Origin of the sequence: Thalassospira lucentensis MCCC 1A00383 = DSM 14000, assembly GCF_000421265.1 — a bacterium.
Classification (GTDB): domain Bacteria; phylum Pseudomonadota; class Alphaproteobacteria; order Rhodospirillales; family Thalassospiraceae; genus Thalassospira; species Thalassospira lucentensis.
Genome location: NZ_ATWN01000010.1, coordinates 1 through 213,946 on the forward strand (window position 1 = coordinate 1; position 213,946 = coordinate 213,946).

The window sequence follows — 213,946 nt, forward strand, 5'->3', positions numbered from 1 at the left end:
CATCCCCTGATCCATCATTCTGACCGGGGATTACAGTACTGCTCTGGCTGCTATCAATCTGTCTTGCGCAAACACAGGATCACTCCGTCGATGACAGATGGATATGATTGCTATCAGAACGCGCTGGCCGAACGCATCAACGGCATTCTCAAACAGGAATTCCTGTTTCACCGCTGCAAGACATTCGAAGATCTCAGGCAACTGGTCAAGGAGGCCATACAGACATACAATACCATGCGACCGCACTTCGCACTGGCGATGCAAACACCAGAACAAGTGCATCAAAAAGCCAGCGGACGATATCCGCTGGCTCCTTGAAAACCGTCAACGTATTTTAGGACGGCACAAACCAAAACGTTCAGTTCGCCACTTAAGGACGATCGCGATAAATCCAGCCCTTTTCGGATTTCACCAGACGGATTTCATTTTCAACAACCCGGCGGTCCCCGGCTTTGAACGCGCCTTCCTTTAGGGCCAGCATCTTGGTTTTCACCAGATCAATGGCATCGCTGACGGTATCGCCAACCGCATCCACATCGCCTGCTGCTTTTCCCTTTTCCGTCACGTCATCAGCAAATTCCGACACCGTACGATCAAACACCAGTTCGTAACGCACCATGGCAATGACTTCGTCATCGTCTTCGGAAATGCTGTTGGTCTTGGTAACATTTTCCACATGACCGACCTTGGCATAGGGGTCTTCGCGGAAACGTTCGATCACAGCCGTGGTAATTTCATCCGGAGTTGGGCCTTTGGCCTGTTCCCCTTCACAGGCAGCAAGCAACGGGAACAACATCAAAACGGCAAAAAATCGGGTCATTTGGCCCATGAAAAATTTCCTATTTTCTAACAGAACGGCAAAGATGACCTTATTTTACCCACGCCATGCGGCGAAAATCAGGCCAAGACAAACGTCATATTTTTACTTTGGCCCTTTTAGGCTCAGGACCCTGCGTTCAAGTCTGGAACAGATTATCACAATCGCGGTCCTTTCCACATACGCTCGGTAAAACCGCACTATCTTATGACCTAACGACACCCTATATTCTGCTTAAAATCAAGGCTCTGCATCAAATGCCTCTCCTGTATCGCCCCTATGCGCACCATTGGTAAAATGATCCTTGGTATAAACCCTCATGACATTTGATTTGATCATCGCATTAACCACACTTGCTGTCGGTGTGGTTTTGGTGCTGCCACGTGTCGCCCATTTCACCCTTTGGCGCGCGGTTGTCACCCCGCTGGCTTCAATCATCGGCAGCGGGTTTTTGTTACTTGGCCCGGTTTTAAGCCATGCATTTGGCGGGTTTGCGCCATGGGTCATGGGTGGGCTCTGTGTTGTCGCCTACATGTTTGGCGGCGTCATCCGATCCAATATTGCGACAGGCGAAGACGCAATCATCACAGGCCAGCACGGCACATTGGCCAAAAGGATTGAGACCATCTCATCCTGGGCCTTGGCATTTGCCTATATTATTTCTGTTTCCTATTACCTGAATTTACTCGGCGCCTTCGCGCTCAGCATGACACCGTTTGATAGCCGGTTTGACGCCAAACTTTTAACCACCGGCGTTTTCATCCTGATCGTTCTGATCGGCTGCACCAACGGCTTTAAAAGCCTCGAACGGATGGAATATTTTTCAGTCGCCATCAAACTGGCGATCATTGCCGGACTGGTGATTGGCTTGATTGTCAATTTTGGCGATCAGGCAATCCATGAAACGCTGATCTTTAACCCCGAAACCGTCACCGGTTGGCCGGCCATAACCATGGCGCTGGGGTTGCTGATCACCGTACAGGGGTTTGAAACGTCCCGATATCTTGGTGCGGTCTATGATGCGCAAACACGCATCCGGTCGATGCGTATGGCCCAATGGCTCTCGACCGTGATTTACGTGGTCTACATTGTCCTGATTGCCTATGTGTTTCGCCCCGACCAAATGTCGATGACCGAAACCGGCATCATCAATATGATGCAGATCGTCGCGCCGATTTTGCCCTTCTTGCTGGTTGCTGCCGCCCTGGCCTCACAGCTTAGTGCCGCCATCGCCGACACCAGCGGTTCGGGCGGATTGTTTACCGAACTGTCGCGCAATCGCATCAGCGAACCACAGGCTTATTTCATTTTGGCCGTGATCGGGATTGCCCTGACATGGGCGGCCGACATTTTCGCAATTGTAAATTACGCCTCACGCGGGTTTGCCATCTATTACGGCCTGCAATCGGGGCTCGCCGCCGTTATTGCCATCAAACAGAAATCAGGTTTGCCCAAAGTCATCTGGTATCTGGCCCTTGCGACCCTTGGCGCAGCCATTGCGGTATTTGGCCAAACGATTGAGTAACCTCAAACGTTTGGCATCCAATTCCCACACCAAGCCGTCATAAAAAATGGCGGGAATGCCTATGCACCCCCGCCATATTCAACCGTCGATCAATCCGGTCTTAGTTATGTTCGGCGTCATGTGCAGCAAGCGCTGCCAGATTAACCAGATCATTGACCGTTGCCCCCATCTGGGCAATCTGGGCCGGTTTTTCCAGCCCGATCATCACCGGACCAACCACCGTCCCACCGCCCAGCTTATCAAGAAGCTTGGACGCGGTCGTCGCCGCATGAAGGGCAGGCATCACCAGAACGTTTGCCGGACCCGACAGACGACAGAACGGATACAGCTTCAAAAGCTCGGTATCGAGCGCAACATCCACCGCCATATCGCCATCAAATTCGAAATCAACATTGCTGCGTTCAAGAATGCCAACCGCCTCACGGATACGGTCGGTATCTTCGCTGTACGGGTTGCCAAACGTCGAATGCGATACCAACGCTACACGCGGCTCATGACCAAGCTGACGGGCCTTCTCGGCCGCCTGAATGGCAATCTCGGCAAGCTGTTCGGCATTGGGCACATTATGCACGCGGGTATCGGCGATAAACACCGTCCGGCCCTTGGCAATCGCAATCGAAAGACCCATCGGGATTTCGCCTTCTTTGGCGTCAATCACGCTGGCAATATCGGTAAAGCTGCGATTGAAGTTCCGGGTCAGCCCGGTGATCAACCCATCTGCATGCCCCTTTGCCACCATGACAGAAGCAAAAACGTTGCGTTTCTGGTTCACCATCCGCTGGCAATCGCGCCACAGATACCCTTTGCGCTGCAGGCGTTCATACACGAACTCGGCATATTCCGCATTGCGATCCGAAAGGGCCGCATTGCTGATTTCCACCCCTTCAAGCGTTTCAATGCCAAGGTTCTTGGCACTGGCATGAATGCGGTCTTCACGCCCGATCAGGATCGGCGTGCCATAGCCCGAATTGCGATAGGCAACAGCAGCACGAATAACGGTTTCTTCTTCGCCCTCGGCAAAGGCGATCCGTTTGGGATGTGCGCGCACATAATCGGAAATCAGCTGAAGATGTGCTGCCGTCGGATCAAGACGCCCGCGCAGCTGATTTTCATATTCCGCCATATCAATGATCGGACGACGCGCCACACCACTGTCCATCGCGGCCTGTGCCACCGCCTTGGGGATTGCAATGATCAGGCGCGGGTCAAACGGGGCCGGAATGATGTATTCCGGACCATACTGCAAACGGCGCCCGGAATAGGCCGCGGCCACCTCATCAGGCACATCTTCACGCGCCAGAGATGCCACCGCATGGGCTGCGGCAATTTTCATGTCCTCGTTGATGGTGGATGCCTGCACATCAAGGGCACCACGGAAAATATATGGGAAACCCAGCACATTGTTGATCTGGTTGGGATAGTCCGAGCGCCCAGTGGCACAGATCGCGTCATCGCGGATTGATGCAACTTCTTCCGGGCTGATTTCCGGGTCCGGGTTGGCCATGGCAAAAATGATCGGCTTTTTGGCCATGCTTTTGACCATCTTGGTCGTCACCGCCCCCTTGGCCGACAGACCAAAGAACGCATCCGCCCCATCCATCGCATCGTCAAGCGTGCGGGCATCGGTGTCGGCTGCGTGGGCTGATTTCCACTGGTTCATGCCATCTTCGCGACCCTTATAAATCACGCCGCGCGTGTCACACATAATAACGTTATCGTGCGACACACCCATGCTTTTGACCAACTCGCAGCAGGCAATCGCCGCCGCACCAGCGCCATTGATCACAAGCTTGATGTCTTTCAATTTGCGCCCGGTAAGGTCGCAGGCATTGATCAATCCCGATGCGGCAATGATCGCTGTGCCGTGCTGATCATCATGGAATACCGGAATATCCATGATTTCGCGCAGGCGTTGTTCAATGATGAAACATTCTGGCGCCTTGATGTCTTCAAGGTTAATGCCGCCAAATGATGCGCCAAGGAAGCGCACGCAATTGACAAACTCGTCAACGTCTTCGGTCGAAACTTCAAGGTCGATGCCGTCAACATCGGCAAAGCGTTTGAACAAAACAGCCTTGCCTTCCATCACCGGCTTGGACGCCAGCGCGCCAAGGTTACCAAGGCCAAGAACGGCGGTGCCGTTGGAAATCACCGCAACAATGTTGCCCTTGGAGGTATAATCATATGCCGTCGCCGGGTTCTTGGCGATTTCAAGACAGGGCACCGCAACACCCGGCGAATACGCCAGGGACAAATCGCGCTGAGTGGTCAGCGGCTTGGACGGCGTAATTTCGATTTTGCCCGGACGGCCGCTGGAATGAAACAGCAGCGCTTCGCGGTCGCGAACCTTGATTTCTGAATCTGACATTGTGTTTTCACTGACGCTTGCGTGGTGGGATGGAAAGCTGTGTGTAGTTCATTTCGTTCGACAAGTTTGCGGTGTGGGACCGCCTCATCGAACCGAACAATAAAACAGGCTTCGCGCCCATGGTCAAAGGCGACGTTAACGGCAACCGCAGAATTACGTAGCGTTTTCCGTATGTTGCGCCGCAGCAACCCTCTATTTGGGCAGGTCAGAACTGACCATCTCTTTGTATCCTCGCCGCCATAACAGACCGCATCAAGACAATGATCTGGCGGAATTATCGTTTTTTTTCAGTGCGATAATTACATCGCCCCCAACATCACCAACCTGATCCCGTTTTGCCAAGCAATACCGCCTTATGCGATCATTCCACAGAGTGAAAAAAGGCGACCACCATGGGCCGCCTTTAAAATCAGGATCGTTTTCAACTGTGCCTAACCTGCAATCGGGCGTTATTTTGCCTGATGCAGGTGGATGTTGGTCGCGCCATGCTTTTGCAAAATCGCCTGCGCAGCACTCTCACCGGTTTTATTGTCCGGGGCAATCCGCACCCACAGGATCACCGACCCGGCATCAATCGCACGGGCAAAATCATCGATATGTGGGGTGGATGTGACTTCGCCGATAAATTCGCGCAGGGCCACCGCCCCAACACCAGCCCCCACCGCAATTGCCGCCGGCGCGGTTGCCGCCCCACCAAACAATGCAATCGCGCCCGATGCCACCAAGGGCACCTCATATTTGACTTCCCCGACAAGTGCTGTCAGCACATCACCCCATGATCGGCCGTCTGATCCGGCGACATCAATCGATTCGTGGGAACTCAAAACCGAAAGATCCGTGCGCTTAAAACCGCTATCACGCAATTCGCGCACGGCCGCGTCAAAACTGTCTTTGGTGTCGAACAAACCTACCAGTTCCGGGGCCTGCGTCGTGGTCTGGTCTTCTGACATTTTGCTGTCTCCTTGATGACTGGTCATCCGTTCGTTTTCACGCCATCATGCCGTCTGGAACGAAAGATCCCTTACTATCTATATTTTACGGAAATTCAGGCGTTGCAATGGCATAGATCAAGTTTTATCACCGCGGCTCCTTGCCCCTCGTAAATGCCTTCAGGGTTTGCTATCAAAACCATCATGAACAATATCGCTGACACATCCGATACCACACCCATCGCACCATCCTTTTCGCTGGAGGGTGCGACCCCGATGATGATCCAGTTCCTTGAAATCAAGGAACAGTATCAGGACTGCCTGCTGTTTTATCGGATGGGCGATTTTTACGAGCTGTTCTTTGACGATGCGGTCAAAGCCGCCGAAGCCCTTGATATTGCCCTGACAAAACGCGGCAAGCATCAAGGTAACGAAATTCCCATGGCCGGTGTTCCCGTCCATAGTCACGAAACATATCTTCAGCGTCTGATCCGCAAAGGATTCCGTGTCGCCGTCTGCGAACAGATGGAAGACCCGGCCGAGGCCAAAAAACGCGGGGCCAAATCCGTGGTCAAGCGCGGTGTCGTGCGCCTGATCACGCCGGGCACCCTCACCGAAGACAGCCTGCTTGATGCGCGCCGACACAACTATCTGGCTGCGGTGTCCGAGCTGCGCGGCAAGGTTGGCTTGGCATGGCTTGATATGTCGACCGGTGATTTTTACGTTCAGCCGACCGATATGGGCGGATTGCCTGCCGCACTTGCCCGGCTTGATCCCGGTGAAATCCTGTTTTCCGACCGGTTGCTCAACCGCCCGGACGTTTTTGACCTTTATTCCGAATATAAAAACATCATCACCCCGCAGCCTTCTGCGCGCTTTGATGCCGAAAACGCGCAATTGCGCTTGAAAAAGCTGTATCAGGTCGAGGCACTGGATGCCTTTGGCGGCTTTGAAGTTGCCGAACTGTCTGCCGCAGGCGCCCTGATTGACTATGTCGAATTGACCCAAAAAGGTCAGATGCCGCGCCTGTCCCCGCCGACCCGCCTTGCCGCCGGGGCGGCTATGGAAATTGATGCCGCCACCCGACGATCCCTCGAACTGATCCAGACCCAGTCAGGGGATCGCAAGGGATCGTTGCTGTCGGTCATTGACCGCACCAAAACCGGGGCCGGTGCACGTTTGCTGGCCGCCCGTCTGTCGGCCCCGCTGACCAGTGCCGATGACGTTAACAAACGCCTTGATCTGGTGGAATATTTCCATGATCGCGATGGATTGCGGTCTGATTTGCGGTCCGGTCTTGGCGAATGCCCCGATATTGAACGCGCCCTGTCACGACTGTCGGTCGGGCGTGGGGGGCCGCGCGACTTGGCCGCCATGCGCGATGGGCTGGCCTGCGCCTTTGCCATTGGCAATCTGCTTGAGAAGCCCGATGGCGGCAATGATGGCCTGACAGCCCAACCCGAATCACTTGCCGATCACGTCACCCGCATGGGCCATCACGGCGATCTGATTGATCTTCTGCGCCGTGCCATTGCCGAAAGCCTGCCTTTGATGGCGCGCGATGGCGGCTTTATTGCCGGGGGATATCACCCCCCCCTTGATGAATTGCGCATGCTCTCAAGCGAAAGCAAAAAGCTGATCGCCAATCTTCAGGCCCGCTATACCGAGCAAACCGGCATTGCCAACCTTAAGGTCAAACACAACAACGTTCTGGGCTATTTCATCGAAGTGTCGGCCAAAAATGCCGACAAGATGATGGAAGTTGATGAGTTTATTCACCGTCAAACCATGGCCAATGCGGTACGTTTTACGACCGTGGAACTGTCCGAACTTGAAAGCAAGGTTTCCAAGGCTGGCGATCAGGCCCTCGCCCTTGAACTTGAACTGTTCGAAGAACTGGTTCAGGCCGTTCTTGCCAAGGCCGACGACATTGCCAAATGTGCACAGGCACTCGCCGGGCTTGATGTTTCGGCCGCCCTTGCCGAACTGGCGCGTGATCGAAACTGCATCCGCCCGCAAATTGATGACAGCCTGTCGTTTGATATTACCGCCGGGCGCCACCCGGTGGTTGAAGCCGCCCTCCGCGAAAATGCCGACTCGCCCTTTGTCGCCAATGATTGCCGCCTTGAGGATGAACAAAGCCTATGGCTGATCACCGGTCCGAATATGGCTGGTAAATCGACCTTCCTGCGTCAAAACGCCCTGATTGCGGTTCTGGCCCAGATCGGGGCCTTTGTCCCGGCGGCCAAGGCCCATATCGGCGTGATTGACCGGCTGTTTTCACGTGTCGGGGCTGCTGATGATCTGGCACGTGGTCGTTCGACCTTTATGGTCGAGATGGTCGAAACCGCCTCGATCCTTAATCAGGCAACCGACCGCTCCTTGGTCATCTTGGATGAAATCGGCCGTGGGACGGCAACCTTTGACGGGCTGTCGATTGCCTGGGCGGTGGTCGAAAACCTTCATGAAATCAATAAATGCCGCGGCCTGTTCGCCACCCACTATCACGAACTGACCGCCCTTGCCGCCAAGCTGGATCATCTGTCATGCCACACCATGCTGATCAAGGAATGGCAGGGGGAGGTTGTCTTCCTCCATGAAGTCGGCTTGGGCAGTGCCGACCGGTCTTATGGTATTCACGTCGCCCAATTGGCCGGCCTGCCAAAACCGGTGATCAAGCGCGCCGAACAGGTACTTAAAACCCTTGAAAAGGGCCAACAGGGCGGCGCGGTTTCAAAACTGGCCGATGACCTGCCCTTGTTCGCCGCCGCCATTGAGCAGGCCGCACAGGAAGACCGCGCAGCCACACCTGCCCTGTCGGACGATCAAAAGGCATTGCTCGATGCCCTTGGTGATATCAATCCCGATGACATGACCCCGCGCGAAGCGCTTGAGGCGCTCTATCGCCTACAGGCATTGCGCGGATAAGCCGATAAAACGCAGGTCGCGGCCAATTGCAAAAAAGCGCATGAAAAACAGGCACCTTGCCCCCATATCAGGCAGGTGCCTGTTTTGATTTAACCGCACCGCCGGCCAGCATCCGCATGATCATGCCGGTCCGGCCTTTGGCATGGCACATGCACTGATGCAGCCAAAACCAATTCCCGCTATGGTGCGAAAAATGGTATTGCAGAACCAGCAGTCAAAAAGGCGCAAGGAAACGGCAGCCCGCTATGTATAAAATCAAGAAACAGCGCGAAATCATTGACCGCAAAAAGGTCTTTGCCGATCTCACGGCAATTGCCAATGATCCCGATCTGAATAACTTCAAACAGCGCAGCGCCCTTCTGACCAAGCTGAAATCGGTGATGGAAAGCGGACGTGACGTCATCCGTACGCGGTTCGAAGAAAGCAATTCCGGGCAGGACACCGTCTTTTCCAACAGCTTCCTGATGGATCAGATTGTCCGCCTTATCCATGATTTCGCCACCAATTTTATCTATCCGCTGCACAATCCGACCAATGAACAACGCATGTCAGTGGTCGCGGTCGGCGGCTATGGCCGGGGCGATATGGCGCCGCATTCCGATGTCGATATCCTGTTTCTGTTTCCCTACAAACAAACCGCCAATGGCGAACAGGTGGTCGAGTTCATCCTCTATATGCTGTGGGATCTTGGCCTGAAGGTCGGCCATGCGACCCGATCAGTTGATGATTGCCTGCGCATGGGCAAACAGGACATCACCATCCGCACCAACCTGCTCGAAAGCCGGTTCGTCTGGGGCGATGAGGAAACCTATAACGTCTTTCGTGCGCGCTTCATGGATGAGCTGGTCAAGGGCAGCGGCATTGAGTTTATTGAAAAGAAACTCGGCGAACGCGATGACCGCCATGTGCGCATGGGCGATTCACGCTATGTGGTTGAACCCAATGTTAAGGACGGCAAAGGCGGCTTGCGCGATCTGCATACGCTGTTTTGGATTGGCAAATATCTGTACCGCGTCAATTCCCCGATGGAACTGGTTGACCTTAAAGTCCTGACCCGCAAGGAAGCTCAGGGGTTTTTAAAAGCCCAGAACTTCCTGTGGGCCGTGCGCTGCTGGCTGCATTATCTGTCAGATCGCGAAGAAGACCGTCTGACGTTCGACATGCAGCGCGATATCGCCGAACACCTTGGCTACACCGATCATGCCGGGGCATCGGGCGTCGAACGGTTCATGAAACACTACTATCTGATGGTCAAACATGTCGGCAACCTGACCCGGATTTTCTGTGCCGCGTTGGAAGAACGCCATCAGCGCCGCCCGCTGATCCGGTTTCCCGGCAAACTGTTTGGCACCAAGGAAATCAACGGGTTTGAGCTGCGCAATGACCGGCTAACGGTTGAAAACCTCAATGTTTTCAAAAAAGACCCGATCAAGATTTTGCGCCTGTTTCTGGTGGCCAATCAAAACGGGGTCGGCATTCATCCCGAAACGCTGCGCTGGGTCACCCAAAGTTTAAAACATATCGATCACAAGCTGCAAAACGACCCGGACGCCAATGAGGTTTTCCTTGAAATCCTCACCCAGCGTCAAAACCCCGACATTGTCCTTCGTAAAATGAACGAAGCCGGGGTGCTCGGGCGATTTATCCCTGATTTCGGCCGTGTCGTGGCGCAAATGCAATACGACATGTACCACACCTATACCGTGGATGAGCACACCATCCGCGCGATTGGCGTGCTCAATCAGATTGAAAATGGCGAACTGGTCGATGATGCGCCGGTGGCCACCCGGATCATGGGCAAGGTGATTTCACGGCGTGTACTTTATGTCGCAGTTTTGCTGCATGATATCGCCAAGGGACGGGGCGGCGATCATTCCGAACTGGGGGCTGAAGTCGCCGAAAAGCTCTGCCCGCGTCTGGGATTATCCCCCGCCGACAGCGAAACCGTCGCATGGCTGGTCAAGGCCCACCTGTGGATGAGCCTGACGGCGTTTAAACGTGACCTCAATGATCCGACGACGATCAAGGCATTTGGCGATCTGGTACAATCGCAGGAACGGTTGCGCCTGTTGCTGTGTCTTACCGTCGCCGATATCCGGGCAGTGGGACCAAATGTCTGGAATGGCTGGAAAGCCACCCTTCTGCGCGAACTTTATTATGCTGCCGAGGATCGCCTGTCAGGCGGGCTTAATGCCGACAGCCGCGATTCGCGCGTTGCCAATGCCCAGATGGCGCTCCGCGAAGCACTGGTCGACTGGCCAACCGATGACATCGAAGATTTCATTGATCGCGGTTATCCGTCCTATTGGCTCAGTTTTGATACCGACGTTCACGTTCATCACGCCCATCTGACCCGCGACGCCAAGAAAAGCGGCGCTGACATCACGGTCGATGTGCGCATTGATACTGAAATTGACGCCACCGAAATCACCGTTCACACCACCGACCATCCGGGGCTGTTTTCCCAGATTGCCGGGTCAATGGCGCTGTGCGGGGCGAATATTGTCGATGCAAAAATCCTGACACTGGCCGATGGCATGGCGCTTGATACCTTCTTTATTCAGGATGCCAACGACGAAGCCTTTAACGACAAGGCCAAGCTTGAAAAGCTGCGTGAAACCCTCGAACAGGTGATTTCCGGGCGCGTACGCCCCAGTCAGGAACTCGAACGCCGCCAGATCAAGGATAACAAACACAGAACCGCGGTCTTTAAGGTCGAACCCAATGTCATTATCGACAACAAGGCCAGCCGCACCCACACAGTGATTGAAATTTCCGCCCGCGACCGCCAAGGATTGCTCTATGACATCACCCGTGCTTTGCGTGATCTGTCATTGCAAATCGCCTCGGCCCGCATTTCGACATTTGGCGAACGCGCAGTGGACGTTTTCTATGTGAAGGATGTGTTCGGGCTTAAAATCGACAGCCGCACCAAGTTTGTGCAGGTCAAGGAAACCCTTAATCAGGCGATCCAGAATAATTAGGACCACACGCACTAAATGCAGGGTCAGGGCATCAAGGCGACCGTCAGGATCATTGTCCTGACGGGTCCCGCTCGACCGGTTTGATCCCCACTCCTGTGCCACGCAAGGTGACACCCCAGAAAGGATCAAATCCAGTCGAACTGGTCGACTATTTTTAAGCGCGTATCTTTTGGAATTTTAGACGGACGGGGAAGGGCAATCCAAAACTGACGTCGTGACCTGTTATTCACGACATCGCTTTCCTCGGAGTGCAGCAGGTTAAGGTGGACTCCCTTATAATCCCCGACCATCCAAATAATGAGGCTCGCGTCCCAACGAATCTCAGCAAGAGGGAACTTATCGTTATTGAATGCATTTTTCTGTGACGGTCGTCACAGTTGTGAAAATGAATCATTCGCAACAACAGGTTTCATATTTTTGTGACATTGACGCCGCCCCAGATCGCCCTTGATTACGACTTCTTCACTTTCCCCTGTCAGATTTCCCCATGCCAATACTGGTCCGATACCAGGCCGATACCGGCTCCTTGAAACGGATTAAACACGCAATGTCGCTTGTACGCTCCATCGCCACCGTCAGTGGCTTTACCCTGATCTCGCGCCTTTTGGGGTTCTGTCGTGATATCCTGATTGCCGGGATGTTGGGTGCAGGTGGCATTGCCGATGCGTTTTTTGTCGCGTTTAAATTTCCCAACCTGTTTCGCCGCCTGTTTGGCGAAGGCGCATTTTCCGCCGCCTTCATCCCGCTTCTGGCCGGGGACATCGAAAAACGCGGACTTGATGTCGCACGTGAATTTGCCGCACGCGCCATGTCGATGCTGGTGCTCATCACCGGTTTTCTGGTCGCGATCATTGAAATCATCATGCCGTGGGCGATGTATGTCTTTGCCCCCGGATTTGCCGAAGACCCGGAAAAATTCGCGCTTGCTGTCGAACTGTCGCGCATCACCTTCCCCTATCTGGCATTTATTTCCGCCGTCGCCCTGATGTCGGGTGTTCTCAACACCTTGCACCGCTATGCCGCTGCTGCTGCGGCCCCGATTGTCCTGAACATCTGTCTGATTGGCGCGCTGCTGGGTCTGACACCCATGACCGAAACGCCTGCCCATGCGTTGGCGTGGGGCGTTGCCTTGGCCGGGGTGGCGCAATTTATCTTTCTGGTGATTGCCTGCAAACGTGCCGGATTTGCGATTAAATGGCAGCTTCCCAAAATTGATGACCGGGTCAAACTGCTCGGCAAACGCATGATCCCGGGCATGATTGGTGCCGGGGTGTATCAGATCAACCTTTTGATCGATACCATGCTGGCCTCTCTTGTGTCTGACGGCGCGGTATCGTGGCTGTATTACGCCGACCGGGTTCAACAACTGCCATTAGGCGTGATTGGCATTGCGATTGGCACGGCCCTGCTGCCCACCCTGTCGCGCCAGTTACAGGGAACCGATCCCGCAGTTGCCATGTACAGCCAAAATCGCGGCATTGAAATCGCCCTGCTTCTGACCCTGCCCGCGGCCGTTGCCCTTGGCGTGATGGGCATTCCGGTGATCAATGTTCTGTTTGAACGCGGTGCCTTTGGTCCCGATGAAACCCTGATGACCGGTCTGGCGCTGACTATTTTTGCCTTTGGCCTGCCGGCATCGGTTCTGGTTAAAGTCCTCGCGCCGGGCTTTTTCGCCCGCGAAGATACCAAAACCCCGATCCGCATTGGCATCTTTGCCATGGTGCTCAACATTGTTCTGATCATTGTTTTAATGCCGCAATTCGGGCATTTGGGCATTGCCGCGGCCACATCGACCTCGGTCTGGGTCAATGCATTTTTACTGGGCTATTTATTGCGCAAACGCGGCGATTTGACCTTTGATGCCCGGTTGCTTAAACGCGTCCCGCGCATTCTGATCACCTCGGCCCTGATGGGGGCGGCCCTTTGGTTTGCCATTGATATGTTCTGGCAAAATGATGCCTCCTCAATCACGCGCATCTTGATCATGGCCGCCTGTGTCTGTGGTGGAATTGCGGTGTACGCGCTAAGCGCACAGCTGCTCGGTGCGACCAGCTTCCCGGAACTCAAAGCAACCTTGAAGCGCGGAAAACCCGCCTCACAGGAATAATTGGCCTAAAACCCCGCATTTACCGACAAGCTGCTTGACCAAATCGGATCAGGCGGCTTAACTCCGCGCGTTGGTTTGCAGCTCGTCCGCCGGCGGGTGTCCACAACCTGGCGGAGCTTGCAAACCCGGTTTTGTTTTTATTGAAATGGACGACAGCATAATGGAACGTGTGTTTTCGGGCGCTCAGCCCACCGGTAACCTTCATCTTGGCAACTATCTTGGCGCAATCCGCAACTGGGTTGCCCTGCAAAAAGATTTCGAATGCATCTTCTGCGTTGTGGATATGCATGCCATCACAGTCTGGCAAGACCCCAAAGAACTGCGTTCCAACATCCGCGAACTGGCCGCCAGCATGATCGCCTCGGGCATTGACCCGGAAAAACATGTTCTGTTCAATCAAAGTCAGGTATCCGCCCATGCCGAACTGGCGTGGATCTTTAACTGTGTCGCACGCATCGGTTGGCTCAACCGCATGACCCAGTTCAAGGAAAAGGCTGGCAAGCACCGCGAAAATGCTTCGCTTGGCCTCTATGCCTATCCCAGCCTGATGGCCGCCGACATTCTGACCTATAAGGCCACGCATGTTCCGGTGGGTGAAGACCAGAAACAGCATCTTGAACTGGCCCGCGATATCGCGTTGAAATTCAACAATGATTACGAGGTCGAAGGGTTCTTCCCGCAGCCCGAACCCCTGATCCTCGGTCCGGCGACGCGGGTGATGTCGCTGCGCGATGGCTCGAAAAAGATGTCAAAATCCGATCCGTCGGAAATGGCACGCATCAACATGACCGATGACGCGGATACCTTAAGCAAAAAAATCCGCAAGGCCAAAACCGATCCGGAACCCCTGCCGTCCGAGGCCGCTGGTCTTGAAGGCCGCCCCGAAGCCAAAAACCTGATCACCATCTTTGCCGCGCTGACCAACAGCACGGTGGATAAAGTTCTTTCTGAACATGGTGGCACCCAGTTCTCGGGCTTTAAACAGGCCCTGACCGACGTGGTTGTAACAAAACTGGCCCCGATCACCGAAGAAATGGCCCGTCTGAACAACGACAACGCCTATATCGATGCGGTTCTGGCCAAGGGTGCCGAACGCGCCAACGCCATCGCCCAGCCAATCCTGCGCGACGTCAAGGAAACCGTCGGCTTCCTGAATTCATAATCGACCTTGGCCTGAAACACCAAAAGCCCGTTTGTCCAAGCTTTTCAAGCACGGCAGACGGGCTTTTTTCATCAGCGAAACACCATAGGCGCAAACATCAAATCAGATGGCGTTTGCCGGGTTTTGGCGGTTTTGCTGCATGTCCTGATATTTCTTCAGACCATCCATCATGGTTTGGCTAAACCAGGCACCCACTGGCGCATCGCCTTCGATATGGCTGGTGGCTTGCTCCATCAAAGGATGCACGACGGGTGTTGCCGCAGTCTCTTCGTGTTGGACACCAGTATTGCTGCTGGTATCGCGGTTAAAGCTTCCGGAAATTTTACCCTGTGCGGCGGCGGTGTTGCCCGATGATACAGCATCTTGTGCCGGGGTTTGGGCCATGGCTTGCGACGAGTCCCGGCCAAGGGCCGCGTTAAACTTTGCTGCCATTTCGGCTGCTGACAACGGCGTTCCACCATTCCTGAAATCAGCAATCGCCTGTGCCGGGCTTACCGAATTTTCCCGGAGCGCGTTTTGATCTGCTGATGGGCTCTGCCCGCTCATGTCCTCAACGGCATCGACATTGCCCATACCCCGTTTTGCCTGACGGGCTTCGTATTGGGCCATTTCCGCCGATATCGCGATAGTATTTGCGGTTCGGCTAACACGGCCACTGCTTTGTGCCCGGGCCCACACCGTATCGCCGCCTTCACTGCTAAAGGATGCCGGGCGGATCGGGTTGTTGCCATTCTGCGGTGAATGTGTCGCCGCTGTTGTCCGGGTCAAGCTCGATACCGGGCTATTGCCGCCAGCCGATGCCATGGCAACGGCCAGTTCGGCCGGATCACTCTGCACCGCCTCCGCCATCTCCTGAAGCGCGGTCGTGCTTTGCGCTGAGGCCTGTGCTGAGGCGGAAGCTTGAGCTGATTTTTGTGGTGCGTTTTCGGCTATAGTCGCAGCCGGTGTTGCTTGCGCCCATGGGGTATTAAGATCAGATGCCTTTGGCCCAGAAATGGTCGAAGCGGCGTTTTGCTGTCCCGCATCAAGGGCGGCATATTCAACACCGCCCACAGGCGCGGCCTGAACGATCGTCGATTGTTCTGCTGCTGTGGCAGCAATTCCCGCAGGTCGGCCTTGGCTTGCCTGTCCTGCCATCCACGGCAGAACAAGATCACCCTGATATGTCCCGTCAAAAGAAGCACTGGCCGTCACCGCATCGGGCGCGGCACCAGACGGCGCGGCATCGACAACAGCTGTGCCGTCATCGGTTGGCGCCCCATTAAAACTGTCTCCAAGGAAAGCCATGACATGTTCGCCGGTATCTTCACCGGTCACCGCATCGACAACCGCATCAATTGCCGCCCCGGCCAGGCCAAATACGCCACCAAACAAACCACCGCCAACAACGCGTGCGCCATTGCCGATCTCATCGCCAGTGAGTGACCGATACAGCATCCCGACACCGGGAATATGTTGCAGCGGATTGATAACGTCGAGCACATCGGAAAACTCAAACCCGTCTTCGCCGAACATATATTCGGAAAAGTCGCGCCCTTCTTGCGCGCCATCAACAAGTTGCTCACCCGGACCCGAATTTGCGAATTTGTTGCTCGCAACATCCTTGGTCAGGCCCGCAACACTGCCGGGCGAATTTTGCCGCCAATCTGCACCAATCGACATGTTTGTCCTCCTCTTGCCCCATACTTTGCAAAAGGAGTGCCAAACTGGCACATATTTAAGTTATTGTTATATATGAGAAATATTCAAATTCCGCAGACGCCATTTCTGCCTGTCGGAATCTTCTGCCGGGTACGGGACCAAAAGCGTCAATCCGTGCAGAACGTGCCGAAAATGATGGGTTCACGCGCATCGGAGCGCAGCGTACTAAAAGTACGTGAGCACCGAAGCACAGGGAAACCGCCATTTGCAGGCCGTTCGGGGCGGATTAAAACAGGTGACCCGCACGGTCTTTCTTGGTCTGAAGATAAAATGCATTATGGCCGTTGGACGGGAATTTGTGCGGCACACGTTCGGCAACCTTAACGCCCCAACCTTCAAGCCCTTTAAGCTTTTCCGGATTGTTGGTCAGCAACCGGACCGAACCAAAACCCAACTGACGCAGCATTTCAGCTGCCGGGCGATAGACCCGTTCGTCGGCATCAAAGCCAAGTTCCTCGTTGGCATCAAGCGTATCAAACCCGCGATCCTGAAGGGCATAGGCGCGCAGCTTATTGACAAGCCCGATGCCCCGCCCTTCCTGACGCAGATACAAAATAATGCCACCCTGCCCGCTTTTGGCGATTTCCGAAATCGCCCCGCGCAGTTGCGGCCCGCAATCACAGCGCAGCGACCCGATCAAATCGCCGGTAAAGCATTCCGAATGCAACCGGATCAAAACAGGCTGATCCTTGGCCGGTGCGTCAATCACGATGGCCAGATGTTCCTGACCGCCATCTTCGGGGCGAAAGGCAATCACCGTGGCATTTTCTGCATCTTCAAGCGGTACACGGGCCTGACTGACTTCGCGGAGGCTCGCGGCCGATGCATCTTCGTAGCCGTTAATGCTTTCAGATTGCAAAACGAGTAAATTCTGCGCCCGGGCCAAGTTTTCGAGCTGATCGGCCCCAACTGGCACCGTGACAACAGCGGGCAACAACCGGGCAAGCTTTGCCAACCGGATTGCCGCTGTTTCAGCCATGCTCACTGCACGCCAGTCGCCCGCAGGCAACTGATCAAGATCAAGCAACGGATTGGCGATTTCGCCCAAGCGGGCCGCATCAATCTCTGACTGCCTTTTACTGACAAAGGCAACAAACGAGTCTTGTTCGCACGCACCGCCCAGGGATCTCGCGCGCACCCGCGGCAAAATAATTGCCGGGCTTTCGGTGTTGTGGGTGATGTCACACAGGCGCTCAAACCCGGCTTGCGACAAGGGCTCGGCGGCAATCACCGCAACGCTATGGACCGCACCGTCCAAATGGCCCTGAACCAGAACAATTTCACCGCGGCGTAAATCCGCAACCGCACGCGATACTGTCACCAGATCGGTGGCCGGGATTGAATTGCTGTCATTCTGGGCCGTGGCGGCAAAGCTTTGGGTCATTGTTATCTTATCGTTAGGGGTCAGAGGCCATTTAAGCGATCACAACATCGCGATCTGGTCGTAAGGGGCTAGATAACGGGCCGTAATGATTAATATAAGCGAACAGTTCAATCGGGTTTATTCTGATGTCTCGCGAAAATCGCAGGAAGATAGACATCTTTCAAGGTTTTGTGACGCGGCCAACCAACAGATCATAGCGTTTGGTGGTTGGGATGTATTAATTAATCCGGGTCGGGCAGAGGTCAATGGGTTAAAACGAAAACAGTTTGTTCTTGAAATAGCATTATGCGACGCTCACTCCAGATATATGGCGGCGCATGAACGGATATTCCACAAAAACAATGGCGCGCCGAAGCGCCATGTCTGATCAAGAAATTGATCCGGGATCTGACAAGCAGCAAGGGATGGTGAATGTCGACAGGTAAACAGGTTCTCGTCGTTGAAGATGATGCAGCACTCAGCCAGTCTTTGACCGAGCAGCTTCGACTGCACGAGGAATTCGAATGTGTTGTTGCCAACAGTGGCAAGGATGCACTCGATGCCGCGAAAGAAGCCTATTTTGACATGATTTTGCTTGATGTCGGCCTGCCTGATATGGATGGCCGCGATGTCTGCAAACTGATGCGCCGGGCGGGCGTTAAATCCCCGATTATCATGCTAACCGGGGCCAATAGTGATTCCGACACCATCCTTGGCCTTGAATCGGGTGCCAATGATTATGTCACCAAGCCGTTCCGCCTCAATGTGCTTTTGGCGCGCATCCGCGCCCACATCCGCCAGCATGAACAAAGCGAGGACGCGGTCTTTGTCATTGGCCCCTATAGCTTCCAGCCCAGTGCAAAAATTCTGATCGAAACGGTCAGTGAAAAGAAAGTCCGCCTGACGGAAAAGGAAACCTCGATCCTGAAATTCCTGTTCCGGGCAGGCGACAAACCGGTGACCCGCGAAACCCTGCTTGATGAAGTCTGGGGCTATAACGCCGGGGTTACCACCCACACGCTTGAAACCCACGTCTATCGCCTGCGTCAGAAAATCGAAAAAGACCCGTCAAACGCGACGATTCTGGTCACCGAGCCGGGCGGTTACAAGCTGATCCCGTAAGGTTGGAATATCGCGTGATCATCGGTTTTAAAAAATCCCGCGATAAAAAGCGGGATTTTTTGTCACAAACTTGAATGTCGCACGTCTTGGATATCGCGCCGATTATCCACAGAAACCCGAAAAATCCGATTTTATCTGTAATTAACAGGAATATCGCATTTTAAACGCCATTTTTGCCAATTTTTTGGGTTAAAATGAAATTATGGCCATTTAAAACCACCTTAATTGCCAGTTAATACCCACGAGATCCGAAAATCGCTGTCCCAACCCGGACATGCGTCGCACCAAACCGAATTGCGGCCTCATAATCACCGCTCATACCCATGCTTCTGATCGCAATCCCGCGACGATCGGCAATCTTGCCCAACAATAAAAAATGCGGTGCCGGTTCTTCATCGACCGGTGGAATGCACATCAATCCCGTAATCGGCAAATTCAACTCATCGCGGCACATGGCGATAAATTCATCCGCATCGCCGGGGGCGATACCAGCCTTTTGCGGTTCTTCACCTGTATTGATCTGAATGAAAAGATCCGGGCAAGAACCGGTCGCATCACGGTGCTTTGCCAAGGCGCGCGCCAATTTTGGACGATCCACCGTCTCAATCACATCAAACAATCGGGCAGCGTCCTTGACCTTATTGGTTTGAAGCGGCCCGATCAGATGCAATTCCACATCGGGAAATTCATCGCGCAAGCCCGGCCATTTTCCCGCCGCTTCCTGCACCCGGTTTTCACCAAAAACCCGTCGTCCTTCAACCAATGCCGTGCGCACATGATCTGCTTCGTGGTTTTTTGACACACAGACCAGCGTCACCGCATCTGGATCACGATCAGCCGCCTTACAGGCGGCATTGATATTGTCCTGAATATCGCGCAGGTTCTGTGCAACATCGCTATTGCCAGATGACAGATCATGATCGCTCATGGATGATGGATCCTAATGGTTTGAAATACGCCTTACGAAATCGGGATACTATCAATGGACGCCTCCCTGTTAAAGCAGGCACACCAACTGAATTTACGCAATCGCGTTACCAATGGCCCTTTCCCACCGGTTATCCTCATGACCGATGACCAAAGACTGCCCGATCCGGTTGCGGCAATGACAAAACTGCCCCGTCACAGCATGGTGGTTTTTCGCCATTATGATCACCCTGGCCGGGCCAGCCTTGCGGCAAAACTGCGTTCGCAATGCCGCCGTCTGGGCCACCGGATGCTGATTGCCAATGACGTTGCACTGGCACTGACCCTTGGGGCCGACGGGGTGCATCTGCCCGAATATCGCATCTGGCAGTCGCCATCGATCTATCGACAAATCCCAGACGGGTTGATCGTCACATCGGCCTGTCACAGCATGCCGACAGCGCGCAAACTGTGCCTTTTACCGGCAAGATTTCGCCCCGACGGCCTGTTCATTTCCCCGGTTTTTGCCACCCAAAGTCACCCCGGCGCATCCACCATGCCGTTTGACATTGTCCAGCGTATTGCCCGCATCTGCACACATCACGACATCAGCCCGATTGGACTTGGTGGAATCAATCGCGAAAATGTTGGGAAACTGCGCGGCTCAGCCCTTGCGTCTTTGGCCGGGATCGGGTTTTCTGGGGCTTGATCACCCCCGCCGGTGCATGGAGTATCGCCCCGCAATGCCCGCAAAGCCACACCATAAGCTGCATCCTGCCCGCAAGAAATTCACCCGATTCGCATCCAAGGTGCCGTTTCAGTTCGGCCTACCCAATGTCAGCCCGACACTGGGTCAATCCTCGGACGGCAGCCCGATTTATTTCACGCGCACCACATCCTTGCTGCGCCAGCAGGCCTTGGCGACAGCACCCTCGGTCCAGATCAAGTCGGATGCCTTCCACCCCCGGGTCTTGCCCCGTGCGGCATGGTCGGAAACCGACTTTGCCAAATCCAGTGTTTTGTTTCTGATCCCCGATGATGCACTGGGCGATTGTGTTGGCATGGTGTTGTTCTTTCGCGCCTTTGCCCAAAAATACCCGGATGCAAAAATCGCTGTGCTTAACAGTGCCAGCGCATCGGATATTTTCGCCACGGTTGCCAACATCGAAATCTTCCAACTGTTCATATCGTCAAAACAGCTCGCCCGGTTTGATCACGTGATTGATCTCAGCGAAATGGAAGGCTGGGATACAATCGCCCAGATGCCGGTTAACCCCGAAGAATCCCTATGCACGGCCTTTGCCCTATCACCCATTACCCTGCCGGCGCGCCAACCAATGGCAAAGCCGGGCATGAACATCGGCATTTTGCCCATGGCCTCATCCCCCTTGCGCACCCTGCCCCCGGCATTGGTCCGCGACATCGCACAGATGCTTGGCGATGCTGGCCATAACGTCACCCTGATTTTAAACGCCTATCAGGGGGTCATGCGCGCCTATAAAGACAGCATTGCCGCCGATGAGCTTGAAAATGTCACCATCATTGACGGGTTTCCCACGATTGGCCAACTGATCGGCTTTATGGAAAAACAAGATTACGTCGTGCTGGCCGACAGCGGCCCGGCCCACATCACCAAGCTGTTTCAAACACCGGGCCTTGGGATTTACACATCCGCCGCGGCCAAGGTCCTGCAAGGCCGCCACACAAATTTACGCAACTGGCAAAGCAGCTATAGCGGCGACTTTTGCACCGCTCCCTGCGGCCTTGCCAAACTGCGTGCGACATCCAATGGCCAGATCGGCTGCATGGGCAGCCTCAAAGTGCCATTTGACCAACTGGGCGATCTTCCCACAAGCAGCAACAAAGCTTTGGCCGAAAAGCTGGTTGTCGAATCAACCGTGCCCTGTGTCTCGCATTTGCAGTCTGATCAAGATGCGATTTTTCAAATGCTGGACGAAGATTTGAAAATGCCGACGACGCCATAAGTCATCGCGTCTTAATCGGTGCAATCATCAGCATCAAGCACGTCAGGCAGACAAAAAAGAAGGAGGCGGCCAAAGCCACCTCCTTCACATCTGTCATCCAATTCCGAAGAATTAGAAGTCGAGACGCAGACCGGTTACAACGCCGTAGCCGTCATTGTCGCCGCTGATGCCGCTGGTAGCAGAATTGTTGGTGCTGTCTGCTTCCTGGTCAAACCAATAGACAGAAGATTTCCAAGTCACGCCTGCACCAAGGGTGTAAGCCATGCCGAGGTCAACCGTGCTGATATCACCGCTGTTGTCAACTTCTTCGTAACCATAGCCCAAGGACACGGTTGCTGCGTCCATCGCATAGGAAACACCAAGGTCAAACGCATCGAGGTCTTGGTTGGTAGCGTTCAGACCGTAGTCGTCTTCGGTGTGACCATAAGAACCACCAACGGTGAAGTTGCCAAAGCCAACAGTCGAACCAAGACCGTACCAGTAACCGTCTTCAGAATGTTCGCCGGTGGCAGAAAGACCAAGAGCAACACCGTTGAAGTCATGATCAAAGGCAAGTGCACCAGAAACGATGCTATCACCGCCGCCGTCTGTGCCATTGTAGCTGTTGCTACCATTGCGCTGGCTGTCGTCAGCATACGACGCACCGGCACGGAAACCACCGAAGGACGGGGTGAAGTAGCTAACGCGGTTCTGATCGCCACTCGAACGGATGGTATCGATCAAATATGCATCGACCCAGTTTGACAAATCACCATCGTTGACGCCAACCGGACCAACCGACGGTGCCCGCAGAGCCATTGAGTCAGCTGCACTGTCGTTCTTACCCATTTCGATGCGACCAAAGCCACCGTTTACGAACAGGTACTGTTCGTCAATCTGATCGCCAGAGGTTTCGCCTTCGAGCTCGATTTTGGCACCAACTTCAATGCCGTTATCAAGGGTGGTTTTGCCCGAGAAGTAAACTTCGGTATCGGACTGGAATGCATTGTTACGGCCACCTGACGGAGTGTTGTCCTGGTCAGAGAAACCAGCCCACTGTTCCATGTAACCACCAACTTCAAGCTGGATTTTTTCGGACGCCTGTGCGGAACCGGCAAAAGCAACGGCGGCGAGTGCGCTGGAAGCAAAAAGAATCTTTTTCATCGTAACCCTCGAGATAAAAATTGGTTTGAGACGAAGGGGAATGAACCGAGCGGCCCTTCGATCTGTCGAGAGCCATAAAACCCATCAAATGACCCTGGGTCAATATTAATAAATGACCATTAGTTATTTATATATCGCAATGTTGCATTTTTGTCACTCAACTGGCCGTATAGTCTATATTTTTACTGATTACTCGTCTTATTATTTCATCATACACACCTACATGATCAGGAAACCACATAAATAAGTCACATAAATAAATAATGGTCATTTAAATATGATGAAAAACATATTCCCTACAGTCGATTGAAAAATCACAGGGATTTAGCGATTGAGGGAATGATAATGCGGCATGTGTGGACGTTGTGGATGGTCTAGGACCTAGCCTCTTACCTTGGGGAAACCTGCACACACTTGAACGATTTGCCAGAACCGGTTTCACGTAAGCCATCGTTAAAAACGGTTGGAAAGCCCAACAACCCACTTATCTAGAACCCGAAACCGCGAAGAAATCTATTAGCCCGCAAAATCTTAACGTCCCACCAGCAGTTTGATCGCTTTAGGATTTGCTCAACATAGCAACAAACAAAAAAAGAAGGGGGTGGAAAATCCACCCCCTTCAACTCTTCAGCTAATCCGATAAGGATTAGAAGGAAAGAGCAAGACCGGTAACAGCGCCGTAACCTTCGTTATCGGCAACACCAGCAAGGTCACGCTCGTTCTCGAACCAGAATACCGAGGATTTCCAGCTCACACCAGCACCGAGGGTGTAAGCAAGACCCAAGTGAACATGGTCCAAAGTAGATTCGCCACGGCTCGTTACGGTGCCAGCAGCATTGGTGATGGTAGCACCACCTTCGTCTTCACCGTGGAAGTAGGTCAGGGTCACTTCAGCGGCATCCATGCTGTAGCCAACACCAAAATCATAACCGTCGGTTGCGCGGTTGGTTGCGCCAACACCAGCATTGTACTCGTCATTGGCTGCACCGTAAGAACCGCCAACAGAGAACGCACCGAAGCCAACATTGGCACCGACATGGTAGTTACGACCATCGTCCGAATCGCCTTCGGCCATACCGGAAACTTTGATCGAAACCGCATCGAAATCGCCGATATATTCAACGCCGGCTGCATAACGTGAATCGCCGCCGTTTGCCGTGTCGTTGTTTTCCGAGGTATCGTCATCGGTGTAGGAAAGACCAGCGCGGAAACCGCCAAGAACCGGGGTGTAATAGGTGACTTTCTTGGCATCGCTGTAGCCATAGATGTTGGCCTTAACGTTGCCATCAATGTCAACCCAGTTACCCAGATCGCCATCCTGTGCGTTAACCGGACCGGTCGACGGTGCGATGGTCAGCATGTCGGTCTGCGGGCCATCTTCAGCACCAAGCTTGACTTGGCCAAAGCCACCATTGACGTACAGGTACTGTTCGTCAACCATGGTGCCGGAGTTGCCGCCTTCACCTTCGAGTTCGATTTTAGCACCAACTTCGATGCCGTTATCGAGCGTGGTCGAACCCGAGAAGTGAACTTCGGTGTCAGACTGGAAAGCGTTCGGACGACCGCCAGCAGCATAATTGTCCTGATCAGCAAAACCCATCCACTGTTCCATGTAACCACCAACCGAAAGGCTGATTTTTTCGGAAGCCGAAGCCTGGCCTGCGAATGCGACAGCGACGAGTGCGCTGGAAGCAACAAGAATCTTTTTCATCTTTTCCCTCAACGTCTTTGCAAGCGTTTTACGCTACAAAAATTATTTGGACAGCTTATGCCGCCCGGTTCGAGAAGCATGGAGCCATCAAACGATCGCACCGTCAAGCAACACTGTGTCCAAAATGATACATTGATCAAACACTGTGGCACAAAAAGCACACCGGTTTTCTTTGATCACAAACCCGATCCGCCCTATATTCGCAGAAATTTTGCATCACAATGATCTTAAAGGCCGGAAATGGTGACCTTTTCTTCGTTCAAATCTTTGGTCCTTGGCGTCGGATTCGCCGTAGTATTGGCGGGCTGTTCTTCAAGCTCTGTCGATTATGACCAGTTCCCCGGATCAGCAAACTCAAACGAGCGTGTAAATGGTCGCACCATGACCCGTGCGCAGGAGAACGAACAAGGTACCATCTTTGGTGACGGTCTAAACCTGTTTGGCGGCGAGGATTCCAAGAAAGGCACCGGATCGGGCATCGGCGTAAACAGCTTCTTATGGCGTGCGACACTCGACACCCTGTCCTTTATGCCTCTTAACTCAGCCGATCCGTTTGGCGGGGTGATCATTACCGACTGGTACACGCCCGGTGAAACGCCAAATGAGCGGTTCAAGCTGACGGCTTATATCCTTGGCACAGCCCTTCGGTCGGACGCGATTAAGGTTTCGGTTTTCCGCCAAGTCAATGTCGGCCCCAATCAGTGGCAGGATGCCGTGGTCGAACCGGGTACAGTCACATCGATGGAAGACGCCATCCTCACCCGCGCCCGCCAGTTGCGAATCGATAGCGCAACCGCCGAGTAGGCTGATGGACGATACCTCTTTATATATATCGCCTGAATACAACCCCCATTCGCTGATACGCGATTGGGGGTTCTTCGTTGAACAGCAACGCCCCGATATATATGCAGCACTTTCCGGACCACTTAGCCCCCTGCGCCAGACACTTGCCGCCTCCATTACCACAATGGCAGGCGGAGAGTTTGTCGCAACCCCGACCACTTCGGGAAAAGTCACCACGGATTTTGTTGTACCAGATGCCCGAACGATGTGTCAGGAAGTCGGTCTTGATGTCCTCACCCTTGCCTTGCTGGCAGATGTCCCGCTGCACAGACCGCTTCAAATCACACAAAACGCTCTGATTGGCCATTGGCGCTGGCTGCGTCTGGTCTGGCGTACATTGGCTGATGCAAAACCCGCAACCAGATGCGTTGACACAATGCCAGCGACACCCAAAAGCACCTTTGCCACACTATATCCGGCACTGGTGGCAGGACGGAGTAACGTTGCCATCGCCAATCTTCGAACAATGTTTCAAAACCTGACAGCTCATTACGAGACAGAAAGTGTGCAAAACAGCCTCCCAGAAAGCCAGGATGCCCTTCATTCTTTCCTTGCCAATCTCACTCTGTTTTGCCCTTTTATCGGTTACGACCTATTGTGTCGCCACGGTCTGATGAAAGCTCCTTGGATAAAAGGTTCTATCGAATGAAATTGCGCGCCCTTTTCCCGGTAATCACCATGGTTGCCCTGATGTCTCTGAGTGCCTGCGGCTTTCGCCCGCTCTATGCAGAAGATCGCAGTGGACAAAGCACGACAACCGATATGTCACAGGTTGAGGTCAGCTTGATCAATGACCGTGTTGGTCAAATAACGCGCAATCTTTTGATCGAAACCCTCACACCCCGTGGTCAAGTTACCAACCCGGCCTACACATTGGATGTCAAAGTATCCGAGTCGACCAGCGAACAGGGCTTTACCAAAGACAACGAAGCGACAATTGCCGACTATTTGCTTGAAGCAACCTATCAACTAACCCGCAAGTCCGACGCCACACTGTTGCGTCAGGGCTTCGTAAGGGCACGCACTAGTTACAACATCGTCGATTCGGACTTCGCCAGCCTCGAAGCAGAAAAAGCCGCCCGTCGTGACGCCGCGCGCAATCTGGCACAGCAAATCGCCAATCAGGTTGCGGTTGGCCTGCGCGCCATTCCGTAAGGCCTCTCTGGAAGACATATCTGATCCATGAAACTCAAGGCAGCCCAGGTCGAAACCTTTCTCCGTGCGCCCGACGCCAAGGCACAGCTCGTGCTGATCTATGGCGAGGACGAAGGTCTTGTGCGCGAACGCGCAGTAAAGCTTGCCAAAACCGTGGTCGAAGACCTCAAGGATCCTTTTCGGGTAATCGAAATGGGCAGTGCCCAGCTTAAAGAAGACAGCAGCCGCCTGCGCGACGAAGCCGCCGCCATCAGCTTTGGCGGCGGACGCCGTGTCATCCGGCTCCGCGACATTGGCGATGCACAGGCACCGGCAATTGCCGACTTCCTCAAAGACCCTGCGGGTGACGCGCTGATCGTGATCGAAGCCGGCAGTTTACCATCCCGTTCCAAATTGCGTCAGGCGGTTGAAAAGGCCGGTAACGGCATGGCGCTGCCGTGCTATGCTGACAGCGGCCGCGACCTTGAAGGTCTGATCAGTGCGGTGATGGAGGATCACAAACTGCGCATTGACCGCGACGCCACCCGTTATCTGGTCGCCAATCTTGGTTCGGACCGCATGATATCGCGAAGCGAGCTTGAAAAACTCGCCCTTTATGCGCTCAAGGACGGTCAGGTCACACTGGCCGATGCGATGGATTGCGTTGGCGACAGCTCAGCCCGCCACTATGACGATGTCATTCAAGCTGTTTCGCAGGGCAATGTCGTCAATCTCGACACGGCCCTCACCCGCCTCACCGAAGAAGGCCTCAATCCGGTTGGCGCGCTTCGCATGATGCTCGGATATTTCCAGAAACTACATCTGGTTAAGGGACAGATCACCCAAGGAGCCAATACGGAACAGGCAATGAAATCCCTGCGCCCGCCGCTGTTTTTCAAGGCCGCCGATCAGTTCCGGGCCAATCTGAACAATTGGGCCGTTCCAACCTTGCAACGCGCGCTGCAAATCCTGCTCGAGGCCGAAAAAGACTGCAAAAGTGGTCTTGCCGTTCCTGAAACCATCGCGCACCGTGCCATGATCAAAATCGCCGTCGCCCGGCAAAAGCAGGCACGTCGCTAAAACATCACAGGGCCGCCTCGGCAAAAGCCTGACTTAACCTGTAAATGGCATGACTCAACACCCAGGATGCGCGACAAAAAGTGCTCGGAGCGGCTGTATAGTACCGAGTCCCCGGTTTTTAAAGCCCTTCGCTTTTCGTATGAGTCTATAACCCGGTTCAAATATCGACGCTGAGACGGTATGCCGGGCTTTAAACCCTAAAGAATGCGCTTCACTTCAACCGTAGTCCCGTTGGCCTTGGCTCTGGCTTTATCCTGCTCTTGCTTAAGCGCCTTAAGCGCGTTCATCTTGTCGCGATCAAGATCTTGCATGCGGATTTTGCGTTCCGGCTTTTTTCCGGTGCCATCGGCCACCTCCTCCAGCGCGTCTTCGCCAACCTCTTCCTGTTCGATCGGCGCATCCCCTTCGGGCTCATCATCCATGATCAGGTCGTCGTCAAGCACGTCCCCAGCCATGTCTTCAGTGCCGTGCACCGCATCAGCAATCGATTCGAGCTCAACCGTCAGCGCATCCTCATCATCATTTCCCGCACCGCTACCGGCTTCATCGTCTTCGATAAACATCGAGTCGAATTCGTTTTCATCAGAATCAGACGGATCAGCACCGGAGTCGTCACCCGCCATTTCCCCCGCCTTCCCGTGGGTCAGGCGTTGTAAAATGTCGTCAAGCTGCTCAAGCGTTTCATAGCGGATCGAAATTTTCCCCGCCGCGCCGTCAAAGTCGATATTAACCGCCAACCCCAACATGTTGCTAAGGTCGCGCTCCAAAGACACTGTATCTGGGTCTTTATCGGCAGAACGCCCCCCTGATGACTTCTTCGGACGGGCTGTTTTCCCGCCGTCGGTTTTCACCAGTTTTTCCGTCTGGCGGACGTTCAAACCTTTTTTGACAATTTGGGTTGCCAACTCAACCGCATTCTCAGCACCCAGCAAAGCACGCGCATGACCCGCACTTAAAACCTTGTCTGACAGCATCTGCTTGATCGGTGCAGCAAGCGCCAGAAGACGCAAGCTGTTGGCAATATGGCTTCGGCTTTTGCCCAGCGCCTGACCCAGCGCTTCCTGCGTATGGGCAAACTCGCTCATCAGGCGGTTATAGCCCTCAGCTTCTTCCAGCGGCGAAAGATCCTGACGCTGCAGGTTTTCAATCAGGGCAATTTCAGCGGTTTCACGGTCATCAAAGTCGCGCACCAATACTGGCACTTCATGCAGCTGGGCACGCTGTGCGGCGCGCCAGCGCCGTTCGCCAGCAATGATTTCATAGGTGGTTTCACCGGTTGACGACGCGCGGACGAGAATCGGCTGGATAATACCCTTCTCGCGGATTGAGGCCGCGAGGTCATCGATTGCTTCATCGTCAAAATTACTGCGCGGCTGGAACGGCGACGGCTTCAGATCGGTAATCGCAATATGCTGCGTCGTGCCACCCGGCCCCGGGTGTGCGACCGCCGCGTCGGCATTGGCGGCAACGGCAACCCCGACATCCTCGTCTTCTTCACCCAGAAGGGCCGACAGCCCGCGACCCAACCCACGTTTTTTTGCTTCGCTCATGCTTTCACCCCTTCACGTTTCAAGACTTCACTGGCGAGATTAAGATAGGCCCGTGAACCGGGGCATTTCATATCGTAAACCAGAACCGGCGTGCCGTGACTTGGAGCTTCCGATACCCGGACATTGCGCGGAATCACGGTGCGATAAACCACATCGCCAAAATAATCACGTACATCATTGGCAACCTGTGCAGACAGGTTATTACGCTTGTCATACATGGTCAGAACAATGCCCTGAATCTCAAGATCCGGGTTAAACGCCTTTTTGACCCGCTTGATCGTACGTACCAGATGACTGATGCCTTCAAGTGCAAAGAACTCACACTGCAATGGCACCAAAACTGCGTCAGACGCCACCAGTGCATTCAGGGTCAAAAGCCCCAAAGACGGCGGACAATCAATCAGCACGTAATCAACGTCATGCGGCAACCGGGCCAGTGATTCTTTAAGCTGGGTTTCGCGCCGCTCGAAATCAACCAGCTCAATCTCCGCCCCCGTCAAATCCATGCCCGCGGGCACAATGCTCAGACGCGGGATCGGCGTATCAATCCGCGCTTCTTCAAGGGTCTTGCCGTTGATCAACACGTCATAGGAACTGATCTGACGATCCGACGGTCGCAAGCCAAGACCGGTGCTGGCATTGCCCTGCGGGTCAAGATCAACAATCAAAACCCGCTGGTTCACCGCCGCCAGGGCAGTCGCCAGATTAATCGTCGTCGTTGTCTTACCAACCCCACCCTTTTGATTGGCCACCGAAATGATGCGCGGGCGATGTCCGTCACCCTTGGCTTTGGTCGAAAGCGGCAAGTCAATTACGTCGGTCACCGGCTTACTCCTTTTAAGATCATCACAACGCCGTCCGGATCGACCAGGCTGGCATGCGTGGTTACATCAAATGTCCAACCAGCGTCGCGTGCGTCCGCCAGTTCATCCTCAAAGGCACGTCCTTTTAGCAACACATAATGGCCACCCGGCTTCAGGTGTCTTTGGCCAAACTCCAGCAGCTTTGGCAATGGTGCGAAAGCACGTGCCGTCACCACATCGGCTTCGCACGGCTGGGCCGCTTCGATTCGCTCGCGGGCAATCTTGGTCTGCCCAAGAACACCACACACCCGTGCTGCTTCCATCAGAAAGACGGTTTTCTTGGTGTTGGATTCCATCATCGTGATATCGCCTGCCCCTAGTATGGCAAGGACAATGCCGGGGAAACCAGCGCCAGACCCAAAATCGACGATTTTACCAGTGGTCGCGACGTCCTGAAGATGCGGCCAAAGCTGCGCAGAATCCTGTAAATGACGTCCCCAAACGTCTTCTGCTGTGCTGGCGCCGACAATATTAATCCGCGGCTGCCACTTCACAACGAGGTCTGCATACTGGCTCAAGCGGTCCAATGTTTCACGTGAAACACTCAAATCGCGCTCAAACCATGTTTTTACGGGTTCGGAAATGGATTGCATAAACGATTTATACGCCGCGTTTTCAAAACACGCCAGCTTTGACTTCACATTGACGCATCTTTTTATCTCCCAGAGCAGCGAAAATAGATCAATTTTTGCCAAAATGTTTCACGTGAAACATTGAAAAAGATGTTTTTCGTCAGAAAAATGCATCGGCTTACTTCCTCATGAGCCTGCGCTCGCGGGCACGCATCTGAATATCGAGACACCTACCCTTTACCTCTTGGTCGCTGGGTTGGTCGCTGGGTTGGTGATCGATTCTTGGCGTTTGGTGGCGCGGCTTGATCTTATTGAAAGATACCTTACTTCCTTCGGATGACTTCGCCCCCTCTCCATCAAAGGTTACCCCATAAGGACGCAGATACGGCTTGGCGCTTTAGGTGTGATGTTCGGTTGCACTGACCTAAACGAAAACAGCCCGATCGGAGTGAACCGACCGGGCTGTTGATCTTTGTCGATGGCGCGAATTTTGTCAGAGGCGACAGGTTGCCTCGCGCGCCTACGCATCTATCGGCCTTGAGGCTTTATGCGCTGCGGGCGTTTTTGACCTGATGCTTGTGACTTTTGATATGACCCAACAGGGCGGTGACCGCCGCCGGGGTTACACCGGGAATGCGCGATGCGGCACCGATGGTTTCCGGCTGAATTTCTTTCAGCTTAATGCGAATTTCCGCCGAAAGACCACCGACCTTATCGAAATCAAGACCGCGTGGCAGGCGCAATTCTTCGTCCCGGCGGAAGGCCGCAATGTCGGCCGACTGACGGTCAAGGTAGCCTTTATATTGCGCGTCAATCGCCACCTGTTCTTTGATCGCCGGATCAATCGTCGCAAGCTGCGGCCAAACCTGTGTCAGGGTATCAAAGTCGATATCAGGATAAGCCAGCAGGTCATAGGCACTGCGGCGCACGCCATCAAGATTGATTTTGATGCCAAATTTCACCAGCGTATTGGGTGTTTCGGCCAAGCTGGACACATCACTCTTAGCAGCCTGAAGGGCAGCTTTTTTATCGCCCCAAACCTGTTCTCGGGTCGATGCAACACAACCGATTTCAAGCCCGCGATCCGTCAAACGCTGATCGGCGTTATCGGCGCGCAGCATCAACCGGTATTCGGCGCGCGAGGTAAACATGCGATAGGGTTCGCGCGTCCCCTGCGTCACCAGATCATCAATCATCACCCCGATATAGGCGTCCGCCCGATCCAGCCGGAATTCACGTTCGCTGCCATCACATAACAGGGCAGCGTTGACCCCAGCGACAAGCCCCTGCCCGGCGGCTTCTTCATAGCCGGTCGTGCCATTGATCTGCCCGGCAAAGAACAGCCCGGCGATTTTTTTGGTTTCCAGCGTATGGCGCAATTCACGCGGATCAACGAAATCATACTCCACGGCATAACCGGGGCGGAAGATTTCGACCTTTTCCAGACCCGGAATGGTCACCAGCATGGCGAGCTGAACGTCCTCCGGCAATGAGGTTGAAATGCCATTCGGATAGACGGTCGGATCATCCAAGCCTTCGGGCTCAAGGAAAATCTGGTGCTGGTTTTTCTCGGCAAAACGCACGACCTTGTCTTCAATCGACGGGCAATAGCGCGGGCCGCTGCTGTTGATCTGGCCACTATACATTGGTGCGCGGTGCAGGTTGGCACGAATGATTTCGTGGGTGGCTTCCGTCGTCCAGGTCAAATGACACGGGATTTGCGGCACGGTGATTTCAGAAGTCAGGAAGGAAAACGGATCGGGCGGTGTGTCGCCCGGCTGTTCCTGCAGGCTGGCCCAATCAATGGTCCGGCCATCAAGGCGCGCCGGTGTTCCGGTTTTAAGACGGCCCAGTTTGAAGTCGTATTTTTCCAGCGTCTCGGAAAGCCCCATCGAAGGTGCATCACCAATGCGCCCCGCCGGCGTGGTTTTTTCACCGATATGAATAAGCCCGCGTAAGAATGTGCCGGTGGTCAGAACGACTGCGCCCGCATGATAGCTGCTGCCATCGCCAGTGATCACACCCGCAACGCGATGGTTCTCATCAATGATCAGATCCTCAACACCGCCTTCAAGGATGGTGAGGTTTTCTTGCTCAGCCAAGATATCCTGCACCGCCTGGCGATACAGTTTGCGGTCGGCCTGCGCACGCGGTCCGCGTACGGCCGGGCCCTTGGAACGATTGAGCATACGGAACTGAATACCAGCGCGGTCAATGGCACGTCCCATCACCCCGTCCAGCGCATCAACTTCGCGGACCATATGCCCCTTGCCCAGACCACCGATGGCCGGGTTACACGACATTTCCCCGATGCGATCGGCACGGTGCGTGACCAGTGCGGTGTTGGCCCCCATGCGGGCAGCGGCAGCCGCGGCTTCGCAACCGGCATGGCCTCCGCCAACCACAATCACATCAAAACGGTTCTGCTGCTCAGTCTGAGACATCGACTTCCTCATTCCATCCCCCGCCGTCGTTTTGCGGGATCGAACCTTTTAGGGGTTCTAAACGTCAAACACGCGTCATCGGAACAGCCGATGTTTCACGTGAAACACTTTCTGGTAATCCTATTTGCCGATACAGAAGTCGCCGAAAATAATATCGAGCAAGTCTTCTACATCGACACGTCCGGTAATCTTGCCGATTTCCCGCACCGCGAGGCGTACATCCTCAGCAGCAAGTTCGGCGATATCGGTCTTCATTCCGCGATCCAGATGGTCGCTGGCACTTTCAAGTGCCCGGCGGTGCCGCAACCGTGTCAGGGGTACGGGACCGGCAAAATCGAGCCCTTCTTTTACGCGAGTCTCCAGCAGTTGCAAGAGGCTTTCCATCCCCTGCCCGGTCATGGCCGATATGGGCAAAACGGGAAGCTCCAGCTTGGCCCCGCCCGCAGACGCGCCGTTCCAGACCTTGGGAATATCGGCGCTGCCAAGATCATCGACCTTGTTGATCAGCAATATGGTACTGCCATCAATCAAACGGGCGGCTTCGGGATCAATGGTCGGCCAGTCGTCGCGGTCAATCACCACAAGGCGCAAATCGGCATTATCGGCCCGCGCCGTCGCACGGCGCACGCCTTCGGTTTCAATCACATCACCGCTTTCGCGAAGCCCGGCGGTATCAACCATGGTGACCGGGAACCCACCCAGATCAAGATGGACTTCGATCATGTCGCGCGTCGTCCCGGCAATTTCCGACACAATGGCGGCATCGCGCTGGGCCAGGCGGTTAAGCAAGCTTGATTTCCCGGCATTGGGCGCGCCAAGGATGACAATCTGGAACCCTTCGCGCAGACGTTCCCCCCGGCGATTATCGGCCAGATGGTTGGTCATTGCGTCGCCCACCGCAATCAAATCACCGCGCACCACCGGCACAATGCCATCGGGCAAATCTTCGTCGGGGAAATCAATATCGGCCTCAATATGGGCCAAGGCCTTCATCAGGCGTGCGCGCCAATCTTCATACAGCGCGCCCAACTCCCCGGCCATCTGGCGCACGGCCTGACGGCGCTGGGCGGCGGTTTCCGCATCGATCAAATCGGCAATGCCTTCGGCCGCGGTCAAATCCATCTTGCCGTTTTCAAAGGCGCGCTTGGTATACTCGCCCGGCTCGGCAATCCGCAGGCCCGGTTGGCGCGACAGGCATTCCAGCACCCCGTCAATCACGGCCCGCCCACCGTGGGTATGAAGCTCCACCACATCTTCGCCGGTAAAGCTGGCCGGACCGGCAAAATAGATCGCCACCGCATCATCAAGCCGTTCGCCGCTTTGCGGGTCGCGGATCGGCGCATAGACCGCATGGCGCGGTTTGGGCAGGTGATCACGTCCCAGCAACGCACAGAGCGTCTGGCCCGCCGCAGGACCCGAAAGACGGATGACGGCAACGCCGGCACGTCCGGCCCCGGATGACAGGGCAAAAATGGTGTTTTGGTGTGCAATCATCGTCTGTCCGTCGTTTTGGCTGTGGCAACCGCTGCGGCCTGCGTGATGGCATGGCAACGCGATCAGTCAATCTGTGCTGTCGATATCGGTCAGACAGACCGAAAGGTCAACATATCGCTTTAAATACCAACAGGTCTTTAAGGCCGGAACAGAAGAATAAAAAGGATTTCCCCCGTCACCCGTCATGACCGCGAAGGCGGGTATCCAGACCGCGTTCTCATAGGCCCGAAGACAAGCGGTCGGCGCTTGCAGCACCATGGACTCCCGCCTACGCGGGAGTGACGGTTTGAGATGATGGCTGCTCAGGAGTCACGACACAGCAATCGGTGTCGGAAAATTTAGCGGTCAAAACCTTAGAAACCCGGGACCGTGACGTCGTCAGGATCGTCATTGATCCACCGCAAGCCGCAACCGTTCGACCACCTGCCCACCGACAAGGTGGTCGTTGAGGATGGTGTCGATGTCTTCCATGCTGTCATAGCGATACCAGATGCCTTCAGGGTAAATCACCATCACCGGCCCCAATTCGCAGCGATCAAGGCACCCGGCGGTGTTGATCCGCGTCATCGGCAGGCCCAGTTCCCTGGCCCGCACCTTCATATAATTGCGCAGTTTGGTGGCACCCTTGGAGTTGCAACATCCGCGCTCATGCCCGCTTGGGCGTTCGTTCTGACAGACAAACACATGTGCCTGATAGTAATGGTCGCTCAACAATTCAGTCCTTATCGCTTTTTTTGCCCGGTTTTCCGCCCTGCCCGGTTTGTCCGGCGGCGTTGAACTGGCCCCAGAATGCCTTTTGCATCTGATCCCAGTTCTGCATGCCCTGAGGCAGCCAGGTATTGACCATGGTTTCGGGGTCCATCGCCGCAAGATTGGCTTTCATGCGGTCTTCGATTTCTTTCATCATCGCCTGTTGCATCGGCTGAACATCTGGCAAGCCAAAGAAGGTGCGCAGTTCTTCCGGGCTGCAATCTATATCGACGGTTACTTTCATCGCCCCGATCTCCTTGTTCTTTTCTGTTATCTGGTCGCAATCATTATGACTTGCCCTAGCGGCATCTCAATCATAATCGGGCATAACCGGGCATAATCAGCAAATCCGCGCCGCAAAAACCACTTTATCGGGTCACCCGACAAAGAATTACCGCCGTTGGCCTTTAAGTATGATGGTTCTACCCTTAGGATAAACACCATAACAAAGAGTTACGGATCATGAACGCCACCTGATTCGCACCTGCCCACCAAACGCCCGCCACCCGATTGGCGGCACAGGAAATGACATGGATCTCGCGACAAACAATCTTGGATCAGAAACCAGCCCCTATCTGCGCCAGCACGCAGATAACCCGGTGCACTGGCAACCCTGGAACACGGAGGTTCTGGCTGCGGCCAAGGCCGCCAACAAGCCGATCCTTTTGTCTGTCGGCTATGCGGCGTGTCACTGGTGCCATGTCATGGCCTATGAAAGTTTCGAAGATGACGACATGGCCGGGCTGATGAATGAGTTGTTCGTCAACATCAAGCTTGACCGTGAAGAACGCCCCGATCTGGATGCGGTGTATCAAAATGCGCTGGCGTTACTCGGTCAACAGGGCGGCTGGCCGCTGACCATGTTTTTGACCCCGGATGGGGAGCCGTTCTGGGGCGGGACGTATTTTCCCAAAACCGCGCGTTATGGCCGCCCCGGATTTGACGAAGTCCTTAAAACAATCGCCAAGCTTTATGCCGAAAAGCCCGAAGATATCCGCCACAACGTCACGCAGATTTCGGGCGCACTTCAAAAAATGAACAGCGGTGCCAATGGGGCCGTCCCGAGCTTGGAAATGATTGATCGTTGCGGGCATGGCTGTTTGCAGATCATGGATGCGAAAAATGGCGGCACAACCGGTGCGCCGAAATTCCCGCAGCCCAGTTTGTTGTCGCTGATTTGGCGGACCGGGGTGCGCAGCGACGATGATGAGCTTAAACGCATCGTCAAACACAGCCTTGATCGCATGTGTCAGGGCGGCATTTATGATCATCTGGGCGGCGGGTTTGCCCGCTATGCGGTGGATGACCAATGGCTGGTGCCGCATTTTGAAAAGATGCTTTATGACAATGCGCAGCTGATTGATCTTTTGTGCGATGTCTGGCGGGTCGATGCCAATCCGCTTTATGCCAAGCGTGTGGAAGAAACCATCACCTGGATCTTGCGCGAAATGCGCATTACCGGCGGCGCCTTTACCGCCAGCCTTGATGCCGACAGCGAAGGCGTTGAAGGCAAGTTCTATGTCTGGACAGAGGCCGAAATTGACGCGCTTTTGGGCGATGACGCCGATCTGTTCAAGAAATTCTATGACGTGTCAAAAGGCGGCAACTGGGAAGGCAATACCATCCTTAACCGCACCCAGTCGGGCTTGGGCCTTGCCGATGAGGCGACCGAGGAAAAACTGGCGAACCTGCGCCAAATATTGCTGACCGAACGCGCCAGCCGCATCCGTCCGGGCTGGGATGACAAGGCCCTGACCGACTGGAACGCGATGACAATTGCCGCCATGGCCGAAGCCGCCATGACGTTCAAGCGCGCTGATTGGCTGGATTACGCCAAGCTGGCCTATAATTTCGTCACCAATACCCTGATGAAAAATGACCGGTTCCTGCACAGTTACCGCGATGGTAAAGCCCAGCATACCGGGATGCTTGAAGACTACGCCCATATGATCCGGGCTGCTTTGCGCCTGTTTGAATGCTTTGGCGAGGATGCCTATCTGCGTGAGGCGGTTGCATGGTCTGACACGGTTGAAACCCTGTTTGCTGATGCCAAGGGCGGCTATTTCCAGTCGGCATCGGATGCCACGGACCTGATTGTCCGTCAGAAACCGCATATGGATAACGCAGTCCCGTCGGGCAATGCGATTATGGCGCAGAATTTGGCCAAGCTCTATGCGCTGACCGGGGATACGACCTATCGCGACCGCACGGAAATCACGCTTTCGGCCTTTGGCGGGCGTTTGACCGAACAATTCCCCAATATGCCGGGATTGCTTCTGGCCGCGGAAATGCTGCAAAACCCGGTGCAGATTGTCCTGATTGCCAAGGACCGCAGCCAGATTTATCTTGAGATGCGCCGTGCGATCTTTGCCGCCTATCTGCCCAACCGGGCGATCACCATCCTGTCAGAAGCCGATACCCTGCCCGCGGGTCACCCGGCATCTGGCAAAACCGCGATTGATGGCAAGGAAACCGCCTATGTCTGTCAGTGGCCGGTTTGCTCTGCGCCGGTGACAAGTGTAGACGCGCTGACCAAATTGCTTACCGATTTGCCGTCCAAGGCGGCATAAGGCCCCAACAGGCTGCGTTAACGGGTGAAGATGGAGCGGAGGACTTGAAACCGCAATCGCGCTATATCGCGCTCTATCTCACCCGCAATGCCGCCCACCACTGCACCACCGCACTACCCCCCATTGCCGCACCTGACCGCTTTTAAAAAGACCCGCTTTCAACAGGATGACACGCCATGCCCCAGATTTCGATCAACAGCCCTGTCGGGGCGCTGACACTTTTTGAATTTGACGACAAGATCGTTGCGCTGGAATGGGGCTATGTCGAGGACATGGAAACAAGCCCGGTTTTGGAAGAAGCCAAAAAGCAGCTTGCCGACTATTTTGCTGGCAAACGCACTGATTTTGACCTGCCGCTGGATGCCGATGGTACCGATTTCCAAAAGGCGGTCTGGGATGCCATGCGCAAAATTCCAGCGGGTACAACCGCGACCTATAAGGAACTGGCCGAAGCCGCCGGATCGCCAAAGGCATTTCAGTCAGTTGGATCGGCCTGTGGTGATAACCCGATACCGATCATCATCCCGTGTCATCGGGTTTTGGCATCGGGTGACAAGCCAGGCGGCTATTCCGGCGATGGCGGGCTTGAAACCAAGCGCATGCTTCTTAAGATCGAAGGTGTCGAGCTCTCGCTGCCTGGTGATCAGGCTAACTTGTTTTAGAGATCTGCACTCATAAATAACGATCCGAGAGTTTTCTTACCTATTGACGTCATTATTGATTGCATTTTTTCAACCTTTGCGATAATAAGATTGTTCTGTTTTAAATTTATGCGCACTTCTACGGTGCGTGTACTGAGCCGAAAATAGTGACCAGCCGTGCATGCCTTTTTTCCAATGTTGTTGAAAATCCACATTGAATCAGGAGAAAGACCAATGCCATTGATTAAACTCGAACCGAAAAAATCCGTTCCGCTCAGCGAATGCAAAGACCGTGATCCGATGGCGGAAACAACGATCTCCAACAAAACCGATAAAACCGCAAAGTATGTGATCAGCTATGATTCCATGCCACTTTCGGTACAAAATACCCTGAACGCGCACCAGTCGGTAACGATGTGCTCACCAGCAGGCTCAATACTAAATGACGGTGATGTTGAACTGATCGTCGAAACACCCGGACTGTAACCTTCTCGAAAATCGATAAAACTTTTGGGATATAGCCCGAACAAATTTGGCTAACAGATATCAGCTGCTTATAACGAGTAAGCATAGCCGATGCCTGTTGGCCATTTTGCCACTTGCGGTTGTAATTTTTCGACACGCCAAGTCAGTTTGGTAAACACTTTTCTCCTTACGTCTATTCTCAACAATAGCAAACGGCCTGTAATTTATTGCCATCGGGATCACGGACGTAGGCCGCGTAGTAATTCGGGCCGTAATGGCTGCGCAATCCCGGTGGGCCTTCGTCCATGCCACCATTTTGCATGGCGGCGGCGTGAAAGGCATCGACCTGTTGGCGGGTGTCGGCGGTAAAGGCGACATGGGTGCCATTGCCCCAAGTCGCCGGGCGACCATCCTCGGGCGTATAGATATAAATGGTCGGCATTTGCCCATTACGGTCATACGCCAGAGGCTTTTCAGCGGGCTTTGGCACGCGTTTAAAGCCGATGGCCCCCAGAGCGGCGTCATAAAAGGCTTTAGAACGCGATTTATCGTTTGTTCCCAATGTGATGTGACTGATCACAGACATCATAAAACTCCCCGTTAAAGACCAAATTACGCCCGAAAACGCATAGACTTCTGCTCATCAAGAGCAAAGCCGTTGTAAAGAAGCTTAGCAGAAGCTCATGACAGGATGAGTCAGGAGCCCGCAAGAAGCCACCGACATTTTCAGTCGTCCGGCGCGAGCCCCTTGTCCTCTGCATCACTGCACAACAGTTCGGCGTAATCCCCTGCTGCAAAACACCAAGTTCTGACCTACACTCCTGCCATTGACGCAACAGACGTTCACAGAACGCGAACAAATAACGGGAGGTCTTAAATGACCAAAGCATTCCGCTTTCATGAGGCCGGCGGCAGTGATGTGCTGCGCTTTGAAGACGTCGAGGTTGGCGCACCGGGCGAAGGTGAAGTCCGCCTGGCGCAAAAGGCCGTTGGCCTGAACTATATCGATATTTATTTCCGTTCCGGGGTCTATCCGGCCCCGTCCCTGCCATCCGGGCTAGGGCTTGAGGGGGCTGGCGTGATTGAGGCGGTTGGTGCCGGGGTTACGGACTTGGCCGTTGGGGATCGGGTGGCTTATGCCGCACAGCCGCTGGGTGCCTATGCCGAGGCCCGCGTCATGCCGGCCAAGGGGCTGGTCAAAATTCCCGATGATGTCAGTTTTGAACTGGCCGCGGCCGCCATGCTGCAAGGCATGACCGCACAGTACCTTTTGCGCCGGACCTACACCGTTAAAAAGGGTGACACCATCCTGATCCATGCCGCCGCAGGCGGTGTTGGCCAGATTGTCTGTCAGTGGGCCAAGCATCTGGGTGCGACCGTGATTGGCACAGTTGGATCGCCCGAGAAGGCCGAGATTGCCAAGGCAAAGGGCTGCGATTACCCGATCCTGTACCGTGACGAGGTCGTGTCCGAACGGGTGATGGAAATCACCAAGGGTCAAGGCGTTGAAGTTGTTTACGATTCGGTCGGGAAAGACACGTTCGATGATTCGCTTAAATGCCTGAAACGGCTGGGCATGATGGTTACTTTTGGTCAGTCATCCGGGCCTGTCCCACCCGTGCCGATCAAGGCGCTGGCTCCCGGTGCCTATTTCCTGACCCGACCCAGCATCTTCCACTATACCGCGACCCGCGAAGAATTGCTGGCCACGGCCAATGATCTGTTTGATGTGCTGAAATCCGGGGCGGTCAAAATCGACATTACCGCGACCTATCCGTTGGCAGATGCCAAGCAGGCCCATGATGATCTCGAAGGCCGTAAAACCAACGGATCGATTGTCTTTACAGTATAAAATACCTACCTAAGATAAATTATATAATCTTAGATTTAAATAAAGGCAGAGGCTGGATTAAACTCCGGCTTCTGCCTTTTGTTGTTCTTCGGGGGTGTGGAAGGCCCGGACATCGCGTGCAATGGCGTCAAAGCGTTCTGACAGATTATCACTGACCACACGGCACGGGGCGACAACCGCCTCGGCCCAAGTGACATAGGCAAGGATTTGGTCCTCGTCCCAGCCAATCGGGGTGTCGGTCAACATCGCCCCGACATTGGCGACCTTATCGGCAAGGCGGACCAGTTTGGCCGCCTCGGTCAGGTCGGGGGCAGTTTCGATCTGCTGTGCTTTACGCTCATCACGCGGCAAGGCCTTGTCATCGCTGACTTCCAGCACGATATCGGCGACCGTATCATTGAAACAGGCGGCAATTTCATCGCGGGTCGCGCCGCAATCTTCGATCACGTCATGCAGGATGGCGGCACAGAGGATGTCTTCATGCGTGTGTGGTTCGCATTCGACAATCAGGCGCGAAACCTCAATCGGGTGGTTGATATAGGGTTCTTCTGCCGGGCCTTTGCGCCGCTGATCGCGGTGCGCGCGGGCGGCAAAATCAACAGATTTGAGTAAAAGCTGCATCAAGCTCGCAACCGTCGTGAATGAAGACCATCAGAATCACATGGCTGTTGGCGGGTTTCAAGCATTGATCCCCTATCGCATCGGAAAATCAATTCCTACATAGGGATTGTGCCCCGGTTCACCAACGTCCCGACCAAGGAGGCCCGCCATGTCCCATGCCATGCAACTGAAATTGACCTTGCGCAATGGCAATACCAAACAGGCACTTAGTCTGACCAGTCTGGCGCCCCAAACCGGCTGGGACAGTGCCCCACCCCATCATTTAGCCGGTGGAGACAGCGCGACCTGCATGATTGAAACCAGTGATGAGCTGGCGATTACCCTGTGCTATGGCCCGCACCATATCGGCATTCGTCTGGGCGATGGTAAACTTAGCATCGATCCCGGCGATGCGATGGTCGAGCAGCAACGGCTGGACGGATATGGTGCCGAGGTGGCACTGGTGCTGATGTAAAGCCTGTCTGGGTTCAGAACCTAATTGCGCAAATCGCGCAGGCCATCAATCAAAAGACGTCCGCCAATCACCCCGAAAACCGCACCGAACAGGCCATCAATTGTTCGGAAAAACCGTTGATAGGCCCGAACGGCAACGCCGGTCGAAAACAGCACGGCATAGGTGCCATAAATCATCATTGCCGATATCGCCGCCATCCCCCCAATCAGAACCAATGCGGCGTGTGCCCCGTGTGTTGTGGCCAGAAACATCGATACCGCTACCCACATCAGTGCTGCCTTGGGATTGGTCAACACCACCAGAAGTCCGGTGCGATAGGCATCAAGACCCGACCTCTGCGCGGTTTGACCGGCAGATACCCCCTGTTGCAGGCCATTTCTGTGTTTCAGGCAGGCCCGCAAGGATTTCAGGGCAAGATACAGAAAATAGGCCCCGCCAAGCAGCTTCATCGCGGTCAATGTTTGCGGGAAAGCATCAATGACGGCACCGATGCCAAAGGCAAACAGCACCGACCATATGAACACGCCCGTCGCAATGCCCACCGCACTCAGCAAACCGGGCCGCCGCCCACCTGACAGCGCAGCAGAAGACACCGCCATCATGTTCGGCCCCGGCGATATCTGCGCCAGCGCAATACCAAACATGACCGTGGCAATTTCGACACCATTCATCCGTTAACTCCTACGTCCTGAGCCTGAGCCTGAGCCTGAGCCTGAGCCTAGATAGCAGTATGATCGCGGGAAAGCAGAATTCAAGCCATACTGTTTCATGTGAAACAATGACCATCCTATGCGTCAGCCAACAAAAAAACGGGGCCCGAAAGGCCCCGTTTAATCATCAGACGATTGTCACATAGCGGTTTAGAACCAAAGGGTTGGCCTAGCCGTTCATGGAATCGAAGAAATCGTCGTTGCTTTTGGTTGTTTTGAGCTTGCCCAAAAGGAATTCCATCGCGTCCTGCGGCCCCATCGGGTTGAGGATACGGCGCAGAACCCACATTTTCGACAGCACCGATTTGTCGACCAGCAGTTCTTCCTTACGGGTACCCGATTTAAGGATATCAATCGACGGGAAGATACGTTTGTCAGACAGTTTACGATCCAGGATAAGCTCGGAGTTACCGGTCCCTTTGAATTCTTCAAAGATGACCTCATCCATGCGCGAGCCGGTATCGATCAGGGCGGTCGCAATGATGGTCAGCGAGCCGCCTTCTTCGATGTTACGGGCCGCACCAAAGAAGCGTTTTGGACGTTGCAGCGCGTTGGCATCAACACCCCCGGTCAGCACCTTGCCCGAGCTTGGCACGACGGTGTTATACGCACGCGCCAGACGGGTAATCGAATCGAGCAGAATGACGACATCATGCTTGTGTTCAACGAGGCGTTTGGCCTTTTCAAGCACCATTTCGGTGACCTGAACGTGGCGCTGTGCCGGTTCATCGAAGGTCGAGCTGATGACTTCACCTTTGACCGAGCGGTCCATGTCGGTGACTTCTTCGGGGCGTTCATCAATCAGAAGAACGATCAAATAAGCTTCCGGATGGTTTTCCTCGATCGCGTGCGCAATATTTTGCAGCATCACGGTCTTACCGGTCCGGGGCGGTGCCACGATCAGGGCACGCTGACCTTTACCAAGCGGAGCAACAAGTTCGATCACCCGGTTGGTGGTGTCCTTGTTGCCTTCCTGATCGATATTACGCTCCATCTTGAGCGGCTCGTCAGGATACAGCGGGGTCAGGTTATCAAAGTTAACGCGCTGACGGACTTTTTCGGGCGCGTCAAAGTTGACCTTGTCGACTTTGAGCAGTGCGAAATACCGTTCGCCTTCTTTGGGCGAGCGGATCTGGCCTTCCACCGTGTCACCGGTGCGCAAGCTAAAGCGGCGCACCTGACTGGGGGAGACGTAAATATCGTCGGGTCCGGCAAGGTAGTTTGCCTCGGGGCTCCGCAAAAAGCCAAAGCCATCCGGCAGCACTTCAAGAACACCCAGACCAAAAATGGCGTGGTCGTTCTCGGCCAACTGTTTGAGAATGGCGAACATCAACTCCTGCTTACGGAGCGTGCTGGCATTTTCGATTTCAAGTTCATCGGACAGAGCAAGCAGCTCGGTCGGTGATTTCTTTTTAAGGTCTTGAAGATGCATATGTGCGTTTAATGATCTGTGGTTGCCGGAAGGGCGAAGACGTCAATGGGATAGGATAGGATGTGCGGTTGACCGTCGGGCAAGGCACTCAGACAAATGCTGGGGCGTGCGGACGGTTCGAAACCTTGTAGTTGCATAAAGGCAGGGTTTTTTCATGTTTCTGGATCGAAACACCCCCGATTGATAACCGCGATAATCACAATAGTCAAACCGTGTTTCGCGCCATGTTGCTATTTTAGTGCCTCTGATGCACAAAAAACACGATTCTGTAACCAACTTGCGGTTTTAGGGTCATAAAACGTGTCAAAATCCCTCAACCAGAACAGTAAATTTGTCCGACAGTTGATCTGGCTGCTTGGTCCGGCATCGGATCGGTTTGGGTTTGCCTGCCCTAAAGCCCTTAGGATGGTCGTTCGCGGACAATGTCGAGCATGCGCGACAGCTGATCGTCACTGAGACCTGCGATCCGTTCAGATAAAAGATTGGCAAGTTCGGTGGCTTCGGGTTCCAGCCCGGCGGTATCGACGGTGATTTTCGGGTGCGAAAGCTGGGCCAGACGTTTGATATCGTCGACTTCATCCCAGACCAGATTGAAATAGCCACAAATCTGTTGCACCAGACCGGGGCTGGGCCGGCCACGATGGCCGTGTTCAAGGGCGGACAAATAAGCCGATGAGAGCTGCAATGCGCTTGCCATGTCGGTCAGGGTGACATCGTTGCGGGCCCGTAATTCCCTGATGCGGTTGCCAAAAGGTGTCACGGGCGTCTCCGTTTCAACAATACATAAAAGGCCCCGGCCCCGCCGTGCTGAATCTGGGCTTGATGGATGGCAAGAATGCGGGTGCGCAAGCGCGGGGCGCTCAGCCATTGCGGGGTACGTGACCGCAAAAGCCCGGTCCGGCCATATTCATCGGGGCGCGATCCCTTACCCGTGATCACCAGCACACAGCGTTTTCCCGCCCGCCAGCTGTCTTCGATAAAGGAATTGAGCGCATTATGGGCGACTTCCTGCGTCATGCCATGCAGATCGATGCGGCCATCGATGCTCATTTTGCCTTTTTGGAACTTATTGGCGGTGGAGCGGTCAATCCCGTCGGTTACACCGGGTTTGAGGTCTTCAAGCTTACGGTTTTTAACCTGCGGGCCGCGATCAGCATTGCGCGCCGAGGGCAAATTGCGCACCGCCCGACTTTCTTCGGATTTTTGCAGGTTGTCGGCAAGACTGTCGGGCAACGGGATGGCGGTATCGCTCATATGGCCGTCGTCATCAGGATCAAACACGGCATCGCCGCCTTTGCGCTTTTTACTGCGCAAGGGTTTGACGTCACGGGTAAAGACCTCCCACAGGGCCTTTTCCTCCTCATTGACGGCACGGCGTCGTTTCTGCGTCTTTTTCTGTGTCATCGGACCAGATCGATTAACCTTAGTGCGCTCTGGGCTGCGGCCCATTGCTGTGCTCATTCCTGAGCCCATTCCTCTGCCCGGCGCAATTTTCCCGCAAAAACCCCATGGTTTTCAAGAAAATACGCTGCCTGTTACAGGATAAGGAGCCATAAGCCAAAGGGGTTTGAATTGAAAACCGCCTCAGAGCCGGTATCAGTTTGCAAAGGCATAAAGCCTTTCGCGTGCTGATACCACGCCTGTTTGAAGATTTTTAGTCAAACAGAACGCCCCAAATTGGCGGTCTAGTCGTCGTCGCCATCGCCGTTCAGATCGACACAGCTGACACCGTTATTATCCAGATCGAGCATGGCACTTAGGAACGATCCTGACTGATTGGTCGACAGGCCGTGATTGCGGCGGTTTTCAACGAAAAATCCATCGCGTTTGAAATCATCAAGCTGTTGTTGCAGCTTTTGAATATCACTGTTTGGCATATCACCACTGATGGCGGCGTAGAGATAACAACTGCGATAGGCCAAAGCCCCGTCAATCTTTGGCAGTTTTCCGGGCGTATCACTGATGTCGATGGCATTAATGTAATGACGTAAAATATTGCCACCGATGGCAATCAGATCGACCCGATCGGCCAGCAACATTGGCAACAGTAATTCTTCACGCGGGACCATGATCAATTGCGCCGCACCGCGTTGCTGCAGATATCCTTGCCGGGCTGATCCCAACAACACACCGATCCGGGCCTCATTCAAAACCTGTTCAAACCCGTGTTCGCCCCAGTTTTCGGTGGAAATCCCGTATAAGTTCCAGATTGTCCGGCTGATCGGGCCGACCCAGTTAAAGGCGTCTTCGCGTGATTCTGTGCGTGTGGTGGGATAAATGACGTGACCGGGTTCTTTGGTCGCCAATTCCATCACCCGTTTCCACGGTACTTGCGCGACCAGCTGGCTTGGGATTCCGGCCTTTTTGAAAACTTCAATAACAAGATTGTCAAAATAACCGGGTTCTGGACGCCCCGACGATCTGATTTTGGGGTTTTCGGACAAATGGATTTTATAGGTTCCGTCAAATCCCGACACCGGACTGCCGAGCGGATCATCTTCGGCGGTGGCAATGGTGGGATTTAAAACCGCCAGAACAAAAAGAGACGTAAAAACAGCCTTCACACGATGCCGACACCATCCGTTCGACCGGGTTGCCCACCGTGAAAAGCGATTAATCATATCACGCCTCTTTTGTTTTTAGCCAAACCGCATCTATGACCTTGCTTTCGATATAAGCCTGATGGGCGGCAAGTTCAGTGTCACTGATGATATGGGGGCGTGGTTCCAGACGATTTTCCTTTGGCCCCAGAACGCGTTCTGCGCCGTCTTCATCATCGCCGCGCGCATTGGGATCAAGTGACAGGCCGTGCTGACGCCCGCCCAGAAGTTCAAGATAGACCACCGCCAGAAGATCGGAATCAAGCAGTGCGCCGTGCAAGGTCCGGTTGGAGTTATCAATCTTGAACCGGCGACACAGCGCATCAAGGCTGACCGGGGAGCCGGGGAATTTTTTACGCGCCATTTGCACGGTATCAAGGGCGCGGTCCATGGGAATTGTCGGTTTGTTCAGCCAGCCAAGTTCCGCATTGAGGAACTTCATATCAAAGGGCGCATTGTGAATGACCAGGACCGAATCATCGCCAATGAACTCGATGAAATCATCGGCAACCTCGGCAAAGACCGGCTGATCTTTCAGGAAATCATCGCCAAGCCCGTGCACGTCAAACGCCTCTTTGGGCATCGGACGTTGCGGGTTGATATACTGGTGATACTGACGCCCGGTGGGCATGTGATTGATCAGTTCGATACAGCCAATTTCCACCAAACGATGGTCGGAATACGGATCAAGACCAGTGGTTTCGGTATCGAGGACAATTTCACGCATGTATCAGGGTCCGATGGTCATAGAGGGTCACTAAAATTGGGCACAAATCGCACAAATATGATCAAACGTCACCGCACGCCCCAGCCCTGTCGGGATGATAAAATCGGCGCGCTGTCGTTTGTCATGGTCGGGCATCTGTTTTGACAGGATGGCGGAAAATTTGCTCGGCGTCATCCCTTCTCGACGCATGACACGTTGGCGTTGAATGAATGCCGGGGCCGATACCACCGCAACGATATCACAGCGCTTTTCACCGCCGGTTTCATATAAAAGCGGGATATCAAGCACCACAAGATGGCGGCCAAGGGATCGTTGTTGATGCAAAAACCGGATTTCGGCCGCCCGGATCAGGGGATGAAGGATTTTTTCCAGGGTGCGCAAAACACCCGGATCGGCAAAGGCCTTTTTGCTGAGGAGCTTTCGGTCAATCCGGCCATTGGTGATAATATCGGGAAAGGTTTGGGCAATCAGATCAAAAGCCGCACCATTTGGTGCCATCAAATCATGGCTGGTCGCATCGGCGTCATGGACCGGCACACCGAGATAGCGAAACATCCCGGCCGCGGTCGACTTCCCCATTCCGATGGACCCGGTAAGTCCCATTATTATCATAATAAGATTACTCTTGAACGCTTAATCAGGTGATAAGACAAAGTCGCGTAGTTCCTGTGTCACTTCAGGATCAATGCCAAACCAGCGATGAAAACCCGGCCGGGCTTGATGCAGCAGCATGCCCAGACCATCGACAATCGGGTTGCCACGTTTTTTCGCCTGCATCAGCAAATCGGTCATCAGCGGCGCATAGACGATATCGGTGACAAGGGCAGATGGTGGCAATCCGGTCAGATCAATTTCAAGGGCAGGTTGGCCCACCATGCCAAGGCTTGTGGTATTGACGACAAGCGATGCGTTTTCCAATGCGGTCGGTGCGACCGGCCAGCCAATAACGGTAATGCGCGGATCGTTGATTTCCGCGGCCAGATCATCAGCACGTTTGCGGGTCCGGTTGGCAATGCGGATTTCCGGGCTGCCTTCATCAAGCAAGGCGACCAAAACCGCCCGCGACGCCCCGCCCGCGCCCAGCACCACCGCCGGGCCAGAACAAAATGCGATATCGGGCGCTTCCTGACGCAGGTTTTCGATAAAGCCGAACCCGTCGGTGTTGTCGCCCAGCATCCGGCCATCCTTGGCAAAGGTGACGGTATTGACCGCGCCGATGCGCCGGGCACGTTCAGACAATTCATCACATTCAGGCATCGCCATTTCCTTTTGCGGAATGGTGACATTAACCCCGGAAAAACCAAGATTGCGCAGGGAGTTCAGAGCGGCCTGAAAGTTTTTCGGCTCAACCGGCAGCGGCATATAGCTGCCATCAATGCCGTATTTCGCCAGCCAGTAGCCATGCAAACGCGGCGATTTGGAATGCGAGACGGGCCAGCCCATGACACCGGCCAGACGCGAATTGCCCGAAAGGGTGCGATAAGGAATGCGTGATGTCATGACGATGGTGTTCCTGCCGGTTGGTTTTTTGTTCTATGCCACTGCTATTATTAAGCTTTCAGCACACCATGATCACGCAAAAAACCGATCAGGGGCAAAAGTGGCAAGCCCAGAACGGTAAAGTAATCGCCGCGCACCTCGGTAAACAGCTGGGCACCGATACCTTCAAGCTGATAACCGCCGACACAGTCAAAGATGTCCTCGCCCGCGGCATCAAGATACCAATCAAGCCATTCTTCGGTGAAATTGCGCATGGTCAGATGGGCGGTATCAATCGTGCCCCATATGCGTGAGCCTTCTTTATATATAACGGCGGCTGAGACCAATTGATGGGTTTTGCCGCGCAGGGCCAGAAGCTGTGCGCGGGTATTGTCGCGGTCTTTGGGCTTATCAAACCAGATGCCATTGCATTCGAGCATCTGATCGGCGGCAATGACAATGCCGTCGGGTTGCTGGCGATACATGCGCAGCGCCTTCATTTCCGCCAATGTTTCGGCGGCTTCGGCCGCATTGGCACCCTCGGCCTTCATTGATTGTTTATAGCCTTCCTCGTCAATCATCGAGGCAATGGCATCGCAATCGACCCCGGCATTTTTAAGCATGGCGTGGCGGGTTTTGCTGCTGGAGGCCAGAATGAGGCGGTGGTTCATGCGGTACTTCCCAAATTCAAGAATTTTGCGTCACTCTATATAGAGTGTCCGGATATAGAGTTTCGGGTCAAAGCAGGTTTTCTAATGACCGCGTCGGTCATACATGGTGGCCATGATCATGGCCGCCGTTTCCTCGATGGAGCGTCGGGTGACATTGATAATCTTCCAACTGCGATCGGTAAAATAGCGTCGCGCCTGATGGACTTCATCACGCACGGCAACCGGGTCGACATAATCCCCGCCCTCGCCGCGGTCGATTTGGCGCAGGCGGTTTTTACGGATCGAAACCAGCTGATCGACATCCTTGATCAAACCAACAATCAGCGGCTTTTTAAGCTGATCAAGATCGGGCGGCAGCGGACAGCCCGGCACAAACGGAATATTGGCGGTTTTAATCCCGCGATTGGCCAGATAGACCGAGGTCGGGGTTTTTGACGTGCGCGAAACACCAACAATCACCACATCGGCTTCTTCAAGATCCCAGCCAGACTGCCCGTCATCATGCGACAGGGTGTAATCAATGGCCTCGATCCGGCTGAAATATTCCTCGTCCATTTTATGAAGTGCGCCCGTGCGGCCGCGTGATTGTTGCCCCAGATAACCGGCCATCATGGTCACTGTATTATCAAGCACATGGCTGTGCGGAACTTGTAACCGGCGACAGCCTTCTTCGAGTTTGCGGCGGATTTCGCTGTCAAACACGGTGTAAAGGACAATGCCCGGATTGCGTTCAATATCGGCCAAGACGCGCGCCAGCTGGGCGTCGGTTCTGATCAGTGACCAGACATGTTCATGGGCCCGGACATCAGGAAACTGGGCAATACAGGCCCGTGCCACCCCATCAACCGTTTCGCCGGTCGAATCGGAAACCAGATGAAGATGGAAAATTTTATCTGTTTCGGCCATGGCCCATCCGTCTTTTGGCGATTTTTAGCGATGCAAGCACGTAGTTATCCACTTTTTGCCGCCCAAGCGATTTTTGCACTCTTTATTTTAGGTGTTCGATATCTCGATCACTAGACGGATGGATAAGGCATATTAGTCCAACCCGGGGTTAGGGGTGCGGAGTCGCCCCTGTGGATTAATGTGGATAACGGGTGCGACTCCGGGTCCATTTTTTCCACAGGATTTATCCTCCCCGTCATACAAAGTTTCTCATACCCTCTGTCCCGAGCGGGATAACTGATTATTTTTTCCCGTAATAGCAGGGATAAAGAGGCAAAAACCAGCTTTATCCACGTTATCCCCACTCTTCAAAACGGGCTTATCCCAAGGCAGAGTCTGGGAGTCGTTCGGAGTCGTCCCCAGTTTTCCCCAAGACCGCTTGAGATGGATCATTTTTCCCGAGTCGAATTGTGAATAAACTGTGCGTTAAATTTAATCCCTGTTATCCACAGGTATCCACCTACAAACAACATCCTTTTTAATTAAATAAGGGTTTGGTAGGCAGAACGTGGAAAACGTCCCGGCCAAGGCCACAGGACAAAATTAACGGGGTCAGAAGATCAAAATCTGAGCCACGGGCACTGAGCCCGGGGGTCAGGCCTTGGTCAGCGATAAAAACCGATCGGGACAGAGAAACAGGAAACCAGATGCCCAATTCGAATAAGACTTTCTTGCGTGCCCTGAATGGTGAAACACTGCCGGTGCCACCCATCTGGCTGATGCGCCAAGCCGGTCGCTATCTTCCGGAATACCGTGCGACACGTGCCGAGGCAGGGTCGTTCCTTGATCTTTGCTACAATCCTGATCTTGCCTGCGAAGTCACGTTGCAGCCGCTTCGGCGCTATGACTTCGATGCGGCAATTCTGTTCTCCGATATCCTCGTTATTCCGAAGGCACTTGGACAGCATTTGGCCTTCAAGCAGGGTGAAGGCCCACAGCTTGAGCCCATCCGAGATGCTTCAGGCCTTGGCAGATTGTCGATTGATGGCATTCATTCATCGCTTGGACCCATCTATGAGACCGTTTCAAAGCTGTCTGACGCCATTCCCGACCATACCGCCCTCATTGGGTTCGCAGGAGGTCCGTGGACTGTGGCGACCTATATGGTCGAAGGCAAAGGCAGTAAGGATTTTGCCAATATCCGTCGGTTTGCCTATGGCGATCCCCAAGGGTTTGATCAGCTGATTGATATTGTGGTTGAGGCGACAACGCAATATTTGCTCAAACAGGTTGAGGCCGGGGCGGAATGCATCCAGCTGTTTGAAACCTGGGGTGGCGTTTTGTCGGAAAACGGCTTTAAACGCTGGGTGATTGAGCCGACCAAAAAGATTGTCGCCAGTTTGCGCGCCGTTCATCCGGATTTGCCGATCATTGGCTTTCCGCGTGGTGCCGGATTGCACATGATTGATTTCAAGCAACAAACAGGTGTGACGGCGGTCGGGCTTGATAGTGGTGTTCCGTTAAAATGGGTTGCGGAAAACCTTCAGAAGCTTGGCCCCGTACAGGGAAACCTTGATCCGATGTATTTGATCACCGGCGGTGATGAAATGATCGATGAAACGCGCCGTATTCTTGAAACGCTGAAAAACGGGCCGTTTATTTTCAATCTTGGCCATGGCATTACCCCGGAAACGTCCCCCGATAATGTCGATAAGCTGGTGAAATTCATCCGCAACCAATAAGACCTGCACGCAGTTATTTCAGCCGTCCGGTGATGAATGAACTGAAATAACTGCGTTTTATTTTGTGATTTTTGAAATCAATCAAATCGATTGGAAAATTCAATGCGTATAGTGGGTTAATTCCGTTGCGTCCGCGGCTTGTTTGACCAGAATAGGTCCGGAGCGGAGCGGGTTTTATCCATCAATTGACTTCCGGTTTGTCGGGAACTGGTCAAAACGCCATGAAGGATACGCCAAATGTCCGAAACGACGCGTAAGAAACGCGCTATTGTTCTTTTCAATCTCGGTGGGCCGGACAGCCCGGAAGCGGTCGAGCCGTTTTTGTTCAATCTGTTCAATGACCCGGCGATTATCAGCCTGCCGAACCCGTTTCGATATTTGCTGGCCAAATTGATTTCACATCGGCGCGCACCGGTCGCACAGGAAATCTATGCCCATATCGGGGGTAAATCACCACTTCTGGAATTGACCCAGGAACAGGCAGATGCTCTTCAGGCGGCGTTGAATGCCGATGAGGGTGATACCAAGTACGAAAACCGCTGTTTCATCGCCATGCGCTATTGGAAGCCGTTTGCCGATCAGACGGCTGCTGAGGTCAAGGCATGGGGCGCGGATGAACAAATCCTGTTGCCGCTGTATCCGCAGTTTTCAACCACCACCAGCGGATCGTCGGTCAAGGATTGGAAACGGGCGTGCCATGAGGTGGGGCTAAGCGCGCCGATTAAAACCGCATGCTGCTATCCGACCAATCCGGGCTTTATCGATGCCTCGGCCGAGATGATTAAAATCGGCTATGATACGGCGGTGGCAAAGGCCAAAGAACTTGGTATTGCCGCCCCACGGTTGTTGTTCTCAGCCCACGGTGTGCCCAAGGCGGTGATTACCAAGCGCGGTGATCCCTATCAGTCGCAGATTGAAAAAACCTCTGCCGCGGTTGTTGAGAAACTCGCAATTGAAGGCTTGGACTGGAAGGTTTGCTATCAAAGCCGGGTTGGGCCGATGGAATGGATTGGTCCGTCGACCGAAACCGAGATCGAGCGAGCCGGCAAAGAAGGTGTCGGGCTTGTGATTGTGCCGATTGCCTTTGTCACCGAACATTCCGAAACGCTGGTTGAGCTCGATATCGAATACGGCGAACTGGCGCATGAGAAAAACGTGCCGATCTATGAACGGGTCCGCACCGTGTGCTCACATCCGAAGTTCATTAACGGTTTAGTTTCGGTTGTGAAACAAACGCAAGTTGAACTCGATCAAAACGGATCGGATGATTACACGGTTGAAACGCGCGGTTGGTGGTGCCCGGACGAACATTCCTGTGCGGTTGCCAAGCAACCTGGCGGCGCATAAGCACAGACATCGTTAAAAACAAGGCCGGTTACCGCTTAGGAACCGGCCTGTTTGCTGATATGGTTTTGGTATCGCGAAGATTACGACAACCATCCCACCCGCAAACGTCATTCAGAGAAGAGAGAGATGGACAGTTACAGCGTTATTAAATCCTTACATGTCATCAGCATCATTGCCTGGATGGCGGGGCTGCTTTATTTGCCGCGTCTTTATGTCTATCACTGCGAAGTTGCGCCGGGCTCGGAAGCCAGTGAGAAATTCAAGGTGATGGAACGGCGTTTGTTGCGCGCCATCATGAATCCGGCGATGATCGCGTCATGGATTTTTGGCGGTTATTTGATCCATGCAGCCGGTGTGATGACCGAAAGCTGGTTCCACGTCAAATTGCTGTGTGTGGTTCTGATGACGGTATCGCACATGATGCTGGCGCGCTATCGCCGGGCGTTTGAGGCCGATGCCAATACCAAATCCCAGAAATTCTTCAGGATTTTCAACGAAGTCCCGACGATCCTGATGGTTATCATCGTCTTTATGGTGATCGCACGTCCGTTCTGATCGCGCTTTTGGGCACAGTATTTTCGGTCGGCAGCGATCATTCATTACGGTATTAAAATAAAAAGGCCGCCAGATTGGCGGCCTTTGTTTTGATATCACACCAAATAGAGGATCAGGCGTTGCCCGCAGGCTGGCCGTCCATCTGTTTGGCGAATTTCTTACGGAAAAGATCAGCAAAATCAATCTGCTGCATCATCAGCGGCGGGAAGCCACCATCGGCAGTCAGGTCTGATACGATTTTGCGCACATAGGGGAACAGAAGACGCGGCACTTCGATCATCAGAACTGGCAGGCGGTGCTGTTCTTCGACATTCAGCGTCACAACGGCGCCATACTGAAGTTCGGCAATGAAGGCGACCTTATCGGCAACGTCGGCTTTGACGTTGATTTTGAGGGTCACTTCATGAAGCTTCTGATCCTGGGTGGTGCGGGCTTCGACATCGACGTCGATATTGATCTTTGGCTGCTGCTGAAGCGCAACGCTTTCCGGTGCATTCGGATTTTCAAACGAAAGATCCTTGATGTACTGGGTATGGATCGTAATCGGATTTGCCGCGGGCTTCTGTTCGCCGCCCTGCTCTGCACCAGTGGTATTCTCGGCCATTAAGTTTCGCTCCCATTAAAGTCGGTCTTGATCAGAAATAAGCCATTCAGGCCCGAAGGACAGAGCACACCGCAAATTTGTGTAAATGTGGCGTTCGATATTGAACAATACCGGCTGAAATGCTTGTTTCTGACGCCGCAACCCTGCGGCAGATGATCTGGGGTAGCATGTCTTAACCATGCGGGCAAGCCAATCAGATGCCGTGTAAAGCCCACGGTTCTGCGGTTCTACCGGGCAATCATCAATGCTGCCATGTCAAAACCGGGCGATGACCCGGAAATGACAGGCAACATGCTGTTATGGGATTGGTGGTGTGATTTTCTTATGAATTGTGTGGGGGCAAATTGCGCGGACCCTGATCAGGATCTTTGCTGTCCTTTTTGTCGTCATTTGCTGATGACGGCTTATCATCGGGGCTGACATCTTCGAAGTCGCCATCAATGATCGGTCCTCTGCCCGGACGACGGGAGTTTTGACCGCCGCCAGTGCGACCTGGACCACCCGGACCACCTGGATGACCCGCGCCACCGGCCCCGCCGCCAAAGTTCGTACGGATATTGCCCGACTGGACCAATTTCATGATCAGTTTTGCGCCAACAACCTGACGAAGCGGCGGGATCAGAAGCAGGAAGCCCATGGTATCGGTGACAAAGCCCGGGGTCAGCAGCAACACGCCGGCCACCAGAATGCAAATCCCGTCAAACATCGCGCCGATGGGCATTTCACCCTGATCCATCTGGCTTTGTGCTTTGGCCAGCGTTTGCAATCCCTGAGCACGCATCAGCGTGGTGCCAAGAATTGCGGTCAGAATAACCACACCAATGGTCGGCCACAGACCGATAACTTCGCCTGCTTGAATAAATACGGCGATCTCAATGATCGGCATGGCGACAAAGATGGCCAGAAAATACACGCCCATTATTGCTCCGATATTTGGGGAATGACCCGCTTGTTGGTTCGACATTTGCGGCGGATGTCACCGCCAGATCACGTTCATCTGAATAATTATTACAGAAAACAACTTGGATTTCAGTTATTTCCGATTAATCTGCTATGCTCTGTAGATAACTAATTGTCGAACAATTAAATATATAACGCGACGAAATTACGGCAGTTTGCCCGTAACAGACATCTTCGAGGGTGAAGATGATCACATTTAAGGTGTGATGATTGGTTGCCCTTGCATTTGGTTGGGTTCATACCATTTCTCGTCCACGGTCGTTTTGTTAAACGCGACCTTTTTTGAAACCTCAAAGATCAAGAGTCCGGATCTTGCAATATTTCGATATTTTTCTTTTCGCTCTGATCGCTGTTTTTCTCGTGCTGCGTTTGCGCGGTGTTCTTGGCCGTCGTACCGGTAACGAGAAACAGAACCAGTCCGATGTCTTTGGCCGTCAAAAGCACGAAGACAATGGCAGCACCGCCCAGAATGGCGCTGCGCCGCAGACCGATAACGTTTATCGCCTGCCGGATTCTGAAAACGCAGACGCGCAGTCAGATGTTCCATCTGGCACGTTCGCAACGTTGCAGAAAATTCAAAAGGCTGATCCGAGCTTTACCCAGCAAGATTTTCTTAATGGTGCGCGCATGGCGTTTGAAATGATTGTTGAGTATTTCGCCAAAGGCGACAAGGACGCGCTTAATCCGCTTCTGTCAGCCGAGGTTTACAAGAATTTCTCTGCGGCGATCGATGCGCGCTCTGAAAAGGGTGAGCATGAGGAAACGACACTGGTTGGGATCAAAAGTGCGACGATCCATGACGCCAGCTTTGAAGAGCGTACGGCGTATGTGACGGTCAAATTTGTTTCCGAAGAAGTCTCGGTCATTCGCAATGCCGAAGGCGACGTTGTTTCGGGCGATCCCAATCAGGTGGTTGAAGCCGAAGATCTTTGGACGTTTGCGCGCAATACGCAAAACAATGATCCGAACTGGCAGCTGGTGGCAACCGAAACCCCGGAAGACGAACCGTCGGAGTAATCTGACGCACCGTCGCGTAACCAGTTCCAGCCGAGCACACGATATCAGGCGACCCGCATCAGACGGGTCGCCTTTTTTAATGGGCCACTTTTAATGAGCCACGTGGAAATCACCTTTTTATTGCGGTTTAACGGCAAAACAGCGGTTCAAGATTATCGGCTTGTTAAACATGTTTCTGGAAAATCCGACTGGCGTGATGTTGTGTGTTTGCGACAGCGCGGGTTTCGTATTTTTGGCCTTTGCATTTAACGGGTTCCATCTTGAAAAGACGTCTGGTTCTGTCGCGCAGCCTTTCCTTTTTGTCGATTTTTGTCGGGGTGATATGTGCCCTTGTGTGGATGTTTTGGCCCGATATCAGCGGGTTGATCACAGAAACGACGAAGGAACCGGCCCCACAAAAAGAAGAATTGACCCTGCGCGCGGTGCCGTATGGCCAACTTGATGGCTGGCAAAGTGATGACATGCGCGGATCGGTCCGTGCGTTTCAGCGGTCATGTCGGGCGATGGTCCGACGTTCTGATGACCGTGGGGTTGGTCCAGATGCCCGTATGGGGACGATTGGCCAGTGGCGTGGGCCATGTGAGACCGCGCTCGCACTGGATGCTGATACCCTGCGCAAAGACGATGCACGTGCGTTCTTCCAAAGTGATTTCACCCCGTATCTTGTCGGCAATGGCAAAACATCTGAGGGGCTGTTTACCGGATATTACGAGCCGGAACTGCGCGGGAACCTGACGCGGGACGGCAAATATCAGACAGCGATCTATCTTAAACCTGATGACATGGTGTCGGTCGATCTTGGCGAGTTTAGCGACGAGCTTAAAGGCAAAAAGCTGGTCGGGCGCCTGTCGGGCAGCAGTTTGAAACCCTATTACGACCGGGCTGAAATCGAAGGCGGGGCGCTTTCGGGGCGCAATCTTGAAATGGTCTGGGTTGATGATGCGGTCGATGCGTTTTTCCTGCAAATTCAGGGATCGGGGCGCGTGGTACTGCCCGATGACAGCGTACTGCGGGTGGGCTATGCCGCGACCAATGGCCAGGCCTATTACGCGATTGGCCGTGAGTTGATCGAGCGCGGGGCGTTAACCCGTGAAACCGTGTCGCTTCAGACGATCCGCAAATGGCTGCATGACAATCCTGATGAGGCCGATGCGGTGATGAACACCAATGCATCCTTTGTCTTTTTCCAACCGCTTAAAACCGATCCCGATGATCCCGATGCCGGGCCGCTGGGATCGCAAGGGGTGGCACTTGAACCTGGCCGGTCGTTGGCGGTGGATCTCCGGTTCCATGCGATGGGCGTTCCGGTGTGGCTGGAAACGTCTGATCCGATGAATGCGGATCGCACGTTTCATCGTTTGATGGTGGCACAAGACACCGGCGGGGCCATTCGTGGGCCGGTGCGCGGGGATATATTCTTTGGCCCGGGGGAAGACGCAGCCCTGTTTGCCGGACATATGAATAGAACCGGTCAGAAATTCATTTTACTGCCCAAGGTAATTGATCCTGCTCAGTGGCCGGATCAGTAAGGTTTGGATGGAAAAAGCGTTGTAATGTTACGCCATATTGTTCTGTTGCAGGTTGCCAGCGATGTTGATCTGGCCAGTGTTGACCTGATCATCAGCCAGATGGAAAAAGCCGCGCTGGCCGTGCCCGGCGCAATTGCCTTTGGCGGTGGGCCGAAAAAACCCGGCAGCGGCATGAGTCAGGGTTTTACCCATGGCTACACCATTGATTTTTGTGATGAAAAATCACGTGATACCTATTTGGCGGAGCTTGATCGCGACCATGTTGGTCGCCGCCTTTCCGATATTACCGTGGGTGGGCTTGGCGGGATTTTGGTGATGAACGTTGATGTCAGAGATATTCGAACACCGGGGGTGGAACCCTTAAAAGACCCGGATAAAAAGCCGCAGTTGCGCTGGGTTTAATTTTCAAAATAGAATCATATAAATGATCCTGCATGGCTAAAAAGTTGTGTTTCTGGCTGGAAATAGCGCCATCAGCCTTGCCCCAAAAACGTTAATCAACAAACCAGTCATGACCAGAATGGCCGAGACGATCTTGATTGGTCCGAAATCCTCGCCCAGAACAAGGGCCGATGTTGCCATGCCGACAATCGGCACCAGCAGGCTAAACGGTGCGACCAGCCCGACCGGCAGGGTCGAGAGCAACCGGCCCCAGATGGCAAAGCCCAACAATGTCACCGGATAGGCCAGATACAGAACCGACCCAACCCCAATCCAGCTGATCTGGTCGGTAAACAGGGCAAGGCTGGCGCGGTCTTCGGTCAGGAATGACAGGATCGCAAGCGGGATGGGTGGCACCAGACTGGCCCAGACGACAAAAGACAGCATCTTGATCGGTCCGGCCTGTTTCATAATGATGTTGGCGACCCCCCAGGCGGCTGCAGCGGCAATCACAAGGGTCAGACCAATGGCGGTGATGGAGCCGTCCGAGACCAGCAGCAACACGCCAACACCGCAAAAGGCAACGACCATCGCAACGATTCGATGGGGACCGATTTTTTCGCCGAGTACGAAAAAGCCAAGGATGACGGTAAAGAACGCCTGAAGTTGTAAAACCAGCGACGAAATCCCGGCCGACAGCCCAAGATCCATGCCCAGAAACAGCAATGAAAACTTGATACAGCCCAGCACCACGCCAAAGCCAACCACATATTTCCAGTGGCATTTGGGTTTGGGCAGGAAAAATACGGCCGGTAAGGCAGCAAAGGCAAAGCGCAGGGATGACAGCAAAATGGGCGGCATTTCGCCAAGACCCAGTTTGATGACGGTGAAATTCGCACCCCAGATGGTGACAACCAGAAGGAGCGCAAAAAACTGACCGAACGACATGTGTCTGAAACCTTGTGACCATTTCGTGGGGAAGGTCACGCTATGTTGCCCTGAGAGGTTCGACAATCAAAACAATGTCATGGTGACACTTTTGCGCAAGGATGTGAAAAGGACCCACCATACAAAAACACCGGATAGCGGGGCCATCCGGTGTTGATCTGTCTGAAAGTTTTGTCGGAGGGCGGCTTATTGCGCAGCAACCACACCGTCATTGCCGGCATCCGGTTTGGCACAGCCACCAACGCGTGATTTGCGCTGACGCTGGCTTTCAGATTTGAGCTGACCACAGGCGGCAAGGATATCGCGCCCACGTGGCCAGCGGATCGGGGCTTCGTAGCCGTTATCAAGCAGGATCTGGGCGAACTTCTTGATGTCGTTGGTCGGCGTGCATTCGTAATCCGACCCCGGCCATTTGTTGAACGGGATCAGGTTGAACTTGCAGTGAACGCCTTTGACCAGTTTGGCCAGTGCACGGGCATGTTCGGGCTTGTCATTAATGCCCTTGAGCATGACGTATTCCATGGTGATCGGCCGCGAATTGGACATGCCCGGATAATGCCGGCAGGCATCCATCAATTCCTTGAGCGGGTATTTTTTGTTGATCGGCATGATTTCATTGCGCAGATCGTCTTCGGGCGCATGTAGTGAAATTGCCAGACCCACACCAAGTTCTTCGCCACAGCGCACGATTTCAGGCACCACACCGGATGTCGAAAGCGTCACACGGCGGCGCGAAATCGAAATGCCTTCGCCGTCCATGGCAATGCGCAGCGCATCGCGGACGTTTTCATAGTTAAATAGTGGTTCGCCCATGCCCATCATCACGATGTTTGACAGACGGCGGATGCCGTTGGACGGGGTTGGCCATTCGCCGTAACTGTCACGTGCAATCATGAACTGACTGACGATTTCACCCGGTGTCAGGTTGCGCACCAGAAGCTGGGTGCCGGTGTGGCAGAATTTACAGGTCAGCGTGCAGCCGACTTGCGATGAAATGCACACCGCACCGCGGTCTTCGTTGCGATCCGGGATATAGACAGTTTCGGCTTCATTCCCGTCATGGAACTTCATCAGCCATTTATGGGTGTCATCCGTACTTTTCTGATCGGCAGTCAGGACCGGACGCCCGACATAGAAATCTTGTGCCAGACGGTCACGCAGTTTCTTGGAAATGTTGGTCATGTCCTCGATGTCGGTGACACCACGGTAATAGACCCAGTTCCACAGCTGTTTGACGCGGAACTTGCTTTCGCCCATGGCGGCCATCAGTTCGGTCAGTTCTTCGCGGGGAATGCCCACCAGATCACGACGTCCGTCGGCTGCCTGCCCGTTGGCGGCGCGCGTCACGAAGTCCGACAGCGAAGGACCATTGGTCGCGGTGCTGTCGGTAGCTGGCTGTGCGGATGCGTTTTCAGTCAGGACGTCGGTCATCCCGGTCTCTCTCTTGGTTCTGGTGGTCGTGTGTCATGTTGCTATCTGGTGATTTTGCCGATCACGCACAACGTGCCTTGTGTTTTCGTGATCATAGCAGAAAATCGATCAGAGCGCGTGCGCGGGCACGCAAAATCCAAATGCAATGAACTCAGCCCCGCATATAGCGGGGCTGAGCCAATTTAGAAATGATAAATTTCACATTGCAGCCATCGCGCATGCGCAATCACGGTTGTAATGCGTATCGCAGAAGGTGAACCCCTGCGTTTATCTAGCCTGACCCCTAAGCTGTGCCTAGTTCACCGGCTTGACGCTGCAAGCCTTTGAAATCGCGTTATAGGCGGCAGTAAACCCGGACAATGAATAGGTGTCTGTGGTTTTGGTGTCACGCGATGAGTAGCCGACAACAACCATCGTTGATCCGGCTTTCATGGCCTTAATCAATTTCTGATCGCCTTCGCTGGTCGAGGCCCATGCGGAATCATCATGGGTGAACAGCTTGAAGGATGTGGAATCGATTCGGAGATCGACCTTGCTATCAGACTTATAGGTATAGCCGGTGATGAAGCTGACTTCGTTGAGAAGCTTAAGCGACGGACGATGGGTGACCATCGCGTAAATCCGTCCACGTTGGGTATAATCACCTTTTGCCGAGGTTGGCTGACTGCCCATATAGCAGACTTTTTGGCCTTTCTCGGAATAGGTATAAGCTTCCCATTTGCCGAAGACATCAATCAGCTTGGGAGTGTTTTGGGCCTGTGCGCTGGTGACAGGGACTGCCACGCAGAAAGTGCTTATCAGCGCGATAAAGGCAGCAGCCAGCGAAGTTCTGACGAGACGATGGGCGTGTTTTTTCATGAGGTCGCGTATCGTGTCTAGAAGTTTCGGGACGGGCCCTTAGGGTCTGTACGCAATGGACTGTTCTAAAACGTGTTTAGCCATTCAATTGCGTACAGACCCTAAAGGACCATGACTGGACGAATAAAGTCGCCTGATGTGGCGAATTTATGAGGTTGCTTATCGACCCTGCCAACAAAAGGTAAATATTCAACCAAGGAAATCAGATCGTATCGGCGAAATCGGCATTCAATTGGGTTCAAACCCTAAAACCAAGATGTTATCCGCGCGAAAGACGTTGTTTCCGCACCTGATCAAGACAGTCCTGGATGGAGATTTTTTCGTTCCCGCGGCGCATTCGGGCTAGCATATGATGCAATTCGCGGTCATCGGTTTTGGCATCTGACTGTGCAGCGGGCGAAAAGAACATATCAAACGAACATTCATCAGACCGATATTGCCAGACGCGGATGTCACCTTCGCCGCGCATCAGTTCCGGTTCGCCGACTTTTTCCAAAACAGCCTTTTCCGACAACCCGGTAAGCGTTTCGGCCGCGATGGGTTTAAACGGAATGGCGGCTGTTTTTTTCGGAGTGGTTTTGGGTTTTTGCGTTTGGCTACGGCGCGGGACGTCTTGTGTGAACGATTTTGTCGATCTGCCGGCCACGGTCCCCGTTTTGGGACCAGATACAGTGCTGGTTGCTGTCTTGCCGTAGCTTGTATTGGTGGTGCCCGGTGGCACCGCATTTCCGCCACACGCGGTGAGCGCTGCGCCGATCACAGCCAGAAGCACCACCACCCCGAAGGCACGCCAGGCATGCGTTCGGGGCTGGGTTATATTTGATCGCACGGCGAACACGGGATCAGGAATCGTCCGATTTGCGCGGAATGGTGATTGCCGCACTGTTGCCGCTGCGCGACGTGCCATCATCGCTGCTTTCGACGTAATCAAGGCTGCCCTTGATGCGTGCGCCATTTTCGATCTGAAGTGCACCGTAGGTGATTTTGCCGCTGATTTCAGCCGAACCAATGATCACAACGCGGCGTGCGTTCAAATCACCGTCAAATTTGCCGCTGATTTCGGCTTCGTCAACCTGGGCTGAACCGACAAAGGTGCCACCGTTGGAAATTTCCAAACGTGCGCAATCCTTGATCTGGGCTTCAACGTGTCCTTCGACGACCAAAACGTCGCAAGAACCGATTTCGCCAGCCAGACGGATATCACGACCAACTGTCAGCTTTTTGCCGTCTGAATTGTGACTGGCGCTGGCAGGGCGTCCTGAGCTGCCGCGGGTTGGAATCTCAAGCGGGCGTTTTGGGATTTCCGGGCGGAAGCTGGTGGAGTGCGGTTTACTGGACATTTGTGGTTCATCCTTTGTACGCGGCTTGCTGAAAAGCTGCGGCTCAGTACGTTTTTCTGTTTTTACGGCAGGGCCGGTATTGACGCTATTTTTGTTGGCGGCGCCAGAAGACTCGATCTTGGTCTCGTTGTTTACCGCGGAAAGAGCACCTGACTCTCCTGAGGGAGATGTATCTGACGAAGCCGGACGGCTGTCGACTGTTTTGTTGGCTTTTTTCTTTCCAAACATTGGATGACCAGATCCTTTGAGCATTTGTTTCGGTACTTGGGTCGGTATTCGGGCGCGCGGTCTGACAGCAATTTGCAGAACGTCAGACCGCAGTTTCCGGGACATATGTTCCCAGGCGAACAGAGTAGTGAACCATAAAGGCCGTGGCGATAATCGGTGCGACCAGATTGACCAGCGGAATGGTCATTAAAAAGGTCAGGCCGACACCGGCAAGCCATAGCTTTTTCTGGCGGCTTTTGCGGATGGCCTCAACCGTGCGCGCATCATAACGGCGTATGGCGACCAGTTCAAAATATTCACGCGACAGAAGATAGCCGTTCATGCCGTAAAAGGCGATGATATAGACCGGTCCCGCCAAAAGCAGCGGCAATATCAAAATGTTAAGGGCCAGTGCGGTTGCGGCAAATTTCAGACCGCTGATCAGGGCCTCGCTGATGGGTTGCGGGCGGGTTTCGGGCAGGGTCGGATAATGTTTGTCTTCGACCGCATCGGCAATCTGATCGAGCAGAAGGCTCGAGATCAGGACCGTGGCTGCGGGAAACAACAGGACAACAAGCACGGCAAGGCCAATGCCAAGAATCCAGTCGGCGGCACTTTCAAGCCAGCCACCATCGGCAAAGAAGGTGATCGAACTCAGTCCGAACCAGATCAGAAGCCAAAGACCGACAATGGTTGCCAGCGCGCCAGCAACACCGATCAGCACGACCTTGCGGAAACGCGGGTCGGAGAATTGCGCGACGGATTTCATAAAGTCATTGATCATCGAACGTGTTGGTCCTGTGTCTTCAGTTGGCGGCAAATCTCGCCACGAGGGAATCATGCCTTAAAATAGTAGGCAATGAAAATTAACAGCGCGTGAAATCTATTGCCTGTGCGGGAAATTTCTTTGGCCATTTTTATGCGCAAACCGTCATATCGTTCGGGTTGGGCAAAAAAAAGGCGTCCGGCCAGGGGGGAGACCGAACGCCAGCGCTCCGTTAATCTGGAGCGTGAGGACAGGTAGGGGAGACCTTATCCTCACACCGGGTTCCATTCATTTATCAGGAACCTTGTGACAGTCTTTCATATAGGGATCAGAGCCGGTTTCTGCCAGATATCACAGGGCCTAAACGCAAGATTTTTTGCTGTTTGCGGCGATTTGATCGGCATAGGCAGATCGTTACGAAACCCCAATGTCTGCAAGGGTTTGAATCGCATCATTTTACGGTTTGACCAGCGGTTTTGCGCTCATCAGATCGTGATCGTCAGGTGATGGAAATTTTCGGGTCAGTTGCGCTGATTTGGCCAGATGCGATCAAATTTGAACAGCTCGGGATCAAGAGAAACGTGCTCTTCGGTGTTGAAAAGGGTCACGGTGGTTTCGATCCCTGTAGGGTCGGTGACGATCCATTGGCGCAACTGCATCGGGCTTTCGGCAAAGACCAGGGTCACACTGCCCGCCCCCGGATCGGATTTACGCACCAGTTCGACACGAATGGTTTCGGCCGTGCGGCGATAATCAACGATTTTGACCTTGTCGGTCAGGGAGATGTTTTCAGCCAGAATGATCCCGGCGGGGGTTTCATCTATATCGAAATAGGTCGGGGCGTTGATTTCCTTGTCATAGTAAATGAAATCATGCCCGGTCGAGACCAGCAATATCTGGGCTGGGGGGTTATATTCAAACCGCATTTTGCCCGGACGTTGCATGTAAAGCTTGCCCTCGGCAGCCCCGCCATCCGATGAAATCTGAACAAAATCAGCCCGAAGAGTGGTGATATCGCCCATATAGGTTTCGATCTTTTTGATCATTTCCGGGCTGATATCAGCAGACTGCGCATGGGCGGCATTTGGCAGCAAGGTGAGACTTGTCATCGCGCCAAGACCGATCGCGGCACTCAGAACAGAGGCGGCCATCAACGAACGGGATTTCTTACCGAACGTATGAAAAGCGGTCTGCGAGAATTTGGAGAAAAACGTCATATGCCTGTCTTGCCTGCCTGATCTTCGGAACAAATATCTTAACGCGATTGCGGAACATGAATGGCAGATGATAAAAATCCTGCCAAATGAATACCCACAAGAGCGAATAACATATCGCATCATTTGGCCGGGAAGGCCAGCCGGGTCAAGCTGTGCCCGCAAATGATCACAATTGGCGGCTTTGTGCCGTATTTGCGACATGGCTGATACAAACCGGTGAAGAGGAGAACGCATTTCATGAGCCGTATCGTTGCCATCCAGATGGATCCGATTGAATCCATTGATATCAAAGGCGATTCGACCTTTGTGATGGGCCTTGAGGCCCAGTCACGCGGATATGATCTTTTGCATTATCATCCCGACGACATGTTTTATGACCGGGGCCGGGTTCTGGCCGAAGTCCGCCCGATGACCTTGCGTTATGAAGCGGGCAATCATTATGAGCTGGGCGATGCCAGGATCATTAATCTGGCAAAGGAAACCGATGTTATCCTGATGCGTCAGGATCCGCCGTTTGACATGAATTACATCACAGCAACCCATTTGCTGGAATCGATCCATCCGGAAACCTTCGTGGTCAACCATCCGGGCCATGTGCGCAATGCACCGGAAAAGATTTTTGTCACCGAGTTTCCCGACCTGATGCCGCCGACCATGATCACGCGCTCCGCCGCCCGGATCAGGGATTTCCGCGAAGAATACAAGGACATCATCGTCAAGCCCCTGTTTGGCAATGGCGGGGCGGGTGTGTTCCACCTTAAACCCGGTGATGAAAACTTAAATTCCCTGCTGGAGATTTTTGCCGCCCAGTCGCGTGAACCGCTGATGGTGCAGGCTTATTTGCCCGATGTACGCAAAGGTGACAAACGCATCATTCTGGTTGATGGCAAGGCGGTTGGCGCGATCAACCGGGTCCCGGCCGAGGGCGAAGCACGATCAAACATGCATGTTGGTGGTGTGGCGGTAAAATCGATGCTGACCGACCGTGAACGCGAAATCTGCGAACGGATCGGACCGGAACTTAAAAAGCGCGATCTGATCTTTGTCGGGATTGACGTGATTGGCGATTACATGACGGAAATCAACGTCACCTCGCCAACCGGCTTGCAGGAAGTGAACCGTTTTGACGGATCAAAGCTTGAAAGCCTGATCTGGGATGCGATTGACAGCCGGCTGGCATAATCTAGGCTCAGACGACATCATTTCAATTCGGGGCAGGTGCAATGGGTACCTGCCCTTTTTGGTTCTGTGGCCCGCAACGCTATTTAGCGGCCTGTTTGATTTCGACCTCGACAAAGGTGAAGGAAAACGTGTTGTCGTTAATGACATTATGCGCAACGCCGGTTTTACGGGCATAAGATTTCCCGGTGGTCAGCGGCGATGTGACGATGGTGCCGTCGTGCATTTCAATGGTCAGATCACCGGTGGTCATCGGCACAACGACATAGTCCATTTCATGCACATGCCCACCGGTTTCCGCACCGGGCGGAAAATGCCATTCGGTCACGCGAACGGTATCGTCATCGAACTGAACGGTTGGGATTGCTTTGGGGCGTTGTGAAGCCAAGGGCGTTCTCCTCAATGTCACGGCCGAATTAGTATCTTGATGTTCGTAGCGTAAACGATTGCCCTTGCAGCTCAATCACTGAATTTGAGAACGCCCATCCGTGAAGCGAGTTTTGGGCGACGTGATCAAGGTCGCTTGCCCTTTTTTGTGCATGTTGTTCTGGTGTGATTGCGCCATCCAAAAGGCAACGCTGGAACCAAAACCCGTATCAAGCGTATGATTTAAGAGCATCTTTGGCCAAAGTAACAGGACCGCATGACAGAAAATCAGGTTTCCACACCTTCCCGTGACGGTCTGTTTGGCCCGTTTTTGTTTGCGCGTGGCAGTGATGGCACAACCACCCGGTTGGCAGCCCTGATCGTCGCGCCCGAGGGGGCCAAGGTACCGGAATTACGTGCAATGGGGCGTGACTTGGTCACGCCGGAAAAACTGGCAACCCTGTTTGGCCGGTCTTACTGGCGGTTTGATTTTAACCTTACGGCAAAACCCGATGCGAATTATAGTTTCGGAAACGAAACATACCGTGTTTGCGCGGATATGACGGCGGATTTACACATCGGATTTGTGTCGTGCAACGGGCAGGAAGACGGTGATCTTGACCGCCCGCTTGAAGATCGCAATGCGCTTTGGAGTGACCTTGCCGATCAGCATGAAAAGCGTCCCTTTTCGCTTTTGCTGCATGGTGGGGATCAGATTTATGCCGATGGGGTCTGGCAGTGCCACGCCGATATCCGGGCATGGAACAAGGCGCGACGTCGGCAAAAGCTTAAAACCGCCTTTTCCGATGAGATGCGCGATGCGGTCTTGAAATTCTATCTTGATTATTATCTGACGATCTATGATCAGCCGCAGATCAGCCACATGCTGGCCCGTGTGCCGTCGCTTATGATGTGGGATGACCATGATATTTTTGATGGCTGGGGCAGTCATAAGAAATGGTTTCAGGGATCAATGGTGGCCAAGGGCATGTTTGCCTGCGCGCGGGAAGCATTTTGTTTGATGCAGCTTGGTACCAGTGCCGATGGACGGCCAGATGGCCTGTCTGATGGACTGCCCGAAACTGAGCCCGATCGCCTGCCCGACATGGTGCTTGACCGGTCGGGCAAAAGTCTTGCGTGGAAGGTTGATTTCCCCGGGATGACCGTGATCGCGCCAGATTTGCGATCTGAACGGACACCGGAAGTCATCATGGGCGATCATGGCTGGCGCGATATTGCCCCGGCCCTTGAAAGCATTCCCAAAGGCAATCGCATTTTGCTGATGTCGAGTGTGCCGGTGATTGGTCCGCGTTTGTCGCTGGTGGAATTTTTCCTGCATATGATGCCCAGTGCCCAGAAATACGAGGATGACCTGCGCGATCAATGGCAAAGCCGTTGGCATCGCCGCGAATGGTGCCGGTTTCTTGAATTGCTTGAACGTATTGCCAACGATCATGATCACGAGATCACGATCGTGTCGGGTGAAATTCATGTCGCCACGCGGGGCACTTTTGAAACCATGGGTAAAACCATCCATCAACTGGTGGCATCGGGCATTTCCCATACTGCCCCGCCCAAGGCATTTGCGCGCGCATTGGGATTGCTGGCCTGGATCGGCGATCATCCGTTGCCTGCACGCCCGACAAAGTTAAAACCGCTGCCCGATCGTAAAGGTGTCTATTGTGCGGCGCGAAATTACCTTACACTGACCCGCAAAGATAAAAACTGGGATGCGAAATGGCATCTCGAAGGGATTGGCTGGACACCGGACCTTAAGGTCTAGGAGGACGCCCGGATCAGGGCAGATCACGGCAAGGGGCTTTGACGATGCAGCTTTATTATGCGCCAACATCACCGTTTTCGCGCAAGGTGCGCGTGGCTTTGCGTGAATTGGGTCTGGAAAAACAGGTGCGTGAAATCCTGATTGATCCATGGACCGATGATGCGCTTCGCGCACACAATCCTTTGGCCAAGGTCCCGACGTTGATCCTGCCCGATGGCATGGCGGTGTATGAGTCGGCGGTGATCTGTGATTACCTTGATCAGGTTGCGCGTGCTTCCGGGGCGTCGGATGGCATCATCCCGCAAGACGGTATCGCCCGGCTGAATGCATTGAAATGGCAAGGACTTGCCGATGGCATGATGGCGGCGACCGGGCGGTTGTTTGCCGATGCCCAGCGCCCCGAAGATGATCGTTCCGATTTCGTAATGGAGCGACAGGCGCAGGCTGTTCAAAGCAGCATTGATGCGATTTTGGACGGGTTGGCGTCTTTGCGGACCGAAGATGCGCATCTGGGCACCTATTCGGTTCTGGTGGGGCTGTATTACATTGATTTTCGCTGGCCGGACCGGCGGTTTGACATTCCGGTGCGGGTGCGCGACTGGATGGCAATCATGTCCGAACGCGAAGCGTTTACTGAGACTGTTTTTCACCTGCCCCATGACACCGACCCGAAGTCAATTGATTGACGCCTGCGCATGGGTTAAAGCCATCGCGAACCAAGACAGATTGCGTTATAATGCGGTTTGCCCACTTTTTCGATGAAAAGAGCCTGTATGACCGAACCGACGATCACCAAAGGAATGCGTGAACGGGCCTGGATCCGTGCTGACAAGATTGACGGTGAAGATCCCCGCGAAGTGCGTAAGCACAAGGAAAGCGGCATCACGATGAAAAAAGAAAGCTTTGGCAAGTTTCGCAATTTTGGCTGGACTGTGGTCAACGAAGAAGCTGTTCCGTGCCGCAAGGAATTCCTGCCGCCGCGTGATGGCAGCACATCGGACGAATAGGGTCTTGATCGGGCGTGATCGCGCGGACAATTGACAGATCAATCAGGGAACGGCGCAATAGGCAGGTGTCTTTTGCGCCTTTTTTGATGATTGACTGGACCAGCCCCATGATGCGCCGATCTGTGATGTCAGGCGATGCGATTGACTTTGTATCGCTTGGTGATATCGCCCCTGATGTGGTGATTTCCCATATGTCTGATCCGCGCATGGGTGTTCACATGCCGCTTTTGACAGGTGCGTGGAGCGATGATGATTACGTCCGGTTCAGGGCTGCCAAGGATGCCTGTTGGCAGCGCGACGGGCTGCGTCATTGGGCGATCCTGCATGACGGGAATTACGCCGGATGGGGCGGGTTTTAAAAAGAAGGCGATGAATGGGATTTTGGATTGGTGCTGCGGCCTGATTGCTTTGGGCTGGGCATGGTGATTACGCGCAAGGCGCTTGCCTTTGCCCGGTCCGACCCGCGCATTCCCGTTGTCACCTTTCTGCTGCCGCCATCGCGCACGAAACTGGGGGCCTTGCGGCGCATTGGTGCCCGTTTTGTTGGTCCGGTGGACCATGACGGGAAAGCGTTCCTTAAATATCGGCTTGAGACCGCTTAAGACGGTGGAAACCTATTTTTCCGATTCCTGCTTTGGTTCCTGAGACAGGCTGATCAGATCCGCCAACAGTTGTTTTGGATCGGAATGGGCCACCAGTCCTTCAAGGTCTCGCTGGGTTTTTTCCCAGACGGGAAAGGCACGTGCCAGAAGGGCCAAGCCATCCTCGGTCAGTATGAGCAAACGGCCCCTTTTATCTTTTGGGTCGGGATTAATTGCCACCAGACCGCGCCGTTCAAGCGGTTTGAGGTTGGCGGTCAATGTGGTGCGATCCATCGCCAGAAGGTCGGCGACATCCTTCATATGCGGTGGATATGGCCGGTTCAACGACATCAACAGCGAATATTGCCCGCTGGTCAGGTCAAACGGACGAAAAGCATCGTCAAACCGTCGCGCAATGGTGCGTGCCGCCCGTCGCACATGCAGGCACAGGCACGAGTCCCGCACCATCAAGGTATCGGCAAACGGTACGGGTCTATCGTTGTGGTTGAAATCTTTTTTTGACATGGATTAATTATGTTGATATCAACGTATTTGTCAAACGGGAATACAATAAAACACTCATCAACCAGCCGGTTTGACCGTTTTGATCAGGTGCCATTTGTTCTGTGGCAAGGAGGATGCCCCATGCAGCAAAAAATTAGTCCGTTTCTATGGTTTAATGGCTGTGCCGAAGATGCCGTCAATTTTTATGCGTCTGTATTTGCCGAGGCAAAGATCGGCAAGACCATGCGCGCAAGCAAAGCGGGTCCTGGTCCGGAAGGCAGTGTTCTGACCATTGGTTTTGAACTTTTTGGTCGGAAATTTACCGCGTTTAATTTCCCAACCGACTTCAAATTCACCGAAGCCGTTTCCTTTGTGGTCGATTGCAAGGATCAGGCAGAGGTCGATTATTACTGGGACTGTTTGTCCGAAGGCGGGGAGCCGCGCGATTGCGGCTGGATCAGGGACCGTTTTGGCGTTTTCTGGCAGATTACCCCAACCCGCCTGATCGAGTTGATGACCGATTCTGACCCGGATGTTGCTGCACGGGCGGCGACAGCAATGATGACCATGCAAAAGATTGATATCGCAGCGTTGGAGCGGGCTGTTCAGGCAGGCTGATTGCCGCTTTGCTGATCCCTCGTGCCACCAATTGAAGGATATGTCCGATGACTGACAAACAATCACAGGACCAAGCCGCCATCGCCGATATCTTTGCCCGCTGGGCAGAGGCCAACCGCACCAAGGACATTAATGCGATCATCGCCCTTTATAGCGAGGATATTTGTTCCTATGACGCGGTCGGGCCGTTGCAATTTAACGGCATCACAGAATACCGCGCCCATTGGGAGAAATGCCTGCCCAAGGACGCAGAAATGGTCGTTGAAATGCAAACACCGGTCATCCGGGTGTCAGGCCATCTGGGCGTTGCCCGGTTTTTGATCCGCTGTGGCATGCGCCAAGAGGACGGAACTGAGCAGGCAAGCTGGATGCGGGCCAGCTACCACCTTGAAAAGCAGGCTAACCAATGGCGCATCGCCCATGAACATTTTTCCGTGCCTTTTGATTTTGACAACGGTGCCGCCCAGTTCGGGTTGGAGCCATAATTTAACGCCGCCAATTGATGTAACAAAGGAATGCCCCAATGAAAGTTATCAGCTACCTCAACTTTGATGGAAATTGCCGCCCGGCGATGGAGTTTTACAAATCGGTTCTGGGCGGCGAACTGATTGCCATGCCGTTTGGTGATACTCCAATGGCCAAGGACATGCCCGGTTTTGCCGATAAAATTGCCCATGCCTGTTTGATGGGAGATGGCTGGCACATCATGGCATCCGATTGCCCGCCGGAGCATTTTACCGCGATGCAGGGCATGAATATTTCCGTGCATTTTCCTGATCCGGCTGAGGGCAAACAGCTTTTTGACAAGCTGGCTGAGGGCGGTACCGTGGTAATGCCGTTCGAGGAAACCTTCTGGTCAAAGGGATTTGGACTGGTGAATGACAAGTTCGGTACACCGTGGATGGTTAATACCGACTACGCACCGGAATAGTCGGCGGTAAGTTCCGGGGGTAAGTTGACCATTAAGCCCCTGTCACCGAACGATATGTTGCCTTGATCCCCATTTCCCGTCAAAATGATATAACTAGGGGTTATGGGGATCAGCCAATATGACAGCGCGGGATCGGAAAACCGCAAAAGGGTAAGATCTGCCTTTTTGGCCATGGGATTGGCCGTACCGACCAAATGTATCTCCATAAATTTTGCCTCGGAAAACCTGCCCACGGAAGGATCGCATTTCGATCTGCTCGTGAGGTCGGGTCTTCGCCTGTCCAGACAACACCGGTGTTGTCTGGCAGTCTGCAATACGCGAGTGGCTTATTGGGAGAACTGAAAAAAATGGCGTTGTCATCGCCACAAAAGGTCAGGTCGATCTTTATCTCTGATATCCATTTGGGGACCCGGCACTGTCAGGCAGAACTGGTTACGAACTTTTTGGCAGCCTTTGAGGCTGAAACCATCTATCTGGTCGGCGATATCATTGATGGTTGGCGTCTGAAGCGGTCCTGGTATTGGCCGGAAACCCATGAGGCGGTCATCCAGAGCCTGCTGACCAGCGCGCGCGATGGGACCAAAGTCTTTTTCATTCCGGGAAATCATGACGAATTCGTGCGCAGATATGCCGACAGACTGGTTGCGAAGGTGGCCGTGCGCGATCAGGTTATCCATACAACGGCAGATGGTCGATGCTATCTTGTGACCCATGGCGATCAATATGATCCGGTTGTGCGAAAGGCCAAGTGGCTGGCCCATATTGGCGACCGGTTTTACGAACTGGCACTTACCAGCAATACGGTCGTCAACTGGGTGCGTCGCAGGTTTGGTCTTGATTACTGGTCGCTGGGTGCCTTTGCCAAACGTCATGTAAAAAGTTTCATCGGCATCATCAGCCAGTTCGAGACGATCGTTGCAGAGGATGTGCACAAGCGTGGTCTGCATGGTGTCATTTGTGGCCATATTCATCATGCTGTCAGTCGTCAGATGGGCGGCATCCACTATGTGAATGCTGGCGACTGGGTCGAAAGCTGCACCGGCATCGTCGAGGCGACCGACGGTCGCCTTGAGGTGATCCAATGGACCGAGAGCGGCCTAGATACGCAATCGCAGGTCATTTTTAAGGAGACGCCTGTGGAAACACCTGGCTCAAAGCCGGTCGGTCCGATCCAATGAGTGGAAAGTCGACACCGGCTTTTGCCGGAGACGACAAGGCCATTCTGATCGTAACGGATGCCTATCGTCCGCAGGTCAATGGTGTTGTCCGATCCATAGAGTATATGGAAGAAGAATTACGCCGGATGGGGTTTCGGGTTGAAATCCTGTCCCCCGATGCATTTCGAACCATGCCATGCCCCGGATATTCCGAAATTCGTCTTGCCTTGACCCGTTCGGGTACGGTTCGCAAACATATGATTGCCGCCGGGTGCACCCATTTACATATCGCGACCGAGGGTCCCTTGGGTCTTATGGCGGGCAGTGTCGCACGTCGTTTGAACTGGCCATTTACGACAGCTTATCATTCCCGCTTTCCGGAATACGCAGCTGCGCGTGTCCCTGTGCCCGCCGCGTTCTTTTATGGTTGGTTTCGCCGGTTCCACAACAAGGGGGACGGTTGCATGGTGGCGACCGAAACTCTAAGAAAGGATCTTGCCAACCACGGGTTCAAACGTCTGATGCGCTGGTCGCGCGGCGTTGACACCAGCCTGTTCCAGCCGATCCGTGAAAACGACGTGGCGGCGGATTTGCCGCGACCGGTTTTTCTTTATGTCGGGCGTGTTTCGGTCGAAAAAAGCATACCCGAGTTCCTTGAACTTGATTTGCCCGGTTCGAAGATGGTGGTCGGAGATGGTCCGGAACTCGAACGGCTGCGTCGTAAATACCCAGATGTTCATTTCACGGGTGCCAAGACGGGAACGGATCTGGCGCGCCATTACGCAAGTGCCGATGTCTTTGTTTTCCCGTCAAGGACCGATACCTTCGGTTTGGTGCTGCTTGAAGCGTTGGCCTGCGGCCTGCCTGTTGCCGCATATCCGGTGATGGGCCCACGCGACGTGTTGGGAGACTTTGCATCGGGACCCGACAGAGTTGGCGTGTTGTCCGAGGATTTGCGCCAAGCGGCACTTGATGCGCGCAGTATTTCGTCTGATCGGTGCCGTGCATACGCATTGCGTTATAGTTGGACGACATCTGCGCAGCAATTCACGGACAATATGCTATCTGTTTGGTCGTCAGCGACCATAGATCAGCCGTAACTGTTAAGGGCGGGCTTTTAAGTATGTATCGCTAAGACTGCCATCCGGATTGGTAATCCGCAATGGCTCGAAGCACTTCTCAAAGCGCGACGGCAGATTGATGCGTGGACGATAGGCGTTGCGTAGCGGATCGCTCATGGCGCTGAATGTGCGTGTGGGTTCGCGCAAGGTTTCCATCATCCGCCGGGGGCTACCGACATCAATGCGACCGCCAAATCGATGTAAGGGGCGAACAAGCGCCAATGCACTTTGGTCCAGACTGACGTGGCGACGCCAATGCCAGGCGTGGCGGAACGCGTGCCGTGTCAGCGCCATTTTGCGCCCCTTAAATTGAAGGAGGTCAGCAAGGAACGTGCGTACGACCTCAAGCGGTTCCTTTGGCCATTCAACCAGCTTCATTCCATCCATATCGCTCAGGGCCAGATTTGGCATCAAACGACCGTTAAGCGCGGATGCTTCGAAATGCGGGGTGCCTAAAATCGGGATCGGTACGGACAGCAGGCTGGGCAACGGAATACGATGATTTGCCAGAATGCCGTCGACTTGGCCCGCGACCTCGGCAACCGTTTGTTCGGTGAAATCCGTAATCATGCCGTAGTCAAAGTTAATGCCATACTCGGCACAGAGTGCCGTCAGGGCCAGTGGATCTGATGTGATGCTTTGTTTCTTGTTGAAATTTTTCAGGACTGCGGGGTCCAGCGATTCCACGCCGGAAAATATTGCTTTGCAGCCATTTTTTGCCAAAAGATCAAGATTTTCCCTGCGTTTGAAAAAGTCGCCTGTCACCAGCGCACCCCAGCCGCGAAACTGGCCATTGCGCCATCGTTCCCCAATCATCTCAACGCGATAACGGAAATTATCCCGGTTGTTGCCATAGAAATTATTGTCCAGAACCATGACACCCAGAACGCGGCCCATTGCGTCGAGCTGACGGGAAATTGAGGCATCGCTATGGGATTTATAGGCGCGCCCCTCTGCGGTGAGTGAACAGAAAGAGCACGCAAAATTGCAATTCTTTGTGGTTTCCAGATAGCTAAGCCCCATGGTCGGACGGGCAAGGTCGAAGCGCGGCGCGCCGTGGCCGTCGGCATGATCAGGGCCGAACAGATCTGTGATGATCTCGGTGATATCTTCGACGTCACCTTGAGTGGCGTAATCGAAGACTTCAGCACACAGTTTGGGCAAGGCGCGCGCAATCGGCCCCCCGATTATTGTGATGCCCGACGGGTTTGCGGATTTGTAATAGGCTGAAAGCTGATGGGTTCGGTCAAACGCCGCGGTTAAGCCGGTGAAGACAACGACATCTGGCCATTCCAGAATGCGTGTATCAAGCAAGGGTCCATGAAAAACCTCGTCCCAGACCCGGACCTCAACCTGTTTCTGATCGAAATAGCCAGCCAGATAATAGGGTGCCATTGCTCTGGGCACGAACCAGCGGGTGGGCGTTGCTGAGCGCCAGGGATCAAAATAGGCGTTTATGATCAGAACGGCTTTTTTCCGGGCTTGCATCTTGCTCATTTTCACAGTGTGTATTGAGTAACTGATAGCAATATTGATACTGGAGACATTTGGATCGTCGCGCAGTATATTACCGACCTGTATTGATATCCCAAATCGCTTTTATTGTAGAGAGTTATGACCGACGATATCCAATCAAGTGCGCATGCATTACGCACACACCCTGCCCTTAAAAAGGTATCGGCAGAGGTTATGGCGTCGATCATCTCGGTCGCAGAGCAGACAAATGTAAGTGCTGGCGACTTTATTATGCGAGAGGGTGAACCAAGCAACGACTTGTATTTTCTGCTTTCTGGCGATGCGGTTGCATTGCGCAAAGCCGACGATGGCAAAGACATCTTGCTCAATGCGGTACCAGCAGGTGAGTGTGTCGGGGAGCTGGCATTTCTGGACGGCGGAATGCGGACATCCTCGGTTCGTGCAGAGAGTGCGTGTCGCTTGATCAAGATATCAACCACAGAACTGGAAGCGCGCGATGATGCTGCTGCGGTCATTGGTGCGCTAAAGGCAGCACTTGCCAGCGTTGCCGTCAATCGCGCGCGCCAAATGAGCGATAACATGCTCGCATCACTCCGGCGGGAGCTGGAAATCAAAACGCTTCAAAATCAGTTTGGCTCCTTTCTGGTTTTCACGATTGCGATCTTCCTGATTTCTACAGCACTGTTTTATCTGGTCGCAGAAAAATACGTCAGGGATGTCTATGATCCCGGCTTTTCCTGGCAAGCGATCCTTTTCCTGGCGGTGCCGTGCCTTCTTGTAATCAAAGTCATGAAGATCCCGCTTGCCGATCTTGGCATTCGTCGTGAAGGGTTTAAACGTGCCGCACTACAGTCCATCGCAGCCTGTGTGGTGATAACAATTCCGGTTGCGATCTATTTGCTCAACTTTAAAGGCCCGTCATCCGATACCGCGGCACGACCGGGTGCGACTGTCGATTTAATCTTTATGCTGCAATATTTTGCGCACACTCTGTTTCAGGAGCTTGGTTCGCGCGGGCTTTTGCAGGGGCTGTTCCAGAAATTTTTGGGCGATACCAAAGGGCATCGTGCGATCCTTTTGACCAGTACAGTCTTTGCATCGCTGCATCTGGCGTTTGGCATTGATGCCGTGATGATCACGTTTGTTGCCAGCATTGTCTTTGGCTATGTCTATCAGGCCCAGAAGAACCTGATTGGTGTGACAATTCTGCATTACTGGCTGGGTGTTCTGGCCGCATTTGTCGTGGCGTTTTAGTTGGAAATGAAAACGCTGGGACCTCTTTATCCACTTTAAAAACTCGTTCCAAATCAGCAAAAAAGATTGGGTACGGTCTACGTCATCATAATTTATTTCGAAATCAAAATATTTGGAAATTTCGTCATGATACGATGTGATTCTCTCGACCCAAGCGCACTTCTAATTTCCTGAACTTAAACGATGCGTTGCCATTTGCTGCGTGAGTCTGCAAAGTAATGCAACTTTGGGTTCTGGGGGCGGACGGATGACAGCGCGGGTTACGACGGTTGCCTTTGCCGGGATTGAAACGATTGCTGTTGATGTTCAAGTGCAAATGGCAAGTGGCCTGCCGGCGTTCTCGGTTGTTGGGTTGCCTGATAAAGCCGTGTCCGAGGCCCGCGAACGGGTGCGATCCGCCTTATCAAGCATGGGGCTGGCCTTACCACCCAAGCGCATCACGATTAACCTTGCCCCGGCCGATTTGCTCAAAGAAGGGTCGCATTTCGATCTTCCGATTGCATTGGGGCTTCTGGCCGAGATGGATGTTATTGGCCATGAGGATATTGCCCGGTTTTTAGCCCTCGGTGAGCTTGGCCTTGATGGCAGTATCACCAGTGTTGGTGGGGTTTTACCCGCCGCCATGGAAGCCAGCATGCAGGAATTTGGCGTGATCTGCCCGTGTGACAACGGGGCCGAGGCGCTTTGGGCGGGTGATCTTGAGATCCTGGCGCCGAAGAACCTTGTCAGCCTGATCAATCATTTCAAAGGCACACAAATTCTGGCCCGGCCGCGTGCCGTTGCCAATGTCACCCCGGCTGGTCCGGGTTCGGACCTGCGCGATATCAAGGGGCAGGAAAGTGCCAAAAGGGCGTTGGAAATAGCCGCGGCTGGCGGGCATAATTTATTGATGAGCGGCCCGCCCGGATCGGGGAAATCGATGCTGGCCGCGCGTCTTCCGGGTATTTTACCCGATCTGGATGCAAGGCAGGCGCTTGAAACCACGGTCATTCATTCGGTATCGGGATTGCTGCCCGAAGGCGGGTTGATCCGCACGCGACCGTTCAGGCAACCACACCATTCTGCATCGATGCCTGCACTGGTTGGGGGGGGCCATCGGGTCAAGCCCGGCGAAATGTCACTAGCCCATAACGGGGTTCTGTTTTTAGACGAACTGCCGGAATTTCAGCGAAATGTTCTTGATGCGTTGCGTCAGCCACTTGAAACCGGGCAGGTGTCGGTGGCGCGCGCCAATGCCCATGTGACCTATCCGGCCCGGGTGCAATTGGTGGCGGCGATGAACCCGTGCCGTTGTGGGTATCTGGGCGATAATGACCTTGCATGCAGCCGGGCACCACGCTGTGGCGAGGATTATCAGGCGCGGCTTTCAGGCCCGCTTCTGGACCGGTTTGATATTCAAATTGATGTGCCCGCCGTGAAGCCTGAAGAGCTTGATTTACCCGCAAATGGCGAAACCAGTGCGACCGTGCGCGAGCGGGTGTTTCTGGCACGTGAACTTCAAATGTTACGATATAAAAACGAACATATCTCGACCAATGCATTGGCCGATGGCGAGGTTCTGCAAACAGCCGCCGCCCCCGATGATGCCGGGCGGGAACTGTTACAGGATGCAACACGGCGCATGAAGCTTTCGGCGCGTGGATATCACCGGATTTTGCGGGTGGCGCGCACGATTGCCGATCTGGCGGGCAGTGGTGTTGTTAAACGCCCGCATATTGCCGAGGCACTCAGTTATCGACAGATGGTGTATCGGCGGTAAGGAATTTCCCGCCAATGCCATCAAAGCGCGGTGGTCGGAGGTGGCGGGCTTGAAAGACAATCGGGACGGAGGACTGAATGCGGACATCGGTGTGTTGGACCAACTGGCAGGGACAGGGGCTTGAACGCTGCACACTTGTTCAGGATGACGAGCATTTGATCCTTGAAGGAGTGGTTTCGGGCACGCGCGGGGGCAAATATGGTGCCTATTATTCGGTGCGGGCGGACGCGCAGTTTCGGACACGCGAAGTGCTGGTCAAATATATTGGGGGTCAAACGCTGCATGTTCTCGCCGATGGGGACGGACACTGGCATGACATCCTTGGTGACCGGTCGGTGCCGTCGCTTGATGGGTGTTTTGATATTGATATTGGTGTGACCCCGGCCACCAATACCTTGGCGATCAAGCGGCTTGGGCTGGCGCCAAAGGCACGCCAAGACATTGTCGCAGCCTATGTCCCGCTGCCAAGCCAGATCGAGGGGGCGTTCCTGCCTGTCCCGGCACAGCAGCGCTATACCTGTTTGATTGCGGATCGGCGGTATCGCTACGAAGGATTATTCCGGTCATTCAAGGCTGAGCTGGAACTGGATCGGTTTGGCTTGGTGATGGATTATCCTGATACCTTCCGGCGGATGGCAGAAAACGGATAAGGCTGCACGACCGTTATCTTTTTTGCGTATATCAGGTCGATTGACGGTTGAGGGCATCGCCGATGCGCTGAAGCCGTTCAATCTTGTAAACCGATGATGGCGGCATGTTGCGCACGGTGGTTCCGATGCGGGTTGCGCGCAAACCAAGACGGCCGAGAATGGCCGAGGGGACGGGACAGCGCGGGCCATAAGTGAACTGGTAAAACGCACCATCATCCCGCAAATAGCCAAATGTACCGGTCATGATTCCCATGATCTGGCGCGGTTTCATCGACAAAAGCGGCAGGCCGCTAATGTCGATGCCCGCCTGCTGGCCAGTCGTACGGCAAATTCGGGTGTCGAAAGGCTGGCAGCCTTTGTCGAGGCATGGGGAAACTATATCCCCGAGATCCACGGGGTCGCCCGCGCCCTGATCGAAATGCAGGACAGCGATGATGCCGCCAAACTGGCTTGGGCAGACCGCATGAGTGGCCTGCGCCAAGGGTTTGAAGCTGCGATCAGAGCGTTGGAAGAAGATGGAAAACTATCTGCGGACTACAGCGCGAAGGAGGCCACCGATCTTTTGTCGTCGCTCCTATCCGTGCAGACATGGGAGCAGCTAACGCGGACCTGTGGCTGGTCGCAGCGCCAGTTCGTTGATCACGCAAAGGCGATGGCTCTTAAACTGTTTGTTGCCGCCTAAGGCAGGCAAGCCAGAAGGCAACGCGCGGTTCTTTCCACAAATGGCTGGAAATGTTGAATTTGCAACATGGGCGACCATCAGGGCTGTCGCACCCAGATCCTCGGCAGCAGTGGTGGTGAAGAAATACCCTCATTGCCGACACTCGGATCTAATCAGTGATCATATGCGCGACAGGCCGTTCTGTTTGCGAATGATGTTGATCAGGCCGCGCAAGCCCGGATGATTGTTGTGGCGGCTGCTGTAATACATATGGAAGGGATCATCAGATGATGCGTAGTCTTCCAGCACGATTTCAAGCTGTCCGTTGGCAAGCTCTTCGGCAATCCGCGATTCCAGCAGATATGCCAGTCCAAGCCCGGCCTTGGTGGCCGAGATCGTGGTTGCCGTGTCCTGAATGGTGATGTGGCCGGGCACGCGGTAGCTTTTCTGATCCGGGCCGGTGCCAAGTTCCCAAGGAAAAGGCGAATTGTCACCCAGAAGAAGTTGCAGGCATGTGTGATTGCGTAAGTCTTTGGGGGTATCGGGTTTTCCACGCTTCACAAGATAATCCGGTGAACCAGCCACGACCCAGCGCTGGGGGCCACTCAGTGCGACGGCAACCATGTCTTCGGGGACCAGATGCCCGTACCGGATGCCGGCATCATATCCTTCTGCGACGATATCAATCGGTCGGTTTTCAACAACAATGCTGAGGCTGACATCAGGAAAGGTCTTGGCAAATTCTGGCAGTGCGGGGGCGATGAGAAGGTGAGCTGCATCGGAAAAGGCGTTGATGCGGACCTCGCCAAAGCTGGCGGCACCGGGGGCATCAAGCGTCTGGAGGGCTTCATCGAGTTTATCAAAGCCCTCGGCAAGCTTGGTTGCAAGGTCCTGGCCCAGTTCGGTTGCCACGATCGCCCGGGTGGTTCGATTGATCAGCTTTACGCCAAGGCGGCTTTCCAGACGGCGGATCGCATGACTGGCGGCCGAGGGCGAAAGCCCAAATTCAATGGCCGCCGCCTTGAAACTCTGGCGGCGGACAATCGCCAGGAACAGGCGTAGATCGGCAAACTCTGCGCGGTCGATTCCAGCCAAGTTGAATTCTATTCACTTTGAGGATGATTTCAGTTCATGAAAAACCACACCACACCAGTCCGTGCAACAAGTAATCTTAGGGTCAGACAATTCAGGCGGAGGAATGCGATGAGTGATATTCAGGCAATCAGGATTCCAGACCTGATGTCGCGCCGTATTTTGGTCACCGGTGGATCCACCGGGATCGGGGCCGAGATTGTCAGGGGATTTGCCGCACAGGGTGCCAAAGTCGCACTTCATTACAATGAAAGCCGTGATGCAGCACTTGCCCTTCAGGCAGAGTTTCCCGAGCATGTCTTCGTGGTTCAGGGCGATATGAGTGTATCGGGCACCCCTGCAAATGTTGTCAGGGAAGCCGCCCGGATGCTTGGCGGGCTGGATGGCCTGATCAACAATGCCGGTGGCATGCTGGGACGTGTGCCGACAACCGAGGTCGAGGCTGATCACCTTGACCGTGTCTTTGCCCTGAATGGCAAATCGGTCTGGGAAGCCACCGTGGCGGCGTATCCGTACCTCAAAGCGTCAGAGAACGGCTTTGTGGTCAACACGACATCAATTGCTGCGCGCAATGGCGGTGGCGGGGGTGCAGTGCTGTATGCCGCGGCAAAATCCTTTGTCAGCAGCCTGACACGCGGACAGGCAAAGGAATTTGTGGAAGATGGCATTCGTGTGAACGCAGTTTCGCCGGGTCTTATCCAGACGCCGTTTCACGACCGCTATACACCGCCCGATGTTCTTGCCGCGCAAAGCGCAACAGTGCCGATGGGCCGCGTGGGTCGCCCCGATGAATGTGTCGGAGCGTTCCTGTTTCTCGCTTCAAACGTCATGGCGGGCTACATCACCGGCCAGATCATCGAGGTCAATGGCGGCCAGTTAATGCCTTAGGAAGGAACGATATATGAACTACAGAAAATTTGGTAAGACAGGGCGCACGGTTTCGGACGTCGGTTTCGGTGCCTGGGCCATTGGTGGCGCGTGGGGCGATGTTTCAGAAGCTGACGCGCGTGCGGCCCTGCATGCAGCCCTTGATAACGGCACGACATTCATTGATACGGCCGATGTTTACGGTGATGGTCGGTCGGAAAAAATCATCGCCGATGTCATGAAGGAACGCGGTGGCGAACGTCCGTTCATCGCAACCAAGGCCGGACGTCGTTTGGATCCGCATGTGTCTGAGGGCTACAACAAACAGAACCTGACAGCATTTGTCGAACGCAGTCTGCAGAACCTTGCGACCGATTGTCTTGATCTTGTGCAGCTTCACTGCCCGCCAACAGAGGTTTTCTATCGCCCGGATGTGTTCGAGGTGATGGAAGACATGGTCACCGCCGGGAAAATCCGCAATTACGGTGTTTCGGTCGAGAAAGTAGAAGAAGGCCTCAAGGCCATCGAATATCCCGGTGTGGCGTCGGTTCAGATCATTTACAACATCTTCCGCCAACGCCCGTCCGGCCTTTTCTTCCGCGAGGCAAAGGCAAAAAATGTCGGGGTTATCGTGCGTGTACCGCTGGCATCGGGCCTTTTGACGGGCAAGATGACCAAAGATACCGCCTTTGCCGCAGACGACCACCGTGCGTTTAACCGCAACGGCGAGGCGTTTGACAAGGGCGAAACATTCGCCGGTGTGCCGTTTGATGTTGCGCTTGAAGCTGTTGAAGAAATTCGTCGGCTGGTTCCGGAAAATATCACCATGGCGCAGTTCGCCCTGCGCTGGATTTTGATGGAAGAGTCGGTTGGTGTTGTGATCCCGGGGGCCAAGAATGCAGCCCAGGCAGCGGCGAATGCTGCTGCAAGTGATGTTGCGCCACTGCCGCCAGAGGTAATTGGCGAACTGCGCAACATCTATGAGCATCGCATCGCCCCGCACGTTCATCATTTGTGGTGATCAAACGTTTCCATCGGCTTTAAAAAGCGATGATGCAGATAAAGGGGTGCCATGCTGTTGGCATCCCTTTTTGCATTTTCGGGGCGCAATTATCGACAGATGGTCTTTCGGTGATGAACCCCGGATCAGGCGGTTTTGAGGACGTTGTTGAGGATTTCCGGGCGGCTTTTGCGTTCGATCTTGTAAACCGATGATGGCGGCATGTTGCGCACGGTGGTTCCGATGCGGGTTGCGCGCAAACCAAGACGGCCGAGAATGGCCGAGGGGACGGGACAGCGCGGGCCATAAGTGAACTGGTAAAACGCACCATCATCCCGCAAATAGCCAAATGTACCGGTCATGATTCCCATGATCTGGCGCGGTTTCATCGACAAAAGCGGCAGGCCGCTAATGACGGTGGCAAGCGTGCTAGGGGCATAAAGACCGGCCTTTGCCAGCCGGGTGGCATCCATTTGTAAGATGCGCGCATCGGGATGACGGTCCGACAACAGACGGGAAAAATACGGTCCCGCTTCGATCAGGGTCAGATCATTTTCGGGTAGTCCGCGTTTAAGCAGCGCACGGGTAAAGACCCCGGTGCCCGGCCCCAGTTCAAGAACCGGGCCTTGACCGGGGATGACTTCGGATGTGATCAACTGCGCCAGTGCGGGGCTGGATGGCGAAATGGCCGAAACCCGTCTGGGATCGGTTACCCAGGCCCGAAAAAACGGCAAAAGATCCGACATGTGCGTGTCTGCCTCGATACGGTGTGTTTATGGTTAGTCTAGGTCCTGAGCCTTAGCTATTGACCTTTTATGTCGCGACAGGTGTTTATTTGTGTTCATTTTGCGAAATTGCACGCTGTCGCGGTGACACAAGATCGTGAGCCTTGTGACCATTTCTTAAGGTTACGAGGCATTTTCCTGTCGATTTTTACGCAGAACATCAATCAAACGGGCTTCTTGCGGATCAGCATGGAAGCTGTTGGGGATGATCATCACGCCTTTGGTGCCGTCATTGGCCTCGATCATGTAAAGGGTGGCGTCATCGCCGGGATCGGTGCCGTTATCGGTGCTGTTGGAATGCACCAGACGCAATTCATGAGGTTGGTAAAGGTGGCCGGTGCCGTCGCTGCGTGCACCATCGTCTTCACACATGAAATGATGTTCGAAACCGTGTTCTTTGGCATTTGCCTGAAGATCAGCCAAGGTCATTTGGTCCTCCTGAAACGCAATTTTCTCGATATAGGGAAAACGCCGGACCAGACAACTTGTTCCAAAAATCAGGAATGCTTGCGCCGTAAGTGATCGATAAGATCCGCCTTGTCGGCATCGGTGTGGAAACTGTCAGGGACAATCAGCATGCCGCGTGTGCCGTCTTTGGCCTCGATCATGTAAAGGGTGGCATCATCACCGGGATCTGTACCGGCATCGACGGATCTGGAATCGATGATGGTCAGGTCATCGGCATGATACTTCGCCTGTTTCCCGTCACATGTCACAAGGGCGCCCGATGCACTGAAAACATGGGAAAATCCGCGATTACGGGCCAATTCCTGCAAGTCGGATAAATTCATGGTGAACCTCCGTCTGTGTGTTTTGCCAAGATCGTCGTGATCAGACTACCAGATTTGACCAACAACATGGTTGGACAAAGGCAAAATCGATCAGTTTGGGGATGATATTTTTATGATGACGCCGGGTCGAGCGCCATTTTCATGCCTTCGTGGCTGGCAACAAAGCCAAGCCGTTCATAAAACCGATGGGCATCCTTGCGGGTTTTATCGGTGGTGAACTGTATCAGGGCTGCGCCAAGTGGTTTCGATATCGAAATAGATTCTAAAATCAGCTTTTCACCGATTTTTTGCCCGCGATGGCGGCTTGATACCCGCACCCCTTCGATCTGCGCACGCAATTGCCCGCGGCGTGACAATCCGGCAATTAGGGTCAGTTGCAAACATCCAACAATATCATCGCCTTGGCAGGCCAGAAGATACTGGTTGGGCAGGGCCGCAGTCGATTGCGATGCCATGGCATCAAAGGCGGCGTAATAGGCATCGGGCAGCGGATCGGTGCATTCTTCGCGGGTTTTGCCCTTTTCGTCATCGGCCAGAAGAGCAACGATGGCGGGCAGATCATCGCGGGTGGCCGGTCGGAAAGTGATTTCGGTCGGCGAGGGGCTGTTGATCATCGGGGTTCTCTTGGGTGGTGGCGTCTGGTGCGGGTGTTTGCGGGCCATCATGCTGCAAAACCCGGTCAATGGACAGATACAACAGGATATTTGATATCGTTTTTCGCGATGGGGGCTTGGTCAAAACAGCAATGATGCCGCCGGTGAAACCACGCGGCGGCATCATAACGGCCCAGCATTCCACCAAATCGGGCATCAGACCAAACGCAGGTGCGGGGGTGGGGGAAAATCACCTGCGATAGCCTGATGTCAGACCGGTTTCAGGAGTGGGCGATGTTTGGGTTACGCCAACCCACCATTGGCGCGCAGGGTTTGACCATCAACCCAGCCAGAGTCCGCCCCAGCAAGGAAGGACACGACGCCAGCGATATCTTCGGGCTGTCCAAGTCGTTCGAGCGGCGGCATTTTGGAAAACTGGGCGATTTGCTCATCGGTTTTGCCATTCAGGAACAGCTCGGTTGCAACCGGACCCGGGGCCACGGCATTGACCGTGATCTGACGGCCGCGCAGTTCCTTGGCATAGACCGCTGTCATGGCCTCAACCGCCGCCTTAGTGGCGTTATAGACCGCATAGCCCGGCAATTTTAGATGAAGGGCCGTTGTCGAAAAATTGATCACCCGGCCATGATCGCGCAGGTGTTTCGCCCCTTCGCGCAGCATGTTGAATGTGCCGCGTACATTGATGTCCATCATGGCATCAAAGGTTGCGTCACTCATCTCGGCAATCGGCTGTGTGGTCATCACACCGGCATTATTGACAATGACATCCACCCCGCCAAATTCGGCAATGGTTTTGTCAAACAGGGCGGTGACGGCGTCTGGTCGGGCGATATCGGCCTTCACCGCGAGGGCCTTGTGCCCATCAGATTTCAGGCTTTCGGCCAATTCTTCGGCGGCGGCGGCAGAATTGGCGTAATTGATCACGACAGCAAAGCCATCTGTGGCCAATCGTTTGGCAAGGGCGACACCAATGCCGCGTGATGCGCCGGTGATGATGGCGGTTCTGTTTTCCATGGCGGACATGAAATTTCTCCTTGGTGGATGTGCATGTAAGCGCGATGGGCTCACTATGACCGAGATGACATTTGGGATAATTGCGCTATATTCGAATTGACTGTTCGAATTTTGATAACAATGAGACATGGCGATGGACCGGTTTGAGGAAATGCGCAATTTCGTCCGGGTGGTGGAGCGCAAAAGCTTTACCAAGGCGGCCGGGGACCTTTTGATCCCGCGTGCGACCATGACCAATTCTATCCAGCGCCTTGAAGCGCGTCTGCGGACCCGGTTGCTTGATCGTACGACGCGCACCGTGGTGCCGACACTCGATGGCGAGGCCTATTACCGGCGGTGTGTCGATATTCTGGCCGAGCTTGAAGAAGCCGATGGTATCTTTCGCCGGACGGATCCGCGCGGGCTTTTGCGGGTCAATTTACAAGGCACGCTGGCGCGCAAATTTATCATTCCACGTCTGCCGGAGTTTCTGGAACGCTATCCCTGTATCGATCTGATGATTAGTGACGGTGACCGGTTTGTCGATCTGGTGCATGAGGGATTTGATTGCGTGGTGCGCAGTGGCGGATTGTCAGATTCGTCAATGATTGCGCGACGGCTCGCCATTTTGCGTGAGGCAACCATTGCCAGCCCGGACTATATCGCCCGCACAGGCATGCCCGAAACGCTTGAAGACTTGAAAACCCAAGGCCATACGATGGTGAGCTTCCTGTCGGGGGCGGATGACAAGCCGATCCCGCTTGATTTCACGGTCAATGGCACGGTGCGCCAGATCATGCTTCCGGCCAGCATTTCGGTGACCGGCGCGGATAGCTATGCGGCGTGCGCCTATGCCGGGCTTGGTTTGGTTCAGGTGCCGCGCTATCGGGTTGCTGAAGATCTTAAAGCCGGGCGGTTGGTGGATATCCTGCCCGAATTTCCGCCCGATCCGATGCCGGTCAGCATCCTGTATCCGCAAAACCGTCAGCTTTCAGTCAGGGTGCGGGTGTTCGTCGATTGGGTGGCCAATATTCTGGCCGAGGCGGATATCTAACCCACAAAGATTACGCGGGGCCTTCATGGGCGGAAAGCTGTTTGATTCGGTTTCGCAATGAAACCAGATGGGCTTGCCAGTAATGGGTCATCATTGGCTTGAATCGGTTGTCATTCAGGCCATTGCGCGCCGGATGGGCCGCGGATAATGCCTCAAGCCCGCTATGGGTCAGGGTCAGGCGCGTGGCGTCACCAGATTGCGCAAAGCGGATATCAACATGGGTGACGGGTTCTTTGCGGTCTGCTGTTGGCCAGCGCCATTCAAATGCCAGCCGTTTGGCCGGGTCCCAATGGATCACTTTGCCCGCCTCGACCACGAAATCGGGACGACGTTTATCGACTTCCTGTAAAAACCGCGTGCCATTATCGCGTTCGCCAAATTGCATGACGCCGGGACGGTTGCCGATTAGCCGGTTGCGCGGGCCTTGCTTCCACCAAAGATCAATCTCGTTGGTAAACACGTCAAAAGCCGTCTGGGCATCGCAGTCAACACGAAGGGCGACAAAGGTTTTGGCCGACATGGGGTGTCCTATGAGGTAAAACGGGCGGAGTGCTGTTTCTTCCCAGAAAGCACCCCGCCCGGCAAGTCAATTCATCTATCCGCGCGTTTAGTAGCCGCTTTGACGATCGACAAGGCCGGTTGGCGTTTCACCACGTGCCATGCGATCAATGTTTTGCGCAATCTGATCGGCCGATTCCTCAACCCGGGTGGCCGCGGCAATATGCGGGGTGATGCGGATTTTCGGATGATCCCAGAACGGGTGACTTTCGGGCAGCGGTTCGGTAACGGCAACATCCAAAAACGCACCGCGCAGATGCCCGGTATCAATGGCACGCAGCAAGTCGGCCTCATTGATCATCGCACCGCGTGCGGCATTAATGATCGCAGCCCCCTTTGGCAGATGCGACAGGGTTTCGCTGTTAAGCAATCCTTCTGTTTCCGGCGTGCGCGGCAGAAGGCAGATCAGAATATCGGCCTCGCCCAGAAATTCGTCAAAGGCCTCCTCACCGGCAAAGGTGGTGATGCCCTCAATCGCCTTCATCGAGCGGCTCCAACCTGAAACGGTAAAGCCAAGGTTCGAAAGCGCGGTTGCAACGGCCGAGCCCAGTGCGCCCAGCCCCATGACACCAACCCGGCATTTTGAAATGCGTGCGACGTCATGCTGTTTCCAGATGGCTGTGGCCTGCTGGGCGCTATAAACATCAAAATCACGCATGAAATGAAGGGCCGCATACAGATGATATTGCACCATCTGATCGGCCATCCCCGCATCTTCCAGTCGGATGACGGGGATGTTTTCCGGCAGACTTGGCGATGAGACAACATGATCGACCCCGGCCCCAAGCGAAAAGATCGCTTTAAGGTTGGTCAGGTTTTTGATCAGTCCCTGTGGCTGCTTCCAGAACAGGGCAAAGTCAATCGTTGCGGGATCGTAATTGTCGTCGCCGGTGACGATATTGGCATCAGGCAGCCGTTCAACCAGCGCCTTTTTCCAATCGGCGTCTTCGCCCGCGGCGGAAATAAGGATATTGGGCGCGGCAGTATTGGTTGGCATGGGGCTTTCTCCTGATGCGGTGACAAATGAGGGTGCCGGTTTTTGGGGATCCATCAATATAAACGCGCCAGATCGCAAAGCGTTCCGGTGTGTTTTCTAGCACGTCTATTGATGACAGCAGTTAAGGACGTTGGTCAATCGTTCGGCGTGGGGATGCCTCGATGATTGTACCTTCACCCTAGATCAATGGGCAAAGATCATCGCCGGGTCGCGGAATGTCTTGAATTCCACGCCATTTCCCGCCGGGTCCTCAACAAAAAACGTCCCCTGCTCGCCCGGTTCACCGGCGAAGCGGATTTTCGGTTCCAGCAGGAATGTTACCCCGGCGTTTTTCAGGCGCTCGGCCAGACCATGCCAGACGTCCCATTCCAGAACCGCGCCAAAATGCGGAATTGGCACCGCATCGCCATCGACAGTGCCCGACCCGGCATTTTGACCGGCCTCAGACCGGACATGGGCGGACAGCTGATGACCAAAGAAATCAAAATCAATCCACGCCTCGGTCGAGCGACCTTCGTCACAGCCCAGAATATCAATGTAAAATGCGCGGGTGTCGGCGATGGATTTGATCGGAAAGGCCAGATGGAACGGGGGTAAGGACATGGGGTTCTCCTAAGATTATCTAATGCTGTGTTGTTTGAACCAGTCTAAACCAGCATAATACTGCCGGTAAAATCAGAAGTTCTGCATTTAGCATCAGGAAATCTATTGCTATGGCGCTACGCCCGACCACCCCGCCGCTTAATGCGCTGCGCGCGTTTGAGGCTGCCGCCCGATTGGGCAGTTTTGCCCGGGCCGCCGATGAGCTTTCGGTGACAGCCGGAGCTGTCAGTCAGCAGGTCGCCAACCTTGAAGCCAGCCTTGGCATGGCGCTGTTTGATCGCAATGGACCAAAGCTTACTTTGCGGGACGCCGGACGGGCCTATTTACCGACATTGCGCCGCGCGCTCGATGAGATTGAAGCCGCAACCCTTGATCTGGTCACCCATGGGACGGGGGAACGTAAACTGGTGATCGGGGCATTGCATACCATCGCCAGTGCGTGGCTGATCCCGCGATTAAACCGCTTTCAAAACGAATACCCGGGTATCCGTCCGGTGATCGAAACCCTGGCGCTTAATTTCGCCACCCCGGACCGCAGCCCCGAGCTTGGCAGTCGGCTTTTGGATGTTGGGCTGTATTTTGGCAATGGGACGTGGCCGGGGCTGAAATCTGATAAGATTCTTGATGAAATTCAGGTGGTTGTCGCCAAACCGGGATATGTCGCGTCGGATCGGAAAGACGACCTTACAGCCCTGATTGCCGATCATCCACGGTTGGTCCATACCACCCGGCCCAAGGCGTGGCACGATTGGGGATTGGCGCATGGGGTTGCCATCACCGGGACGCCCGGAGCGGGGTTTGAGCATTTCTTTATGCTGATTGAGGCCGCCAAGGCAGGCATGGGATTGGCCCTTTTGCCGCGTGTCCTGATCGAAGGGCCGCTTGCCGAGGGTGGGCTTGAAATCGTCTGTGACGCGAGCTTGCAAAGCGATGGTGCCTACTACCTGATCACGCCGGAAAACCGGCTGGACCGGCCAGAAGCCCGCGCCTTTCGCGATTGGGTCTTGCGCGAAGCTGCGATGGGGTCCGGTACCCTCGGATCGCCCTAACCAATTGAGAATAGGTGCATTTATTGCGGGATCAGGTGCCAGATTTACGGCGATAGATGCTGTGCAGAAAATGGTCTTTCTTCGGGCCTGTGATTTTTATTTTTGTTTCGAAATGATTGGCATCACGCCAGATCATGCAGTGATGGTAAAAATCATCCCCGCACGGATGAATGTCGCGTGCGCAAAGTCCTTCGTCGGCATCTTCGCCAAAGTGCAGCATCACATAGCGATTGCCAAATCCAATCGGGTCGCGAAACAGAAGCTCGATTGAGGCCGGGCTTTCATGCAGCACAAAATCATATTCGCGGTAGCCATCAAACCGTTGACCATCGGTGCGGGTCAGAAACCCTTCCTCGCGATAGCGCAGGACATTGGGTTTACCCGGCTCGGCCATATGGAAGGTCACATCCCCGATAAACCGGCCGACATCCCCCAGATCGCGTTCAAGCGTCCAACTGCCGGTCAGGGCGGCAAAGATTTCGGTTGTTGATGGCGCTTTCATCCAATTGATTTTCCGTAGTACGAATCTAATAGTGGAGCGTTAATCTTCGGGCCACCAAGGGAGCAGCTTAGTGATTTTCCCATCGAATGGATAAGGGTTAGCCATTTTTATGTCGGGGCAAACATCTTGATGAACACTCGACAGCGCCCATCCTTGGTACTTTTCTATCGATGCTTCCTTTATCGCATGTCGAAAGGACTCTTCGGTAGCGTCTTGCACCGTGAATTCAAGTTCTTCGATGGGGCAGAAGACCACAGGAATCTGATCTTGTTCTTCTATCTCAGGGTTTTTTGCTGCGGCCATTGTTTTAGCGTAATCAATTACTTTAGCTTGCAGTTCAAAAGATGCAGTTAACCAAGTATCTAGAGTGAGCACAACTCCACAAACTTCATCACTCAGTTTGCAATCTGGGACCGAACCAGACCTACAGTGGGCTATAAAGCGCCAGATCTGAAAAACACCTTTGGCAATTTCTTGGTAACCACGTGCAGCTTGGTTTAATGGATTCTCAGCAAACCGGGCTTCATAGCTCATTCGCGTAGCTTTGCACTCGAAAATGATGTCTACAACATTGCTATTCACGCTGATTATATCAGGGCTGTGAATTTGGTTTTTCTCATGCTTGTAGATGAATTCTTTTCGAATGGCCCCTTTAACAGAAATGCTTCCTACTAGAGTTCTACAATAGCTCTCGAAATTGGCAGAAGTTTCGTTCTTTACAGAACTATTTGCATCAACAACATCATAGAAAATTCCAGATGTACATCTCTGTGCAACTAGATCTGGTAGTGGGCACATTAAGCGATCAATACTTTGGTCAAATGAAATGCATGGGTGCTCCCGCAACACGCTCTTTTTGTAAGATATGTGCGTAGGGTTTCTTCTCATTTTTTTGCTTGCAGCGACAGCATTATTTGAGCTTGATGTTATAGCTAGTAGAATTAAATTTGTCTTCTCTTCATCTAACCCGATAGGTGATGCATTAATATTTCTCTCAATATAAGGCTTCTTTGAGAAAAGTGCCCTAAGCGCGAAGCAACCCAGAACAAAATCATCGAGCGAAACGCCAATTCTCTTTTTGAAGTGCTTTTTTGTAAGCGGTCCGCTGTATATTAGGGCTGAACGGTAGTAGCTTGCGTAATTATGGAAGCCCCTTTGCCATTCGAACTGACGTTGTGCAATCCGATGCATTTCTTGGCGTACATTCACGCGTTCCAGAGTTAGCCTATCAGAAATGTTTTCTAGATCTAGCAACGCTGCCTTAAGTATTTGAATAGACTTAAACTGTTTGCAGTCTAGTAGTCGGTTGGGGCCTGATTTGTTGATCTTGGCTTTTGGGATACTTAAGCACTCATTCAGCATAGTTTCAATGAGCCAAGGGCTTATGGCATACGGTGATGTCAGGTCATCGGTCGCTGCTTCTTCCGGGAACTGTAGGATACCTCTAGCATGCTCTGTATTTCCAGACTGAATAGCGTGAGTTACCCAAGCGAGAACAAAGAACTGCTCGGTAGGTGTTCGAGAGAGTATCTTCTCAAACTTCCGTTTGCAGATGTTCAGCCGAACTTTGCTCACAAACGTTCTCCCAGCATCTGTCCTTTTTCATTGGATAGGTCAGGTTATCACATAGAGCCATTTGGTCAGTCTTTAGGTAGCATCAGCGGCAGTTTTTCCCCGCCAAGGATATGGACATGCAGGTGCGGGACGTCCTGACGGCCGTGTTCGCGGGTGTTGGCGATCAGGCGGTAGCCGTCCTCAACCACACCGGCAGCAGCAGAAATTTTGCCAATCGCGCGGGTATAGGCGATGATTTCGGCATCCGACGCATTGGCGGCGAAATCGTCATAGGACGTGTATGCGCCTTTGGGGATTACCAGAACATGGGTCGGGGCCTGTGGCGCGATGTCGTTGAAGGCCAGCACATGGTCGTCTTCAAAGACCTTGCTGCACGGGATGTCGCCGCGCAGGATTTTGGCAAAGATGTTTTCCGGGTCATAGGGTTTGACGGCCATTGGGGGCTCCTGATCGCTAGATTTGGTTTATGGCTGCCATATTGGACAGGCTTGGCGTGCGGTGCAATTTCGATTTTAGAATAACAGTCGGATTTACACTTTTCGTCATTCCGGGCGGAGCAAAGCGGAGACCCGGAATCCATGGGGCGTGCCGAGCTGGATGCCCGCCTGCGCGGGCATGACGGTATGATGGAGCTGCGATTGCACAGATGATGGGGCCGTAAACTGGACTAGTCGTCGGCGCGTGCGGCTTTCTCGGCAATGCCTGAAATGCCCTGACGTTCGGCCAGCGTGTTCCAGACATCTTGTGGTTTCACACCCTGATCGGCCCAGAGCACTATCAGGTGATAGAGAAGATCGGCACTTTCGGATGCGACCTTATCGGGCGTTTCGGCGAGTGCTGCGATAACGGTTTCAACACCTTCTTCACCGACTTTCTGCGCAATTTTGGCCGTGCCCCTGGCAAACAACTTGGCGGTGTAGCTGGTGTCGGGATCGGCACCCTTGCGCGCGGCCACGGTGGCATAAAGCGCATCAAGGATGTGTTGATCTTGCGGGTTTGGCATTTTCTACTCCTCGCGCACGGGGATCCCCGCCGCCTTCATGTGGTCTTTGACCTCGCGGATGCGATAGGTGCCAAAATGGAAGATCGAGGCGGCCAAAACTGCTGATGCGTGGGCATCACGCACCCCTTCGACCATATGATCAAGGGTCCCGACCCCGCCCGAGGCAATGACGGGCACATGCACACTGTCTGCAATGGTTTTGGTCAGCGGGATGTTAAAGCCCGACTGAGTGCCATCGCGGTCCATCGAGGTGACCAGAAGTTCGCCCGCGCCATATTCGGTCATTTGTTTTGCAAACGAAACGGCGTCAATTCCGGTGGCTTCGCGCCCGCCATGGGTAAAGATTTCAAATTTATCCGGCCCGGTTGATTTGGCATCAATCGAAACGACAATGCATTGCGATCCGAACTTGCGCGCCGCTTCGCGCACGAAATCGGGGTTCTTGACCGCAGCCGTATTGATCGAGACTTTATCCGCCCCGGCCAGAAGCAATTTGCGAATATCGTCAAGCGACCTTACCCCGCCGCCGACGGTGACGGGCATAAAGCAGGCTTCTGCGGTGCGCGCGACCACGTCAAAGATGGTGTCGCGGTTGTCACTGGATGCGGTGATATCAAGAAAGCACAGCTCGTCGGCACCCTCGGCATCGTAAATACGCGCCTGTTCGACCGGATCGCCGGCATCAATCAGATCAACGAAATTGACACCTTTGACAACGCGGCCGTCCTTAACATCAAGACAGGGAATGACACGGGTTTTCAGCATGGTCGGTTTCCTGTGTGTATCGTTAGGACAAGGCCGCAATGGCCGCGGTAAGGTCAATGCGGCCATCATAAAGGGCACGTCCGGAAATCGCGCCATCAATACCGGCATCGGTGTGGGCCTTGACCGCAATCAAATCATCAAGCGACGATACCCCGCCCGACACAATCACCGGGGTCGAGATGGCGGATGCCAGTGCCACGGTGCTTTCGATATTGGGTCCGCCCATCGCGCCATCGCGGTCAATGTCGGTAAAGATGATGGCGGCAACACCGCAATCTTCAAACTTTTGCGCCAGTTCAAGGGCTGTGACTTCGGATGTTTCAGCCCAGCCTTCGACCGCGACATAACCATCGCGCGCATCAATACCCACCGCCACCCGGCCCGGCCATTTGGCACAGGCTTGCTTGACGAAATCAGGATTGCGCAGTGCGACCGTGCCAAGGATAACGCGGGTGATGCCCTTGTTCAGCCAGTAATCAACCGTTTCCATGGTGCGGATACCGCCACCCAACTGGGTTTGGGCTTTGCCATCAACGGCGGCCAGAATGGAATCAACCGCCGCCCCATTGACCGGTTCGCCAGCAAAAGCGCCGTTCAGGTCGACAATATGGACCCAGTGACACCCGGCGGCGACAAATTCACCGGCCTGTGCACCGGGGTTATCGTTAAACACGGTGGCCTTGTCCATGTCGCCGCGCAAAAGGCGAACGCAGGCACCGTCTTTGAGGTCAATTGCGGGATAAAGATTCACTGCTCGGTGTCCTGTATTTTCTTGGTGTAGTAGTACCCTTCGACCATCTTGCCATCGACCATCGCGTAATAGGGATTGATCCCCCAACGGACGTATCCCAGCCCATTATAAAGCGCGATGGCGGCAGTCTGGGTTTCGCGAAGGTCCAGTTTCAAAACGCTATAGCCTGCTTCGCGGGCGAAATATTCGATGCCACGCACAATCGCCTTACCGTTGCCGCGCCCGCGTGCCCATGGGGCAACGAAATGGCCGGAAATCTGGGCAGAATGGCGTTGTGCTTCGAGGTTGGCCGGGGTTTCGATCAGCTGTGCCGCACCGGAAATCACGCCGTCAACGCGCGAAACAAACAAGTTGCGCCCAGGCATCAGCAAAACACCACGCCAGTATTTTTCCATATCCGGGCGATCTGGTGGGGTGAGCCAGCCAAACCCGCCGCCTTCAACGATTGCCTGCGTGCAGGCATCAACGATGTCGGACAAATCCCCCGCCGAAAGCTGGGTGACATGTTCGGCCATGACGCCATCCTGAATGGTATCACTTGGTGCGATCATGGTTTCCATCCCAGGAAATTCCCAATGATGGTCAGGCCGGTTTGCTGGCTTTTTTCCGGGTGGAACTGGGTGCCGACCATATTGTCGCGTCCAATCATTGCGGTTAAATCGCCGCCATAGGACACCGATGCCAGTCGTTCGGCCGGGTTGGCGACATGCATGTGATAGCTGTGCACGAAATAGGCGTGATCGCCGTTTGAAATGCCGTTCATCACCGGGTGTGCTTTGCCCGCCGGATCAAGCACCAGTTCGTTCCAGCCCATATGCGGGATTTTAAGGGTCGGGTCGTTTGGGGTGATCGCAACCACTTCGCCCTTGATCCAGTCAAGGCCGTCGGTCGTGACAAATTCGCGCCCGACAGACGACATTAACTGCATGCCAACACAGATGCCAAAGAACGGCTTGCCGCCCTTAATCACCTGTTCGCTCAGCACATCGACCATGCCGGTCACCGCATCAAGCCCGGCCCGGCAATCGGCATAGGCGCCAACACCCGGAAGCACGATATGGCTGGCGCTGCGGACTTTTTCGGGGTCATTGGTGACAATGATATCGTCGGAAAATCCGGTTTCACGGGCGGCGCGCTCAAATGCCTTGGCAGCCGAACGCAAATTGCCTGAGCCGTAATCAATAATCGCAACACTCATGGGTAAGATGGGCTCCCGCTTGAGGGGGTGGAGACAACAGTTTGCGGCGGTGATGCCAATTGCGTGATGCCAAGGTGGGCTGTTCTGATCCGTTGGCTGCCAAGATTGGCAAAGCAGCGATATTCGGCATCAGAGTAGGTTTTACCGGCCACGATATCGACCATTTTCCAGCCCTTGGCGGCAAGCTTGCGGCGCTTAAGGTCATTGCCAATCAGGCCAAAGCCGATCCCGGTCAGAAGGGCCAGCGCAAAGTCCATTTCCGGCCCGCCGTTAAACAGCCGGACCAAGAGGCCGGACGCCAACGACACCGCGACAATTGCGAAAAAGCCAAGCCACAGGCGATGATACAACGCCCAAAGCCCCGACAGCAGAAAGGCCCAGAAATTGAACCCTTCGCGGATCAGGATGGCGTTTTCCATCGGGTCGGCATCGCCGGGATGGATATGGACTGTGTAAACCTGCATCGAAAACCGATTTTCTGGTCGCGGTGGCACCAATGTCCCACCGGTATACTCCCGATCTTTATGTGATCAGATCACGTCAGATCAAAGTGATCCACCAAGTGTGCCCTTGGTCGACGGAATGGCATCGGATTTGCGTGGATCAATTTCAATTGCCACACGCAGCGACCGTGCCAGCGCCTTATAGGCACTTTCGACGATATGGTGGTTGTTCTCGCCATACAGGTTCTCGACATGCAGCGTAATGCCGCCGGCCTGGGCAAAGCCCTGGAACCATTCGCGGAACAGCTCGGTATCCATGTCGCCGATTTTGTCGCGGTTAAAATCGACATTCCAGATCAGATACGGGCGGCTTGAAATATCAAGGGCGACACGGGTCAGCGCCTCATCCATCGGCAACAGGCAACTGCCATACCGGTTGATGCCCTTTTTATCGCCAAGCGCCTTGGCAAAGGCTTCGCCAATGGCAATCCCGGCATCTTCTGTGGTGTGATGGAAATCAATATGCAGGTCGCCCTTGGCCCGGACCTTCAGGTCCATCAGGCTGTGGCGTGAAAGCTGTTCGAGCATGTGATCAAGGAAGCCAACCCCGGTTTCGACGTCATAAACGCCGGTACCGTCAAGGTTCAGTTCAACCATGATCTGGGTTTCGTTTGTATTACGCTCAACGCGGGCCTTGCGCATGCAAAGCTCCTTTCCTGCAGATAGGGATGCATATGTTGGGACGTATTTAGCAACAAAGTCGCGCAAAAGCCAGTTTAAGTGGCTACGTAATGGCCGTAAAATCCATGTAAACCGGACTTACGGCCATTGATGCTGCCTTTGGCGTTAAACAAAATCGAACTTATCGACATCAAACAGGCCGCGATCGGTCATTTTAAGATGTGGGATGACCGGGAGGGCGAGGAACGCGACCTGAAGGAACGGTTCGGGCAGAACGCAGCCCAAATCCTTGGCCGCCGCGCGCAGGGTAATCAGGTCTTTTTCGACCACCTCGAACGGCTCAAGGCTCATCAGGCCTGCGACCGGCAAGGGCAATTCAGCCGTGACTTTGCCGTTATCGGCAACCGCAAAGCCGCCACCCATTTCAATCAGGCGATTGACCGCAGCCGCCATGTCAGCATCATTTGCACCGACCACAGTGATGTTGTGGCTGTCATGCCCGACCGAGGAGGCAATCGCGCCACGTTTGAGCCCAAAGCCGCGCACGAAACTTCTGCCAATATTGCCATTGATGCCGTGGCGTTCGACGACAGCCACCTTGATCACGTCATGATCCAGATCGGGTTTCAGGCCATTTTCGCCAATTTCAAGGGTGGCTTCGTCGCGGAAGGTCAGGATCAAGCCCGGTTTGACCTTGATCACCGGGGTTTGGTTTTGGCCCGGTTTGGGTTCGCAGGCAAAGGCGGCCGCATCGACCGGGGTGGCCTTCATGGACGACAGCCCGACCGGGTCGATGGTTTTGCGTTTGGCAAACAGATCGTTGGTGACAAGGCGACCCGCGGCGATGACAGCGCTAACATCGCAGGTATCAAGATCATCGAGAATCGCGATATCGGCGCGCCAGCCCGGCCCGATCAAACCGCGATCGCACAGGCCAAAAATGCGCGCAGCGGAATGGGATGCCGCGCGATAGGCATGATGGATCGGGCAATTGCGGGCTTTCAAATGTCCGATCAGGCGGCGCACCAGACTATCAAGATGGCCTTCTTCGCCGATATCAAGCGGATTGCGGTCATCGGTACACAGGGCCACGAAGCTTGAACTGTTTTCATCCAAAATTTCAGCCAGTGCTTCGAGGTCCTTGGACACCGACCCTTCACGGATCAGGATTGCCATGCCCTTGGCGAGTTTTTCACGGGCTTCGTCAGCTGAGGTGGCTTCATGGTCGGTGCGAATGCCAGCGGCCATATAGCCGTTCAAATTAAGGCCGCGCACCAGCGGCGCATGGCCGTCAATATGCCCATCCTGAAACGCTTCAAGCTTAGCCATGATGCCCGGGTCAAGGTTGAGCACACCGGGGTAATTCATCATTTCCGCCAGACCGACGACCTTGGGGTGGTCGCGAAACGGCAACAGGTCTTCGATTTCAAGCCGTGCGCCTGCAGTTTCAAAGGCGGTGGCCGGAACGCAGGACGAAAGGTTGACCCGAATGTCCATCACCGACTGTTCAGCACATTCAAGGAAGTACTTAATCCCGTCCGCCCCCAGAACATTGGCAATTTCATGCGGATCACACAGAACGGTGGTTACCCCGTGGGGCAAGACACAGCGGTCAAATTCAAGCGGAGTGACCAATGAGCTTTCGATATGCAGATGGGTATCGATAAAGCCCGGAACGCCGAATTTTCCGGTGCAGTCGATTTCGGTGTTTCCAGCATAACTGTCATGGGTGCCGACGATGCGGTCGCCAACGATTGCGATGTCGGTCACAGTGACGTTACCGGTGATGACATCGAGCAATCCGATGTTGCGCAGGACCATATCCGCCTTGATTTTACCCTGCCCCGCAAGGATGCATTTGCCAAGATGGGATTGGGTCAGATCGGTGCTGCTCATGGGTTTGGGTCCTAGCGTTCTTTGAAATTCTTTTGTGGCTTAAGCCTAAAGCAAGTTAGTGCGCTGTGCCTTGAATTTTTTATGGGTCTTGGCGTTGAAACTGTATTTGCCATTCGACAAAACCGTCTGATCGGCCTTGGCCCTTGACCGGGCGGTTGTGCGTGCTAACTCTTGGTCGAAGCATTGGATGATATTCAAGGATAATTCATGAGCGAACAACAAAGCTGGCACGGCACGACGATCCTGTCTGTGCGCAAGGGGAATGAAGTCGTGGTGGCCGGTGATGGTCAGGTGTCGCTGGGCCAGACCGTGATCAAGGGCAATGCCCGCAAGGTCCGCCGGATTGGTCAGAAAGGTGACATCATTGTCGGTTTCGCCGGGGCGACGGCAGATGCCTTTACCCTGCTTGAGCGTCTTGAAGCCAAACTGGACCGTCATCCGGGCCAAACCATGCGTGCCTGCGTCGAACTGGCCAAGGATTGGCGCACAGATCGCTATTTGCGCAAGCTTGAAGCCATGATGGCGGTTGCTGATCGCGACATTTCGCTGGTTTTGACTGGTCAGGGTGATGTTTTGGAACCTGAAGACGGCATTATCGCCATCGGATCGGGCGGAAATTATGCCTTGTCTGCTGCTCGTGCCCTGATGGATCAGGATATGACAGCCGAGGAAATCGCCCGCAAAGCCATGAAGATTGCCGGTGAGATTTGCGTCTATACCAATGGCAGCGTCACGCTCGAAAAAATCGAGGATGCGAAATAGGCAGGGTGCCGTTTCGGGCCCTGATCACGCATCCGTCGCAATAACAAAACGGAACACCAAAATGACCCAGAATTACAGCCCGCGCGAGACGGTTTCCGAACTGGATCGCCACATTATCGGTCAGAAAGAAGCCAAACGCGCGGTTGCCATTGCGATGCGCAATCGCTGGCGTCGGCAGCAGCTTGACGACACCATGCGCAATGAAGTTCTGCCCAAAAACATCCTGATGATCGGCCCGACCGGGGTGGGTAAAACCGAAATTGCGCGCCGTCTGGCAAAGCTTGCCGATGCGCCGTTCATCAAGATCGAAGCCACCAAATTTACCGAAGTCGGCTATGTCGGGCGTGACGTTGAACAGATTGTGCGTGATCTGGTCGAAGTGTCGCTTGATCTGACCCGTGAGGCCATGCGCAAGAAGGTCCGGGCCAAGGCTGAAATGCAGGCCGAGGAACGTATTCTTGATGGTCTGGTGGGCGAAAACGCGTCCGCCGATACCCGCCAGAAATTCCGCAAGATGCTGCGTGAAGGCGAGTTGCAGGACAAGGAAATCGAAATCAACGTTCAGGAAAGCAGTTCATCCTCGATGCCGACCATCGATATTCCGGGCATGCCCGGTGCCCAGATGGGCATGATGAACCTGAACGACATGTTCGGTAAGGCCTTCGGCGGCAATACCAAGCCCAAACGCATGACCGTCACAGAAGCCTTTGAGCGCCTGATTGATGAAGAAGGCGACAAGCTGCTTGATAATGACAAGGTTACCGCCGAGGCGATTGATAATGTCGAGCAGAACGGCATCGTATTCCTTGATGAGATCGATAAAATCACCGCGCGGTCGGAACGTGGCGGCGATGTGTCGCGCGAAGGGGTGCAACGTGATTTGCTGCCGCTGATCGAAGGCACCAACGTTTCAACCAAACACGGCACGGTCAAAACTGACCATATCCTGTTTATCTGTTCGGGCGCATTCCATCTGGCCAAACCATCGGACCTTCTGCCGGAATTGCAGGGCCGTTTGCCGATCCGGGTGGAGCTCAAGGCGCTTACCGAAGGCGATTTCCGCCGCATCCTGATGGAGCCGGAAGCTTCCCTGATCAAGCAGTATATTGCGTTGATGAAGACCGAAGACGTCACATTGGACTTTAGCGATGATGCGATTGATGAAATTGCCCGCATTTCGGCCAGTGTGAATGAGGCGGTCGAAAATATCGGCGCACGCCGCCTGCATACGGTGCTTGAAAAGCTACTGGATGACATCAGCTTTACCGCAACCGATCGTGCGGGCGAGACGTTCAAAGTCGATGGCGCCTATGTCCGTGAGCAGGTCGAAGAGCTGTCGAAAGATACCGATCTTTCGAAGTTTATTTTGTAACCGAAACGATATCTTCGACGCAGATTGCCAAAAGGCCAGCATCTCGGTGCTGGCCTTTTTGTCTGAACGGGTCAGGCGCTGTGCAATTTGCGGATATTGTTGTCGGCCTTGGCGGGCAGATAGACGGTAAAGACCGACCCAACGCCCTGTTCGCTGTCGATAATCATGGTGCCGCGGTGGCGTTGCACCAGGTGTTTAACAATGGCCAGACCAAGGCCCGTTCCGCCAACCGCGCGTGAGCGGGCGGTATCAACCCGGTAAAACCGTTCGGTCAGGCGCGGCAGGTGTTCGCGTGCGATGCCGTCGGAATGGTCGCGGATGGCGACGGCCATAATGCGGTCATGGCGGAACCGGGCCAGCGCACCGGGTGGGGTTTTGGCCAAGGTAATCGAAACTTCGACATCGGTATCGGGATGACCGTATTTGATGGCGTTTTCGACCAGATTGACAAACACCTGTGTCAGTTCCTTTTCGTCGCCGACGATTTCGGTGTTATCAAGCGCATGATCAACGCGGATCTTCATGCCTTTGGCATCGGCCTTCATCGCCAAGGTTTCAGCAACCTTGCCAATGATTTTACCAACGTCGCAATCCTCGGACGGCGGGGTATGTTCGTTCAACTCGATCCGCGCCAGCGACAGCAAATCTTCGATTAGATGCTGCATGCGCAGGCCCTGATCGCGCATTACCGGTAAGAATTGTGCAAGGGCATCCGGATCATCTTTGGCAGGCCCTTCAAGCGTTTCGATAAAGCCCAGCAGTACTGAAAGCGGGGTGCGCAATTCATGACCGGCATCGGTGGCGAAATCGGCACGCATCTGTTCAAGTTTGCGAAGCTCGGTCAGATCGGAAAAGCTGAGAACAAAGTTCCGGTCGCCGGTTGCTGCGGGCAGGCGTGCGGTCAGCACATCAAAATGACGGTGCGCGTCACTGGCCAGAATGAACTCGGCATGTTTCATGGTTTCGCGTTCGTTGGCGACATCATCAAACGCGTCCAAGAGGATCGGATCACGGATAAACCGCGTCAGATCGCGTCCTGTTTCAAGGTTGTGAAACAATCCCCGTGCGGCCTGATTGAACCCGGTGACAACCCGGTGCCGGTTGACCATCACCACCGGATTGGGAAGGTGATCAAGGATTTCGGCATCGGTGCTGGTCTGGGTTTCCAGATGTGAAATACGTTCGCGAAACGTGCTGGCGATCTGGGTATAAAGCGATGAGAGTTCAGACGCCGCGCTAAATGAAAGATGCTGTGGCGGTGTTCCCCGGAACCGGTCGCGCAGATCGGTGGCATAGCGGGCAACCCGGCGCAAATCGCCAAAATAGATGCGCAGTATTGCAGCAATTCCCAACCAGGAAAGCGTCGCGGCGACGACCGCAGTGCCCCAGCCAAGCAGTTCCATCGCCGCAAGGACGACGAATACAATGCCTGCTGGAAAGGCAACGGCCAAAGCCGTAAGTAACAATTGGCTAAAACCCAATTGACGCTCCTGTTGAGAAGGTATGATGACCTGTTACTGTACGCAGGTCTAAAAGTGGACCTAAAATGGTTATACGCTGGTAAAGATCAAATAAAAGTTTGATGACAGTTTTCAAGGTCATGAAGCAATTGAAAAAAAACGTCTGCGATCCTGAAAAAAGACCGCAGACGCAGGAACGGATGGTAACGATTGCCCGATGTGAGGTGTCGCTGTGTCCTTAAAGGATACGAGCACCCTGATCGAAGCTTAGACGCGGGCTGCGATCATGCAGTTTGGCCGAATCGCCATATCCGATATTGATCAGGAAATTGCTTTTAACCGGGGTATTGGCAAAAAATTCCGTGTCCAGTTTTGAATTGTCAAAGCCCGACATGGGGCCGCAATCAAGCCCAAGACCACGCAAAGCCAGAATGAAATAGCCTGCCTGAAGCGAACCATTGCGAAACGCCGTTGTTTTAATCGCGTCATCCTTGCCAGCAAACCATGACCGAGCATCGGTATGGGGGAACAGATCGGGCAGTTTTTCATAAAATTCCATGTCATGGGCAATGATGGCGGTGACCGGTGCGGCCATGGTTTTATCAACATTACCGGCAGCAAGGCAGGGTTTAAGCCGTGCCTTGGCGTCAGGGGACTTTACAAAACTGATCCGCATCGGTTCGCAATTGGCACTGGTTGGTCCCATCACGGCCAGATCCCACGCCTGTTTGAGAAGGTCGGTATCAACATCGCGGTCCAGCCATTGGGTATGGGTGCGCGCGCCGTGAAACAGAAGATCAAGTGCAGTGGAATCAAGCATGGAACCTCTCAATTTGGATGGGGGTTAGGACTCTTTCATAAAGTTAAGCATACAGGGGCAATTCGCAACCGTGCATGCCCTATCCATATGAAATGTGGAAAAACAAGTGGTTCACTGGTATTTTCATATGAAAGATGATCTCGAAAAACGGGACGCTTCCTGTGGCCGGAGGTCACACTGTTGGGGCGAGGTGCCATGAACCAGGTGTCCGCCACGAGGAGTGGTTCGCAGAATACTGGAAATAGAAATGATATTTGACGCCAAAGGGCACGCATTGGCCACCGCGTCGACACGGATGACTTCCATGTCCATGCTGCGCAGTGTGGTGGTTGGTATTTCATTCGCCGTCGGACTGACATTTGGTGCCGGTCATGTACTGGCGCAATCAGCTGACGATCAGACAACAAATTCTAGCACGGAGTCGGTACCGACCGAAACTGTGACGACCGATCAGGCGAATGCCGATGTAAATGATGCCGCGGCGACAACGACCAATGACGCAATGACGGCCAAAACACCGACCGGGGATGCGAAATCGGCCGTGGTTTTCATGTATCATCGCTTTGGCGAAAATGATTACCCGTCGACCAACATCACCACCGAGCAGTTCGATGCCCAGATCAAGGAACTGACCAACGGCAATTACACCGTGCTGGGTGTGCCCGAGATTGTGGCCGCACTTCAAGGCGGCGGCGGATTGCCCGACCGAACAATCGGGATCACGATTGATGATGCCTATCGTTCTGTCTATGAGCTGGCATGGCCGGTTTTTCGTAAAAACAACATGCCATTTACCGTGTTTGTTTCAAGCGAGCAGATCGACGCAGGTTATTCCAATTACATGACCTGGGACATGGTGCGCGAAATGGTGCGCGACGGGGCGACGATTGGCGGGCATAGCCAGCATCATTCCCATTTGCCCGACCTTACGATTGACGAAGTCAAAGCCGAACTTGCCCATTCGGCAGAACGGTTTAAAGAAGAACTCGGCTTTGTCCCGGAAATCTTTGCTTATCCTTACGGTGAGGCAAATGACGCGGTGATCAAGGCGGTCACGGACGCCGGGTACAAGGCGGCGTTTGGTCAGCAAAGTGGTGCGATGAGCGACGAGTCAGATTTCATGTATCTGCCGCGTTTTGCCCTTAACGAGCATTATGGTGCGATGGAACGCTTTAGCCTGGCGGCAAATTCTTTGCCGTTGCGGGTGAGCGACGTGACACCGGGCGACTATACCCTGACGCGTAACCCGCCGGCCTTTGGCTTTACGTTAAAGGAGCCTGCGCCAAACGTGTCATGCTATCCGTCTGATGGGCAGGCAACCATGAGCCGTCTTGGCGATGAGCGGATCGAAATTCGTATGGATGGTCCGGTGGCATCTGGTCGCTGGCGGATTAATTGCACCGCCCTTGGCGCACAATCACGGTGGCAGTGGTTCGGGATGCTTTATACCGTCCCATAAACGCCATCATCACGAACGCATCGTTTTAACGCCGCAGATTCAAACGGATTTGCGGCGTTTTTTATTGCGTTTTTTGGGTGCTTGCACGTGATCATGCGACAATGTAGGTTAACCACACTTCTTAACCGTAAATAGTTGGTAACCACAGTGCCACGTGCTCTCACAGGAAAGAATATCCTTCTGATCATCTCGGGCGGCATTGCTGCCTATAAGGTTCTTGAGGTGATCCGTCGGTTGCGCGACCGCGATATTAACATTCGCGCGGTCCTGACCAACGGTGGTGCGCAGTTTGTCACCCCGTTGTCGGTTGCAGCACTGACGGAAAACAAGGTCTATCAGGACTTGTTTTCCCTGACCGACGAGGCGGAAATGGGCCATATCCGATTGTCGCGTGAGGCGGACCTTGTTCTGGTCGCCCCGGCAAGTGCGGATATTCTGGCAAAAATGGCCACTGGACAGGCCGGTGATCTGGCGACCACGGCCCTGCTTGCGACCAATAAGCCGGTGATGATTGCACCGGCGATGAATGTTGAAATGTGGAACCATCCCGCAACACAAGCCAATATCGCAACCCTTGAAAGCCGGGGTGTCTTGCGTGTTGGGCCGTCTTCTGGTGATCTGGCGTGTGGCGAATTTGGGTCCGGGCGTCTGGCTGAACCAGCCGAAATCATTGCCAGCGTGCTTGATTTCCTTGAGGCGGCTGACGCGCCCAAGCCGCTTTTGGGAAAAAAGGCGATTGTCACCAGCGGCCCGACCTTGGAGCCGATTGACCCGGTGCGCTATATCGCCAACCGGTCATCGGGCAAACAGGGCCATGCGATTGCCGAAAGTCTGGCACAGGCGGGGGCGGATGTGACATTGGTGTCCGGTCCGGTCTCGCTTCCCGATCCGGTTGGGGTCACTGTGGTGCGGATTGAAACCGCGCGCGAGATGCTGGCGGCGGTGACAAACGCGCTTCCGGCTGATATTGCGGTTTTTGCTGCCGCTGTTGCCGATTGGCGTGCCGCAGATGCGGCGGATCAGAAGATGAAAAAAGACGGATCAGGTGTGATCGCTGATCTGAAGCTTTTGGAAAATCCTGATATTCTGGCAACCATCAGTGCGCCCGGCCCCACCCGCCCGGCCCTTGTGATCGGTTTTGCGGCCGAGACGCAAAATGTTGCCGAGCATGCGCGCGCCAAACGGACACGAAAGGGCTGTGACTGGATTCTGGCCAACGATGTTGCGCCCGATACCGGGACTTTTGGTGGCGATCAGAACGAAATCTGCCTGATTACAGGCGACGATGAAAAAACCGATGAACGCTGGCCACGTCAAAGTAAAACCGGCGTTGCCCGGACGCTGACCGCGCGCATCATTGACCATTTTGCCTGATGCTTGCGCACAGGTGATCAGCATACTGCCATGCCGCTAGACCCTCTCGGCGCGGCGATACAAAAGACAAGGAAGAACCATGACGCGCTTGACCGTCAATTTGAAACAACTGCCCCACGGGGCGGATTTGCCCCTGCCCGATTATGCGACGGCACAGTCGGCGGCGGTCGATTTGCAGGCCGCAATTGACGGTGTGCAGGTGATCGCGCCGGGCAAACGGGCGATGATTGAAACCGGCATTGCGATTGCGCTTCCGGCCGGGTTTGAAGCACAAGTCCGCCCGCGATCAGGCTTGGCGGCGAAAAACGGTGTCACGGTGCTCAACAGCCCGGGTACGATTGATGCCGATTACCGCGGTGAAATTAAAGTCATTTTGATCAATCACGGAGATGCGGCATTTGAAATTGAACGCGGCATGCGCGTCGCGCAGCTTGTTGTTGCACCGGTGACACAGGTGGTATGGCAGGCGGTTGATGATCTGGATGAAACGGCGCGTGGATCGGGTGGATTTGGGTCAACTGGTACTGCGGTATCTGCTTGAACGGTCCGCTGGGACCCACGGGTAATCAATCCAACGAATGCTCTGTCGAAATCAGGTCCAGATGGCATCTGGGGGGATGTCGGGGCCACAAGGGGAGTCGCGAGAAAAGATGTTAAAGCTTTCTAAGAAAATGCTGTTTGCGATCGAGGCGGTTGTCGATATTGCCTATAACGCGGCGGGTGAACCGGTACAAAGCCGCGATATCACCGCGCGTCAGGGTATCCCGAAACGCTATCTTGAACAGACATTGCAACAGCTTGTCCGGGCTGACATTCTGGTGGGTGTACGCGGCCCGCGCGGTGGATATCGATTGGCGCGCGAACGCCGTCGCATCACGCTTTCTGATATTGTGTCGGTGATCCGTGCGATGGAAACATCCGATGACCCGATTGAAGATCCGGCAGGATCGCCGCTTGGCAAGGAAGTCGTCCGGCCATTGTGGCGCGAGTTGCAAGATGAAATGATGGTACAACTGGCGAAAATCACGGTCGAGGATTTGTGCAATCGGGCACGGGATGCCGGTTTGCGCAGCGGGATCGAAGAATCCCCCGATTTCATTATTTAGTCTTCTGAACTGACGGTGGTGTATTGTATCTTAAATCAACAAGAAACCGCTGCGGTTCCCTAAAATCTACAGGCAACGGGTACGCCATCAAACGCCATATCGTGTACAAATCGCCAAAGCCCATTTGACACGGGGCAATAGCGGTTTAAATACAAATTGAGTATGTGCATGATGGTAAAATACAAAATAGTGCGAGGAAAACATGACTGAGTTTCGCGGTAAGATTTACGACAGCATTATCGACACCATCGGTGCAACGCCGCTGGTTCGCCTTTCGCGTCTGGCAGAAGCAGAAGGCGTAAAAGCGGATCTGATCGGCAAGCTTGAATTCTTCAATCCGCTGGCATCGGTCAAGGATCGTATCGGTCTGGCAATGATCGAAACCGCCGAGAAGTCTGGCAAGATCAAACCGGGTGCCACCCTGGTTGAGCCGACCTCGGGCAATACCGGTATTGCGCTGGCATTTGTGGCAGCCGCCAAGGGCTACAACCTTATTCTGACCATGCCCGAAAGCATGTCGATTGAACGGCGCAAGATGCTGATGCTTCTGGGGGCAAAGATTGACCTGACCCCGGCGGCCAAGGGCATGAAAGGTGCGGTTGCTCGTGCTGAAGAACTGGTGGCCGAGATTGATGGTGCGATCATGTTGCAGCAGTTTGATAATCCGGCCAACCCGGAAGTTCACCGCAACACCACCGCACAGGAAATTCTCAAAGATACTGACGGCAACGTTGATATCTTTGTCTCGGGTGTGGGCACTGGCGGCACGCTGACCGGTGTTGCTGACGTATTGAAAAAGCATAACCCGAACATTCAGATCGTTGCAGTCGAACCGGAAGACAGCCCGGTTATTTCCGGTGGTGCACCGGGACCGCATAAAATTCAGGGCATTGGCGCCGGGTTCATTCCGGGCAACCTGAATAAAGATCTTATCGATACCGTAATGACCATTGGGAATGAAACCGCCTTTGCCACGGCGCGCAAACTGGCCGCCATCGAAGGCCTGCCAACCGGCATTTCGTCAGGTGCGGCAGTTGCGGCAGCGATTGAACTTGGTCAGAAGCCGGAAAATGCTGGCAAACGCATTGTCATCATCATTCCAAGCTTTGCTGAGCGTTATCTGTCGACCCCGCTGTTTGATGGTCTGCAATAAGGCGTTTGTCTTAACCGACAGTCGGAATAAAGGCCCGGAGCATATGCTTCGGGCCTTTTTTATTAAGGGTGCTGTGCACAACACCACTTGCCAATCTGATCAACCAAGGCTCAGCCATCAAGCCAGACGGCAAGACCGTCGAGTGTTTGCAAGCCGTATTCCACCGCGCCGAAGCCAATAACCGCCAAACGTCGTTCGCGAGTCGGATGGAGTTGGCGCAACGTCACCACAGTTTTGCCGTCGCTTTGCTCGTCGAAAGTCACTGTCATGCGGAAGCGTTCAGGGTCGTTGGGATCGGGCGTGCCATAGTCCATGACGATCCGCTCGTTCGGTATGATTTCCAGAAAGCGCACATGGTTTTCAAAGCGCTGTGGTTTGCCTTCGAACGTGCCGACCATGTCGAACCGCCACACTCCGCCTTCGCGGATGTCGGCCTCCTTGGTTTCGATATCAAGGCCTTCTGGGCCATACCATTTCGCCAGCGCCTCGGGGTTCGTCCAGGCAGCGAAGACCTTGTCGCGTGGATGGTTCAGCAGCTTTGCCAGCACGATCTCGCGGTCCAGCGACCAAGTCTCAATCGGATTTTTCATGTCGTCCATCCTCTTCGTCTTTGTGGTCCAGATGAAGTTCCAGCCGGTCTAACCGTTCGATCCAGCGCCGACGCTCCGCCTCCATCCAGACTGCCGCCTCGTTGAAACGTTCTGGCACCAATTGGCACCAACGGCTGCGCCCGCGCTTCTCGCTGGCGATCAGGCCGCACTCCTCAAGTACTTTGAGGTGCTGGGTGAATGACGGTAACGCCATGTTGAAAGGCGCGGCCAAGTCGCTTACGGACGCCTCGCCGTTGGCAAGCCGCGAGACCACCGCACGGCGGGTCGGGTCGCTAAGGGCGTGAAACGCAAGATCAAGGGGGTTTGAATGATAAGGCATATGCCTTAGTAACTTGAGTTTCAGGGCTACGTCAAGAATATTTAGGTGTATGCCTAAGTATTGGGGTGTTTCGCCCTGAAACAGGTTGTGAAAAAGACAGACCTCCAAGGAAAAACAAATCTTTTGCTTGAGCGATGGGATCGGCACGCTATATCCAGAAGCCAGAGCTTTTATTTTGTTGATGCTGTCCTGATAGGAAACCCGCCCGCGTGACTGATTTTGACTTCAACTTCAACGAAAATGAAGTGCAGCGCTATGCCCGCCACATTGTCCTTAAAGAGGTCGGTGGCACGGGGCAGATGATGCTTAAACGGGCGCGCGTGCTGATTGTCGGGGCCGGTGGGCTTGGCTCCCCACTTGCGATGTATCTGGCCGCAGCCGGGGTTGGCACGATTGGCATTATTGATGCCGACACGGTGGAACTTTCCAACCTGCAACGCCAGATCGCGCATGGTATGCGCGATATCGGAACGCCCAAGGTTGACAGTGCAAAATCAACCATGGCCGATATGAACCCCGACATTACCGTGCATGCCCATAACACCCGGCTTGATGCGGGCAACGTTATGGATTTGATTGCCGATTATGACGTGATTGCCGATGGGTCAGATAATTTCGAAACCCGGTTTTTGCTCAATGACGCCTGCTACTTGGCGGGCAAGACGCTGGTGTCGGGTGCAGCCCTTCGTTTTGATGGGCAGGTTTCGACATTCAAGGCCCATCTGGGCGCACCCCATCCGTGTTATCGCTGTATTTATCATGCGCCCCCGCCCGAAGATGCCATTCCATCCTGTGCGCAAGGCGGCGTTTTGGGATCGGTGGTTGGTATGATCGGTGGGATGCAGGCCACCGAAGTTCTTAAAGAATTGATGGGCATTGGAGATGGGCTTTCGGGCCAGTTGTTGATTGTCGATGCGCTGTCGGCGGCCTATCGTAAAATCAAGGTGCCCCGCGATCCGGGCTGCCCGCTTTGTTCACAAAACGCCACGATCAAGGACCTGTCGATCCATGAACACTGAGACCGAAAGTCCAAAGAAACTGTCGCTGGTGGTGTTTTCCGGCAGCTTTGAAAAAGTTCATTACGCACTCGTAATGGCATCGTCTGCCCTTGCCACAGGCCGGGAGGTCACGCTGTTTTTTACCATGGAAGCCAGCCGTGCGCTTTTGGCCCCGTCCGGATGGCGACATTTGCGCACGGATGCCCAAGGGGCCACCGCGACCTCAATCGATTTGTCTTATGCGACGCGCGGGATTGGCACATTCGAAGAATTGCTGAGCGCCTGTGCATCACTGGATGGCAAATTCATGGTCTGTGAAATGGGGTTACGCGCCTTGGGCCTTGAAGATCAAGCCACCCGCGATGAGCTTTCGATTGAGACCGGCGGTGTTGTGACATTCCTTAACGACGCCAAGCAGAATGGCGAGATGCTGTTTATCTGATCTCAACTTGCCAGAAGCTTGATGCCAAGCCCGGCCAGACACAAACCAACCGCCCGTTCGATCCAGATTTTGATTGCAGAAATGCGGGCCTGCACGGCGGGTAAGGTCAATGCGACCGCCACCAATCCGAACCAGAACATGTGACAGACCGCGATATAAATGCCATATCCGATTTCCTGTATGATGGGTGTGTCGGGCGAAATCACCTGACTAAACAGGGAAACGATGAACAGCATCGTTTTGGGGTTCAGCGCATTGCAGGCAAACCCGACCCAGAAGGCCGACCCGTTCCGGGTTTGATCTGTGCCCGATGCCGACGTTCCTGATGGCTGGGAAGCTGCTATGTTAGCGCTAACATCCATGGTATTGGCGGCTTTGGCGCGGCCAAGAAATTTGCGGATATCAGGCCACAGGGCCGATAAACCAAGCCAGATCAAATAAGCCGCCCCCAGATAGCGCAGGCTGTTAAGCACCCAGATATTACTGGCAAACAGAACCCCCAGACCAATCAGGGTATAGGCAAGATGAACTGAAACGCCGCTGCCAATCCCAATGGCACAGAAAACCCCGGCGCGCCTGCCACGGGTAAGGGCGATGCGGGTGACCATGGCGAAATCGGGGCCGGGGCTGATGACGGCAAGCACGGTGATGATGCCAACGGCGATGATTTCCATGGATCGGATATCGGCGGTGATGTCGGGCATGACGGAACGGTCCTTTGATGAGGCTTGATCTGTGCGTAAAATCAGTATCAAACTGTTTCAAAGGTCATAAAATCGAAAAATACCGGGATTTATTGTGAGTAATATTCACATAAAACGGCATCTGCCGCCGCTTGCCGCCCTGCCCGCCTTTGAGGCGGCGGCACGTCATCAAAGCTTTTCGCGCGCCGCAGAGGAATTGCATCTGACCCATGGGGCAATCAGCCGGGCGGTGGCCCAGATCGAAGATCGATTGGGGGTTGAGCTGTTCGTGCGGCGAAACCGGCGGGTCTGGCTGACCGCGGCGGGCGAACGGTTGTTAAAGGCTACCAGTGCGGCCCTTAACGGACTTGATGGCGCGGTTGAGGATATTCACCGTCATGACGGGGCATCGCCGATTCTGACGGTATCGTGCGAGCCCAGCCTTGCCATGCGCTGGCTGATGCCGCGTTTGGGGGGATTTCGCGAAGCCAACCCGGACTTGAATATTGACCTGCGTCTTGCCGGTGGGCCGGTGGATTTATTGGCCGATGGCTGTGACGTGGCGATTCGGCGGGCGGATTACGGTATTTCAGAACAGTACATCACCACCCGTCTTTGGGCCGAACATGCCGGGCCGGTGTGTGATCCTGATTGCTGGGAAACAATTCTTGCGGGAAATCTGTCCAATGCCCGCTGGCTACATGCCCGGACCCGACCGGATGCGTGGGATGTTTGGAAGCGCGCCAGTGGCAGTGAAGCCACCGCTGCCAGCGAACAGTATTTCGATCATTTCTTTTTTGCGCTTCAGGCGGCTGTGAACCGGCTTGGTACGGCAATTGGTCCTTTGCCGCTGGTGCATGACGATTTAAAAGCGGGGCGTCTGATTGCCCCCCTTGGCATGGCGCCAACTGGCTACGATTATGTGTTGATTACCCTTGATCCGCCCGTCCGTGATCCGCGGATATCGCTGTTCTTTGAATGGTTGATGGCAGAAGCAGGCGACATGGACGGCGGTGCTTTGCCGGGCAATGATATGATGGGACCGGGTAAGAAAATCTGATCCTGAACACCGGGTTCATGTGCTCGGGGTCGGAACATTGTTCGAACGTGCCGCGTTTTGGGAATTCCTGAAACTGTGCGGATCCCGTTTTATGCTGACCGACCTTCCCTATTTTGCGACGGCCGAGAAATATTTTGATATTGGCGTCATCGATATGGTGCTGCGGCTGTGTGCGGCGACGGTGATTGGCATGATCATCGGGCTTAACCGCGATGTGAATGGCAAGCCGACCGGCATGCGGACCTTGGCACTTGTCAGTCTGGGGGCGGCTGTTGTGTCGGTCGTTGCGGTACATTTTCAGGATCTGATTGACCATCCTGATGCGCTTTCACGCGTTGTGCAGGGCTTGTTGCAGGGGGTTTTGACCGGCATCGGCTTTATCGGTGCCGGCGTGATCATGCGTCAGCCTAAAAGCATGACGGTTTCCGGCCTGACAACGGCGGCAACGGTTTGGATCACCGCCGCCCTTGGCATTGCCTGTGCGCTTGCTGCGTGGCACATTGTGATCATCGCCACGGTCTTGGCCCTGTTTGTTCTGATTGTGCTTAAACCGGTTGAACGAATGCTGGTGCGCCTGATCAGCGACAAGGATGCCGCACGCGACTAGCGAGGATGGTTCGGGCGCCGGACTTTAAAAATCCTCCCCCTCGCGGAAGGCGGCAAGATCATCAATGCGTCGATAAGGCAAAAGTGTTTGCAGTTCCTGGGCGGGCACGCCAACCATCAGATCATGTAAATGACGCGCAAGGACTTCACCCACATGCCGTTGTGGCTGGTAGTAGTAGGCCAGTTTTTGTTTTGACAGCATGCGGAACGGCATGCCGCCAAACCCGACAACCCCGATCCCGTCACGGATGGTGTCCATGTTCAGTTCCATCAGGGCTTCGAGTGCGCCGATCATGGTCATTTGGCTGGCGCAGACAATTGCGGTGGCATCGCGTTGGGTGCGAAACAGCGTGGTGGTGGCATCGCGGGCGGCGCGCACGGAAACATCGGAGCGCATCCAGATCAGGCTTTCGGGATCAAGCCCGGCTTCTGTCATTGCGCGGCGGGCGCCCTGTTTGCGATAGCCAAAAAAGGTCAGGTTTTCCGGCGGGTCGATCATGCCGATTTTGCGGTGTCCATCTGCGATCAGGCGTTTGACGGCGTCATAGGCGGCCTGTTCATCATCGTGATCGACAAAGGCATGCGGGGTTAAAAGTTCGGTCCGGCCAAAACTGACAAATGGAAAATCATGTTGCAGGCAATATTTTGCCCGGCTGTCCTGGGATGTGGTGCGTGAAAAGACCACGGCATCTGCCATGCGTTGGGTATGGACGCGTATGACGGGCTCAAGCGGGTCTTTGTTGCTGGTTTGAGCTAGAACCACCAGCGAATAGCGGTCTGCCTCCAGCCCCTGTGCGAGGCTTTCGACCTGTGCCAGAAACCCCGGATCGCCGTAATCGCCGACTTCCGGGGAATAGAGGATCGAACAGACCTGCATGGTTTTACCCGTGCGCAGCATGACGCCGCGGGCATCGGGCTGATACCCGATTTGTTCGGCTGCGGCCTTTACCTTGGCCACTGTGCCGGGTTTGACCTCTGGCCCGTCTTTGAGCGCACGTGAAACTGTCGTAACTGACAGGCCAAGATGTTCGGCAATCGTGCGAAGGTTCGGGCGCGAGGCGGGCATATGCAGGTCCGTTCTTGTGGTCGTGGCGAGCGGTATTGTGGCGGACAATCTAATCGCGCGGCTATGGTTAAGGCAATGCGTTGCTTTTGATTACGTTGCGCATGAAGTCATAGGATGCCTTTGGCGTGCGTTTTTGAGTGGTGTAATCGACATGCACCAAGCCAAACCGTTTTTCATAGCCATAAGCCCATTCGAAATTATCAAGCAAAGACCAGGGCATGTATCCCTGAACATTCGCACCTTCTTTCGTGGCGCGTAAAACGGCTGAGAGATATTCATCGTAATAGGCGATGCGATCCTGATCATCGATTTTACCATTTGCGTCAGGCAGATCGATAAAGGCACCGCCATTTTCCGTGACAAAGACCGGCGGGTTACCATAGTCGTTTTGCAAGATTTTCATCGTGCGATAAAAACAATCGCCATCAATTGCCCACCCCATTTCGGTGCGGCGGAAATATTTTGGTGGTTCTGCATGCTTAAACGGCCAGGCCTTGTCGCTTGCAGCTTCGATATAGCTTGGGAAATATTGATTTAGGCCCTGAAAATCGACCTTGGTTTTTATGGCTTCAAGGTCGCCGTCCCGAATGTGGGGTTCCATCCGGTCCAAAATCAGCTCCGGGTAACGGCCATAATAGACCGGATCAAGGAACACGCCGTTCCATTTTGCTTCAAACAGATCGATCAGATGTGCGTCCTGTTCCCGGCGCTCTGGCAATGTATAGCCTTTATGCATCGGCAAAACGAATCCAACCGGGGCTTCGGGGAAATGGCCTTTGATGATCTTGGTGGCGCGTGCATGGCATAAATTTAAATGATGGGCGGTCCGCATGGCGGCACGCGGATCGGCAATGCCCGGTGCGTGTCGGCCTTCTTCATGGCCGACCCAGGCAACCACATTGGGTTCATTAAATGTTACCCAGGATTTCACCCGGTCGCCGAGCCGGGATGCAAGAAGTTCGGTATAATCCCCAAACCAGTCAACAATGTCGCGGTTTGTCCAGCCGCCCCGGTCCTGAAGCGCTTGGGGCAGATCCCAGTGATACAGGCACAACCATGGTTCAATGCCGCGTTCAAGCATGCCGTCAATCAGGCGACTGTAAAAATCAATGCCGGCTTCGTTTACCCTGCCGGTTCCTTCGGGCAGGACGCGCGGCCACATGACCGAAAAACGGTAATGTTTGGCGCCAAGGTTTTTGATCAGATCAAGGTCTTCTGCCCAGCGGTGATAATGATCACAAGCAATGCTTCCGTTGTCGCCATTGGCAACGCGGCCCGGCGTTGCGCAATAGGTGTCCCAGATGGTGGCGCCACGCCCGTCATTTTTGGCGCCGCCTTCAATCTGATAACTGGATGTTGAGACACCCCAGCGGAAACCGTCGGGAAATGATTTGGTCATGTTCGCTTCCTTGCCTTGTTCTGGGTGCTTTTGTCGGGCGCACTCAAAATCGTAACGTTTCGGAAAAATCGGCAAAAAAATACCGATGTTTCATTTTGTCCCTATTATGGGCTGGTTTTGTTGATTGACAAGAGCGAATAAAGCGCTTATCAAAAAAATCGAAACGTTACGAATTTTCGACCAAAAAGAAGTCGGCATTGAACGTACCCTATTAGGGAGGAACATCCGTTATGAAGAAATTTTCCACAGCCGCAGTATGCGCGGCATTTCTGAGCGTCGGTGTATCTGCCGGTGCGATTCATGCCCAGACGGCAGAAGTCCTGCATTGGTGGACGTCGGGCAGTGAGCAGGCGGCACTTGCCGAAGTGCGCAAGGCGTTTGAGGCCAAAGGTGGCACATGGGTTGATACCCCGATTGCCGGGGGCAGTAACGCCCGTGCAGCAGCCGTGAACCGTATGCTTGGCGGTGATCCGGCTGCGGTGTTTCAGTTCTCCATCGGTCAACAATTGCGTGAACTTGCCGATCAAGGCCTTCTGGCCAATGTTGGCAAGGTTGCCGATGAAGAAAACTGGGATGAAAAATTGCCGCCTTTGATCGTCAAGGCGGCAAAATATGACGGTAATTACATCGCCGCCCCAATCAACATCCATGGTGAAAACTGGATGTTCTATAACAAGGCTGTGCTTGAAGACGCTGGCATTGATGTGCCGACAAGCTGGGATGACTTCATCGCGGCGGCAGAGAAGCTTAAGGCAGCTGGCGTAACGCCGATTGGTCTGGGTGGGCAGCCGTGGCAGGAGCGCATCATGTTCAACAGTGTACTTTTGGGTGTTGGCGGACGTGAATTCTATGCCGATCTATACAGCACGCTTGATGATGACCTTCTGGAATCCGACACCATGCATCAGGTGTTTGAAACCTTTGCCGCACTGAAGCCCTTTGTCGATGAATCAAGTCCAGGTCGGAATTGGAACGAAGCAACCAATATGGTGATCAAGGGCGATGCGGCTTTCCAGTTCATGGGGGATTGGGCCAAGGGCGAAATCATTGCCGCGGGGATCGAGCCGGGCACCACGGTTGGTTGCGCCTTCGCACCTGCTGTTGATACCGCCTATATCATGACTGTGGATGCCTTTGCCTTTTCGGCAATGGACGGCGAAGACGCAACCCCCGCACAGGAAAAAATGGCGCAAGTCATGCTGGAGCCAGATGTGCAGATTGCCTTTAACATGAAAAAGGGATCGATCCCTGCGCGTCTGGATGTGCCCTCCGACAGCTTTGATTCTTGTGCGCAAACGGCCATCAAAACCCTTCAGGACAAAAAGACCCATCTGGTTAGTACCGGTCTGTTCGGGGTGCCAAGTGCCGTTTCGGGCGCGATTGATGACAGCATCTCCAATTTCTGGAACAGTGCTGACATGAGCCCGAAAGAGGGTCAGGAACAATTCCACGAAGCAATTTCCTACGCCAAGTAAGGTGTGGGACTGCGCAATACTTTGCAGGGATGTGCTGCTGCGTGACCGCTAAGGCGGGTGCAGCGGCACCTTTACAAAGAAGCGAGAATGTTTATGGCCGATCCGGCACAAGGTGTGTTGCAGCGTTCAGTTGAGAACGATGCGATCCAGAAGACAGGCAGGCGGCGTTGGCGTCCGCAATGGACCGCCAGAATGGCGCTTATCCCTGCCATGACCATTACGATTGTCTGTTTTTACGGATTCATTATCTGGACTTTTGTGATTTCGCTGACGCGGTCACGTTTGTTGCCGGTCTATAAATTTACCGGGTTTGACCAGTATGTTCGGTTATTTGCCAATGAACGCTGGTGGACGTCGATGCAGAATTTGGCGATCCACGGGTTTTTGTTCATTGGCGGCTGCATGGTGTTTGGCTATTTGCTGGCGATCTTGATTGATCGCCGGGTCAAGGCCGAAGGCATGTACCGCACTATTTTCATGTTGCCTCTTTCGATGTCATTCATCGTGACGGGGGTGATCTGGCAATGGGTGATGAACCCGGGACTGGGTTTGCAGGAAGCCGTACGTGCGCTGGGTTGGGACAGTTTCGAGTTCAACTGGATCGTCCGGCCGGACCGCGCGATCTATACGCTGGCGATTGCTGGTATCTGGCAACAGGTTGGATTGTGCATGGCGCTGTTTCTGGCTGGGCTTCGTAATATTGACCCGAACATCTGGAAGGCATCGCGTGTTGATGGCATTCCGGTATGGCGGGTCTATCTGCACATCATTACCCCGATGCTGCGTACGGTCTTCTTCACGGTATTTATCCTGATGAGTGCGATTGTCATGAAGGCGTTTGACCTTGTTGTTGCACTGACCGGTGGCGGGCCGGGATTTTCATCTGATTTGCCAGCGCGGTTCGTGGTTGATCATATTCTTAACCGGCAGGAACTTGGTCTTGGCGCGGCAGGTGCGTTTGTCTTGTTGTGCACCGTGATCGCGGTCATTTCGCCTTATATTTACTTCGAGCTGAAAAAAGAGCGCGGCGGGCGGGGGCATTGAGCATGCGTTATAATCGACTTGCCCTTTATGGGCTGCTCATTCTTGCCGCCATCATGATCATGGCGCCGGTTTTCATCATGATTTCAACGTCGTTAAAATCGATGGATGAGATCCGTAATGGCAGTATCTTCGCCCTGCCCGCTGATCCCGGATTCGCGGCTTGGGGCAAGGCCTGGTTTGGCGATTGCAGTCAGGCACTTGGTGATCAATGCGGCGGGCTTTCATCGTCATTCCTTACCTCGGTCAAGATCGTGATTCCGGCTTTGATCCTGTCGGTCGGTCTTGGGGCTATTACGGGTTATGCGCTGGCGGCGTGGAAAATGAAATGGGCCAATGTGATGTTTGCCGCCCTTCTGGTTGGTATGTTCATTCCCCCGCAGGTGACCCTTTATCCCTTGATCATCATGATCCGCGAGCTTGGCATATTTGGCTCCATACCCGGGTTGATCCTGGTGCATGTCATCTGGGGTGTTGCCTTTACCACCATGATGTTTCGCAACTTCTTTAAAACCGTTCCAGAGGATTTGTTGAAAGCAGCACGGATCGACGGGGCGGGATTCTGGCGATTGTTCTGGCACGTGATGTTGCCGCTTTCGCTGCCGATTCTGGGTGTCGCGATGATTTTGCAGTTCACCTATATCTGGAATGATTTTCTGTTGGGTCTGACCTTTGGCGGGCGATCGGGTCAACCGATGACCGTCGCACTTAACAACCTTGTCGGATCACAGTTCGGCGAGAAGGAATATAATGTCGATATGGCTGCAACCATGCTGACAGCCCTGCCAACGCTTGCGGTTTATCTATTGTCGGGGCGGCTGTTTGTGCGCGGAATTGCCGCAGGTGCGGTGAAAGGGTAACCAGAATGAATGGTGTTGAACTTCGCAACGTAACCAAGGCGTATGCCGGACTGACGGTGATGGAAAACATCAACCTTGAAATCACGGACGGTGATTTTGTGGTGCTGTTGGGGCCATCAGGGTGTGGCAAATCGACATTGCTGAACATGATTGCCGGGTTGGAACCGACCACGGGCGGAGAAATTCATATTGGCGGGCGCAATGTAACCGAACTGGAACCGGACGAGCGCGATATCGCGATGGTGTTTCAGTCCTATGCCCTTTATCCGACCATGTCGGTGCGCAAGAATATCGGTTTTGGCCTTAAAATGGGTGGCATGCGCAAGGATGAAATTGAAAAGCGGGTTGCCGATGTTGGCGAACTTCTTCAAATCACGCCGCTTATGGATCGCAAACCATCTCAGCTTTCGGGCGGGCAGCAGCAGCGCGTGGCGATCGGGCGCGCACTGGTTCGCGAACCGTCGGTATTTCTGTTTGATGAGCCGCTTTCAAACCTTGATGCCAAGCTGCGTGCGGATATGCGCGTTGAATTGAAACGTCTGCATGAACGACTGGGACGAACGATTGTCTATGTCACCCACGACCAGATCGAAGCGATGACCCTCGCGACCAAGGTTGTGGTGCTTGAAAAGGGCAGAATTCAGCAGGCGGACACGCCTGAAAACGTCTATCGCCGACCAGCCAACCGTTTTGTCGCCAGCTTTGTTGGTGCTCCGACGATGAATTTTATTTCTGGCAAAATGTTACAGGATGGTTCGGATATCGTCTTTGACAGCGGAGCAGGCCAATTGCCGCTGGTCGACGTCCCGACCGAGGCACGCAACCTTATAGGGCAACCAATAACGCTGGGGGCCCGGCCCGAACATCTTTTGTTTGATGATGCCGGGATCGCATCGCGGGTGCTGCTGGCCGAACCGACCGGGCCGGATCAGTATGTTCGACTTGCCGTTGCAGGATCGGAAATCACGGCAAGATGCGGTCCTGAACAGGTTTTCAGATCAGGTTCGGATACCAGAATTCTTATCGATGGGGCCCGGATGTCGCTGTTTGATCCACAAAGTGGTCAGGCGTTGTTGCAGGCCTGACCGCTCGGAAAGCACTTCGCGCCTGTATTGGCCTAGCGGGCCATCATGGGGTTACCAAGTGCACTATCGGACATCACCGGGTATTTCGATGCGGCGTTGGGCAATTGATAATGCCACCATTCGTGGTCATAAAACTCGAACCCGGCACTGACCATGATGCCCAGCAGGATAAAACGGTTGGCTTCGGCGGTTTTGGAAATCAAATCCGAGCCGTGATAGGACCGGTCATGCATTTCATCAAACCCTGCCCCCATATCCAGTTCCTTGCCGTTTTGATCAATCAGGGTTAGATCAATGGCAACACCACGACCATGTGGCGATCCGAAATCAGGGTTGGCGACGAAATCGGGGTTGGGCGAATGGTTCCACAGGGCGCGTTGGGCTTCCTGAGGGCGGAACGCATCAAGAATGCGAAGCTTCAACCCCTGACGACGTGCCATGGCCGATGCCTTTTTCAGGCATTTTGCCGCATCCGCATGAAGATAGCAGGCAGGTCGTGTATATATCGGTGCCCCGGTGAAATTGCGATCCGTGGCATAGACGATATCAATTTCGACATCATATTCTTGTGGCGTAATTTCGACCAGCGCCATCGCCGGAGGCCCCCTGTTCTTGTCGTTCACCGATTACATAAAAAAGATGCTGACGGGTCAGTCGCGTTCTTCAGATAGCGCAGATCACGCTGCATCGCAATTAGCGGAGAAATCCGGCCCGACGCTTTTGGCAATTGATACTGCCTCAACGTCGCTGACGACCGCTGTTTTGATCAATGGTGAGGTCAAAGGCGAACTTTTCGCCAATATGGAACGCGGACAGGCAGAACACCTGATGAGCTTCATCGCTGAAAGCCTTGAGAAAGCGGGCATCGGCTTTGACGCGGTTGATGGCATCGCGGTTACGGTCGGTCCGGGCGCCTTTACCGGAATGCGCATTGGTCTGGCGACCGCGCGTGCCCTTGGTCTTGCACGCAAAATCCCGGTGGTCGGGGTGAGTTCGCTTGAAGCCGTGGCATACGGCGTGTCTGAACGTGATCAGCAGGGGCGCAATATTTTGGTGGCGCTTGATAGCAAGAGAAACGAGATTTTTGCACAGGCCTTTGATGGCAAAAAAAGACCACTGAGCACGCCTGAATGTGTTGCCCCGCGTCAGGCTCTGATGATGGCACCACCCGGCGATACGATTTTGGCCGGGGACGCAACACCGCGTTTGTTAACCGCCGCCGCCCATGCGCCAGATGCGTTTTATGATTGCACGGCCCATAGTTTGCCGCGTGCGGGCAATGTTGCATTGATTGCTGCGTCGCGTTGGGAAAGTGGTGAAAACCTTGCCCCGGTTCCGATGTATTTGCGCGCGCCCGATGCACGCCGGATCGAAGATCAGGGACCGCAGAAAAAGAAATGACCCGCACATCACCAAACGGTCCCGTGCCGGGTCGCGCCGGATCGGATCGTGCCAATAATTCCTCCCCCTCAAAAAAACCAAAAACCATCGAACTGGTGGCTTTGACCGGTGCTTTTGCGTCGGTTGCGGCAGCTTTGCACGAACAGGGGTTTGATGATTGCTGGGACGCGGATGCGATCACGCGGTTACTCGACGTGCCCGGTGCGTTTGGATTGTTGGCATTTCAGCCCGGTGACAATGCCCGCAATGGGGCCGATATCCCGTTGGGGTTTGTGTTGGTGCAGGCGGTTCTGGACGAAGCGGAAATCAATACAATCGTTGTCACGCCGTCGGCACGTGGGTTGGGTGTCGGTAAAAAGCTGCTGAGCGGGGTTGAAGAACGCCTTCGCGCAGATGATGTGACGCGCATGCTGCTTGAAGTCGCAATTGATAATGAGCCGGCGTTAAGGCTGTATCGCGGGTTTGGCTTTGCCGAAATTGGCCGTCGTAAAAGATACTATGACAGGCGCGATGGGCAGAAGGTCGATGCCTTGGTGCTTGAACATCATCTGGTACGTGACTGATTGATTTGCTGGTTTTTGCGTCCATGCCGGGTGGGGAAAACATGACATGCAAGTTGATCGCATTTTAATATTGTATACCCACATGATTAGTGTGGTCTTGATGTTCAACCTGTTGTACGGTAAGCCCTCATTCGGGCTTGAAAGCTGATTATCCTTTACGGATTGTCAGTCGATATGTCCCGGGCATATCCGCGATTTCGACCAGATCGATGACGTCGTCACCCATTTCTTTCACCGAACGTGGAACGTTTTTCAACGGTTCGCCGGTGCGAAGAGTTACCTCCAGAACCTGGCCCGCGGCCATGGTTTCAAGTTTGAGGCGGGTGCGCACAAAGGTCATCGGACAGACATCCTTGGTGATGTCGATTTTCTGATCGGGGGCGGGATTGTCCATGATTGTCTCCTGGCAGGTGCGATGATGAAGTAGCGTCTCGCAGCGCAGGTGGCAAGGGGCCACAGGAAGACGCAGATTTTATGTCATACCCTATGATCTGGCCTGTGATCTGGAAATAAACGCGAATTCGACCTTGCGATATGTGGCAGATTTTTCGATATTGAGCCACAAGAGAGCAAAGGCTGGGACATCCCGGCTTGGGGACAGGCGGAACCGGAAACGAGAACAAGACAATGCTTGCAGAATCAACCATCGAGCAAAAATGCATCGACTCGGGCCTTAAAATGACAGGCCAACGCCGGGTTATCGCCCGTGTGCTGTCAGAGTCCGAAGACCACCCCGATGTGGAGCTGGTCTATCGCCGTGCGACCGAGATTGATCCGAAGATTTCGATTGCCACTGTTTACCGTACCGTTCGTCTTTTTGAAGAGGCGAATATCCTCGAAAAACATGATTTCGGTGATGGTCGTGCGCGGTATGAAGAACTGACCGAAGAGCATCACGATCATCTGATCGACATGCGGTCGGGTGATGTTATCGAGTTTTCGAACGACAAAATTGAAAAGCTTCAGGAAGAGATTGCCAACGAGCTTGGCTACCGACTGGTCGGTCATCGTCTTGAACTTTATGGTGTTCCTTCGAAAGACGATAAATAAAAGTTAAGTTCAACTGCGCTTAACAAAGACAAAATTTTGGCCATCTGTTCAATTCGAGCAGATGGCCTTCATATTTTTGTTACGTTTTATTCACAAACCCTTCACTCGCCCTTCACGCAAATCTTGCGCAAAATCCGCGCAGATGAACGAAAGGGTGTTGCAATGCGCGACGAAAGACAGCCTCAGCGGCTTGAGGTACGCCTCGCCGAGAATGCAGACGAAATTCTTGCCAGCCAGAAACTTCGTTACAAGGTTTTCTATGAAGAGCGCGGTGCGCAGCCAAGCGATGAAATGGCAGCACAACAGCGTGATTTTGATCATTACGATCCGTTGTGCGATCACCTGCTGGTTCTTGATCATGGTCGTGGTGCGGGTACTGACGCGGTTGTCGGAACGTATCGTTTGTTGCGCCAGTCGGTTGCCAACGAACATGGCGGTTTTTACAGTGCGGATGAATACCACATCGAAAGTATGCTCAATGCGGTTAAGGAAACCGGCGAAATCATGGAGCTGGGCCGATCTTGCGTTGAGGCCGATTACCGCACCATGCCGACGTTGCAGCTTCTTTGGCAGGGCATTGCCGCCTATGTGTTTAAGTACGATATCAAATTGATGTTTGGCTGTGCATCCTTCCACGGGACCGACCCGGACGCCTTTAGCGATGTTCTGACCTATCTGCATCACAATCACCTCGCCCCTGAAGACATGCGCCCCCGGGCGATTGAAGAACGGTACGAGACGATGATGCGTGCCGAAATCGGCGGTATCGATCAGCGTCAGGCGCTGCGTGACTTGCCGCCGCTGATTAAGGGGTATCTTCGCCTTGGCGGTTTTGTCGGCGACGGGGCGGTGATTGATCATCAGTTCAACACCACTGACATCTGCATCGTGTTGCCAACCGAAAAGGTAACCGATCGCTATTACAAGCATTACGAACGCACCGCGAGGGTATCGTGAACTGCTATGTGTGTGCCGCTATCCGGCTGACGGCCTATGTGCTTTTGACACTGGTGTTACTGCCAGTCCAGATGGTGGCCATCGTATGTAATATGCGATTGGCAGAAGAATTGCCGCGCTTTTATCACGCGCTGTGCCTGCGGATCCTTCATATCGAGGTTCGGGTATCGGGCGGTGATTTGATGGATGGGCCGGGCGTGATTGTTGCCAACCATGCATCATACCTTGATATTCCGGTTTTGGGGGCGCTGACCCGGGCAAGCTTTATTGCCAAAACCGAAGTGGCCAGCTGGCCGGTGTTTGGCCTGTTGGCCAAACTGTCGCGCTCAACCTTTGTTGAACGGCGGGCCGTACGATCACGTGATCAGAACGACCAGCTGAGCGAACGGTTAAATAATGGCGATAAGCTGATCCTGTTTCCCGAAGGAACCAGCAATGATGGCAACCGGGTTCTGCCGTTTAAATCCACTTTGTTTGCGGCAGCTGAACGCACTCTTCCGGATGGATCACAGGTAAAGTTCCAACCGGTTTCAATCGCGGCCACCCGTTTGGATGGTGCGCCGATTGGCCGTGATTTACGGGCTTTCTATTCCTGGTATGGGGATATGGATCTGGCACCACACCTGTGGCAGTTTATGGCTCTTGGTAAGGTGACGGTTGAAATTGTGGTGCATCCGCCGGTGACGCTTGCAGATGCAGCCGGGTCGCGCAAGGAACTGGCCCGGATGTGCGAAGCCAAGGTTACCCAAGGACATCAGGCCGCATTGCGCGGTATCCATCAAGGAGTACCGGTCCAGTTAATTGACAGTGATCTGTCTGGTGAGCTGGTTGGGTTTTCACCGCTGGCGATTATTTGCGAAGATTTTCGTCTGTTTGGTCCAGACCGACAGTTTGGTGCCTGAGTGTTTCGCCAAGGCGGCTATAGCCGTCGATATTGCCGGAATATTTAAGAAAACTTCTAAAAAACACGGTGAGTTTGTTTGATGTGTTTGACTCAGCATGTCGCCGTGGTATCGAATGTTCGTTAATGGATCAGACTGGCATGGCCTGCTGTGTCGCAGAAAGTTGACTGATTTTATGCACCTTGCGATTTTGCGTCGGGTCTCTAAATACATCTGATCTATCATTGCGGTCTTGGTAACAAGTCCGAACCCTTTGCGGTGTGACTTCGTCACGCCGCTTTTTGGCGTTTGAGAGAGCGAAACGGATCTGGCGTGACTGAACCGAAGAAACTTTTTGTAAAAACCTATGGCTGTCAGATGAATGTCTATGACAGTCAGCGCATGCAGGATGTCTTGGCGCCACTGGGATACCAGTCGGTCGACAGTGCAAAGGACGCCGATATGGTGATCCTCAACACCTGCCATATCCGTGAAAAGGCGGCTGAAAAGGTCTTTTCCGATCTGGGACGTGTGCGCAAACACAAAGAAGCCAAGGAAGCCAATGGCGGCGACAAGATGATTGTCGCGGTGGCGGGCTGTGTCGCGCAGGCCGAGGGGGCGGAGCTTATGCGCCGCGAACCCATTGTCGATATGGTGTTTGGTCCGCAGACCTATCATCGCTTGCCCGAAATGGTCGCACGGGCGAACCGTGCGAAGGGGCGCGATCGCATCATTGATACCGATTTCCCGGCCGAAGAAAAGTTTGACCACTTGCCCGAACAGGTTTCCAAGCATGGCTATTCTGCATTTCTGGCCATTCAGGAAGGCTGCGATAAATTCTGCACGTTTTGTGTCGTGCCCTATACCCGTGGGGCGGAATATTCGCGCCCGGGCATGGATGTGATCAATGAAGCCCGCCAGATTGCGGCGCAAGGCACGCGCGAAATCACGCTGTTGGGTCAGAATGTAAACGCTTATCATGGTGCCGCACCCGATGGCGGGGAATGGACGCTTGGGCGATTGTTGCGGGAACTGTCTGACATCGACGGTCTTGATCGTATTCGTTACACCACATCGCATCCGCGTGATGTTGATGACGACCTGATATCGGCCCACCGTGATCTGCCAAAAGTGATGCCGTTCTTGCATTTGCCAGTACAGGCGGGATCGGATCGCGTGTTGCAGGCCATGAACCGCAAGCATGATGTTGCCGACTATCGCGACGTTGTGGCGCGGCTCAAAGACGCCTGCCCGGATTTGGCGCTATCATCGGACTTTATTGTTGGATTTCCCGGCGAATCGGACAAGGATTTCGAAGACACGATGGATATTGTGCGCGAAATTACCTTTATTCAGGCCTTCAGTTTCAAATACAGCCCACGTCCGGGAACTCCGGCATCGGCGATGGAATTGCAAGTCCCTGAAAAGGTCAAAACCGAACGCATCATGCGGTTACAGGCGTTGCTGGCCGAACAGCAACTTGCCTTTAACCACAACTGTGTTGGCAAGGAAATGGACGTTCTGCTGGAACGGTTTGGTAAGCTCGAAGGTCAGCTGGTGGGCAAAAGCCCCTATATGCAGCCGGTCCATGTCAGTGGTTTGCCAGAGACAGCACTGGGCCAGATCGTTCGATTGAAAATTACTGAAGCACGGCCCAATTCACTGGGCGGTGAGCTGGTCGATACCCCAGTTACGGGCAAAGATCAGGATTCTGAAAGGAACGTTGCGTGAGCGGCACCTCGGCTAAAACCACCAAACCTAAAGTCGCAGCTAAAAAGACGGTGACCAAAAAAGCGGCACCCAAAAAGACCCCGACCAAAGACCAGGATCAGATTGAGTTTTCAGACAACGCGCTTGCGCAATTGCTCTATGGATCACAGGCAGAAAACCTGACCCGCCTTTCCGAAGGTACCGGGGTGCAGGTGTCGAGCCGTGGCTTGGTCGTGACGCTTGTCGGGGACGCGCAAAAAGTTGCTCAGGCCAAAAAGGTACTGGCTCAGCTGTATGCCCGTCTGCGCGACAAGGAAGTTGATTTGATTGATGTTGAAACCGTTGATGGTGCCATTCGTTTGTCCGAGCCTGATGATACAGATCCGTGGAGCGGCCAGACCAAGGATATGTTTGGCGGATCGCGTCTGACCATTCAGACCAAGAAACGCCGCATTTCACCACGGTCGAAACGTCAGAAAGACTATGTCGAGGCGATCCTTGATAACGAACTGATCTTTGGCATCGGTCCGGCCGGTACGGGTAAGACCTATCTGGCGGTGGCGATGGCGGTTCAGGCCTTTATCCTTGGACAGGTTGATCGCATCATCTTGTCGCGTCCCGCAGTTGAGGCGGGTGAACGTCTTGGCTTTTTACCGGGTGATTTGAAAGACAAGGTCGATCCGTATCTGCGTCCGCTGTATGATGCCTTGCACGACACGCTTCCAGGCGATGTTGTGGTCAAGCGTATGGAAAGTGGCGAGATTGAAGTCGCCCCGCTGGCCTTCATGCGCGGTCGTACACTTGGCAATGCCTTTGTCATTCTTGACGAAGCACAAAACACCACCCCGATGCAGATGAAAATGTTTCTGACCCGTTTGGGTGAAGGATCGCGCATGGTGGTGACCGGTGATATGACGCAGGTCGATTTGCCTGATGGCACAAAATCGGGTTTGCGTGATGCGCTTGAAACCATTGGCGACGTCAAAGGGGTCGCGACGATCAAGTTCGATCAGCGCGACGTTGTGCGCCACCATCTGGTGACCAAGATCGTACAGGCCTATGACGAGATGGATGCTCTGCGCGACCGGCTGAAAAAAGGCTATCGCGGTAACAAGGATGGTGCAGACAAGGGCGCGGAAAATGACAGCACCGCTTGACCTTGATCTCGACGTTGAGGCCGGTGCTTGGGAAAAGGCCGAAATTGACGCGATTGAAGCGGCGATTGTTGCAGCCCTTGATGGGGCGTTGACCGATGGCGCGCTTTGGGACGATGACGCTGTTGCAACGGATGGTACCCCCGATGAAGGCGACGGGGCGTCCTTATTGTCGGTTGCTCCGATGGTTGAGATTGGCGTGCGTCTGTCCGATGATGCCGCGGTGCGTGTTTTGAACCGCGATTATCGTGACAAGGACAAGCCAACCAACGTTTTGTCCTTTGCCGCCCTTGAAAGTGCGGATGATGCGGCGGCATTTTTGATGGCGCCCGATATGCCGCTTTTGCTTGGGGATATTGTCATTGCGCGCGAAACATGTGCGCGCGAAGCGATCGAGCAAAAAAAGTCCCTGAAAAATCATCTGGTTCATCTTGCCGTTCACGGTACGCTGCATCTTGTCGGTTACGATCATATGGTTGATGATGAAGCCGAAGAGATGGAAGACCTTGAACGTCAAATTCTTGCCCGACTTGGCATTGATGATCCCTATGAGCCGATTGAAGATGAACCTGTTTGAACAGCTTGTTTGATTTAAAGGATTTCGAACCCGACCAATGAACGACAGTAGTCAACGCGACGACGACCACGAGAGTATGCGCCCTCGCATCGGCGAGGAGATCAGTCAGGAAGCCGACGGCGGCTCCTTGTGGGGGAATGTGGCCTCGGCCCTTGGGTTGAAGCGTAAGCCACGCAACGGCGAGGCATCTTTGAGCGATACGCTCGAAGAGCTGGCCGAGCGGACCGAAGAAGATGACGAGCCCGTCTCGCTTCATGAACGGTCCCTGTTTGAAAATATCATCGCATTGCGCGATATGACGGCCGAGGATGTTATGATCCCGCGTGCCGATATCGTTGCCGTATCGAAGACCATTACGCTTGATGCGCTGGTTGAAGTGATGGTCAAAAAGGCGCATTCGCGTCTGCCGGTTTATGGCGATACACTCGATGAAATTGCCGGCATGGTGCATATCAAGGATGTGCTGGGCTGTGTTGCAGCTGGGCGTGAATACAGCCTGAATGCCCTTGTCCGCCGGGTTTTGTTTGTATCCCCCGCCATTCGTGTGCTTGATCTGTTGTCGGAAATGCGCCTGTCACGCACGCATATGGCGCTGGTGGTTGACGAGTTTGGCGGCATTGATGGCTTGATCACGATTGAAGACCTTGTCGAAGAAATCGTCGGCGAGATTGACGATGAACATGACGTTGATCAGGCGCCAAAGCTGATCCGCCTGTCTGACGGGTGCTATATCGCTGATGCCCGGTTTGAGGTCGAAGACCTTGAAGAAAAGCTGGGCTTTGGGTTGCTTGATGATGAAGAAGACGAAGATATCGACACCCTTGGCGGGCTTGTGTTCTCTCTGGCGGGTCGTGTTCCGGCGCGCGGCGAGTTAATCGAACATCCCACTGGAATTCAGTTCGAAGTGCTTGAAGCTGATCCACGCCGCATTCGCAGATTGCGCATTCATATGGTGCGTCGTGACACGCTTGTGCCCGGTGATGGCACTTCTAATCAGGAAAAAACGGATGATTAACACTGTGGCGGCACGTCTTGCTGGCTTGTCTGGCTGGCGCAGGCGTTTTGTCTGGTTGATATCCGGGGCGGTTGCGGTATTGGCGCTGCCGCCCTTTTTTGTGATCCCGGTATTGCCGGTTTGTTTTGCCGTGCTGCTCTGGAGCCTTGAAGGGGTTCGGTGCAACAAGGGGGCACTTTCAGCGGGTTGGTGGTTTGGAACAGGGCATTTTGCTGCTGGTTTTTACTGGGTCAGCCATGCCTTTCTGGTACAGCCGGAAATTTATGGCTGGATGATCCCGTTTGCTCTGCTGGGGCTTGGCGGCGGGCTTGCGGTTTTCCCAATGCTGGCTGTTTGGGCCAGTTGGCGTTTGACCGACGGATTGGTGCGCCGTGTTGTGCTTTTAGCCGTTTTCTGGGCGGTGGCGGAATATCTGCGCGGCCATATCCTGACCGGTTTCCCTTGGAACCTGCTGGCGCATATTTGGGCAGTTGATGCGGCACCAATGCAATTTGCGTCAATTGTCGGTGTGTATGGCCTATCGGTGGTAACCGCGCTTTTTGCGACGTTACCTGCGGCTGTCATTGCGGGAAAACGCGGTCGGTTAGCGGCCCTTGCCGGGGTTTTGATCGCAGTTGCCCTTTGGGGTGGTGGAGCCATACGTCTTTCGCTGGTGGGGCCTGTCCAAACGGATAAAATAGCGCAGATTGATCCCAATGTGCCTGTGGTTCAGATTGTTCAGCCCAATATCGCGCAGCGTGATAAATGGCGGCCTGATTTGCAGCGCCAGCATTTTACCAAACTAATTGATATGTCACGCAGGCCTGCAGGCATGGATCCGGCGCAAAAGCGTATTGTGATCTGGCCAGAAACGGCGGCAACATTTTTTGTTGAAGATCAACCCGTGGCACGGTCGCAAATGGCTGATGTCTTGGGGCCGGATGATATCCTGATTACCGGTGCACCGCGGACCTATCCGCGCGATACAGATGAATACAAGGTCTGGAACGCAGTTCAGGTTGTTGATTCCAGTGGTGAGATCGTAGCCAGTTTCGATAAGTTCCACCTTGTGCCTTTTGGCGAATATGTGCCGTTTCGGTCCATCCTGCCATTTCCCAAACTAACGGCTGGACGGACAGATTTCTCCGCTGGCCCGGGGCCTAAAACACTCGAAGTGCCGGGGATTCCGAGTTTTTCACCCTTGATTTGTTATGAGGTGATTTTCCCCGGTGCGGTTGTGGATGATGCAAATCGCCCAGAATGGCTTTTAAATGTCACCAATGATGGTTGGTTTGGTAAGAGTGTCGGCCCCTACCAACATCTGGCGGCAGCGCGCTTTAGATCCGTCGAAGAAGGTCTGCCATTGATCCGGGCAGCCTATACTGGCGTATCGATTATGTATGATCCTTATGGCCGAAAACTTGCGGAACTGCCCTTAAGTACAAGTAATATCTTGGTGCACCCCCTTTTGAGCAATCAAAACCATACAACAGTATATTCTTTGTGGCGTGATATTCTATTTTACGGTATTGTTGCCTTCCTCGCCGTTCTCGTTATGGGATATAATCGGTTTTTAAAATCCCTTTAAGCGGCTGTCTAAAGCACCGAACCGTCTAGAGATTGTCCCATCTAAATAAAGACGGGTAGGTCGGAGTGAGAGAAGGAAAAAGTCATATGTCGCCTAAGGATGAAAACACGATAGTAAAAAACACGCGTGGGCGCGGTCGTGGCCGGACTGCCAATGGCAAACCCAATCCTGTTGATATTCATGTTGGTGCGCGCGTTCGGTTGCGCAGAACGCTGCTGGGGATGAGCCAGGAAAAACTGGGCGAAGCCATTGGGTTGACCTTCCAGCAAGTCCAGAAATACGAACGTGGTGCGAACCGTGTCGGGGCGTCACGCCTTTATGATCTGTCGCGTGTTCTTGAAGTGCCGGTATCGTTCTTCTTTGATGATATGCCCGATGAAATCTCATCGAAATCGGTTCACGAGCGCCGCGAGATGTCCGAAAGCCCGGACCCGTTCGACAATGATCCAATGAACCGGCGTGAAACGCTTGAACTTGTGCGTGCCTACTACCGGATTACTGATCCGAACCAGCGCAAGAAAGTCTTTGAACTGGTCAAATCGATGGGTGCAATTGCCGCGGCTGAGCCTGACCAGAAGTAAGTCGACCTGACGACTGAACCAAATTAAGGACGCATTCCAAAGTCATCGGGAGTGCGTCTTTTTCTTTTGGCCCCGGATCGCATGCACGCTATGCAATTTTCTGGTTACGTTTTTGCGTCAATGATGCTTGACGTTAAAAAGATCATCAGGCAAAAGCGTCATGCAGCTTCAACAAAGCTTGCAGATTGTGGACGGATTTGGACCGCTTGCCACCACACAAAAAAAGGCTAAGTGGGCGCTATCGATACAGACATGTATTGAGAGCCCTCCGGTCCAGTTTTGGAAACCCATTACCGGAGAAGGTCTTAATGTCACTTTCCGAATATCTTTTTACCAGTGAATCCGTTTCTGAAGGTCATCCGGACAAAGTTTGTGACCGCATTTCCGATTCCATTGTTGATGCATTTTTGGCCGCGGACGAAGATTCGCGTGTTGCCGTTGAAACGCTTGCGACCACCAACCGTGTGGTGCTGGCTGGCGAAACCCGCGGTCCCGAAAGTGTGACCAAGGAAGTCATGATCGAAAAGGCCCGCGATGCCATTCGCGCCATCGGTTATGAACAGGAAGGTTTCCATTGGAAAACCGCCGAGATCGAGTGCCATGTGCACGAACAGTCCGCCGATATCGCACAAGGTGTCGATTCAGCCGGCGAAAAAGATCTTGGTGCAGGTGACCAAGGCATCATGTTTGGTTACGCATGTGACGAAACCGATGAATTGATGCCGGCCCCGATCCAGTTCTCACATCGCATGTTACGTGCCATGGCAAAAGATCGTCATTCAGGTGTCGCAGCCCAGTTTGGCCCGGACGCCAAAAGCCAGGTGACGCTTCGCTACGTCGACGGCAAACCAGTTGGTGCGACCTCGGTTGTGGTATCGACCCAGCATGCCGATGGTCTGAGCCAAGACGACGTTCGTGCACTGGTTCTGCCTTATGTCGAAGCAGCCCTGCCAAGTGGCTGGTTGCCAGCAGAAGACGAGATTTACATCAACCCGACGGGCCGTTTTGTTATTGGTGGTCCTGATGGTGACGCGGGTTTGACCGGTCGTAAAATCATTGTTGATACCTACGGCGGTGCGGCTCCGCATGGTGGCGGCGCATTCTCGGGCAAAGATCCGACGAAGGTGGACCGTTCGGCTGCTTACGCGGCGCGCTATCTTGCCAAAAACGTGGTTGCTGCCGGTCTGGCAGAGCGTTGCACCATTCAGGTTGCTTATGCGATTGGCGTATCCAAGCCGTTGGCGCTGTATGTCAACAACCACGGCACGGGTAATGTTGATGAAATCAAACTGGGCAGTGTTCTGCGTCAATTGATGGATCTGAGCCCGCGCGGCATTCGCGAACATCTTGCGCTGTGCAAGCCGATCTATACCCCGTCTTCTGCCTATGGTCACTTTGGTCGTAAGCCAACCGAAGACGGCGGGTTCTCTTGGGAACGTACCGATCTGGTCGGTGATCTCAAGTCGGCATTTGGTGCTTAGGCAACAGCATTGCAAAAGGGCGATTTGCTAAAATTGCCTGACATGATATGACGCGGGCGGCTCCCAACGGTTTTGGAGCCGCCCGTTTGATTTTAATGCTTCGAACTTTTTCGTTTCCGTTCTGACAGACAAGATAATGCGCAATAGTAACCGACCCATCCCGACACCGGACCGCCCGAACTTTTATGGCCGCCGTGGCAGCCGGCCGCTTAAGGATACCCGGCGTGTGCTTCTTGATAGACTGATGCCCAAGTTTGGCATTGGCTACCCTGATCAGAACGGTGTTGATCCTAGCAGCTACTTCGATGACACGCCCGATCAGGTGTGGTTGGAAATCGGCTTTGGTGGTGGCGAGCATCTGGCGGGTCAGGCGCAAGCCAACCCCAATGTCGGTATTATTGGCGCTGAACCGTTTTTGGATGGTGTGGGCAGCCTTGCCCGTCATATTGATGAGCGCGGCCTGACCAATGTGCGGATCATTGCCGATGACTCGCGCCCATTGCTTTATAAGCTTGTTGATGCGTGCTTTGATCGGGCGTTTTTGCTGTTCCCCGATCCGTGGCCGAAAAAACGCCATGCTGAACGCCGCTTTATCGGCCCGAAAAACTTGGCACTTCTGGCGCGTCTGCTTAAAAACGGGGCAGAGTTCCGAGTTGCCAGTGACGATATGCAATATATCTCCTGGACGTTGCAGCACATGCACAACCATCCCGATTTCGAATGGTTGGCCGAAGGTGCCGATGACTGGCGCGCACCACCCGAAGACTGGGTGAAAACCCGCTATGAGCAAAAGGCGCTGCGTCAGGGCAAGAAATGCAACTATCTGCGATTCCGGCGTAAGCCACGTAACGGCTGATTAGGCCGGTTCTTGCGCGGTCATTCTGCGTACGCCGGGAGTCGCTGCTTTTGATGTCGGGCTTGCCCGTGATGCGCGCACGTACCATCGCATTGCCGATATGCGCGGGGGAACTATTTTACTCTGTTTTGTCACACTAGCTTGATTTGAGAAAATGTAGTGCTGAGAAAATTGGCGCATGTTGTGCTGTTGCGCAGCAGTCAAATGGTCCTAATAGGGGGCGCAAAATCAAGTGCTTGGCGCCATGGGGTGGTGTGATCTTGCAATATGGACACCTTAATATCGCGGTTGGTCTGATTGCATCAAAACGGTGAGTGATTGCGGAGTTCTGTCCTGTTCTTGGGAATCCCACGGTTGAAAGGCTCTCGCAGCGGGTATCCCGACTTGATTTCTGCGCAAACCGGCTGTATAAAGCCGCCAAGCTTTTTGTAAAACCGGACAAAGAGTGGGCCTTGCGCCCGCTCTTTTGTGCATTTTGGGGTATGGCATCGCTATATGGCCGAACTGATTGGACAGCAGTTAAAAGACCCGTTGATGGCGAAGGTCACGGAAATTATTGAACCGTCGATCAACGCGCTGGGTTTTGAACTTGTCCGCGTCTCCATGACCGGACAGGACCACAATATCCTGCAGATCATGGCAGATCGTGCGGACGCCAAAGGCAGCATCAATGTTACTGAATGCGCCGAAATCAGCCGTACTGTTTCTGCCCTCATGGATGTCGAGGACCCGATTTCAGGTGCGTATCACCTTGAAGTCAGTTCCCCGGGTATCGACCGTCCTTTAACCCGTGCACCGCATTTTGAAGTGTGGAAGGGGTTTGAGGCAAAGGTCGAACTGACGATGGCCCAAAATGGTCGTCGCCGTTTCAGCGGTTTGCTGGATGGGATTGAAGATAATGCGGTCGCCCTGATTGTTGATGGCGAACGTGTCTTGTTACCGCTGGCCGATATCGCGAAGTCGAAATTGGTGTTGACGGATGAATTGATCGCGCATGTCACCGGCCAACGCCGGACTGACGACACCGCAGAATAGAGGTTGGATATGGAAGCCACTTCGGGAATGCCACGGCCGGAACTTTTGCAAGTTGCTGATGCCGTTGCCCGTGAAAAGGGCATTGATCGTGATGAAGTTCTTGGCGCAATGGAGCAGGCCATTCAGAAGGCTGGCCGCTCCAGATATGGCCATGAACATGACATCCGTGCCCATATCGACCGTAAAACCGGCGAGATCAAACTCGCGCGTTTCGTTGAAGTCACCGATGACATCGAAAACGATTTTACGCAGATGTCGCTCGAACAGGCGCGTATCCGTGATGAAAACATCAATCTGGGTGAATTCCTGATTGATCCGCTGCCGCCGATTGATTTTGGTCGTATCGCTGCACAGACCGCCAAACAGGTTATCGTTCAGAAAGTGCGCGACGCAGAGCGTGAACGTCAGTTCGAAGAATACAAAGACCGTGCCGACGAAGTCATCAATGGCTTGGTCAAGCGTGTTGAATTTGGTAACGTTCTGGTTGATATCGGACGTGCCGAGGCCATCCTGCGCCGCGAAGAGCTGATCCCGCGTGAAACAGTACGTCAGGGGGATCGCGTTCGTGCGGTGATCCTGGATGTGCGCCGCGAACAGCGCGGCCCGCAAATCTTCCTGTCGCGGACTCATCCTGCTTTCATGGCCAAACTTTTTGCCCAGGAAGTACCGGAAATCTACGACGGTATTATCGAAATCAAATCGGTGGCCCGTGATCCGGGTTCGCGCGCTAAAATCTCGGTTCAGTCGTCAGACACCTCGATCGATCCGGTCGGTGCCTGTGTCGGTATGCGCGGTTCGCGTGTGCAGGCGGTTGTTGCCGAATTGCAGGGCGAAAAAATCGATATCATTCAGTGGTCGGAAGACCCGGCAACCTTTGTTGTGAACGCATTGGCTCCGGCCGAGGTCACCAAGGTTGTTCTGGATGAAGAAACCAATCGTATCGAAGTCGTTGTGCCGGATGATCAGCTGAGCCTGGCCATTGGTCGTCGCGGTCAGAACGTGCGTCTGGCTTCCCAGCTGACCGGTTGGGATATCGATATTCTGACCGAAGAAGACGAAAGCGAACGTCGTCAGGAAGAAGCGCGCAAGCGTGCGGAAATGTTCATCAAGGCACTTGATGTTGATGAAGTTATCGCCCACCTCCTGGTCGCCGAAGGCTTTACCTCGATCGAGGAAGTTGGCTATGTGCCACTGGCCGAGCTGGCAGAAATCGAAGGTTTCGAAGAAGAAATCGCCGAGGAACTGCGTACCCGTGCACGGACCTTCCTGTCGGACGAAGCTGAACGTCTTCAGAAACGCCGCGAAGAACTTAAGGTTGCTGACGATCTGGTCGAATTTAACGGCCTGTCGTTGGCAGTTGTTGTGCGTCTTGGCGAGAATGAGGTTAAAAACCTTGAAGATTTCGCCGATCTGGCAAGTGACGAGCTGATCGAATTTGCCGGCGATGCCGACAATATCACCATGGATCAGGCGAACGACATGATCATGGAAGCCCGTCGCAAGCTTGGCTGGTTCGAAGGTCTTGAAGAAGAGACCGTTGAGACTGCTGACGAAGCAGTTGAAAGCGAACAGGCCTAAGGCCGATCGGAGGACGCCATGTCGCATCGCAAAGGCGGCAAGGTAGCCGAGGTTCCGGAACGCCGGTGCATTGTCACCGGCGAGGTCCGGGCCAAGGAAGATCTTCTCAGGGTTGTAATCGGACCAGATGGTTCGGTTGTTCCCGATCTTGAGGAACGGTTGCCGGGACGGGGATTATGGTTGTGCCCGTCGCGGGATGTGATAAATACCGCCTGTGCAAAGAATGCCTTTGCCCGGGCAGCGCGGCAAAAAGTCGTGATCGACCCCGAGCTTGCTGACCGGATCGAGCAGCTGCTAACGCAGAAATGTCTTGATCTGTTGTCGCTTGCACGACGTGCCGGTCAAGCCGTTGCCGGGTTTGAAAAAGCACGTGCCCAAATTGCTGAGGGTGCGGCTCTGATATTGGCAGCACGCGATGGTGCTGCAGACGGAAAATCCAAGATCGAGGCCAAGGCCCGGGATCTGCCGATTTATTCCGTTCTGAACGCTGCTGAAATCGGCGCGGCTTTTGGTCGTGAAAAAGCAGTACATGTGGCCGTTGCGCCAGGAGGCCTGGCCAAACGGCTGGGTCGCTCCTTGAAGCGGCTTGAAGGATTTCGCGCAGTCTGACAACAGGCGTGCGCCGGACGGACAGGACAGGGTCGACATGTGAAGTCGATCCCGCAGGAAATGAGGAAGTTGGACGGATTATGAGTGATCGCGATCAGGAGAAGAAACCGCTGAGCCTCAACAGATCGAAACTTGAATTGAGCAAGACGGTCGAGGCAGGGCAGGTTCGCCAAAACTTCTCACATGGACGGTCAAAATCTGTGACCGTCGAAGTGCGCAAGAAGCGGACATTCGAAAAGAACGAATCCGGTCGCTTCCGTGAAGTGAAAAAGGATCTCGTTGCCGAGGAGCCACAGGCGGCGCCAGAAGCACCGGAAGCCAAATCGGCACCGGAAGCTAAAAAGGAACCGGTTAAAGAAGTAAAAAAGCGTCCGGTTGTCGAAGATCAGGGCAATCTGACCAACAGTGAGCGTGCAACCCGCATGGCTGCTTTGAAGGCTGCTGAAGAGCGCCGCAAGCAGGATGAGGCGGATGCCGAGGTGCGTGCACGCGAAGAAGCTGCGCGCAAGGTCGAAGAAGACGCCCGCAAGGCAGAAGAAGCCAAAGCGGCAGAAGCTGCCGACAAAGCAGAAGATGCTCCGGTTAAAGATGGCTCGATGTCTGTCGAAGACGTTGAAAAGTCGATTGCGGCATCAACGGCCAAAGGCAAACCGTCCAAACCAAAACCGGTTGGTAAGCCAAAAGCAGCCGAGGAAATCATGCCTGGTGAGCCGGCAGAACCGCTTGTTCCCGAAGAGCGTCGTCGTACGGCCCCTGCTGCTGCCAAGACCAAAAGTCGTAAGGAAATCGACGAGGAAAATGCTCGTTTGGCAGCACGCAAGCGTGCCGAAGAAGAAGCAAAGGGCGGGGCTGCGCGCGCCAAAACTGATGATGGCCGTCGCCGTGGCAAACTGTCGATCAACAATGCCATGAGCGGTGACGAAAGTGGTCGTCGTCGTTCAATGGCATCGATCAAGCGCCAGCAGGCCAAAGCCAAGGCCCGTGCTCAGGGCCCGCAGAAACCTAAGGAGAAAGTCGTGCGTGATGTGGTCGTTCCTGACGTCATTACTGTTCAGGAACTTGCCAACCGTATGGCCGAACGTGCAGCTGATGTGATCAAGTCCCTGATGGGCATGGGCGTTATGGCGACCATCAACCAGAGCCTTGATCCAGATACCGCCCAGCTTGTGGTCGAAGAATTTGGCCATAACATGAAACGTGTTTCGGATGCTGATATTGAAGAATCGCTGGTATCGGTTGATGAGAATGACGACAATCTGATTGGTCGTCCGCCGGTCGTGACCGTTATGGGCCACGTTGACCATGGTAAAACCTCTTTGCTTGATGCGCTGCGTGCAACCGATGTCGCCGGTGGCGAAGCCGGTGGTATTACCCAGCACATTGGTGCCTATCAGGTCACCATGGCAACCGGTGCGAAAATCACCTTTATTGATACCCCGGGCCACGCGGCATTTACCGAAATGCGTTCGCGCGGTGCGAAGGTTACCGATATCGTTGTTCTTGTTGTTGCAGCCGACGACTCGGTCATGCCGCAAACGATCGAGGCCATCAGCCATGCCAAGGCAGCCGGTGTTCCGATGATTATTGCGATCAACAAGATCGACAAACCGGGTGCCGATGCATCAAGGGTTAAAACCCAGCTGCTTCAGCATGAAGTTGTGGTTGAGGAAATGGGCGGCGACGTTCAGGCTGTCGAGGTTTCGGCCAAACAGCGTCTTGGTCTTACCGAACTTGAAGAAGCCATTCTGCTTCAGTCCGAGGTTCTTGACCTTAAAGCCAACCCCAAACGTGTTGCCGATGGCGTTGTCGTCGAAGCCCGTATGGAAAAAGGCCGTGGTCCGGTCGCAACCGTTCTGGTTCAGCGCGGGACGCTGAAAACCGGTGATATCTTTGTCACGGGTGCAGAATGGGGCCGTGTTCGTGCGCTGGTCGATGATCACGGTAACCGTGTTGTCGATGCCATTCCGGGCATGCCGGTTGAGGTCACTGGCCTGAACGGTGTTCCAGCAGCGGGTGATGACTTCGTGGTTGTTGAAAACGAAGCAAAAGCACGTGAAGTTTCTGATTTCCGTCAGCGTCGTATCCGCGAAACGCAGGCTGCGGCGATGAAGAAATCCGCGCTTGAGAACATGTTCGCGCAGAGCGGTGAAGTTAAAGAACTTCCGATTGTCATCAAGGGTGACGTTCAGGGGTCGGTCGAGGCGCTTATCGGGACCTTGCAGAAGCTTGGTAACGAAGAAGTCTCGGTTCGCGTCCTGCACAGCGGCGTTGGTGGAATTAACGAGTCGGATGTCACACTTGCCCGTGCATCGAACGCGTTGATCATCGGCTTTAACGTGCGTGCAAACCAGCAGGCCCGCGAACAGTCGCGTCGTGATAACGTTGATATTCGGTATTATTCGATCATCTATGATGTTGCTGATGACATTAAAAAGATGCTGTCGGGTATGCTGTCGCCGGAAGTTCGCGAGAAGTTCCTGGGCTACGCCGAAATCCGCGACCTGTTCACCATCTCTGGCAACAAGATTGCTGGTTGTATGGTTACCGAAGGTACCGTCAAACGTGGTGCAGGTGTCCGCCTTCTGCGCGACAACGTGGTCATTCACTCCGGCGAGCTGTCGACCCTGCGTCGCTTCAAGGACGAAGTCAAAGAAGTCCGTGAGGGCTATGAATGTGGTATGTCGTTCGCCAAGTATAATGATCTGCAGGCCGGCGATATGATTGAGTGCTTCGAAAATGAGGAAATCGCCGTCGAACTGTAAGGCGGTGAGGATCTGAAATGGCGAAGCAACCAGCCAAAGCACCAAGTCAGCGACAGCTCCGAGTGGCGGAAGAAATCCGTCAGGCGCTGTCGCAGGCGTTGGAACGCGGCGATATTTACGAACCGGAACTGACCCGTCGCCCGGTTACCATTACGGGTGTCAGTCTTTCACCGGATATGCGCAATGCTATGGTATCCTTTACGCCGCTTGGCGGGGGTGAGGCGGAAGCCTCGCTCAAGGCGCTGACGCGCCAGAAGGGTCACCTGCGCAATCATGTGGCCCAGAAGGTTCACATGAAATATGTGCCGGCATTGCGATTTATCGAAGACAAAAGTTTTGATGTCGCCGACCATATCGGAGCTTTGTTGCGCGATCCGCACGTTGCTCAGGATCTTGCGGATGGTGGTTCAAACGAACCGGAAAATGAGGACGACTGATGGCGCGTCGTCGTCGCGGTAAAAGCATTAATGGCTGGTTGGCGGTCGATAAACCACTGGAGATCACGTCATCAACCGTGGTCAATCAGGTGCGTCGTCTGTTAGATGCAGCCAAAGCCGGACATGGCGGGACACTTGACCCATTGGCGTCTGGTGTGTTGCCAATTGCTTTTGGCGAAGCAACCAAAACGGTTGCTTATGTCATGGATGGCAGCAAAAGTTATCGTGTTACGCTGAAGTTCGGCGAAGCACGCAGCACGGATGATGCAGAAGGCGACGTTATCGAAACGTCTGATCATCGTCCGAGTGCAGACGAAATTAAGGCCGTGCTGAATGAATTTACGGGTGAAATTCAGCAGGTGCCGCCAAAGTTTTCGGCGATCAAGGTCAACGGCAAGCGTGCCTATGACCTTGCGCGTCGCGATGAAGAGGTGGTGTTAAAACCACGTCCGATTCTGATCAAGGATCTTCGACTGGTCGATATGCCAGATCGCGATCATGCTGTGTTCGATGTCATATCGGGCAAAGGGGCATATATGCGATCTTTGGCGCGCGATATTGCGCTGCGCCTTGGTACTGTTGGCTATATCGCCGCGCTTCGCCGGACTTCGGCGGGGCCGTTTTCGGAGGGTGATTCCATTCGCTTGCAGGATCTGCTCGAAATGGACCCCGAAGAGGTGTTGAAGAAAATGCTTCCGGTTGAGACCGCGCTGGACGACATCCCGGCGCTGGCCCTGACCGAAGTCGAGGCGCAACGCCTTTCATCTGGCCAGTCCGTAGGACTGTTGCCGGTTGCAAAGCGAAGTGCCCTCGAAAACCCCGTCGTGCAGGACGAAATCGTCTGTGCCATGCTCCATAACCGCGCTGTTGCGTTGGCGGAGATAAGTGGTGGCGAAATTCGGCCCGTACGTGTTTTTAATCTCTAAAGGCGAAAGGATGCCTGATGTCGATTACTGCTGAACGCAAAGCCGAGCTGATCAAAGAATACGCTCAGAAAGACGGTGACACCGGTTCCCCCGAAGTCCAGGTTTCAATCCTGACCGAACGGATCAAGAACCTTACCGAACACATGAAAGAACACAAACACGACTTCCATAGCCGTCGTGGTCTTCTCATGATGGTCGGCCAGCGTCGTCGCCTGCTGAAGTATCTGCAGCGCAAAGACCAGTCGCGTTACGAGACCGTCATTGCACGTCTCGGTATTCGCCGCTGATTTCGAACTACGGCGGAGGGTGACCTCCGCCGTCGTTTTTTATTGTTCTGATGGATCAGAACACGGGAAGTAGGGTCGGATGGGCCGACCAGATGCTTAATCCGGACCCATTAATTATGAAGCTGTTACCAAAGCCTCATAATTAATGTGTTCGGAACTCGTGTATGATTACGGGTCCGTCAGATGTTTGTAAGAGGAAGAGAAAATAATGTTTAATGTCGTCCGTAAGGAAATGCAGTGGGGCAACGCCACTCTGACCCTTGAAACTGGTAAAATCGCCCGTCAGGCCGATGGTGCTGTCAAGGTCACCTATGGTGAGACCGTTGTTCTTTGTACTGCTGTTGGCGCCAAACAGCCGCGCCCGGATGTCGACTTTTTCCCGCTGACGGTTAACTACCAGGAAAAAGCATTTGCCGCGGGTAAAATCCCAGGTGGTTTCTTCAAACGTGAAGGCCGTCCTTCGGAAAAAGAAACCCTTGTTTCGCGTCTGATCGACCGTCCGATCCGCCCGCTGTTCCACCCGCTGTATCGCAACGACACCCAGATCGTTTGTACCGTTCTGTCGCACGACATGGAACACGATCCGGATGTGGTTGCCATGATCGGCACCTCGGCTGCGCTGACGATTTCTGGCCTGCCGTTCCTCGGCCCGATTGGTGCTGCGCGCGTTGGTTATGCAGATGGTGAGTACATCCTCAACCCGGCGACCGACTCGGTTAAAGAAGGCGATCTTGATCTTGTTGTTGCGGGTACCCGCGATGGCGTGATGATGGTTGAGTCCGAAGCATCCGAGCTGTCCGAAGAAATCATGCTTGGTGCAGTTAAATTTGGTCACGATCAGTTCCAGGGCGTTCTCGACCTGATCATCGATCTGGCTGAAGATGCTGCCAAAGAGCCGCGCGCTATTGCTGAACTGCCAGAAGGTTATGACGCATTGGTCGAAAAAGTTGCTGGTCTTGGCACCGATGCCCTGACCAAAGCTTATGGCCATGTTGTCAAACAGGAACGTTCGGCTGCAATTTCGGTTGCCAAAGCTGAAATCGTCGAGAAACTTGGCGATGAAGTTCCTGATGGACTTAAAGGCAAAGTTTCGTCGATCATCAAGGATCTGGAAAAAGACATCGTTCGCGGTGCGATCCTGAAAACCGGCAAACGTATTGATGGTCGTACTGGCGCAGACGTTCGTTCGATCATGGGCGAAGTTTCGGTTCTGCCGCGTTCGCACGGTTCTGCGATCTTTACCCGTGGTGAAACGCAGGCACTGGCTGTTGTTACCCTTGGTACCGGTCAGGACGAGCAGATCGTCGATGCGCTTGACGGTGAATACCGGGAAAGCTTCATGCTGCATTACAACTTCCCGCCGTACTCGGTTGGTGAAGCTGGCCGCATGGGGTCGCCTGGCCGTCGTGAAATCGGTCATGGTAAACTTGCATGGCGTGCGCTGCACCCGTTGATGCCAACCAAAGACGCCTTCCCGTACACTACCCGTATTGTTTCGGAAGTTACTGAATCGAACGGTTCGTCTTCGATGGCGACGGTGTGTGCAAGCTCGCTTGCAATGATGGATGCCGGTGTTCCGCTGGTACGTCCAGTTGCGGGTATTGCGATGGGCCTGATCAAGGAATCAGACGACTTTGCCGTTCTTTCTGACATCATGGGTGATGAAGATCACCTTGGTGACATGGACTTTAAAGTTGCTGGTACCGAAAACGGCATTACCTCGCTGCAGATGGACATCAAGATCACCTCGGTGACCGCAGACATCATGCAGATCGCCCTGAAACAGGCACGTGACGGCCGTTTGCATATCCTTGGTGAAATGTCCAAAGCGCTTCCGGAAGCACGTGGTGAAGTATCGGGCAATGCACCGACCATTACCCAGTTCTCGATCCCGAAAGACAAAATTCGTGATGTCATCGGTTCGGGCGGTAAGGTTATTCGCGAAATCTGCGAAGAGACCGGCGCAAAAGTCGATATCGAAGATGATGGTTCGATCACTGTCGCACATACCGATGGTGCAAAAGGCAAGCAAGCTGTTGATTGGATCAAATCAATCGTTGCAGAACCTGAATTGGATCATATCTATGATGGTAAGGTCGTTAAGGCTGTCGACTTTGGTGCGTTCGTAAACTTCTTTGGCGCCCGCGACGGTCTTGTTCACATTTCCGAACTGGCACCTGAGCGTGTCAAACAGGTTTCGGATATCGTGAAAGAAGGCGATGCAGTTAAAGTCAAAGTCATCGGTTTCGATGATCGCGGCAAGATCAAACTGTCGATGAAACGTGTCGACCAGGAAACCGGTGCAGACCTCGAAGCAGGCGACGCCGAATAAGCAAATTGGATGCCGGACGACGATAAAAATGTAACGTCGTCCGGCAGTCAAAGCGATGCAGGGGTGTCGCTGGCAAATTGCCGAATGGGAGAGACGAACTTGAAAGCCCTTAATCCGCTCGTCATGTCGGGTAAAGAAGTCTTGCCAGTTATCGAAGGTGGCAAAGGCGTCGCTGTATCGACGGGCAAAAGTTCCGGCGCATGGGCCGCTGCCGGCGGTATCGGAACTTTTTCCGCTGTGAATGCTGACTCGTATGACGAGAACGGCAACATGGTTCCGATCGAATACGCAGGAAAAACCCGTGGTGACCGCCATCAGGAACTGATTGCGTACGGTATTCGCGGCGGCATTGCACAGGCTCAGATTGCCCACGAAATGCGGAACGGCGAAGGCCGTTTGCATATGAACGTCTTGTGGGAAATGGGTGGCGCCGAACCCATCCTTGAGGGTGTGCTTGAAGGTGCCAAAGGCCTTATTCACGGGGTGACCTGTGGTGCGGGCATGCCCTACAAGATTGCCCAGATTTCAGCCCACTACGGCGTTCACTATTATCCGATTGTGTCTTCGGCCCGTGCTTTCCGCGCATTGTGGCTGCGGTCGTATAAAAAGACCCCGGAATGGCTGGGCGGTGTGGTTTATGAAGATCCATGGCGTGCCGGTGGCCATAACGGCCTGTCGAATTCCGAAGATCCGCTTGTGCCCGAAGATCCGTTCCCGCGTGTCCGTGACCTGCGTACATTCATGAATTCGGTTGGCCTGAACCATGTTCCAATCATTATGGCTGGCGGTGTCTGGTTCCTGCGTGATTTTGAAGACTGGATCGACAATCCGGAAGTTGCCCCGGTGGCCTTCCAGTTTGGTACCCGTCCGCTTCTGACCCAGGAAAGCGAGATTTCCGACGAATGGAAACAGCGCCTGACCAGTCTTCAGGATGGCGACGTATCACTGCATAAATTCAGCCCGACGGGTTTCTATAGCTCGGCGGTGCGTAATACCTTCCTCGAAGACCTGCATCAGCGGTCTGATCGTCAGGTGCGCTATTCGCGTACCGCCGAAGCAGACCTGCATGTTGGTATTCCGCTGGGCCGTCGTGGGCGTCCGATTTACGTCCGCGAAGATGATGCCGACAAGGTGCGTGGCTGGCTTGATGCCGGATACACCGAAGGTATGCCGACCCCGGATGAAACCATGGTGTTTTTGACACCTGAAAGCGCATTGACGGTTAAGAAAGACCAGATCGATTGCATGGGCTGTTTGTCACAGTGCCAGTTCTCCAACTGGGAACAGCACAGTGGCACGACCGGCAAACGGGCTGATCCGCGTTCTTTCTGTATTCAGAAAACGCTTCAGAACATTGCGCACGGTGCGAAGGTCGAAAACGAACTGATGTTTGCCGGCCATAATGCCTACAAGTTTGGTGAAGACCCGTTCTATGCCAACGGCAATATTCCGACCGTCAAACAGCTTGTTGATCGCATCATGACCGGTGACTGATCACCGATCTGTCAGATCATTTCAAAGGGCCGGTTTTTCACCGGCCCTTTTTTATGGGCGCATGCCGCGGATTGATGTGATTGGAGTTGATCAAAATCAAAGAACCGCGCGCAGAGGTTCCCTAAGGTAGCCTTGGAATTGATCGGGGCCGTAAATGAATATTGGCCCGTCAGGAAAGTGAAGGGGCAAGATCATGCGTACGGCCACCACCGGGCGTCCATACACCAATGCACTTAATCGCCTTAAAGAGGCCAATCTGCGCCCCACCCGGCAGCGCCTGGCCCTGGCCCGTCTGATGTTTGAAGATGGCCATCGCCATATCACGGCAGAGCAAATTCATTCCGAAGCAATGACCAACACCATCAAGGTGTCATTGGCAACGGTCTATAACACTTTGCACCAGTTCACCGATGCCGGTTTGCTTAATGAGATCGTGGTTGATTCGGGCCGTTCATATTTTGATACCAACACCGCCCCGCATTATCATTTTTACTGCGAAGAAGACGGCATGCTGTCTGATATTCCCGCTGAATCCATTCAGATTGCCGGTATTCCCAACATGCCGCGAGGCACGGAACTGCAGTCGGTTGATCTTGTTTTCCGCCTGAAACGCAATTCAGCGACACGGAATGCGGCCTGATTGCCCCGGTATGTTTGGCTGTGACCAGCATCTTGGTCGCGGGGTAATTTCGGCATTTGGGCACAAGGTGACAGGCTGATGAAATCTGCCGTCAGGTGGTGCAAATTGGTTTGATGCTGCTTGACGCAGAACGATTTCAGGACAAATACAGGGGTGGCAGAACCGCAAGGGTTTGCCGCCTGTTTTGTTTGATACCTTTCGCAAGCATCCACACAAATGATTCTTGCGAACAATAATATAAGGACAGCGCACATGGCGCTTAAGGGAACACGTACCGAGGAAAATCTGCGCGCAGCCTTTGCCGCAGAAGCACAAACCAACCGTCGATACCTTTATTTCGCCCAGCAGGCTGATATCGAAGGCGATACCGACGCCGCCGAGCTGTTCCGAGCCGCCGCCGAGGCGGAAACTGGTCATGCGTTCGGACATCTGGAGTTTCTTGAAAAAACCGGTGATGCGACGACCGGCAAGGCATTGGGTACGACAAAGCTTAATCTGGAAGCGGCATTGGCCTTAGAACGGGCTGAAGCCGATCAGACCTATCCGGAAATGGCGCGTATCGCGCGGGAAGAAGGGCTTGATGACGTTGCCGCATGGTTTGAAAGTCTGGCGCGGGTTGAAAATGCCCATGCCCAGCGGATTGAACGGTTGATCGAGCGCGTTGGTGAAGCGTCATCCTGATCCACATATCTGACGGTTTTCGGGTATGTTGATCGTCCTTGTTTTCCAAGATAATGGGCTGGACCAAAGATGTTTGTTGTTTCGCTGAGCTACAAAGTCCCGCTTGAAGAAGTGGATGCCCATATTGACGGGCATATCGCATGGCTGAAATCAGCCTATGCCAAGGGGATGTTTCTGGCGTCTGGACGCAAAATTCCGCGTGATGGCGGGGTGATCCTTGCCAAGGGTGACCGGGCTCTACTTGAAGAAGAACTGACCCGTGATCCATTTCATCAACATGATCTGGCCGATTACACGATCACGGAATTTGATCCGGTCATGGTGGCGGATGGCTTGAACGCCTTGCAGGGCTGATAAATACCAAGGCTCATCAATGTGACAGGGCGTAGAATGGACGTCAGAGCGATGTGTTTGTCCTGACGTCCTCCATGTATCCGTGTCAGCAGAGATTCTCGCGAATGCTTATTGAGCAGCCAGTGACATGTCCGAGACGGGGTTATGCATCACGGCTGTGCTATGGCGGCTGTTGGTTTCATCATGCGGGCCGCGCAAGACAACGTGAGCATGACCAAGCGAATTATATTCGACATGGCCATCCACCTGATAGACATCGCGCAACAGGTCGCTGTCGATGACATCGGCACAGGGGCCGAAAGCCACCATGCGACCGTCGCGGATCGCCATGGCCTGATCGCAATATTGAAGCGCGTGGTTCAGATCGTGAATGGCGATCAATACAATGATGTTTTGCCCTTTGGCGATATCACGCATGAAAGACAGAACCTCCATCTGGCGATGCAGATCAAGGGCCGAGGTTGGTTCATCCATCAGAAGGATTTTCGGGTCCCGCACCAGTGTCTGGGCGATGGCAACCAATTGGCGTTGTCCGCCGCTGAGCTCACCCAGATTGCGCGCCGACAGGTCTGAAATACGCAAGGCAGCAAGAATGCCATCAATGCGGGTCAGTTCATCATCACGCACGCGTAAACTTGATCCTTGCTTGGCGGCAAGAATGACTGACTCATAGACCGACAAAACGGCGGTTGATCCGGTATCCTGCGGCATATAGCAAATGGTGTTGCGCTGTTTGGCGGCAGACCCGGTATCGACCGTGCCCTCCCCCTTGGCCAGTCCCGCAATGCGTTTGAACAGGCTGGATTTACCTGCCGCATTGGGGCCGATGACGGCGGTGACAGTGCCCGGTTTGATCAACGGTGTCGTAACACCCGAAACCACCTGAACCTTGCCATACCGCGCTCCGATATTTTCAAGTTGCAGCGTTACCATGATTTCCTCCGACTTGCGAAAATCAACGAGAAGAAGAACGGCACACCGACAAGGGCGGTAATCACCCCGATCGGCAAGATCGCACCCGGGATCAGCAATTTGGAAAGTACTGAGGTGGCCGACAGGATCAAGGCCCCGCACAGAACCGATGCGGGCAGGAAGAAACGCTGGTCTTCGCCCACCAGCATGCGGGCGATATGTGGGCCAACCAGCCCGATAAAGCCGATGGTGCCAACAAACGATACCGGGATTGCCGCCAGAAGGCTTACGATCAGCATGGTGCGCAGGCGTAGACCCTGAACATTGACGCCGAAACTTTCTGCCTTGGCATCGCCCAGACGAAGGGCGGTTAAGGCCCATGCTTGTTTGGTAAACAGCGGCAGGGCAATCGCAACGGCGGCGGCAGTCACCGCAACCTTGGTCCAGGTGGCTTTCACCAAGCTACCCATGGTCCAGAAGACAACAGCAGCCAACGCCTGCTCACTGGCGAGATATTGCAACAGGGCCAGAAGCGCGTTGAAGGTAAAGACCAGTGCGATGCCCAGCAAAACAATGGTTTCGACCGTGACACCACGCATACGGCTAAAGAAATGAATGATCAGTGCTGCACCCATGGCCATGATGAAGGCATTGATCGGAATAATAAATTCAACAAGGGACGGCACAAGCGCGACGCCCAGAACCAGAGCCAAGGCCGCGCCAAATCCGGCGGCCGCCGAAATGCCAAGCGTAAACGGGCTGGCAAGCGGATTGGCAAGGATGGTCTGCATTTGCGCCCCGGCGGTTGACAGGGCGGCCCCAACGGTCAGCGCCATCAACGCAACCGGCATGCGGATTTCCCAAATCACCACGCGCATTTGATCGGTTGCGGCACTCGGATGCAGCAGGGTCGCAATCACATCAGATAACGCATAGTTGGCCGGACCTGTCGCCAGATCGATGGCAAAGGACAAACACAATGCTGCGCCCATTGCGAGCAACAGCAAAAAACGGCGCAGGGAGCGTGCCTTATACTGCACGCTCCCTGCTTCGACACTTACTTGATTGGTCGTCATTAGTTTGTGGCACTATCTTTGATCGAGATGAAGTAACCCGGCTGATAATCCAGCGGCAGGAAGCGATCATGAAGCTCTTTGAAGGTGGCTTCGGGATCGATATCGGCAAACAGGTCCGGGTGGAACCATTTCGCCATCTGTTCGATCACGACGAACTGGTACGGGCTGTTATAGAATTGGTGCCAAACCGCATGGACCTGACCGTTCTCGACCGCTTTCACACCGGTGAATGCCGGACGTTCTGTCAGACCAACCAGCTTGCGGCGAGCTTCGACCATATCAGCATCTGGGCCAAGACCAACCCATGCACCACCCGGGGAATAGGCTTCCCAGCTGGCACCGGTACCCACGAACTGATCGGGGTTGGAGGCGACAACCTGTTCCGGGTTGATGGTGCCGAAGGTGCCCGGGATTATCGATGCCGCGATATTCACGCCACCGGCCATTTCAACCATGGTGCCGAAGTTTTCATTGCCAAATGACATGCAGCATTCTTCTGAATAGCCTGCAGCACGTTCAATAAATACCTGCGGCTTTTCCGGGTTTGCCTTGGCAATACGATCGGTTACGTTCTTTATGCTGTCCGCGCGGAACTTGATGAACTCTTCAGCACGGTCTTCCTTGCCAAAAAGTTGGCCTAGGATTTTCATGCTGTTTTCGGTGTTTTTCATCGGGGCTTCGCGGAAGTCGATATAAACTAGCGGAATGCCAACAGCGGCGAGTTTTTCGTCAAAACCGCCATCTTCGGTGGCAGCTTTGGCTTCAAGATTCATGATGACAACATCAGGGTTCAGCGAGATCGCCTGTTCGACATCGAACGTGCCGTCTTTGATTCCACCAAAGGTCGGAATCTCATCAACGCGCGGATATTTCGCAGCATAGATGTCATAGGTTTGCGGGTCGGCCTTTTTCAGGTCATCGCGCCAGCCAACAACACGGGCGAAAGGATCTTCGCTATCAAGCGTTGCCAACCCATAAATCAGGCGGCCTTCGCCAAGGATTACGCGTTCAACCGGCAGGTTTACCGAAACCTCCAGCCCGGTGACGTCGGTAATTTTAACCGATTCGGCGGCTTGTACAGATCCCGCAACTAACATCGTCAGCGCCGCAATTGCACCAAAAATTTTCATTCCCGTTCCCTCATTTAGGATTGCCCTGATGCGGGATTATCAGTTATTGAGAATGCAAATCAATGTTTTTCGCAATGATAATGCGATTTATTTGCGGATTCGCAATTTGAACATCTGTGAGAGATTGAGACAAATCGCGGAAATCTCCCGTTTTCCGCTGTTGAGGGCATAAAGACACCATGAATGAGGCCAGCAATTACTCCCTGCGTGACGAGATCAAGGAATATTGGTCGATGCGTGCGGCGACTTTTGACGAACAACCCGGTCACGAAATCTTTTCTGAAACGGAACGGGCGGCGTGGCATGCGCTTTTTGAACGTCACATTGGAAAAGGGAATGGTCGCCGCGCCCTTGATCTTGCCAGTGGGACCGCTGTGATCAGCCATCTGATGCATGATCTTGAGTTTGCGGTGACCGGGCTTGATTGGTCTGAAACCATGCTTGAAAAGGCGCGCGCCAAATCAAAACAGCGCGGCTCAAATATCCAGTTTCTGCTGGGCGACGCGGAAAATACGCTTGAGCCAGACAACAGTTATGATGTGATTGTGACGCGCCATCTGGTTTGGACGTTGGTTGATCCAGCTGCGGCATTTGTTGAATGGTTCCGGGTGCTTAAACCCGGCGGAAAACTGTTGGTGGTCGATGGTGATTTTGTTTCATCAACCTGGGCCAGTAAGCTCAATAAGGTGATGGCTGATTTCATGCAGACACTTGGCCTGCGCAAAGCGGTTGAGGTGGCACCACAGATGAAAACCCATCGTGATATTCTGGCCCGCGTGCATTTTTCGGGTGGCGCACGCTCCGATGAGGTTTCAGAAATGCTCCGCCAAACCGGATTTGACCCGATCACGGTTGATTTCGACCTCAAGCAAATCCACAGCGCGCAAAAGAAACACATCAGCTTTGCCAAGGGGCTGGAGCGCGGCGCACAGCACCGTTATGCCATATGCGCACAAAAGCCGATCAGCTGATTGCTGGAATGTCTAGGCTCAGGACCTCTTAATTTGGTTTGAATGGTTGACCGGATTTGTGCGGATACGCGGAGCGAAGCCGCAGGAAGATATATATCTTTCAAGGTTTTGCGACAAAGTAGCCCGTGCAAATCCGGTCAATCCAAAGGACAGACGTTATATTTGCAAACTCCTGCGTCAAACCCCTTGTCCGGGATACCAGCCCGCCCGGCGGGCTTTTCCTCGGATTTCACAAATATAACGTCTGCCATTCCAATCAAATTAAGAGGTCCTGAGCCTAGGGTCATGAATACACGGTGGTGCCGGTTATGATACCGGGGTCACCGTGATTTCTGTTTTGACCGAATTGGCAAGGAAGCAGGCTTCATGTGCGCGATGATGAAGGTCGGCTTCAAGGACCGCATCCGGCGCGTTGCCGAGATAGGTCACACTTGGCTTAAGCGCAACTTTGGTGATCATGGTTTTGCCATCGATCTTTGCCATTTCCCCGGTGGCAGCGTCGACATAACGGTCAACGACAAGGCCGCTATCAGACGCAAAATGCAGGAAGAACAACATGTGGCAGCTTGAAAGTGCGGCGACATAGGCTTCTTCGGGGTCGACATTTTCCTCAACCGAATAGGGCAACGGCACGACATGCGGCGATGATGACGCCGGAATTTCGACCCCGCCATCAAATCGCCAGACATGGCCGCGGGAATACCGGCGGTCGGTAAACTTTTCCGTTGCCGAACGGGTCCAGATAACTTCTGCGCCAAAGCTGCTCATGGAGGGCTCCGTTTATGGGGCTTGCCCCGATGTTAGTGGGGATAACGGAGTATAGAATGCCTTGGTGGTGGAAGTTGCGCAATGATGATGATCGAGGTTTCCAATGGTGCAAATGACGCAAATGGCGCCCAAAAGATATCAAGCTCTGATGCCGAAGTGTCTTGCATCATTCAACTGACATTCATCCATGTCCAAACAGACCTGCGAGGGTTTATTCCCGCCGTGGTGGGCTAGGCCATGACGCTATTCTGCCGAAATCACCTTGGGTATACGATGTGGTGAGTCGACATGACGTTCGACGAACTGCAGGATGCGTTCCTGCGCATTGTCGATATCCTCATTGAGGATGCCATGACGGTCGGATTTCAGCATCTGCACATCCAGATCGGTTATCCCGGTGGCAAGGCGTTTAATCATCCGTGCACTGGCCGGATCAACCACTTGATCGCCATCACCCTGCAAGATCAGGGTCGGGCATTCAATATCGGGCAGGCAACGCTGCATTTCCGCTACCGCCTGGCGCAACTGATACAATCCGCCGATGGGAATGTTGCGGTAATTGATCTCGGGATGTTCTGACTCGTTTGTTCGGAAGCTCAGCATTTCCTGTGCCGATGGCATCCAGCCCATCAGCTTGTTCGCACCATACAGCAACGGCACAAACATTAGATTGCGATTGCGGAACTTAAGCGGTGTTCCAGCCAGAACCAATGCGGTCAGTTTTTCAGGATGGGAACTTGCATGGATCGCCGCCAGTGCACCGCCAGTGGAAAAACCGACGATAATGATCTGGTCGCAAAACGGTGCGAGAATGTCATAGCCACGTCGGACAGATGCCAGCCAATCGGTCCATTTGCGTCTTTGTAATTCATGGGGCGATGTCCCATGACCGGCAAGCCGTACACCCATGACAGCATGTCCCTGTGCGGCAAATTTTTCGCCCAGTTCATACAGTTCCGCCGGGGATGCCAGAAACCCGTGCACCAGCAAAACGCCAAGCGTGAAATGCTCATTGCCGTTGGGCAGGTTCAAATAAGGGCGGCTGTCGGCAGTGGCGGTTTCCTGTGAATTGATCGTATCGTACTTGGGTTTTTCGTATCTTTTGCGGTTCCATTGCCACGCCCGGATTTCATCATCGAACTGGCGATGGGCAATGTCGCGATCTGTCAGGTTATCAACTTCGGCACGCGCCCGTTCAAGTGCCTGCCAAACCGCATGGATCGGGGACATTTCGTTGGCATAAACCATGATCGGGTTGTCCATGCGGATTTGATCAAACCCGGCTTCGGCCTGTAACTTTTCAAGGAAGCAGTATTTTCCGTCACGGCGCTCAATCAGGCCCAGTTGAACCGCACTGTCGATAAAGAACCGGATTTGCGGACACTTCAAATCAAAGATGCCGATGTAATCGGCCGGGTTCAGCATGCCGCGATGCAGATGAACCGTATCGACCTGCTGGATGTTTTTGATCGCCAGATAAAGCGTGCGGTCAAAATGTTCGATATCAACTTCCGTGACCCCGTCATCAAGCCACATCATAATCAGGCGCGACGCCAGATGACTGACATTGATTGTCAGGTTGGAATACATCACCGCCATGCAGTGATCGCGAAGCGGCGAGATATGACGCGTCAGGGCGTATTGCGTAACCCGATCTGGCAGGGTTTCAAGGGTTTTGGCCGGTTTGAATAAATCATCAATGCTGCCCGCGCGTTGTACGCGCCGGGCCAATAGCCGCCGATCAAGCCAGTTAAACTGACCGCGTGGATCAACCGGGTCGCCCAGACGGATATCCATATCGGTCTGTTTGAACATCAGGTTGCCTTCAATGATCATTTCTTCGGCCATCTTCGGGCTCAGCCCGCCAGTAAACATATCCGCCGCCCGGGCAAGAATATTCTGATCAACGCGGAGCGGATGAAAGGTAATGTTGGCTGGAAACATCAAGGTTTGTTTGGCCAAAACGGTCCGCAGCGTATCTTCATCGACCTCAAGAATACCGGCCCAGCGGGTGAGTTCACGGGTATCGCCTTTGGCAATGAGCGCGGATAAACCGATTTTAAAGCCATCAATACACAGTCCCAGAAGGGCGGCACCAGTATGATGGGCACGTCTGGCGTCGGCGGATCGGGAATAGACACTGTAATCGGGGCGTTTGGGATGTGGGCGATCGTTAAGCGTGACGCGCCGGTCCTTGACCATCCCGCCTTCGGGGAAGACGACGACCTTGCCGCCGCGCAGGATTTCCTCGGCCAGAAAGGGCAACAGCCGTTCATAATTGTTGGGCACCCCGCCAAGTGCACGCAGATAGCGTGAAAAGGTATTGTCCTGCGCAAAAAATTCCCCCGATGCGATGGAGCGGCAATAAACACCGGTTTCCAATGCGATCAGATATTGCGGGATAAAGGTTTCAAACCGGGCGAAATGGTTGAACATGAAAATATCGCCCTGTGCCAGATGGTCTTGCGCACCATGCATCTTGATATTGATGTCGATATTGGCGCGAAGGGCCGTCATCGCGCGCAACGTCCACTCGCACGTTTTCGGATTAATGGCGAATTGTTCGCGTTCGATCTCGCGGAAAGACTGGTTCATTCGGTGCGATACCCCGGCGCTGTCACAATGGCTGTTCGAGGACGTTCTCCGGCTTTCTTGGTGTTTTGACCGGCAGGTTTCCCGATTTTGATATGTGTTCTTTGATCTGCTTTGGGAAGGTATTCTACAAATGAATTGCGAAGAATTAATGCCAATCTGGCATGTCTTTCGTATAATCGGACAATCGCCCTTATCGTCTTTGTGATAGATCATTGGCGGTGTCCGACTTCTTGGGCGCTTTTGTGCCATCCCTCCTTGCGTCCTTGCCAAACCTGATCTGCCTGTCTTTTGACGATTGGAGTCTCCTTGCCGTCCCCTGCCCCCGATCAACCCGAGCCATCATCAACGCGCGTGGTTTCCGCGTCGGGCGATACACGTCCGCAGTCGATCTTTTCTGATCGTAATTTTATCCTGTTTCTGGTTGGGCAATGCATCACGACCCAAGGCCTATGGGTGCAGAAAATCGCCATGTCATGGCTGGCGTGGTCTTTGACCGGATCGGCATTCTGGACCGGCACAATTGCCGCATTGAATTTCGCACCGGCGTTTTTTCTGGGGCCGATTTTCGGGGTGATGGCCGACCGAGTTGATTTGCGCCGTACCGCCATGGTGATCAATCTGGGGCAGGCAGCCGTGTCGTTCCTTCTGATGGGCTTGTCCTATGCCGATATGATGAGCCTGCCGTGGATGGTGGTTCTGGCGGGATGCATGGGTATTTTGGGCAGTGCGATGACACCGGTGCGGCTGTCACTGGTGCCGGTGATTGTAAAGCGCGAATTCATGAGCCGGGCGGTGGCCTATGCGGCGATGAATTTCAATATTTCGCGTCTGGTGGGACCGGCTGTTGGTGGGGTTGTGATTGCGACATGGGGCACGGGTGCGGCCTTTATGATCAATGCGCTCAGTTACCTTCCAATGATCTTTGTGATTTCAGTGGTCACGATCCATATGGACCGCGCGCCCGATGCCAAAAGTCGGCGCATCTGGGCATCGCTTGTCGATGGCGCGCGTTATGCCATTCACCATCCGATGATCCGGTCTGTACTGGTGTTGTCATGCTTTGTGTCGCTGGTCGGAACCGGCATGGTCGAACTGATGCCGGTCTTTGCCGAGGCGGTTTATGAACGTGGTGTCACCGGGCTTGGCATGCTGGCATCTGCGGGCGGGGTCGGGGCGGTGGCATCGACCTTTTTCCTGTCACGGGTCGGATCGAACGCGGCCGATTATCAGCGCATTACGATTTATGGTGCCTTTGGCGCATCGGTCGGGATGCTGGGGCTTGGATTTGCCCCATGGTACGAAATGGCAGTTGTTCTGGTCGCACTGACCGGTGGGGGTTTGACATTGGTCGGGGTGGGGTCTCAAACCGCCCTGCAACTGACCGTCGATAACCGGCTGCGCGGTCGGGTAATGAGTTTCTGGAGTGCAACCAGCTTTGGGGGCATGGCGCTGGGTGGGACGTTGCTTGGCGCGATATCTGAGGCCGGTAACATTCAATATACCGCGCGCGGGTCAGGCGTCTTGATCTTGTGTGCCGCACTGATTGGCCTGTGGCGGCTGTATCGGATTGGCAAGCTCGGGGCGCGCTGTTAAATGCCGATGTCATGCCAATGACGGGCAACAATAAACAATTACTTAAACCCTGTCGGTCTAAGGTCATTCATTGTGATGTTTTTGGGGAACTGAGATGCGCCTGATCGGGATCGTCGGATTGTGTTTGATGCTGTCTGCATGCTTTACCACCGCAAAATCGGTTTCCCGGTCTGATGGGCCGATGCCCAGTGATACGGTTCAGCTCCTGACCAATGTTAGCGTGCCGAACTCCCACCTCAACAGCTTTGCCCCGACCAGCAAGTTTTTGCAATGTGTGCCCTATGCCCGTGAAGTCTCGGGGATTGAGATTTATGGCGATGCCTGGACATGGTGGGCGCAGGCTGGCAACCAGAATTATGCACGTGGACATCAGCCCCAAGTTGGCGCGGTCCTGACCTTGCGTAAAACGTCACGTTTGAAACTCGGCCATGTTGCAGTTGTTTCGGCCATTCTTGATGATCGCAAGATATTGGTTAATCAGGCCAACTGGGGCGGCGATTCGCGCACACGCGGCAAAGTCCATTACCGTCAGCCCGTGGTTGACGTCTCGCCCAATAATGACTGGTCGCAAGTGCGCATGATGAACACGCTTGGCACCTTTGGCCGTATCTATCCGGCCCATGGCTTTATCTATCAGCCCCGCGAAACGGCCGAAGCCAACTGATCTCTTTTTCCTGCCCATAGATACCCGCCGATTAAAAAAAAATGGCGAAGCCCCCGGATTAAAGGAGCTTCGCCAATTGAAACCCGTACGGGCGGTACGGGTTCGGGGGTTGAACTGTTTCAGGCCGCGATCGGACCCAGTGCCTTGAAAAGGGCGGTGTCGCTGTCTTCTTCCGGGTTGGGCGTGGTCAAAAGCTTTTCACCGTAAAACACCGAATTGGCTCCGGCCATCAGGCACATGATCTGTGCTTCGCGGTTAAGGTCTGTACGCCCGGCAGACAGGCGCACGGTTGATGTCGGCATGACGATGCGTGCGGTCGCAACCATGCGCACCAGTTCCAGCGGATCAATCGGATCACGATGGGCAAGTGGCGTTCCCGCCACCGGAACAAGGGCGTTGATCGGCACACTTTCAGGATGGGGCGCAAATCCGGCAAGAACCTGAAGCATTGATGCCCGGTCACGGATGGTTTCACCCATGCCAATAATCCCGCCACAGCACAAATCAATACCGTGGCTGCGCACGGCGGCCAGTGTATCAAGCCGATCCTGATAGGTGCGCGTGGTGATGATCTGGTCGTAGAATTCCGGGCTGGTATCAAGGTTATGGTTATAGGCGGTCAGTCCGGCCTGTTTAAGCTGTTGCGCATGATGGGGTTCGAGCATCCCCAACGTGACACAGGCCTCCATGCCAAGATCATGCACACCGCGCACCATCTCAAGCACCGCATCAAATGCGGCTCCGTCGCGCACTTGGCGCCATGCCGCCCCCATACAGAAACGATCCGCACCGGCATCCTTTGCGCGGGTGGCCATTTCAATGACCGATGCCGGGTCCATCAGATGTTCCTTGCCCAGTTTGACCTCGCGGTGGTGGGCCGATTGCGGGCAATAAGCACAATCTTCCGGGCAGCCGCCGGTCTTGATCGACAGCAGGCTGGCCTTTTGCACATGATCGGGATCGTGATGGGCGCGATGCACGGCATTGGCCCGCCCCAGCAATTCCAAAAGCGGGCTGCGATAAATCGCCTCAACCGCATCAACCGTCCAGTCATGGCGCGATGCATCGGGCGAGGCTTTTGGCGCATCGCCGCAAAGGGTGCGGTGGGCGGTTGCCATATCGGTTGATCCTGCTGTCATGGGATCAGGCCGCATCAGCGCGGTTTGATGCTTTGTGCTTGGTCAGGCGCGTGATCGCAGCACCGCCAAGGGCTACCAGCGCAATCTTGATGGTGTCGCCAAGAATGAATGGGGTGAAGCCAAGCGCAACAACCTTTTCCGATGCGACAAAACCCGAAAGCCCCGCCAGCCCCAAAAGATAGACTGGCACCATGCCCGCCATCATCACGACAAAGCGCCCAAAAGCACCACGATCGCGTGCCAGTGCGCCGACAAAGCCCGCCGCAATCAGATACCCGGCCAGATAGCCACCCGTTGGGCCCATCATATAGGCAAGACCAATCCCGCGTTCCGGCGTTCCGGCAAAGACCGGTAAACCGGCCGCCCCCGTCGCGAGATAAGCCAGCATGGTTGCAACAGCGATGCGCGGGCTGGTGGCGACTGCAATTGCCATGATCGCCATGGTTTGCAAGGTCATCGGGACGGGCCAGAACGGCACGGTGGTTTTGGCACTTGCAGTGATCAAGGCGACGCCAAGCACGACCATCAGGCAGTATTTTGCCCCGGTCAAAACCGGATTGTTCAATGGTGCAGATGTCGCATGTGAAACGGGATTGACCATGGTGATGACGTGCTCCTTAAGACCGCAATTCAAAATTATCTATAAAAATTAATCTGATCTATTAATTACGGCGTCATTGGTGCTTAAAATCAATCCCAAAATTCATTAAACGGCGAAATTTGTGAAATCATTCGTCGAACTCAACTTATCTAATTGAATTTAAAAGATAAAAATTATCTATAAAATCGGAAAGTTTAGGCATAATACGGCTCAGGCAGATGCCTGTCGTGGCATCCATCCAATCATCAGACCAGAAAAAGGGTTGATTTCGGCTTACGAAGGCGCGCGCATATGTCGTTTGGCACCGGTTTTGGTGCCGATCCATTTGACGTGACGGGCAAGGGTCGCGGCAGCTACATCAAACTGATGTTCATGCAGGGCGCGTAAAATGGCGCGGTGGTCCTGATCGGTCGGGGATTCCCATTCCATGCGAAATCCCGAAAACAGGAACCGGGCACTTGCGGCATGTAAATCATCAATCGTCGCCATCAAACGCGGCATGTTGCAAGGTTCAAGAATGATGCGGTGAAACGCCTTGTTGGCTTCCTCCCATGCCCGGACATCGGGGGCATTTTCCCCAGCCCGGTTGATGGCTTCTGCCTTGTCAAGGATCGCACTGGTCAGGTGCGGGGCTGCGTGGCGCAGGGCCAGAACTTCAAGGGAAGCGCGCATTTCGGCAACTTCGCGGACTTCGGCGATATCAAAACTGGCAACGCGGACACCCCGGCGTGGTTCGCTAACGACAAGCCCTTGCGCTTCGAGCCGCCGGAATGCTTCGCGTACCGGTACGTGACTGGCGCCAAATTCCTCGGCAAAGTGATCCTGACGCAATTTGGTGCCCGGCCCGATGTCGCCAGAAATGATGCGGTCGGCCAGTGCCCGGGTGATGCGCCCGGTGATCGTGGTATCAGAGTCATTTTTCATGATTTTATAGATAATTTGCATGCGCGCACTTGTCGAGCATGCAATACGCTCTAGTCGTCTGACGGGGTGCTATGTTCGTCTGGCATCATGGCAAAGGCATCGCGCAGGGCCGTTGACCAGGCAGATGACAGCGCATGAAAACCGGGGTCTTCCGCTTCGATCCGGCGTAATTCGGAAAATTCACATGCATCATCGGGCAGTACGGCAAGGTCAAGCGGCATGCCGACCGACAGGTTCGAACGCAGGGTCGAGTCCATCGACAGCAAGGCGGCCTTAACCCCCTCGTGGATCGGGGTGTGCGGCGTGATCACGCGATCAAGGATCGGTTTGCCGTATTTATGCTCGCCAATTTGCAGGTATGGCGTGTCTTCGGTGGCTTCGATAAAGTTTCCGGCGGCATAGACCAGAAACAGGCGTTGATCGCCGCCCTTGCGCTGCCCGCCGATCATGATCGAGGCTGCACTGCTTTCATGATGCTGTTCAAGCGTATCATGGTATTTCAGTTGGACCTTTTGCATGGCCTGACCAACAAGCTCGGCAACACGAAACATGCTGGGCGCGCTAAGGATGCAATCGCCCGGTGCGGTCTCTGGATCGTCGATGGCCTCATGCAGAGTGCTCATGACGGCCTGTGTGATCGCAAGGTTGCCAGCCGAAAGTGCCACAATCGCGCGGTCACCCGGAACTTCCCAAGTGAACATCTTGCGATAGCGCGAAATGTTATCAAGGCCAGCATTCGTGCGGGTATCAGAAAGGAAAACCAATCCTTCTTTCAGCATCAAACCGACGCAGTAGGTCATGTCTTAATGGGTCCGGCTATTGTTGTGATTGCGCAACGACCACTGATACATCCAAATTCTCGTTAGCACCACCAGTATGTACGCCCCTAATAGGTGTGGCGACCTGTCCATCAAGTCCAGACCCCAAGCGAATATAAAAATCGGTCGGGCAACAGCGGTTTGCGGCATCAAATCCGACCCACCCCAACTCAGGTAAGTAAAGTTCCGCCCATGCATGGGATGCCTCGTGTGGTTTGCCATGCAGGTCGGCAAACAGATATCCCGAAACATAGCGTGCCGGAATGCCAAGATGACGTGCTGCAGAAAGCAGAACATGTGTGTGGTCCTGACAAACCCCCTTACCATCGGCCAATGCATCGGCGGCGGTGGTGTGAACGTCGGTCGTGCCCGGTGCAAAGACAATCGCGTCTGACACCGCATCGGCCAATGCATGGGCACGTTCAAGAAGGTTTCCGTCTTTGGTCTTTTTGGCAGCCTTTTCGGCCAGTTTGCGAATGGCCGCACTTGATTTGGTCATGGGGGTTGACCGCAGGAACACTTCGGGAAACGCGCGTTCCTTGTGCCCGCGTAAAACACCAGCCATGTCGGTGGTCTCAACTTCGCCTGTGACGACAATTTCAACGTCATCAACCGGTCCGACTGCAGTCAAGGTGCTGATAATATCGCCGTTCCCGTCGGTGAATTCCGAACTGATTACGCATCCCTTGGCCTTGATCGACCAGCTCAGGATTTTTTGACCGTCAAATTGCGCCGGGGTCATTTTAAGGCTTTGCACTACGTAACGCACAGGAGTGTCATACCGGTAGTGGGTGTGATGTTCGACTGTCAGGCGCATTTCATTGTCCCCCAAAATAATAGGTCTCGGCAATTGCAGCCGAAAGTGCGCGGTTGCGCGCCTGAAAGTCATTCAAAAAACCATGGAGCCCGGTTGCAAAGATTTCTTCCATGTCACTCTGGGTCAGCATTGAATACATCTCAACCGCTTCGCCGTGAACCGGGCGACGTTGCCCGTAATGGCGCGCCAGCCGTTCAAGATGCTGGGTGATCTGTTCGGAGCAATGGGCAAGGGAGCGCGGACTAAACGGGTTCAGGATCAGGAAATGCGCAATCCGGTAGGGCGAATAATCATCGCGGTACACCCAGTGAAAGGCGCGCAATGACGATGCAGCACGGAGCACTGTGGTCCATTGATAGTTATCAACCCCGTCACCCACCATGCTGGTTTCAGGCAGCAGGACATAATATTTCACATCCAGAAGGCGGGCTGTGTTGTCGGCCCGCTCGATAAAGGTGCCTAGACGGATAAAGTCATAGCCGTCATTGCGCAGAAGTGTTGAATCGGTTGTGCCGCGAAACAGTGACCCCTGACGTTTTACCCAATCAATGAATTCGGGAAGATCATTCTTGGCCAGATTGTGCATTGACGGGCGGCGAAGCTCCATCAAGGCATTATTAAGCGCCTCCCACATTTCTGCGGTGATGGCTGTGCGCATGGCGCGCGCGCTGGCGCGTGCCGCTTCAAAGCAATTTAAAATCGAAGACGGGTTTTCCCGGCTAAAGATCAGGAAATTGGCGACCTCTTCCTGGCGAAGCGGCGCATTGGGATCATATCCTGCATGGCAACCCGACGCGGACAAAACCGATTCCCATTCGGATCGATTGCCGTCACCGACCGCTGGCATCATCGCCATGCGATAGCCCATTTCCATCAGACGGGCCATATTTTCAGCCCGCTCAACATATCTCGACAACCAGAAAAGGTTGTCAGCAGTACGACTAAGCATCTCTAAACCCCCTTTTCGTTAATCGGTCATGATCCATGTATCCTTGACCCCGCCGCCCTGTGACGAGTTCACCACAAGTGACCCTTCACGCATGGCAACACGGGTTAATCCACCCGGTGCGAGACGAATAGTATCTCCGACAAGGCAAAATGGCCGGAAATCGACATGGCGCGGGGCAATGCCACTTTCAACGAACGTCGGGCAGGCTGACAACGCAAGGGTTGGCTGGGCAATAAAATCGCCCGGATCGGCCTTGATACGTTGGGCATAGGCGACCTGTTCTTCCTTGGTCGATGCCGGGCCGACCAGCATGCCATAGCCGCCTGACCCGTGGACTTCCTTAACCACCAATTCGCCGAGGTTTTCGAGTACGTATTTCAGATCATCAGGCTTGCCGCATTTCCACGTTGGAACGTTGTTTAAGATCGGTTCCTGACCAAGGTAAAAACGGATCATGTCCGGGACATAGGTATAAACTGCCTTGTCGTCGGCAACCCCGGCCCCCGGCGCCGAGCAAATGGCAACCCCGCCGGATCGGTAGACATTCATAAGGCCGGGAATACCCAGAACTGAATCAGATCGGAAACAAAGCGGGTCGATATAGTCGTCATCAATGCGGCGATAAATCACATCAACCCGTTCCGGACCACGTGTGGTGCGCATATAAACCCGGCCATCGGACACAAACAAATCCTGTCCTTCGACCAGTTCGACGCCCATTTGGTCAGCAAGGAATGAATGTTCATAATACGCACTGTTCATCGCGCCGGGGGTCAGGACCACAATATTTGGGTCGCGATCACATTTATCGGGCGCGATGCTTTTGAGCGTCTTGAGCAACATGTCGGGATAACTTTCGACCGGCTCAATCCGAAGGCTTTTGAACAGATCGGGGAACATGCGCATCATGATTTCGCGGTTCTCAAGCATATACGACACACCAGATGGCGTGCGGCAGTTGTCTTCAAGAACGTAAAAATCTTCGGGCCCGGTGCGCACGATATCGACACCGACAATATGGCTATAAACCTTGCGCGGTGGATCAATGCCAATCACGGCGGGCTCAAATGCTGCATTTTTGAAAACCAGATCGGCCGGAACGATCCCGGCCTTGATGATTTCCGCATTATGATAGACGTCATATAAAAATGTGTTGAGTGCGCGCGCGCGCTGTTTGACACCGCGTTCAAGCTTGCGCCACTCGCCAGCGGTAAAAATACGCGGGATCAAATCGAAGGGTATGAGTCGTTCGGGATCGCCGCCTTCACCGTAAACGGCAAATGTAATCCCGATCTTACGGAACAGAGTTTCGGCCTCGAGACGTTTTTGTTCGAGAACCTCGGGGCCGCTTGCTTCCATCCATTCAACCAAGGCGCGATAAGGTTCACGAACCTGGTCGTCCATCTTCATCTCATTGAACATGCGCTCTTCCCTTTGTGACCTTTTGATTAAAGGCGTCCGGGGAAGGGGTGGTCAAGGATGTTCAGGGTTGAAATGTCATATTTTTCAGCAAACTGTTGGTTCTGCGTAAAAAATAAACTTCGTGCTTAGGCGCTTTGTGCAAAAAACGGGCGGACATGCGCCCGCCCGGATTTCTTATGCCTTGGCCGGGCGTAGAACATGAGTGTGGTCTGCGGCGTAAAGTCGGGAGTCGGTAAAATCTTTACGCCCGAAAACTTCACCCACCATGATCAGGGCGGTACGGGTGATGCCGCTGCCTTTGACCTTCGCACGGATATCGCCAAGCGTGCCAAAGATATATTGCTGATCAGGCCATGTTGCACGATAGGCAATCACCACCGGGCAATCCGCGCCGTAATGCGGGGTTAGATCCCGCACGACATTGACCAGATTATTGATCGATAGATGCACCGCCAGTGTTGCACGCGATTTACCAAGTTCCGAGAGACTTTCGCCGTCTGGCATGCTTGATGACCGCATGGCGGTGCGCGTCAGGATCACGGTTTGCGAAATATCGGGCAGGGTCAGCTCTGCCCCGATTTCGGCCGCGACGGCCGCATAGGCCGAAACGCCCGGCGTAATGTCATAGGCAATGCCAAGATCATCCAGCCGGCGGATTTGTTCGGCAATGGCGCCATAAATCGACGGATCGCCCGAATGAACGCGGGCAACATCCTGGCCCTTGGCGTGGGCCGCTTCGATTTCGGCAATGATTTCATCAAGATGCATCGATGCGGTATCAATCACACGCGCACCTTCCGGGGCCGATGTGACGATTTCCTCTGGCACCAGCGACCCGGCATACAGACACACCGGGCATTTTTCGATCAGGCGCAAACCACGTACTGTGATCAGGTCCGGGGCGCCGGGACCAGCGCCAATAAAATGAACGGTCATTATTCTGCCTTGTCGTTTTTGGATGTGGACGTGCTGCTGGAAACCGGGGCGTTGGCTGCATCCGGACCTTTTTTCGAATAGCCGCGCGGGGTATAGACCCATTGGTTTTCACCGCGTGTGATGTGGCGGCTGTTGCTTGATCCGACCAGAACTGTGGTCAGCATATCGACCATATCGACTTCTAGTTTCGAAAGTGGAACGACCGTAATTTCTTCATCCGGGCGGCCCAGCTGACGGCCCAGAACCACGGGCGTATCAGCATTGCGGTGTTCCAGCAGCATATCACGTGCCTTGGCCAGCAAATCACGGCGACGCTTGGATACCGGGTTATAGAACGCGATCACAAAGTCGCCCTCGGCAGCGGCCTTAAGACGCCGCAGGATATCGTCGCGCGGGGTCAGAAGGTCCGACAGCGAAATCGCACAGAAATCATGACCCAACGGTGCGCCGATCCGCGATGCCGCTGCCTGAAGGGCGGAAATCCCCGGTGACACCTGAACCGCAACCCGGTTCCAGTCACTGCGGTCTTCGCGATCGAGCAATTCAAACACCAATGTCGCCAGCGCATAAATCCCGGCATCGCCCGACCCGATCAAGGCAACATCCTTGCCGGTCGCCGCCAGTTCAAGCGCATGGCGCGCGCGCGCTTCTTCAGCACCCAAATCGGAATGATGGCAATCCTTGCCGTCAATCAGCGGTCCCAAAAGATCAAGATACATCTGATAGCCGACAATGTCGGACGCACGGCCAATCAGGTCGGAGGCTTCCGGACTGCGCCAGCCGGTTTGACCCGGCCCAATGCCGACAATCGAAAGCTTGCCCTGGGCTTTGCCGACGGTTTCAGGTGTGATGTCATCTTGTGACAATGCAACCGCACAGGTCGCGCGCTTGGTTTTGTGTTTGGGAACGATCAGTTTGCCATTTCGACCAACGGTCGCAAGCGCGGCACCCTCGGCAACGCCGTGACAGCCGGTTTCGGCAAAGACCACATCAGACGGTGTAACCAGCCGGTCTGCTTCGGCCTCAAGCGTTTGCGCATCAAAGAACCGGGCCGGGACACCAAGGCGACGGGCCAGTTCATGGACGCACGCCTCGTCGGCCTTAAGATCAATCGAGGTGACACAGGCAATTGCCTTGGGGCTCAGGCACTGCCCAGCCAGCGTTTCCGTGACAAGGTCATACAAGTCATCAATCGGACAGCCGCGCTCACACCCAACACCCAGCGCAAGGACGGGCGGGTGATATGTAATGGCGGTATCTGATACATCACTGATCGCGTCATCATCGGCACCTTCGCGGGCGGTTGCCGTGATCAGGATGGTGCCGTCCTCAGACTGAGGAAGGGTACTGTTGGTCAGCCATGCGGCTGATCCTGCCTCAACCTCAAGACGTGCAGATGCACCGGCCAAAAGGGCGGCGGTCGCGGGCTTGATCGTTTCAGGCGTGCCGAGTTTCCACCCCCTTGGCGGCTCATCAAGGGCCAGACCCAGCATGGCATCGCCCGGTGTTGTGATGGCTGCAATGCCACCAAGGCGGTCGGCCAAATCGCGCGCCAGCCGATTACCACCATGATGCCCGCCCAAAAGCGGGATGAAGGTTTTACCGGCTTCATCAACTGCAAGCACTGCGGCATCCTGCCACTTTCCGGCCAGAAGCGGTGCAAGTGCGCGGATCAGAATGCCCGACGCACAGACACCAATGATCACATGATCGGATGAAAATGTTCGTTGCAGATGCGCAATGGTATCATCAAAGGCGAAATCGACATCCTTGGTCGACACCCGGGTGCGCAAACCATGAACGGACGCGCCCTGCAGGCTGGCGGCGATGCGTTTTGCCATCGGAAGGGCGCGTTGCGTCAGGCAAATCACCGCAATCGGGGCAATCGGATGGGTCGGCAATGCCGGTGCCGGGGTGTTTGAGCTGTTATGGGCGGTCATCGCCATGCGTCTCCGCGACGGTGGATCAGGATCATCGAAAAATACGGGGCCGTGGCATCGGCCGGAAGATCGGCCAATGGCACCATTTTCTGGCTATCAAGGGTGGCGCGTTCGATATAGCGCGCCCGATCCGTCAGGCCGAGCTCATTAATCACATCGCGGACTTTGGTAAAATGGCGGCCAAGCTTGATGATTGCGGCGGCATCTGTATTGCCAAGCTGCGTGCGCAGGCGGTCTTTATCCAGTGGTCCGGGGATGACTTGCAAAACGTCATTCTTGGCGGCAAGCGGGGCGCCAAGCTGTGCAGCACAGGCCATCATCGAACTGACACCGGGGACAGTTTCAACCGAATGCCCGGCATCGGCCAGACGGCCATACAGATACATGAAACTGCCGTAGAAGAACGGATCGCCTTCACATAAAACCGCGACAGTTTTACCCGCCGCCAGATGCTGGCCAATTTCAAGCGCAGCCGCGTCATAGATCGGATCAGCCGGTTTGCCCATTTCGATGCGAATGGCAATTTCGGTGCGGCCTTTTGGGATGTGCGTATCGACGATTTGCCGGGCAAGGCTGACGCCATCTTCAAGGGCGGGATAGGCAATCACATCGGCCTTTTGCAGGATGTTATAGGCTTTTAACGTGATCAGATCGGGCTCCCCCGGACCGATGCCAAGACCATAAGCCGTTCCGGTGACCGGATGGCTTTGGGGGCTTGCGGATAATGGTTCCGCACGGTTCATGCTTTTACTCCGACATAGTGGGTGACCGGGGCAAGGTTGCTCCAGCCCTTAAAATTGCCACGCGGGACCAGTCGGGATACCGACAGTCGCGACAGCGTGCCACCCATTTTATTATAGAAACGTAATAATTTTTCTTCGCCTTCCAGCGTCACCGTATTGGCGACCAGCCGTCCGTGTACTGGCAAGATATCCCAGCATTTCTCAAGCAGGCCGTCATGGGTAATGCCCCCACCAATGAAAATGGCATCCGGAACGGGAAGGCGATCTGCGAACAGAAGGGCTTCTTCGATGGCTTTTTCTTCAACCGCAATGCCCGGGACGCCAAGGCGAATGGCATTTTTACCGATCATCGCACAGCGTTCTGCGTCGCGCTCAATCGCGACTGCAACACCACCCATACGCACCCATTCAATTGAAACCGATCCACATCCCGCCCCGATGTCCCACAATACCCCACCGTCAAACGGGGCCAATGATGACAAAGTCTGCGCACGGATTTCCGATTTGGTGATCATGCCGTCATGGATAAAGGCATCATCAGGCAAGCCCGGTCCTTTGGGCAGTGGCCGGGCCTTTGGGCCAGCCTGAAGGTCAATCATGATCAGGTTTAACGGATCAACCGGTTTGACATCGGGCATCGAGGTTGCGGTGGACTGCCATGTCTGGGCGGTCTGGGTGGTGATGCGCTCTTCTGATCCGCCAAGCCGTTCACAAACCGTCATGCGGCTTTGATCAAATCCTGCCTCGCACAGCATCACCGTGACCAGGGCCGGGGTCGATCCATCTGCACTGAGCGCGATCAGCTTGCCGTGCGGGCGCAAATGCGACCGGATACCTTCCGGGGCGCGGCCATGCAATGTAATCACGTCACAATCGGCCAGCGCCCAGCCCAACCGCGATGCCGCCAGTGAAATGCTTGATGGTGCCGGGATGGCATATATCGGTTCGGGTCCGAAATATTTAATCAGCGTATTGCCCACCCCGAAATACATCGGGTCACCACTGGCCAGAACCACCGGGTTTTGATCGAGGCAATCCTCAATCATCGGAAGATTGGCTTCAAACGGGGTGATCCATTTGTTTTGGGTTGCGGTGTTGGTTCCGGGCAACATGGCAATATGGCGCGTACCGCCAAAAATGATCCGGGCATTTTCAAGGATGCTGCGCGCCATGGGCGACAGGCCGTCATAGCCATCTTCGCCAATGCCGATCACCGTGATCCGGCCTTTTAACGGAGATTGTTCGTTCATGATGATACCCCTGCCGTACGACCCGGGGTGCCATCCGGTGTTGCTCCGTCATCGCGGGCCAGCCGCGCCAGGGCATTTACGGTGGCGGCGGCCACCGCACTGCCGCCAAATCGCCCGCGCAGCGTGATGAACGGAACGTCCCCGGCATATTCAATCAGCGCATCCTTGCTTTCACGCGCCCCGACAAACCCGACGGGCATACCAATAATCGCGGCTGGTTTGGCCATGCGGCCATGATGAATGGCATCAAGCAGATGGAAAAGTGCTGTCGGCGCATTGCCGATGGCAATTATTGCGCCTTCGATATGATCTACCCATGCCTCAACTGCTGCGGCGGAGCGGGTTGTGCCCATCTGGCGTGCCAGCCCATGGGTATCGCCATCATTTAAGGTACACAGAACCGGGTTTTCCGCCGGAAGCAGGCGGGAAATAATGCCATGCCGGACCATTTCCGCATCACAGAGGATCGGTTTGCTGTTCCGCAATGCATCGGTGGCATTGGCAATGACATCGCCGCCAAAGGCAATCTGATCGCCTATTTCGACCATGCCACAGGCATGAATAATGCGTATGGCAACGGGCCGCTGATCATCTGAAAAGCGGGCAAGGTCGGCCTCGGCTTCGATGGTGGCAAAGCTTTTGGCATAGATTTCCTGCGGATCACGCAGATAGTCAAACATTGCCCAGCCTTTCAGGTGGTCGTGTCGACCGGTTATGAACCGGTCGATTTCACGTCATCATGATCATGATCGTGGCTGTGCCCGTGATCATGATCATGGCTATGTCCATGACCGTGGTGGTGATGTCCGTGCCCATGACCATGACCATGACCATGACCATGCCCATGACTATGGCCACCGTCCGTGCCGATCCCCATCACATGGTGATGATGGCCAACCTGCGGGGTGCCAACATCACCTTCATAGCCAATAATCTGTTCGCGGTATTTGCACAGCTGGCAGTTCATGTTGTTATCGCCGGTATCGATCTCGGCCAACCGTTCGGCAAAGCTCGCCAGCACCATAGGATGGTCTTTGAGGTACCCGGCCTTGATAAATTCGACATCGCCAAACTCGGCGGCAACTTCGTCGGTGTGGGTGTAAATCCGGTCGATCAGAATGCCCGCAAACAGGAAATACGGAAACACGACAACGCGTTTATAGCCCAGTTTCATCGCTTCGCGCAGACCGGCATTTACCCGCGGATGGGTGACACCGGAATAGCTGATTTCGGTGCGGCCAAAACCAAGACCTTCTTGCAGCATCCGGGCGACTTTATAGACGTTCGAATTGGCATCCGGGTCGTTCGTGCCGCGACCAACAACCATCAAAAGCGTATCTTCGCGTGCGATACTGTCATCGACAGAGGCAAGTGCTTCTTCGATGCGGTCTTTCGCAGCACTCAGTAATTTGGGATCAATCGCCAGATCGCGGCCAAATTTTACGTCGATATCTGGGTTTTCATTGGCGAAATTATTGACTTCGCTCGGCAGGTCATTTTTGACGTGACCAGCGGCAAACAGCATGCCCGGAAGCGCATAAATCTTTTTGTGGCCCATGGCTTTGAGCTTTTCAAAGCCGTCACGCAGGATTGGGTGCGCAAATTCGAGAAATCCGCTTTCGACATCGTAGTCGGCCAGATGGGTTTGTTTCATCGTTTCAACCATGGCGTTGAACTGTGAAACCGCGCGTTCGTCGCGCGAACCATGACCGCAAATCATTACTGCGCCTTTGGGGGACATAAAAGGCTGCTCCTTTGTCTCTCTCTGATGGTGGTGCTGCGCGATGCGGTTTCGCAATCGCGGTACCCGAAGCCACCCCCGTTTTCACCGATTGGCCTGCGGAATGCAAGCGGCAGGTAACATAACATGTGCCGAAGATGGGGCAGGTGCGAAAAATACCAGTTATTGTGTGGCGAATGCATCGGCATGCCAAAGATGTTGTGTGTGCGAAATGCCTCTTGGGATTTATTTTACTAAAATTTGATACGAACAAAGCGCATCACGGGATCATCAAAATGACAGTGAGTTATAGTATGAAGAAAATTCATTTTGTATGAATTTCTTTTAGCAAGCTAAGCCAAATTTTGCAAATCGCGGTGTAGCCACAGGCCGTTATGGCGCGAAAATCTCATTGTGATTGACGGTTTGCCTGTCACCGCGCACATTGCCGCCATGGATGCGTTTCTTACTGATTTTCTGATCCCAACGTCCGGATTTTCCGGCCCGCTTTTTACAATACTGGTGCTGGCACTGGTGTTGGATGCGGTCTGTGGTGATTTTCCTTGGCTGTTTCGTCGGGTGCCCCATCCTGTTGTCTGGGTTGGGAACCTGATTGGCTGGTTTGAAAAACGCCTGAACCGGTCTGAACGCAGCAATATGGACCTGATCGTGCGCGGCACGATCACCAGCCTTGCGGTGATCGGTGCGGCGGGCCTGTTTGGGGCTGTCATTGCGCAGATTTCCACCATCGGAGATGTTTTTTTTGCGGCCGAGGTTTTCCTTCTGGCGGTTTTGATCGCACAAAAAGGACTGTATCAGCATGTTAAGGCGGTATCGGTCGCGCTGAAAAAGGATGGGCTTTCGGGCGGGCGTGCAGCGGTATCGATGATTGTCGGGCGCGATCCCGACACATTGGATGAGGCCGGGGTGAGCCGGGCAGCGATTGAAAGCTGTGCAGAAAACTTTTCCGATGGGGTGGTCGCCCCGCTGTTTTGGTATGTGCTCGGCGGGCCGATTGGGCTGTGTGCCTATAAGGCGATCAATACCCTTGATTCGATGATCGGGCATCGCAATTCCCGCTATCTGTATTTCGGGCGTTTTGCTGCCCGGCTGGATGATGTGGTTAATTTCATCCCGGCCCGTGTCGCCGGGGTGGTGATTTGTCTGGCCGCCGCACTGGGCTCAAAAACCAGTGGCCGGGCGGCGTGGCACACATTGATGCGCGATGCCAAAAAACATAAATCCCCCAATGCCGGATGGCAGGAAGCTGCCTTTGCCGGGGCGCTCGGTCTATCGCTTGCCGGGCCGCGCCTGTATGGTGATGAGGTCGTTGATGACCCCTATATCGGGTCGGGCAGGCGCGATGCGTCGGCAGCTGATATCGACCGTGCTCTTTCGCTTTATACAATATCTTGCCTGATCAATGCGGCATGGCCGGTTGCGCTAAAGGCGCTTTGGGTTGTGCTATGAGCACCGGCGTTCCGATCAATCAGGTTGCGAACGGGCAGACCTTCCTTGATCTGGTTTTGCGCAACCGATTCAATCACATCATACTGGATCGGTTTTGTGATTTTGGGTTTGATGATTGGTGGCTGACCGCCGGGTGCCTGGCGCAATCAGTCTGGAATGTATCAACCAATCGTCCGGCGGAAAACGGAATAGCTGATTACGACCTGTTTTATTACGATCCCGATACCAGTTGGGATGCCGAGGATAACGTCATTACCGCGATTGCTGAGCTGTTGTCAGACCTGCCAATCCGGATTGAAGTGCGCAATCAGGCCCGCGTGCCGATTTGGTATCGGCAAAAGTACGGCATTGAATATGGTGCGGTGAATGCCGCCAGTGATGGGATTGACCGGTTTGCCTATCGCACAACCGCCATCGGACTGCGCAAAGATGCCGACGGATATCGTCTATATGCGCCGTTTGGGCTGGATGCGGTTTTAAGTGGTACGATTATCCCCAACCCGGTCTTGCCGATCCGTCAGGTCTATGAAGCCAAAACCGGCAGATGGCAAAACATCTGGGCCGACCTTCGTGTGATGCCATGGCCGGATGACGATTAAGCTCAGTCCTTGCCCTTGTTCATGCGTGCAATGGTCGATGTGGTTGAAAAACCGTCTTCAAGATTGGCCAGAACCACCTTGCCGCCATACCCTTGAACGATCTCGGCTCCGACCACCTTATCAATCGTGTAATCGGCCCCTTTGACCAGAATATCGGGTTTGATCGCCGATATCAGATTGACCGGGGTGTCTTCGCCAAAAATCACCACCCCACTGATGGTTTCAAGCGATCCCAGAACAGCCGCACGGGCCGCTTCGGACTGAACCGGGCGGGCTTCCCCCTTAAGCCGTTTGACCGATGCATCGGAATTAAGCCCGACAATCAGCCGGTCACAGGCCGCGCGCGCCTGTTTGAGCAAGCTGAGATGACCGGGATGCAAAAGATCAAAGCAGCCATTGGTAAAGCCGACCTTATATCCCTTACGACGCCAGCGTTCCGCACGGTCCACCATACGGTCAAGCGGCATCAGTTTGGCTTCGCCAATCATCAGGTCATGATGATGCAGGGCGGAAATCAGTTCATCCGGGTAGACAATCGCCGTGCCGATTTTACCAACCACGATGCCTGCCGCCACATTGGCAATGCGCGCCGCATCCGAAAGGCTCGATCCCGCCGCAATCGCCGCTGCAAGGCAGGCAACAACGGTGTCACCTGCCCCTGAGACATCAAAAACTTCGCGCGCCTCAGTCGGCAGGTGAATGGCCTCACCGTCCTTGGTCACCAGCGTCATACCGTCCTGGCTTCTGGTCAGAAGGACGTTATCAATGCCGCAATCAGTGATGATTTTGGTGGCAGCTGCAATGGCATCTTCGTCGCTGTTAACAGCAATGCCGGTGGCGGCCTGTGCTTCGGCGCGGTTTGGCGTCACAACCGTGGCCCCGCGATAGATGCTGTAATCGGTCCCTTTTGGGTCAACAATTACCGGTTTGCCCGCTGCACGGGCCGCATTGATTGCACTTGCGACAACATCCGTATGCAAGACACCCTTGCCATAGTCCGACAGAATGATCGCTTCGACGTCAGGGGACAGCTGACCGGCAAGGGCGGAAAGGTTGCTGATGGTATCTGCTGCAATGGGCGATGTGGTTTCGTTGTCAGATCGCAACAACTGCTGTCCGCTGGCGATATAGCGGGTCTTGATCGTGGTCGGACGGTTGCGCTCTGTCTGGATATAGGGTTCAACACCGGCGTCATTGGCGACATATTCCATGACTTCGCGTCCGGGAAGGTCATCACCGACCAGGGATAAGAACTGCACAACCGCCCCAAGGGCGGTGGCATTGCGCGCGACATTGCCCGCCCCGCCCAGCATCGCACTTTCGCGCTCCACCCGAATGATCGGGATCGGGGCTTCGGGGGAAATGCGATTGACCGAGCCATAGACAAACCGATCGAGCATGACATCACCGATACACAACACCTTGGCGTTGGTGAGTTGTTCAACCTGAAGGGCCAGATGGCTGAGATCGGTCATTTTTGATGTCTTTGCTGTGTCGTTATCGCGAAAGGGTCGAATTATTTCTTGGCCAGACCAAGCGTATGTTCAAGCGCACCCACCAGCATCTGACCGATCTGAATGTGCATTTCCTGAATACGGGCAGTGGTATTGCTGGGCACAATCATGATTGGGTCGCAAAGATCAACCATCTCGCCACCGGTCTTGCCGGTCCAGCCGGTCGCAATCAATCCCATCTCGCGCGCCTTGGCCAAACCAAGATTGACGTTCTTGCTGTTACCCGATGTCGAAATGCCAATCGCGACGTCATCGGGATTGCCAAGGGCTTCGATCTGACGCGAAAACAAATGATCAAACCCGAAATCATTGCCGATTGCCGTCAATGTGGAGCTATCGGTGGTCAGCGCAATCGCCGGAAGGGCGCGACGGTCATGAACATAACGCACCGTAAATTCAGTCGCGATATGCTGGGCGTCTGCGGCTGATCCACCATTGCCAAAAAACAGCAATTTGTTGCCGTCATTGAGCGCATCGGTGCAAATCTCGACCAGCTCGATAAATGCATCGCGGGTTGCTTCGCGGGTCTTGTTGACCAGATCAAGATGCTCGTCAAATTCAGCATCGAAAAAGGTTTTAATATCCATATTTTTCCAAATCCTGAGATATGGGATTAGTGATGCTGGGCAATCAGCTTGTAGAAATGATGTGGCAATGAATGCTAAATCGAGCTGAAACTATCAGTTTGAATAGCGGAAAGCTACGACTTATCTTTTTCCGATCATCGCCTGAATTTGTCCGATTTTCACCTTTGGTTTCAATAGGTGGGGATGATAAATACATAAGCTGTTAATTAGCAGGCACTATGATAGTACGGGCGGAGTATTGGCTCTGTTTCCGGCGCAACACACAATCTGGTCATCATATTTATGTCTGATAGCTCACTTCCATCACCTGAAGCCTTCCTCGTCGACTATGTGCGACGCCTTGAACGGCGTAAGGAAGGGGTGGGGGCTATTCATGTGCATTTTTCAAAATTGTTAGCGTTTAACCGCCGTGACCATCATATCCGCACGGCCATTGGCGCGTTTGAAGAAATCGTTCCCGAAGTCACCGGGCGCATCTTTACCCTGTCCAATCAGGATCTGATTTTCATTTTCGATGCCGCCGAGATGGATGAGGTCAATGCGGTCATTTTCCGGCTGAAATTCCTGTTTAACGATGATCCGCTGATCAGCGATGGCAAGGATGAAAGTGGCGCACCGGCAACCTTTACCGATTATTTTGATGTCGGGCAGGAATATAAGGATTTCCTGCATCTGACCCAGACATTGGTACGCTCAAACGCCAATCGTCCGCGTGTGGTCAGCAAGGCCGCCGAACGTCACAATGATCATCCCGATTATGGTGATGATAGGATGCCGTTAACGCCCAAAATTCTGGGGCGTATTGATGAATCCCTGCGGCGGGCCGATTTATCAAATCTGATGCGCCGTCAGGCGATTTGTGCGGTGGTTGGGGACGCTAACCCGACGCCGGTCTTCCACGAACTCTTCATTTCGATCAAGGATTTGCAGGAAACCCTGCTGCCCGATGTCAATGTGTTGTCGAACCGTTGGCTGTTTCAGCATCTCACAGAAATTCTGGACCGTCGCATGCTGTCCCTGCTTACGCGCAGCAATGATGCATCGGTTACCGGGTCGGTCAGTATTAATCTGAATGTATCGACCCTGTTATCCCCTGATTTCCTGACATTCGATAGTAACGTCAAGGCCGGCCAACGCGGCACGATTGTTCTGGAACTGCAAAAGATTGATATCTTTGCTGATCTTGGGGCATTTTTCTTTGCGCGTGATTTCTGCCGGGATCGCGGCTATCGCATCTGTATTGACGGCATCAGTCACCTGTCGCTGCCCTATATCAATCGCAACAAACTTGGCGTTGATATGATCAAGATGATCTGGGATACGGACATGGAAAGCATGGATGACGAACATAAAACCGCCATGCGTGATGCGGTTGCAGAGTCCGGGGATACCCGTGTGATCCTGTGTCGCTGTGATGATGAACGGGCGATCAAATTTGGTCACGGGATCAATATCACCATGTTCCAGGGGCGCCATGTTGAACACCTGATGAGCGAGCGGACAAAAAAATAGCCCCGATTTAGCCGGGGCTACTGTCTTGCATGTTTGGCTTTGCTCAGTGGGTTCAGACTTTAAGTCCTAATCCTTGCCGTCAACGCCTGCCTTGTCAAAGGTCGCCATGTTATTGTGGCATTCCGCAGCCGCGCGCAGAAGCGGGATCGCCAATGCGGCACCCGATCCTTCGCCAAGGCGCATCCCGAAATCAATCAGCGCCTTCTTGCCCAGCTTTTCAATAAGGCGACTGTGGCCGGGCTCTGCCGACACATGGCCCACCAGACAGTGATCAAGCGCATCGGGGCGGATGGCGGCCAAGACGGCGGCCGCCGCACAGGACACATATCCATCAAGTAGAACCGGTACACGTGCAAAACGGGCGGCAATAATCGCCCCGGCCATGGCGGCAATTTCACGTCCCCCGACACAGCGCAGAACATCAAGCCCGTCATGCATCTGGTTTTTGTGCAGGATGATGGCATCACCCACAACACGGGTTTTACGGATCAGGGTTTCGTCATCAATTCCGGTTCCCCGACCGGTCCAGTCAGCAGCCTCACCACCATATAGCGCGTGCGCAATGGCCGCAGCCGAGCTGGTGTTGCCAATGCCCATTTCGCCAGGGACAAACAAATCGAGCCCCTTTTCAATCGCACTCATGCCAAACGCCATGGCTTCTGCACAACCTTCGTCATCCATGGCGGGTTCTTGGCTGAAATCATTGGTGGGAATTTCAAGGGCGACTTCCATCACACGCAGTTCGGCATCAACCGATTTGCAAATCTGGTTGATGGCGGCCCCGCCATTGATAAAGTTTTCAACCATCTGCTGATTGACCGTTGCCGGAAAGGCCGAAACACCCTGTGCCACGACACCATGGCTGCCGGCAAAGACAGTGACGCGTGGGCGCGACATATTGGGGCGCGACGTTCCTTGCCATCCGGCCAGCCACAGGCTGAAATCTTCAAGCCGTCCCAGCGATCCTGCCGGTTTTGTCAGAGTTGGCTCACGCTGCAAAACGGCTGCCTGTGCCTCACTGTCTGCTGATGGCAGGTCGGCAAGGAGGGCGCGGATTTCGTCAAGGTTTTGCGGCGGGTGCTTCGGGTTGAACATGTTGGTCTCCGGCTGGCAGGCGGTGGCGTCAAGCGTGTTCCGCTTGGCTTCTGTTACGGTAAAGTTTAGGTTGAGAGCCCAATTGCTTAGGACGTTTCGCTATAGGCTGTCGTTTGGGGACAAACAGCTTAAGCTGGCAGTGAAAAGTGTTTTGATCCGCGGTCCTTGGACAACAACGAAACCTTCTAAATAATTGAGGCCTCAACCTAGGCCTATGGTTACCATAACACCAGATCGAAAATCGAAAAATGACGGCATCTAAAGATCATAATCAAAACGAAACAAATATGCAAAGTTCTGATGGTGGCACCGAAAACCCACCAGAAGACAGCACCTTTGTTGTAGGTAAGATTCCGGTGGTGTCTGATTTCTTTCGTGCGCTCGTGCTGCTCAGCCGGGTGCCGGTTTTCCGGATCAATGATTTTCGCCCAGCCCTGATTGCCCGGTCGGTCTGGTGCTGGCCCTTGGTTGGGCTGTTTTTGGCAGGCATTGCCCTCATACCGGCCCAGTTGGCAGCTTATTTGACGGAAAGTGCGGTGGTTTTTGCCATTGTTGCCGTCCTTGCGTTGGTTCTTTTGACCGGTGCGATGCATGAAGATGGTCTGGCCGATTGCGCCGATGGTTTTGGTGGGGGGCTTGATCGTGCTCGAAAACTTGAAATCATGCGTGATAGCCGTATTGGCACGTATGGCGTGGTGGCCCTTGTCTTGTGTCTTGGGCTGCGCATTGCGTTGCTGGTGCGGGCTGCTGACGCTGGGCAGGCGGTTGTGCTTTTGCTTGTGATGGCGGTGGTATCGCGCGGTGTGATGCCGGTTTTAATGACGGTTCTTTCACCGGCGCGCGATAACGGACTTGGCAAGAATGCCGGTCAACCCAAATGGCGTCATGTGATGCTGGGTGTTGCGATTGCCATCGCGATTGTTTGGCTTTTGTCCGGGCCTGTCGTGATGGCTTCGGTTGTTGTGGCTGCGATGCTGGCGACGGCTTTGATGGCGGGGATCGCCAGATGGCAAATTGGTGGACAAACCGGGGATGTCTTGGGGGCGACACAAATGGTGGCTGAACTGTTTGTCGCTATTGGATTTGTCGCGACGATGGGCAATATCTAAGAGGTATCTGATGTCGTTATCTTCGGGCCGATAGAAAGACGCAGTCCGTGGTGGGGAGCTCTATGAAAAGTCAAACAACACGCTGGTGGCTGGTCCGTCATGCGCCGGTTCTTAACCCGGAACGGCTGGTCTATGGCCGAAGCGACATGCCCGTTGATTTGTCAGACGAAAAAGCACTGCGTGCTCTGGCCCGGCATTTGCCAAAAGATGCCGGGTGGGTGACGAGCCATTTATCGCGCACACTTGATACCGCCCTTAAATTGCAGGAACTGATTGACGAAGACGTCCTTCCAACGCGCGAAACAGCCCTTGCCGAGCAACATTTCGGGGCTTGGGAATTGCAGCATTGGAATGATTTACCCAAAGGCGAAACAACAAAATTCTGGACGGATTTCGCCCGTCAGCATCCCCCGAACGGGGAAAGTTTCTCTGATGTTGTTGCCCGTGTCGGGCCGATTTTCAGTCGGCTAAACCGCTATTGGGCGGGACGCGATATTGTCGCCGTGATCCACGGCGGGACCGTGCGTGCGGTGCTTGCCAATGCACTCGGCCTATCGCTTGAAACCGCCTTGTCGTTTCACATCGACACACTTGGGCTAACACGACTGGAATATATTGACGGTGTTGATCAACCCGGCTGGCGCGTAACGGCGGTCAATCAGCGCTACTAAGACCTGTGGGATGTCTATGCCGATTGTAATTCCGCGTTTTGCGACGTGTTGCCCAAGGCATATTCGGCGAGATAACGGTCAATCATATCACTGGTAATGTCGTATTTTTCGCAAAGCGCGGTCACATCGCGAAGGTACGCCTCGTAATAGGGGACCGGGCGGCTGCGTGATTTGTTACGCAGTTCCGCAATGTTGGGAAAATCACGGGCAAAGGTGCTGTTTTCGATGACCTGAATGATGGTGTCATCAATGATCGCAGCGGGCATACCACAATAGGTTTTGCCACAGGCAGACAGCATTTTGCTTGCTGTCGGGACCGAAATGCCGGGCTGGGCCAGCAGTTCATTTAACTCATCATTGCGAAAATCGGCTACCGACATCAATGTGATCAATGTTGGAAGGTCGCGGACCAGAAGTGACAAGGCATTCACACGCATCCCGCGCGCATGGGACCAGAAAATGGTCGCAATGACGCCGGTTGCGGCATCTTGCGCAAAAATATTACGTACATCACGCCGTGCAAGCGTGATGTCGTCATTTGTTGCGTAGTCATCAAGAAATCTATGAAACGCCCTGTCTTGCGTGTTTAAACGTTCAAGAAGCCCCAGCCACATGTCTTTGCGTGATGAGGTGATCCAGGTTGGCGTTCTTAGTTCACGGATTTTGTGTAGGTGCGCATGAATTGCCATCTGATCTTGCAAATATCCAGTTAACCCCAAGAGTTCCAAGTTGCATGTCACTGCAACCAACCGGGTTATGATTGTTTTTTCCCCGGTCATCACACTGGCTGGCGCTTGTTATGGCTCTCATTCCAGCGTGATAATATTATGTTCTCTTAAATGACCGGGGGTCTCAAGCAGGCAATTCTGTCAAATACTGACCTTATGGTTAGGGTCTGAACCCAATTGAATGCTTGAAATGGTCGCGAGGAATTTGTGCGGATATCAGGAGCATTACCGCAGCGAGGCTCGCTGCCTTGCAAGGTGATGCGACGTAATAGCCCGTGCAAATTCCTCCGATCCGAAGGACATCAGGACACTCTGCGACCTGCTGCGTCAATCCCCTTGCCCGGGGCAATACCCCGCGCGGCGGAGATTTCCTTGCATGTCTTGTTTGTTCTGATGCCATTTTAAACATTCAATTGGGTTCAGACCCTAGGTCGGAGATAGCGCTTTGGCAGAACAGGCAAAGCTGTTAGGTTCGGCGCACCGTTCGGTGATGGGAAATCGGTGAAATGCCGATGCTGCCCCCGCAACTGTATCGGGTTGGGCGATCCGGGCGCATTTGCGCCAGCCACCGGGAAACCGGGAAGGCGGATGGCTTTCATGCCCGCAGCCAGGAAACCAGCCGAAGGTGTCACTATGTCTTGCCTATCTTGCGTAGTGGCGACGCAACCCGGCCTCGGTGGGAGGCCATGGCGAGGAAAACGCGATGACCCATACAGAAGCGCTTGCCGGGATACATTTGATCCTTGGCGGTGCCCGATCAGGCAAAAGCCGGTTTGCCGAAAATCTCATTACGCGGGCCGGACAAGCCGGAGGCGGAACCTATATCGCCACTGGACGGGCCTGGGATGCGGAAATGACCAACCGCATCGACCTTCACAAACAAACACGCGGCGACCTTTGGCATACGATCGAAGAACCACTGGATCTTTGTGCTGCCCTTCACGCATGTAATCAGCCCGACGCACAGCCGGTTCTGGTTGATTGCCTGACCTTATGGGTGACCAACCTGATGCTTGAAGACCGCGATATCGAGGCCGAATTTGATCGCCTGTGCGATCTTGTTCCGACCCTCGACATCCCGGTTCTTTTTGTGTCAAACGAGGTCGGTTTCGGGATCGTGCCGGAAAATGCCATGGCACGGGCCTTTCGCGATCATGCTGGACGGCTGCATCAACGTATGGCCGAACTTGCAGGCAGGGTAACGCTGGTGGTTGCCGGCATTCCGATGCAGGTCAAATAACCCCACAAAAAATTGAAATTTAAGGAATTTGAGAATGGCTCAATTGGGTAAAATCCCGGCAACTGTGATTACCGGTTTTCTCGGTGCAGGCAAAACCACCATGATCCGCAACATGCTGGAAAACGCCAATGGCAAACGGATTGCACTGATTATTAATGAATTTGGCGATCTTGGTGTTGATCGCGGCATCATCAATGGCTGCGGCATTGAAGGCTGTGCCGAAGATGACGTGGTGGAACTGGCCAATGGCTGCATTTGCTGCACGGTGGCCGATGATTTCCTGCCGACCATTCAAGGCTTGATTGACCGCGAAACGCCGCCGGATCATATCGTGATTGAAACATCTGGTCTGGCCTTGCCAAAACCACTGGTCAAGGCGTTTAGCTGGCCAGAAATCAGATCGCGTGTGACGGTCGATGGTGTGGTCGCGGTTTTGGATGGTGCGGCGCTGCGTGACGGGTTGTTTGCCCATGATCATCATGCGGTGCAGGCCCAGCGCGAAGCCGATGACAGCCTTGATCACGAAAGCCCGCTTGAAGAACTGTTTGAAGAACAACTGCATTGCGCCGATATGGTTGTGCTTAACAAAACCGATCTTCTGAGTGACGCCGAACGGACCAAGGTTGAAGCCGACATTCGTGCCCAACTGAAACGCCCGTCAGTCAAAATTATCGCAACCGATCATTCACGCATTGAAAATGCCATTCTGCTGGGGCTGGGTGCCGCGGCCGAGGATGATCTTGATAGCCGTCCGTCGCATCATGATGATGGCCATGAACACGACCATGATGATTTCGACAGTTTTGTTGTGTCGCTTGGTGCGGTCACCGATCCGGCGGTTCTGGAAAAGCGTTTGATTGAAGTTGTGCGTCAGTTTGATGTGCTGCGTATCAAGGGGTTCCTTGATGTGCCGGGCAAACCGATGCGTCATGTGGTTCAGGGCGTTGGCGAACGGTTCCAGCGGTACTTTGACCGCCCGTGGACGGACGGCGAAAACCGCCGGTCTGAACTTGTGGTGATTGGCCTGCATGGCTTGGATCGTGCGGCAATTGAAACCGCGATCAAGGCGGCGTAAGATCATTTGTTCTTGTTTTGTTTCACGTGAAACACTGTTTTGTCCTATCGGTGCAAGGCCGTGTTTCACGTCTGCATGACGCCGTGAAACCCGCATCCCCCGGCCTTGGTTCGGCTCGTCGGGGGATGGGTGCGGATCGCGGATACCGATGGTCGTGATCCTCGGTTTGGTCTTCGGCCCGATCCCAAGCTGGGTCTTAGGAAGCAGCCCTCGGTCCGGGACTTTGTCCCGGTCTCAGTAGATCCTGACACGAAAGAAAGAGACGGAAACCCCAATGCATTTGCTGGCAGCACAGCCCGGAATGGTGACAGACGGCAGTGAAGCCGTCGATCTTGGACAGGACCCCGGCGATGTCGTGATCCTGTCGGCGGCAGAATCTGAACTGGCGTGTTTTGCTGGCGCGCAAGGGCGACTGACGGCAGAATTTGGCGGTGATGTTCCGTCCTTGCGTCTGGCCAGTCTTTTGCAGCTTGGTCACAATATGTCGGTCGATTTGTATGTCGAAGATGTTCTGTGTGATGCCAAGTTTATCATCGTGCGCATTCTGGGCGGGCGGGGATATTGGGAGTATGGCATCGAGCAGCTTGTCGCCTTTGCCCGGTCAAATGACGTCCCGCTTTTGCTGTTGCCCGGCGATGATCAACCCGATGCGGAACTACTGTCGCTTTCAACCGTTAAGGGGGCCGACTATCAGCATATCTGGCGCTATCTGATTGAAGGCGGGCCACAAAATTCCGAGAATTTACTTCGCCTTATATATGAAAAGTTGAATTCATCTGTTAACTGGCAGTGGAAACCCGCCGCCCCACTGGTCAAGGCCGGGGGATATTGGCCGGGAAATGCGCATGTCGATTTGGCCGAAATCCGCAAACAATGGGTTGAAAATCAACCAGTTACGCCGATTATTTTCTATCGGTCATTGGTGCAGGCGGCCAATCTTGATGTCATTGATGCTCTGGTTGAAGAACTTCAGGCCAATCATCTGAATCCATTGCCAATTTTTGTTTCCAGCCTCAAGGATCCGGCGGCGGGTGCGCTTGTCAGTGACTGGCTGGAGCAAACAGCGGCAGATTTGGTCCTGAACACCACCGGGTTCTCGATTTCTGTTCCGGGATCAGAACGAAAAATCGGGCCGTTTGATGCGGTCGATGTACCGGTGTTTCAACTCGTCCTTTCCGGTGGCAGCGAAGAAAGCTGGCGCGACGGCGTCAATGGCCTTGCCGCACGCGACATCGCGATGAATGTCGCCCTGCCCGAAGTGGATGGCCGTATTTTATCGCGCGCGGTGTCGTTCAAGGGGTCGGCTGGCAAGGACCCGCTGACCCAGATTGATTTGGTGAAATACATCCCGGTGCGCGACCGCGTGGCCTTTGTCGCCCAACTTGCCGCCAATTGGGTCAGGTTGCGTCAACTTGATGCCCCATCACGCAAGGTCGCGATGGTGATGGCGAACTATCCCAACAAGGATGCCCGTCTGGGCAACGGGGTTGGGCTTGATACGCCTGCAGGGATGATTGAAACCCTGCGTGCCATGCAGGCAGATGGCTACGCGCTTGAAAATATTCCGACGGATGGCGATGCCTTGATCAACGCAGTCAAGGCCGGGCCGACCAATGATTTCAAAACGCTGGCGGACCGTGAAATCCGGGTGACGCTTTCGCGGGCGGCCTATCAAACGGCATTTGACGGGTTACCGGCCTCCATTCAGGCGCAAGTGCTGGATGCGTGGGGCGATCCGACAAAAGACCCGTTTTATATCAATGATCAGGACAGCTTTGCGCTGTCGATCCTGCCGATGGGCAATGTCGTGGTCGGGTTACAGCCTGCGCGCGGGTACAATATCAATCCGCTTGAAAGCTATCACTCGCCCGATTTGGTGCCGCCGCACAACTATTTCGCGTTTTATATCTGGTTGCGCCACGAATTTGGCGTCGATGCGATCATTCATTTTGGCAAGCACGGCAATATGGAATGGCTGCCGGGAAAATCATTGGCGCTTTCGGCGGAATGCTTCCCCGAGGCGGTGTTTGGCCCGACCCCGCATTTTTACCCGTTCATCGTCAATGATCCGGGCGAAGGCACGCAGGCCAAACGCCGTGCACAGGCCGTGATCCTTGATCACCTCACACCGCCGTTAACCCGGGCCGAAAGTTATGGTCCGCTCAAAGACCTTGAGGCGCTGGTTGATGAGTATTTTGAGGCCGCAGCCGTTGACCCGCGCCGGTTGGTGATCTTAAAACGCGATATTCTTGAGTTGGCCATTCAGATCGGGTTGGACCGAGATTGCGGGATTGAGGCGGGCGAAGACGAACAAAGTGCGCTGGCCAAACTTGATAACTATCTGTGTGAGCTTAAAGAACTTCAAATTCGGGATGGCTTGCATATTTTTGGCAAGGCCCCGGAAGGCGATCTTCTGACCGATCTTTTGGTGGCATTGGCGCGTTTGCCGCGTGGATCGGACAGCGGACCAAAGGCATCGCTTCACCGTGCGATTGCCAAGGATATTTTGGGCGATGCCGGGTTTGATCCACTTGATTGTGCCTTCGCCGAATTCTGGCCGGGCATAAAACCCGACATTCTGGCCCATTATGATGAGGTGGGGCCGTGGCGAACCACCGGCGATACGGTGGAGCGGATTGAGCTTTTGGCGCGTGATCTGGTCAATGGCACTGTTGCGCCCGATCCGCTGTGGTCGGCGGTGTGTGACGTTGTAACCGATATCGAAACAAATATTCGACCCGCTGTTGTCAGCTGTGGCGATGCTGAGGTGTCGGGGCTTTTGCGTGGGCTTGCGGGCAAGTTTGTTGAACCCGGTCCGTCGGGGGCACCGACCCGTGGGCGGCCAGATGTTTTACCGACCGGGCGAAATTTCTATTCGGTTGATACCCGCACCGTGCCAACACCGGCTGCGTGGCAGTTGGGGTGGAAATCGGCCGAACTTTTGCTCGAACGTCATGTGCAGGATAACGGCGAATGGCCCGCCGCCCTTGGGCTTTCGGTCTGGGGGACGAGCAATATGCGTACGGGCGGTGACGACATTGCACAGGCCCTGGCCCTGATGGGGGTGCGCCCGACATGGGATAGTGCATCGCGCCGTGTGACCGGGTTTGAAATCATGCCGGCATCGGTTTTGGGGCGTCCACGTGTCGATGTGACCTTACGCATTTCGGGGTTTTTCCGTGATGCGTTTCCCGGTTTGATTGACCTGTTTGACAGTGCGGTGCGTGCGGTGGCCGCCCAGACCGATGAACCCGCCGAAAGCAATCCGATTGCCGCACGGGTTGCGCAGGAAACGCAAAAACTGCGCGATCAGGGGCTTGATGATGCACAGGCCGAACGACAGGCGGCATTTCGGGTGTTTGGGTCCAAACCGGGGGCCTATGGCGCTGGTTTGCAGGCAATGATTGACGAAAAACTGTGGGAAGACGAAGACGATCTTGCTGATGCCTATCTGGCGTGGGGCAGTTATGCCTATGGCAATGGGGCTGAGGGCGAGGCAGCGCGTGGGCTGTTTGAAACCCGGTTGTCGAAAGTCGATGCGATTGTCCATAATCAGGATAACCGCGAGCATGATCTTCTGGATTCGGATGATTATTATCAATTCGAAGGCGGAATGACATCGGCGGTGCGCAGCCTGTCGGGCAAGCAGCCGGTGGTGTATCACAGCGATCATTCGCGCCCCGAAAGCCCGAAAATCCGCACATTGGAAGAAGAAATCGCCCGTGTAGTGCGGGCCCGCGTGGTCAATCCGAAATGGATCAACGGGGTGATGCGCCACGGCTATAAGGGCGCGTTCGAGATTGCCGCAACGGTTGATTATCTGTTTGCCTTTGCGGCGACGACCCGCTGTGTGGCCGATCATCATTTTGATCTGGTCTATGACGCATATCTTGGTGATGAGACGGTGCGGGACTTTATCGATCAGCACAATCCAGATGCCTTGCGCGATATCCGCGATCGCCTGCGCGAGGCGATTGAGCGCGGTCTGTGGCAGCCACGGCGCAACAGTGTTTCAGTCGATCTGGGTGACCGTGCCTAAGGGATACCACCACACATCAGACTCACAACAATTTTACCACGGGAACATTATCGGCAGTTGAAACGTTTCGTTTACGCACCATATCTCTATTAACCAACTATTAATAAGTTGTGAGGGACGGGGCACCCCATTCGGATCGCCTGCGCGGGAACGCAGACCGATCAAAGAGTTCGGAGGCCGCGATGGAAAAGACGACCAGCGTTCGACCTGATGTCAGGCTGCCTGACTATGCGCAGACCCCCTTGCCCGGACATACCGGGCATACGGACATCATCGATTTCCTGATTGCCGATTGCGATATTCCACATTGGTTGCGTGCCGATCTGCACGGGCAAGGACGTTATCGTCCTGCACGGGGTGCGATCCCGGCTGTTTTGAGTGTGCGCGAACGGTTTAATGGCCAGCATCTTCCGGTGAGCTTTGATGAGCTTCACCGGGGGCTGAGCGAACTTTCCCGGCATTTGCCCGGCCCGGACCAAACCAAAGTGGAAATTGACGCCAAGGTGAAAATTTACTGGCGCTACCTGCAAGGGGTTGAGCGCCAGGTCTGGCGGGCCGCGGTTTCCACAGCCCACCTTAATATGGATCATTTCCCGGTTGTGCGCGAATTCAAAGCCCTGATCGAGCAGGTTGTGGCAAGCCGCAACTGGCTTGAACGCCGACTTGAAGTGGTCGAACAAAGCTTCCAGCGGCCGACCGGACCGGCCAACGATGCAGTGCGCAAGGCCTTGATGCGCCTGCGGCGGATGTCGCCGGGGGATCGGTTGCAAATGTTTAACAAGGCCCGGATGCGCCGCCCGGAATTGCGCAACATCGATATGCGTGAACCCGATAAATGGGCTGATCTGGTGACCAGTGATCTTGGTCTGTCACAGTCTTAATAAGGCAATCGGTTCGCCTTAAAAGCACCTGAAGGATTTCTTCTGGGTGGGGGAAGTGCCCCGATATGGGGTCGGAAAAGCGCGGTCTTATGGATCGCGCTTTTCTTTTGCGTGGCATTGTATTTACGCGGTTGTGCAATTGCCAGAGGGAGGGCAAAATTGCGCTAACACAGCCAAGGCACCCTTATGCATACTGCTAAATTCCTGTTTTTATGTACGATTATGACGTTTTGCGTCGGTGCCAGCAGCGGCTTAAGTGTGCGCGCCATGGCGCAAACATCTGCGACACCAGACTGGCCAAAAGTCCCGACGGGACCGTTTCACTGGCAGTTACAGGGCGATATTGAGCTGGCGGATGATATCAGGGTTGTTGGCAGTGACTTATTTGAAACGTCTGCTGATCAGGTGCGCCAATGGCGCGATGCCGGGGTTTTCCCCATTTGTTATATCAATGTCGGGGCGGTCGAAGACTGGCGCGATGATCGGGATCGTTTTCCATCCGATGTGATCGGCAATGCCTATTGGGGCTGGCCGGGGGAGAACTGGCTTGATTTCAGCCGGTTCGAACGGTTTGCCGATGTCATGCGCGACCGGTTGGATCTTTGCCGCGATAAGGGGTTTCTGGCGGTTGAGCCTGATAACATCGATGCTTATGAGGCCGATGACAGCAGCAAGGAAACCGGGTTTGACCTGACGCGTGCGGATCAACTTCGCTACATCGATTGGCTGATTGATCAGGCCCATGCGCGCGGCCTTGCCATCGGGCAGAAAAATGCGTCTGATCTTGTGCCTGAACTGGTTGAAAAGATGGATTTTGCCTTGCTGGAATCAGCTTATCGATTTGGTTTTATGGGGGAATTTGCACCTTATCACGATTTGGGAAAGCCGGTGTTTGCCGTTGAGTATCTTGAAGAAATTGATAACGGTACCGATCCGCAAAGCCTATGCCCGGTGGCGCGAAAACTGGGGTTTCAGGGCGTCATCGCCCATCTTGATCTCGACCGCGCCCCGCAAAACTGCCCTTGATCCCGAGGCCGCTTCGCCGCATTGTTCGCCAGCAAATGTTCAAAGCGATACGGCCCGAAAAGACAAAGGCATAAAACCATGACCGACAAGACCCAGCCAGACGTGGACGTTAATGCGCGCCATGACGAAAAGATGAAGAAAATCAAGGCTGCGCGCGACAAGATGATGGCCCAGAAGATCGATAAAAAGGGCCTTATCATTGTCCACACCGGCAAGGGCAAGGGAAAGTCATCCTCGGCCTTTGGCATGGCGATGCGCTGTGTCGGGCATGACATGAAAGTTGGCGTGGTTCAGTTTATCAAGGGCGGCTGGGAAACCGGCGAAGCCAAATTGCTGAAAAAATTCCCCGATTTGTGCGAGTTTCACGCCATGGGTGCGGGGTTTACTTGGGAAACCCAAAACCGGGCACAGGACATTTCGCTTGCGCGGGATGCATGGAACAAGGCACTCGAAATGATGCGTGATCCCAGCTTCTCGATGGTGATCCTTGATGAGATCAACATCGTGCTGCGTTATGATTTCTTACCGCTTGAGGATGTTTTGGGGGCTTTGGCGGAAAAGCTTCCTGATCAGCATGTGGTTCTGACCGGGCGTAATGCCCCCGACACCCTGATTGAGGCCGCCGATCTGGTCACCGAAATGACCATGATCAAGCATCCGTTCCGCGAACAGGGCATCAAGGCGCAGATTGGCGTTGAGTTCTGATTGCGATCCCATCAAGGGGACGGCGCGGTTTGCCGGGTGATGATGGCTATATGTAAGCCTGTTTGCATGAAAGTTTTGAAACCGGAATGACTGTGCGCTCTGTCCCTGCCCTGATGTTACAAGGTACCGGCTCGGACGTCGGGAAATCCTTGCTGGTGGCGGGGCTTTGTCGGGCCTATGCCCGGCGTGGATTGCACGTGCGTCCGTTCAAGCCGCAAAACATGTCCAACAATGCCGCCGTGACCGATGATGGCGGCGAAATTGGCCGGGCACAGGCGCTTCAGGCCCGCGCCGCCGGGGTGGCAACCACGGTGCATATGAACCCGGTGTTGCTCAAACCCCAATCAGATATCGGCGCGCAGGTCGTAGTTCAGGGCAAGGTTCTGACCACGGCAAAGGCGCGTGATTATTACCGTTTGAAACGTGACTTGCTGCCCAAGGTGCTTGAAAGTTTCGAGATCATGGCAGCCGATGCCGATCTGGTGCTGGTTGAGGGGGCTGGATCACCCGCCGAGGTCAATTTACGCGCATCGGACATCGCCAACATGGGCTTTGCCGAGGCGGCGGAAATTCCGGTTATTCTGGTCGGCGATATTGACCGGGGCGGTGTGATTGCATCAATTGTTGGAACATATGCGCTTTTGTCCGCGGATGATCGCCGGTGGCTTAAGGGCTATGTGATTAACAAGTTTCGCGGTGATGTATCCCTGTTTGAACCGGCAACCGACATCATTGCCAAGCATGGAAACCTTAAAAGTTACGGTATCGCAACATATTGGCCGGGGGCATATAAGCTTCCGGCTGAAGATGGTGTTGCGTTGGAAAATGCAGGCAAATATCACCGTGATAGCAATGGTGAAGCACGCATGCGCATTGCCGTTCCGCATTTGCCCCGTATTGCCAATTTTGATGATCTTGATCCGCTGGCGGCCGAAGATGGGGTTGAATTGTTGCTGATCAAGCCGGGCCAAGTGATCCCCGGTGATTGCGATCTGGTGGTTCTACCGGGCAGCAAATCGACACTGGCCGATTTGAGATTCTTGAAAGATCAGGGCTGGGATGTGGACATTGCCGCCCATTATCGTCGCGGTGGGCATGTGATCGGGATTTGTGGTGGCTATCAGATGCTGGGCCGGATGGTGCATGACCCGGACGGGGTTGAGGGGCAGCCGGGCAGTGAAACCGGTTTGGGCCTGCTTGACATTGAAACGGTGATGGCCGGGGATAAAACCCTTCGCAAGACTGAGGCGGTGACGGTCGGCGATGATCGGGGCGTAGCGGAAAATATCGCCCTTTGGGGCTATGAAATTCATATGGGGCAGACCAATGGCCCGGATCGGTCGCGCAGCTGGTTGCGGTTTGGGGGCCCATCGGACGGGGTTCTGGATGGGGCCATCAGTGCCGATGGTCGGGTGATGGGCTGTTACTTACACGGGCTGTTTGGCAGCGATGCGTTTCGCCAAGCCTATTTTGGGCATATTGGCGGCTATGGTGTTTCAAGCGGGATGAATTTTGAAGCGTCGATTGATGCCAGCCTTGATGAATTGGCCGATCATCTGGAAGCCTGTCTTGATCTTGACGGAATGCTGGAACTGGCGAAAAGTCGGGGTAGATAGGCTTCTTTGCACGGCCAAGGTGCCAATGTGGATAAAAAGCATCAAAATCACCGTTCTAATGATGAGAAGCTCTTTACTTAATCTGTGCCGCGTGGTTTGACAGATTTGAAATTCCGGTACTGAAACGAATGTCGCGGGTGGCTTTGAAAAAGAAGCCGCGCCAACAGTCCGGTCTTTGTAAAAAGTTCATCCTTGGTCGGGTATCTTCAGGTTTATGCGTCAGTTACATCATTTTTGGCTATCGCCGTTTTCGCGCAAAGTGCGCCTGGTTTTGGCCGAGAAAAAGCTGGATTTCGAATTGAAGGCCGAGCCGGTCTGGGAGCGGCGCGACGAATTTCTGTTGCTTAATCCCGCAGGCGAAGTGCCGGTTCTTCAGGATGAGGACGGCTTGATTCTGTGTGACTCGGTTGTCATCTGTGAATACCTTGATGAAGTCTATTCAGACGATCTGAAATTGTTTGGCTCGGACGCCAAGGAACGTGCCGAAATTCGCCGCCTTGTCGCGTGGTTTGATGGCAAATTTAACCGCGAAGTCACCGACCATTTGCTCGGTGAGAAGTTGCTAAAACGCTTCTTTGCGACCGGCACGCCCGACACCAAGGTGCTGCGTGCCGGGCGGACCAATGCGGCGTATCATCTTGATTATGTCGGCTGGCTGTTTGAACGGCGCAACTGGCTTGCGGGCGATCATTTGACGATGGCCGATCTTGCCGCCGCCGCGCAGATTTCAGTGATCGACTATATGGGCGACATCAACTGGTCAAAACATCCGCGCGCCAAAGATTGGTATATGCGGATTAAATCCCGACCGTCGATGCGCGATATTCTGGCAGACCGGCAGGCAAGTTTCCCGGCATCCCCGCATTATGCCGAGCTGGATTTTGAATGACGGATTCATCCAATCACGATGAATTCTACCCTGTCGGTGGCCTAAATACCGCCAGTTACGATCTTCGCGCTGATCTTGATCGTAAAATTTTCGAAGATCCCATTCCGTTTTATACCAACATCGCCTCGCAGGTTGTCGGGCCGAATGGGGGCACGGTTCTGGAGCTTGGCTGTGGAACCGGGCGGATTGCGGCGGCCATTGCCAAACTGGGCATTGCCGTCGAAGGACTTGATCTGTCCGAGGCGATGCTGGCACAGGCGCGCACCAACTATCCTGAGCTGACATGGCACCATGCGAATATGTGTGACTTTGATCTTGGTCGATCATTTGGGTTGATCATCATTCCGTTTCGCGGCTTGCAGGAAGTCACCGATGCCCATGATCAGCGCCGTGCGCTTGAGTGTGCTTTTGCGCACCTCAAACCCGGTGGGGTGATTGCCTTTGATCTGATCGACCCTGATTTACGTTATTGCCTGCCCGAAGGTGATGCGGAGGTGGTTGAACTTCCGATTTTTCCCATGCCCGATGGCATTGGCAAGGCCGGAAGTCGTTTGCGGATTACCGCGATGGAACGCACCAATGATCCCCTGACCCAGCGGTTCGATGAACATTGGCGGTTTGAGGAAATCGGTGTCGACGGGGATGTTATTCGGCGAGAAGATGCGTGGCATCATCTGCGCTGGGTTCATCGCAGTGAAATGCGGTTGATGCTGGAACTTTGCGGTTTCGTTTCGATATCGGAATTTTCTGACTTCAAAGGCAATCCGCCACGCTATGCCACCAATCAGGTCTGGATGGCAAAACGGCCGGACTGATTGGCCCGGCCGGGTTAGATCATGTGCGTGTTATGCGATCAGTTGCCAGCGAACTTTGCTGCCTGCGCATGGGTTTCTTTGCGCTCATCGGCGGTTAAGGGTACCAGACCGTTGTCTGCCAGAAGACCTTCGTCGCCAATCACCGCGTCAGACACATAGGTCGAGACAAAATCACCAAGCGATTGAACAAGCTGCTGATGATCGTCCTTGATGTAAAGATACAGCGGACGTGACCCGGAATAGCTGCCATCAAGGATGGTGTCATAATCAGGTTCGATACCATCAATCGGGATGCCCTGCAGCCTGTCGCGGTTGCGATCAAGATTGTTAAAGCCCATCACGCCATAGGATGTCGGGTCTTTTTCCAGTTTGCTGATAACAAGGCGGTCATTCTCGCCGGCCTGAATATAGGCACCGTCTTCGCGCAGGGTCCGGCACAGAAGACGGAAGCTGTCGGGGTCAGATGACTCAAGGCTGGCGATATCGGAAAAGGTTGCACAGCCCTTATCAAGCAATAGCTGGCCCATCAGGTCACGGGTGCCCGAGGTGGGCGGCGGACCGTAAACACGGATTTTCAAATCCGGCAGGGACGGATCGATGTCTGACCATTTGTCGTTCGGGTTGGGCACGCTTGCCCCCTTAACCGGAATGGTCCGGGCAAGGGCGAGGAAAAGCTGGCGGGCGCTCAGTGCCATCGACGGGGCGTTGCGCGATCCCAAAAGAACAATGCCGTCATAGCCGATTTTAATCTCGCTGATGTTGTTGACGGAATTGGCCGCACAAATCGCGGTTTCCGATCCGGTAATCTGGCGCGATGAATCGACGATGTCGGGATATTGTTCGCCGATGCCGCCACAAAACAGTTTGAACCCGCCACCAGAACCAGTGCTTTCGACGACAGGTGCCGGGGCATTGGTGGTTTTGGCAAAATATTCGGCGACCTTGGTGGTCAGCGGAAAGATGGTCGAGGATCCGACAATCCTGATCTGGTCACGTGCCTGTGCCAAAGACGTGGCAGAAACAAGTGCCATGGACGCGGCAATGGCAGTTAAGGCAAGCGTGCGACGCATTTGGGCCCCCAAAGGTATCCGGTGTTATCCGGTTATGGTCGACGGTCTGTCACGCCGACCACATATAAAGCAAACAGGTCGCAGCGAACCTATTCTGATTCGGTGCGAACATCCATCTTCTCTATATTCGCTTTTGCCGCATCAGCGACAGGGGTTCCGTTTGAATTTTCTATGACATTTAACCAATCGCGGCGCGCCAGATCGTTTTCACCCTGTATTCGATGCAGGTTTCCACGTTCAAAAAGGGCCTGAACATTGCCGGGTTCCTGGGCAAGGACATTTTCGATATCGGTCATCGCCAGATCATAGCTTTTAAGCATCCGCCATGCCGTCGCACGGTAAATCAGCGCATCCGTCTGATCGGGTTCAAGATCAAGTGCCTTGTTAAGATCGTCAATCGATTCCCAATATTCCCCGGCCATGCCAAGCACCATTGCCCGGTCGATCCAAAGTTGCGGATCGTTTTTAACAATCTCAAGGGCGCGGGTTTGATCGCGCCAGGCAAATTCAAGATTGTTGGCTAACATCCATGCCTGTCCGGCTTGTGCAAGCATACCGGCAACAACGCCTCTGTCGGCAGTGCTGTCCTGGGCAAGTGCATCAAGCCTGGTTGCGGCTTCTTCGAATTTGCCAAGTGACATCAGTGATACGGCCACGCAATGACGCGCGGGTTCGCCGCCGCCCATATCGCGCCATGCAATCGCACTTTCAAAACCGTCTTCAGGTTTGAGCTGGGCCAGTTTCAGGCAGTCTTTATATTGCTGGGCTTCTTCATTGGTCATGCCGCCATTGCTTTCGGTCTGGGCAATGGCGTCGGGCGCAAAGACAATTGCGATCATACCCGCAATCAAAAGCGGAGATGCCTGTCTTAAAAATGTGCGAGCCGGGCGTCGTACCATGGTGAAAGAAGCTCCCTGTCTGGCGAAGTCGGCAGCATGCAGCATAGGGGGAATGCCCCTATGCGACCATGCCTGAATGTATGACGGCCCAAAAAACAGCATGAAAACGGCAAGATAATGATTGTCTTATTTATTGCGATTTTCCGGCCTGCGGCAAAAGGTGCCGGAAAGGTTTTGTCTGGGCCGTGCGGGACCGTTACTGTGCGGACCATCAATTGGGTTCAGACCCGCATATGAATGCCAACGCGCAGAGGCCTTTATGACCAATAAGCTGTTTTGTTTCGGAATGGGATTTTCCGCCCGCCTTGTCGCAGATGCCCTGCATGAGGATGGATGGAAGATTGCCGGAACGACGCGGAGCCCCGATAAAGCCGCACAGCTTAGAACGCACGGGATTGAACCGTTTATCTTTGGTGATGATCAGCCGATTGAAGATATCCGTGCGGCCCTAAAAGGCGTGACCCATGTTCTGGTCTCTGCCCCGCCCGGCGGGATGGGAGATCCGGTCATTCACCATCATGGTAGCGATCTGGCGATCCTGCCTCACGGCACATGGATTGGCTATCTGTCGACCACCGGTGTTTATGGCGACCGCGATGGCGGCGAAGTCACCGAAGACGATGAGTTATTGCCAAGTGGCAAGCGCGGGCGCAGACGGGTTGCGGCGGAAAAGGCATGGTTTGATCTTGGCCGTCGTCATGGCTTGTGCGTGCAAAGTTTCCGCCTTGCCGGGATTTATGGCCCGGGACGCAACGCGCTTGAAACTGTGAAATCGGGGCGGGCGCGCCGGATTGTCAAACCCGGTCAGGTGTTTTCGCGCATTCATGTCCATGACATTGCCCAGACCGTGCTGGCATCAATCAAGCAGCCCAATTGCGGCGCGGCCTATAACGTGTGCGATGATGATGCCGCCCCGCCGCAGGATGTGATTGCGCATGCCTGTGGATTGTTGGGCGTTGATCCCCCGGCTGAACAAGATTTTGCCAGCGCAACGCTGAGCCCGATGGCGGCAAGCTTTTATGAAGATAACAAACGCGTTGTAAATACCCGGATCAAGCAGGAGTTGGGTGTGAAGCTGCTCTACCCCGACTATCAGGCCGGTCTTTTGGCGCTTTATGATCAATTAATGGCAAAAAACACCGCCAACGGTGATGCTGATTAACAAAAGCGCATTGTTGACGCGGGTTTCGCGTCGTATATAACCCAAGAGCCTGTGGACACTCATATTGTCACATGTGTGGGCAATATGAGTGTCCACAGGACACCATTTGGATCGGACCGGCCGCCGCACCCGGTCTTGAAGGCACCTAACGCCGGTGTGTCTTTCTTGGAAATTCGCCGCGGACAATGACACCGGCAAGGAGAGAGCAAGCATGGATCGTCGTATCGTAACCGTTTTTGGCGGGACCGGATTTGTCGGACGTCATATCGTCAAGCGTCTGCTTGAGCGTGAGTTTATCGTCCGCGTTCCGACGCGCAGCTTTGAACGGGTGAAAAAACTCAAACCGATGGGCTATCTGGGTCAGGTGGTTCCGGTTTATTGCGATGTGCGCAATGAAGACTCGATCAAAGAGGCAATCGACGGTTCCGAAGCTGTGATCAACCTTCTGGGTGTTTTGTATGAACGCGGGAAAAACAATTTCCTGAATGTTCACGTCAAAGCCGCCAAACGTATTGCCGAAGAATCCAAGGCATGTGGTGTTAAAACGCTTTTGCATATGTCGGCCTTGGGGGTGGATAAAAACACCAGTGCCAATTACGCGACATCCAAACTGGCCGGAGAAAAGGCAGTTCGTGATGCCTTTGCCGATGCGGTGATTTTCCGCCCGTCGGTGATCTTTGGCCACGACGACAATTTCCTGAACAAATTTGCGGGGCTTGCGCGGTTCTCTCCGGTGTTGCCGGTGATTGGAGCGCCGGGCCTGCCGAAAGTTGATCTGGGCGAAGGCAAGATCGACATGCTTGGCGATGGGGGGCCGAAATTCCAGCCGGTTTATGTCGGTGACGTTGCCGATGCCTTCATGACCGCACTGGTCGAAGGCAAGTCAGCAGGCAAAACCTATGAGCTGGGTGGACCGGAAGTCTATTCATTCATGGGGCTTTTGCGCGACATGCTGCATATCACCCGTCAGCGCGCAATTCTGATGCCCGTTCCGTTCTGGTTGGCATCAATTAAGGCGTTCTTCCTGCAGTTGTTGCCGGTGCCGCCATTGACGCTTGATCAGGTGCGTTTGCTTAAAACCGACAATGTGGTGTCCGAAGGATCAGATGGTTTTGCCGAACTTGGCATTACGCCAAATAGTGTTGAGGCTATTGCGCCGACCTATTTGAAACGTTTCTGCCCGCCGCGCAAATCGGGCGAGTTCCGTCGTTTCGTTTAACCGCGGGTAAACGCGGGCATCGAACTTTCCATCCATAGGATGGCGCAAGCCGGTCGGAACACTGTTCCGGCCGGTTTTTGTTTGGGAAAACGGGATAACCGGCTTTTGGCTTACCGGTCGCCAAGACCAAGGGCACGTCCGCGCGCATTTTCAAGATGCTGGCGCAGGCTGGTGGCGGCCTGTTCCGGGTCGCGGGTTTCAAAGGCGGCAATGATCGCCAGATGGTCGGTCATCACGTCTTGCAAAAGGTTTTCGGTCAGACGGAATCTTTCCTGTCGGATCAGGCGGATCTTGACGGAATTAACCTTGTAAATCTTTGAAATGATTTCGTTATCAAGCGCATCGATTATCTGGTCATGCAGGGACCAGTCGACATTTTGTGCGTGTTCAAGAAGCTCGGTGGTAATGCCGCTTTCGGCTGCTTTCAGAACGTCTTCGTGTTCCTTGCGCAAGGTCGCCAGCGTTTCGTCACTGGCCTGAACGGTGAACATCCGTGCGGCTTCAAGCTCAAGGAAGATACGCAGCTGAAACGCATTGCGGACAAGATCAAGGTCGATATGGGCGACCTGCATCCCGCGTTGGGGGACGGTGGTGATCAGGCCATCGGTCTCAAGCCGGGGGATCAGTTCGCGAATGGCGCCAAGCGGCATGCCGGTAATCTCGACCAACTCACGCTGGGAGATAAACTGGCCCGGTCGAATATTGCGGGCCAACAGATGTTCAGTGAAGCTGTCATAGGCTTCGCTGCGTCTGCTTTGTCTTAGTGGCTGCCGTTTGGCGTCATTCATCAATCGTTCCCGGATTCGAACAGGCGATTATAGGTGTTTGTTATCAACTCATACTGCCCCTGATCGAGTTCGACAAGCGGCGCGCGCGCGCGTCGCCATGCAGGCGTATCTGTGACATGGGCGACAAGGGCCTTGATGACCGGGGTCACCGGATATTCCAGCAGCGCATTGACAAGCGGGGTCAGGTTTTTATCAGGTTCCTTGCCATCAAGAAGCGGGATCAGAAGGCCCGGTGCAATATTGGCAACACCACAGATGGCACCCGATGCGCCGCGTTTGATCGCGGCCCCAAGCATGCGCTCATCGCCAATCAGGATATGACGATCAGAAAACCGGTCGAGCAGGGTCATCGCATTGTCCCAGTCACCAGATGAGTCCTTAACCCCGGCAATCATCGATGGATGGGCTTTGATTATGGCACCCACCATGTCCGGGGTGATCGGGGCGGTCGTCATTTGTGGGATATGATACAAAATGACGTTCAATCCGGTGTCGCTGATTGCGGTCAAAAACTGATCAAACCAGGCGATCTGCCCTGCGTCACTGACCCCTTTGAAATAATAGGGCGGGGCAACCAGTATGTATTTGCAGCCCAGCGACGATACCTGACGTGCGGCATCGATGGCATCGGGCAAGGCCGATTGCAGAATGCCAAAAACAATCTTGGACGGATCAATTGATGCGGCGGTCAGTGCCTTGTACGCCGGAATTGTTTCACTCAATGACAGTGACGGACCTTCGCCGGTGGTGCCGCCAAGCGTTACCGATGCGCATCCCTGATCAAGAACAGATTTCGCATGTGCGCACAGCAATGCGGTATCGATCGCCCCGGTTTGGGTGAACGGGGTGGTGATGGCGGCGGAGATGCCGAATTTTTCGGTTCTGGGGGCGGTCATGGAGCGTTCCTGTCTGGCGCCAAAGGAGATGGCGTTTTGGCTGTTGTGATGTAATCAGTTGTCTAACACTAACATGTTAGTTATACAATAGGTATCGTGTTAGTGCAGATGTTGTTGATTCTCGTCTGCCAACCGATCAAGAATAAGAACGATAACGTAGAAAATCAGATATTTACCCGTCAGGGAGGAAACAAATGACCAAGTTACTGACAGGGCGCAGCCTTGTGAAAATTGCCTCAGCCGCGTTGTGCACGCTGGCTCTGAGTGCGACATCATCCTTTGCCGCCGACCCGGTGAAGGTGCGTATTTCGACCCCGGCGGTTGAGTCGGACTGGCACGCCAAGATGCTGACTGTCTTCAAGGATGAGCTGGAAAAAACCGCACCGGGCGAGTTCGATGTTGAAATCCATTTGAATGCCAGCCTGTTTAAACAGGGGACCGAGCCCGCCGCCATGCAGCGTGGCAACCTTGATATGGCGATGATTTCCGCACAGGACATTGCCAAACAGATCCCGGCATGGTCGGTCTTTACCGCCGGTTACCTGATCCGCGATCCGGACCATCAGAAAAAGGTGTTCAACAGCGATATCGGCCAGAAGTTCTATAAAATGGTTGCCGATGACATGAACATCGAAATTCTTGATGTCGGTTATCTTGGCACCCGTGAGCTTAACCTTGCCAGTGACAAGAAAATCACCACGCCTGATGACCTTGATGGCGTGAAATTGCGCATGCCCGGTTCCGATGCGTGGCTGTTCCTTGGCAATGCACTGGGCGCAGATGCCACCCCGCTTGCCTTTGGCGAAGTTTACACCGGCCTTCAGACCGGGACCATTGATGGTCAGGACAATCCGCTGCCGACGGTTAAGGCGGTGAAGTTCTATGAAGTCACCAAACAGATTGTTCTGACTGACCATCTGGTCGATGCGATTTTCCTGTCGATGGCCAAGGGCACCTATGACGATTTGAGTTCTGAGCAGCAGGAAAAGGTTCAGGAAGCCGCGGCTGTTGCCACCGCCTATAACAATGAAAAGCGGATTGCCGACGAAAAATCGCTGGTCGACTTCTTTAAGGGTGAAGGCCTGAAGGTGTATGCACCCGACGTTGCGGCATTCCGCAAAAAAGTGCAGGACGCCTATCTTGAGAGCGAGTTCGCACAAGATTGGCCGGACGGCATTGTTGATCAGATCAACGCGGTAAAGTGATCGACACGTGCCCGATCTGAGCAAACATTTTAGAAAAGGTGCCGAACTTGTCGCGGTGACATTGTTCATCGCGATGTTCGGGACCTTTCTTTTGCAGATTTTTGCGCGGTATGTCCTGAACAACCCGCTGGGCTGGACCGTAGAGGTGTGCATTATCCTCTATATCTGGCTGGTGTTCTGGACGTCTGCCTTCTTGTTGCGTGAACATGACCATGTGTCGTTTAACATGCTGTTTCTGATGGCGCCGACCCGTGGTCGGCGGGTGATGGCGATCCTTGGTCTGGGATGTATCACGGTTGCCTTCATTGCCGGATTCCCGGTGATTGTCGACTACGTGATGTTCATGCGGATTGAAAAAGCCCCGGTGACGCGCATTTCCCTTGATTATGTTTATGCAATTTTCCCGGTCTTTATGGCGGCACTGATCATTCGCGGTGTGATATCGCTGTGGCGTTTGATGCGGGCTGACAGTTGTGATCGCGAACTTGCCGTCATTGCCGGTGACGCGCCTGATATCAAGGAGCCAACGGCATGAGCATGGCCTTTCTCATCAGCCTTGGTGCCTTTCTTTTACTTGGCGCGATTGGCATGCCTATCGCAATCGCGGCCTTCGCCGGATCGATTGCTTATATGTTTATGTCAGGGCAGGACGTTGGTCTTGTCGCCGAACAGGCGTTGAACGGCCTGTTTAACAGTTATGTTCTTCTTGCCGTGCCACTGTTCATTCTGGCGGCCAATTTCATGAATGCCGGGACGATCAGTGATCGTTTACTGACATTCTGCATTGCGATTGTCGGGCGGTTTCGTGGTGGGCTTGCACATGTCAATGTCTTGGCCAGTGTGATCTTTTCGGGCATGTCCGGGTCGGCGATTGCCGATGCGGCGGGCATTGGGCGTGTCATTATTGAGTTAATGACACGTGATAACCGTTATCCCGGCGGCTATGCCGCGGCATTGACGGCTGCCTCAAGTGTCATTGGTCCGATTATCCCGCCGTCGATCCCGATGATCCTTTATGCGCTGATATCGGGAACTTCAATCGGGTATCTCTTTTTGGCCGGAATTGTGCCGGGGCTGTTCATGGCGCTGGTTCTGATGGTGCTGAATGTGATTGTCGCGCGCAAACGTGATTTCAAACGTGATGAAGTCGTGCCTTTGCGTAAAATACCGCGACTGACCATGCGGGCCTTTCCGGCACTGATGTTGCCGGTCATTTTGCTGTATGGGATTTATGGTGGTGTCACCACCCCGACCGAGGCGGCGGCGATTGCGGCCATCTATGCGCTTGTTCTGGCCGGATTGTTTTACCGTTCGGTCAGCTGGAAAGATTTCTATGCATTGGTGCTGGACGGGGCAAAATCGACATCCGTTGTCGGGCTGATCATTGCGTCGGCACTGGTGCTAAATTACCTGGTGGCGAGCGAAAATATCCCAGCCCTTGTTGCCGACAGTCTGTCTGCGACGCAGATGTCGCCACTGATGTTCCTGTTGATGATCAATCTGATCATTCTGGTGTTGGGGTGCTTGTTTGATGCCACGACATTGCTGTTGATTGTTGTGCCGCTATTTTTGCCAACGGCAAGCATGCTGGGCATTGATCTGGTGCATTTCGGGGTGGTGATCACCATCAACATTATGATCGGATTGATCACGCCGCCGTACGGCATTTTGCTGTTCGTTTTGAACGGGGTGACGGGCATTCCGCTGCGTGACATTATCCGCGAAATCTGGCCGTTCGTCTTTGCGTTGCTGTGTGCGCTGATCGTGCTTGTTCTCATACCCGACATGGTGCTGTGGCTGCCGCGCATGTTTGGCTATGTCGGGTAAGGATTACCGGCAAAGATGACCTGATAAACCAAAACCCCGCCGAGTTTTCGGCGGGGTTTTGGTTTTGAAAGACTGTGGCCAAAGTCAAAAGGTCAGAATTGCTCAAGAAAGTTTCGCACATTTTGAACAACCGTTTTGGCATCTGGCGCTTGCAGGACGGGTTCCCCGCCAGGACGTGCGATCATGATAACGGGAATTTTCAGGTCACGTGCGGCTTCTATTTTTGCAAATGTTGCTTTGCCACCGCTGTTCTTACAGACAATGACATCAATCTCGTTGCGTTCGAGAAGTTCGGTCTCGCCTTCGACGCTAAAGGGGCCGCGTGCGAACAGCCATTCACCATAAGCCAGATCAAATGTATCGCGCGGGGCATCAACGGTGCGGACAAGAAGCCATGTTTTTTCCAGACCTTCAAAGGCATGCAGGTTTTTCGCCCCACTTGCGATCAGGGCACGGGTGCCATGGTCAGGCAAAACACGTGCGGCCTCCTCAATCGAATTAACGATGATCCAATTGTCCTGTTCAGTTTTCGCCCACGCAGGTCGATGAAACTGGATGCAGGGCATCGCAACGGCGTGGCAGGCCTTGGCAATGTTGGCTGATATTGCGGTTGCATAGGGGTGGGTCGCATCAATGACCAGATCAATTTTTTCGGTCCTGAAATGCGCGATGATGCCTTCGGGCCCACCAAAACCGCCAATCCGCACGGGAACACCGTCGGGTATGCTCGGTGCACTGGTCCGCCCGGCAAGCGAAAGCTGCAACCGGATATCCTGACCAAATTCGTGTTGCAGGCTGCGTATAATTCGGTTTGCATCCCCGGTTCCGCCGAAAATAAGGATATGCATCGGGCGTTTGGCGGATCGGTGACGCGGCATAAGAAATGACCTTTTTGGTTTTGGCCCGAAATCGGGCTTTGCGGGGTCTGTCGGAATAGACAGACCGAATGTATTTTAGTTTTTCGCAGGCGGTCGGAATGTGTCGAAATCACCGGGACTATGGCGGGCGATGATTTTACCATCGCGATCAGTGATGACAATTTCGACCACAGTTGCGCCATCAAGCGTTGCACGTGCGGACTCGCATGCTTGGCGCGCAATCGTATCTGCAATATCAACGTTCGCTGCCTGACATTGTTCCAGCACCAGTTTGGCGGTATTCGCCGTTCGGGTGGCGTCCTGCAGCATCGCGTCACCGCCACAGTGCTTTACGGTCTGTGCCAATCGGTCGAAATCAACCTGTGATCGACTGCTATGAAGGTCGAGATGCCCCTGGGCCAGTTTGACCAGTTTGGCAAATCCCCCACAGATGCTGATATGCTCGACCGGATTTTTGCGCAGATATTTCAGCATCCCACCGACAAAATCACCCATATCCAGGATGGCTTCGTCGGGCAGGTCGTAAAAGGTGCGAATGGCGGCCTCGGACGTTTTGCCCGTGGCACCGGCAACATGGGTGCGGCCCGTGGCACGCGCGACATCAATGCCCCGGTGGATCGAATGGATCCATGCCGAGCAGCTGAACGGAATGACGATCCCGGTTGTGCCAAGTACCGACAATCCCCCGACAATGCCAAGGCGCGGGTTCCACGTTTTGGTGGCGATTTCCTGCCCGCCGGGGATGGAAACTTCGATCTCGACATCGGGTCTTACGTTAAACTGTTCGGCCAGATCGGTAATTTGGGCGATCATCATTTCGCGCGGTTTTGGATTGATTGCCGGTTCGCCCACGGGTAACGGAAGGCCCGGTTTGGTAATGCGCCCAACCCCGTCACCGGCGTGAAACGTAATGCCGTTGCCTGGTTCTGCCCGGCGCAGGGTTGCGATGATTTCCGCCCCATGGGTTACATCGGGATCATCACCGGCATCCTTGATCACACTGGCACGGGCCCATCCATCGCCGGTTTCGGCCTTCACCAAGGCAAAGGACGGTGTTTCACCGCGTGGCAATGTAATGGTGACCGGATTTGGAAACTGACCAGACAACATGGCCTGCCACGCAGCACGGGTGGCAGCGGTGGCACAGGCCCCCGTTGTCCATCCTTTGCGCAGCGGTCCATCAGGTTTTCTGGCCATCAGTCGGATTTTTTCCTGTTAATCACGTCACCGTACCCTTTATTGATGGCACGGGCAGCAGATGCTGCGAACAGAATTTTTCTATTAAACATAATTTTTTGTGTTGTATTTAGAATAATACGAATTTCTGACGGAAATATGTTGGACCTATCGTCTGATTATTGTTTAACATATCTTCTTGATGCGGTCCTGCACAGATGGGGCTGATTGGCTCGAACAAAAGTAATGCGTAATGACTAAACTTGGTCTTGATTTTCCGGTCTTTGAGCCGGGTTGGGTTTGGCTGGTTGGGGCGGGTCCGGGTGATCCGGGCTTACTGACGCTTCATGCTGTCAATGCCATGCAACAGGCCGATGTGGTTGTCTATGACGCATTGGTCGATGAGCGGATTCTGAACCTTTTGCGGCCCGACGCGCAGCGTGTTTACGCCGGTAAGCGCGGCGGACGTCCGTCGTCCAAGCAAACCGACATTTCACTGCAACTTGTTGACTATGCCAAAAAAGATTTGCGTGTCTTGCGCCTTAAGGGCGGCGATCCGTTTGTTTTTGGGCGGGGCGGCGAAGAAGGCATGACCCTTGTCGATCATAATGTGCCGTTTCGGGTTGTGCCGGGCATTACCGCCGGGATTGCTGGTGCGGCCTATGCCGGGATTCCGACCACACACCGCGATTGTAATTCATCGGTGACCTTTGTCACCGGTCATGGATCAAGCGGCGATGTGCCAGATAACATCAATTGGGCAGCGTTGGCGCAAGGATCGCCGGTGTTGGTGATGTATATGGCAATGAAGCATTTACGCCGGATTTCAGCCGAGCTGATGGCCAATGGCCGTTCCGGGGATGAGCCGCTTGCGGTGATTAATCAGGCCACTACACCAGCACAGGGTATTTTGATTACCACCCTTGCCACGGCCGCGGACGATGTTGAACGGGTGGGTGTTGAACCGCCTGCGGTTTGTATCCTTGGTAAAGTGGTTGGCCTGCGTGACCGCCTGAACTGGTTGTCACCGCAAGATGACGTCAAAGAGGTCCGGACTGTGCCGTTCGAACAGATTCTTGAGTTAATCTCGACCCCGGCGGATCCGCAAAAAGACTAGGCTCAGGACCTCTTAATTTGATTGGAATGGCAGACGTTATATTTGTGAAATCCTAGGAAAAGCCCGCCGCGCGGGCTGGTCTCCCGGACAAGGGGTTTGACGCAGGAGTTTGCAAATATAACGTCTGTCCTTTGGATTGACCGGATTTGCACGGGCTACTTTGTCGCAAAACCTTGAAAGATATATATCTTCCTGCAGTTTCGCTCCGCGTATCCGCACAAATCTGGTCAACCATTCAAACCAAATTAATAGGTCCTGAGCCTAATGTATTCAGCCTGCGTCGATTCCCTGTCGCGAATTGATCTATATCCTTGTTGGCTATATCGCTGATTGTCACAATCATATCCACCGAATGAACCGAGATGGATCATGGACGAACAGCAAATACTGATCCGCATCCTTGAAAGCGGCTGGGCACAATGTGCGCAAATCCTGCAAGATGATGGCGGGGTGCTTCTGACGGCCTTGATTGCTGGTCTGGTTGGCAGTGTAACCCATTGTGTCGGCATGTGCGGACCGTTCGTCATCAGCCAGGTCACCAGCCGCATGGAACAACTCCCCCTCGAAAAAATGAGTGAGTTTCGCCGCCTGACCGGGGCGGCTTTGGTGCCCTATCAGTTCGGGCGCATCACCACCTATGCCGTTCTGGGTGGTTTGGCGGGCTTTTTTGCCGATAGTGTGTCGGTTCTGGTGCAGGTCTGGTGGATTGGTCCGGTCTTGCTGGTACTGGCCGGTGTGTTCTTCTTGGTGTTCGGGATCATGGGGTTGGTTCCCCATTTGGGCGGGCTGTTGCCCCAAACATCCGGCAAGACTGGCGGGCACTGGTGGAACCATTTAATCGGGAGGCACATTCGCCCCCTTTTTGCCGCACCATTTGGGCTGCGGGGGTATCTTCTGGGATTGATGCTGGGGTTTATCCCCTGCGGACTGGTGTATGGTGCGCTTGTTCTGGCTGCGGCGGCGGGCGGTGTGGCAAGCGGTGCCATGGTGATGGCGATATTTGGTCTTGGCACGGTGCCGATGCTGTTTGTGACCGGGTTTATTGGCCAGTATGCCGCCGGGCGGTTTCGCGCACTGATGGTGCCTGTTGGACGCGGATTGATGATTGTTAATGCACTTATCCTGTTTGTTCTGGCATCACAATCCTTTAGCTAGGCAGATTTCGAACCGCAAATCCCTGAAAACCTGAAGATGTCTGGTCAAGTGTGAGCTGTCGCACAGCTGCGATGCTTGCATGATTACAAAGGGCATTTATAGTGCCCGCACAGTTTTGAATGCTTCTCGTGGCCGGGTACGGGCCACAGCAAAAATGCAAGTAAAGAGGTAAGGCGCATGAGCAAAAAGACGCTTCTGGCTATTCTGGCGATTGCGCTGGTACTCGGCATTGGTTTGACCTATCGCCTGATGATGATGGGATCAGAAACGCAGTCATCTGGTGCTGCCGCCATTGGTGGGCCGTTTGAGCTGGTCAATCAGAACGGTGATACTGTCACCCAGCAGGATTACGCCGGAAAATATATGCTGATTTACTTCGGCTATACGTTCTGCCCTGATGTTTGCCCGACCGAATTACAGGTCATGGGCACGGCATTGGACATGATGCCCGAAGATATTGCCGCCGATGTGACCCCGATCTTTATTTCAATTGATCCGGAACGCGATACGATTGGCGCGCTTGGGGCCTATGTTCCGCATTTCCATGATCGTATGGTGGGCCTGACCGGTACGGTTGCCCAAACGTCCGAGGCGGCAAAGGCCTATCGCATCTATTACGCCAAATCGATCCCGGAAGGCGAACCGGAAGATACCGATTCTTATCTGATGGATCATTCGTCCTTTGTCTATTTGATGGGGCGCGATGGTGAATTTATTCGCCACTTTAACTACGGCACCGCACCCGAAGATATGGCCAAGGGCATCACCGAAGCGGTCAAAAGCAACGGGTGAGGCAGATAAGGCGGGGGTTTGTGCGATGAAGGCCGGAGTACTGTTAAATGCATGACAAAACATCCGGCGTTGTGATTGCCGCCCCGTCGTCAAACAGTGGCAAGACCGTTATTACGCTGGCAGTACTGCGTGCGCTCAAACGTCAAGGGATTGCGGTTGCGGCGGCCAAAACCGGGCCTGATTACATTGATCCGGCCTTTCAGGCGGCGGCCTGCGCGACAAGTTGCATCAACCTTGATCCCTGGGCGATGGACCGCGATCAGATCAACACCCTTGTTACCCGTCAGCTTACCGCACAGCATGATGAAAATGCGTTTGTGGTGTGCGAAGGGGTGATGGGGCTGTTTGACGGGGCGGCCAATGGTACCGGGTCGACGGCCGATCTGGCTGCAATGATGAACTGGCCGGTTGTTTTGGTGGTGGACGTGAAGGGGCAATCGGCGTCTGCGGCAGCCCTGATTTCCGGGTTTGCCAAGTTTCGCGATGATACCCGCATTGCCGGTGTGATCCTCAACCGAGTTGGCAGTGACCGCCATAGACAGATGATTGTCGATGCCTGTGCCAAATACCTGCCCGATATTCCGATTATCGGTGCTGTTCGCCGTAGCCCTGATCTGACATTGCCGGAACGTCATCTTGGTCTTGTGCAGGCCGGTGAACACGGAGAACTCGACGCGTTTCTGGACCGGGCGGCGGATATCATCGCCGCCGACGTTGATCTTGGGGCCTTTCGGCGATTGGTAACACCGTCAGTTTTGGCAAAACCCTATGTTCCGGGGGGCGCGGGTGCATCCGCGGACGTTCTCCCCTTGGGGCAACGTATCGCGATTGCGCGCGATATGGCGTTTGCCTTTTCCTATGCTCATCTTCTGGATGGCTGGAAGCTGGCCGGGGCGGAGCTATCCTTCTTTTCCCCGTTGAACAATGAAGTCCCGGACCCGTCAGCCGACGCGATTTATCTTCCCGGTGGATATCCCGAACTTTTTGCAGGCCAACTGGCCCGGGCAACGCATTTCAAATCGGCAATGCGCAAGGCCGCCGAAGATAATGTTACGATTTACGGCGAGTGCGGTGGCTATATGGTGCTGGGTGATCGGCTGATTGACGCTGACGGCCACAGTCACGAGATGCTGGGACTTCTGGCGGTTGAAACCAGTTTTGCCGACCGAAAACTGCATCTGGGCTACCGCGAGGCGGTTCTGACACAACCGACACCATTTGGCACAGCCGGGACAGTTTTGCGCGGGCATGAGTTCCATTATGCCAGCACGCTTTTGGAAGATGGCACGCCATTCTGCCGGATGATCAATGCAACGGGTGATGCCCTTGGTCCGGCCGGTTTGGTCCGGGGGACTGTGTTTGGCTCGTTCTTTCATGTCATTTCCGCGCGCCTGCAAGGGGCTTAGGGGGAGGACCCCGTTTTGCGTTTGGGCATTTTCCCTTATTGTCGATCTTGTATGATGTGATAAGCAGCGGCCTTGATGGACGCGAAGGGTATCCAATATATTGAGTGCCATCTTTGCCGATGTGAGAGAGACAATGACCGATAAAGACATGGCAGCACGGCACAACAAACCGTTTTGGGAAGTTAAGACACTTGCCGAGATGACCCAGGAAGAATGGGAATCGGTGTGTGATGGGTGTGGTAAATGCTGCCTGCATAAGCTTCAGGACGAGTATGATGATGCCGTCTATTACACGTCGGTCGCGTGTCGATTGCTTGATTGCGAGTCTTGCCAGTGCAAGGATTACCCCAACCGGACGCAACATGTTCCTGATTGCGTGCAGCTTTCAAAGGAAAATGTCGACACACTGGGGTGGATGCCGTCGACCTGTGCGTATCGGTTGCTGTCCGAGGGCAAAGGCCTTCCTGATTGGCATCCGTTGGTGACCGGGGATCCGAAGTCACCGATCAACGCAGGCATGTCTGTACAGGGCATGTGCATCCCCGAAGAAGAAGCCCATCCGGATCTGACCCGCTATATCGTGAAATGGCCCGCGTAAGGTTCCAGTTTCTACTGTCGCTTGGCGACTGACAAAACATCATCAAGATGTTTGGAGCGCGATCATCACAATTCTGTTCTGTTGAGCGACTCCCGTAGATTATTATCGTTCTGGCACGGTAAAACCGTCCGTGACATCTGTGTTTTCTGTTACTTCCACAATGTTCAAACATCATATTCTGCAAATGATGGGTCTTTCCCACGTATCGTAGGACTTCTAATAAGCATTTGGATACGTTCTGAAAGCACCAACAGATGTGAAAACGATTCCGATGATGAAGGCCGAATTTCACCATCTGGCAGGTCAGACCCGCGCAATTCCCGGTTGATCTATTCAAAAGTATATGCTTACTTCCCTGATCAATTGCTCTGGGAATGGGTGATTGACAAAATTTGATCCGAATTATTCTTTTCGTCGTATCTTATGGTGAAGAGAAAATAACGGTGCGGTGTAGGGCCCCTAACTGGGCAATTTTTCTACATTGGCTTGTGACGGAAATTTTTGGCAGGTCTTTGAATTAAAGTGCAAATTTTTTGCGCCCTTGATGTTGGCAGCACAAAAAATGCTTTGAGGTCTGGACAAAACGATCTGTCGTCGAGTGCAAAATTTCTCCCAAAAATAGGCCATGGTTATGTTGCCTGGTTCTGAGTTCGTGGAATTAATTCCGCGAATTTTTTGGTTGCGGCAATGGATCTTGGTGGTGATAATTTTACCGCATCCCTCAAAAGGATAGGTAAGTATATAGGTGCGCATGATCGCGCAATTTCGAAAGGTTTTAAGAGTGGTACTTGGTTTTTTAAACAGCGGTAAACATGCGCAGGCAGAAGAACAGGTTGCTGCAGCACTGAGCCGGTCGATGGCGCGTATTGAATTTGACATGAATGGTCAAATTCTGACTGCGAACGATAATTTCCAGAAAGTCATGGGATATGGACTTGATGAAATTGTTGGTAAGCATCATTCGATGTTTGTGCCCGAAGAAATCACCAATACGGCTGAGTACAAGTCGTTCTGGAAGAGGCTCGGCAGCGGTGAATTTTTAAGCGGTGCCTTCCCGCGCAAGCGCAAAAATGGTCAGTTGCTTTGGCTGGAATCGACATACAATCCGGTGTTTGACGGCAAGGGTAAGTTGATCAAGGTCGTCAAGTTTGCCAGCGACATTACCGAACGTCGTAATGAACGTGCGCTTTTGCAAAGTGTGTTTGAGGCGATCAGTTCGTCGCAGGCGGTGATTGAGTTCGATCTGGACGGCAATATCCTGAATGCTAACGAAAACTTTCTGTCGGTGATGGGCTACAGCCTTGATGAGATCAAAGGCAAGCATCACAGCATGTTTGTGCCCAAGGAATCTCGGAACACATCGGAATACCGATCATTCTGGCAGAACCTTAATCAAGGCAAGTTTCAGGCTGGTCAGTTCAATCGTATGGGTAAGGGCGGCAAGGAAATCTGGATTGAGGCGACCTACAACCCGGTGCTTGATGCGGTCGGCAACCCGATCAAGGTAATCAAGTTTGCGACTGATATTACCGAACAGACCAAATTGCTTTTGAACCTTAAGCAAATGATCGACGGAAACTTTGCCGAGATTGACGGTAATATCAACGACCTTAATCAGCGCACTGTTCAAAGCGTTGATGTCTCGAACAATACCATGGACATCACCCAGGCGGTGGCGGCGAGTGCGGAGCAACTTGCCGCATCGATTTCGGAAATCTCGCGCAGCATGACGCAGTCGCAAAGTGAAACCGAACGGGCATTCGATCAGACCGAAACCGCAAATGAAATGACCGAGCGCATGTCAAATGTGGTCGATCAAATGGGCAGCATCGTCGAAGTCATCCGCAATATTGCTGGTCAGATTAACCTTCTGGCGCTCAACGCGACGATTGAAAGTGCGCGTGCAGGCGAGGCAGGTAAAGGGTTTGCCGTGGTGGCCAACGAGGTCAAGAACCTTGCCAATCAGGCCGCACGTGCGACCGAGGACATTTCACAGGAAATTTCCGGTATCCAGTCGATTTCAGCCGAGGTTGCCGGTGCTCTTCGGACCATTCGTAGTTCGGTCGAAACCGTGCGCAACGATGTGACCAATATTTCCTCGGCAGTGGCCGAACAAACGACTGTGACCGACGGGGTAAGTGCGAACATGCGCGATATGGCCAGCACGGTCGAAGACCTGTCACGCAACCTCGAATCCATCCGGTTGACCAGCGATGCCGTGGCATCATCGGTCAACAAAACCCGTGAGGCTGCAGAAGTCCTTGCACGGTGATCGTGTAAGGCATTGTGCCTGAAAAATGTGACATTGATCACATTGAGTGGATTTGACCAGATTCGCGAAAAAATAGAATTTAGAACCCTCTAAGCGATTTAGTTGCTTTTGTGTCGCGGTTCACACGGAAGCTGAACTCTGAATTCAGTTGAAACAACCATTGGTATATTTTATCCTAGTCTAAGGTATAGTTTTAATGGGTCAGATGATCGCCTCGTTACGGTAGGTGCTTCAAGTCAGAATCCATAATGATGAACAAGTTCGGAGGGTAAATTACTATGGTTTTTGGTTTGAATAGTCGCGCTGCACGCGCACGTGCTGGATTGCAGCTTCTCGATGCACTTGGTCGTTCAATGGCCATGATTGAGTTTGATCTAGATGGCAAGATCCTTGATGCGAATGAGAACTTGTTGAAAACGATGGGCTATACCCTTCCCGAGATTGTAGGAAAGCATCACTCGATGTTTGTGCCGCAATCGATTGTAAGTGATCCGTCCTACAAGGAGTTCTGGGGCAAACTGCGTGCAGGTGAATTTGCATCAGGTGCTTTTCAGCGGGTGCGCAAGGATCAGGAAAAGGTCTGGTTGGAGGCAACCTACAATCCGGTTTTCGATGACCGGGGAAAACTGACGAAGGTGGTGAAGTTTGCGTCTGATATTACCGCACGTCGAAAGGAAAACGCGGTTAAGGATGGAACCCTGAACGCGATTGATCGTGCTCAGGCGGTGATCGAGTTTGACTTGCGGGGAAATATCCTGACCGCCAACGAGAACTTTCTGTCGGTAATGGGCTATACGCTCGAAGAGGTTGCCGGCAAGCATCACAGTATGTTTGTCGCGGCGGGCTACAAAGACAGTCATGAATACAAAGAGTTTTGGGAAAATCTGCGCAAAGGCGAATTTCAGGCTGCGCAATTTAAGCGCATCAGTAAAAACGGAAAAGAAATCTGGATTGAGGCGTCTTATAACCCGATATTTGATCAGGACGGGAACCCGTTCAAGGTTGTCAAATTTGCGACCGATATTTCTGAACAGGTAAACCTTCTGGGTGAGCTCAAGACGATGATTGATACCAATTTTGGTGAGATCGATCAAAATATCGGGCAACTTGATGCGGCAGCAAGCAGTGGCGCATCGTCAGCAGAAGAGACCTCCGCAACTGTGCAGACGGTTGCGGCCAGTACAGAAGAGCTTGCCGCATCAATTGCGGAAATCTCGCGGAGCATGATGCAGTCGCGCGATGAAACCCAGCGTGCGTATGAGCAAACCCAGAATGCCAACAGTTCAACCCAGCGTATGACAGAAGTTGTTTCCTCTATGGGTAACATTGTCGAAGTTATTCAGGGAATTGCCGGTCAGATTAATCTGTTGGCCTTGAATGCGACGATTGAATCTGCGCGTGCAGGAGAGGCAGGCAAAGGGTTTGCCGTTGTCGCCAACGAGGTCAAGAACCTTGCAAATCAGGCAGCCAAGGCGACGGATCAGATTTCTGCAGAAATCGCCGGTGTTCAGGGCATTTCAAACGAAGTCGTTGAGGTGTTGGAAAAAATTAGCGGTTCAATTGAAATTTCTCGTGACAGTGTCACCAGTATTGCTTCTGCGGTTGAGGAACAAACGGCGGTTACAGATGGCGTGTCGCAGAATATGCAGACAATGGCTGTTGCTGTTGAAACACTCTCGACCAGTATTTCCGATATCACGAGCATGTCGAGTGCCGTCGGGGTATCGGTCGAACGTACACGCAAAGCTGCGGAAGTTCTTGCGCGGTAAGGTGCACCGTCACAGCAAGATATTGTCATTATTACAGAGCGGCGCCGAGAGGTGCCGCTCTTTTTGTAATTATGTGACAAATTAGCGATATAAGGCTGGTCGATTTGAGAACTACTTGCGTTGTTTGCGAGGAAGTCGCAAAAATAGTGAGCCTAATATGCTTTCACCAACGACGTGGGAAATGGACGGTAGGGGCAATGACAAGCGACCATCTGCGCATTGATGTTCTGGGCGTTGGCGAAGCGTTTGATCCGAATTACGCAAACTCATCTGTTGTGGTGACGGCAGATGAATACCGTTTGCTGATTGATTGTGGGGCGACGGTTCCCGGGTTGGTGATGGGAAAATATCCCGACCCTGATGCGATAGACGCCATTTATTTCACCCATATGCATCCCGATCATGTTTTTGGTTTGGTGCCGGTGATGTTGAACTGGCGCGATGATGGCCGATCAAAACCATTGCATATTCTGTGCACGCCGCAACTGCGCAGCCATCTGGAAAAGCTGATGGAGCTTGGTTTTACCGGATTGGGGTCAGCATGGCCGTTTGAGGTGATCTGGCATGTACTTGCCGATACCACCAGTATTGGCCCGTTTGAATGCTGTTTTGCCCGGTCCGATCACAGTGTTCAGAACCATGCGATTTTGTTGCGCTTTGCCGAGAAGGGGTTTGCCTATTCCGGGGATGGCAATGTAACGGCGGAAACCGCCGCACTGTTTACCCGTGCCGACCTTGTGTTTCAGGAAACCTATCTGACCAAACATGATCCGCAACATTCAGCACACTGTGATCTTGAAACGGTGATGCAACTGGCATCTGATATGCCCGGCGCACGTTTCTGGCTGTATCACATCAAGCGCGACGCCCGCGCGGAGATCTCCAGAATTGTCGGGCACAATGATCAGGTCCGCATCGCCGTACCTGGTGAGGTGATTGAAATTCGATAGAGTCGATCAATTGCACGGTGCGCATACGACAAAAGGCAGCCCGGTGGCTGCCTTTTAACATTTGTTTGTCACGTCCTGAAATACGTTGTCACCTACAGGAGATGACAATGTCTACTTCAGGCAAAGTGCGTCGTAAGCGCACACAACGAGATTACAACATGGGCTTTAAACTGGCTGTTGTTGATCAGGTTGAAAAAGGCGAACTGACCTATAAGCAAGCGCAGGACCGCTATGGCATTCAGGGACGAAGTACAGTCCTGAACTGGTTGCGCAAACATGGTAAGCTCGACTGGTCCACAGCGAGGCACACAGCCATGTCCAAATTGGAAGAAACCCCGGAACAAAAGATCAAGCGTCTTGAAAGGGAGCTTGAGGATGAGCGGATCCGCGTCATG

Annotated in this window: 211 protein-coding genes, 2 pseudogenes and 1 riboswitch; of the genes and pseudogenes, 116 read left to right on the top strand and 97 right to left on the bottom strand. The window is 54.0% G+C overall.

Annotation, left to right across the window (positions count from 1 at the left end):
* A partial coding sequence (locus tag K355_RS24400) for an integrase core domain-containing protein (RefSeq protein ID WP_022733602.1) occupies positions 1–318 on the top strand: 318 nt, incomplete at its 5' end.
* A 52-nt stretch (positions 319–370) separates the two neighbouring features.
* On the opposite strand, the gene K355_RS0118275 is transcribed toward K355_RS24400, so the two are convergent.
* Entirely contained in the window at positions 371–829 is a 459-nt protein-coding gene (locus K355_RS0118275) for a hypothetical protein (protein WP_022733603.1), read from the bottom strand.
* 307 nt (positions 830–1,136) lie between these two features.
* On the opposite strand from K355_RS0118275, the gene K355_RS0118280 reads away from it, so the two are divergent.
* Complete coding sequence (locus tag K355_RS0118280; protein ID WP_022733604.1) at positions 1,137–2,342, top strand: APC family permease; 1,206 nt, start codon at positions 1,137–1,139, stop codon at positions 2,340–2,342.
* Positions 2,343–2,442: 100 nt separating this feature from the next.
* Here K355_RS0118280 and K355_RS0118285 read toward each other — a convergent pair whose 3' ends face one another.
* Entirely contained in the window at positions 2,443–4,710 is a 2,268-nt protein-coding gene (locus K355_RS0118285; protein ID WP_022733605.1) for an NADP-dependent malic enzyme, read from the bottom strand.
* Positions 4,711–5,159: 449 nt separating this feature from the next.
* Entirely contained in the window at positions 5,160–5,660 is a 501-nt protein-coding gene (locus tag K355_RS0118290; protein ID WP_022733606.1) for a hypothetical protein, read from the bottom strand.
* Positions 5,661–5,843: 183 nt separating this feature from the next.
* On the opposite strand from K355_RS0118290, the gene mutS reads away from it, so the two are divergent.
* The 4 genes and pseudogenes from mutS to trpS all read left to right on the top strand — a co-directional run bounded on the left by mutS (position 5,844) and on the right by trpS (position 14,820).
* Positions 5,844–8,567, top strand: coding sequence for a DNA mismatch repair protein MutS (gene mutS / locus K355_RS0118295; RefSeq protein WP_022733607.1), 2,724 nt, complete (start codon positions 5,844–5,846; stop codon positions 8,565–8,567).
* A gap of 242 nt (positions 8,568–8,809) precedes the next feature.
* Positions 8,810–11,551: pseudogene (locus tag K355_RS0118305) on the top strand ([protein-PII] uridylyltransferase); the annotation flags it as partial.
* Positions 11,552–12,098: 547 nt separating this feature from the next.
* Positions 12,099–13,658 (top strand): murein biosynthesis integral membrane protein MurJ, encoded by a 1,560-nt coding sequence (gene murJ / locus K355_RS0118310; protein WP_022733609.1) that lies wholly within the window; start codon positions 12,099–12,101, stop codon positions 13,656–13,658.
* Positions 13,659–13,818: 160 nt separating this feature from the next.
* Positions 13,819–14,820: a tryptophan--tRNA ligase gene (trpS, locus tag K355_RS0118315; protein ID WP_022733610.1), complete on the top strand. Its 1,002-nt coding sequence runs from the start codon at positions 13,819–13,821 to the stop codon at positions 14,818–14,820.
* A 102-nt stretch (positions 14,821–14,922) separates the two neighbouring features.
* Here trpS and K355_RS25200 read toward each other — a convergent pair whose 3' ends face one another.
* Positions 14,923–16,482: a hypothetical protein gene (locus K355_RS25200; RefSeq protein WP_022733611.1), complete on the bottom strand. Its 1,560-nt coding sequence runs from the start codon at positions 16,480–16,482 to the stop codon at positions 14,923–14,925.
* 265 nt (positions 16,483–16,747) lie between these two features.
* A complete protein-coding gene (ribA, locus tag K355_RS0118325) occupies positions 16,748–17,905 on the bottom strand; it encodes a GTP cyclohydrolase II (RefSeq protein WP_022733612.1) in 1,158 nt (385 codons plus the stop codon).
* Between the two features lie 411 nt (positions 17,906–18,316).
* On the opposite strand from ribA, the gene K355_RS0118330 reads away from it, so the two are divergent.
* Positions 18,317–19,006, top strand: coding sequence for a response regulator transcription factor (locus K355_RS0118330; protein WP_022733614.1), 690 nt, complete (start codon positions 18,317–18,319; stop codon positions 19,004–19,006).
* A gap of 232 nt (positions 19,007–19,238) precedes the next feature.
* Here the strand turns inward: K355_RS0118330 and K355_RS0118335 are convergent, their stop codons facing one another.
* Positions 19,239–19,934: a YggS family pyridoxal phosphate-dependent enzyme gene (locus K355_RS0118335; RefSeq protein ID WP_028791741.1), complete on the bottom strand. Its 696-nt coding sequence runs from the start codon at positions 19,932–19,934 to the stop codon at positions 19,239–19,241.
* 138 nt (positions 19,935–20,072) lie between these two features.
* On the opposite strand from K355_RS0118335, the gene K355_RS24415 reads away from it, so the two are divergent.
* Positions 20,073–20,621 carry a thiamine phosphate synthase gene (locus K355_RS24415; protein WP_162142308.1) on the top strand — a complete coding sequence of 183 codons (549 nt, stop codon included), beginning with the start codon at positions 20,073–20,075 and terminating at the stop codon, positions 20,619–20,621.
* Between the two features lie 34 nt (positions 20,622–20,655).
* A complete protein-coding gene (locus K355_RS0118345; protein WP_022733616.1) occupies positions 20,656–21,897 on the top strand; it encodes a glycosyltransferase family 9 protein in 1,242 nt (413 codons plus the stop codon).
* A 111-nt stretch (positions 21,898–22,008) separates the two neighbouring features.
* On the opposite strand, the gene K355_RS0118350 is transcribed toward K355_RS0118345, so the two are convergent.
* Complete coding sequence (locus K355_RS0118350) at positions 22,009–23,040, bottom strand: porin (protein WP_022733617.1); 1,032 nt, start codon at positions 23,038–23,040, stop codon at positions 22,009–22,011.
* Between the two features lie 646 nt (positions 23,041–23,686).
* Positions 23,687–24,751, bottom strand: a complete 1,065-nt coding sequence (locus K355_RS0118355) for a porin (protein WP_022733618.1) — start codon at positions 24,749–24,751, stop codon at positions 23,687–23,689.
* Between the two features lie 381 nt (positions 24,752–25,132).
* On the opposite strand from K355_RS0118355, the gene K355_RS0118365 reads away from it, so the two are divergent.
* The 4 genes from K355_RS0118365 to holA are packed head-to-tail and all read left to right on the top strand — an operon-like array spanning position 25,133 to position 27,808.
* Entirely contained in the window at positions 25,133–25,555 is a 423-nt protein-coding gene (locus K355_RS0118365) for a DUF3576 domain-containing protein (RefSeq protein ID WP_373964536.1), read from the top strand.
* 4 nt (positions 25,556–25,559) lie between these two features.
* Complete coding sequence (locus K355_RS0118370) at positions 25,560–26,243, top strand: hypothetical protein (protein WP_022733621.1); 684 nt, start codon at positions 25,560–25,562, stop codon at positions 26,241–26,243.
* A complete protein-coding gene (lptE, locus tag K355_RS0118375; RefSeq protein WP_022733622.1) occupies positions 26,240–26,749 on the top strand; it encodes an LPS assembly lipoprotein LptE in 510 nt (169 codons plus the stop codon). The genes K355_RS0118370 and lptE overlap by 4 nt, the downstream gene beginning before the upstream one ends.
* 27 nt (positions 26,750–26,776) lie before the next feature.
* Complete coding sequence (gene holA, locus K355_RS0118380; RefSeq protein ID WP_022733623.1) at positions 26,777–27,808, top strand: DNA polymerase III subunit delta; 1,032 nt, start codon at positions 26,777–26,779, stop codon at positions 27,806–27,808.
* Between the two features lie 197 nt (positions 27,809–28,005).
* Here holA and K355_RS24420 read toward each other — a convergent pair whose 3' ends face one another.
* The 7 genes from K355_RS24420 to K355_RS0118420 all read right to left on the bottom strand — a co-directional run bounded on the left by K355_RS24420 (position 28,006) and on the right by K355_RS0118420 (position 35,725).
* Positions 28,006–29,358 (bottom strand): ParB/RepB/Spo0J family partition protein, encoded by a 1,353-nt coding sequence (locus tag K355_RS24420; RefSeq protein WP_022733624.1) that lies wholly within the window; start codon positions 29,356–29,358, stop codon positions 28,006–28,008.
* Complete coding sequence (locus K355_RS0118390) at positions 29,355–30,182, bottom strand: ParA family protein (RefSeq protein ID WP_022733625.1); 828 nt, start codon at positions 30,180–30,182, stop codon at positions 29,355–29,357. Before K355_RS0118390 ends, K355_RS24420 begins: the two co-directional genes overlap by 4 nt.
* Positions 30,179–30,916, bottom strand: a complete 738-nt coding sequence (rsmG, locus tag K355_RS0118395) for a 16S rRNA (guanine(527)-N(7))-methyltransferase RsmG (protein ID WP_245562974.1) — start codon at positions 30,914–30,916, stop codon at positions 30,179–30,181. Before rsmG ends, K355_RS0118390 begins: the two co-directional genes overlap by 4 nt.
* 422 nt (positions 30,917–31,338) lie before the next feature.
* Entirely contained in the window at positions 31,339–33,237 is a 1,899-nt protein-coding gene (gene mnmG / locus K355_RS0118400) for a tRNA uridine-5-carboxymethylaminomethyl(34) synthesis enzyme MnmG (RefSeq protein WP_022733627.1), read from the bottom strand.
* A 120-nt stretch (positions 33,238–33,357) separates the two neighbouring features.
* Positions 33,358–34,731: a tRNA uridine-5-carboxymethylaminomethyl(34) synthesis GTPase MnmE gene (gene mnmE / locus K355_RS0118405; protein ID WP_022733628.1), complete on the bottom strand. Its 1,374-nt coding sequence runs from the start codon at positions 34,729–34,731 to the stop codon at positions 33,358–33,360.
* A gap of 387 nt (positions 34,732–35,118) precedes the next feature.
* A complete protein-coding gene (locus K355_RS0118415) occupies positions 35,119–35,442 on the bottom strand; it encodes a (2Fe-2S) ferredoxin domain-containing protein (protein WP_022733630.1) in 324 nt (107 codons plus the stop codon).
* Between the two features lie 4 nt (positions 35,443–35,446).
* A complete protein-coding gene (locus tag K355_RS0118420; RefSeq protein WP_022733631.1) occupies positions 35,447–35,725 on the bottom strand; it encodes a DUF6489 family protein in 279 nt (92 codons plus the stop codon).
* Positions 35,726–36,011: 286 nt separating this feature from the next.
* Between K355_RS0118420 and K355_RS0118425 the strand changes: the two genes are divergently transcribed.
* From K355_RS0118425 to K355_RS0118435, 3 genes are all read left to right on the top strand, one after another.
* Positions 36,012–38,051 carry a thioredoxin domain-containing protein gene (locus K355_RS0118425; protein WP_022733632.1) on the top strand — a complete coding sequence of 680 codons (2,040 nt, stop codon included), beginning with the start codon at positions 36,012–36,014 and terminating at the stop codon, positions 38,049–38,051.
* Between the two features lie 176 nt (positions 38,052–38,227).
* On the top strand, positions 38,228–38,713 hold the full coding sequence (locus K355_RS0118430) for a methylated-DNA--[protein]-cysteine S-methyltransferase (RefSeq protein WP_022733633.1): 486 nt from the start codon (positions 38,228–38,230) through the stop codon (positions 38,711–38,713).
* 213 nt (positions 38,714–38,926) lie between these two features.
* On the top strand, positions 38,927–39,178 hold the full coding sequence (locus K355_RS0118435) for a hypothetical protein (protein WP_022733634.1): 252 nt from the start codon (positions 38,927–38,929) through the stop codon (positions 39,176–39,178).
* 178 nt (positions 39,179–39,356) lie between these two features.
* Here the strand turns inward: K355_RS0118435 and K355_RS0118440 are convergent, their stop codons facing one another.
* Positions 39,357–39,746: a VOC family protein gene (locus K355_RS0118440; RefSeq protein WP_022733635.1), complete on the bottom strand. Its 390-nt coding sequence runs from the start codon at positions 39,744–39,746 to the stop codon at positions 39,357–39,359.
* A gap of 288 nt (positions 39,747–40,034) precedes the next feature.
* On the opposite strand from K355_RS0118440, the gene K355_RS0118445 reads away from it, so the two are divergent.
* The gene (locus tag K355_RS0118445; protein ID WP_022733636.1) at positions 40,035–41,009 is read left to right on the top strand and encodes a quinone oxidoreductase family protein; all 975 of its coding nucleotides are present in this window, start codon (positions 40,035–40,037) and stop codon (positions 41,007–41,009) included.
* A gap of 57 nt (positions 41,010–41,066) precedes the next feature.
* Here K355_RS0118445 and K355_RS0118450 read toward each other — a convergent pair whose 3' ends face one another.
* Positions 41,067–41,630: an HD domain-containing protein gene (locus tag K355_RS0118450; RefSeq protein ID WP_028791745.1), complete on the bottom strand. Its 564-nt coding sequence runs from the start codon at positions 41,628–41,630 to the stop codon at positions 41,067–41,069.
* A gap of 148 nt (positions 41,631–41,778) precedes the next feature.
* Between K355_RS0118450 and K355_RS0118455 the strand changes: the two genes are divergently transcribed.
* A complete protein-coding gene (locus tag K355_RS0118455; protein WP_022733638.1) occupies positions 41,779–42,084 on the top strand; it encodes a hypothetical protein in 306 nt (101 codons plus the stop codon).
* Between the two features lie 20 nt (positions 42,085–42,104).
* Here K355_RS0118455 and K355_RS0118460 read toward each other — a convergent pair whose 3' ends face one another.
* From K355_RS0118460 to K355_RS0118505, 10 genes are all read right to left on the bottom strand, one after another.
* The gene (locus K355_RS0118460) at positions 42,105–42,755 is read right to left on the bottom strand and encodes a LysE family translocator (protein WP_022733639.1); all 651 of its coding nucleotides are present in this window, start codon (positions 42,753–42,755) and stop codon (positions 42,105–42,107) included.
* A gap of 208 nt (positions 42,756–42,963) precedes the next feature.
* Positions 42,964–44,226, bottom strand: a complete 1,263-nt coding sequence (gene rho, locus K355_RS0118465) for a transcription termination factor Rho (RefSeq protein WP_022733640.1) — start codon at positions 44,224–44,226, stop codon at positions 42,964–42,966.
* 400 nt (positions 44,227–44,626) lie between these two features.
* Entirely contained in the window at positions 44,627–44,986 is a 360-nt protein-coding gene (locus K355_RS0118470) for a helix-turn-helix domain-containing protein (protein WP_022733641.1), read from the bottom strand.
* Positions 44,983–45,687: a Smr/MutS family protein gene (locus K355_RS0118475; RefSeq protein WP_245562975.1), complete on the bottom strand. Its 705-nt coding sequence runs from the start codon at positions 45,685–45,687 to the stop codon at positions 44,983–44,985. The genes K355_RS0118470 and K355_RS0118475 overlap by 4 nt, the downstream gene beginning before the upstream one ends.
* A 224-nt stretch (positions 45,688–45,911) precedes the next feature.
* Positions 45,912–46,847 carry a substrate-binding periplasmic protein gene (locus tag K355_RS0118480; protein ID WP_022733643.1) on the bottom strand — a complete coding sequence of 312 codons (936 nt, stop codon included), beginning with the start codon at positions 46,845–46,847 and terminating at the stop codon, positions 45,912–45,914.
* 1 nt (position 46,848) lies between these two features.
* Complete coding sequence (dnaQ, locus tag K355_RS0118485; RefSeq protein ID WP_022733644.1) at positions 46,849–47,553, bottom strand: DNA polymerase III subunit epsilon; 705 nt, start codon at positions 47,551–47,553, stop codon at positions 46,849–46,851.
* Positions 47,554–47,583: 30 nt separating this feature from the next.
* Entirely contained in the window at positions 47,584–48,165 is a 582-nt protein-coding gene (gene coaE, locus K355_RS0118490) for a dephospho-CoA kinase (RefSeq protein WP_022733645.1), read from the bottom strand.
* Between the two features lie 21 nt (positions 48,166–48,186).
* Positions 48,187–49,053, bottom strand: a complete 867-nt coding sequence (locus K355_RS0118495) for a shikimate dehydrogenase (RefSeq protein ID WP_022733646.1) — start codon at positions 49,051–49,053, stop codon at positions 48,187–48,189.
* 50 nt (positions 49,054–49,103) lie between these two features.
* On the bottom strand, positions 49,104–49,703 hold the full coding sequence (locus tag K355_RS0118500; RefSeq protein ID WP_022733647.1) for a Maf family protein: 600 nt from the start codon (positions 49,701–49,703) through the stop codon (positions 49,104–49,106).
* Between the two features lie 81 nt (positions 49,704–49,784).
* The gene (locus K355_RS0118505) at positions 49,785–50,609 is read right to left on the bottom strand and encodes a pyruvate, water dikinase regulatory protein (protein WP_022733648.1); all 825 of its coding nucleotides are present in this window, start codon (positions 50,607–50,609) and stop codon (positions 49,785–49,787) included.
* A 686-nt stretch (positions 50,610–51,295) separates the two neighbouring features.
* On the opposite strand from K355_RS0118505, the gene hemE reads away from it, so the two are divergent.
* The 3 genes from hemE to hemJ all read left to right on the top strand — a co-directional run bounded on the left by hemE (position 51,296) and on the right by hemJ (position 54,232).
* A complete protein-coding gene (gene hemE, locus K355_RS0118510; RefSeq protein WP_022733649.1) occupies positions 51,296–52,330 on the top strand; it encodes a uroporphyrinogen decarboxylase in 1,035 nt (344 codons plus the stop codon).
* Positions 52,331–52,567: 237 nt separating this feature from the next.
* Positions 52,568–53,677, top strand: a complete 1,110-nt coding sequence (hemH, locus tag K355_RS0118515; RefSeq protein WP_022733650.1) for a ferrochelatase — start codon at positions 52,568–52,570, stop codon at positions 53,675–53,677.
* A gap of 126 nt (positions 53,678–53,803) precedes the next feature.
* Positions 53,804–54,232 (top strand): protoporphyrinogen oxidase HemJ, encoded by a 429-nt coding sequence (gene hemJ, locus K355_RS0118520; RefSeq protein WP_022733651.1) that lies wholly within the window; start codon positions 53,804–53,806, stop codon positions 54,230–54,232.
* Positions 54,233–54,344: 112 nt separating this feature from the next.
* On the opposite strand, the gene secB is transcribed toward hemJ, so the two are convergent.
* Together secB and K355_RS0118530 are read right to left on the bottom strand one after the other, a co-directional pair.
* Entirely contained in the window at positions 54,345–54,836 is a 492-nt protein-coding gene (gene secB, locus K355_RS0118525) for a protein-export chaperone SecB (protein ID WP_022733652.1), read from the bottom strand.
* A gap of 322 nt (positions 54,837–55,158) precedes the next feature.
* Entirely contained in the window at positions 55,159–55,755 is a 597-nt protein-coding gene (locus K355_RS0118530; RefSeq protein WP_022733653.1) for an FxsA family protein, read from the bottom strand.
* Between the two features lie 353 nt (positions 55,756–56,108).
* On the opposite strand from K355_RS0118530, the gene K355_RS0118535 reads away from it, so the two are divergent.
* The 3 genes from K355_RS0118535 (at position 56,109) to K355_RS0118545 (ending at position 58,744) form a co-directional block, all read left to right on the top strand.
* Positions 56,109–56,813, top strand: coding sequence for a Tim44/TimA family putative adaptor protein (locus K355_RS0118535; RefSeq protein ID WP_022733654.1), 705 nt, complete (start codon positions 56,109–56,111; stop codon positions 56,811–56,813).
* A gap of 260 nt (positions 56,814–57,073) precedes the next feature.
* The gene (mltA, locus tag K355_RS0118540; protein ID WP_022733656.1) at positions 57,074–58,342 is read left to right on the top strand and encodes a murein transglycosylase A; all 1,269 of its coding nucleotides are present in this window, start codon (positions 57,074–57,076) and stop codon (positions 58,340–58,342) included.
* 24 nt (positions 58,343–58,366) lie between these two features.
* On the top strand, positions 58,367–58,744 hold the full coding sequence (locus K355_RS0118545) for a Dabb family protein (protein ID WP_022733657.1): 378 nt from the start codon (positions 58,367–58,369) through the stop codon (positions 58,742–58,744).
* Between the two features lie 36 nt (positions 58,745–58,780).
* On the opposite strand, the gene K355_RS0118550 is transcribed toward K355_RS0118545, so the two are convergent.
* From K355_RS0118550 to K355_RS0118580, 7 genes are all read right to left on the bottom strand, one after another.
* Positions 58,781–59,671, bottom strand: coding sequence for an EamA family transporter (locus K355_RS0118550; RefSeq protein WP_022733658.1), 891 nt, complete (start codon positions 59,669–59,671; stop codon positions 58,781–58,783).
* Positions 59,672–59,857: 186 nt separating this feature from the next.
* Positions 59,858–61,102 carry a dual-specificity RNA methyltransferase RlmN gene (gene rlmN, locus K355_RS0118555; RefSeq protein WP_022733659.1) on the bottom strand — a complete coding sequence of 415 codons (1,245 nt, stop codon included), beginning with the start codon at positions 61,100–61,102 and terminating at the stop codon, positions 59,858–59,860.
* A gap of 294 nt (positions 61,103–61,396) precedes the next feature.
* Positions 61,397–61,960 carry an invasion associated locus B family protein gene (locus K355_RS0118560; RefSeq protein ID WP_022733660.1) on the bottom strand — a complete coding sequence of 188 codons (564 nt, stop codon included), beginning with the start codon at positions 61,958–61,960 and terminating at the stop codon, positions 61,397–61,399.
* A 259-nt stretch (positions 61,961–62,219) separates the two neighbouring features.
* Positions 62,220–62,732 (bottom strand): hypothetical protein, encoded by a 513-nt coding sequence (locus K355_RS0118565; protein ID WP_033369109.1) that lies wholly within the window; start codon positions 62,730–62,732, stop codon positions 62,220–62,222.
* 70 nt (positions 62,733–62,802) lie between these two features.
* Positions 62,803–63,300 carry a bactofilin family protein gene (locus K355_RS0118570; protein ID WP_240626376.1) on the bottom strand — a complete coding sequence of 166 codons (498 nt, stop codon included), beginning with the start codon at positions 63,298–63,300 and terminating at the stop codon, positions 62,803–62,805.
* 310 nt (positions 63,301–63,610) lie between these two features.
* Positions 63,611–64,291 carry an EI24 domain-containing protein gene (locus K355_RS0118575; protein ID WP_022733663.1) on the bottom strand — a complete coding sequence of 227 codons (681 nt, stop codon included), beginning with the start codon at positions 64,289–64,291 and terminating at the stop codon, positions 63,611–63,613.
* Positions 64,292–64,794: 503 nt separating this feature from the next.
* Positions 64,795–65,490: a LolA family protein gene (locus K355_RS0118580; RefSeq protein ID WP_022733664.1), complete on the bottom strand. Its 696-nt coding sequence runs from the start codon at positions 65,488–65,490 to the stop codon at positions 64,795–64,797.
* Between the two features lie 237 nt (positions 65,491–65,727).
* On the opposite strand from K355_RS0118580, the gene gshB reads away from it, so the two are divergent.
* Positions 65,728–66,672, top strand: coding sequence for a glutathione synthase (gshB, locus tag K355_RS0118585; protein WP_022733665.1), 945 nt, complete (start codon positions 65,728–65,730; stop codon positions 66,670–66,672).
* A 79-nt stretch (positions 66,673–66,751) separates the two neighbouring features.
* Here the strand turns inward: gshB and K355_RS0118590 are convergent, their stop codons facing one another.
* Entirely contained in the window at positions 66,752–67,057 is a 306-nt protein-coding gene (locus K355_RS0118590; RefSeq protein ID WP_022733666.1) for a cupin domain-containing protein, read from the bottom strand.
* A 255-nt stretch (positions 67,058–67,312) separates the two neighbouring features.
* On the opposite strand from K355_RS0118590, the gene K355_RS0118595 reads away from it, so the two are divergent.
* The 5 genes from K355_RS0118595 (at position 67,313) to K355_RS25970 (ending at position 70,427) form a co-directional block, all read left to right on the top strand.
* Entirely contained in the window at positions 67,313–68,818 is a 1,506-nt protein-coding gene (locus K355_RS0118595; RefSeq protein WP_022733667.1) for an alkaline phosphatase D family protein, read from the top strand.
* Positions 68,819–68,862: 44 nt separating this feature from the next.
* On the top strand, positions 68,863–69,504 hold the full coding sequence (locus K355_RS0118600; RefSeq protein WP_022733668.1) for a glutathione S-transferase: 642 nt from the start codon (positions 68,863–68,865) through the stop codon (positions 69,502–69,504).
* 87 nt (positions 69,505–69,591) lie between these two features.
* A complete protein-coding gene (locus tag K355_RS0118605; RefSeq protein WP_022733669.1) occupies positions 69,592–69,825 on the top strand; it encodes a hypothetical protein in 234 nt (77 codons plus the stop codon).
* 107 nt (positions 69,826–69,932) lie between these two features.
* Positions 69,933–70,184 (top strand): hypothetical protein, encoded by a 252-nt coding sequence (locus tag K355_RS25965; RefSeq protein ID WP_211219044.1) that lies wholly within the window; start codon positions 69,933–69,935, stop codon positions 70,182–70,184.
* Positions 70,185–70,214: 30 nt separating this feature from the next.
* Positions 70,215–70,427 (top strand): hypothetical protein, encoded by a 213-nt coding sequence (locus K355_RS25970; RefSeq protein ID WP_211219045.1) that lies wholly within the window; start codon positions 70,215–70,217, stop codon positions 70,425–70,427.
* Between the two features lie 12 nt (positions 70,428–70,439).
* On the opposite strand, the gene K355_RS0118615 is transcribed toward K355_RS25970, so the two are convergent.
* On the bottom strand, positions 70,440–70,931 hold the full coding sequence (locus tag K355_RS0118615; protein ID WP_022733670.1) for a MarR family winged helix-turn-helix transcriptional regulator: 492 nt from the start codon (positions 70,929–70,931) through the stop codon (positions 70,440–70,442).
* Positions 70,932–71,051: 120 nt separating this feature from the next.
* Here K355_RS0118615 and K355_RS0118620 point away from each other — a divergent pair, with 120 nt between their 5' ends.
* The 6 genes from K355_RS0118620 (at position 71,052) to K355_RS24440 (ending at position 74,716) form a co-directional block, all read left to right on the top strand.
* Positions 71,052–71,528 carry a VOC family protein gene (locus tag K355_RS0118620; RefSeq protein WP_022733671.1) on the top strand — a complete coding sequence of 159 codons (477 nt, stop codon included), beginning with the start codon at positions 71,052–71,054 and terminating at the stop codon, positions 71,526–71,528.
* A gap of 47 nt (positions 71,529–71,575) precedes the next feature.
* Entirely contained in the window at positions 71,576–72,013 is a 438-nt protein-coding gene (locus K355_RS0118625; RefSeq protein WP_022733672.1) for a YybH family protein, read from the top strand.
* A 38-nt stretch (positions 72,014–72,051) separates the two neighbouring features.
* A complete protein-coding gene (locus tag K355_RS0118630) occupies positions 72,052–72,459 on the top strand; it encodes a VOC family protein (RefSeq protein ID WP_028791748.1) in 408 nt (135 codons plus the stop codon).
* A 102-nt stretch (positions 72,460–72,561) separates the two neighbouring features.
* Positions 72,562–72,801 (top strand): magnesium chelatase domain-containing protein, encoded by a 240-nt coding sequence (locus K355_RS26320; RefSeq protein ID WP_081649560.1) that lies wholly within the window; start codon positions 72,562–72,564, stop codon positions 72,799–72,801.
* A 5-nt stretch (positions 72,802–72,806) separates the two neighbouring features.
* Positions 72,807–73,637, top strand: a complete 831-nt coding sequence (locus tag K355_RS24435) for a UDP-2,3-diacylglucosamine diphosphatase (RefSeq protein WP_022733674.1) — start codon at positions 72,807–72,809, stop codon at positions 73,635–73,637.
* On the top strand, positions 73,634–74,716 hold the full coding sequence (locus tag K355_RS24440) for a glycosyltransferase family 4 protein (RefSeq protein ID WP_022733675.1): 1,083 nt from the start codon (positions 73,634–73,636) through the stop codon (positions 74,714–74,716). The genes K355_RS24435 and K355_RS24440 overlap by 4 nt, the downstream gene beginning before the upstream one ends.
* A 3-nt stretch (positions 74,717–74,719) precedes the next feature.
* Here the strand turns inward: K355_RS24440 and K355_RS0118650 are convergent, their stop codons facing one another.
* A complete protein-coding gene (locus tag K355_RS0118650; RefSeq protein ID WP_081649561.1) occupies positions 74,720–76,234 on the bottom strand; it encodes a B12-binding domain-containing radical SAM protein in 1,515 nt (504 codons plus the stop codon).
* Between the two features lie 117 nt (positions 76,235–76,351).
* On the opposite strand from K355_RS0118650, the gene K355_RS0118655 reads away from it, so the two are divergent.
* The 3 genes from K355_RS0118655 (at position 76,352) to K355_RS0118665 (ending at position 79,876) form a co-directional block, all read left to right on the top strand.
* A complete protein-coding gene (locus K355_RS0118655; RefSeq protein WP_022733677.1) occupies positions 76,352–77,467 on the top strand; it encodes a cyclic nucleotide-binding domain-containing protein in 1,116 nt (371 codons plus the stop codon).
* A 247-nt stretch (positions 77,468–77,714) separates the two neighbouring features.
* Positions 77,715–79,226 carry a YifB family Mg chelatase-like AAA ATPase gene (locus K355_RS0118660; protein WP_022733678.1) on the top strand — a complete coding sequence of 504 codons (1,512 nt, stop codon included), beginning with the start codon at positions 77,715–77,717 and terminating at the stop codon, positions 79,224–79,226.
* Positions 79,227–79,303: 77 nt separating this feature from the next.
* A complete protein-coding gene (locus tag K355_RS0118665; RefSeq protein ID WP_022733679.1) occupies positions 79,304–79,876 on the top strand; it encodes a putative glycolipid-binding domain-containing protein in 573 nt (190 codons plus the stop codon).
* 31 nt (positions 79,877–79,907) lie between these two features.
* Here the strand turns inward: K355_RS0118665 and K355_RS0118670 are convergent, their stop codons facing one another.
* Entirely contained in the window at positions 79,908–80,120 is a 213-nt protein-coding gene (locus tag K355_RS0118670) for a hypothetical protein (RefSeq protein WP_245562977.1), read from the bottom strand.
* 174 nt (positions 80,121–80,294) lie between these two features.
* On the opposite strand from K355_RS0118670, the gene K355_RS24445 reads away from it, so the two are divergent.
* A complete protein-coding gene (locus K355_RS24445; RefSeq protein WP_022733681.1) occupies positions 80,295–80,558 on the top strand; it encodes a TetR family transcriptional regulator in 264 nt (87 codons plus the stop codon).
* Positions 80,559–80,717: 159 nt separating this feature from the next.
* Here the strand turns inward: K355_RS24445 and K355_RS0118680 are convergent, their stop codons facing one another.
* Entirely contained in the window at positions 80,718–81,632 is a 915-nt protein-coding gene (locus K355_RS0118680; RefSeq protein WP_022733682.1) for a LysR family transcriptional regulator, read from the bottom strand.
* Positions 81,633–81,740: 108 nt separating this feature from the next.
* Here K355_RS0118680 and K355_RS0118685 point away from each other — a divergent pair, with 108 nt between their 5' ends.
* Together K355_RS0118685 and K355_RS0118690 are read left to right on the top strand one after the other, a co-directional pair.
* Positions 81,741–82,517, top strand: coding sequence for an SDR family NAD(P)-dependent oxidoreductase (locus tag K355_RS0118685; protein WP_022733683.1), 777 nt, complete (start codon positions 81,741–81,743; stop codon positions 82,515–82,517).
* 13 nt (positions 82,518–82,530) lie between these two features.
* Entirely contained in the window at positions 82,531–83,517 is a 987-nt protein-coding gene (locus tag K355_RS0118690) for an aldo/keto reductase (protein WP_022733684.1), read from the top strand.
* 125 nt (positions 83,518–83,642) lie between these two features.
* Here K355_RS0118690 and K355_RS0118695 read toward each other — a convergent pair whose 3' ends face one another.
* From K355_RS0118695 to K355_RS0118720, 5 genes are all read right to left on the bottom strand, one after another.
* Positions 83,643–84,242 (bottom strand): class I SAM-dependent methyltransferase, encoded by a 600-nt coding sequence (locus K355_RS0118695; RefSeq protein WP_022733685.1) that lies wholly within the window; start codon positions 84,240–84,242, stop codon positions 83,643–83,645.
* Between the two features lie 162 nt (positions 84,243–84,404).
* Positions 84,405–84,710, bottom strand: a complete 306-nt coding sequence (locus tag K355_RS0118700; RefSeq protein WP_022733686.1) for a hypothetical protein — start codon at positions 84,708–84,710, stop codon at positions 84,405–84,407.
* A gap of 68 nt (positions 84,711–84,778) precedes the next feature.
* Positions 84,779–85,072, bottom strand: coding sequence for a hypothetical protein (locus K355_RS0118705; protein WP_022733687.1), 294 nt, complete (start codon positions 85,070–85,072; stop codon positions 84,779–84,781).
* Between the two features lie 110 nt (positions 85,073–85,182).
* A complete protein-coding gene (locus K355_RS0118710; protein WP_022733688.1) occupies positions 85,183–85,686 on the bottom strand; it encodes a GNAT family N-acetyltransferase in 504 nt (167 codons plus the stop codon).
* A 282-nt stretch (positions 85,687–85,968) separates the two neighbouring features.
* Positions 85,969–86,709 carry an SDR family oxidoreductase gene (locus K355_RS0118720; protein WP_022733690.1) on the bottom strand — a complete coding sequence of 247 codons (741 nt, stop codon included), beginning with the start codon at positions 86,707–86,709 and terminating at the stop codon, positions 85,969–85,971.
* Between the two features lie 124 nt (positions 86,710–86,833).
* Between K355_RS0118720 and K355_RS0118725 the strand changes: the two genes are divergently transcribed.
* The gene (locus K355_RS0118725) at positions 86,834–87,733 is read left to right on the top strand and encodes a LysR family transcriptional regulator (RefSeq protein ID WP_022733691.1); all 900 of its coding nucleotides are present in this window, start codon (positions 86,834–86,836) and stop codon (positions 87,731–87,733) included.
* 10 nt (positions 87,734–87,743) lie between these two features.
* Here the strand turns inward: K355_RS0118725 and K355_RS0118730 are convergent, their stop codons facing one another.
* The 3 genes from K355_RS0118730 to K355_RS0118740 all read right to left on the bottom strand — a co-directional run bounded on the left by K355_RS0118730 (position 87,744) and on the right by K355_RS0118740 (position 89,891).
* On the bottom strand, positions 87,744–88,253 hold the full coding sequence (locus K355_RS0118730) for an SRPBCC domain-containing protein (protein WP_022733692.1): 510 nt from the start codon (positions 88,251–88,253) through the stop codon (positions 87,744–87,746).
* 87 nt (positions 88,254–88,340) lie between these two features.
* A complete protein-coding gene (locus K355_RS0118735) occupies positions 88,341–89,288 on the bottom strand; it encodes a 2-hydroxyacid dehydrogenase (RefSeq protein ID WP_022733693.1) in 948 nt (315 codons plus the stop codon).
* Between the two features lie 183 nt (positions 89,289–89,471).
* Positions 89,472–89,891, bottom strand: a complete 420-nt coding sequence (locus K355_RS0118740) for a VOC family protein (protein WP_022733694.1) — start codon at positions 89,889–89,891, stop codon at positions 89,472–89,474.
* 110 nt (positions 89,892–90,001) lie between these two features.
* Here K355_RS0118740 and K355_RS0118745 point away from each other — a divergent pair, with 110 nt between their 5' ends.
* The gene (locus tag K355_RS0118745; protein ID WP_022733695.1) at positions 90,002–90,940 is read left to right on the top strand and encodes a LysR substrate-binding domain-containing protein; all 939 of its coding nucleotides are present in this window, start codon (positions 90,002–90,004) and stop codon (positions 90,938–90,940) included.
* Between the two features lie 31 nt (positions 90,941–90,971).
* Here the strand turns inward: K355_RS0118745 and K355_RS0118750 are convergent, their stop codons facing one another.
* The 11 genes from K355_RS0118750 to ade form a co-directional block, all read right to left on the bottom strand.
* On the bottom strand, positions 90,972–91,442 hold the full coding sequence (locus tag K355_RS0118750) for a DUF6314 family protein (RefSeq protein WP_022733696.1): 471 nt from the start codon (positions 91,440–91,442) through the stop codon (positions 90,972–90,974).
* Positions 91,443–91,481: 39 nt separating this feature from the next.
* Positions 91,482–93,017, bottom strand: coding sequence for a hypothetical protein (locus K355_RS0118755; RefSeq protein WP_022733697.1), 1,536 nt, complete (start codon positions 93,015–93,017; stop codon positions 91,482–91,484).
* A gap of 65 nt (positions 93,018–93,082) precedes the next feature.
* Entirely contained in the window at positions 93,083–93,454 is a 372-nt protein-coding gene (locus tag K355_RS0118760; RefSeq protein WP_022733698.1) for a histidine triad nucleotide-binding protein, read from the bottom strand.
* A gap of 230 nt (positions 93,455–93,684) precedes the next feature.
* Positions 93,685–94,020: a phosphoribosyl-ATP diphosphatase gene (locus K355_RS0118765; RefSeq protein ID WP_022733699.1), complete on the bottom strand. Its 336-nt coding sequence runs from the start codon at positions 94,018–94,020 to the stop codon at positions 93,685–93,687.
* Positions 94,021–94,023: 3 nt separating this feature from the next.
* On the bottom strand, positions 94,024–94,785 hold the full coding sequence (gene hisF, locus K355_RS0118770) for an imidazole glycerol phosphate synthase subunit HisF (protein ID WP_022733700.1): 762 nt from the start codon (positions 94,783–94,785) through the stop codon (positions 94,024–94,026).
* Positions 94,786–94,807: 22 nt separating this feature from the next.
* Positions 94,808–95,536, bottom strand: coding sequence for a 1-(5-phosphoribosyl)-5-[(5-phosphoribosylamino)methylideneamino]imidazole-4-carboxamide isomerase (hisA, locus tag K355_RS0118775; protein ID WP_022733701.1), 729 nt, complete (start codon positions 95,534–95,536; stop codon positions 94,808–94,810).
* Positions 95,533–96,087, bottom strand: coding sequence for a GNAT family N-acetyltransferase (locus tag K355_RS0118780; protein ID WP_033369130.1), 555 nt, complete (start codon positions 96,085–96,087; stop codon positions 95,533–95,535). The genes hisA and K355_RS0118780 overlap by 4 nt, the downstream gene beginning before the upstream one ends.
* A complete protein-coding gene (gene hisH, locus K355_RS0118785) occupies positions 96,084–96,734 on the bottom strand; it encodes an imidazole glycerol phosphate synthase subunit HisH (RefSeq protein ID WP_022733703.1) in 651 nt (216 codons plus the stop codon). Before hisH ends, K355_RS0118780 begins: the two co-directional genes overlap by 4 nt.
* Positions 96,731–97,198: a DUF2628 domain-containing protein gene (locus K355_RS0118790; RefSeq protein WP_022733704.1), complete on the bottom strand. Its 468-nt coding sequence runs from the start codon at positions 97,196–97,198 to the stop codon at positions 96,731–96,733. The genes hisH and K355_RS0118790 overlap by 4 nt, the downstream gene beginning before the upstream one ends.
* Positions 97,199–97,279: 81 nt before the next feature.
* A complete protein-coding gene (gene hisB, locus K355_RS0118795) occupies positions 97,280–97,879 on the bottom strand; it encodes an imidazoleglycerol-phosphate dehydratase HisB (protein WP_022733705.1) in 600 nt (199 codons plus the stop codon).
* Positions 97,880–98,023: 144 nt separating this feature from the next.
* Positions 98,024–99,754 (bottom strand): adenine deaminase, encoded by a 1,731-nt coding sequence (gene ade, locus K355_RS0118800; protein ID WP_022733706.1) that lies wholly within the window; start codon positions 99,752–99,754, stop codon positions 98,024–98,026.
* 207 nt (positions 99,755–99,961) lie between these two features.
* On the opposite strand from ade, the gene hslV reads away from it, so the two are divergent.
* Both hslV and hslU read left to right on the top strand, forming a co-directional pair.
* Positions 99,962–100,516, top strand: coding sequence for an ATP-dependent protease subunit HslV (gene hslV / locus K355_RS0118805; RefSeq protein ID WP_022733707.1), 555 nt, complete (start codon positions 99,962–99,964; stop codon positions 100,514–100,516).
* Between the two features lie 61 nt (positions 100,517–100,577).
* The gene (gene hslU / locus K355_RS0118810) at positions 100,578–101,888 is read left to right on the top strand and encodes an ATP-dependent protease ATPase subunit HslU (protein ID WP_022733708.1); all 1,311 of its coding nucleotides are present in this window, start codon (positions 100,578–100,580) and stop codon (positions 101,886–101,888) included.
* Positions 101,889–101,959: 71 nt separating this feature from the next.
* On the opposite strand, the gene K355_RS0118815 is transcribed toward hslU, so the two are convergent.
* The gene (locus K355_RS0118815; RefSeq protein ID WP_022733709.1) at positions 101,960–103,369 is read right to left on the bottom strand and encodes an ATP-binding protein; all 1,410 of its coding nucleotides are present in this window, start codon (positions 103,367–103,369) and stop codon (positions 101,960–101,962) included.
* A gap of 217 nt (positions 103,370–103,586) precedes the next feature.
* On the bottom strand, positions 103,587–104,168 hold the full coding sequence (locus K355_RS0118820) for a malonic semialdehyde reductase (RefSeq protein ID WP_022733710.1): 582 nt from the start codon (positions 104,166–104,168) through the stop codon (positions 103,587–103,589).
* Between the two features lie 304 nt (positions 104,169–104,472).
* On the opposite strand from K355_RS0118820, the gene K355_RS0118825 reads away from it, so the two are divergent.
* From K355_RS0118825 to cysK, 5 genes are all read left to right on the top strand, one after another.
* Positions 104,473–105,627 (top strand): polysaccharide deacetylase family protein, encoded by a 1,155-nt coding sequence (locus tag K355_RS0118825; protein ID WP_245562978.1) that lies wholly within the window; start codon positions 104,473–104,475, stop codon positions 105,625–105,627.
* A gap of 147 nt (positions 105,628–105,774) precedes the next feature.
* A complete protein-coding gene (gene coaBC, locus K355_RS0118830) occupies positions 105,775–107,001 on the top strand; it encodes a bifunctional phosphopantothenoylcysteine decarboxylase/phosphopantothenate--cysteine ligase CoaBC (protein WP_022733712.1) in 1,227 nt (408 codons plus the stop codon).
* A gap of 79 nt (positions 107,002–107,080) precedes the next feature.
* The gene (gene dut / locus K355_RS0118835; RefSeq protein WP_022733713.1) at positions 107,081–107,542 is read left to right on the top strand and encodes a dUTP diphosphatase; all 462 of its coding nucleotides are present in this window, start codon (positions 107,081–107,083) and stop codon (positions 107,540–107,542) included.
* Positions 107,543–107,651: 109 nt separating this feature from the next.
* The gene (locus tag K355_RS0118840) at positions 107,652–108,107 is read left to right on the top strand and encodes an RrF2 family transcriptional regulator (protein ID WP_022733714.1); all 456 of its coding nucleotides are present in this window, start codon (positions 107,652–107,654) and stop codon (positions 108,105–108,107) included.
* A gap of 202 nt (positions 108,108–108,309) precedes the next feature.
* Positions 108,310–109,260: a cysteine synthase A gene (gene cysK / locus K355_RS0118845; RefSeq protein ID WP_022733715.1), complete on the top strand. Its 951-nt coding sequence runs from the start codon at positions 108,310–108,312 to the stop codon at positions 109,258–109,260.
* Positions 109,261–109,370: 110 nt separating this feature from the next.
* Here the strand turns inward: cysK and K355_RS0118850 are convergent, their stop codons facing one another.
* Positions 109,371–109,850, bottom strand: coding sequence for an SRPBCC family protein (locus K355_RS0118850; RefSeq protein ID WP_022733716.1), 480 nt, complete (start codon positions 109,848–109,850; stop codon positions 109,371–109,373).
* Positions 109,834–110,190, bottom strand: a complete 357-nt coding sequence (locus K355_RS0118855) for an ArsR/SmtB family transcription factor (RefSeq protein WP_022733717.1) — start codon at positions 110,188–110,190, stop codon at positions 109,834–109,836. Before K355_RS0118855 ends, K355_RS0118850 begins: the two co-directional genes overlap by 17 nt.
* A gap of 209 nt (positions 110,191–110,399) precedes the next feature.
* On the opposite strand from K355_RS0118855, the gene K355_RS0118860 reads away from it, so the two are divergent.
* Both K355_RS0118860 and K355_RS0118865 read left to right on the top strand, forming a co-directional pair.
* Positions 110,400–111,209, top strand: a complete 810-nt coding sequence (locus K355_RS0118860) for a HesA/MoeB/ThiF family protein (protein ID WP_022733718.1) — start codon at positions 110,400–110,402, stop codon at positions 111,207–111,209.
* Positions 111,199–111,630, top strand: a complete 432-nt coding sequence (locus tag K355_RS0118865) for a DsrE family protein (protein ID WP_022733719.1) — start codon at positions 111,199–111,201, stop codon at positions 111,628–111,630. Before K355_RS0118860 ends, K355_RS0118865 begins: the two co-directional genes overlap by 11 nt.
* A gap of 2 nt (positions 111,631–111,632) precedes the next feature.
* Here K355_RS0118865 and K355_RS0118870 read toward each other — a convergent pair whose 3' ends face one another.
* The gene (locus K355_RS0118870; RefSeq protein WP_022733720.1) at positions 111,633–112,334 is read right to left on the bottom strand and encodes a LysE family translocator; all 702 of its coding nucleotides are present in this window, start codon (positions 112,332–112,334) and stop codon (positions 111,633–111,635) included.
* 94 nt (positions 112,335–112,428) lie between these two features.
* Between K355_RS0118870 and K355_RS24450 the strand changes: the two genes are divergently transcribed.
* Together K355_RS24450 and K355_RS0118880 are read left to right on the top strand one after the other, a co-directional pair.
* Positions 112,429–113,373, top strand: coding sequence for a LysR substrate-binding domain-containing protein (locus K355_RS24450; protein ID WP_022733721.1), 945 nt, complete (start codon positions 112,429–112,431; stop codon positions 113,371–113,373).
* Positions 113,374–113,464: 91 nt separating this feature from the next.
* Positions 113,465–113,980 (top strand): MgtC/SapB family protein, encoded by a 516-nt coding sequence (locus K355_RS0118880; protein ID WP_033369133.1) that lies wholly within the window; start codon positions 113,465–113,467, stop codon positions 113,978–113,980.
* Positions 113,981–114,004: 24 nt separating this feature from the next.
* Here the strand turns inward: K355_RS0118880 and K355_RS0118885 are convergent, their stop codons facing one another.
* Together K355_RS0118885 and K355_RS0118890 are read right to left on the bottom strand one after the other, a co-directional pair.
* A complete protein-coding gene (locus tag K355_RS0118885) occupies positions 114,005–115,045 on the bottom strand; it encodes a LacI family DNA-binding transcriptional regulator (protein WP_022733723.1) in 1,041 nt (346 codons plus the stop codon).
* Positions 115,046–115,112: 67 nt separating this feature from the next.
* Complete coding sequence (locus K355_RS0118890) at positions 115,113–116,444, bottom strand: GH1 family beta-glucosidase (RefSeq protein WP_022733724.1); 1,332 nt, start codon at positions 116,442–116,444, stop codon at positions 115,113–115,115.
* A gap of 230 nt (positions 116,445–116,674) precedes the next feature.
* Here K355_RS0118890 and K355_RS0118900 point away from each other — a divergent pair, with 230 nt between their 5' ends.
* The 4 genes from K355_RS0118900 (at position 116,675) to K355_RS0118915 (ending at position 120,905) form a co-directional block, all read left to right on the top strand.
* A complete protein-coding gene (locus tag K355_RS0118900; RefSeq protein WP_022733726.1) occupies positions 116,675–117,919 on the top strand; it encodes an ABC transporter substrate-binding protein in 1,245 nt (414 codons plus the stop codon).
* An 87-nt stretch (positions 117,920–118,006) separates the two neighbouring features.
* Positions 118,007–118,963, top strand: a complete 957-nt coding sequence (locus tag K355_RS0118905) for a carbohydrate ABC transporter permease (protein WP_022733727.1) — start codon at positions 118,007–118,009, stop codon at positions 118,961–118,963.
* Positions 118,964–118,965: 2 nt separating this feature from the next.
* Positions 118,966–119,820, top strand: a complete 855-nt coding sequence (locus K355_RS0118910; RefSeq protein WP_051146036.1) for a carbohydrate ABC transporter permease — start codon at positions 118,966–118,968, stop codon at positions 119,818–119,820.
* 5 nt (positions 119,821–119,825) lie between these two features.
* A complete protein-coding gene (locus K355_RS0118915; protein WP_022733729.1) occupies positions 119,826–120,905 on the top strand; it encodes an ABC transporter ATP-binding protein in 1,080 nt (359 codons plus the stop codon).
* Between the two features lie 32 nt (positions 120,906–120,937).
* On the opposite strand, the gene ddpX is transcribed toward K355_RS0118915, so the two are convergent.
* The gene (ddpX, locus tag K355_RS0118920; protein ID WP_022733730.1) at positions 120,938–121,498 is read right to left on the bottom strand and encodes a D-alanyl-D-alanine dipeptidase; all 561 of its coding nucleotides are present in this window, start codon (positions 121,496–121,498) and stop codon (positions 120,938–120,940) included.
* A 19-nt stretch (positions 121,499–121,517) separates the two neighbouring features.
* Here ddpX and tsaB point away from each other — a divergent pair, with 19 nt between their 5' ends.
* Both tsaB and K355_RS0118930 read left to right on the top strand, forming a co-directional pair.
* Entirely contained in the window at positions 121,518–122,306 is a 789-nt protein-coding gene (gene tsaB / locus K355_RS24455; protein ID WP_022733731.1) for a tRNA (adenosine(37)-N6)-threonylcarbamoyltransferase complex dimerization subunit type 1 TsaB, read from the top strand.
* Positions 122,303–122,869: a GNAT family N-acetyltransferase gene (locus K355_RS0118930; protein ID WP_022733732.1), complete on the top strand. Its 567-nt coding sequence runs from the start codon at positions 122,303–122,305 to the stop codon at positions 122,867–122,869. Before tsaB ends, K355_RS0118930 begins: the two co-directional genes overlap by 4 nt.
* A 148-nt stretch (positions 122,870–123,017) precedes the next feature.
* Here the strand turns inward: K355_RS0118930 and K355_RS0118940 are convergent, their stop codons facing one another.
* Positions 123,018–123,263 (bottom strand): sulfurtransferase TusA family protein, encoded by a 246-nt coding sequence (locus K355_RS0118940; protein WP_022733734.1) that lies wholly within the window; start codon positions 123,261–123,263, stop codon positions 123,018–123,020.
* Positions 123,264–123,496: 233 nt separating this feature from the next.
* Here K355_RS0118940 and K355_RS0118945 point away from each other — a divergent pair, with 233 nt between their 5' ends.
* From K355_RS0118945 to K355_RS0119055, 23 genes are all read left to right on the top strand, one after another.
* Entirely contained in the window at positions 123,497–123,919 is a 423-nt protein-coding gene (locus K355_RS0118945) for a Fur family transcriptional regulator (protein ID WP_022733735.1), read from the top strand.
* Between the two features lie 162 nt (positions 123,920–124,081).
* Entirely contained in the window at positions 124,082–124,876 is a 795-nt protein-coding gene (locus K355_RS0118950; RefSeq protein ID WP_028791758.1) for a GNAT family N-acetyltransferase, read from the top strand.
* Positions 124,873–125,778, top strand: coding sequence for a lysophospholipid acyltransferase family protein (locus K355_RS0118955; RefSeq protein WP_022733737.1), 906 nt, complete (start codon positions 124,873–124,875; stop codon positions 125,776–125,778). The genes K355_RS0118950 and K355_RS0118955 overlap by 4 nt, the downstream gene beginning before the upstream one ends.
* Positions 125,779–126,090: 312 nt before the next feature.
* The gene (miaB, locus tag K355_RS0118960; protein WP_022733738.1) at positions 126,091–127,488 is read left to right on the top strand and encodes a tRNA (N6-isopentenyl adenosine(37)-C2)-methylthiotransferase MiaB; all 1,398 of its coding nucleotides are present in this window, start codon (positions 126,091–126,093) and stop codon (positions 127,486–127,488) included.
* A gap of 50 nt (positions 127,489–127,538) precedes the next feature.
* Positions 127,539–128,624, top strand: a complete 1,086-nt coding sequence (locus K355_RS24460) for a PhoH family protein (RefSeq protein ID WP_033369139.1) — start codon at positions 127,539–127,541, stop codon at positions 128,622–128,624.
* The gene (ybeY, locus tag K355_RS0118970; protein WP_022733740.1) at positions 128,608–129,198 is read left to right on the top strand and encodes an rRNA maturation RNase YbeY; all 591 of its coding nucleotides are present in this window, start codon (positions 128,608–128,610) and stop codon (positions 129,196–129,198) included. The genes K355_RS24460 and ybeY overlap by 17 nt, the downstream gene beginning before the upstream one ends.
* 76 nt (positions 129,199–129,274) lie before the next feature.
* Positions 129,275–130,213, top strand: a complete 939-nt coding sequence (locus tag K355_RS24465; protein WP_022733741.1) for a hemolysin family protein — start codon at positions 129,275–129,277, stop codon at positions 130,211–130,213.
* The gene (lnt, locus tag K355_RS24470; RefSeq protein WP_022733742.1) at positions 130,206–131,780 is read left to right on the top strand and encodes an apolipoprotein N-acyltransferase; all 1,575 of its coding nucleotides are present in this window, start codon (positions 130,206–130,208) and stop codon (positions 131,778–131,780) included. Before K355_RS24465 ends, lnt begins: the two co-directional genes overlap by 8 nt.
* Positions 131,781–131,866: 86 nt before the next feature.
* Entirely contained in the window at positions 131,867–132,361 is a 495-nt protein-coding gene (locus tag K355_RS0118985; RefSeq protein WP_022733743.1) for a helix-turn-helix domain-containing protein, read from the top strand.
* 308 nt (positions 132,362–132,669) lie between these two features.
* The gene (gene metK / locus K355_RS0118990; protein WP_022733744.1) at positions 132,670–133,842 is read left to right on the top strand and encodes a methionine adenosyltransferase; all 1,173 of its coding nucleotides are present in this window, start codon (positions 132,670–132,672) and stop codon (positions 133,840–133,842) included.
* A 136-nt stretch (positions 133,843–133,978) separates the two neighbouring features.
* Positions 133,979–134,698, top strand: a complete 720-nt coding sequence (gene trmB / locus K355_RS0118995) for a tRNA (guanosine(46)-N7)-methyltransferase TrmB (protein WP_022733745.1) — start codon at positions 133,979–133,981, stop codon at positions 134,696–134,698.
* Between the two features lie 495 nt (positions 134,699–135,193).
* Positions 135,194–135,733, top strand: a complete 540-nt coding sequence (gene rimP / locus K355_RS0119000; RefSeq protein ID WP_022733746.1) for a ribosome maturation factor RimP — start codon at positions 135,194–135,196, stop codon at positions 135,731–135,733.
* Positions 135,734–135,742: 9 nt separating this feature from the next.
* The gene (gene nusA / locus K355_RS0119005) at positions 135,743–137,311 is read left to right on the top strand and encodes a transcription termination factor NusA (RefSeq protein ID WP_028791761.1); all 1,569 of its coding nucleotides are present in this window, start codon (positions 135,743–135,745) and stop codon (positions 137,309–137,311) included.
* An 18-nt stretch (positions 137,312–137,329) separates the two neighbouring features.
* Entirely contained in the window at positions 137,330–137,920 is a 591-nt protein-coding gene (locus K355_RS0119010; RefSeq protein WP_022733748.1) for an RNA-binding protein, read from the top strand.
* A gap of 80 nt (positions 137,921–138,000) precedes the next feature.
* Positions 138,001–140,682 (top strand): translation initiation factor IF-2, encoded by a 2,682-nt coding sequence (infB, locus tag K355_RS0119015; protein ID WP_022733749.1) that lies wholly within the window; start codon positions 138,001–138,003, stop codon positions 140,680–140,682.
* Positions 140,683–140,699: 17 nt separating this feature from the next.
* The gene (rbfA, locus tag K355_RS0119020; RefSeq protein ID WP_022733750.1) at positions 140,700–141,119 is read left to right on the top strand and encodes a 30S ribosome-binding factor RbfA; all 420 of its coding nucleotides are present in this window, start codon (positions 140,700–140,702) and stop codon (positions 141,117–141,119) included.
* Positions 141,119–142,045 (top strand): tRNA pseudouridine(55) synthase TruB, encoded by a 927-nt coding sequence (gene truB, locus K355_RS0119025; protein ID WP_022733751.1) that lies wholly within the window; start codon positions 141,119–141,121, stop codon positions 142,043–142,045. The genes rbfA and truB overlap by 1 nt, the downstream gene beginning before the upstream one ends.
* Positions 142,046–142,062: 17 nt before the next feature.
* Complete coding sequence (gene rpsO, locus K355_RS0119030; protein WP_022733752.1) at positions 142,063–142,332, top strand: 30S ribosomal protein S15; 270 nt, start codon at positions 142,063–142,065, stop codon at positions 142,330–142,332.
* Between the two features lie 208 nt (positions 142,333–142,540).
* Positions 142,541–144,664, top strand: coding sequence for a polyribonucleotide nucleotidyltransferase (gene pnp, locus K355_RS0119035; protein ID WP_022733753.1), 2,124 nt, complete (start codon positions 142,541–142,543; stop codon positions 144,662–144,664).
* Positions 144,665–144,763: 99 nt separating this feature from the next.
* Positions 144,764–146,158 carry an NAD(P)H-dependent flavin oxidoreductase gene (locus K355_RS0119040; RefSeq protein WP_028791762.1) on the top strand — a complete coding sequence of 465 codons (1,395 nt, stop codon included), beginning with the start codon at positions 144,764–144,766 and terminating at the stop codon, positions 146,156–146,158.
* 193 nt (positions 146,159–146,351) lie between these two features.
* Positions 146,352–146,798, top strand: coding sequence for an iron response transcriptional regulator IrrA (gene irrA, locus K355_RS0119045; protein WP_022733755.1), 447 nt, complete (start codon positions 146,352–146,354; stop codon positions 146,796–146,798).
* 252 nt (positions 146,799–147,050) lie between these two features.
* Positions 147,051–147,479 carry a rubrerythrin family protein gene (locus tag K355_RS0119050; RefSeq protein ID WP_022733756.1) on the top strand — a complete coding sequence of 143 codons (429 nt, stop codon included), beginning with the start codon at positions 147,051–147,053 and terminating at the stop codon, positions 147,477–147,479.
* Between the two features lie 69 nt (positions 147,480–147,548).
* Positions 147,549–147,833 carry a YciI family protein gene (locus tag K355_RS0119055; protein ID WP_022733757.1) on the top strand — a complete coding sequence of 95 codons (285 nt, stop codon included), beginning with the start codon at positions 147,549–147,551 and terminating at the stop codon, positions 147,831–147,833.
* A gap of 108 nt (positions 147,834–147,941) precedes the next feature.
* Here the strand turns inward: K355_RS0119055 and K355_RS0119060 are convergent, their stop codons facing one another.
* From K355_RS0119060 to K355_RS0119070, 3 genes are read right to left on the bottom strand one after another with little or no spacing between them, the layout of a single operon-like run.
* Positions 147,942–148,766: an ABC transporter ATP-binding protein gene (locus tag K355_RS0119060; RefSeq protein WP_022733758.1), complete on the bottom strand. Its 825-nt coding sequence runs from the start codon at positions 148,764–148,766 to the stop codon at positions 147,942–147,944.
* Positions 148,760–149,821 carry a FecCD family ABC transporter permease gene (locus K355_RS0119065; RefSeq protein WP_022733759.1) on the bottom strand — a complete coding sequence of 354 codons (1,062 nt, stop codon included), beginning with the start codon at positions 149,819–149,821 and terminating at the stop codon, positions 148,760–148,762. Before K355_RS0119065 ends, K355_RS0119060 begins: the two co-directional genes overlap by 7 nt.
* Complete coding sequence (locus K355_RS0119070; protein ID WP_022733760.1) at positions 149,821–150,951, bottom strand: ABC transporter substrate-binding protein; 1,131 nt, start codon at positions 150,949–150,951, stop codon at positions 149,821–149,823. The genes K355_RS0119065 and K355_RS0119070 overlap by 1 nt, the downstream gene beginning before the upstream one ends.
* Positions 150,952–151,130: 179 nt before the next feature.
* Between K355_RS0119070 and K355_RS0119075 the strand changes: the two genes are divergently transcribed.
* Positions 151,131–151,922, top strand: coding sequence for a class I SAM-dependent methyltransferase (locus K355_RS0119075; RefSeq protein ID WP_022733761.1), 792 nt, complete (start codon positions 151,131–151,133; stop codon positions 151,920–151,922).
* A 306-nt stretch (positions 151,923–152,228) separates the two neighbouring features.
* On the opposite strand, the gene K355_RS0119080 is transcribed toward K355_RS0119075, so the two are convergent.
* Positions 152,229–152,690 carry an OsmC family protein gene (locus K355_RS0119080; RefSeq protein WP_022733762.1) on the bottom strand — a complete coding sequence of 154 codons (462 nt, stop codon included), beginning with the start codon at positions 152,688–152,690 and terminating at the stop codon, positions 152,229–152,231.
* A gap of 81 nt (positions 152,691–152,771) precedes the next feature.
* On the opposite strand from K355_RS0119080, the gene K355_RS25630 reads away from it, so the two are divergent.
* Positions 152,772–152,924, top strand: a complete 153-nt coding sequence (locus K355_RS25630) for a hypothetical protein (protein ID WP_022733763.1) — start codon at positions 152,772–152,774, stop codon at positions 152,922–152,924.
* Between the two features lie 9 nt (positions 152,925–152,933).
* Here K355_RS25630 and K355_RS24475 read toward each other — a convergent pair whose 3' ends face one another.
* Positions 152,934–155,285: an alpha/beta hydrolase gene (locus K355_RS24475; protein WP_022733764.1), complete on the bottom strand. Its 2,352-nt coding sequence runs from the start codon at positions 155,283–155,285 to the stop codon at positions 152,934–152,936.
* A gap of 306 nt (positions 155,286–155,591) precedes the next feature.
* On the opposite strand from K355_RS24475, the gene K355_RS0119095 reads away from it, so the two are divergent.
* Entirely contained in the window at positions 155,592–156,878 is a 1,287-nt protein-coding gene (locus K355_RS0119095; protein WP_022733765.1) for an MFS transporter, read from the top strand.
* A 94-nt stretch (positions 156,879–156,972) separates the two neighbouring features.
* A complete protein-coding gene (locus K355_RS0119100) occupies positions 156,973–157,542 on the top strand; it encodes a CHAP domain-containing protein (RefSeq protein ID WP_022733766.1) in 570 nt (189 codons plus the stop codon).
* Between the two features lie 119 nt (positions 157,543–157,661).
* Here the strand turns inward: K355_RS0119100 and bioB are convergent, their stop codons facing one another.
* The 13 genes from bioB to K355_RS0119165 all read right to left on the bottom strand — a co-directional run bounded on the left by bioB (position 157,662) and on the right by K355_RS0119165 (position 170,822).
* Positions 157,662–158,681, bottom strand: coding sequence for a biotin synthase BioB (bioB, locus tag K355_RS24480; RefSeq protein ID WP_169369021.1), 1,020 nt, complete (start codon positions 158,679–158,681; stop codon positions 157,662–157,664).
* A gap of 4 nt (positions 158,682–158,685) precedes the next feature.
* Positions 158,686–159,282, bottom strand: a complete 597-nt coding sequence (locus K355_RS0119110; protein WP_022733768.1) for a biotin transporter BioY — start codon at positions 159,280–159,282, stop codon at positions 158,686–158,688.
* A 273-nt stretch (positions 159,283–159,555) separates the two neighbouring features.
* Positions 159,556–160,227, bottom strand: a complete 672-nt coding sequence (locus tag K355_RS0119115) for a GntR family transcriptional regulator (protein WP_022733769.1) — start codon at positions 160,225–160,227, stop codon at positions 159,556–159,558.
* A 29-nt stretch (positions 160,228–160,256) separates the two neighbouring features.
* Positions 160,257–161,006: a proteasome-type protease gene (locus tag K355_RS0119120; RefSeq protein ID WP_022733770.1), complete on the bottom strand. Its 750-nt coding sequence runs from the start codon at positions 161,004–161,006 to the stop codon at positions 160,257–160,259.
* A gap of 16 nt (positions 161,007–161,022) precedes the next feature.
* Positions 161,023–161,841, bottom strand: a complete 819-nt coding sequence (locus K355_RS0119125) for a transglutaminase family protein (RefSeq protein ID WP_022733771.1) — start codon at positions 161,839–161,841, stop codon at positions 161,023–161,025.
* Position 161,842: 1 nt separating this feature from the next.
* Complete coding sequence (locus tag K355_RS0119130) at positions 161,843–162,790, bottom strand: alpha-E domain-containing protein (protein ID WP_022733772.1); 948 nt, start codon at positions 162,788–162,790, stop codon at positions 161,843–161,845.
* Between the two features lie 18 nt (positions 162,791–162,808).
* Entirely contained in the window at positions 162,809–164,212 is a 1,404-nt protein-coding gene (locus K355_RS0119135) for a circularly permuted type 2 ATP-grasp protein (protein WP_022733773.1), read from the bottom strand.
* A 174-nt stretch (positions 164,213–164,386) separates the two neighbouring features.
* Positions 164,387–165,148 (bottom strand): precorrin-4 C(11)-methyltransferase, encoded by a 762-nt coding sequence (gene cobM / locus K355_RS0119140; RefSeq protein ID WP_022733774.1) that lies wholly within the window; start codon positions 165,146–165,148, stop codon positions 164,387–164,389.
* Positions 165,148–167,088: a precorrin-3B C(17)-methyltransferase gene (gene cobJ, locus K355_RS0119145; protein ID WP_309471176.1), complete on the bottom strand. Its 1,941-nt coding sequence runs from the start codon at positions 167,086–167,088 to the stop codon at positions 165,148–165,150. The genes cobM and cobJ overlap by 1 nt, the downstream gene beginning before the upstream one ends.
* Entirely contained in the window at positions 167,085–167,831 is a 747-nt protein-coding gene (gene cobI, locus K355_RS0119150; protein WP_022733776.1) for a precorrin-2 C(20)-methyltransferase, read from the bottom strand. Before cobI ends, cobJ begins: the two co-directional genes overlap by 4 nt.
* Positions 167,828–169,081, bottom strand: a complete 1,254-nt coding sequence (locus K355_RS0119155) for a bifunctional cobalt-precorrin-7 (C(5))-methyltransferase/cobalt-precorrin-6B (C(15))-methyltransferase (RefSeq protein ID WP_022733777.1) — start codon at positions 169,079–169,081, stop codon at positions 167,828–167,830. Before K355_RS0119155 ends, cobI begins: the two co-directional genes overlap by 4 nt.
* Positions 169,078–169,761, bottom strand: a complete 684-nt coding sequence (locus tag K355_RS0119160) for a precorrin-8X methylmutase (RefSeq protein WP_022733778.1) — start codon at positions 169,759–169,761, stop codon at positions 169,078–169,080. Before K355_RS0119160 ends, K355_RS0119155 begins: the two co-directional genes overlap by 4 nt.
* A gap of 32 nt (positions 169,762–169,793) precedes the next feature.
* On the bottom strand, positions 169,794–170,822 hold the full coding sequence (locus tag K355_RS0119165; RefSeq protein WP_022733779.1) for a sirohydrochlorin chelatase: 1,029 nt from the start codon (positions 170,820–170,822) through the stop codon (positions 169,794–169,796).
* Between the two features lie 393 nt (positions 170,823–171,215).
* Here K355_RS0119165 and cbiB point away from each other — a divergent pair, with 393 nt between their 5' ends.
* Positions 171,216–172,271 (top strand): adenosylcobinamide-phosphate synthase CbiB, encoded by a 1,056-nt coding sequence (cbiB, locus tag K355_RS24485; RefSeq protein WP_022733780.1) that lies wholly within the window; start codon positions 171,216–171,218, stop codon positions 172,269–172,271.
* Complete coding sequence (locus K355_RS0119175) at positions 172,268–172,870, top strand: nucleotidyltransferase family protein (RefSeq protein ID WP_022733781.1); 603 nt, start codon at positions 172,268–172,270, stop codon at positions 172,868–172,870. The genes cbiB and K355_RS0119175 overlap by 4 nt, the downstream gene beginning before the upstream one ends.
* Positions 172,871–172,872: 2 nt before the next feature.
* On the opposite strand, the gene rfaE1 is transcribed toward K355_RS0119175, so the two are convergent.
* Together rfaE1 and K355_RS0119185 are read right to left on the bottom strand one after the other, a co-directional pair.
* Positions 172,873–174,345 (bottom strand): D-glycero-beta-D-manno-heptose-7-phosphate kinase, encoded by a 1,473-nt coding sequence (gene rfaE1, locus K355_RS0119180; protein ID WP_022733782.1) that lies wholly within the window; start codon positions 174,343–174,345, stop codon positions 172,873–172,875.
* Positions 174,346–174,386: 41 nt separating this feature from the next.
* Entirely contained in the window at positions 174,387–174,971 is a 585-nt protein-coding gene (locus K355_RS0119185) for a D-sedoheptulose 7-phosphate isomerase (RefSeq protein ID WP_022733783.1), read from the bottom strand.
* Between the two features lie 282 nt (positions 174,972–175,253).
* Here K355_RS0119185 and K355_RS0119190 point away from each other — a divergent pair, with 282 nt between their 5' ends.
* Positions 175,254–176,483, top strand: coding sequence for an EAL domain-containing protein (locus K355_RS0119190; protein WP_022733784.1), 1,230 nt, complete (start codon positions 175,254–175,256; stop codon positions 176,481–176,483).
* 66 nt (positions 176,484–176,549) lie between these two features.
* Here the strand turns inward: K355_RS0119190 and cobT are convergent, their stop codons facing one another.
* Positions 176,550–177,578 (bottom strand): nicotinate-nucleotide--dimethylbenzimidazole phosphoribosyltransferase, encoded by a 1,029-nt coding sequence (cobT, locus tag K355_RS0119195; RefSeq protein ID WP_022733785.1) that lies wholly within the window; start codon positions 177,576–177,578, stop codon positions 176,550–176,552.
* A gap of 287 nt (positions 177,579–177,865) precedes the next feature.
* Here cobT and cobS point away from each other — a divergent pair, with 287 nt between their 5' ends.
* Positions 177,866–178,687 carry an adenosylcobinamide-GDP ribazoletransferase gene (gene cobS / locus K355_RS0119200; protein ID WP_245562979.1) on the top strand — a complete coding sequence of 274 codons (822 nt, stop codon included), beginning with the start codon at positions 177,866–177,868 and terminating at the stop codon, positions 178,685–178,687.
* Between the two features lie 62 nt (positions 178,688–178,749).
* Positions 178,750–179,358: a histidine phosphatase family protein gene (locus tag K355_RS0119205; protein WP_022733787.1), complete on the top strand. Its 609-nt coding sequence runs from the start codon at positions 178,750–178,752 to the stop codon at positions 179,356–179,358.
* 14 nt (positions 179,359–179,372) lie between these two features.
* Here the strand turns inward: K355_RS0119205 and K355_RS0119210 are convergent, their stop codons facing one another.
* Complete coding sequence (locus K355_RS0119210) at positions 179,373–180,047, bottom strand: hypothetical protein (protein ID WP_081649565.1); 675 nt, start codon at positions 180,045–180,047, stop codon at positions 179,373–179,375.
* A gap of 495 nt (positions 180,048–180,542) precedes the next feature.
* A riboswitch (cobalamin riboswitch) is annotated at positions 180,543–180,724 on the top strand.
* Between the two features lie 65 nt (positions 180,725–180,789).
* Here K355_RS0119210 and cobU point away from each other — a divergent pair.
* The 9 genes from cobU (at position 180,790) to K355_RS0119255 (ending at position 192,372) form a co-directional block, all read left to right on the top strand.
* The gene (gene cobU, locus K355_RS0119215) at positions 180,790–181,326 is read left to right on the top strand and encodes a bifunctional adenosylcobinamide kinase/adenosylcobinamide-phosphate guanylyltransferase (RefSeq protein ID WP_022733789.1); all 537 of its coding nucleotides are present in this window, start codon (positions 180,790–180,792) and stop codon (positions 181,324–181,326) included.
* Positions 181,327–181,360: 34 nt separating this feature from the next.
* On the top strand, positions 181,361–182,401 hold the full coding sequence (gene cobW / locus K355_RS0119220) for a cobalamin biosynthesis protein CobW (RefSeq protein WP_022733790.1): 1,041 nt from the start codon (positions 181,361–181,363) through the stop codon (positions 182,399–182,401).
* A gap of 274 nt (positions 182,402–182,675) precedes the next feature.
* Positions 182,676–186,440 (top strand): cobaltochelatase subunit CobN, encoded by a 3,765-nt coding sequence (gene cobN / locus K355_RS0119225; RefSeq protein ID WP_022733791.1) that lies wholly within the window; start codon positions 182,676–182,678, stop codon positions 186,438–186,440.
* Positions 186,441–186,622: 182 nt separating this feature from the next.
* Positions 186,623–187,321 (top strand): hypothetical protein, encoded by a 699-nt coding sequence (locus tag K355_RS0119230; protein WP_022733792.1) that lies wholly within the window; start codon positions 186,623–186,625, stop codon positions 187,319–187,321.
* Between the two features lie 186 nt (positions 187,322–187,507).
* Positions 187,508–188,347 (top strand): endo alpha-1,4 polygalactosaminidase, encoded by an 840-nt coding sequence (locus K355_RS24490; protein WP_022733793.1) that lies wholly within the window; start codon positions 187,508–187,510, stop codon positions 188,345–188,347.
* A gap of 78 nt (positions 188,348–188,425) precedes the next feature.
* Positions 188,426–189,052 (top strand): cob(I)yrinic acid a,c-diamide adenosyltransferase, encoded by a 627-nt coding sequence (cobO, locus tag K355_RS0119240; RefSeq protein ID WP_022733794.1) that lies wholly within the window; start codon positions 188,426–188,428, stop codon positions 189,050–189,052.
* A gap of 86 nt (positions 189,053–189,138) precedes the next feature.
* The gene (locus K355_RS0119245; RefSeq protein ID WP_022733795.1) at positions 189,139–190,668 is read left to right on the top strand and encodes a cobyric acid synthase; all 1,530 of its coding nucleotides are present in this window, start codon (positions 189,139–189,141) and stop codon (positions 190,666–190,668) included.
* Between the two features lie 214 nt (positions 190,669–190,882).
* On the top strand, positions 190,883–191,557 hold the full coding sequence (locus tag K355_RS0119250) for a glutathione S-transferase family protein (protein WP_022733796.1): 675 nt from the start codon (positions 190,883–190,885) through the stop codon (positions 191,555–191,557).
* Entirely contained in the window at positions 191,554–192,372 is an 819-nt protein-coding gene (locus K355_RS0119255; protein ID WP_022733797.1) for a class I SAM-dependent methyltransferase, read from the top strand. Before K355_RS0119250 ends, K355_RS0119255 begins: the two co-directional genes overlap by 4 nt.
* A 38-nt stretch (positions 192,373–192,410) precedes the next feature.
* Here K355_RS0119255 and K355_RS0119260 read toward each other — a convergent pair whose 3' ends face one another.
* Positions 192,411–193,442, bottom strand: a complete 1,032-nt coding sequence (locus K355_RS0119260; protein WP_022733798.1) for a substrate-binding domain-containing protein — start codon at positions 193,440–193,442, stop codon at positions 192,411–192,413.
* 89 nt (positions 193,443–193,531) lie between these two features.
* On the bottom strand, positions 193,532–194,341 hold the full coding sequence (locus K355_RS0119265) for a tetratricopeptide repeat protein (RefSeq protein ID WP_022733799.1): 810 nt from the start codon (positions 194,339–194,341) through the stop codon (positions 193,532–193,534).
* Positions 194,342–194,600: 259 nt separating this feature from the next.
* On the opposite strand from K355_RS0119265, the gene K355_RS0119275 reads away from it, so the two are divergent.
* Both K355_RS0119275 and K355_RS0119280 read left to right on the top strand, forming a co-directional pair.
* On the top strand, positions 194,601–195,503 hold the full coding sequence (locus K355_RS0119275; RefSeq protein WP_022733801.1) for an SDR family oxidoreductase: 903 nt from the start codon (positions 194,601–194,603) through the stop codon (positions 195,501–195,503).
* Between the two features lie 211 nt (positions 195,504–195,714).
* Positions 195,715–196,722, top strand: a complete 1,008-nt coding sequence (locus tag K355_RS0119280) for a complex I NDUFA9 subunit family protein (protein ID WP_022733802.1) — start codon at positions 195,715–195,717, stop codon at positions 196,720–196,722.
* A gap of 110 nt (positions 196,723–196,832) precedes the next feature.
* Here the strand turns inward: K355_RS0119280 and K355_RS0119285 are convergent, their stop codons facing one another.
* Positions 196,833–197,510, bottom strand: a complete 678-nt coding sequence (locus K355_RS0119285) for a GntR family transcriptional regulator (RefSeq protein WP_022733803.1) — start codon at positions 197,508–197,510, stop codon at positions 196,833–196,835.
* Entirely contained in the window at positions 197,510–198,406 is an 897-nt protein-coding gene (locus tag K355_RS0119290; protein WP_022733804.1) for a dihydrodipicolinate synthase family protein, read from the bottom strand. The genes K355_RS0119285 and K355_RS0119290 overlap by 1 nt, the downstream gene beginning before the upstream one ends.
* 194 nt (positions 198,407–198,600) lie before the next feature.
* Between K355_RS0119290 and K355_RS0119295 the strand changes: the two genes are divergently transcribed.
* From K355_RS0119295 to K355_RS0119305, 3 genes are read left to right on the top strand one after another with little or no spacing between them, the layout of a single operon-like run.
* A complete protein-coding gene (locus K355_RS0119295; protein ID WP_022733805.1) occupies positions 198,601–199,611 on the top strand; it encodes a sialic acid TRAP transporter substrate-binding protein SiaP in 1,011 nt (336 codons plus the stop codon).
* Between the two features lie 7 nt (positions 199,612–199,618).
* Positions 199,619–200,146: a TRAP transporter small permease gene (locus K355_RS24495; RefSeq protein WP_022733806.1), complete on the top strand. Its 528-nt coding sequence runs from the start codon at positions 199,619–199,621 to the stop codon at positions 200,144–200,146.
* Positions 200,143–201,438 carry a TRAP transporter large permease gene (locus K355_RS0119305; RefSeq protein WP_022733807.1) on the top strand — a complete coding sequence of 432 codons (1,296 nt, stop codon included), beginning with the start codon at positions 200,143–200,145 and terminating at the stop codon, positions 201,436–201,438. The genes K355_RS24495 and K355_RS0119305 overlap by 4 nt, the downstream gene beginning before the upstream one ends.
* 92 nt (positions 201,439–201,530) lie before the next feature.
* Here the strand turns inward: K355_RS0119305 and K355_RS0119310 are convergent, their stop codons facing one another.
* A complete protein-coding gene (locus tag K355_RS0119310; protein WP_022733808.1) occupies positions 201,531–202,316 on the bottom strand; it encodes a cobalt-precorrin-6A reductase in 786 nt (261 codons plus the stop codon).
* A gap of 75 nt (positions 202,317–202,391) precedes the next feature.
* On the bottom strand, positions 202,392–203,513 hold the full coding sequence (locus tag K355_RS0119315; protein WP_022733809.1) for a cobalt-precorrin-5B (C(1))-methyltransferase: 1,122 nt from the start codon (positions 203,511–203,513) through the stop codon (positions 202,392–202,394).
* A 232-nt stretch (positions 203,514–203,745) separates the two neighbouring features.
* Between K355_RS0119315 and cobA the strand changes: the two genes are divergently transcribed.
* From cobA to K355_RS0119360, 9 genes and pseudogenes are all read left to right on the top strand, one after another.
* Complete coding sequence (gene cobA / locus K355_RS0119320; RefSeq protein WP_022733810.1) at positions 203,746–204,609, top strand: uroporphyrinogen-III C-methyltransferase; 864 nt, start codon at positions 203,746–203,748, stop codon at positions 204,607–204,609.
* A 369-nt stretch (positions 204,610–204,978) separates the two neighbouring features.
* Positions 204,979–205,764, top strand: a complete 786-nt coding sequence (locus K355_RS0119325) for a sulfite exporter TauE/SafE family protein (protein WP_022733811.1) — start codon at positions 204,979–204,981, stop codon at positions 205,762–205,764.
* A 177-nt stretch (positions 205,765–205,941) separates the two neighbouring features.
* Positions 205,942–206,556, top strand: coding sequence for an SCO family protein (locus K355_RS0119330; RefSeq protein ID WP_022733812.1), 615 nt, complete (start codon positions 205,942–205,944; stop codon positions 206,554–206,556).
* Positions 206,557–206,603: 47 nt separating this feature from the next.
* The gene (locus K355_RS0119335) at positions 206,604–207,962 is read left to right on the top strand and encodes a cobyrinic acid a,c-diamide synthase CobB (protein ID WP_022733813.1); all 1,359 of its coding nucleotides are present in this window, start codon (positions 206,604–206,606) and stop codon (positions 207,960–207,962) included.
* 133 nt (positions 207,963–208,095) lie between these two features.
* The gene (locus K355_RS0119340) at positions 208,096–208,560 is read left to right on the top strand and encodes a YcgN family cysteine cluster protein (RefSeq protein ID WP_022733814.1); all 465 of its coding nucleotides are present in this window, start codon (positions 208,096–208,098) and stop codon (positions 208,558–208,560) included.
* Between the two features lie 781 nt (positions 208,561–209,341).
* Positions 209,342–210,832, top strand: a complete 1,491-nt coding sequence (locus tag K355_RS0119345; RefSeq protein ID WP_028791771.1) for a methyl-accepting chemotaxis protein — start codon at positions 209,342–209,344, stop codon at positions 210,830–210,832.
* Between the two features lie 278 nt (positions 210,833–211,110).
* Complete coding sequence (locus K355_RS0119350) at positions 211,111–212,601, top strand: methyl-accepting chemotaxis protein (RefSeq protein ID WP_022733816.1); 1,491 nt, start codon at positions 211,111–211,113, stop codon at positions 212,599–212,601.
* A 197-nt stretch (positions 212,602–212,798) separates the two neighbouring features.
* A complete protein-coding gene (locus tag K355_RS0119355; RefSeq protein ID WP_022733817.1) occupies positions 212,799–213,551 on the top strand; it encodes an MBL fold metallo-hydrolase in 753 nt (250 codons plus the stop codon).
* A 107-nt stretch (positions 213,552–213,658) separates the two neighbouring features.
* Positions 213,659–213,946, top strand: a pseudogene (locus K355_RS0119360) (IS3 family transposase); the annotation flags it as partial.

What these genes read in the sequence shown, in the direction of transcription:
- K355_RS0118275 (WP_022733603.1), bottom strand. Translation starts at nt 829, where the DNA reads ATGGGCCAAATGACCCGATTTTTTGCCGTTTTGATGTTGTTCCCGTTG.
- K355_RS0118280 (WP_022733604.1), top strand. Translation starts at nt 1,137, where the DNA reads ATGACATTTGATTTGATCATCGCATTAACCACACTTGCTGTCGGTGTG.
- K355_RS0118285 (WP_022733605.1), bottom strand. Translation starts at nt 4,710, where the DNA reads ATGTCAGATTCAGAAATCAAGGTTCGCGACCGCGAAGCGCTGCTGTTT.
- K355_RS0118290 (WP_022733606.1), bottom strand. Translation starts at nt 5,660, where the DNA reads ATGTCAGAAGACCAGACCACGACGCAGGCCCCGGAACTGGTAGGTTTG.
- mutS (WP_022733607.1), top strand. Translation starts at nt 5,844, where the DNA reads ATGAACAATATCGCTGACACATCCGATACCACACCCATCGCACCATCC.
- murJ (WP_022733609.1), top strand. Translation starts at nt 12,099, where the DNA reads ATGTCGCTTGTACGCTCCATCGCCACCGTCAGTGGCTTTACCCTGATC.
- trpS (WP_022733610.1), top strand. Translation starts at nt 13,819, where the DNA reads ATGGAACGTGTGTTTTCGGGCGCTCAGCCCACCGGTAACCTTCATCTT.
- K355_RS25200 (WP_022733611.1), bottom strand. Translation starts at nt 16,482, where the DNA reads ATGTCGATTGGTGCAGATTGGCGGCAAAATTCGCCCGGCAGTGTTGCG.
- ribA (WP_022733612.1), bottom strand. Translation starts at nt 17,905, where the DNA reads ATGACCCAAAGCTTTGCCGCCACGGCCCAGAATGACAGCAATTCAATC.
- K355_RS0118330 (WP_022733614.1), top strand. Translation starts at nt 18,317, where the DNA reads ATGTCGACAGGTAAACAGGTTCTCGTCGTTGAAGATGATGCAGCACTC.
- K355_RS0118335 (WP_028791741.1), bottom strand. Translation starts at nt 19,934, where the DNA reads ATGAGCGATCATGATCTGTCATCTGGCAATAGCGATGTTGCACAGAAC.
- K355_RS24415 (WP_162142308.1), top strand. Translation starts at nt 20,073, where the DNA reads ATGACCGATGACCAAAGACTGCCCGATCCGGTTGCGGCAATGACAAAA.
- K355_RS0118345 (WP_022733616.1), top strand. Translation starts at nt 20,656, where the DNA reads ATGCCCGCAAAGCCACACCATAAGCTGCATCCTGCCCGCAAGAAATTC.
- K355_RS0118350 (WP_022733617.1), bottom strand. Translation starts at nt 23,040, where the DNA reads ATGAAAAAGATTCTTTTTGCTTCCAGCGCACTCGCCGCCGTTGCTTTT.
- K355_RS0118355 (WP_022733618.1), bottom strand. Translation starts at nt 24,751, where the DNA reads ATGAAAAAGATTCTTGTTGCTTCCAGCGCACTCGTCGCTGTCGCATTC.
- K355_RS0118365 (WP_373964536.1), top strand. Translation starts at nt 25,133, where the DNA reads ATGACCCGTGCGCAGGAGAACGAACAAGGTACCATCTTTGGTGACGGT.
- K355_RS0118370 (WP_022733621.1), top strand. Translation starts at nt 25,560, where the DNA reads ATGGACGATACCTCTTTATATATATCGCCTGAATACAACCCCCATTCG.
- lptE (WP_022733622.1), top strand. Translation starts at nt 26,240, where the DNA reads ATGAAATTGCGCGCCCTTTTCCCGGTAATCACCATGGTTGCCCTGATG.
- holA (WP_022733623.1), top strand. Translation starts at nt 26,777, where the DNA reads ATGAAACTCAAGGCAGCCCAGGTCGAAACCTTTCTCCGTGCGCCCGAC.
- K355_RS24420 (WP_022733624.1), bottom strand. Translation starts at nt 29,358, where the DNA reads ATGAGCGAAGCAAAAAAACGTGGGTTGGGTCGCGGGCTGTCGGCCCTT.
- mnmG (WP_022733627.1), bottom strand. Translation starts at nt 33,237, where the DNA reads ATGTCTCAGACTGAGCAGCAGAACCGTTTTGATGTGATTGTGGTTGGC.
- mnmE (WP_022733628.1), bottom strand. Translation starts at nt 34,731, where the DNA reads ATGATTGCACACCAAAACACCATTTTTGCCCTGTCATCCGGGGCCGGA.
- K355_RS0118420 (WP_022733631.1), bottom strand. Translation starts at nt 35,725, where the DNA reads ATGAAAGTAACCGTCGATATAGATTGCAGCCCGGAAGAACTGCGCACC.
- K355_RS0118425 (WP_022733632.1), top strand. Translation starts at nt 36,012, where the DNA reads ATGGATCTCGCGACAAACAATCTTGGATCAGAAACCAGCCCCTATCTG.
- K355_RS0118430 (WP_022733633.1), top strand. Translation starts at nt 38,228, where the DNA reads ATGCCCCAGATTTCGATCAACAGCCCTGTCGGGGCGCTGACACTTTTT.
- K355_RS0118435 (WP_022733634.1), top strand. Translation starts at nt 38,927, where the DNA reads ATGCCATTGATTAAACTCGAACCGAAAAAATCCGTTCCGCTCAGCGAA.
- K355_RS0118440 (WP_022733635.1), bottom strand. Translation starts at nt 39,746, where the DNA reads ATGATGTCTGTGATCAGTCACATCACATTGGGAACAAACGATAAATCG.
- K355_RS0118445 (WP_022733636.1), top strand. Translation starts at nt 40,035, where the DNA reads ATGACCAAAGCATTCCGCTTTCATGAGGCCGGCGGCAGTGATGTGCTG.
- K355_RS0118450 (WP_028791745.1), bottom strand. Translation starts at nt 41,630, where the DNA reads ATGCAGCTTTTACTCAAATCTGTTGATTTTGCCGCCCGCGCGCACCGC.
- K355_RS0118455 (WP_022733638.1), top strand. Translation starts at nt 41,779, where the DNA reads ATGTCCCATGCCATGCAACTGAAATTGACCTTGCGCAATGGCAATACC.
- K355_RS0118460 (WP_022733639.1), bottom strand. Translation starts at nt 42,755, where the DNA reads ATGAATGGTGTCGAAATTGCCACGGTCATGTTTGGTATTGCGCTGGCG.
- rho (WP_022733640.1), bottom strand. Translation starts at nt 44,226, where the DNA reads ATGCATCTTCAAGACCTTAAAAAGAAATCACCGACCGAGCTGCTTGCT.
- K355_RS0118475 (WP_245562975.1), bottom strand. Translation starts at nt 45,687, where the DNA reads ATGAGCACAGCAATGGGCCGCAGCCCAGAGCGCACTAAGGTTAATCGA.
- K355_RS0118480 (WP_022733643.1), bottom strand. Translation starts at nt 46,847, where the DNA reads ATGATTAATCGCTTTTCACGGTGGGCAACCCGGTCGAACGGATGGTGT.
- dnaQ (WP_022733644.1), bottom strand. Translation starts at nt 47,553, where the DNA reads ATGCGTGAAATTGTCCTCGATACCGAAACCACTGGTCTTGATCCGTAT.
- coaE (WP_022733645.1), bottom strand. Translation starts at nt 48,165, where the DNA reads ATGATAATAATGGGACTTACCGGGTCCATCGGAATGGGGAAGTCGACC.
- K355_RS0118495 (WP_022733646.1), bottom strand. Translation starts at nt 49,053, where the DNA reads ATGACATCACGCATTCCTTATCGCACCCTTTCGGGCAATTCGCGTCTG.
- K355_RS0118500 (WP_022733647.1), bottom strand. Translation starts at nt 49,703, where the DNA reads ATGAACCACCGCCTCATTCTGGCCTCCAGCAGCAAAACCCGCCACGCC.
- K355_RS0118505 (WP_022733648.1), bottom strand. Translation starts at nt 50,609, where the DNA reads ATGGCCGAAACAGATAAAATTTTCCATCTTCATCTGGTTTCCGATTCG.
- hemE (WP_022733649.1), top strand. Translation starts at nt 51,296, where the DNA reads ATGCCCAATTCGAATAAGACTTTCTTGCGTGCCCTGAATGGTGAAACA.
- hemH (WP_022733650.1), top strand. Translation starts at nt 52,568, where the DNA reads ATGTCCGAAACGACGCGTAAGAAACGCGCTATTGTTCTTTTCAATCTC.
- hemJ (WP_022733651.1), top strand. Translation starts at nt 53,804, where the DNA reads ATGGACAGTTACAGCGTTATTAAATCCTTACATGTCATCAGCATCATT.
- secB (WP_022733652.1), bottom strand. Translation starts at nt 54,836, where the DNA reads ATGGCCGAGAATACCACTGGTGCAGAGCAGGGCGGCGAACAGAAGCCC.
- K355_RS0118530 (WP_022733653.1), bottom strand. Translation starts at nt 55,755, where the DNA reads ATGGGCGTGTATTTTCTGGCCATCTTTGTCGCCATGCCGATCATTGAG.
- K355_RS0118545 (WP_022733657.1), top strand. Translation starts at nt 58,367, where the DNA reads ATGTTACGCCATATTGTTCTGTTGCAGGTTGCCAGCGATGTTGATCTG.
- K355_RS0118550 (WP_022733658.1), bottom strand. Translation starts at nt 59,671, where the DNA reads ATGTCGTTCGGTCAGTTTTTTGCGCTCCTTCTGGTTGTCACCATCTGG.
- rlmN (WP_022733659.1), bottom strand. Translation starts at nt 61,102, where the DNA reads ATGACCGACGTCCTGACTGAAAACGCATCCGCACAGCCAGCTACCGAC.
- K355_RS0118560 (WP_022733660.1), bottom strand. Translation starts at nt 61,960, where the DNA reads ATGAAAAAACACGCCCATCGTCTCGTCAGAACTTCGCTGGCTGCTGCC.
- K355_RS0118570 (WP_240626376.1), bottom strand. Translation starts at nt 63,300, where the DNA reads ATGTCCAGTAAACCGCACTCCACCAGCTTCCGCCCGGAAATCCCAAAA.
- K355_RS0118575 (WP_022733663.1), bottom strand. Translation starts at nt 64,291, where the DNA reads ATGATCAATGACTTTATGAAATCCGTCGCGCAATTCTCCGACCCGCGT.
- K355_RS0118580 (WP_022733664.1), bottom strand. Translation starts at nt 65,490, where the DNA reads ATGACGTTTTTCTCCAAATTCTCGCAGACCGCTTTTCATACGTTCGGT.
- gshB (WP_022733665.1), top strand. Translation starts at nt 65,728, where the DNA reads ATGAGCCGTATCGTTGCCATCCAGATGGATCCGATTGAATCCATTGAT.
- K355_RS0118595 (WP_022733667.1), top strand. Translation starts at nt 67,313, where the DNA reads ATGACAGAAAATCAGGTTTCCACACCTTCCCGTGACGGTCTGTTTGGC.
- K355_RS0118600 (WP_022733668.1), top strand. Translation starts at nt 68,863, where the DNA reads ATGCAGCTTTATTATGCGCCAACATCACCGTTTTCGCGCAAGGTGCGC.
- K355_RS0118605 (WP_022733669.1), top strand. Translation starts at nt 69,592, where the DNA reads ATGACCGAACCGACGATCACCAAAGGAATGCGTGAACGGGCCTGGATC.
- K355_RS25965 (WP_211219044.1), top strand. Translation starts at nt 69,933, where the DNA reads ATGATGCGCCGATCTGTGATGTCAGGCGATGCGATTGACTTTGTATCG.
- K355_RS0118615 (WP_022733670.1), bottom strand. Translation starts at nt 70,931, where the DNA reads ATGTCAAAAAAAGATTTCAACCACAACGATAGACCCGTACCGTTTGCC.
- K355_RS0118620 (WP_022733671.1), top strand. Translation starts at nt 71,052, where the DNA reads ATGCAGCAAAAAATTAGTCCGTTTCTATGGTTTAATGGCTGTGCCGAA.
- K355_RS0118625 (WP_022733672.1), top strand. Translation starts at nt 71,576, where the DNA reads ATGACTGACAAACAATCACAGGACCAAGCCGCCATCGCCGATATCTTT.
- K355_RS0118630 (WP_028791748.1), top strand. Translation starts at nt 72,052, where the DNA reads ATGAAAGTTATCAGCTACCTCAACTTTGATGGAAATTGCCGCCCGGCG.
- K355_RS26320 (WP_081649560.1), top strand. Translation starts at nt 72,562, where the DNA reads ATGGGGATCAGCCAATATGACAGCGCGGGATCGGAAAACCGCAAAAGG.
- K355_RS24435 (WP_022733674.1), top strand. Translation starts at nt 72,807, where the DNA reads ATGGCGTTGTCATCGCCACAAAAGGTCAGGTCGATCTTTATCTCTGAT.
- K355_RS24440 (WP_022733675.1), top strand. Translation starts at nt 73,634, where the DNA reads ATGAGTGGAAAGTCGACACCGGCTTTTGCCGGAGACGACAAGGCCATT.
- K355_RS0118650 (WP_081649561.1), bottom strand. Translation starts at nt 76,234, where the DNA reads ATGAGCAAGATGCAAGCCCGGAAAAAAGCCGTTCTGATCATAAACGCC.
- K355_RS0118655 (WP_022733677.1), top strand. Translation starts at nt 76,352, where the DNA reads ATGACCGACGATATCCAATCAAGTGCGCATGCATTACGCACACACCCT.
- K355_RS0118660 (WP_022733678.1), top strand. Translation starts at nt 77,715, where the DNA reads ATGACAGCGCGGGTTACGACGGTTGCCTTTGCCGGGATTGAAACGATT.
- K355_RS0118665 (WP_022733679.1), top strand. Translation starts at nt 79,304, where the DNA reads ATGCGGACATCGGTGTGTTGGACCAACTGGCAGGGACAGGGGCTTGAA.
- K355_RS0118670 (WP_245562977.1), bottom strand. Translation starts at nt 80,120, where the DNA reads ATGACCGGTACATTTGGCTATTTGCGGGATGATGGTGCGTTTTACCAG.
- K355_RS24445 (WP_022733681.1), top strand. Translation starts at nt 80,295, where the DNA reads ATGCAGGACAGCGATGATGCCGCCAAACTGGCTTGGGCAGACCGCATG.
- K355_RS0118685 (WP_022733683.1), top strand. Translation starts at nt 81,741, where the DNA reads ATGAGTGATATTCAGGCAATCAGGATTCCAGACCTGATGTCGCGCCGT.
- K355_RS0118690 (WP_022733684.1), top strand. Translation starts at nt 82,531, where the DNA reads ATGAACTACAGAAAATTTGGTAAGACAGGGCGCACGGTTTCGGACGTC.
- K355_RS0118695 (WP_022733685.1), bottom strand. Translation starts at nt 84,242, where the DNA reads ATGTCGGATCTTTTGCCGTTTTTTCGGGCCTGGGTAACCGATCCCAGA.
- K355_RS0118700 (WP_022733686.1), bottom strand. Translation starts at nt 84,710, where the DNA reads ATGACCTTGGCTGATCTTCAGGCAAATGCCAAAGAACACGGTTTCGAA.
- K355_RS0118705 (WP_022733687.1), bottom strand. Translation starts at nt 85,072, where the DNA reads ATGAATTTATCCGACTTGCAGGAATTGGCCCGTAATCGCGGATTTTCC.
- K355_RS0118710 (WP_022733688.1), bottom strand. Translation starts at nt 85,686, where the DNA reads ATGATCAACAGCCCCTCGCCGACCGAAATCACTTTCCGACCGGCCACC.
- K355_RS0118720 (WP_022733690.1), bottom strand. Translation starts at nt 86,709, where the DNA reads ATGTCCGCCATGGAAAACAGAACCGCCATCATCACCGGCGCATCACGC.
- K355_RS0118725 (WP_022733691.1), top strand. Translation starts at nt 86,834, where the DNA reads ATGGACCGGTTTGAGGAAATGCGCAATTTCGTCCGGGTGGTGGAGCGC.
- K355_RS0118730 (WP_022733692.1), bottom strand. Translation starts at nt 88,253, where the DNA reads ATGTCGGCCAAAACCTTTGTCGCCCTTCGTGTTGACTGCGATGCCCAG.
- K355_RS0118735 (WP_022733693.1), bottom strand. Translation starts at nt 89,288, where the DNA reads ATGCCAACCAATACTGCCGCGCCCAATATCCTTATTTCCGCCGCGGGC.
- K355_RS0118740 (WP_022733694.1), bottom strand. Translation starts at nt 89,891, where the DNA reads ATGTCCTTACCCCCGTTCCATCTGGCCTTTCCGATCAAATCCATCGCC.
- K355_RS0118745 (WP_022733695.1), top strand. Translation starts at nt 90,002, where the DNA reads ATGGCGCTACGCCCGACCACCCCGCCGCTTAATGCGCTGCGCGCGTTT.
- K355_RS0118750 (WP_022733696.1), bottom strand. Translation starts at nt 91,442, where the DNA reads ATGAAAGCGCCATCAACAACCGAAATCTTTGCCGCCCTGACCGGCAGT.
- K355_RS0118760 (WP_022733698.1), bottom strand. Translation starts at nt 93,454, where the DNA reads ATGGCCGTCAAACCCTATGACCCGGAAAACATCTTTGCCAAAATCCTG.
- K355_RS0118765 (WP_022733699.1), bottom strand. Translation starts at nt 94,020, where the DNA reads ATGCCAAACCCGCAAGATCAACACATCCTTGATGCGCTTTATGCCACC.
- hisF (WP_022733700.1), bottom strand. Translation starts at nt 94,785, where the DNA reads ATGCTGAAAACCCGTGTCATTCCCTGTCTTGATGTTAAGGACGGCCGC.
- K355_RS0118780 (WP_033369130.1), bottom strand. Translation starts at nt 96,087, where the DNA reads ATGATCGCACCAAGTGATACCATTCAGGATGGCGTCATGGCCGAACAT.
- hisH (WP_022733703.1), bottom strand. Translation starts at nt 96,734, where the DNA reads ATGAGTGTTGCGATTATTGATTACGGCTCAGGCAATTTGCGTTCGGCT.
- K355_RS0118790 (WP_022733704.1), bottom strand. Translation starts at nt 97,198, where the DNA reads ATGCAGGTTTACACAGTCCATATCCATCCCGGCGATGCCGACCCGATG.
- hisB (WP_022733705.1), bottom strand. Translation starts at nt 97,879, where the DNA reads ATGCGCAAGGCCCGCGTTGAGCGTAATACAAACGAAACCCAGATCATG.
- ade (WP_022733706.1), bottom strand. Translation starts at nt 99,754, where the DNA reads ATGAGCAGCACCGATCTGACCCAATCCCATCTTGGCAAATGCATCCTT.
- hslV (WP_022733707.1), top strand. Translation starts at nt 99,962, where the DNA reads ATGAGCGAACAACAAAGCTGGCACGGCACGACGATCCTGTCTGTGCGC.
- hslU (WP_022733708.1), top strand. Translation starts at nt 100,578, where the DNA reads ATGACCCAGAATTACAGCCCGCGCGAGACGGTTTCCGAACTGGATCGC.
- K355_RS0118820 (WP_022733710.1), bottom strand. Translation starts at nt 104,168, where the DNA reads ATGCTTGATTCCACTGCACTTGATCTTCTGTTTCACGGCGCGCGCACC.
- K355_RS0118825 (WP_245562978.1), top strand. Translation starts at nt 104,473, where the DNA reads ATGTCCATGCTGCGCAGTGTGGTGGTTGGTATTTCATTCGCCGTCGGA.
- dut (WP_022733713.1), top strand. Translation starts at nt 107,081, where the DNA reads ATGACGCGCTTGACCGTCAATTTGAAACAACTGCCCCACGGGGCGGAT.
- K355_RS0118840 (WP_022733714.1), top strand. Translation starts at nt 107,652, where the DNA reads ATGTTAAAGCTTTCTAAGAAAATGCTGTTTGCGATCGAGGCGGTTGTC.
- cysK (WP_022733715.1), top strand. Translation starts at nt 108,310, where the DNA reads ATGACTGAGTTTCGCGGTAAGATTTACGACAGCATTATCGACACCATC.
- K355_RS0118850 (WP_022733716.1), bottom strand. Translation starts at nt 109,850, where the DNA reads ATGAAAAATCCGATTGAGACTTGGTCGCTGGACCGCGAGATCGTGCTG.
- K355_RS0118855 (WP_022733717.1), bottom strand. Translation starts at nt 110,190, where the DNA reads ATGCCTTATCATTCAAACCCCCTTGATCTTGCGTTTCACGCCCTTAGC.
- K355_RS0118865 (WP_022733719.1), top strand. Translation starts at nt 111,199, where the DNA reads ATGAACACTGAGACCGAAAGTCCAAAGAAACTGTCGCTGGTGGTGTTT.
- K355_RS0118870 (WP_022733720.1), bottom strand. Translation starts at nt 112,334, where the DNA reads ATGCCCGACATCACCGCCGATATCCGATCCATGGAAATCATCGCCGTT.
- K355_RS0118880 (WP_033369133.1), top strand. Translation starts at nt 113,465, where the DNA reads ATGCTGACCGACCTTCCCTATTTTGCGACGGCCGAGAAATATTTTGAT.
- K355_RS0118885 (WP_022733723.1), bottom strand. Translation starts at nt 115,045, where the DNA reads ATGCCCGCCTCGCGCCCGAACCTTCGCACGATTGCCGAACATCTTGGC.
- K355_RS0118890 (WP_022733724.1), bottom strand. Translation starts at nt 116,444, where the DNA reads ATGACCAAATCATTTCCCGACGGTTTCCGCTGGGGTGTCTCAACATCC.
- K355_RS0118900 (WP_022733726.1), top strand. Translation starts at nt 116,675, where the DNA reads ATGAAGAAATTTTCCACAGCCGCAGTATGCGCGGCATTTCTGAGCGTC.
- K355_RS0118905 (WP_022733727.1), top strand. Translation starts at nt 118,007, where the DNA reads ATGTTTATGGCCGATCCGGCACAAGGTGTGTTGCAGCGTTCAGTTGAG.
- K355_RS0118910 (WP_051146036.1), top strand. Translation starts at nt 118,966, where the DNA reads ATGCGTTATAATCGACTTGCCCTTTATGGGCTGCTCATTCTTGCCGCC.
- K355_RS0118915 (WP_022733729.1), top strand. Translation starts at nt 119,826, where the DNA reads ATGAATGGTGTTGAACTTCGCAACGTAACCAAGGCGTATGCCGGACTG.
- ddpX (WP_022733730.1), bottom strand. Translation starts at nt 121,498, where the DNA reads ATGGCGCTGGTCGAAATTACGCCACAAGAATATGATGTCGAAATTGAT.
- K355_RS0118930 (WP_022733732.1), top strand. Translation starts at nt 122,303, where the DNA reads ATGACCCGCACATCACCAAACGGTCCCGTGCCGGGTCGCGCCGGATCG.
- K355_RS0118940 (WP_022733734.1), bottom strand. Translation starts at nt 123,263, where the DNA reads ATGGACAATCCCGCCCCCGATCAGAAAATCGACATCACCAAGGATGTC.
- K355_RS0118945 (WP_022733735.1), top strand. Translation starts at nt 123,497, where the DNA reads ATGCTTGCAGAATCAACCATCGAGCAAAAATGCATCGACTCGGGCCTT.
- K355_RS0118950 (WP_028791758.1), top strand. Translation starts at nt 124,082, where the DNA reads ATGCGCGACGAAAGACAGCCTCAGCGGCTTGAGGTACGCCTCGCCGAG.
- ybeY (WP_022733740.1), top strand. Translation starts at nt 128,608, where the DNA reads ATGACAGCACCGCTTGACCTTGATCTCGACGTTGAGGCCGGTGCTTGG.
- K355_RS24465 (WP_022733741.1), top strand. Translation starts at nt 129,275, where the DNA reads ATGCGCCCTCGCATCGGCGAGGAGATCAGTCAGGAAGCCGACGGCGGC.
- lnt (WP_022733742.1), top strand. Translation starts at nt 130,206, where the DNA reads ATGATTAACACTGTGGCGGCACGTCTTGCTGGCTTGTCTGGCTGGCGC.
- K355_RS0118985 (WP_022733743.1), top strand. Translation starts at nt 131,867, where the DNA reads ATGTCGCCTAAGGATGAAAACACGATAGTAAAAAACACGCGTGGGCGC.
- metK (WP_022733744.1), top strand. Translation starts at nt 132,670, where the DNA reads ATGTCACTTTCCGAATATCTTTTTACCAGTGAATCCGTTTCTGAAGGT.
- trmB (WP_022733745.1), top strand. Translation starts at nt 133,979, where the DNA reads ATGCGCAATAGTAACCGACCCATCCCGACACCGGACCGCCCGAACTTT.
- rimP (WP_022733746.1), top strand. Translation starts at nt 135,194, where the DNA reads ATGGCCGAACTGATTGGACAGCAGTTAAAAGACCCGTTGATGGCGAAG.
- nusA (WP_028791761.1), top strand. Translation starts at nt 135,743, where the DNA reads ATGGAAGCCACTTCGGGAATGCCACGGCCGGAACTTTTGCAAGTTGCT.
- K355_RS0119010 (WP_022733748.1), top strand. Translation starts at nt 137,330, where the DNA reads ATGTCGCATCGCAAAGGCGGCAAGGTAGCCGAGGTTCCGGAACGCCGG.
- infB (WP_022733749.1), top strand. Translation starts at nt 138,001, where the DNA reads ATGAGTGATCGCGATCAGGAGAAGAAACCGCTGAGCCTCAACAGATCG.
- rbfA (WP_022733750.1), top strand. Translation starts at nt 140,700, where the DNA reads ATGGCGAAGCAACCAGCCAAAGCACCAAGTCAGCGACAGCTCCGAGTG.
- truB (WP_022733751.1), top strand. Translation starts at nt 141,119, where the DNA reads ATGGCGCGTCGTCGTCGCGGTAAAAGCATTAATGGCTGGTTGGCGGTC.
- rpsO (WP_022733752.1), top strand. Translation starts at nt 142,063, where the DNA reads ATGTCGATTACTGCTGAACGCAAAGCCGAGCTGATCAAAGAATACGCT.
- pnp (WP_022733753.1), top strand. Translation starts at nt 142,541, where the DNA reads ATGTTTAATGTCGTCCGTAAGGAAATGCAGTGGGGCAACGCCACTCTG.
- irrA (WP_022733755.1), top strand. Translation starts at nt 146,352, where the DNA reads ATGCGTACGGCCACCACCGGGCGTCCATACACCAATGCACTTAATCGC.
- K355_RS0119050 (WP_022733756.1), top strand. Translation starts at nt 147,051, where the DNA reads ATGGCGCTTAAGGGAACACGTACCGAGGAAAATCTGCGCGCAGCCTTT.
- K355_RS0119055 (WP_022733757.1), top strand. Translation starts at nt 147,549, where the DNA reads ATGTTTGTTGTTTCGCTGAGCTACAAAGTCCCGCTTGAAGAAGTGGAT.
- K355_RS0119060 (WP_022733758.1), bottom strand. Translation starts at nt 148,766, where the DNA reads ATGGTAACGCTGCAACTTGAAAATATCGGAGCGCGGTATGGCAAGGTT.
- K355_RS0119065 (WP_022733759.1), bottom strand. Translation starts at nt 149,821, where the DNA reads ATGACGACCAATCAAGTAAGTGTCGAAGCAGGGAGCGTGCAGTATAAG.
- K355_RS0119070 (WP_022733760.1), bottom strand. Translation starts at nt 150,951, where the DNA reads ATGAAAATTTTTGGTGCAATTGCGGCGCTGACGATGTTAGTTGCGGGA.
- K355_RS0119075 (WP_022733761.1), top strand. Translation starts at nt 151,131, where the DNA reads ATGAATGAGGCCAGCAATTACTCCCTGCGTGACGAGATCAAGGAATAT.
- K355_RS0119080 (WP_022733762.1), bottom strand. Translation starts at nt 152,690, where the DNA reads ATGAGCAGCTTTGGCGCAGAAGTTATCTGGACCCGTTCGGCAACGGAA.
- K355_RS25630 (WP_022733763.1), top strand. Translation starts at nt 152,772, where the DNA reads ATGATGATGATCGAGGTTTCCAATGGTGCAAATGACGCAAATGGCGCC.
- K355_RS24475 (WP_022733764.1), bottom strand. Translation starts at nt 155,285, where the DNA reads ATGAACCAGTCTTTCCGCGAGATCGAACGCGAACAATTCGCCATTAAT.
- K355_RS0119100 (WP_022733766.1), top strand. Translation starts at nt 156,973, where the DNA reads ATGCGCCTGATCGGGATCGTCGGATTGTGTTTGATGCTGTCTGCATGC.
- bioB (WP_169369021.1), bottom strand. Translation starts at nt 158,681, where the DNA reads ATGACAGCAGGATCAACCGATATGGCAACCGCCCACCGCACCCTTTGC.
- K355_RS0119110 (WP_022733768.1), bottom strand. Translation starts at nt 159,282, where the DNA reads ATGGTCAATCCCGTTTCACATGCGACATCTGCACCATTGAACAATCCG.
- K355_RS0119115 (WP_022733769.1), bottom strand. Translation starts at nt 160,227, where the DNA reads ATGCAAATTATCTATAAAATCATGAAAAATGACTCTGATACCACGATC.
- K355_RS0119120 (WP_022733770.1), bottom strand. Translation starts at nt 161,006, where the DNA reads ATGACCTACTGCGTCGGTTTGATGCTGAAAGAAGGATTGGTTTTCCTT.
- K355_RS0119125 (WP_022733771.1), bottom strand. Translation starts at nt 161,841, where the DNA reads ATGCGCCTGACAGTCGAACATCACACCCACTACCGGTATGACACTCCT.
- K355_RS0119130 (WP_022733772.1), bottom strand. Translation starts at nt 162,790, where the DNA reads ATGCTTAGTCGTACTGCTGACAACCTTTTCTGGTTGTCGAGATATGTT.
- K355_RS0119135 (WP_022733773.1), bottom strand. Translation starts at nt 164,212, where the DNA reads ATGTTCAATGAGATGAAGATGGACGACCAGGTTCGTGAACCTTATCGC.
- cobM (WP_022733774.1), bottom strand. Translation starts at nt 165,148, where the DNA reads ATGACCGTTCATTTTATTGGCGCTGGTCCCGGCGCCCCGGACCTGATC.
- cobJ (WP_309471176.1), bottom strand. Translation starts at nt 167,088, where the DNA reads ATGACCGCCCATAACAGCTCAAACACCCCGGCACCGGCATTGCCGACC.
- cobI (WP_022733776.1), bottom strand. Translation starts at nt 167,831, where the DNA reads ATGAACCGTGCGGAACCATTATCCGCAAGCCCCCAAAGCCATCCGGTC.
- K355_RS0119155 (WP_022733777.1), bottom strand. Translation starts at nt 169,081, where the DNA reads ATGAACGAACAATCTCCGTTAAAAGGCCGGATCACGGTGATCGGCATT.
- K355_RS0119160 (WP_022733778.1), bottom strand. Translation starts at nt 169,761, where the DNA reads ATGTTTGACTATCTGCGTGATCCGCAGGAAATCTATGCCAAAAGCTTT.
- K355_RS0119165 (WP_022733779.1), bottom strand. Translation starts at nt 170,822, where the DNA reads ATGTCCCCCAAAGGCGCAGTAATGATTTGCGGTCATGGTTCGCGCGAC.
- K355_RS0119175 (WP_022733781.1), top strand. Translation starts at nt 172,268, where the DNA reads ATGAGCACCGGCGTTCCGATCAATCAGGTTGCGAACGGGCAGACCTTC.
- rfaE1 (WP_022733782.1), bottom strand. Translation starts at nt 174,345, where the DNA reads ATGACCGATCTCAGCCATCTGGCCCTTCAGGTTGAACAACTCACCAAC.
- K355_RS0119185 (WP_022733783.1), bottom strand. Translation starts at nt 174,971, where the DNA reads ATGGATATTAAAACCTTTTTCGATGCTGAATTTGACGAGCATCTTGAT.
- K355_RS0119190 (WP_022733784.1), top strand. Translation starts at nt 175,254, where the DNA reads ATGTCTGATAGCTCACTTCCATCACCTGAAGCCTTCCTCGTCGACTAT.
- cobT (WP_022733785.1), bottom strand. Translation starts at nt 177,578, where the DNA reads ATGTTCAACCCGAAGCACCCGCCGCAAAACCTTGACGAAATCCGCGCC.
- cobS (WP_245562979.1), top strand. Translation starts at nt 177,866, where the DNA reads ATGCAAAGTTCTGATGGTGGCACCGAAAACCCACCAGAAGACAGCACC.
- K355_RS0119205 (WP_022733787.1), top strand. Translation starts at nt 178,750, where the DNA reads ATGAAAAGTCAAACAACACGCTGGTGGCTGGTCCGTCATGCGCCGGTT.
- K355_RS0119210 (WP_081649565.1), bottom strand. Translation starts at nt 180,047, where the DNA reads ATGGCAATTCATGCGCACCTACACAAAATCCGTGAACTAAGAACGCCA.
- cobU (WP_022733789.1), top strand. Translation starts at nt 180,790, where the DNA reads ATGACCCATACAGAAGCGCTTGCCGGGATACATTTGATCCTTGGCGGT.
- cobW (WP_022733790.1), top strand. Translation starts at nt 181,361, where the DNA reads ATGGCTCAATTGGGTAAAATCCCGGCAACTGTGATTACCGGTTTTCTC.
- cobN (WP_022733791.1), top strand. Translation starts at nt 182,676, where the DNA reads ATGCATTTGCTGGCAGCACAGCCCGGAATGGTGACAGACGGCAGTGAA.
- K355_RS0119230 (WP_022733792.1), top strand. Translation starts at nt 186,623, where the DNA reads ATGGAAAAGACGACCAGCGTTCGACCTGATGTCAGGCTGCCTGACTAT.
- K355_RS24490 (WP_022733793.1), top strand. Translation starts at nt 187,508, where the DNA reads ATGCATACTGCTAAATTCCTGTTTTTATGTACGATTATGACGTTTTGC.
- cobO (WP_022733794.1), top strand. Translation starts at nt 188,426, where the DNA reads ATGACCGACAAGACCCAGCCAGACGTGGACGTTAATGCGCGCCATGAC.
- K355_RS0119245 (WP_022733795.1), top strand. Translation starts at nt 189,139, where the DNA reads ATGACTGTGCGCTCTGTCCCTGCCCTGATGTTACAAGGTACCGGCTCG.
- K355_RS0119250 (WP_022733796.1), top strand. Translation starts at nt 190,883, where the DNA reads ATGCGTCAGTTACATCATTTTTGGCTATCGCCGTTTTCGCGCAAAGTG.
- K355_RS0119255 (WP_022733797.1), top strand. Translation starts at nt 191,554, where the DNA reads ATGACGGATTCATCCAATCACGATGAATTCTACCCTGTCGGTGGCCTA.
- K355_RS0119260 (WP_022733798.1), bottom strand. Translation starts at nt 193,442, where the DNA reads ATGCGTCGCACGCTTGCCTTAACTGCCATTGCCGCGTCCATGGCACTT.
- K355_RS0119265 (WP_022733799.1), bottom strand. Translation starts at nt 194,341, where the DNA reads ATGGTACGACGCCCGGCTCGCACATTTTTAAGACAGGCATCTCCGCTT.
- K355_RS0119275 (WP_022733801.1), top strand. Translation starts at nt 194,601, where the DNA reads ATGACCAATAAGCTGTTTTGTTTCGGAATGGGATTTTCCGCCCGCCTT.
- K355_RS0119280 (WP_022733802.1), top strand. Translation starts at nt 195,715, where the DNA reads ATGGATCGTCGTATCGTAACCGTTTTTGGCGGGACCGGATTTGTCGGA.
- K355_RS0119285 (WP_022733803.1), bottom strand. Translation starts at nt 197,510, where the DNA reads ATGAATGACGCCAAACGGCAGCCACTAAGACAAAGCAGACGCAGCGAA.
- K355_RS0119290 (WP_022733804.1), bottom strand. Translation starts at nt 198,406, where the DNA reads ATGACCGCCCCCAGAACCGAAAAATTCGGCATCTCCGCCGCCATCACC.
- K355_RS0119295 (WP_022733805.1), top strand. Translation starts at nt 198,601, where the DNA reads ATGACCAAGTTACTGACAGGGCGCAGCCTTGTGAAAATTGCCTCAGCC.
- K355_RS0119305 (WP_022733807.1), top strand. Translation starts at nt 200,143, where the DNA reads ATGAGCATGGCCTTTCTCATCAGCCTTGGTGCCTTTCTTTTACTTGGC.
- K355_RS0119310 (WP_022733808.1), bottom strand. Translation starts at nt 202,316, where the DNA reads ATGCCGCGTCACCGATCCGCCAAACGCCCGATGCATATCCTTATTTTC.
- K355_RS0119315 (WP_022733809.1), bottom strand. Translation starts at nt 203,513, where the DNA reads ATGGCCAGAAAACCTGATGGACCGCTGCGCAAAGGATGGACAACGGGG.
- cobA (WP_022733810.1), top strand. Translation starts at nt 203,746, where the DNA reads ATGACTAAACTTGGTCTTGATTTTCCGGTCTTTGAGCCGGGTTGGGTT.
- K355_RS0119325 (WP_022733811.1), top strand. Translation starts at nt 204,979, where the DNA reads ATGGACGAACAGCAAATACTGATCCGCATCCTTGAAAGCGGCTGGGCA.
- K355_RS0119330 (WP_022733812.1), top strand. Translation starts at nt 205,942, where the DNA reads ATGAGCAAAAAGACGCTTCTGGCTATTCTGGCGATTGCGCTGGTACTC.
- K355_RS0119335 (WP_022733813.1), top strand. Translation starts at nt 206,604, where the DNA reads ATGCATGACAAAACATCCGGCGTTGTGATTGCCGCCCCGTCGTCAAAC.
- K355_RS0119340 (WP_022733814.1), top strand. Translation starts at nt 208,096, where the DNA reads ATGACCGATAAAGACATGGCAGCACGGCACAACAAACCGTTTTGGGAA.
- K355_RS0119350 (WP_022733816.1), top strand. Translation starts at nt 211,111, where the DNA reads ATGGTTTTTGGTTTGAATAGTCGCGCTGCACGCGCACGTGCTGGATTG.
- K355_RS0119355 (WP_022733817.1), top strand. Translation starts at nt 212,799, where the DNA reads ATGACAAGCGACCATCTGCGCATTGATGTTCTGGGCGTTGGCGAAGCG.